Raw genomic sequence first — 230121 nt, 5'->3', positions numbered from 1 at the left:
CAGTAGAAAAAAGGGCCTCGCCGACCGGCAGATTTTTAACCGTTTTCAGGGGCGGCAGTTCGACGCCGTCTACGTTGATAGATGCCGGGGGGGCCTCTGGTCCACTCGACTCAATTTCATTTAAAGACGGGTCCGGATGACTATCGCCGGATACTTTCGAAACGCGTGTCAGCTCAAATTCGCTCTTCTGCGAATTATAGTTCCAGCGGTAGTCTTCAGTAACGGTGGAGTTGAACGTGATCGGAGTTTCACCCAGGCTCGCCTCGACCAAACCGGGTGCAACTTCGTGTGCCAGCATCAGGCTTGAGATGACGGCCGCAGCAGTTCCCCCTGTGCGCTCGCCTGCGGTCTTGCCATAGAGGCTGTCATGCACGCCAAACACGATATTGCCTATATTGCCAACAATGGGCAGATTACCAAAGGTTTTGCCCCAGGTGTCTTTCACCGACTTCCAGGCTTGCTGCGAGGCACCAAACACATCCGTCTGGTCGGCCCACACCGCATTGTTGGCGTTCTGCTCCTGATAGTGGGGGGCGATACCTTTGTTCAGATCGCCAAATTGCAGCCCATAACCTGCTTTTCGCGATTCGGTGTAGTTGAATAGCTCTCGTACCGGCACGGATTTATCTTTGTACCAGTGTTCGTACCCCGGATATCGCGACCGATTATCCTGGATGAGGCTGTCGAGCACCGCCCCGGCCGGTGGCCAGTGGGCATTGTGTCCCCCTTGCATATCACCGGTATTGAAACGGCGCATCAATTCATCACGATTGTCTTTGGCCCAGTTCGCAAATTCGTCATCGCCTTTTATCTCGCGGACAGCGCCGTTCTTCAAGTCGATCATGACTCCCTGATTGGGGCGATTGGCGGGATTGCCATCGTAAGGCGTGTAGGGGATAAAGGCATACCCGCTCATGGGGTAGCCGTAAATATTGGGGATAATCACTTGCCCATTCTTGTCCAGCGTGCGATTCACCGCTTCCTGGCCGGCAGGGCTTAACCTTGCGAAATTTTCCGTGTCACTACGAAGGCTCAGCAACGTGCCCCGTGTTACATAGGCGTCTGCTTTTCCCGATCGCTCTGCTATTGTTCCGGAGCCCTCGCGCATCGGCGCGGCTATGTCTTTCTCCCAGCGAGCTTGAAGTTGTCGGCCGAACGCTTCCAAATCATTGATTTTTGTCCGGTCTTTTTTTTCTATTTCCATTTCAGGAAAATTTAAAACCCCACCACGTGCGGGTCTGTCGTGCGCTAGAGCACCCGCTGCAATTTCCCATGCGAAATAAGTGTGTGTCTGGGTATCAGAGAGATTTTGTGCTGTGCCCATACCGACATAGGTATCGAACGTTACCGTGAACTTTTCATGCGGGTCGAACCCGGCTGCCAATAAACCCCCACTGAAGTATCCTGCGGGGTCCATGAACAGGCGCACGTTCTGGAACTTGACGTTTCGTTCGCCTTCAGTGCCACTTTCTATATTTTCGATCTGCGTCTTTACACGATTGGCATAGGCATCGATATGAGCCTCTCGCTCATTGTAGATATACCCATCGCCTGGCGCGTGAACAAAGTCGGGTCCGTAAATGGTTGCCTTGTAGATATCAGACTCGTTCCTGGCGGCAGTGCCAACGTTGTCCGTTTCATAAATATCGGTACTCTTCAATGGCGTTGGCGGTATCCGTTCCAGCGCCTCGGTACGTTGTTCTTGAGTCGTACCGGGTAGCGGTGTTTTTGGGTAATGGACAATGTTAAGTTGAACTGAGCTTGTCATTTCAGATTACCTGGCTGGATGTTGATTGCACGCATCTGCGCCGCCATAAACTGTGGATGAGGAGTACGGTGATCTACGCCATGAGTGGTGCAGCGTCCAGGCGTGTTCCGCTCGTTGAGGGTGAGGATGTAGTTGTCCATTGCACGGGTTATAAGTTGAAAAGATTTATCACCAACGCACTTCAATGTGTCCGGACCAGCAGACGCCCGGCGATTAAGCATTTTCTGAAGCTGGTAACCGGTTATTACCGCTGAAACTTCTTGAATTAAGTGCCAGGCAAAAAAATGCTGCCCGAAGGCAGCGGCATTGCAGTCCTGCTCCTTGAAATGGCAGGTGAACGCTACACGAACGAGAACGGCGGTCACCACGATTGCCGCCGTTCGGGTTACCCAGGTTGAGATAAGCGCCTGCGTCGCGGCGATCGCCTTAAAACACCTGTGCGCCGCCATAAACGGTGGACTGTATCCACCGCGGGTCCATAGGATCGCTCCAGACGTGCCGAGGCGGCGTACCACCATCTCCGATCAGGATTTGCCGGCCCTCGTCGCTCCATTCCTGCATGCGTTGTGCGAATTGGCCGTGGTACTCGTTGGCCGGACAAGTGATACCGGCCCATGGGTCCACTATCCACGCATCGGCCCATTCGGGCTCGGCAAATCCAGCGGTCAAGAGGTTAGGCTGACTTGCGGGGCCGCCGACCACGCTGAAGGTGTGTCCCTGCACTTGTGCAATGCGGGCAAAGCCGCCGCTGGCGTTAACGGTATCGGTGGCGACCCTGGCCATCTGGTCGCAATTGCCAGCACCCGTTTTCAGGATGACCTCCGAGTAGTTGGGCGCGCCGGTTCGAGTGTATAGCCAGGTCACTATTTCATTGGCCACGTCGCTGCGCAGACTGTTACCGGCATCGGCCAGGGTTTTCTGGTTGGCCGACCGTATACCGGTTGTCTGGAACTGTTCCTCCACCGTTCTCTTGCCCCAACGGGCGTAGGCCTTGTTTTGCTCGTTGACCGTGAGCTGCCCGAAATAGTGAGGCTTTTGAAGGGGCTCAAGTTGTATGGTCTTGGCGGCCACCTCTACCTTCTTGTCCCAGGCATAGACTGCCAGTAGAACTTCACGTTTCTTTTCATCGGACAGTCCGGCCAGGACTCGGTCCAGTTGGGTGGCTTGATCGGGTGTGAAGTTGTATTCAAGGCTCAGTTTTTTTGCCAGTGAGTCCAGGGAGGGCAGTATCACCAGATCGTTATTGTGGGTTTTTCCGGAAATGTCACGATAGAGGTCCTTGTACTCGTCATGCAGCCTGATGATGTCCCGGCTGGCCGGATCGGTGTTTGCGGCGATGCGTTGAAAGTTGAGCGCAGGGTTCGAACCGTCGTATTCGGCCACGTAGTAAATGCCGGTATCGCCCTCGACCACCACATAATCTATTCCTGCGTAGGGTATTTTTATGCCCCTCAGGACGCGCTGGTCATCACTGAGATCACTGATCTGGTCCAGCTTTACAACCACGGTTTCCTGGTTGAGCGCCCGTGGTTGACCGATATCTTCATAGCCGAAGTCCGGCTCATTGAGCACCACCCCGCTGGTTTGGTTGCGGTAGGTAACCGGCGTGTGCCCGGGCACCGACATCAGCTCCTGGCTGGATGTGTCGCTCACTCTATACAGCCTGTGCTCATGCACCACGGTCCGCGCGCCTTCCTGCGTTGGGGCGCCCGGCAAGAGACGCCGATGCTCAAGTGCCTGGGCGTCTTGAGCGACCGATGTATCGGCGTCCTCGATCATTTTTGTGTAGCACAAGCTGTCAATGTTGCGCTTTACGCGGCGCCCAACCGGCGCACAAACGGCTTCAAAATCCTCCAGCGGCTCGGCATGCTCGGTAGGCCCCATCTTGGTCAAGGCGTCCGGTTGTGCGGGGTCGTAGCGGTAAACGTCATCCCCGACCACTACATCGGTATGGGTTGCACGCTTGATCAGGAAGGTCTGGTCTGCGGACAGGCCCTCAGGTACCAGCACGCTTGCCCCTGCAGCTCCCGGCTCGACTTCGCGCGTGAGGGCGATGCGGGTGGAGGACTCAAGGGCTTTCGAGGCCCTCTCTATCCCTTTCTCCACCAGTGAAGTTGCGCCCGAAGCCACCGTCGGCAGCGCATTGAGCACTCCGAACACGATATGGTCGGCCCCGCCTTTCTTGCCGTGCTTGACGTCATCGATGCCGATACCGGCCTCCGCTACGCCGGAGGCGACGTAGAACACCTCGAGGGCCACGGCGACTTCGGGCATCACCAGTGCCAGCGGCGTCATCAGCATCGCGACCTTGGTGGCGGTTTCCAGGCCTTTGAGGATGTTGGCTTTGGTCACGTCGCTGTCGGTGACGATTTGGGTCTCGGCATCCTTGTACGAGCGATCTTTCTGGCGGGCAGTAATGGCCTCGAATGGGTCCTGGGCGAGGGGTTCGGTGGTGATGAAAGTCTGCGGGTTGAATTCATTCAGGCGCTCCAACACATCGGCATCCGGCGCGTCTTTGCGGTGCCAGCCACCCAGCCCGGTCAGTGTCTGGTTCACGCCGTCGGAGAACGTCCGGTCGGCCTGGTCACGCAGCGTGAAATGGGTTGAAAGGGCTTCGCGCTTGGTGGGGTCGGCAGCTTGCTCAGCCAGCCAGTTTTTCATCTGGGCCTGGCTGTCAAAGCGATGAATAGGCGACGAGTTGCCGGGAATATACAAAAGCGTGGGGCTGATGATCTTGCCGTCATCGGTGACCTTGGGGTTTTTGTCGGTGATGTACAGCAGGTCCGAAGATTGAAAACCGTTGATGCTGAGCAGACCCATTTCCAGGCCTGGGTCCTGGGCGGCAGAGGCTTTCAGGTCCTCGACGCGGAGGTTCGACCAGTCTTTATCGGTGGTCAAGTTCGCTGCGCGTAGCGCCAGTTCCTTGTCGCTTGGGCTCAGGCTGCCGGTCTTTTCCTGGAGCAGGATGGCGGCAACGAAGGAGGCCTTGGTCAATGCCGTGTATTTGCTTTCGTGGCTGGGCCAGAACGTATCCAGGAATGTTTTATACGGCGCGGCGCGTTCGGTGTTCCACACCAATTCCCTGAATTGCTCCGGGGTCTTTTTGATCCGCATCGACTCGTTGTATTGCTGGCGCTGGCCGGGCGGGGAGGCGCGGTATATAAACTCATAGGTCTGCTGGGCATTGACGGCAGAGTCAATGGCAAGCCCCGCCTGGCCCAGCGGCGAAAACGTCAGTAGCCGTTCCAGCCAGGTATGCAGGGTCGTGCGTGTTTTTTCCTCGGGCGTCTGGTGTTCATCGGTGTTGTTTTTTTTCTGCACATCTTGCAGGGCCGCCTGGGTCAAGGTTATCCGGTTCAGTACCTTTGCATTGCGAGGAGGCCTTCCCCGTGTCGGGTCGTAGTTGAAGGTAGTAATAAACGTGTTGTCCGGATCAACGTCCTCGCCCCACTTTTTCTTGATTTCGGCCTTGATAAGGTTGGCGGTGCTTTCCAGGGGCGTCTCGAACCCTGTCGTTGCACTGCGAATGTAGTTTTCGACTGTCTTGTTGTATGGCAATCCCGGGATCAACACGTCGTGAGTGTGACGGCGGGGTCGTGATGCGGGAGTGTCGGTGGCCCGATCGGCTGCCTTTACGGGCTGCCCTGGCGAATATGTCTGCCGTGAAGTATCCGTACCTTGGCGGGGTTTTCCCTGTTCTTCGGCAATACCTGCCGAGGAGGGGGTATCAAGGAAGAAGCCGTTGTTTGCCGCGATGGAACCTATGGTGGTCATATGACAAATCCTGATGTGCATGGTGTGCAGGAATGATGTGATGTCCGCCATAGGTGGTTCAGCGTGTAGGCGTGTTCCGTTCTTTGATGGGGAAGATGTAGTTCGCCATTACGCGGGTTATAAGCTGAAAAGATTTATCGCCGGTGCGCTTCAAGGTGTGTGGACCAGAACACTCTCAGCCATTGAGTATTTTCTTAAGCTGATATCCGGTTATTACCGCTGATACTTCTTGAATGAAGTGCGCAGGCAAAAAAAACGCTGCCCGTGGGCAGCGTCATTGCAACTGGGGTACCGCTCGATCAAGGCATCTGGACTTCGATCACGCCATCTGCTGTCATGTTGACCTGGCTGGTGCCGGCTTCGACTTCCGGCGTCGGTGCCGAATCCATCGCTGCGGCTTTCATCATCATCCCGCCGCGGGCATACGGCTGTGGATAACCGTTGGTGTTGAAGTTCAGGTTGATGATCTTGTAGCCCTTGCCGCCCAGCGCATCGGTGGCCAGTTGTGCACGGGCCTTGAATGCGGTGACCGCTTCTTTAAGCAGGGCATCTTCGCTGGCCTTGCGGGTCGGGTTGGCGATGGCGAAGTCCATGCTGTCCATTTTCAGGTTGGTCAGCATGTCGCCGGTGAGCTTGGACAGGGCGGCGAAGTCGGCACTTTCCATGCGCAGCTCAGCGCGTTCACGCCAGCCGGTGATTTTCTGGTTCTTGTTGTCGTAGATCGGGTAGCTGTTGCGGCTACCCTGGCGCAGGGTCACGCCTTTGACTTCGCGGGCCTGGGCCAGCGCCTTGTTCATGGTGGTGGTGATTTCGGCGGCAAGCTTGGCCGGGTCGGTGTTCTGCGACTCGGTGTACAGGGTGACGATCATCTGGTCGCGCGCCACTTCCTGGCTGACTTCGGCACGCAGGGAAATCTGGTTGTAATGCAGTTCGTCAGCGGCCATGGCCGGCAGGCTGGCGAGGGTAGCGGCGCCGAGGGTGAGGGTGGCTGCACTGCGAATGAAACGAGACATGTAAGCTCCTTGAGATGTTCGTGTTCGGTAAGACTGTAGACGCAAGGTTTCAGTTCTTCGGGTTTACACATTCGCTACAAGTTGGCGGATGCCGACGAACGGTCATGATCCTGACCCCTGCGTCAAAGAGCCACACACGCCGTGCCAGCGCTGTCGCTTCGTTTATACTCCGTGCGATCCGCCTGCAGCGCTCATCGGGAGAGCTCATGCTCGCCGCCGTAAAACTGACTTCCGCCACCCGCCAGAACCTTTGGCGCCTGACGTTCATCCGCACCCTGGTGCTGGCCGCACAGGCCGGTTCGGTGGGGCTCGCCTATTGGTTCAAGCTGCTGCCGCTGCCCTGGTTGCAGTTGGCCGTGACCCTCGGCTTCTCCACGGTGCTGTGTGTATTTACCGTGATCCGGCTGCGCACCACGTGGCCTGTGACCGAGCTGGAATACGCCCTGCAACTGGCCTGCGACCTGTTTATCCACAGCGTGTTGCTGTACTTCTCCGGCGGCTCCACCAACCCGTTCGTGTCCTATTACCTGGTGCCACTGACCATCGCGGCGGTGACCTTGCCGTGGCGTTATTCGGTGGTGCTGTCGGGTATTGCCCTGACCCTGTACACCCTGCTGCTGGCACAGTTCTACCCGTTGCAGACCTTCCCCATCGCCCGGGAAAACCTGCAGATCTACGGCATGTGGCTGAGCTTTGCCCTGTCGGCGGCGGTCATCACCTTTTTTGCCGCACGAATGGCGGAAGAGCTGCGCCGCCAGGAAGAACTGCGCGCCATTCGCCGCGAAGAAGGCCTGCGTGACCAGCAGCTGCTGGCCGTTGCCACCCAGGCCGCCGGCGCGGCCCACGAATTGGGCACGCCGCTGGCGACCATGAGCGTACTGCTCAAGGAAATGACCCAGGACCATCACGACCCGGCCCTGCAAGACGACCTGAGCGTGCTGCAGGAACAGGTCAAGCAGTGCAAGCTGACCTTGCAGCAGCTGGTGCGCGCCGCCGAGGCCAATCGCCGCCTGGCGGTGGAGATGCAAGACGTCACCCAGTGGCTGGACGAAGCCCTGAACCGCTGGCACCTGATGCGTCCCGAAGCCAGTTACCGGTTCCACCTGCTGGGCCAGAGCACGGTGCCGCGCATGGCACCGCCGCCGGACCTGACCCAGGCGCTGCTGAACCTGCTGAACAACGCCGCCGATGCCTGCCCGGAAGGGTTGGAAGTGACCCTGGACTGGGATGCGGAAGACTTCACCATCAGCATTCGCGACCACGGCGCCGGTGTGCCGCTGGCGATTGCCGAGCAGATCGGCAAGCCCTTCTTTACCACCAAGGGCAAAGGCTTCGGCCTGGGCCTGTTTTTGAGCAAGGCCAGCGTGACCCGCGCGGGCGGCTCAGTGAAACTCTATAGTCATGAGGAAGGCGGTACGCTCACCGAGCTGCGCCTGCCCCGTGTCGCACGAGGAGACATCGATGAGTGACGAGATCCAAGTCGAAGGCGAAGAACTGCCGCACCTGCTGCTGGTAGATGACGACGCCACCTTTACCCGCGTGATGGCCCGCGCCATGAGCCGTCGTGGCTTTCGCGTCAGCACCGCAGGTTCCGCCGAGGAAGGCCTGGCCATCGCCACGGCCGACCTGCCGGAATACGCGGCCCTGGACCTGAAAATGGACGGCGACTCCGGCCTGGTGCTGCTGCCCAAGCTGCTGGAGCTGGACCCGGAAATGCGCGTGGTGATCCTCACCGGCTATTCCAGCATTGCCACCGCCGTCGAGGCGATCAAGCGTGGCGCCTGCAACTACCTGTGCAAGCCGGCAGATGCCGACGACGTGCTGGCCGCCTTGCTCTCCGAGCACGCCGACCTCGACACCCTGGTGCCGGAAAACCCGATGTCGGTGGACCGCCTGCAGTGGGAACACATCCAGCGGGTGTTGACCGAGCACGAAGGCAACATCTCCGCCACGGCCCGCGCCCTGGGCATGCATCGTCGAACGTTGCAGCGCAAGTTGCAGAAACGCCCGGTTCGACGTTGAACGGCGACTGAACAATCTGCTTCAGGCCGCACGGAGCCCTGAACCGATCGTCTATGATCGGTTCAAACGCCTGTTATTTTTTTCCTACCGAGCCTGAACAATGAATCAGAACGCTGAGTATTCCGCGGTCAATGACGCGGTGCGTGGGCAATTTTTAAGGAAAGTCTGGGCGCTGATCACCCCCTACTGGCGCAGTGAGGAGAAGTTCAAGGCCTGGCTGTTGTTGCTGGTGGTGCTGGGGCTTTCGCTGTTCAGTGTGGCCGTGTCGGTGTGGTTCAACAGCTGGAACCGCGACTTCTATAACGCCCTGGAAAAGAAGGACTACGACGCCTTCACCCACCTGCTGATGTATTTCAGCGTGATCGCCGTGGTGGCGATCGTCACCGGGGTGTTCACTTCCTATTTGCAGCAAATGCTCACCATCCGCTGGCGGCGCTGGCTGACTGAAACCTACTTCGCCAAGTGGCTGAGCGAGAAGAACTACTACCACCTGGAATATGGCGGCTACACCGATAACCCCGACCAACGTATTTCCGAAGACCTCAACGCCTTTACCAGCAGCACCCTGAGCCTGGGCCTGGGGTTTATCAGTAACCTGGTGAGCCTGGTGTCGTTCTCGGTGATCCTGTGGGGCGTGTCCGGCAGTATCGAGGTTTGGGGCATCACGATTCCCGGCTATATGTTCTGGGCGGCACTGGTATATGCCGTGCTGGGCAGTTGGTTGACCCACTTGATTGGTCGAAAACTGATCGGCTTGAGCAACCGCCAGCAACGCTTCGAGGCCGACTTGCGTTTCAGCCTGGTGCGAGTGCGCGAGAACGCGGAAAGCATCGCGCTGTTCAATGGCGAGCCGAATGAACACCAGCAACTGAGTGCACGTTTCGGGCGGGTGTGGAGCAACTTCTGGAGCATCATGCAGCTCAAGAAGCGCCTGAACTTTTTCACCAGTGGTTACTCGCAGATTGCGATCATCTTCCCGTTTGTGGTGGCAGCGCCGCGTTACTTTTCCGGCCAGATAGAGCTGGGCGTGCTGATGCAAGTGGCCAGCGCGTTTGGCAGCGTGCAGGGCAGCCTGAGCTGGTTTGTCGACGCGTACACCGTGTTGGCCAGTTGGCGTGCGACCTGTGATCGTCTGCTGAGCTTTGGCGAGGCGATGGAAGAAAACGAAGGCCGCAACACGGGCATCGAGTTGCAACGCCAGGGCGGCAATTTGCAGATGAGCAACCTCAGCCTCGATCTGGCGGATGGTCGTCACCTGCTGGATGGCGCCAACCTGACGGTTGCCGAGGGTGAGCGATTGATGCTCAGCGGGCGTTCCGGCAGCGGCAAGTCAACCTTGCTGCGGGCCATGGGCAATCTCTGGCCAAACGGCCACGGCAACATCCGCTTGCCGGCCGAGCGTTACCTGTTCCTGCCGCAAAAGCCGTACCTGCCGATTGGTACCTTGCGGGGTGTGTTGAGTTATCCACAGGAGGAGGGCGCGTACCCGGCGCAACGTTATGCACAGGTCCTGGAAACCTGCCGCCTGGCGCACCTGATTCCACGCTTGGACGAAGCCAATCACTGGCAGCGCATGCTGTCGCCGGGTGAGCAACAGCGCCTGGCGTTTGCGCGGGCGTTGTTGTTTGAACCGCAATGGCTGTACATGGACGAGGCCACCTCGGCGATGGACGAGGAAGATGAGGCGGCGCTGTATCAGGCGTTGATCGATGAATTGCCGGGGTTGAGCATCGTCAGCGTCGGGCACCGCAGCAGCCTCAAGCGTTTCCATGGGCGGCATGTGCGGATACAGGACGGGCAGCTACAAGAACAGCCAGTGTCCTGAAGTTGGACTCGGTCAATGTGGGAGCGGGCTTGCTCGCGAATACGGTGGGTCAGTTAATACATCGGGTGACTGATAGACCGCATTCGCGAGCAAGCCCGCTCCCACATTGGATCAGTGTCGTCTGGTCGACCTGGTTCCAACAAAAAAGCCCGGCTGATCATCGATCAGCCGGGCTTTTTTATGCCGCTTGAAAAGCTATTACTTCTTCAAGCCGTAATGCTCATCCAGCATCCCCGGGGCATTTGGCGTTTTTGGCGCGTAATCCCGTGGCGGTTCCTGGTTTTCCCGCGGAGGGGTCAGGCGTTCCCGTGGAGCGTGCGGTGCATCGGAATGCAGCGCGGCCAGCAGGCGCTGGCGGGTGATGTCGTCCAGGGCCAGGCGGTTGGCACCCTCGGCGAGATGATCCTGTACTTCCTGATAGCTCTGAGTGAGCTTTTTCACCAGGGTCGCGGTGCTGTTGAAGTGGGTAACAACCTCGTTCTGATAACTGTCAAAACGTTCCTGAATGTCATCCAGCTGACGCTGCGTGCGGTTAGGCGCGGCATTCGGCAGCAGGCGGGCAACCAGGAATCCAATGGCGACACCGGCAACCAAGGCGAGAGTCGGCAACAACCAAACTAAGAGCGAGTGTTCCACGAGTCCTTCCTCTATAAACGGCTTTGCTTTACGTTAACGGCTCGGACCTGCGCTGTATACCGCGATTAAGCTCGCAATGATGCCATGCACAGACTTTTAGCTAGACGAGTCGACCCCTTGAGAGGTCACGGAGTTCCTTCCTTGCTGATGCGTGAAACCCCCGTTTTGATCGATGGCCCGGTAGGCCAACTGGAAGCCCTGTATCTGGATCACCCCGAGCCACGTGGCCTGGCGCTGATCTGTCACCCGAACCCGGTGCAGGGCGGCACCATGCTCAACAAAGTCGTATCGACCCTGCAACGCACCGCGCGCGATGCCGGCTTGATCACGTTACGTTTCAATTATCGCGGTGTCGGCACCAGTGCCGGTACGCACGATATGGGCACCGGTGAAGTCGACGACGCCGAAGCGGCAGCCACCTGGCTGCGTGAAAAGCATCCCGACCTGCCGATCACCCTGCTGGGTTTTTCCTTCGGCGGGTTTGTCGCGGCCACCCTCGGCGGCCGCCTGGAAGCCAAGGGCGAAAAACTCGCGCACCTGTTCATGGTGGCCGCGGCCGTGATGCGCCTGCGGGATAACGACGTGTTGCCACAAGGCTGCCCATTGACCGTGATCCAGCCGGAAACCGACGAAGTGGTTGACCCGCAACTCGTCTACGACTGGTCCGCGGCCCTGAATCGCCCCCATGAGCTGCTGAAAGTGGCAGAATGCGGACACTTTTTTCATGGCAAGCTGACCGATCTCAAGGATCTTGTGCTGCCACGTCTTTCGAATTGATGACAAGCGATCACCCATGACGACCCGTACCCGCATCCTCACCGGCATCACCACCACCGGCACGCCGCACCTGGGCAACTACGCCGGCGCGATCCGCCCGGCGATCCTTGCCAGCCAGGACGCCAACGCCGACTCCTTCTACTTCCTGGCCGACTACCACGCCCTGATCAAGTGCGATGACCCGCAGCGCATCCAGCGCTCGCGCATGGAAATCGCCGCGACCTGGCTGGCCGGTGGCCTGGATGTGAACCGGGTAACCTTCTACCGTCAGTCCGATATCCCGGAAATCCCCGAGCTGACCTGGTTGCTGACCTGCGTGGCGGCCAAGGGCCTGCTCAACCGTGCGCACGCCTACAAGGCCTCGGTGGACAAGAACCTGGAGAACGGCGAAGACCCGGATGCGGGGATCACCATGGGCCTGTACAGCTACCCGGTGCTGATGGCCGCGGACATCCTGATGTTCAACGCCCACAAGGTGCCGGTCGGTCGTGACCAGATCCAGCACGTGGAAATGGCTCGCGACATCGGCCAGCGCTTCAACCACCTGTTCGGCAAGGGTAAAGAATTCTTCACCATGCCCGAAGCGCTGATCGAAGAAAGCGTCGCCACCTTGCCGGGCCTGGATGGCCGCAAGATGTCGAAGAGCTACGACAACACCATCCCGTTGTTCACCAGCGCCAAGGACATGAAGGACGCGATCTCGCGGATCGTCACCGACTCCCGCGCGCCGGGCGAAGCCAAGGATCCGGACAACTCGCACCTGTTCACCCTGTACCAGGCGTTTGCCACCCAGGCCCAGGAAGAAGAGTTCCGCGGTGAACTGCTGCAAGGCCTGGGCTGGGGCGAGGCGAAGAACCGTCTGTTCCAACTGCTGGACGGCCAGTTGGGTGAAGCGCGCGAGCGTTATCACCAACTGATGTCGCGCCCGTCGGACATGGAAGACCTGCTGCTGGTCGGCGCCCGCAAAGCCCGCGCCGTGGCTGCACCGTTCCTGGCCGAACTGCGTGAAGCGGTGGGCCTGCGCTCGTTCGTCAATCCGGTCGCCGTGGCTGCCACCACCAAGAAGAAAGCTGCGAAAGCCGCACGCTTTGTCAGCTTCCGCGAAGACGACGGCAGCTTCCGCTTCCGTTTGCTGGCGGCCGAAGGCGAGCAACTGCTGCTGTCGCGCAACTTTGCCGACGGTAAAACCGCAGGCGCCGTAACCAAGCAGCTGCAATCGGGTCAGGCGCTGGATGTACGCAGTGAAGCCTCGAGCTTCAGCGTGTGGCTGGACGGTGAAGTCGTCGCCGATAGCCCGGCGTTCGCCGACAGCGCCTCGCGGGATGCGGCGATCGAAGCCTTGCGCGTTGCGTTGACCCCAATCGAGGATTGACCCGACCAAGGGTTGATTGCCATTCTTCAGGGCCGTCGTTACAGTGGCGGCCCGTTTTTGTTGCCTTGCTAACGAATTATGACGCCCCTAGAACGATATCAAGCTGATCTGAAACGCCCTGAATTCTTCCATGACGCTGCCCAGGAAACTGCGGTGCGCCATTTGCAGCGCCTGTACGACGACCTGGTCCAGGCCTCGCAGAACAAGCCGGGCATGTTCAGCAAGCTGTTTGGCAAGAAAGACCATACGCCGGTCAAGGGCCTGTATTTCTGGGGTGGTGTTGGCCGGGGCAAGACTTACCTGGTGGACACCTTCTTCGAAGCGCTGCCGTTCAAGGAAAAGGTCCGCACCCACTTCCACCGCTTCATGAAGCGCGTGCATGAAGAGATGAAGACCCTGCCGGGCGAAAAGAACCCGCTGACCATCATCGCCAAGCGCTTCTCGGAAGAAGCCCGGGTGATCTGTTTCGATGAGTTCTTCGTGTCCGACATCACCGACGCGATGATCCTCGGCACCCTGATGGAAGAGCTGTTCAAGAACGGCGTGACCCTTGTCGCCACCTCGAACATCGTGCCCGACGGCCTGTACAAGGACGGCCTGCAACGCGCGCGTTTCCTGCCGGCCATCGCCCTGATCAAGCAGAACACCGACATCGTCAACGTCGACAGCGGCGTCGACTACCGCCTGCGTCACCTTGAACAAGCCGAACTGTTCCACTACCCGCTCAATGAAGTGGCCCAGGAAAGCCTGCGCAAGAGCTTCCGCGCGCTGACGCCGGAATGCACCCAGGCGATTGAAAACGACAAGCTGATCATCGAAAACCGCGAAATCATCGCGCTGCGCACCTGCGATGACGTGGCCTGGTTCGAATTCCGCGAACTGTGCGACGGCCCTCGCAGCCAGAACGACTACATCGAACTGGGCAAGATCTTCCACGCGGTGATCCTGAGCGGTGTCGAGCAGATGAGCGTCACCACCGACGACATCGCGCGGCGCTTTATCAACATGGTCGACGAATTCTACGACCGCAACGTCAAGCTGATCATCTCGGCGGAAGTCGAGCTCAAGGACCTCTACACCGGCGGCCGCTTGAACTTCGAATTCCAGCGCACCTTGAGCCGCTTGCTGGAAATGCAGTCCCACGAGTTCCTGTCGCGGGCGCACAAGCCGTAAGCGATGTGCTTGAAATGAAAAAGGCCCGCAGCGATGCGGGCCTTTTTTTATGCAAAATTTCCAGGTCAACAGAAAGCAACTGTGGGAGCCGGGCTTGCCCGCGATAGCGGTCTGTCGGTTGATGCCTCTGGTGCCTGGCACGCCGCCATCGCAGGCAAGCCAGCTCCCACATTTTTACTGTGTATACCCTTTGGTTACGCGGCCTGCTGGAACTGCTGGCGATACTGGTTGGGCGACAGCTCGGTATGCTGGCGGAACAGCCTCGCAAAGAAGCTCGCGTCGTCGTAGCCCACCTCGTAACTGATGGTCTTGATGCTTTTGCGGCTGCCGGACAGCAGGCCCTTGGCTGTCTCGATGCGCAACCGTTGCAGGTAGTGCAGCGGCTTGTCACCGGTGGCGGTCTGGAAGCGGCGCATGAAGTTGCGGATGCTCATGCCGTGTTCCCGGGCCACGTCTTCGAAGCGGAACTTGTCGGCGAAGTGCTCTTCGAGCCAATGCTGGATCTGCAGGATTATCACGTCCTGGTGCAGCTTCTGCCCGCCAAAACCGATGCGCCCGGGGGCGTAGCTGCGTTGCACTTCGTAGAGGATGTCGCGGGCGACGGCCTGGGCGATGTTGGCGCCGCAGAAGCGTTCGATCAGGTAGATGTAGAGGTCGCAGGCCGAGGTGGTGCCGCCGGCGCAGTAGAGGTTGTCGGCGTCGGTCAGGTGCTTGTCCTGGTTCAGCTGCACCTTGGGAAAGCGTTCGGTGAAAGCGTTGAAGAAGCGCCAATAGGTGGTCGCTTCCTTGCCATCCAGCAGGCCGGCTTCGGCGAGCCAGAACACCCCGGTGGCTTCGCCGCACAGCACCGCGCCACGGGCGTGTTGTTCACGCAGCCAGGGCAGCACTTGGGGGTAGCGTTGGCACAACGAGTCGAAATCGTCCCAGAAGGCCGGGAGCACGATGATGTCGGCGTTTTCGAGGCCGCCGTCCACCGGCATGATCACATCGCTGAAGCTGCGCACCGACTGCCCGTCGGGGCTGACCAGGCGGGTTTCGAAGGCGGGAGTGAGGCCCTGGCCCAGCTGTCTGCCGTAGCGTAGGCTCGCGAGGTGGAAGAAATCCTTGGCTTGCATGAGGGTTGAAGCGAATACCCGATCAATGGCCAAAATGCTGACGCGCCGCAAGGGCGTGGAGATTTGGTTAGACATAATTTCATTTATTCTTATAGGGGAAAGTGGTCACCAGACGGCTGGATCGTCTTATTTTTTGTCGCATGTGTCCAGTGTCCCGTGACGCCTTCGCGGCTTAGGCTCTGTGATCCCGGTCTTGTCCGACAATTCACACAGGTGACCCATGATTCCCAGAACCTTGTTCAGCTCGGAGCACGAACTCTTCCGCCAGAGCGTGCGCACCTTCCTCGAAAAAGACGCGGCGCCGTTCCACGGGCAATGGGAAAAGCAGGGCTACATCGACCGCAACCTGTGGAACAAGGCGGGGGAGGCGGGGATGCTCTGCTCGCATTTGCCGGAAGAGTACGGCGGCCTCGGGGCGGACTTTCTCTACAGCGCGGTGGTGATCGAGGAGATCAGTCGCCTGGGATTGACCGGGATTGGTTTCTCCCTGCATTCGGACATTGTTGCGCCCTACATCCTGCATTACGGCAGTGAGGCGCTGAAGCACAAGTACCTGCCCAAGCTGATCTCCGGGGAAATGGTCACGGCGATTGCCATGACCGAGCCGGGGGCCGGGTCCGACCTGCAAGGGGTCAAGACTACGGCGGTGCTGGATGGCGATGAATACGTGATCAACGGCTCCAAGACGTTCATCACCAATGGCTTCCTGGCTGATCTGGTGATCGTCGTGGCCAAGACCGATCCCAAGGCCGGCGCCAAGGGCACCAGCCTGTTCCTGGTGGAGGCCAACACGCCGGGTTTCGACAAGGGCAAGCGCCTGGAGAAGGTCGGGATGAAGGCCCAGGATACATCGGAGCTGTTCTTCCAGGATGTGCGGGTGCCCAAGGAGAATCTGCTGGGCCAGGCGGGGATGGGCTTTGCCTACCTGATGCAGGAGTTGCCGCAGGAGCGTTTGACGGTGGCGATTGGCGCGTTGTCGTCAGCCGAGGCGGCGCTGCAATGGACGCTGGAATACACCCGCGACCGCAAGGCGTTCGGCAAGGCGATCATCGACTTCCAGAACACCCGATTCAAGCTGGCGGAGATTGCCACTGAAACCCAGATCGGCCGGGTGTTTGTCGACAAGTGCATGGAGTTGCACCTGGAAGGCAAGCTCGATGTGCCCACGGCCGCGATGGCCAAATACTGGGCCACAGACCTGCAGTGCAAGGTGCTGGATGAGTGTGTGCAACTGCACGGCGGGTATGGGTTTATGTGGGAATACCCGATTGCGCGGGCGTGGGCAGATGCGCGGGTGCAGCGGATTTATGCGGGGACGAATGAGATCATGAAGGAGATTATTGCGCGGGCGCTTTGAATTCTTGGTGTTTTTGAGGGCCTCTTCGCGAGCAAGCCCGCTCCCACATTCGACTGCATTCCAAAGGTGGAACTCGGTCGAATGTGGGAGCGGGCTTGCTCGCGAAGGCGGTCTAGAGATCAATCAAGGCGCAGGATTCGGATGATCCTTCTGGATCGCCTCAATCCCCGCCAGCACCTCATCCGACAGTTTCAAATCAGCACTGGCGATGTTGCTGTCCAGCTGCTCCAGGGTCGTGGCGCCAATGATGTTGCTGGTCACGAACGGTTGTTGGGTCACAAACGCCAATGCCATCTGCGCCGGGTCCAGGCCGTGCTCACGGGCCAGTGCCACATAACGGCTGCATGCAGCTTCCGACTGCGGGTTGAAGTAGCGGCTGAAGCGGCTATAGAGGCTCAGGCGGCCCTTGGCCGGGCGTGCGCCACCTTCGTACTTGCCGCTGAGCATGCCGAACGCCAGCGGTGAATACGCCAGCAAACCGCACTGTTCACGGATGGCGATCTCCGCCAGGCCCACTTCAAAGCTGCGGTTGAGCAGGTTGTAGGGATTCTGGATCGACACCGCGCGGGTCCAGCCACGGGCTTCGGCCAGGGCCAGGAATTTCATGGTGCCCCAAGGGGTTTCGTTGGACAGGCCGATGTGGCGGATCTTGCCGGCCTTGACCTGCTCATCCAAGGCTTCGAGGGTTTCCTCCAGCGGCGTCAGGTCTTCTTCGGCCTTGTGCTTGTAGCCCAGTTGGCCGAAAAAATTGGTGCTGCGCTCGGGCCAGTGCAACTGGTAGAGGTCGATCCAGTCGGTTTGCAGGCGCTTGAGGCTCGCATCCAGGGCTTCGACGATGTGCTTGCGGTTGTGCTTGAGGCTGCCATCGCGGATGTAGTCGATGGTGTTGCCGGGGCCGGCGATCTTGCTGGCGAGGATCCAGTCGGCGCGGTCGCCGCGGCTTTTGAAGTAATTACCGATGTAGCGCTCGGTGGTGGCGTAGGTGTCGGCCTTGGGCGGCACCGGGTACATTTCCGCGGTGTCGAGGAAGTTGATCCCCGCGGCCTTGGCCCGTTCGATCTGTGCGAAGGCCTCTGCCTCGCTGTTCTGCTCGCCCCAGGTCATGGTGCCCAAGGCTATCGCGCTCACGTTCAGATCGGTTCGGCCCAGCTGTCGATAGTCCATCGGGTACTCCTTCAGGGAAAACAATCATAAAAGCAGGTTGAAATTTTTTTGGCAATCTGCATAATTGCCCACCTCTTTCTGCAGTGGAAGTGATGCGCCGCCTGCCGAAGAATCTTGCCGTTGAACGGACGCGCCGACCCGAGCCCCCGATAGCGTCTGTATCCGGCTGCCTTTGACTTGTCAAAGTACGCACTATTCAGTAAGATCCGCCGTCTAATTTACAGGGCGGCCCCTGAGGCTATTAAAGAATGACAACTTTTACTGCAAAACCAGAAACAGTTCAGCGCGACTGGTTTGTCGTCGACGCCGCTGGTCAGACCCTGGGTCGTCTGGCCACTGAAGTCGCCAGCCGTCTGCGTGGCAAGCACAAGCCTGAGTACACCCCTCACGTTGATACCGGTGACTACATTGTCATCATCAACGCCGAGCAGGTACGTGTTACCGGCAACAAAGCGCAAGACAAAATGTACTACCGTCACTCCGGTTTCCCAGGCGGTATCAAGTCTTCGAACTTCGAAGGCCTGATCTCCAAAAAGCCTGAAGCCCCGATTGAAATCGCGGTCAAAGGTATGCTGCCGAAGGGCCCACTGGGTCGCGACATGTATCGCAAGCTGAAAGTCTATGCGGGCGCTGCTCACCCTCATGCTGCTCAGCAGCCCCAAGAACTGAAGTTTTAACGGAATAGTTCATTATGTCGGCGACTCAAAATTACGGCACTGGCCGTCGCAAAACCGCTACCGCTCGCGTTTTCCTGCGTCCGGGTACTGGTAACATCTCGATCAACAACCGCACTCTGGAAAATTTCTTCGGTCGCGAAACTGCCCGCATGGTAGTTCGTCAGCCGCTGGAATTGACCGAGACCGTTGAAAAGTTCGACATCTACGTCACCGTTATCGGTGGCGGTGTAAGTGGTCAAGCTGGCGCAATCCGCCACGGTATCACTCGCGCTCTGATGCAGTACGACGAAACCCTGCGTGGCGCTCTGCGCAAAGCTGGCTTCGTGACTCGCGATGCTCGTGAAGTTGAACGTAAGAAAGTTGGTCTGCGTAAAGCGCGTAAGCGTCCGCAGTACTCGAAGCGTTAATTCGCTTTTACGTTCCAGAAAACGCCCAGCCTCCTCACGGAGCTGGGCGTTTTTTATTGCCTGCTATTTATGTAAAAAAATCTGTGTGACAACTTGCCACATCCGTAGAGCCCCTATACTCAAAGGCTTGGAGCCAGTGCCGGGGGTAATTACCTTGTCAGACGTGGGGCTTTTCATTACCATTCGGCAAAATTTTTATAAGTTCAGATTTAACACTTAGTAGACGCCTGATTTAACAGGCCACAAAGCTGATGGGAGAGGACTGAATGAGCAATGACGGCGTGAATGCAGGCCGGCGTCGCTTCTTGGTAGCAGCCACATCCGTGGTGGGTGCTGCAGGAGCGGTGGGGGCTGCGGTCCCGTTCGTGGGGTCATGGTTTCCCAGTGCCAAGGCGAAAGCCGCAGGTGCACCGGTGAAGGTGAATGTCAGCAAGATCGATCCAGGCCAGCAAATGATTGCTGAATGGCGCGGTCAGCCAGTGTTCATCGTTCGTCGTACCGAGGAAATCCTGGGAAATCTGAAGAAGATCGAGGGCCAGCTGTCCGACCCCGACTCGAAGAATTCCGACCAACCCGCTTACGTCGATAAGGAAATTCGCTCGATCAAGCCGGAAATTCTGCTGCTGATCGGTATCTGCACCCACTTGGGTTGCTCTCCCACCTTCCGCCCGGAAGTGGCGCCTGCGGACCTGGGCAAGGACTGGGTCGGGGGCTATTTCTGCCCGTGCCACGGTTCTCACTACGACCTCGCTGGCCGCGTCTACAAGTCACAACCTGCACCACTGAACCTGCCAGTTCCGCCACATCACTACGAGACTGACAGTGTCATTGTCATTGGCGTCGACGAGGGGGAGAAAGCCTGATGAGCAAGTTCATGGATTGGGTGGATGCGCGCTTCCCCGCGACCAAGATGTGGGAAGACCACCTCAGCAAGTACTACGCACCGAAGAATTTCAACTTCTTCTATTTCTTTGGCTCCCTGGCACTTCTGGTACTGGTCAATCAGATCGTTACCGGTGTCTGGCTGACGATGAGCTACACGCCGTCGGCCGAAGAAGCCTTCGCCTCCGTCGAATACATCATGCGCGACGTCGAGTACGGCTCGATCCTGCGTCTGCTGCACTCCACCGGCGCCTCGGCGTTCTTCATCGTCGTCTACATGCACATGTTCCGTGGCCTGCTCTACGGCTCGTACCAGAAGCCTCGCGAGCTGGTGTGGGTGTTCGGCATGCTGATCTACCTGGCGCTGATGGCCGAGGCCTTCATGGGCTACCTGCTGCCGTGGGGCCAGATGTCCTATTGGGGCGCCCAGGTGATCATCTCGCTGTTCGGTGCGATCCCGGTCATCGGCAACGACCTGACCCAGTGGATTCGCGGTGACTACCTGATCTCCGGGATCACCCTGAACCGCTTCTTCGCCTTGCACGTGGTGGCCTTGCCGATCGTGATCCTGGGCCTGGTAGTGCTGCACATCCTGGCGTTGCACGAAGTGGGTTCGAACAACCCCGACGGCGTGGATATCAAGAAGCACAAGGACGAAAACGGCGTACCACTGGACGGCATTCCGTTCCACCCGTACTACACCGTGAAAGATATCGTCGGTGTGGTGGTGTTCCTGTTCATCTTCTGCTCGATCGTGTTCTTTTTCCCGGAGATGGGCGGTTATTTCCTCGAGAAACCGAACTTCGAACAGGCGAACGCCTTCAAGACCCCGGAACACATTGCCCCGGTCTGGTACTTCACTCCGTTCTACGCGATCTTGCGGGCGATTCCCGACAAACTCATGGGCGTTATCGCCATGGGCGCAGCGATTGCGGTGCTGTTCGTGCTGCCGTGGCTCGACCGTAGCCCGGTCAAGTCCATGCGCTACAAGGGCTGGCTGAGCAAGATCTGGCTGTGGGTGTTCTGCATTGCGTTCGTGATCCTGGGTGTACTGGGCGTATTGGCGCCGACCCCGGAGCGTACGTTGCTGTCGCAGGTCTGCACCTTCCTGTACTTCGCCTACTTCATTCTGATGCCGTTCTACACCCGGCTCGAGAAGACCAAACCGGTACCGGAAAGGGTGACTGGCTGATGAAAAAATTATTCGTTGCATTCATTCTTGCGGCCCTGCCGCTGCTGTCTTTCGCCGCTGAACACGGCCCAGAGCTGGAAAAGGTCGACATCGACGTGTCGGACAAAGCCGCAATGCAGGACGGGCTGCGTACGTTCACCAACTACTGCATGGGCTGCCACAGCGCCAAGTTCCAGCGTTACGAGCGAGTGGCCGACGACCTGGGCATTCCCCATGACGTGATGCTGAGCCACTCGGTGTTCACCGGGGCGAAGATCGGCGACCACATGACCATCGGCATGCAACCGGCCGACGCCAAGACCTGGTTCGGGGCTGCACCGCCCGACCTGACCCTGGTGGCCCGTGTGCGTGGCACCGATTGGCTCTATGGCTACCTGAAATCCTTCTATGAAGACCCGACGCGTCCCTACGGCGTGAACAACAAAGTGTTCCCGAACGTCGGTATGCCTAACGTTCTGGTCGGCCTGCAAGGTCGCCAAGTGGTAGGATGCAAGCAAGTACAAATCGTCGAAGACGGCAAGAAGCAGTATGATCCGCTCACCGGTACGCCTTTGACTCATGAAGCGTGCGATCAGCTGACCATAGTGCCGAAGACCGGCACGCTGAACGAAGAGCAGTTCGACGAGAAGGTCAAGAATCTGGTGACCTTCCTGGCCTACTCGGCCAACCCAGTGAAGCTGCAGCATCAGCGCATTGGTACCTATGTGTTGCTGTACCTGGCCTTCTTCTTCGTGTTCGCCTATCTGCTGAAACGCGAATACTGGAAGGATGTGCATTGATCCAACCGTAAGTAATTGCTGTTAATCTTGCGCGCCCAGCGGCATCTCTGAAGGTAAGTCTGGTTTATCCAGGCATCACGGAGATGCTCACTGGGCGCGCTCGTTTTTGAGCTTTCGATAATTTCAACAAGCGAGGAGGACCGCCATGGGCGTGACCAATCGGTTGGCCTGTTACTCCGACCCCGCCGACCACTATTCCCACCGAGTACGCATCGTGCTCGCAGAGAAGGGTGTCAGCGCAGAGATCATCAGTGTGGAGGTGGGACGTCACCCGCCGAAACTGATCGAAGTGAACCCTTACGGCAGCTTGCCCACCCTGGTCGATCGTGACCTGGCGTTGTGGGAGTCAACCGTGGTGATGGAATACCTGGATGAGCGTTATCCCCATCCACCGTTGCTGCCGGTGTATCCGGTGGCGCGTGCCAACAGCCGCCTGCTGATCCATCGGATCCAGCGTGACTGGTGTGGCCTGGTGGACCTGATTCTGGATTCACGCAGCAAGGAAGCGGCCCGGGTTCAGGCGCGCAAGGAATTGCGCGAGAGCCTGACCGGTGTTTCGCCGTTGTTTGCCGACAAACCTTTTTTCCTCAGCGAGGAACAAAGTCTGGTGGATTGCTGCCTATTACCCATACTCTGGCGCTTGCCGATTTTGGGCATAGAACTGCCGCGGCCTGCCAAGCCGCTGCTTGACTACATGGAGCGCCAGTTTGCGCGTGAGGCTTTCCAGGCGAGTCTGTCTGGTGTCGAACGCGATATGCGCTAAGGCTTAAGGAGCCGTTGATGAACTCCAGTCGACCTTACCTGGTCCGCGCGCTCTATGAGTGGATAGTGGACAACGATTGCACCCCGCACATGCTGGTCAATTCCGAGTTTCCCGCGGTTCAGGTACCGCAAGGTTTTGCCAGTGACGGACAAATCGTCCTGAACGTTTCACCCAGTGCCGTGCGACACCTGCACATGGACAATGAAGCGGTCAGCTTTGAAGGGCGTTTCGGCGGTGTGCCGCATACGCTGTTCGTGCCCATCGGTGCCATCCTAGGGATCTACGCCCGGGAAAATGGCCAGGGCATGGTGTTTGATCTGGAGTCTTCCCTTGAGGATGACGAAGCGATCGAGCTCGAAGGCGAAGATGATGTGCCGCCGCCGGATTCCGAGCCACCGCGTCCAAGCGGTCGGCCGAGTCTGAAAGTGGTGAAGTAACAAGGCGCGGGCCCTCGGGCCAGCGTTGAAAATGCCTCGGCGATGCCGGGGCATTTTTTTGCCTGGCGAAAACCCCGGCGGTTATAGATGAAAGTCATGACAGGACGGTGATCGTACAACCGCCATGGGCTATCATGCGTGCTTCAGATCGCCGAGATAGATGATTCATCATGGAAAACTCCAGCGCCGCCCCTCGTCTTCCCCGCAAGCGCCGCAGCCTTGCCCAGGAATTGGTCACGGTGTTGTCCGAGCAGATCCGCGACGGCCAACTCAAACGTGGCGACAAACTGCCCACCGAGTCGGCGATCATGGACGCCCACGGGGTCAGCCGCACCGTGGTGCGTGAAGCCATCTCGCGATTGCAGGCCGCCGGGCAGGTAGAAACCCGCCATGGCATCGGTACCTTTGTGCTGGATACGCCAAGCCCCAGCGGTTTCCGGATTGATCCGGCCACTGTCGTCACCCTGCGTGATGTGCTGGCCATCCTTGAACTGCGGATCAGCCTGGAAGTGGAGTCTGCCGGGCTCGCCGCCCAGCGTCGTAGCGACGAGCAATTGGCCGGCATGCGTGCTGCCCTCGATGCCCTTAACGAAAGTGCGGCCCACGCCGGTGATGCGGTGGCGTCGGACTTCCAGTTCCACCTGCAGATTGCCCTGTCCACCGGCAACCGCTACTTCACCGACATCATGACCCACCTGGGCACCAGCATCATTCCACGCACGCGGCTGAACTCGGCACGCCTGGCCCATGATGACCAGCAGCACTACATGAGCCGCCTGAGCCGCGAACACGAAGAGATCTACGAGGCGATCGCGCGCCAGGACTCGGATGCGGCGCGGGCGGCCATGCGGTTGCACCTGACCAACAGCCGTGAGCGGCTGCGCCATGCCCATGAAGAGGCGGAAGCGCAGCGCGGTTGATTCCAGGCTGGACGTAAGCGTGTGGCTTGAAAGCTCATTGTGGCGAGGGAGCTTGCTCCCGTTGGGCCGCGCAGCGGCCCCAAAATCCATTGCCCCGAGTTCTGTCTGAAAGAACCCCGTGTTCTTGCCGGGGCTGCTTCGCAGCCCAACGGGAGCAAGCTCCCTCGCCACAGGTTAATGCGCGAGGCTTAACTCACGTCTTTCAGGCCGGCTGATTCGGCTTGTAGTCCTTGAGCAGCAGATACGTGCTCCAACCCCACCAGTCATTGGTCCACTGCTTGTCGTTCAGGTTGTTGACGTCCTTGCGTCGCAGCACCTTGTCGCCTTCAGCCTTGAACAGCGGTGAGAAGTTGTTCGCCGGGTTCTGCGCGGCGTTCAGGTCCGGCACATACAGCGGTGCCTTGAAGTTGGCCGGGGAGGGCGCCATGCCGCTGATAAACGTTTCGAAGATCTCATCGGCCGAGGCCTGCACGGCGCGTTTGACCATGGCGCGGTTGGCCGCATCGTTGCTGTCGAAATAGCGTTTATCACCGTAGGCATGCCACTGCTCGCCCAGGGCGTTGCGCACATTGAGCCCGAACTTGCTGTCTTCATCGTGCATGAAGCGGCTGATCAGCGAGCCCAGTTCACCCGGTGTCACCACCGCCGCCAGTTGCTTGCGCGGTACCCGCAGGTGCCCGGCGGAAAATAGATCGGTCAAAAAGTGATCAGCAAAGCTGTTCATGGCATAGGCCAGTTCCAGCGCCTGGTCGGTGCCGGTCTGATGCGCCACGACGGCTTGTTGCAAGGCTGCCGTATGCCCCGCCAGATAGGCCGCCAAAGCCCATTCGCCAAAGTGGTCGGCATTGTCTGCCGCCAGTTTCAGGTAGCGCCCCAGTGGAATCAGCGCCGAGACGGCACTGCCGCCGCCGGTGATGCGGTTCCATTCCTCGGACAAGGTGTCACCCAGCGCGTCATAGGCTTCATGGGGTTGCTTGCCATCCTTGATCGCCTGGTTGACCGCATTGATCTCCTTTTGCATCACCGCGAGGATCTTGCCCGCTTCTTCCCGTGATGCTGGCAATACCGCCAGCGAGTTGAATGCATCGGTAAAGCGCTGCACACGATCAGCGGGCGATGTGCCTTCGTTGATGGGGCGCCCGGGGATGCCATAGAAATCACCGCCCAGGGCGATGATCTGGCCGTAGCTCAGCGCCAGGCCATTGGGCAGGTGCAATTCGACCTGCCGGGCGGGAATCGGCGGGGCGTCCTTGACGAAACGCAACAGGGTGTCGTCGCCGATGGCGGTGTGTTCGCCGCCTTCAAAACGCAGGGTTGGCGGGGTTTCCACAGGTGTGGCGAGTTCAAGATCTGACATGTTAGCTCCTTGCTATGTCGTAGGAATCTTCCGTAATAACTGTACGTATATACAGTTATCCAGAGCATAGAGGAAAAACTTCCTACGTCAAGAAAGCAGCAATCGAGAAGGGCGGCGATGAATTGCAGTTGACGAATATTTTTATAGTTGTACGATGACGTACGACATCAAGATAACCATCCGTAATCTCACAACAGAAAGTCTTCGCCCAGGGTGTTCGAATAATGAATCCACAAGAACTGAAGTCCATCCTCTCTCACGGTCTGCTGTCTTTCCCGGTGACCGATTTCAATGCCCAGGGTGATTTCCACCAGGCGGGCTACATCAAGCGTCTGGAATGGCTGGCCCCTTATGGCGCTACCGCCTTGTTCGCCGCTGGCGGCACCGGTGAGTTTTTCTCCCTGGCGGCCAGCGAATATTCGCAAGTGGTGAAAACCGCCGTTGATACCTGCGCCACCAGCGTGCCGATTCTTGCCGGTGTCGGCGGTGCCACCCGCCAGGCCATCGAGTACGCCCAGGAAGCCGAGCGTCTGGGCGCCAAAGGCCTGTTGCTGCTGCCGCACTACCTGACCGAAGCCAGCCAGGACGGGGTTGCCGCCCACGTTGAAGCGGTGTGCAAGTCGGTCAAGATCGGTGTAGTGGTCTACAACCGTAACGTCTGCCGCCTGACCGCGCCGCTGCTGGAACGCCTGGCCGAGCGCTGCCCGAACCTGATCGGTTACAAGGACGGCCTGGGTGACATTGAATTGATGGTGTCGATCCGTCGTCGCCTCGGTGACCGTTTCAGCTACCTGGGCGGCTTGCCGACTGCAGAGGTTTACGCCGCTGCCTACAAGGCCCTGGGCGTGCCGGTGTACTCCTCGGCGGTGTTCAACTTCATTCCAAAAACCGCGATGGACTTCTACCACGCCATTGCCCGGGAAGATCACGCCACCGTCGGCAAGATCATCGACGACTTCTTCCTGCCGTACCTCGACATCCGTAACCGCAAGGCCGGTTACGCGGTGAGCATCGTCAAGGCCGGGGCGAAAATCGTCGGCTACGACGCAGGCCCCGTGCGTACCCCGCTGACCGATCTGCTGCCGGAAGAATACGAAGCCCTGGCCGCGTTGATCGACAAGCAAGGCGCGCAATAACCCATCACCAAGGCCGCTGAGTAATCAGCGGCTTTTTGCGTCAGGAGAGAATTCGTGTCCCAAGCCAAGCGTTTTGAAAACTACATCGGTGGCCAGTGGGTTGCCGGCGCCGACTACTCGGCCAACATCAATCCGTCGGAGTTGTCTGATGTCATTGGCGAATACGCCAAGGCTGACCTCGCCCAAGTCCACGCGGCCATCGACGCTGCGCGCGCTGCTTTTCCGGCGTGGTCCACTTCCGGGATCCAGGCGCGTCATGATTCGCTGGATAAAGTCGGCACCGAAATCCTCGCCCGTCGCGAAGAACTCGGCACCCTGCTGGCCCGGGAAGAGGGCAAGACCCTGCCGGAAGCCATCGGCGAAGTGACCCGCGCCGGTAACATCTTCAAATTCTTCGCCGGTGAATGCCTGCGCCTGTCCGGCGACTACCTGCCGTCGGTGCGTCCGGGCGTCAACGTTGAAGTGACCCGTGAGGCGTTGGGCGTGGTTGGCCTGATCACGCCGTGGAACTTCCCGATTGCCATCCCGGCCTGGAAGATCGCCCCGGCCCTGGCCTACGGCAACTGCGTGGTGCTCAAACCGGCTGAACTGGTACCGGGCTGCGCCTGGGCCCTGGCCGAAATCATCTCCCGCGCCGGCTTCCCTGCCGGTGTGTTCAACCTGGTGATGGGCAGCGGCCGTGTGGTCGGCGATGCCATGGTCAACAGCCCGAAAGTCGACGGCATCAGCTTCACCGGCTCGGTGGGCGTGGGTCGTCAGATCGCCGTCAGCTGCGTGTCGCGCCAGGCCAAGGTGCAGTTGGAAATGGGCGGCAAGAACCCGCAGATCATTCTCGACGACGCCGACCTCAAGCAAGCCGTCGAGCTGTCGGTACAGAGCGCGTTCTACTCCACCGGCCAGCGTTGCACCGCGTCCAGCCGCTTTATCGTCACCGCCGGGATTCACGACCAGTTCGTCGCGGCCATGGCCGAGCGGATGAAGTCGATCAAGGTCGGCCACGCCCTGAAAACCGGCACCGACATCGGCCCGGTGGTTTCCCAGGCCCAGCTGGACCAGGACTTGAAGTACATCGACATCGGCCAGAGCGAAGGCGCCCGGCTGGTCAGCGGCGGTGAGCTGGTGACCTGCGACACCGAAGGCTACTTTCTCGCGCCGACGCTGTTTGCCGACAGCGAAGCCGCGATGCGCATCAGCCGTGAAGAGATCTTCGGGCCGGTGGCCAACGTGGTGCGCGTGGCGGATTACGAGGCGGCGCTGGCGATGGCCAACGACACCGAGTTCGGCCTCTCGGCCGGTATCGCCACCACCTCGCTGAAATACGCCAACCACTTCAAGCGTCATTCCCAGGCCGGGATGGTGATGGTCAATCTGCCGACTGCCGGTGTGGATTACCACGTTCCATTCGGCGGCCGTAAGGGTTCATCCTACGGTTCGCGTGAGCAGGGTCGCTATGCGCAAGAGTTCTACACCGTGGTGAAAACCAGCTACATCGGTTCGTAACGGCTGCACCCTGTGGCGGGTCCGTGCCCGCCACAGGCTTACAATTTGATTACCCGCAAAAAAAATAATTAGTGGGAGTACATCTTCATGCAAGCGACCAAGCCGACCCATGTCCGCTATTTGATCCTGCTCATGCTGTTCCTGGTGACCACGATCAACTACGCCGACCGGGCCACCATCGCCATTGCCGGCTCCAGCCTGCAAAAAGACCTCGGCATCGACGCGGTCACCCTTGGCTATATCTTCTCCGCATTCGGTTGGGCCTACGTGGCCGGGCAAATTCCCGGCGGCTGGCTGCTGGACCGATTCGGTTCGAAAAAAGTCTACGCCCTGAGTATCTTCACCTGGTCACTGTTCACCGTGCTGCAAGGCTATGTCGGTGAGTTCGGTGTTTCCACGGCCATCGTTGCGCTGTTCATGTTGCGCTTCCTGGTGGGCCTGGCTGAAGCGCCATCCTTCCCCGGAAATGCGCGCATCGTGGCGGCATGGTTTCCTACGGCTGAACGCGGCACCGCCTCGGCGATCTTCAACTCGGCGCAGTACTTCGCGACTGTGTTGTTCGCACCGCTGATGGGTTGGATCGTCTACACCTTCGGCTGGCAGCACGTGTTCGTGGTGATGGGCGGCATCGGTATCGTATTCTCGCTGATCTGGCTGAAAGTTATCCACAGCCCGCGCCAGCACCCGATGATCAACGAGGCCGAGTTCCAGCACATCGCTGCCAACGGGGCCATGGTCGACATGGACCAGGACAAGGGCAGAGGCAAGAAAACCGACGGCCCGAAGTGGGATTACATCCGTCAGTTGCTGACCAACCGCATGATGCTCGGCGTGTACCTGGGCCAGTACTGCATCAATGGCATCACCTATTTCTTCCTGACGTGGTTCCCGGTGTACCTGGTTCAAGAACGCGGCATGACGATTCTCAAGGCTGGCTTCATCGCGTCCTTGCCGGCGATCTGCGGCTTTATCGGCGGCGTGTTGGGCGGGGTGATTTCCGACTACCTGCTGCGCAAGGGCCATTCGCTGACCTTCGCCCGCAAGGCGCCGATCATTGGTGGCTTGCTGATTTCCAGCAGCATTGTCGCGTGCAACTACGTGGACATCGAATGGATGGTGGTGGGCTTCATGGCCCTGGCCTTCTTCGGTAAAGGCGTTGGCGCACTGGGCTGGGCGGTGGTGTCCGACACCTCGCCGAAACAAATCGCTGGCTTGAGTGGCGGTTTGTTCAACATGTTCGGCAACCTGGCGTCCATCAGCACCCCGATCGTGATCGGCTACATCATCAGCACCACAGGCTCCTTCAAGTGGGCGCTGGTGTTCGTCGGTGCCAACGCGTTGCTGGCGGTGTTCAGCTACCTGGTGATCGTCGGTCCGATCAAACGTGTGGTGCTTAAAGAGCCGCCGGCCAACGGCCCCGAGCTGACTAAACTTTCCCAAGCGCATTCCTGAAGGGGCCCGCGTCATGCAGTTGATTGAACATGCCGATTCGCCACGCTCCATCCGTTTGCACGCGCTGGATAACGTGGTGATTGTGGTCAACGACCAGGGCGTACCGGCGGGGACCGAGTTTCCCGACGGCCTGGTGACGGTGGATTTCATTCCCCAAAGCCACAAGGTGACGCTGGAAGACATCCCCGAAGGCGGCCGCATCATTCGCTACGGCCAGACCATCGGTTATGCCCTGCGCCCGATTCCGCGAGGCAGTTGGGTGCAGGAAGATCAACTGCGCATGCCCACGGCGCCGCCGCTGGACAGCTTGCCGCTGTCCACCGAAGTGCCCGAGGCCCAAGCGCCCCTGGAAGGTTTTACCTTCGAGGGTTATCGCAATGCCGACGGCACCGTGGGCACACGCAATATCCTCGGGATTACCACCACGGTGCAGTGCGTCACGGGCGTGCTGGACCATGCGGTGAAGCGCATCAAGGACGAGTTGCTGCCCAAGTACCCGAACGTCGATGACGTGGTGGCGCTGACCCACAGCTACGGCTGCGGCGTGGCGATCACGGCCACCGACGCCTACATCCCGATCCGCACCGTGCGTAACCTGGCGCGCAATCCGAACCTGGGCGGTGAAGCCCTGGTGATCAGCCTGGGTTGCGAGAAGTTGCAAGCCGGGCAGGTGATGCATGAAAACGACAGCTCGGTAGACCTGAGTGAGCCATGGCTGTATCGGTTGCAGGACTCCAGCCACGGCTTTACCGAAATGATCGAACAGATCATGGAACTGGCCGAAACCCGCCTGAAGAAACTCGACCTGCGCCGGCGGGAAACCGTACCGGCGTCGGAGTTGATCCTCGGCATGCAGTGTGGCGGCAGTGATGCGTTCTCGGGGATTACCGCCAACCCGGCGCTGGGTTATGCCTCGGATTTGCTGTTGCGGGCGGGCGCGACGGTGATGTTTTCCGAAGTGACCGAAGTGCGCGATGCGATCTACCTGCTGACTTCCCGTGCCGAGAACCAGGACGTGGCCCGGGAACTGGTGCGGGAAATGGACTGGTACGACCGCTACCTGGCCAAGGGCGAGGCGGATCGCAGCGCCAACACTACGCCCGGGAACAAGAAGGGTGGGTTGTCGAATATTGTCGAGAAGTCGTTGGGTTCCATCGTCAAGTCGGGCAGCAGTGCGATCAACGGCGTGCTTGGCCCCGGTGAGCGGTTCAATCGCAAGGGCCTGATCTTTTGCGCCACGCCGGCGAGTGATTTTGTGTGCGGCACGTTGCAGTTGGCGGCGGGGATGAATTTGCATGTGTTCACCACCGGGCGTGGCACGCCCTATGGGCTGGCGATGGCGCCGGTGGTGAAGGTCTCGACCCGGACGGAGCTGGCGCAGCGTTGGCCTGACCTGATTGACATCGACGCCGGGCGGATCGCCACCGGCCGGGCAACGATCGAGGAGTTGGGTTGGGAGTTGTTCCACTTCTATCTGGACGTGGCCAGCGGCAAGAAGCAGACATGGGCGGAGCAGCACAAGCTGCATAACGACATTACGTTGTTCAATCCGGCACCGATTACTTAAGACCGAGTCGCCTGCTTCGCGAGCAAGCCCGCTCCCACATTTGACTGCATTCCAAAGGTAGAACTCGGTCAAATGTGGGAGCGGGCTTGCTCGCGAAAGCGGTAGTCCAGACGAAGCTGGCCATGCTGGCTTATCATTAGCCACCTACCGACGCCCACCCAAGGTTCTCCCCGGCATGCTGGCTATCTTCCTACAAACCCTGAACATCACCGCGCCGGTGTTTGCCATGCTGTTCCTGGGCGTCCTGCTCAAGCGCATCAACTGGATCAACGACAACTTTATCCACATCGCTTCGGCCCTGGTGTTCAACGTCACCATGCCGGCGTTGCTGTTCCTCGGGATTCTCCATGCCGACCTGCATTCAGCCCTCAAGCCCGGCCTGCTGATCTACTTCGCCGTCGCCACGCTGGTAAGCTTCGCTCTGGCCTGGGGCTGGGCGATCTTTCGGTGCCCGCGGGAAGATCGCGGCATCTATGCCCAAGGCGCGTTTCGCGGTAACAACGGTGTGATCGGCCTGGCCCTGGCCGCCAGTATGTACGGCGACTACGGGATTTCCCTTGGCGCGGTGCTCGCGGCGCTGGTGATCCTGTTCTACAACACCCTGTCGACCATTGTGCTGGCGGTGTACAGCCCGGTGATCAAGTCCGACCCGTGGAGCATTTTCAAAAGTGTGCTGGCCAACCCGTTGATCATCAGCGTGATCGCAGCGGCGCCCTTCGCGTACTTCCAGATTGGCTTGCCTGGCTGGCTGGAATCCTCCGGGCAGTACCTGGCGGACATGACGTTGCCATTGGCGTTGATCTGTATCGGTGGCACGTTGTCGTTGGCGGCGCTGCGCAAAAGCGGCGACATGGCCCTGAGCGCCAGCCTGATGAAGATGGTCTGGCTGCCGGTGATCGCGACCCTGGGGGCGTGGCTGCTGGGGTTCCGTGGGCCGGAGCTGGGGATTCTGTTCCTGTACTTCGGCGCGCCCACGGCGGCGGCCAGTTTTGTCATGGCGCGGGCGGCGGAGGGCAATCATGAACTGGCGGCCGCGATTATCGTGATCACCACCCTGATGGCGGCGGTGACCACGAATATCGGGATTTTCGTGTTGCAGGCGGGTGGCTGGATCTAGGCGTCTTTCTGGTAGCTGTCGATCACTTCCTGCGCGGCGCGGAAGGCGTCAATCGCCGCCGGCACACCGGCATACACCGCACAATGCAGCAGCGCCTCGCGAATCTCCTCCACGGTGCAACCGTTGTTCAGCGCGCCGCGCACGTGGCCCTTGAGTTCCTGCGGGCACTTGAGGGCGGTCAACGCGGCGAGGGTGATCAGGCTGCGGGTTTTCAGCGGCAACCCTTCGCGATTCCACACGCTGCCCCAGGCATGCTCGTTGACGAAATCCTGCAGCGGCTGGCTGAACTCCGTGGCATTGCCCAGCGCCCGATCGACAAACACATCACCCATCACCTGGCGGCGCATTTCAACGCCGGGCTTTTTCTGTTCGGTCATTGCGATTCCCTCTTGTGTTGGCGGCGCCAGGCTTGCAGCGAGGTGAACAACAGGAAAGCCACCAGCGCTGGCAGGACGTAATACAGCATCAGTTGTTCAAGCTTGTTGGCCAGCGGCATGCCGAAGGTGAACGACACCACGTGCAGCCCGTACACCAGGTACAGGCCCAGGAACACCAGGCCTTCGGCCCGGGTGACGCGGTAGCCCGAATAAAACACCGGCAGGCACAGGGCGACCACGCCGAGCATTACCGGCAGGTCGAAATCCAGGGCATTGGGCGACACCGACAACGGCGAGGGCGCCACGAGGGCGGTAAAGCCCAGCACCCCAAGCAGGTTGAACAGGTTGCTGCCGATCACGTTGCCCACGGCAATTTCCCGCTGGCCGCGCAGGGCGGCGATCAGCGAGGTGGCCAGGCAGGGCAGGGAAGTGCCGACGCCAATCAGCGTCAGGCCGATGATGCGTTCCGACAGGCCCAGGTCAGAGGCCACGTCCACCGCCGCGCCCAGCAGCAGGTGCCCGGCCAGTACGAGGATCAACAGTCCACCGAGCATCAGCAGCACGCTGCTCAGCCACGGCGCCTGCACCACAGTGTCCCGGGTGCGCGGGCGGCGGGAGTGGCGGGTCTGGTAGAGCAGCACGCCGAGGTAGGCCACCAGGGCCACCAGCAGTAACAGGCCATCGATCGGCGTGAGTTCTTCATTGGCGGCTAGCACAAACACCAGCAGGCTGGCGATGATCATCATCGGGATATCCAGGCGTACCAGTTGCCGGGAGACCCGCAGCGGAATGATCAGGGCTGCCAGGCCAAGGGTCACGAGGGTGTTGAAGATGCTGCTGCCGATCACACTGCCCACGGCGATGTCGGTGTTGTCCGCCAGGGTCGCTTGCAAGCTGATCGCCATCTGCGGCGCGCTGCTGCCGAAGGCGACGATGCTCAGGCCGATGATCAGCGGGCGCACCTTGAGGCTGGCCGCCAGGCGCACGGCGGCGCGCACTAATACTTCTGCGCCGAAGATCAACAGCAGCAGGCCGCTGATCAGTTCGATCAGGCTAAAGGGCGAGAGGGCGGTTAATGCGGAAATGGCCTGGGCTCCGTCGGTCAGTTGCTGAGGGCTTGCACGCGAACGCGCGCGGTGCCGCTGCCGATCATACCGATCTGTTCGGCGGCCTTGCGTGAAAGGTCGATCAGGCGCCCACGGGTATGCGGGCCGCGATCATTGATGCGGACAACGACGCTTTTGTTGTTGTCGAGATTGGTGACCTTCACCTGCGTGCCGAAGGGCAGGCGACGATGGGCGGCGGTCAGGGCATTCTGGTTGAACGGTTCACCGCTGGCAGTGCGGTTGCCGTGGTGTTTGGCGCCGTAGTAGGACGCGGAGCCGGTTTCGTCATAGCCGTTGGGGTCGATGAGGCCGCTGGCGCAGCCGGCGAGCAGAGAGAACAGGGCCAACAGGCCGAGTAGACGCTTCATTTTCAAGGTTTCCCCCTTACAGATGTGGGAGCGGGCTTGGGTGGGAGCGGGCTTGCTCGCGAATGCAGTGTGTCAGGCAACGAATAGGCTGACTGATCCACCGCTTTCGCGAGCAAGCCCGCTCCCACACAAGCCCGCTCCCACAAGGGGTCAGAGTTGGACGTGAGGTCCTGCTCCGACCATTTCACCGCGTTTAGCCTTCGAGTTTGCTTTTCAGCAGTTCGTTGACCTGTTGCGGGTTGGCCTTGCCTTTGGAGGCTTTCATCGCCTGGCCGACAAAGAAGCCGAACATCTTGCCCCGCTTGGCTTCATCCGCCGCACGGTATTGTTCAACCTGCTCGGCATTGGCTGCCAGCATCTCGTCGAGCACGGCCGAAATCGCGCCGCTGTCGGTGACTTGCTTCAGGCCGCGCTTTTCGATGATCTCGTCAGCGTTGCCTTCGCCGGCGGCCATGGCTTCAAACACGGTCTTGGCGATTTTGCCGGAGATGGTGTTGTCCTTGATCCGCAGCAACATGCCGCCCAACTGTTCTGCCGACACCGGTGCTTCGTCGATTTCCAGGCCCTGTTTGTTCAACAGGCTGCCCAGCTCAACCATCACCCAGTTGGCCGCCAGTTTGGCGTCGCCGGCAATGCTCACGACTTTTTCGAAGTAGTTGGCTTGCTCGCGGCTCGACGCCAGCACGCTTGCGTCATACACCGAAAGCCCGAACTGCGCCTGGAAACGCTCGCGTTTCTGCGGTGGCAGTTCCGGCAGCGTGGCGCGCACGTCAGCCAGGAACGAGTCCTCGATGACCACCGGCAACAGGTCCGGATCGGGGAAGTAACGGTAGTCGTTGGCTTCCTCCTTGCTGCGCATGGCGCGGGTTTCGTCTTTGTTCGGGTCGTACAGGCGGGTCTGCTGGATCACCTTGCCGCCGTCTTCGATCAGCTCGATCTGGCGACGTACTTCGGTGTTGATCGCCTTCTCGATGAAACGGAACGAGTTGACGTTCTTGATCTCGCAGCGGGTGCCGTACTCGGCCTGGCCCTTTGGCCGCACCGACACGTTGCAGTCGCAACGCAGGGAGCCTTCGGCCATGTTGCCGTCGCAGATCCCGAGGTAACGCACCAGCGCGTGGATCGTCTTGACGTAGGCCACGGCTTCCTTGGCGCTGCGCATGTCCGGCTCGGAAACGATCTCCAGCAACGGGGTGCCGGCGCGGTTCAGGTCGATGCCGGTGGCGCCGTTGAATTCTTCATGCAGGCTCTTGCCGGCATCTTCTTCCAGGTGCGCACGGGTCACGCCGACACGTTTGATGGTGCCGTCTTCCAGCGGGATGTCCAGGTAGCCCTTGCCGACGATCGGCAATTCCATCTGGCTGATCTGGTAGCCCTTGGGCAGGTCCGGGTAGAAGTAGTTCTTGCGGGCGAACACGTTGTGCTGGCCGATCTCGGCATCGATGGCGAGGCCGAACATCACCGCCATGCGCACCGCTTCCTGGTTCAGCACCGGCAGCACGCCGGGCATGCCCAGGTCTACCAGGCTGGCCTGGGTGTTGGGTTCTGCGCCGAACGTGGTGGCGCTACCGGAGAAAATCTTCGATTGGGTGGCGAGCTGGGTATGAATCTCCAGCCCGATCACGACTTCCCATTGCATAGTGTTCTCCTCAGAAGCCGGTAGGGGTGCGAGTGTGCCAGTCAGTGTTCAACTGGTACTGGTGCGCCACATTGAGCAGGCGGCCTTCCTGGAAATACGGGGCGAGCAGTTGCACGCCCACCGGCAAGCCATCGACGAAACCTGCAGGCATGGACAAGCCCGGCAGACCGGCGAGGTTGGCGGTGATGGTGTACAGGTCTTCCAGGTACTCGGCGATCGGGTCGCCGGTCTTGGCGCCGATCTTCCAGGCCGGGTTCGGCGTGGTTGGGCCGAGGATCACGTCGACTTCATTAAAGGCAGCCATGAAGTCGTTCTTGATCAGGCGACGGATCTTTTGCGCCTTGAGGTAGTACGCGTCGTAGTAGCCGGCCGACAGGGCGTAGGCACCGACCATGATCCGGCGTTGTACTTCCGCGCCGAAACCTTCGCCACGGGAGCGCTTGTACAGGTCGGTGAGGTCTTTCGGGTTTTCGCAGCGGTAGCCGAAGCGCACGCCGTCGAACCGCGATAGGTTGGAGGACGCTTCTGCCGGCGCGATCACGTAGTAGGCCGGAATCGCGTGCTGGTTGTTCGGCAGGCTGATTTCCTTGATCACGGCGCCGAGCTTTTCCAGCTCCTTGACGCTGTTGTGCACCAGTTCGGCGATGCGCGGGTCGAGGCCGGCGCTGAAATACTCTTTCGGCACGCCGATGCGCAGGCCTTTGATCGAGGTATTCAGGCTGGCGCTGTAGTCCGGCACGGGTTCATCAATGCTGGTGGAGTCCTGCGGATCGAAGCCTGCCATGCCTTGTAACAAAATTGCGCAGTCTTCAGCGGTGCGTGCCAGGGGGCCGCCCTGGTCGAGACTGGAGGCGTAGGCAATCATGCCCCAGCGGGAAACGCGACCGTAGGTCGGTTTCAGGCCGGTGAGGTTGGTGAAAGCGGCCGGTTGGCGGATCGAGCCGCCAGTGTCGGTGGCCGTGGCGGCAGGTAACAGACGAGCGGCAACCGCGGCCGCCGAACCACCGGACGAACCGCCGGGCACGTGCTCAAGGTTCCACGGGTTTTTCACCGCGCCGTAGTGGCTCGACTCGTTGGCCGAGCCCATGGCGAATTCGTCCATGTTGGTCTTGCCCAGGGTCACGGCCCCGGCAGCGGCCAGCTTGGCGACCACAGTGGCGTCGTAGGGCGCCTTGAAATTGTCGAGCATCTTCGAGCCGCAGCTGGTGCGAATGCCCTGGGTGCAGAACAGGTCCTTGTGGGCAATCGGCGCACCCAACAGGGCGCCGTTCTCACCGTTGGCGCGACGTGTGTCGGCGGCCTTGGCCTGGCTCAGGGCCAGCTCTTCGGTGATGCTGATGAAGCTGTTGACCTTAGGGTCCAGCTCGGCGATACGCGCCAGCAGGGTCGTGGTCAGCTCTTCGGAAGAAAACTTTTTGTCGGCGAGACCGCGGGCGATCTCGGCCAGAGTCAATTGATGCATTGCAGGCTCTTTCCCTTTAGTCGATGACTTTCGGAACCAGGTACAGGCCGTTTTCGACCGCTGGCGCGATGGACTGGTAAGCCTCGCGATTATTGCGCTCGGTCACGACGTCGGCGCGCAGGCGCTGGCTGGCTTCCAGCGGGTGAGCCAGGGGCTCGATGCCGTCGGTATTCACGGCTTGCATTTGGTCGACCAGCCCGAGAATGCTGTTCAGGGCTGCGGTGGTCTGTGGAAGATCGGCTTCATTGAGGCCCAGGCAGGCCAAATGAGCGATTTTTTCCACGTCGGAGCGTTCAAGCGCCATGGGATTCTCCAGTGGAAAACAGAACGGAAGCTATCCGTGTGTTAGATTGTAGGAACACTACCGCATTTCTACGGTCATATGGCCGCGATTGTGGGGGTTGGTGCACAGAAAGTCGGCCAATTTAGCACATTGGCGCCTTGCCCAAAATCCCTGTCGTTGTTAGAGTTTGCCGCACTTTTTTACCCACGCGTTGCCTAGGGTCCCTTTCCCATGTTCAAGAAACTGCGTGGCATGTTTTCCAGCGATCTTTCCATCGACCTGGGCACTGCCAACACCCTTATTTACGTGCGCGAGCGCGGTATCGTCCTGAATGAGCCATCGGTTGTGGCCATTCGGACCCATGGTAATCAGAAAAGTGTCGTTGCCGTTGGCACCGAGGCCAAGCGCATGTTGGGCCGAACACCGGGCAACATTGCTGCCATTCGTCCGATGAAGGATGGCGTGATTGCTGACTTCAGTGTCTGCGAAAAGATGCTGCAGTACTTCATCAACAAGGTTCACGAAAACAGTTTCCTGCAGCCCAGCCCTCGTGTGCTGATCTGCGTTCCGTGCAAGTCCACCCAGGTGGAACGTCGTGCCATCCGTGAGTCGGCCCTTGGTGCCGGTGCCCGTGAAGTGTTCCTGATTGAAGAGCCAATGGCCGCTGCGATCGGTGCCGGCCTGCCGGTTGAAGAAGCGCGCGGTTCGATGGTGGTGGATATCGGTGGTGGTACCACTGAAATCGCCCTGATCTCCCTCAATGGTGTGGTGTATGCCGAATCCGTACGGGTTGGCGGCGACCGCTTCGACGAAGCGATCATCACCTACGTGCGTCGCAACTACGGCAGCCTGATCGGCGAATCCACCGCCGAGCGCATCAAGCAGGAAATCGGTACCGCTTACCCGGGCGGCGAAGTTCGCGAAGTCGATGTTCGCGGTCGCAACCTGGCCGAAGGCGTTCCACGTGCCTTCACCCTGAACTCCAATGAAGTGCTGGAAGCTCTGCAAGAGTCCCTGGCCACCATCGTTCAGGCGGTGAAGAGCGCCCTGGAACAATCGCCTCCGGAACTGGCTTCCGATATCGCCGAGCGTGGCCTGGTACTGACCGGTGGTGGCGCCTTGCTGCGCGACCTCGACAAGTTGCTGGCCCAGGAAACCGGTTTGCCAGTGATCGTCGCTGAAGACCCGTTGACCTGCGTCGCCCGTGGCGGTGGCCGTGCACTGGAAATGATGGATAAACACACCATGGACCTGCTCTCCAGCGAATAAGAATTTGCTGGTTTGCCCATGTTTCGCTCACAGGCAGCACTTTGCAGTGCTGCCTGTTGGCGTTTATCTTCTTCAATCTGCATCCAGGCCGGTTTGATGCCGTATGAATAAAGAAAACATTTGCCTGGGAGGAGCGGCTTATTAAACCGCTTTTTTCCAAAGGCCCCTCATTGGGCGTGCGCCTGTTGGTGCTGGTCGTGCTATCGGTTGCGCTGATGGTGGTCGATGCCCGCTTCACACTGCTCAAGCCAGTGCGTAGCCAGATGTCGCTGGTCCTGATGCAGACGTACTGGATCACTGACCTGCCGCAGCGTCTCTATCAGGGTGTCGCCAGTCAATTTGGCAGCCGCACCGAACTGGTGGCGGAGAACGAAAAACTCAAGACTGAAAACCTGCTGCTGCAGGGGCGCATGCAAAAGCTGGCGGCCCTCACCGAGCAGAACGTTCGGCTGCGCGAGTTGCTCAATTCCTCTGCGCTGGTCAATGAGAAGGTCGAAGTGGCCGAGTTGATCGGTATGGATCCGAACCCCTTCACCCATCGCATCATCATCAACAAGGGTGAGCGCGACGGCGTAGTCCTTGGCCAACCGGTGCTCGATGCCCGTGGCTTGATGGGCCAGGTGGTGGAGTTGATGCCTTATACCTCTCGCGTCCTGTTGCTGACCGACACCACCCACAGCATCCCGGTGCAAGTCAACCGCAACGGCCTGCGGGCGATTGCCAGCGGTACCGGTAACCCGGAACGCCTGGAGTTGCGTCACGTCGCAGACACCGCCGACATCAAGGAAGGCGACCTGCTGGTCAGCTCCGGCCTGGGTCAGCGGTTCCCGGCAGGCTACCCGGTCGCGACGGTCAAGGAAGTGATCCACGATTCCGGCCAGCCGTTCGCCATTGTGCGTGCCGTGCCGACCGCCGCATTGAACCGCAGCCGTTACCTGTTGCTGGTGTTCAGTGACAACCGCACCCCGGAAGAGCGTGCCAACGAAGCCGCCCAGGCCCAGGAAGCGGAAGACAAGCAAAACGGCACCGCGCCAATCATTCCGGCCACCGTGCCAAAACCGGCGGCACCTGCTGCCCCGGCAGCCGCTCCGGCAACGCCAGCCGCGCCGGTTGCGACACCGGTCAAGCCTGTGGCCCATAGCGCGCGTCCGGCCAAGCCTGCGGCTGCAACACCTGCCGCTGCCAAACCGCCCGCCGCCGCCAAACCACCGGCCGCGGCCCCGGCAACCACTCGGCAGAGGGAAGAATAATGGCCGGTACTCATTCGCGTAACGGCTGGATCGTCTGGCTGACCTTTGCCATCGGCTTGCTGCTCAGCGTTTCGCCGCTGCCGCAATTCATGGAGATCCTGCGCCCGCTGTGGCTCGCCTTGCTGCTGGCGTTCTGGGCCCTGGCGCTGCCGCACAAGGTCGGGATGGTCACGGCCATGTGCCTGGGGCTGATGGAGGATGTGCTCTACGGCACCCTGCTCGGGCAGAACGCGTTGATCCTGACCCTGATTACCTTCCTGGTGCTGTCATTGCAGCAGCGCCTGCGGATGTTCCCGATGTGGCAACAGTGCCTGGTGATCCTGGTGATCTTCGGCCTGGCGCAGTTGGTACAGCTGTGGCTCAGCGCCTTGACCGGCAACCGCCAACCGACCCTGGCGCTGGTGTTGCCCGCGCTGGTCAGCGCGCTGTTGTGGCCCTGGGTCAGTTTTGGCCTGCGTGGATTGCGTCGTCGCTATAAAATCAATTGAATGGATCGCGAGGCTCTGCCTGGTTATCGAACCCTACAGGGAGAGTCTGCATGAATTCGCTTTATCTGGCCTCGGGCTCCCCGAGGCGGCGTGAGCTGCTGACACAGATCGGCGTGCCGTTCACCGTCGTCAGCGCCGCCATTGATGAAACTCCCCTTACAAATGAATCGCCCGCGTCCTACGTAGAACGCCTGGCGCGCGGCAAGGCTGCGGCCGGTCGAGCGACCTTGGCCGATGCCACCGGCGCCTGTGTGCTGGGCGCGGACACAGCCGTGATCCTCGACGGCCGGATCCTCGGTAAACCCGTGGATCAAGCCGATGCCCTGGCCATGTTGCTGGCCCTTTCCGAGCGTGAACACGAAGTGTTGACGGCCATTGCGCTGATTGACGGCCAGCGTTGCGAAACGCAGCTGGTCAGCAGTCGTGTGCGCTTTCGCAGGATTTCAGCGGACGAAGCCACCACTTATTGGCACAGCGGCGAGCCCCAGGACAAAGCGGGCGGCTATGCTATCCAAGGCTTGGCGGCGGTGTTCGTCGCCGGACTCAATGGCAGCTACTCTGCCGTCGTTGGCCTGCCGGTCTGCGAAACCGCAGAACTGCTGGGCCAATTCGGCATACCCTGTTGGCAAAACCTTACCGTGCGCTAAACGCCGTATTCCAGCGCCAAGCCTTAAGCGATCGGTCACTATTGTGAAAACGCCTGAACGAGACCCAGCCATGAGTGAAGAGATTCTGATCAATATCACGCCGATGGAATCGCGCGTGGCGGTGGTAGAGAACGGTGTTCTGCAAGAAGTGCACGTCGAGCGCACCCAAAAGCGCGGGATCGTCGGCAATATTTATAAAGGCAAGGTGGTGCGTGTGTTACCGGGGATGCAAGCTGCGTTCGTCGACATCGGCCTGGACCGCGCTGCGTTTATCCATGCTTCGGAAATCTCCCTGCGCGAAGGCCCGGCGGTCGAAAGCATCAGCGCCCTGGTGCACGAAGGGCAGAGCCTGGTGGTGCAAGTCACCAAGGATCCGATTGGCTCAAAGGGCGCACGGCTGACCACGCAACTGTCGATTCCTTCGCGCTACCTGGTGTACATGCCGCGCACGGCCCACGTCGGTATTTCCCTGAAAATCGAAGACGAAGCCGAGCGCGAGCGCCTGAAAAAGGTGGTCAGTGACTGCGTGGCGCTGGAAGGCATCAAGGAGGCCGGCGGCTTTATCCTGCGTACTGCCGCAGAAGGTGCCGGTGCCGATGAAATCCTCATGGACATCCGCTACCTGCGTCGCCTGTGGGACCAGATCGGCGCGCAGATCAAGACGATCGGCGCCCCGAGCGTGATCTACGAAGACCTCGGCCTGGCCCTGCGCACCTTGCGCGACCTGGTCAGCCCGAAGATCGAGAAAATTCGCATCGACTCGCGGGAAACCTTCCAGCGCACTACGCAATTTGTTGCCGAGCTGATGCCGGAAATCGCCGATCGCCTGGAGCATTACCCGGGCGAGCGGCCGATTTTCGACCTGTATGGGGTCGAAGACGAAATCCAGAAAGCCCTTGAGCGCAAAGTGCCGCTCAAGTCCGGCGGTTACCTGGTGGTGGACCCGGCGGAAGCCATGAGCACTATCGACGTGAATACCGGTGCCTTTGTGGGCCATCGCAATCTCGAAGAAACCATCTTCAAGACCAACCTCGAAGCGGCCACCGCGATCGCCCGCCAGCTGCGCCTGCGCAACCTGGGCGGGATCATCATCATCGACTTCATCGACATGGAAGACGAAGAGCACCAGCGCCAGGTGCTGCGTACCCTGGAGAAGCAACTGGAGCGCGATCACGCCAAGACCAACATCATCGGCATCACCGAGCTGGGCCTGGTGCAGATGACCCGCAAGCGCACCCGCGAAAGCCTGGAGCAAGTGCTGTGCGAGCCGTGCAGCAGTTGCCAGGGGCGCGGTAAGTTGAAGACCCCGGAAACGGTTTGCTACGAGATTTTCCGGGAAATCTTACGGGAGGCACGCGCCTACCAGGCCGAGGGCTATAGAGTCCTGGCTAACCAGAAGGTGGTCGACCGTTTGCTGGATGAAGAATCCGGCAACGTAGCCGAGCTGGAGGGTTTTATCGGGCGCACCATTCGCTTCCAGGTCGAAACCATGTATTCCCAGGAACAATATGACGTGGTGCTGCTCTGATTCGCGTTAGTTCTTATCAACGAGACGGGCAGGCCTTGATCTGCCGTCCGACTATTGCCTTTGAGGGTCGCCTGACATGGAGCGTCTGATACGCTTTTTTGCCGCATTGACCCGCTGGGGCCTCGGCCTGTGCGCCTTGCTGCTGGTATTGGCGGCGGTGTACGTGAGCCTGGGCCGTGAATTGACGCCGTTGGTGGCGGAATACCGTGGCGAAATCGAGGCCAAGGCGCGTACTGCGCTGGATATGCCCGTGAACATCGGCAGCCTGGAAGGGCGCTGGAGTGGCTTCGCGCCGGTATTGTTGGCTCACGACGTGATGGTCGGCGAGGGCAGCAGCGCCCTGCGCCTGGACCAGGTGCAAGTGGTGCCGGATATCTGGGCCAGCCTGCTGGCGCGTGAAGTGCGCATTGCCCACCTGGAAGTCAGCGGCCTGCAAGTCAGCCTGAAGGAAGACCAGGACGGCCACTGGGCGCTGCAAGGCCTGCCGGTGCAGGATGACCAGCCGCTGGATCCCGAACAACTGCTGACGCGCATGCAAATGGTCGGGCAGGTTTCATTGCTCGACAGCCAGGTGACGCTGCAGCCGTTCGACCAGGCTCCGCTGACCTTGACCTATGTCGGCGTGAGCCTGCAGACCGGCGCCAACCGCCAGCGCCTGGACGCGCGCCTGACCCTGCCCGACGGCCAGCCCCTGGCGTTGAACCTGCGCACCCGAATCCGCGCCAGCCAGTGGAAAGACGGCGAAGCCGAGGCTTACCTGAGCTTGCCCCAGAGTGACTGGGCAAAATGGATCCCGGCAAAACTGACCCAGCAATGGAAACTTACCGAACTCAAGGCTGGCGGCGAATTCTGGCTGACCTGGGCCAAGGGCACCGTGCAAAGCGCCGCCGTGCGCCTCAACGCCCCGCAGCTCAAGGGCAGCTATGCCGATCGCAAGCCGACTCATATTGAGAACCTGGCCCTCACTGCGTACCTGCAACGCAGTGACAGCGGCCTCAAGGTGCTGTTTGACTCGCTCGCAATGAACCTCGGCGACACCCGCTGGGAATCGCGCCTGCAACTGCAGCAAACCCTGGCCACCGACAAGGCCCAGGAAGTCTGGAACCTGCAGGCCGATCGCCTCGACCTGACGCCGATCACGCCATTGCTGCACGCCTTGGCACCCTTGCCGGAAGCCGTGGCCACCACCCTGGATCATCTGAAGGCCACCGGCACGCTGCGGAACGTGTTGCTGGATTATCGGCCTCAAGACACCACCGACCAGCGCGTGAGCTTCGCGGCCAACCTCGACCGTATTGGTTTCGACGCTTACTTCGGTGCGCCGGCCGCCCGCAATGTCAGCGGCAGCATCAGCGGTGACCTGGGCAAGGGTGAGCTGCGCATGGACAGCAAGGATTTCTCCTTGCACCTGTTTCCGATCTTCGCCAAGCCCTGGCAGTACATCCAGGCCAACGCCCGCCTGACGTGGAAGCTCGACAAGGAAGGCTTCACCCTGATCGCGCCGTATATCAAGGTGCTGGGCGAGGAGGGCAAGGTCGCCGCCGACTTCCTGATTCGCCTGCATTTCGACCATAGCCAGGAAGACTACATGGACCTGCGGGTCGGTATGGTCGACGGCGATGGCCGCTTCACCCCCAAATACCTGCCGGCGGTGTTGAGCCCGGCACTCGATGAGTGGCTGCGCACTGCGATTCTCAAGGGTGCAGTGGACGAGGGCTTCTTCCAGTACCAAGGCTCGCTGAACCACGACGCACTGCCTGCCTCGCGCAATATCAGCCTGTTCTTCAAGGTGCATGATGCCGAGCTGGCATTCCAGCCGGGCTGGCCGCACGTGAGCAAGGTCAAGGGTGAAGTGTTTGTCGAGGAAAGCGGCGTGCGCATCCTAGCCAGCAAGGGCCAGCTGCTCGACACCAAGGTCAATGATATCTACGTCAACATTCCCCACGCCCCCGAAGGCAAGGACAGCCACCTGCTGCTCACCGGCAACTTTGCCGGTGGCCTGGGCGATGGCCTGAAAATCCTTCAGGAAGCGCCGATCGGCACCGCCTCGACCTTCGCCGGCTGGAAAGGCGAGGGCGACCTGCAAGGCAAGCTGGACCTGGATATTCCCCTGGCCAAGGGCGCCGATCCCAAGATCGTGGTGGATTTCAAGACCGACAAGTCCCGCCTGCAACTGGCCGAGCCTACGCTGGACCTGAGCCAGCTCAAGGGTGATTTCCGCTTCGACAGCGCCAAGGGCCTGAGTGGCCAGAACATCAGCGCCCAGGCCTTCGACCGACCGATCACCGCGCAGATTTTCGCCGATGGCAAGCCAGGCGACCTCAACACCCGCGTCACCGCGAAAGGGCAGGTGACCGTCAAGCGGCTGACTGACTGGCTGAAGGTCAGCCAGCCGTTGCCGGTGTCCGGCGATATCCCCTACCAATTGCAGCTCAACCTCGATGGCGCCGACAGCCAGTTGATGGTCAGCTCCAACCTCAAGGGCGTGGCCGTGGACCTGCCGGCGCCGTTCGGTATGCCGGCGAGCCAGGGCCGCGACAGTGTGTTCCGCATGACCTTGCAGGGTAAGGAGCGCCGTTACTGGTTCGATTATGGCGAGTTGGGCAGCTTCACCTTCGCCGCCCCGGCGGACAATTTCGCCGACGGCCGGGGTGAGCTGTTCCTGGGAGATGGCGATGCGGTGTTGCCGGCCGGCAAGGGCTTGCGAATCCGCGGCGTGTTGTCGGAGCTGGATATCGACCCCTGGAAAAAGCTCGTGGACCGCTACGCCGGCAACGACCCGGGTGGCAGTGCCAAGCAGTTGTTGAGCGGGGCCGATTTCAAGGTCGGCAAGTTGACCGGTTTCGGCACCCAGTTCGACCAGGTCAGCTCGCAGCTGGACCGCAAACCCGCTGCCTGGGGCTTGCAGTTCGACAGCCAGCAGGCCAAGGGTACCGTGGGGTTGCCGGACGCCAAGGGCGCGCCGATTGCAGTCAACCTGCAATACGTGAAGCTGCCTGCGGTGGATCCGACCGTGCAGGCGGATGAAAATGCGCCGGACCCATTGGCTGATGTTGATCCCAAGGATATTCCCGCGCTGGATATCTCGATTGCCCAGTTGTTCCAGGGCCCGGACCTGGTAGGTGCCTGGTCTCTGAAAGTTCGCCCGACCACCAGGGGCATGGCGTTCAACAGCCTGAACCTGGGGCTCAAGGGCATGGTGCTCCAGGGCGCCGGCGGTTGGGAAGGTGCACCCGGTGCCAGCAGCAGTTGGTACAAGGGCCGCCTCGATGGCAAGAACATTGGCGACGTGCTCAAGGGCTGGGGATTTGCGCCGAGCGTGACCAGCGAAGATTTTCACGTGGACGTGGACGGCCGCTGGCCGGGTTCGCCGGCCTGGGTAGGTCCCAAGCGTTTCTCCGGCAGCCTGGACGCCAGTTTCCGCAAAGGCCAGTTTGTTGAAGTGGACGGCGGTGCGCAGGCCCTGCGGGTGTTTGGCTTGCTGAACTTCAACTCCATCGGTCGCCGGTTGCGCCTGGACTTCTCGGACCTGCTTGGCAAGGGCTTGAGTTATGACCGGGTCAAGGGCTTGCTGGCCGCCAGTAACGGCGTGTTTGTAACCCGTGAGCCGATCACCATGACGGGCCCGTCGAGTAATCTGGAGATCAACGGCACCCTGGACCTGGTGGCTGATCGCGTCGATGCCAAGTTGCTGGTGACGCTGCCGGTCACCAACAACCTGCCGATTGCTGCATTGATCGTCGGCGCGCCGGCCATTGGCGGGGCGCTGTTCCTGATCGACAAGCTGATTGGCGACCGTGTTTCGCGTTTCGCCAGCGTGCAGTACAAGGTAGAAGGCCCGTGGAAGGACCCGAAAATCACCTTCGACAAGCCATTTGAAAAGCCAAACTGAGTACCTGTGGAGTAGCATGGCCGCATGCCTTTTCTGGAGTGTGGGCCCATGTCCTTTGCGGTAATTCAAATGGTCAGCCAAAGCGATGTGCTGGCCAACCTGGCTCAGGCTCGGCGCCTGCTGGAGCAAGCGGCGGCGGGCGGTGCAAGGCTTGCGGTACTCCCGGAAAACTTCGCCGCCATGGGCCGTCGCGATGTGGCCGATATCGGTCGCGCCGAGGCCTTGGGCGAAGGTCCGATCCTGCCATGGTTGAAACAGACCGCCCGCGACCTCACCTTATGGATAGTGGCCGGCACTTTGCCGCTGCCCCCAAAGGACCAACCGAACGCCAAGTCCAATGCCTGCTCGCTGCTGATCGATGATCAGGGCGAAATCGTTGCCCGCTACGACAAGCTGCACCTGTTCGATGTCGATGTGGCCGATGCCCGGGGTCGTTATCGTGAATCCGATGACTATGCTCATGGTAGCCAGGTGGTCGTCGCGGATACGCCCGTCGGCCGCCTGGGGCTGACGGTGTGTTACGACTTGCGCTTCCCGGAGCTATACAGCGAATTGCGCGCTGCGGGTGCCGAGTTGATCACCGCGCCCTCGGCCTTTACAGCGGTAACCGGCGCCGCGCACTGGGATGTGCTGATCCGTGCGCGTGCCATCGAGACCCAGTGCTACCTGCTGGCGGCCGCCCAGGGTGGCGTGCATCCGGGGCCCAGGGAAACCTTCGGGCATGCAGCGATCATCGACCCATGGGGGCGCGTGCTGGCACAACAGGATCAAGGCGAGGCGGTGTTGTTGGCCGAACGCGATAGCAGCGAACAGGCGTCGATACGGACGCGCATGCCGGTGGCGGGCCACCGGCGCTTTTTCTCGCAGGGCGCACAGCGACCTGCTTCAGAACGATGAATTTAAGGCCAAACCTATGAGCGAGTTGTTGTCCTCAGTCAGTGAACACCTCCTGGCGCCTGGTGGCGTGACCATCGAAAGCTTGCAAACGGTCCTCGGCGATCTGGCCGGGCCAGGCATCGACGCGGCCGACCTGTATTTCCAGGGGCAGATTTCCGAGTCCTGGGCTCTGGAAGACGGGATCGTCAAGGAAGGCAGCTTCAACCTCGACCAAGGCGTGGGTGTGCGTGCGCAGTCCGGTGAAAAAACCGGCTTTGCCTACAGCAACGCCATCACCCTGGAAGCCCTGGGGCTGGCGGCTCGCGCAGCGCGTTCGATCTCCCGTGCCGGGCAAAACGGCACGGTGCAGGCGTTCAGCACCCAGGACGTGGCCCAGCTGTATGCCCCGGATAACCCATTGGAAGTGATCAGCCGCGCCGAAAAGGTCGAGCTGCTCAAGCGTGTGGACGCGGCGACCCGCGCCCTGGATCCGCGTATCCAGCAAGTCACCGTAAGCATGGCCGGGGTGTGGGAACGCATCCTCGTGGCCTCCACCGATGGCGGCCTGGCGGCGGATGTGCGGCCGCTGGTGCGCTTCAATGTCAGCGTGATCGTTGAACAGAATGGCCGTCGCGAGCGCGGTGGCCATGGCGGCGGTGGGCGTACCGACTACCGTTATTTCCTCACCGAAGACCGCGCCATGGGGTATGCCCGTGAAGCGTTGCGCCAGGCCCTGGTCAATCTGGAAGCAATTCCGGCCCCGGCGGGTACGTTGCCGGTGGTATTGGGCTCTGGCTGGTCCGGCGTGCTGCTGCATGAAGCGGTGGGCCACGGCCTGGAAGGTGATTTCAACCGCAAGGGCAGTTCCGCCTACAGCGGGCGCATGGGCGAGATGGTTGCGTCCAAGCTCTGCACCATCGTCGATGACGGTACCCTGGCCGGGCGTCGCGGTTCGTTGAGCGTCGATGACGAAGGCACCCCGACCGAGTGCACCACGCTGATCGAAAACGGTGTGCTCAAGGGCTACATGCAAGACAAGCTCAACGCGCGCCTGATGGGCGTGGCCCGCACCGGTAACGGTCGTCGCGAGTCCTACGCGCACCTGCCGATGCCGCGCATGACCAACACCTACATGCTCGGCGGCGAAAGCGATCCGGCCGAAATCATCGCCTCGGTGAAACGCGGCATCTACTGCGCCAACCTCGGTGGTGGGCAGGTGGATATCACCAGCGGCAAGTTCGTGTTCTCCACCAGCGAGGCGTATTTGATCGAAGACGGCAAGATCACCGCGCCGGTCAAGGGTGCAACGTTGATTGGCAACGGCCCGGAAGCCATGAGCAAGGTGTCGATGGTCGGTAACGACCTGTCGCTGGACAGCGGTGTGGGGACGTGCGGCAAGGATGGTCAGTCGGTGCCGGTGGGTGTCGGCCAGCCAACCTTGAAAATCGATGCGATCACCGTGGGTGGCACGGGGTCGTAAGAGCGGGAGCTTCGGGTGGCGAAGGCCGCCACCCGGGGAAGAGGGTCAGCGCAGGCCGCGTTGACTATCGTCCAGCTCACGGATGTATTTGAAGATTTTTCGGCTGGAGGCCGGTGGCTTGCTTTGCGCCAGTTCGTGCTGGGCCTGACGGATCAGGGAGCGCAATTGTTGGCGATCGGCATCCGGGTACTCGATGACGAACTTCTCCAGTACCGCGTCATCGCCAGCGATCAGGCGATCACGCCAGCGTTCCAGGTTATGGAAGCGCTCGTTGTACTGGCGAGTGGAGGCATCGAGTTGATCGAGCAACGTCAGAATGGCGTCAGTGTCCTGGTCGCGCATCAGTTTGCCGATGAACATGAGGTGCCGTTTACGCGCGATATTCGCGGTGTGCTTGGGCGCATCGTTCAGAGCCCGGCGCAGGGCGTCGGTCAATGGCAGTTTTGCACACAAGTCAGGCTTGAGTGTTGTAAGGCGCTCGCCGAGGTCAACCAGAGCATGCAGCTCGCGTTTGACCTGAGATTTGCTTTTCTCCCCATCGAGGGAGTCGTCGTAAGAATCAACCATGGTGGCAGTCCGCAAAGAAACGCCGCCATGATAACCAGTCGGGGGCCGCTTGTCCGGCCCGGTCGCTAGAAGGCCTTAACCGAAAGCAGAATTTGAGTGGAGAAAACCATGAGTGCAGCCCAAAGCGTCGGTCCGCAAGCGTTACCGGCACTGCAGGAACAAGTCGAGCAGATCATTGCCGAGGCCAAGCGCCAGGGGGCCAGTGCCTGTGAAGTGGCGGTGTCCCTGGAGCAGGGGTTGTCGACATCGGTGCGCCAGCGGGAAGTGGAAACCGTCGAATTCAACCGCGACCAGGGGTTTGGCATCACCTTGTACGTGGGCCAGCGCAAGGGCTCGGCCAGCACTTCTGCCAGCGGCCCGGAAGCGATTCGCGAAACCGTTGCTGCAGCGCTGGCGATTGCCAAGCACACCTCCGAAGATGAAAGCTCCGGCCTGGCTGATGCAGCCCTGATGGCTCGGGACTTGAAGGATTTTGACCTGTTCCATGCCTGGGACATCACCCCGGAACAGGCTATTGAACAGGCACTGACCTGTGAAGCGGCGGCATTCGATGCCGACAGCCGGATCAAGAACGCCGATGGCACCACCTTGAGTACTCATCAGGGTTGCCGCGTATACGGCAACAGCCACGGTTTTATCGGCGGTTATGCCTCGACGCGTCACAGCCTGAGCTGCGTGATGATCGCCGAAGCCAACGGCCAGATGCAGCGTGATTACTGGTACGACGTGAACCGCCAGGGCGAATTGCTGATGGACCCGGTACTCATCGGCCAGCGTGCCGCGCAGCGTGCTGCCAGCCGCCTGGGCGCGCGCCCGGTGCCGACCTGTGAAGTGCCGGTGTTGTTCTCGGCGGAACTGGCCGGTGGTTTGTTCGGCAGTTTCCTTGGGGCGATTTCCGGCGGCAACCTGTACCGCAAGTCGTCGTTCCTGGAAGGCGCGATTGGCCAGAAGCTGTTCCCGGAATGGCTGACCATCGATGAGCGCCCGCACCTGATGCGCGCCATGGGCAGTTCGTCGTTTGACGGTGATGGCCTGGCCACCTATGCCAAGCCGTTCGTCGAGAACGGTGAGCTGGTGTCCTATGTGCTGGGCACCTACGCCGGTCGCAAACTCGGCCTGCCAAGCACCGCCAACTCCGGTGGCGTACACAACCTGTTCATCACCCATGGCGATGAAGACCAGGCGGCGCTGTTGCGGCGCATGGGCCGTGGCTTGCTGGTCACCGAGTTGATGGGCCATGGCCTGAATATGGTCACGGGTGATTACTCCCGTGGTGCGGCGGGTTTCTGGGTGGAAAACGGCGAAATCCAGTTCGCCGTGCAGGAAGTGACCATCGCGGGCAACATGCGTGACATGTTCAAGCAGATTGTCGCGGTGGGTAATGACCTGGAACTGCGCAGCAACATCCGCACCGGTTCGGTGTTGATCGAAAAGATGACCGTCGCCGGCAGCTAATCCGCCGACAGACGCCATAAAGAAGGCGCGCCACCCATTGGGTGGCGCGCCTTTTTTTGTGCCTGGAATTCCGAGTGATTCCCTCAGGCTCTTGTTTTGATTCTCAATATCATTTAATAATAAATATCATTACCGAATGAGTGTGGATCATGAGTTCTGTCCTGCATGAGGATCCCTACCTGGAAAGCTGGCGTTGGATGAGTCGTCAGATTCGTTGCGGCCTTGCTCCCGACGAGCCCCGCCTGATCGAACATTATCTGGCCGAAGGCCGGTACCTCGCCTGTTGCACTGCGACCCACCCGTGGACCATCGGCGAAACCTCATTCCGCCTGCTGCTGGACACCGCCTCCGATATCGCCTTGCCCTGGCACTGGCGGTCCATGTGCCTGGACCAGGCCTGGCGCCCGTTGCGCGACCTAGAAAAACTTTCCCACTGTGCCTGCCGCCTCAAGCGCTGGCAGACCTTTGCCTGGCAATTGGCGACCTGCGAATTGCTGCCATCGATTTCTCACTCTGACCTGGTGCAAGGATCTTCCGATGAGTAACACCCGTATCGAACGCGACAGCATGGGCGAACTGCAAGTGCCGGCCGAGGCCCTGTATGGCGCACAAACCCAGCGTGCGGTGAACAACTTTCCCATCAGCCACCAGCGCATGCCGGCGCAGTTCATTCGTGCGTTGATCCTGGCCAAGGCTGCCGCCGCTAAAGCCAACGTCGAGCTGAAACAACTGAGCGAAGCCCAGGGCAAGGCCATCGTTGATTCCGCCCAAGGCTTGCTGGAAGGCGATTTCATGCAGCATTTCCCGGTGGATATCTTCCAGACCGGTTCCGGCACCAGCTCCAACATGAACGCCAACGAAGTGATTGCGACCCTCGCCAGCCGCTTGCTGGGCGAGCCGGTCAACCCTAACGATCACGTCAACTGCGGCCAGAGCAGCAATGACATCATCCCGACCACCATTCACGTCAGTGCGGCGCTGGTGCTGCATGAGCAAACCCTGCCGGCGCTGCTGCACCTGGTCCAGGTGATCGAGCACAAGGCCGAGGAGGTGCACCGTTTCGTCAAGACCGGTCGGACGCATCTGATGGACGCCATGCCGGTGCGCATGAGCCAGGTGCTCAATGGCTGGGCGCAGCAGCTCAAGGCCAATATCGGCCATCTGCAAGACCTGCTGCCGAGCTTGCAGGCGCTGGCCCAGGGTGGCACTGCAGTCGGCACCGGGATCAATGCGCATCCGGAGTTTGCAGCGCGCTTCAGCCAGCAACTGAGCAGCCTGACCCACGTCCAGTTCACCCCAGGCAAGAACCTGTTCGCGCTGATCGGCTCCCAGGACACGGCCGTCGCGGTCTCCGGGCAGCTCAAGACCACCGCCGTGTCCCTGATGAAAATCGCCAACGACCTGCGCTGGATGAACTCCGGCCCATTGGCGGGCCTTGGTGAAATCGAGCTGGAAGGCCTGCAGCCGGGCTCTTCGATCATGCCCGGCAAGGTCAACCCGGTGATCCCGGAAGCCACCGCCATGGTTGCCGCACAAGTCATCGGCAACGACACGGTGATTACCATCGCCGGCCAGTCCGGCAACTTCGAACTCAACGTGATGCTGCCGATCATTGCCCAGAACCTGCTCGGCAGCCTGGAGTTGCTGGCCAACTCCAGCCGACTGCTGGCCGACAAGGCCATCGCCAGCTTCAAGGTCAACGAAGCCAAGCTCAAGGAAGCGCTGTCGCGCAATCCGATCCTGGTGACCGCACTCAACCCGATCATCGGTTACCAAAAGGCCGCCGAAATCGCCAAGAAGGCCTATCAACAAGGCCGTCCGGTGATTGATGTGGCGCTCGAACATACCGACTTGCCCCGCAGCCAACTGGAAATCCTGCTGGATCCGGAAAAGCTCACGGCTGGCGGCGTGTAATCACCGACCCTGCTTTGGAGGCTCACCATGGAGCACTGGAAACGCACGATCGAACGGGCCAATCGCTGCTTTATGGCGGGCGAGCTGGTAGATGCCCGCGAGGCCTACCTGCAAGCCCTGGCCCTGGCTCAAGTGTTGTTTGAGCGCTGGGCGGATGCCGACGAAGCGGTGGCGGCTTGCGTCATTTCCCATCACAACCTGGCCGACCTGCACTTGCGCCTGAACCAGCCGGAAGAAAGCGCGGAATACCTCTGCGCCATTCACCAGCGCCTGTTGCAGACCATGCAAGACACCCGTCTTAACCCGCTATTGCGGGAAGCGGCCCTGCGTCAGAGCAGCAAGACCTACGTCGAACTGCTGAATTTCATCAGCGATCACGGTGAGTACCCACGTACCCACCGCCTGCTGGGCAGCAACGTGGCGCCATCGGATGCGTCGACCCGCAACAGCCCTTTTTATGGAGCTCATTGATATGTCCTACACCTTGCCGGCCTTGCCTTACGCCTACGATGCCCTTGAACCGCATATCGACGCGCAAACCATGGAGATCCACTACACCAAGCACCACCAGACCTACATCAACAACCTCAACGCAGCCGTCGAAGGCACCGAGTTTGCCGCTTGGCCGGTGGAGAAACTGGTGTCCAGCGTCCAGCAACTGCCGGAAAAGCTGCGGGCGGCGGTGATCAACCAGGGCGGCGGCCACGCCAACCACTCATTGTTCTGGGCTGTCATGTCGCCCAAGGGCGGCGGCAAGCCAGGCGGCGCGCTGGGTAACGCCATCGACGAGCAGTTGGGCGGTTTCGACGCCTTCAAAGAGGCCTTCACCAAAGCTGCCTTGACCCGTTTCGGCAGCGGCTGGGCGTGGTTGAGCGTGACGCCGCAAAAGACCCTGGTGGTGGAAAGCAGCGGCAACCAGGACAGCCCGTTGATGAACGGCAATACGCCAATCCTCGGTCTGGACGTCTGGGAACACGCTTATTACCTGCTGTACCAGAACCGTCGTCCGGAATACATCAATGCGTTCTACAGCGTCATCAACTGGCCGGAAGTTGCCGGCCGCTACCAGGCTGCGCTGGGCTGAAACTCCTCTATAACAAGATCTAAGGCCGACTATGGGCACTGAAACACTGGCGATCAGCAGCGTGCGAATGTTTCGTTATGCGTTTGGCTCGCTGCTGCTATTGGCAGGAACTGCATTGCTGGTGGCCCAAGGGCTGGCCTGGCTTGACCTGGAACCGCGCATCCTGCGTGCCTTGCAGGGCGGGGCCATCTGCGCGCTCGGCACCGCCCTGGGTGCCGTGCCGGTACTGGTGATCCGCCGGATGCCATTGGCGGTGAGCGACACGCTGCTCGGCTTCGGTGCCGGGGTGATGTTGGCCGCTACGGCGTTTTCGCTGATCGTGCCGGGTATTGCGGCTGCTCAAAGCCTGGGGCTGACGCCATGGGCCGCCAGTGGATTGATCAGTTTCGGCATCATGCTGGGCGCGTTCGGGCTGTATCTGGTGGATCGCAAGGTCTCCGGCGCCACCCCGGAAATGCTCGTGGGCAGTCCGGATCATCCGGTGATACCGCCGCGTATCTGGCTGTTTGTGTTCGCCATCATTGCCCACAACATTCCCGAAGGCATGGCCGTGGGTGTCTCGGCAGGCGGCGGCATGCCGGATGCCGACAGCCTCGCCATGGGTATTGCCTTGCAGGATGTGCCGGAGGGACTGGTGATTGCGTTGGTGCTGGCCGGGGCAGGGATGTCGCGGGTCAAGGCGTTCCTGATCGGCGCGGCGTCAGGGCTGGTGGAGCCGGTGTTTGCGGTGCTGTGTGCCTGGCTGGTGAGCCTGGCTCAGGTGCTGTTGCCGCTGGGGCTGGCGCTGGCGGCCGGGGCCATGCTGCTGGTGGTGACTCACGAAGTCATTCCCGAGTCGCGGCGCAATGGCCATGACAAGCTCGCCAGCCTGGGGCTGTGTATCGGGTTTTGCTTGATGATGGTTATGGATACGGCGTTGGGCTGAGGCTGTCGCGCTTCTACAAGAAGCGCTTGCGGTAGTCGCTGGGGGTAACGCCCAGGCGGCGAACGAAGGCGCGCCGGAACCCATCAACATTGGCATAGCCGACCTGATCGGCCAGGCGTTTGAGCGAGACATTCGAGCCTTCGATCAGCCGCCGTGCCTGGTCGATACGTGCCAGCTCCACGAACTCGGCAGGGGTGAATCCACCCTCGGCCTTGAATACCCGGGCAAAGTTGCGTTCGCTCATGTCAGCGCGTTGGGCCAGCAATGCCACGCTCAGGTCTGCGGCCAGGTTGTCGACGATATAGGTCTGTATCTGGCGAATGTTCGTGCGCTCTGCGGTCTGTGCCGCCAGTTGGGCGCTGAACTGTGACTGGCCGCCCGGCCGTTTGAAGTACATCACCATTTCCCTGGCCACACTGAGCGCCAAATCCCGGCCGTGGTCCTCCTCGACTAACGCGAGCGCCAGATCCATACCGGCCGTCACACCGGCGGAGGTGTACAGGTTACCGTCGCGGATAAAAATGCTGTCCGGTTCGACCACGGCATCGGGGTATTGCCTGGCCAGCAATGCACTGGAATTCCAGTGCGTGGTGACGCGTCGCCCGACCAGCAAACCAGCAGCCCCCAGCACAAAAGCGCCACTGCAAACCGAGCCTATCCGCCGCACGCGCGTGGCCTGGTAGCGTACCCAGTCCCGCAGGTGGGCGTCGTGTGCCACGTCATTCACGCTGGGGCTTCCAGCGATCAGGAGCGTATCGATAGCCCCCTTGAACGTCTCGATGGAGTCATCCGTGGCCAGGCGAAGCCCATTGGTTCCCTTGATCTGCCCGGCGACGGTACCGATGACCGAGATCCGGTATGCACGGGAATTACCCAATTGCCTGGCCGCTTCAGCGAACACATCGGCAGGGCCGACGACATCCAGCATTTGCACGCGGGGAAATGCCAGGAGGGCAATTCGCATGGTGTCGGTCTCCGTAGTGGAAATGGCTGAAATCGTCGTTAAGCGACACTATAGGACAGAGGGGAGGTAGGCGACACTGTCCGTCACGTGCTTTATCGTCAACCGGAGACCCGCATGAGCATCTGTAACGCGCCACTTCCCCCCTTCGCTGTCGAATCGAGCGAGCGGTCGGGGTCCATCAAGAATCTTCCCATCAATTTGTTTGGCGCCGTGATGGGGTTGGCCGGCCTGAGCCTGGCCTGGCAGTCCGCCAGTGAATATGTGGCTTACGCGCAAATGATCGGAGCGGTCATTGGTGGGTTTGCCATTCTGGTGTTTATCGCACTGGTGGCGGGGTATCTCACCAAGTGGGTTAAATACCCTGCGGCGGTCAAAGCCGAGTTCAATCACCCGATATCAGGAAATTTCTTTGGCACGGTGACGATCGCGTTGCTGCTGCTGTCGGCAGTCGTAGGCTCAGCTAGCACCCTGATCAGCCAGGGGCTTTGGATGTTGGGTAGCCTGCTGACCATGATCCTGGCGGCAATTGTGCTCTCGCGACTGTTGTCCGGTAATCAGGAGTCGCAATATGCGGTGCCTGCCTGGCTGATCCCGGGGGTGGCGGCGCTCGACATCGCGGTGACAGGTGCCCACATGCCCATGGCGTGGGCATACGAGTTCAATCTGTTCGCGATGGCGGTAGGGAGTGTGATTGCGCTGGTGTTCTTCACGCGAATTTTTTCACGTCTGGTTCACGAGCCGGTGATGGCCAAAGGTATGACACCTTCGCTGATGATACTTATCGCCCCCTTTGAAGTCGGCTTTCTGGCTTACACCAACTTCTTTGGCAGCGTCGACTATTTTGCCAGCGTGCTCTTCTACTTTGGCCTGTTCCTGTTTGGGGTGCTGGCATTCAAAGTATTCCGTCAGGCCGCGCCTTTTTCTCCTGCCTGGTGGGCAATCAGCTTTCCGATTGCGGCATTGAGCAACGCTGCGTTGAAATATGCCGATGCCAAAGGAAGCGTGATCCTGGAAGCGATTGCCTATCTGATCCTGGCTTTCCTGTCGATCGCCCTGGCCGTACTGACGGTCAAGACGTTGAAGATTCTGTTCAACGGCAAACTGCTGTCCAACTGACGCAGGGGAGGGGCGATTACCTACTCGCCCTCATCAAAGAAATTATTGATCAACGCTACCAGGGCATCCATCGCTTCCTGCTCTTGCTCGCCTTCGGTCTTCAAATGAATCTTCGTGCCCTTGCCCGCAGCCAGCATCATCATGGCCATGATGCTTTTGCCGTCGACCATGGATTCCGGGGTGCGCCCGGCGCGGATCTGGCAAGGGAACTGCCCGGCGACGCCGACGAACTTGGCCGAGGCCCGGGCGTGCAGGCCCAGCTTGTTGATGATTTCAATTTCCAGAGCGGGCATCGCGGGGGTGTTCCTTTCAGCTGAGGTCGCGGTGGCGAACCTGGACGTTCTTGAGGGTTTGTTGCAGCACCTTGCCCAGGCGTTCGGTCAGGTAGACGGATCGGTGGTGGCCGCCGGTGCAGCCAATGGCGATGGTGACATAAGCCCGATTGCTGGCCGCAAAACGCGGCAGCCATTTGAGCAGGTAGCTGGAGATGTCCTGGTACATTTCCTCGACATCCGGTTGCGCCGCCAGGTACTCGGCCACAGGTTGGTCCAGCCCCGACTGATCGCGCAGTTCCGGCTTCCAGTACGGGTTGGGCAGGCAGCGCACATCGAACACCAGGTCGGCATCCACCGGCATGCCGCGCTTGAAACCGAACGACTCGACAAGGAACGCCGTGCCTGGCTCCGGCTGGTTCAGCAGACGCAGCTTGATCGCATCCCGCAGTTGATACAGGTTCAGGCTGGTGGTGTTGATCTTGAGGTCGGCCAGGTCAATGATCGGCCCCAGCAGTTTGGTCTCGTCCTCGATGGCTTCGGCCAGGGAACGATGAGGGCTGCTCAACGGGTGGCGGCGACGGGTTTCGGAGAAGCGCTTGAGCAGGGTCTCTTCGTCGGCGTCCAGGTACAGCACATCGCAATGGATATGCTTGGCCCGCACTTCTTCGAGCAGTTCAGGAAAGCGTGTGAGGTGGCTGGGCAGGTTGCGGGCGTCGATCGACACGGCGACCAGCGGTTGCGCCAGCTCGGTATGAATCAGCGCGCGTTCCGCCAGTTCCGGTAGCAGGCCGGCGGGCAGGTTGTCGATGCAATAGAAGCCGTTGTCCTCAAGAACATTGAGGGCCGTGCTTTTACCTGAGCCGGAACGGCCGCTGACGATGATCAAACGCATGATTAATGCCCGTTTTGTTCATCCAGGACAACCTGGTAGAGCGCCTCATTGCTTGAGGCACTACGCAGTTTGTCGCGTACGTCCTTGCGGTCGAGCATGCTGGCGATCTGCCGAAGCAGCTCCAGGTGCGCATCGGTGGCAGCTTGCGGGACCAGCAGCACGAACAGCAGGTCGACCGGCGCGCCGTCGATGGCGTCGAAATCGATAGGGGCGTCCAGGTGCAGCAGGGCGCTGACTGGAGACTCACAGCCTTGCAGGCGGCAGTGAGGAATGGCGATGCCGTTGCCAAAGCCGGTGGAGCCGAGCTTTTCACGGGCAATCAGGGCCTCGTACACAGCTTGCGTATCCAGTTCGGGCACTTCGCGGCCGATCAGGTTGGCAATTTGTTCGAGGGCGCGCTTTTTACTGCCGCCCGGCACGTTCACGAGGGAACGGCCGGGGGTCAGGATGGTTTCAAGTCGGATCATGGGTGGGGAGTGTTAGCGGCCAGTGCCTTGAAGAAGGCTCTGCTGCTTTTCCTTATGCTTTTTAAGTTGGCGGTCAAGCTTGTCTGTGAGCAAGTCGATTGATGCATACATGTCTTCATGTTCGGCATTGGCGACCACTTCGCCACCGGGTATCTGAAGTGTCGCTTCGATTTTCTGCTGAAGCTTGTCGACCTTCATGATGACCTGCACGTTGGTGATCTTGTCGAAATGGCCCTCAAGCTTCTTCAGCTTCAGCTCGACGTATTCGCGCAATGGAGGGGTGACTTCTACATGGTGTCCACTGATGTTGACTTGCATACAGCTTCTCCTTCGTTGCCAGTGCATAAAGCGGCGGGTAGGAATACCCGCCACTGGAACGCTATGGCCCGCCCGTCACATCAAACGCTTACGCTCGCTGGAAGGCGCGATCCCTAGGGACTCGCGGTACTTGGCGACGGTTCGACGGGCGACCTGAATGCCTTGTGCCTCCAGTAAACCAGCGATCTTGCTGTCACTCAACGGCTTTTTCTGATTTTCCGCGGCAACCAGTTTTTTGATGATCGCGCGGATCGCCGTGGACGAGCATTCGCCGCCTTCGGAGGTGCTGACGTGGCTGGAGAAAAAGTATTTCAGCTCATATATACCCCGTGGGGTATGCATGAATTTTTGCGTGGTCACCCGGGAAATCGTTGACTCGTGCATGCCCACCGCCTCGGCGATGTCGTGCAGTACCAGCGGCTTCATCGCTTCATCGCCGTATTCCAGGAAGCCGCGCTGGTGCTCGACGATCTGGGTGGCGACTTTCATCAGGGTTTCGTTGCGGCTTTGCAGGCTCTTGATGAACCAGCGGGCTTCCTGCAGTTGGTTACGCATGAAGGTGTTATCGGCGCTGGTGTCGGCGCGGCGCACAAAACCTGCGTATTGCGGATTGACCCGCAGGCGCGGCACCGATTCCTGGTTCAGCTCCACCAGCCACCGCTCATTGTCCTTGCGCACAATCACGTCGGGCACGACATATTCGGCTTCGCTGGACTCGATCTGCGAGCCCGGGCGCGGGTTGAGGCTCTGCACCAGCTCGATGATCTGGCGCAGGTCATCTTCCTTGAGCTTCATGCGGCGCATCAGCTGGCTGTAGTCGCGGCTGCCCAGCAGGTCGATGTAGTCGGTGACCAGGCGCTGCGCTTCGCTCAGCCAAGGCGTCTTGGCCGGCAATTGGCGCAGTTGCAGCAGCAGGCACTCGCTGAGGTTGCGGGCGCCGATGCCGGCCGGCTCGAATTGCTGGATGCGGTGCAGGACGGCTTCGATTTCGTCCAGTTCGATGTCCAGTTCCGGGTCGAACGCCTCGAGGATCTCCTCAAGGGTCTCGTCCAGGTAGCCCTGGTTGTTGATGCAATCGATCAGGGTCACGGCGATCAGGCGATCGGTATCGGACATCGGTGCCAGGTTCAGCTGCCAGAGCAAATGGCTTTGCAGGCTCTCGCCGGCTGATGTGCGGGTGGTGAAGTCCCACTCGTCGTCATCGTTGCTGGGCAGGCTGCTGGCGCTGGTCTGGTAGACGTCTTCCCAGGCGGTATCCACGGGAAGTTCGTTGGGAATGCGTTCGTTCCATTCGCCTTCCTCAAGATTATCCACCGTGGGGGCGGTTTCCTGGTAGGAGGGTTCCTGTACGTCGGGGTTGGGCTTTTGCTCGATGTTGTCGGCCAGCGGGTCTGCATTATCGAAGTCGTCGCCTTCTTCCTGGCGTTCGAGCATCGGATTGGACTCCAGGGCCTCCTGGATTTCCTGTTGCAGGTCCAGGGTCGACAATTGGAGCAGGCGGATGGCCTGTTGCAGCTGCGGTGTCATCGTCAGCTGCTGGCCCATTCTCAGGACTAGCGATGGTTTCATGGCAGGGGCTTAACACCTTATTCGCCGGCGCAATGCGCCATCCACGACAGGGCGCGTGAGCGCCAAACATAAGCAAATTATATGCCTGATATCGGGGGCTTTGCCTAGAGCGCGGTAACAATAAAAATACTGAGGTTTTTATTGACTACCGCGCTCCATGGCGAATGGCCTGATACCACCGTGTTTACAGGCGGAACTCGTGACCCAGATACACTTCCTTGACCAGTTCGTTGGCCAGGATAGTGGCAGAGTCACCTTCGGCAATCAGCTGTCCATCGTTGACGATGTAGGCGGTTTCGCAGATATCGAGTGTCTCACGGACGTTGTGGTCGGTGATCAATACACCGATGCCCTTGGCCTTGAGATGATGGATGATCTGCTTGATGTCGCCGACCGAGATCGGGTCGACACCGGCGAAAGGTTCGTCCAGCAGGATGAACTTGGGCGCCGTGGCCAGCGCGCGGGCGATTTCCACACGACGACGCTCGCCGCCGGAAAGGCTCATGCCGAGGTTGTCGCGAATGTGGTTGATGTGGAATTCCTGCAGCAGGCTTTCCAGCTCTTTCTTGCGCCCGGCGCGGTCGAGTTCCTTGCGGGTCTCGAGGATGGCCATGATGTTGTCGGAAACCGACAGTTTGCGGAAGATCGATGCTTCCTGGGGAAGATAGCCGATACCCGCTTGCGCACGGCCGTGCATAGGCTGGTGGCTTACGTCCAGGTCGTCGATCAGGACGCGGCCTTGATCGGCCTGCACCAGGCCGACGATCATGTAGAAGCAGGTGGTCTTGCCGGCACCGTTGGGGCCGAGCAAACCGACGATCTGGCCGCTGTCGATCGACAGGCTGACGTCACGCACGACCTGACGGCTTTTATAAGCCTTGGCCAGATGCTGGGCTTTCAGGGTTGCCATTAATTCGCCTTCTTCGCGTCGGGTTTCGGCGCCGGCTGGGCTGCGCCCGGTTTCTGCTTCGGCTGGATAACCATGTCGATACGCGGCTTCGGCGTGCTGATTTTCGAGCCGGTAGCACGGCCGGCCTGGGCGATCTGCTTCACCGTGTCGTAGACGATTTTTTCGCCGTCGGTGGTGTTGCCGTCATTGATGACCCGGGCCTGGTCGATCAGCACGATGCGGTTTTGCTGGGCGTGGTACTGGATCGTCTTGCCATAGCCTTTGACCGGCGTAGGGTCGCCCACTTTCTGCAGTTGTTCGAAATACGCCAGGTTGCCCACCGAAGTGACCACGTCGATATCGCCCGCCGGGGTACGAGTCAGTGTCACGGTGTTACCCGTCACTTTCATCGAGCCCTGGGTGATGATCACGCTGCCCGTGTAGGTCGCGATACCTTGCTTGTCATCCAGTTGCGCATCGTCAGCCTGAATGTGGATCGGTTGCTGGCTATCGTTCGGCAGAGCCCAGGCGCTCACGCTTCCCAGTGCTGCGCCCAGGCCGAGCAAAATAGGGAGGGTTTTAACGAGCCTCATACTGTCCTCTTACGTTCGATAGCAGGTGTATCCTGCTTTCTTTCAAATACGCTTTCATTCCCTTGCCAGTCGATACACCGCCAGCGCCGTCAATTCTAACGTCTTGCTCGGTCTGCGCATATTGCTTCTGTGGGAATACGGTCATGCGACTGCTGGTAATAATGGTGTCGCGGTTCTTGGCGTCAGTGCGGGCTACCCGCACCGAGTCAATCAGTTCCACTTGGGTGCCGTCCGGGTTGACCTCGCCACGCTCGCTGGTGACGTGCCATGGAAATTCGGCGCCGCGGTACAGGTTCATGTCCGGCTTGGTCAGCAAAGTGACCTCGGATGCCTTCAAGTGTTCGACCTTGTCGGAGGTCATTTCATACTGGACCTTGCCATCGGGCAGGTACTGGATGCTGTGGGCGTTGATGGCGTAATAGTCGATAGCACTCTCGTCAACCTGTGCAACCGGCTTGTCGAGGAAGCGCTCCGGGCTGATATTCCAGTAGCCGACCGCGAGGAAAACCGCGGCGATGACTGCAAGTATCAGGAAATTGCGAATCTTTTTACTCAGCATAAAACGCTCTATAGGTAGGCGGCGTGGGCCGCTTCAAGGCTGCCTTGGGCGCGCAGAATCAACTCGCAGAACTCGCGGGCGGCGCCTTCGCCGCCGCGGGCGGTGGTTACACCATGGGCGTGTTCGCGAACGAACGCCGCCGCATTGGCCACGGCCATGCCCAGGCCGACCCGGCGAATCACCGGCAGGTCGGGTAAATCGTCACCCAGGTACGCAACCTGCTCATAGCTTAGGTTGAGTTGGCCAAGAAGCTCGTCCAGAACCACCAGTTTATCCTCGCGGCCCTGATACAGGTGAGGAATACCCAGGTTTTGTGCGCGGCGTTCCACAACCGGGGTCTTGCGACCGCTGATGATGCCGGTTTGCACGCCCGCCGCCATCAGCATCTTGATGCCCTGGCCGTCGAGGGTGTTGAACGTCTTGAATTCGCTGCCGTCTTCCAGAAAGTACAGGCGGCCATCCGTCAGCACACCGTCGACGTCGAAAATCGCCAGCTTGATGTGCTTGCCCCGTTGCATCAGGTCGGTGGTCATTTACATCACTCCCGCACGCAGCAAGTCGTGCATGTTCAGGGCGCCAACCGGACGGTCGTCGCTGTCGACCACCACCAGCGCCAGGATCTTGTGGTCTTCCATGATCTTCAGTGCTTCGGCCGCGAGCATGTCAGGGCGTGCGGTCTTGCCGTGAGGCGTCATGACTTCGTCGATGGTGGCGGTCTGGATGTCGAGGTTGCGGTCCAGGGTGCGGCGCAGGTCGCCGTCGGTGAAGACCCCGGCCAGCCGCCCGTCGGACTCCAGGATTACGGTCATGCCCAGGCGCTTGAGGGTCATTTCCATCAAGGCATCTTTCAGCAAGGTGCCGCGTGGCACTTGTGGCAGCTCGTCGCCGGCGTGCATGACGTTTTCCACTTTCAGCAGCAGGCGACGGCCAAGGGCGCCGCCCGGGTGGGAAAACGCGAAGTCTTCGGCGGTAAACCCGCGGGCTTCCAGCAATGCCACGGCCAGCGCATCGCCCATGACCAGGGCGGCGGTGGTGGAGGAGGTCGGTGCCAGGTTCAGCGGGCAGGCCTCGTGGGCAACGTGCACGTTCAAATTCACTTCGGCGGCTTTTGCCAGCGTCGAGTCCGGGTTGCCGGTCACGCTGATCAGCTGGATACCCAGGCGCTTGATCAGCGGCAGCAGGGTCACGATTTCGTTGGTGGTGCCGGAGTTGGACAGTGCCAGGATGATGTCGTCCCGGGTGATCATGCCCATGTCACCGTGGCTGGCTTCGGCCGGATGCACGAAGAACGCGGTGGTCCCGGTGCTCGCCAGGGTGGCGGCGATCTTGTTGCCGACATGCCCGGATTTGCCCATGCCGACCACCACTACGCGGCCCTTGCTGGCCAGAATCATCTCGCAGGCGCGTACGAAATCCGCGTCGATATGGGCCAGCAAGCCTTCTACGGCTTCAAGCTCGAGGCGGATGGTGCGTTGTGCGGATTGAATAAGGTCGCTGGATTGGCTCATGTCTGAAATCGTATAGCCTGACGAAAAGTCGGCGATTATAACGGTAATGATCAATTCCCTCACACAAGTTCGTCAGGCTTTATTCAATACACCCGTGGTTGAGATTGAACCTCAGCCAGGATTTTTTAGCTGTCCTGTTTCTGAACAAGCTCTGTTCCGGCCTTGGGGGCGCTGTACCAGCAGTGATATAGTTCGCGGCCAGTTCGGTCCGCACGGCCTTTTTGTCTATTCGGCGCAAGCATTTGTCGAAAACAAAGTGTCTGAGTGAAAGGCTGCATCCCAAGGAGTTTAGATGAGTGCCGATAACGCCTACGCGGTCGAGCTGAAGGGCCTTTCCTTCAAGCGCGGTACGCGCAGCATCTTCAATAATGTGGATATTCGCATTCCCCGCGGCAAAGTCACGGGCATCATGGGGCCTTCCGGCTGCGGCAAGACTACGCTGCTGCGCCTGATGGGCATGCAATTGCGCCCCTCCGCCGGTGAAGTCTGGGTCAATGGCCAGAACCTGCCGACCCTTTCGCGCAGTGACCTGTTCGATGCCCGCAAACACATGGGCGTCCTGTTCCAGAGCGGCGCGTTGTTTACCGATCTCGATGTTTTCGAAAACGTGGCGTTCCCGCTGCGGGTGCATACACAGCTGTCCGATGAAATGATTCGTGACATTGTGTTGCTGAAATTGCAGGCCGTCGGGCTGCGCGGTGCTATCGATTTGATGCCCGACGAGTTGTCCGGAGGCATGAAGCGTCGTGTCGCCCTGGCGCGTGCCATCGCCCTCGACCCGCAGATTCTCATGTACGACGAGCCTTTCGTTGGCCAGGACCCGATCGCCATGGGGGTGCTGGTACGCCTGATCCGCCTGCTCAATGATGCGTTGGGTATCACCAGTATCGTGGTTTCCCACGACCTGGCCGAGACCGCGAGCATTGCCGACTACCTATATGTAGTGGGCGATGGCCAGGTGCTGGGGCAGGGCACGCCTGAGGAACTGATGAACGCAGACAACCCGCGCATTCGCCAATTCATGACTGGCGATCCCGATGGCCCGGTGCCTTTTCACTTTCCGGCAGCGGACTACCGCTCAGATCTTCTGGGGAAGCGCTGATGCGCAAGACATCATTACTCGAAAAGGTTCGCCTTTTCGGTCGCTCCGGCATCGATATCATCGGTGTGCTGGGGCGTTCGACGATTTTCCTGTTTCATGCCTTGCTTGGCCGCGGCGGTATTGGCGGCGGTTTCGGCCTGCTGATCAAGCAATTGCACTCCGTGGGCGTGATGTCCCTGGTGATCATCGTGGTTTCCGGGGTGTTCATCGGCATGGTGCTGGCGCTGCAAGGCTTCAATATCCTCTCCAGCTACGGGTCCGAACAGGCTGTTGGGCAGATGGTTGCCCTGACGCTGTTGCGTGAGTTGGGCCCGGTGGTGACCGCTCTCCTGTTTGCCGGGCGTGCCGGTTCGGCGCTGACGGCCGAAATCGGCAACATGAAGGCCACCGAACAGCTGTCCAGCCTGGAAATGATCGGTGTCGATCCGCTCAAGTACATTGTTGCCCCGCGCCTGTGGGCCGGCTTCATTTCCCTGCCACTGCTGGCGATGGTGTTCAGCGTGGTGGGAATCTGGGGCGGTTCCTGGGTCGCGGTTGACTGGCTGGGGGTCTACGACGGCTCCTACTGGGGCAACATGCAAAACAGCGTGACCTTCAGCGGCGACGTGCTCAACGGCATCATTAAAAGCATCGTCTTCGCCTTTGTAGTGACCTGGATCGCCGTATTCCAAGGCTATGACTGTGAGCCCACCTCAGAAGGGATCAGTCGCGCCACCACCAAGACCGTTGTGTACGCCTCGCTGGCGGTACTGGGCCTTGACTTCATTTTGACCGCCTTGATGTTTGGAGATTTCTGATGCAAAACCGCACTGTGGAAATCGGTGTCGGCCTTTTCTTGCTGGCTGGCATCCTGGCTTTACTGTTGCTCGCCCTGCGAGTCAGCGGCCTATCGGCCAGCCCCACCGCCGATACTTATAAACTTTACGCCTACTTCGACAATATCGCCGGTTTGACTGTCAGAGCTAAAGTGACCATGGCGGGTGTAACCATCGGCAAGGTCACGGCAATCGATCTGGACCGCGACAGCTTCACCGGCCGTGTGACCATGCAGGTGGACAAGAAGGTAGATAACCTGCCGACTGACTCCACTGCGTCTATCCTCACCGCTGGCCTGCTGGGCGAGAAGTACATCGGCATCAGCGTCGGCGGGGAATCTGCCCTGCTCAAGGATGGTTCGACCATTCATGACACACAGTCGTCGTTGGTGCTGGAGGACTTGATCGGTAAATTCCTGCTCAATACCGTCAATAAAGACGCCAAATGAGGAATGTGTTCATGATCTCTACTTTGCGACGTGGCCTGTTGGTACTGCTCGCGGCACTGCCGTTGATGGCTAACGCCGCTGCCGGCGGTTCTGCGCATGACCTGGTGCAGGACACCACCAACAAGATGTTGGCTGACCTGAGTGCCAACAAGGAAAAGTACAAGCAGGACCCGAGTCAGTTCTATAACGCGCTGAACACGATTGTCGGGCCTGTTGTTGATGCTGAAGGTATTTCCAAAAGCATCATGACTGTCAAGTACTCGCGCAAGGCTACGCCTGCGCAGATGCAGACATTCCAGGAAAACTTCAAGAAGGGCTTGTTCCAGTTCTACGGCAACGCCCTGCTGGAGTACAACAACCAGGGGATTACCGTCGCCCCTGCCGGGGATGAGTCGGGTGACCGCACCAGCGTCAACATGAGCGTCAAGGGCAACAACGGCGCGGTCTACCCTGTGCAGTACACGCTCGAGAAGGTCAACGGCGAGTGGAAACTGCGTAACGTGATCATCAACGGCATCAACATTGGCAAGCTGTTCCGTGACCAGTTCGCGGATGCCATGCAGCGCAATGGCAACGACCTGGACAAAACCATCAACGGTTGGGCCGGTGAAGTGGCCAAGGCCAAGGAAGAAACCGACAAAGCTGCCGGGAAGCCTGCCCAATGACCGAGTCGGCCATTCGCCTTGGCGAGTCCGGTGAGCTGTTGCTCAGCGGCGTGCTGGATTACAGCACTGGACCCGCCCTGCGCAAGCAGGGCCAGGCGCTGATCAATGCCAGTACCGCTCCTGCGCTGGTGCTGGATTGCTCGGCGGTGGTGAAGTCCAGCAGCGTCGGCTTGTCGTTGCTGCTGTGTTTCATGCGCGATGCGCAGGCCGTCAAAAAGCCGGTGAGCATTCGTGCATTGCCCGAAGACATGCGTGAAATCGCTGAGGTTTCCGGTCTGACCGAGCTGTTGGCGCATCCTTAATACACATTATTAAAGAAGCCCCCCGTCAGAGTCCTGCTATGCGGGGTTCGCAGGCGCGGGGCTTTTTTGTATGATGTGCGACCCGCGCGCACTGGGCGCCCATAGAGGTTGATCATGCAGGCCCTAGAAGTTAAAAGCTTCCTTGAAGGAAAGCTGCCCGAAACTAATGTTGAAGTTGAGGGCGAAGGCTGCAATTTCCAGCTGAACGTGATTAGCGATGAACTGGCGGCATTGAGCCCGGTCAAGCGTCAGCAGCAGATCTATGCCCATTTGAACCCGTGGATCACCGATGGCAGCATCCATGCGGTCACTATGAAATTTTTCAGCCGCGCGGCCTGGGCCGAGCGCACCTGAGCCCCCAAGGCGTCGAGATTCTTATGGATAAATTGATTATTACCGGCGGTGCTCGTCTTGATGGCGAGATCCGTATTTCCGGGGCGAAGAACTCCGCCCTGCCGATCCTGGCAGCGACCTTGCTGTGCGATGGCCCGGTTACCGTGGCCAACCTGCCGCACCTGCATGACATCACCACCATGATCGAGTTGTTCGGTCGCATGGGCATCGAGCCGGTGATCGACGAGAAACTCAGCGTCGAAATCGACCCGCGCACCATCAAGACCCTGATCGCACCGTACGAGCTGGTGAAAACCATGCGCGCCTCGATCCTGGTACTGGGCCCGATGGTTGCCCGGTTCGGCGAAGCCGAAGTCGCACTGCCTGGCGGTTGCGCCATCGGTTCGCGTCCGGTGGACCTGCACATCCGTGGCCTCGAAGCCATGGGTGCAACCATTGACGTCGAAGGCGGCTACATCAAGGCCAAGGCGCCGGAAGGCGGCCTGCGTGGCGCAAACTTCTTCTTTGATACCGTCAGTGTGACCGGTACCGAGAACATCATGATGGCCGCTGCCCTGGCCAATGGCCGCAGCGTGCTGCAAAACGCCGCGCGCGAGCCGGAAGTGGTCGACCTGGCCAACTTCCTGATCGCCATGGGTGCCAACATCACCGGCGCCGGCACCGACACCATCACCATTGATGGCGTGAAACGCCTGCATTCGGCTACCTACAAGGTGATGCCGGACCGCATCGAGACCGGTACCTACCTGGTCGCGGCTGCCGTCACCGGTGGCCGTGTCAAGGTCAAGGACACTGATCCGACCATCCTCGAAGCCGTCCTGGAAAAACTCAAGGAAGCCGGCGCCGAGATCACCACCGGTGAAGACTGGATCGAGCTGAACATGCATGGCAAGCGGCCAAAAGCCGTTAACGTGCGTACCGCTCCGTACCCGGCGTTCCCGACCGACATGCAGGCGCAGTTCATTTCCCTGAACGCGATTGCCGAAGGCACCGGTGCCGTGATCGAGACCATCTTCGAAAACCGCTTCATGCACGTGTACGAGCTGCACCGCATGGGCGCCAAGATCCAGGTCGAAGGCAACACCGCCATCGTGACCGGCATCGAGAAGCTCAAGGGCGCGCCAGTGATGGCTACCGACCTGCGTGCCTCCGCCAGCCTGGTGATCTCGGCGTTGTGCGCTGACGGCGACACCCTCATCGACCGCATCTACCACATAGACCGTGGTTACGAGTGCATCGAAGAGAAGCTGCAGATGCTCGGCGCGAAAATCCGCCGCGTACCGGGCTAGTTCCAGGAACTGCAAACACGCTCATTGTGGCGAGGGAGCTTGCTCCCGCTGGACTGCGCAGCAGTCCCAGTCTTTTTAAACAAAGATCAGGGCCGCTTCGCGCCCCAGCGGGAGCAAGCTCCCTCGCTACATGACGATGTATGCTGTTAGCTGATTTGTTTCAAGTCGAGGCTGTAATGGCCTCGATCTGTGTCTGGCGCCGATTGCGACCGGACAGCAATAGCCTGATGAAGGACTGACGTTTCCCATGTTGACCATCGCACTGTCCAAGGGCCGCATCCTTGACGACACTTTGCCGCTTCTGGCTGAAGCGGGCATCGTGCCGACCGAGAATCCGGACAAGAGCCGCAAGCTGATCATCCCCACGACCCAGGACGACGTTCGCCTGCTGATCGTGCGTGCCACCGATGTGCCAACCTACGTTGAACATGGCGCGGCCGACCTCGGCGTCGCGGGCAAAGACGTGTTGATGGAATACGGCGGCCAGGGCCTGTACGAGCCGCTGGACCTGCGTATCGCCCTGTGCAAGCTGATGACCGCCGGCCGTGTCGGTGACGTCGAGCCTAAGGGCCGCCTGCGGGTGGCGACCAAGTTCGTCAACGTTGCCAAGCGTTACTACGCCGAGCAGGGTCGTCAGGTCGATATCATCAAGCTCTACGGCTCGATGGAGTTGGCACCGCTGATCGGCCTGGCCGACAAGATCATCGACGTGGTCGACACCGGCAACACCCTGCGCGCCAACGGCCTGGAGCCCCAGGACTTTATCGCCGACATCAGCTCCCGGCTGATCGTCAACAAAGCTTCGATGAAAATGCAGCACGCCCGTATCCAGGCGTTGATCGACACCCTGCGCAAGGCAGTGGAGTCTCGACACCGCGGTTGACTCACCCGCGCGGCCTCAAGCCGCGCCCGTCTATCCGCCTCATAGCCAGAATTCTCAGGTGCCCAAGCGGATCGACTGCTAACTTTCGGCGCCTGAGCATTTTTGCCATTCCTATGAGGCCCTCGCTATGACCACGTCCACTGCAATTGCCCGACTCAACGCTGCCGACCCGGATTTCGCCCATCATCTGGATCATCTGCTGAGCTGGGAAAGCGTGTCCGACGATTCGGTCAACCAGCGGGTGCTCGACATCATCAAGGCCGTGCGCGAGCGCGGTGACGCGGCGCTGGTTGATTTTACCCGGCAGTTCGATGGCCTGGATGTCGCCTCCATGGCCGACCTGATCCTGCCCCGCGAACGCCTGGAACTGGCCTTGACCCGCATCACCGCGCCCCAGCGCGAAGCCCTGGAAGTGGCGGCCGCGCGGGTGCGCAGCTACCACGAGAAACAGAAACAGGATTCCTGGAGCTACACCGAGGCCGACGGCACCGTACTGGGCCAGAAGGTCACGCCGCTGGACCGTGCCGGCCTGTACGTGCCGGGCGGCAAAGCGTCGTACCCGTCCTCGGTACTGATGAACGCGATTCCGGCCAAGGTGGCCGGCGTGACCGAAGTGGTCATGGTGGTGCCTACCCCGCGCGGCGAAATCAACGAACTGGTGCTGGCAGCGGCCTGCATCGCGGGCGTTGATCGCGTGTTCACCATCGGTGGCGCCCAAGCGGTAGCGGCCCTGGCCTACGGCACCGAAAGCGTGCCGAAGGTCGACAAGGTGGTTGGCCCGGGCAACATCTACGTGGCCACGGCCAAGCGCCATGTATTTGGCCAGGTCGGCATCGACATGATCGCCGGCCCTTCGGAAATCCTCGTGGTGTGTGACGGCCAGACCGACCCGGACTGGATCGCCATGGACCTGTTCTCCCAGGCCGAGCACGACGAAGACGCCCAGGCGATCCTCGTCAGCCCGGATGCCGAATTCCTGGACAAGGTCGCCGCCAGCATCGCCAAGCTGCTGCCGACCATGGAGCGCGCCGAGATCATCGAGAAGTCGATCAATGGCCGTGGCGCCCTGATCCTGGTCCGCGACATGGAGCAGGCCATCGAAGTGGCCAACCGTATCGCCCCGGAACACCTGGAGTTGTCCGTCGCCGACCCACAAGCCTGGCTGCCGCTGATTCGCCACGCCGGCGCGATCTTCATGGGCCGCCACACCAGCGAAGCCCTGGGCGACTACTGCGCAGGTCCCAACCACGTGCTGCCCACGTCGGGCACTGCGCGGTTCTCCTCGCCGCTGGGCGTATATGACTTCCAGAAGCGCTCGTCGATCATCTTCTGCTCGCCAGAGGGCGCGTCGGAGTTGGGCAAGACCGCTTCCGTGCTGGCCCGTGGCGAGTCGCTGACCGCCCACGCCCGCAGCGCCGAATACCGCATCGTTGACGATAAGCAGGGGAACTGAAACATGAGCAAATTCTGGAGCCCGCTCGTCAAGGATCTCGTGCCTTACGTGCCCGGTGAGCAACCGAAGCTGACCAAGCTGGTAAAACTCAACACCAATGAAAACCCCTACGGCCCATCGCCCAAGGCGCTGGCTGCCATGCAGGCCGAGCTGAACGACAATCTGCGTTTGTACCCGGACCCCAACAGCGACCTGCTCAAGCAGGCGGTGGCCAAGTACTACGGGATCGATGCGGGCAAGGTGTTCCTCGGCAACGGCTCCGATGAAGTCCTGGCGCACATCTTCCACGGTTTGTTCCAGCACGACCTGCCGCTGCTGTTCCCGGACATCAGCTACAGCTTCTACCCGGTGTACTGCGGCCTGTACCGCATTGCCTTCGACGCAGTGCCGCTGGATGAACAGTTCCAGATCCGCGTGTCGGACTACGCCAGGCCCAACGGCGGGATCATCTTCCCGAACCCGAACGCGCCGACCGGTTGCGTGATAGCGCTGGACGCCGTGGAGCAAATCCTCAAGGCCAGCCCGGACTCGGTGGTGGTGGTCGATGAAGCCTATATCGACTTCGGCGGCGAGACCGCCATCAGCCTGGTGGACCGTTACCCGAACCTGCTGGTGACCCAGACCCTCTCCAAGTCGCGCTCCCTGGCCGGTTTGCGGGTGGGCCTGGCCGTGGGCCACCCGGACCTGATCGAGGCGCTGGAGCGGGTCAAGAACAGCTTCAACTCCTACCCGCTGGACCGTCTGGCGATTGTCGGCGCAGCCGCCGCTTTTGAAGACCGCGAATACTTCCGGAACACCTGCAAGTTGGTGATCGATAGCCGTGAAAAGCTGGTGGCGCAACTGCAGGCCAAGGGGTTTGAAGTACTGCCGTCGGCGGCCAACTTCATCTTTGCCCGGCATCCAGGGCACGACGCTGCCGGGCTGGCGGCCAAGGTGCGGGAGCAGGGGGTGATTGTGCGGCACTTCAAGCAGGAGCGGATTGCCCAGTTCCTGCGGATCAGTATTGGCACGCCGGAGCAGAACCAGGCGCTGATCGATGCGTTGGGCGAGCTGTAAGCCACACTGAAACTCAAAAAAATGTGGGAGCGGGCTTGCTCGCGAATGCGGTGGTTCAGTCACTGATGTGCTGAATGACACACTGCATTCGCGAGCAAGCCCGCTCCCACATTGGTTTTGCGTTGGCAGTTAGATCAGCGGCTCATCCGGCTTCCTGTTCTTCCAGCCGTCATTGCCCGGCAGCAGCAGATTCAACGCAATCGCTACCACCGCACACAGGGCGATGCCCTTCAGGCCAAAGTCATCCGGGCCAGTGCCGGTGCCTACCAGCACACCGCCAATCCCGAACACCAGGGTCACCGACACAATCACCAGGTTGCGCGCTTCGCCAAGGTCGATCTTGTGGCGGATCAGGGTGTTCATCCCCACTGCGGCAATCGAGCCGAACAGCAGGCACAGAATCCCGCCCATTACCGGGACTGGAATGCTTTGCAGCAGCGCGCCGAACTTGCCGATAAACGCCAGGCTGATGGCAAACACCGCCGCCCAGGTCATGATCTTCGGGTTGTAGTTCTTGGTCAGCATCACCGCGCCCGTCACTTCCGCGTAGGTCGTGTTGGGCGGGCCGCCGAACAGGCCGGCAGCGGTGGTGGCGATCCCGTCACCCAGCAGGGTGCGGTGCAGGCCAGGCTTCTTCAGGTAGTCGCGACCGGTCACGCTGCCCACCGCAATCACACCACCGATGTGTTCGATCGCCGGGGCCAGGGCCACCGGGACGATAAACAGGATCGCCTGCCAGTTGAATTCCGGCGCGGTGAAGTGGGGCAGGGCGAACCACGGTGCGGCGGCGATCTTCGCGGTGTCGACTACGCCGAAGTAGAACGACATGGCGAAACCCACCAGCACGCCGGAGATGATCGGCACCAGGCGGAAAATGCCTTTGCCGAACACCGCCACGATCAACGTGGTCAGCAGCGCCGGCATCGAGATCAGCATGGCGGTCTGGTAGTGGATCAACTCGCTGCCGTCACCGGCCTTGCCCATCGCCATATTGGCCGCAATCGGCGCCATGGCCAGGCCAATGGAAATGATCACCGGCCCGATCACCACCGGTGGCAGCAGCCGGTCGATGAAACCGGTGCCCTTGATCTTCACGGCCAGGCCCAGGAAGGTGTAAACGAAGCCGGCCGCCATCACGCCGCCCATGGTCGCCGCGAGGCCGAACTGGCCCTTGGCGAGAATGATCGGGGTGATAAACGCAAAGCTCGACGCCAGGAACACCGGTACCTGGCGCCCGGTAACCACCTGGAACAACAAGGTGCCCAAGCCTGCGGTAAACAGGGCGACGTTTGGATCGAGACCGGTGATCAGCGGCATCAACACCAGCGCGCCAAATGCTACGAAGAGCATCTGTGCGCCAGACAGGATCTGGCGCCAAAGCGGGTCGTTGAACTCATCCTGCATGGTCACGCGTCCTTCTGCTTGGTACCGAAGATCTTGTCGCCGGCATCGCCCAGGCCCGGGATGATGTAGCCATGTTCATTCAGGCGTTCATCGATGGATGCGGTGTAGATCAACACGTCCGGGTGGGCTTTCTCGACGGCGGCGATGCCTTCGGGAGCGGCCACCAGCACCATGGCGCGGATGTCCTTGCAACCGGCTTTTTTCAGCAGGTCGATGGTGGCAACCATGGAGCTGCCGGTGGCGAGCATCGGGTCGATGATCATCGCCAGGCGCTCGTCGATTTCCGGTACCAGTTTTTCCAGGTAGGTGTGGGCCTGCAGCGTCTCTTCGTTGCGGGCCACGCCTACGGCGCTGACCTTGGCACCCGGGATCAGGCTGAGCACGCCTTCGAGCATGCCGATACCGGCACGCAGGATCGGCACCACGGTAATCTTCTTGCCGGCGATTTTCTCGACCTGGACGGGACCACACCAACCGGCGATCTCGTAGTTTTCCAGGGGCAGGTCTTTGGTCGCCTCGTAGGTGAGCAGCGCTCCGACTTCCTGAGCAAGCTCACGGAAGTTCTTCGTGCTAATGTCGGCGCGGCGCATAAGGCCGAGTTTATGTCGGATCAGCGGATGGCGGATCTCACGGATGGGCATGGGGAAAGGCTCCGGCGGCGGGCAAAAAAACCGGCCTAGATTAATCTATCCGAGGGTGTTGTCCTATAGACATCTAGTACGTTAGTCCATTAAGGCTTGAACGTTGCGCCTCACATGCGTACCTTTGCCCGCTTTTCTTGCCACAGCACCCCCTTGGAGAGCGCCATGTCCGCTGATCTCGAGCATATCCGTCAAATCATGCGCGAGGCTGACTGCCTGTACACCGAAGCGCAAGTCGAAGAGGCCATCGCCAAGGTCGGCGCGCACATCTCCCGTGAAATGGCCGACACCAACCCGGTGGTCTTTTGCGTGATGAACGGTGGCCTGATTTTCGCCGGTAAATTGCTCACCCACCTGCAATTCCCGCTGGAAGCGTCCTACCTGCACGCCACTCGCTATCGCAATGAAACCAGTGGCGGCGACCTGTTCTGGAAAGCCAAGCCGGAAGTCTCGTTCATCGACCGCGACGTGCTGATCATCGACGACATCCTCGACGAAGGTCACACCCTGGGCGCGATCATCGACTTCTGCAAACACGCCGGCGCGCGCAAGGTGCACACTGCCGTGCTGATCGACAAGGACCACGACCGCAAGGCCCGTCCGGACCTGAAAGCCGATTACGTGGGCCTGCCGTGCATTGACCGTTACATCTTCGGTTACGGCATGGACTACAAAGGCTACTGGCGCAACGCCAATGGGATTTACGCCGTCAAAGGGATGTAAGCGGGATTCAGGCGCAGGGTTGTCATGCTATCGTGCTTGGCCCCTGCGTCTGGAGCTGTTCATGAGCCTGTTGATTCGCACCTGCGCCGCCCTGGCGCTGACCCTCAGTTTGCCCCTGGCGGCTGCTCCGGCGCCGCTGCACAGCCAATTCCTGCCGCCCGACGACCTGACCCTGCGCGCCGAAACCCCGGACCAGCAGCAATTGCTACAAGTCACCGAGTATTCGGTGGTGGTGGGTAACCAACGCCAATCCACCCAGCAGCCGATCCCGGTGACCTCGCCGTTGATGATCCGCCTCAAGGGCAAGTCCCTGAACAAAGGCGCGACCATCGCCCAGGTGATTCTCAATTTCGATGCCGAAAGCAAAAGCCTGAAAAAGCCGGTGTTCGACGACAAAAGCAAAACCCTGACCTTGTCGTATCCGGTGACCCAGTATCGGGTGATCGTCGACTTGTTGCGCAATGACACGGTCTATGTGCAATTCCTCACTTACGCCAACGGCCATATCTGGGCCGATTTGCACACCGGGGCGGTGCGCGCCAAATAATCCAGCCGACGCGCATTCGGCGGTGTAAATACAGTCAATGTGGGAGCTGGCTTGCCTGCGATAGCGGTGGGTCCGTTGGCCCATCTGTTACTGATGCACCGCTATCGCAGGCAAGCCAGCTCCCACATTGGTTCGCGTAGCTTTCGAAGCCGCTGTGCCGCAGGTAAACTGCTTTTCCCGTGTAAATGTCTGCAGGCTGGAGTCGGTAATGCGTAAAGATAAGAAACAGGTGATTGGTGATGAAATCGGCGACGAGCAAATCAAGCTGTTCCTGGATTTCGAGCCGGTAGACGCCACTTCGCCGTCCCTGCACAAACTGATCAAGGCCTACCGCGGCCTGCGTATCGACGACTTCGAACGCTTCCTGGTTTTCTTCAAGGAAGCCGGCCTGGACCTCGATGGCAAGGACGAGCATGGCCTGACCTTCGTTGAAGTGATCAAGGACCAGCGCAACGCCGCCGAGTACATCGAGCTGATCGAACAAGCTCGCGGTTGATTGTTGCGGACGAAAAAAAACGCCCCGTTAGGGGCGTTTTTCGTTCCCACGCTCTGCGTGGGAATGCATCAACTGACGCTCTGCGTCACGACGCTCAAGCGTAGCTTTCGGTCTCGCTGCTCTGCTCAACCAGTTCCAGGCTGATGTTGTTCTGCGTGTTGATCTTGCGATACAGCTCGGCATCGGTCTCCAGGACCTTTTCCCGAGCCGGGAAGATCTCGTGCAGCTTGGCGGCCCACTCACCGGCCGCTTTCGTCGGGAAGCAGCGTTCGATCAGTTCCAGCATGATCGACACGGTCACCGAAGCACCTGGAGACGCGCCGAGCAGGGCGGCCAGCGAACCGTCCTTGGCCGCAACCAGTTCGGTACCGAATTGCAGCACGCCGCCTTTCTTCGGGTCTTTCTTGATGATCTGCACCCGTTGGCCGGCCACTTCCAGGCGCCAGTCTTCGGCTTTTGCCTCAGGGTAGAAGCGACGCAGGGATTCCAGGCGCTGCTCCATGGACTGGCGCACCTCGCTGACCAGGTACTTGGTCAGGTCCATGTTGTCCCGGGCCACGGCCAGCATCGGGCCGATGTTGCCGGCACGAATCGACATGGGCAGGTCAAGGAACGAGCCGTGCTTGAGGAACTTGGTGGTGAAACCGGCGTATGGCCCGAACAGCAGGGATTTCTTGCCGTCGACCACACGGGTGTCGAGGTGCGGCACCGACATCGGTGGCGAACCCACGGCCGCCTGGCTGTAGACCTTGGCCTGGTGGTGCTTGACCACTTCCGGGTTGTCGCAACGCAGCCACTGGCCGCTGACCGGGAAGCCGCCGAAGCCCTTGCTTTCCTCGATGCCCGAGGCTTGCAACAGCGGCAGGGCCGCGCCACCGGCGCCGAGGAACACGAACTTGGCGTCCACATCACGGGAATTGCCGCTGTTGACGTCCTTGATGCTCACGGTCCAGCCGGCGCCGTTGCGCTTGAGGCCGGTGACGCGCTTGCTGTACTTGACCTGGGCATCCGGGGCGCTGGTCAGGTGCGAGAGCAACTGGTTGGTCAGGGCGCCGAAGTTGACGTCGGTGCCGTTCATCACGCGGGTGGCGGCGATTTTTTCGTCCAGCGGGCGGCCGGGCATCATCAGCGGCATCCACTCGGCCATCTCGCTGCGGTCTTCGGTGTAGTGCATGTCCGAGAACGCGTGGTGCTGGCTAAGGGTTTCAAAACGCTTCTTGAGGAACGACACGCCTTTCTCGCCCTGTACGAAGCTCAGGTGCGGCACGGGGCTGATAAAGGATTTGGACGAGCCAAAGGTGCCTTTCTTGGTCAGGTAGGCCCAGAACTGCTTCGACACCTCGAATTGGGTGTTGATGTGCACGGCTTTCTTGATGTCGATGGAACCGTCGGCGGCCTGCGGTGTGTAGTTCAGCTCACACAGCCCGGCGTGGCCGGTACCGGCGTTGTTCCACGGGTTGGAACTTTCCGCGGCACCCGAATCCATCAGCTCAACGACTTCCAGCTTGAGGCCGGGGTCGAGCTCTTTGAGCAGTACGGCGAGGGTGGCACTCATGATGCCCGCACCTACCAGTACTACGTCGACTGCTTCGTTATGCGCCATTTAACGCGTCTCCAAAATCTGCAGCACCAAATTGACGGCATGGCTGCCAGGAGTGACGGGGCGGTTCACGTGATGCCCCAGGTTACCCATGGCCAGGATCGCCATGTCCGATTCTTCGCAATTTATCGCAAGCGGACGCTGCCGACCGGGCCTGATCTGCGTATGAACGCATTTAAGGGCGCCTGTGGCAATTCGACTTATGGTCAAGCTCGTCCGATCGTGCAACCAAATCCGTAGCGGACAGGCTTCAAGCTCCGGTTCTTGAGGAGTGCTCGGTCCTATGTGGTGGGGCTGTTCCAGACGCTGATGGTGCTTGTACAAACGCAAAACTATTCATTTGCTCGCCACACTCTTGTGAAGTTGTGAAAACCCGTTTTTTTCACGCTCTTTTGAAGACGTGAACCTCAAAAAAGGGCTGCCCCAGCCTGGCACCTGGCCCGAAATCACTGCCGGCAAGCGGCAAAACGGGCAAACAACTCAAGTGGCCGAGCGCATGGCAGCTCTGGCAGATTCGGGTAAAGACGATGGTTTGCAGAGAAAACAGCAAGCTCGCCAGCTTCACACGATCTGTGTGGGCGGCTCTCTGTGGGCGGTGCGGGGGAGCTAATACAAGTGCATTAGCGATGCTGCGAGGCCCGATCAGGAGACGTCCTTATAATCGGGGGGAGATTGTAGCGAAGAAATGCGCGCAAATGGACGTGTTTAATGACTTTTATTAGCAGTCTGGTCAGGAGGCCAACGCGTGCCGTGCCTGTGGCTGCGAAACCCGGGGGCTGACGCGCGCGCTGGCGGGCAGCGGGCGGTGCATCCAGCTCAGGCGGGTCTCTTCGACTTCGACCCAGCCTTCACCGACGGGCGGCAGGCTGCACTGCTTGAAAGCCTGGCAGCAGCCTTGGGCGTCGAGCAGGGCAAAGTGGCGATGGCTGGCGTGGGAAAAGAACAAAGATTTGAGAAGGCGCATGGCTGTGTACCCGGTTCGTTACATGCTGCGAAGGTTGGCAGTCTGGCATGACATTGAGGTGACGGTTCTGTGTGAAAATTGTAATTTCGCCGACAGTTCAGGCCCCGTTCAGGAATTCTGGTGAGTGGCGCGCGCTCACCGTTATACTGGCGCCCTGTTTGCATCTAGTCCTGGAGAAATGAGTATGTTGCAACGCCTGTTGTTCGGTTTGATCACTGTGACCAGTTTGACCCTGGTTGGCTGCGCCCACAGCCCGCAACAACTCAGCCCGCAACCGAAAATCACCACCCAGCTGGCGCCTGTCGGCCATGGCCAGCCGGTGTCGGTGCGTGTGGTTGACGGTCGTCCGTCGCCGACCCTCGGCACCCGTGGCGGCCTGTACCCGGAAACCAGCGCCATTACGGTGACCGGTGCGGACGTGCTGCCCAAGCTGCAAGCCCAGGCCGAAGCGGCCGTGCGCCTGTTGGGCTTCACCCCTTCCAACTCGCCAGGTGCGCCACAACTGACCATCACCCTGGCCGAGCTGAAGTATCAGTCGCCCAAGGAAGGCCTGTACGTGACTGAAGCCACCATCGGCGCGACCTTCAAGTCCGACGTGACTGCCGGCACCCGTCGCTACAGCGGCCGTTACGGCGCATCCCTGGACCAGCGCTTCGGCATGGCGCCGAACCAGGAAACCAACACCAAGCTGGTCAGCGACGTGTTGAGCGATGCCCTGACGCGCCTGTTCAAGGACCCGAGCATCGGTTCGCTGCTCAGCTCGCAGTAACCGTCAGGCGGGCGCGGAGCGCCCCAGTCGGCATTCCTTTGCGGCGCGTGGGAACGATCAAAAAACCGGGCTCATCACTGAGCCCGGTTTTTTTACGCCTGCCGTTTTCATGCAGCCGTTTCGACATAAAAGTCCAGCACACTCACGCCAGTGAGCAAGTCCAGCTCCGGCAGGTCGGCATGTTGATGCCCGCCGAGGGCGCAATACACCAGCCAGTGGCGGTCCTGCACATTGAACGCGAGGCCGCCCACCAGGGCCTCTTGCTCATCACTTGGGGCAATCAGATACAGCCGATCCTGGTTCTGCGCGTGCAACATGACAAGCTCCCGGGCTTTCGAAGGGCAACAGAGTGGCTTGTTAAGGTGACGTTCAGGTGACGCTGTAAATTACTGGATACATTAGCCGTCAATGGGGAAGGAGTAATGACGCGCAGGCGGCGCATATCATTCAGGTTTGTATCTGGATTGATACCAAGACACTGATACATCGAGGTTTGCGATGTCGCTGACCGCACTACTGCTCAATTCCCTTGCCCTGTTACTGGCCTGCCCGGCGGCATGGCTGCTGTTTGTCACGCGCCTGCATGAACAGCGCGCGATGGCCCGCCTTGCCGCGCAAAGCGAACTGCGTGCCATTGATCAGCCGATGCTGTATCTGGACGTGTTGACGCAGCGTACCTATCGCCTGTTCTACCGGTTGGGGTTTGCCTGTCTGGGGCTGGCGTTGCTGGTGTCCTTTCTTAGTACCCGATTGTAGGAACACCCTAAAAACAACTGTGGGAGCGGGCTCGCTCGCGAAAGCGCGGTGTCAGTCAATACATGATTGGCTGATCCACCGCCTTCGCGAGCAAGCCCGCTCCCACATTGGGTTTGCGCTGTTGCTGGTACCGGGTTACAGGGCAATCCCGGCCTTGACCCGGTACTGATTCCTCACCGGCGTCGCGTATTGCAATACCAGATACGGCCGATGCTCGGCCGGGCACGCATTCAAGCGCCGCTCCCACTCTGCCTTTGCCTTGGCCAACTCGTCCGCCGGGAATACCTCGGCTGCGGTCGGTACCTGCAATTGCGGATCGGCATCGCTCCATTGGGCGTACGCCAGGTAATGCACCGGGAACAACCGATACCCACCCAGGATCTGCCGGTCCATTTCGATCGCCAACAGCTTGGTGTCTTCGAACGCCTCGGTGATCGGCGGCGCGAAGTTGACGTGTACCCGGCCCTTGTAGCCGGTGATGCCCAGGGCGATGCTCACGTCATCTTCCCCCGGCGCCTTGCTGTAGGTGCCGGTGGTGGCGCGGATGTACAGCTCGCGGGCCTTGGCTGCGTCGCACGGGTCGTATTCGTAGCTGATGGACACCGGCGTCAGGTTCAGTGACTGGATGACTTCGGCGAACGGCTCGTCCTTGCGGCTCATGTGGAACATCTTGAGGATCGCCGACTCGGTGCGATCATCCCCATCCTTGGCGCGGCCTTCGGCCTGGGCGATCCAGATCGACTGGCAGTCGTTGCGAATCGAATGGTTGATGTAGGCCGACAGCAACTGGTAGGCCGCCATCTTCTCTTTGCGCCCGGTGATCGAGCGGTGCACGATGAAACTCTTGTTCAGGCGCATCAGGTCGCTGACAAACGGCTTTTGCAGCAGGTTGTCGCCGATGGCGATGCGTGGCGTCGGCAGGCCGGCGTGGTACACGGCGTAGTTGACGAAGGCCGGGTCCATCACGATGTCGCGGTGGTTGGCCAGGAACAGGTAGGCGCTGCCGGACTTGAACTGCTCCACGCCGGTATAGGTCACGCCGTCGGTTGCCCGCTCGATGGTGTGGTCGACGTAAAACTCGACTTTGTCCTGCAGCGTGGCCACGGTGGTGACGCCGGCGAACTCACGGCGCAGTTTATGAGCGATCATCGGCTTGAGCAGCCAGCCGAAGGCGCCGGCAAAGCGCGGGAAGCGAAAGTGGGTCAGGATGTCCAGAAAGGCCTTGTCACTGAACAGTCGGGCCAGCACTGCCGGGACTTCGCTGTCGTTGTAAGGTCGGATGGTATCGAATTCGCCCATCATGCTCTCTTGTTAGAAACGGCTAGGGTAAGTAAAGGTTTGGAACAATAAATATCAGGGCGTGGTCCGGGCAATTGGCCGGGACGAAAAATAGCCCTGTAAATAGACCGGCGATTATACGCACAAGTCACCTTGGAGACCGCGATGGAAGAGGAGTCGTACGAATGTCCTTATTGTGGAGAGGTAGTCACGGCGCTACTGGACCTGTCGGCGGGCGATCAGGAATATATTGAGGACTGCCCGGTGTGCTGCCGGCCCATTGTTTTCGAGCTGCAGGTTCATGACGACGAATGGATGCTCAACGTGCGCAGCGAGAACGCATAAAGGTACGCCCATGCAGCGAATCTACGAGCCGGAAAACCTGATGGAAGGCGAGCTGCTGCAAGGCATGCTCGAAAGCGAGGGCATCACCGCGCACCTGGTGGGACGCGATTTGCTCGGGGGTACCGGCGAACTGCCGATCTATGGCCTGCTGGCGCTGGCGGTGGAGAACGACCAGGCCGCCTACGCCCGCGAGCTGATCACCGCCTACAACGGTGCGCAACCACTGCCCGGTGATGAACCCGACAGCTTTCCCGACGTGCTGGTCTGTTAGGCTGTCGGCCAGTTTCTCCAAGAGTCGTGTTGCCCCATGTGTGGACGTTATGCCCTGTTTCGCTGGAACCCCGCGTTTGCTGCCTTGCCGGGCTTCCCGGCCGACCAGCAGGCCCAGTGGAACATCTCTCCCAATGACTCGGTGCTGATCCAGCGCCTGAGTGACGGCCAGCACACCCTGGCGCGGGCGCGCTGGGGCCTGACGCCGCCCTGGCTGACCGATCTCTCTCGTACACCGGCCCATGCCCGGGCGGAAACCCTTGCCGAACAGCCGATGTTTCGCGAAGCGTTTCGCCAGCGCCGCTGCCTGCTGCCGGCCAATGGTTTCTACGAATGGCGCGGCACCCAGCGCAAGCGCCCGTACTGGCTGACGCCGGGGGAGGGCAGCACACTGTTCTTTGCGGCGATCTGGGAGGCGTATCCGGTGCAGGAGCAGGTTTGGTTGAGTACGGCGGTGGTGACCCAGGCGGCGCAGAGTCAACGCCGACCGTTGATTCTGGATGCGGCGGGGCAGGCAGCCTGGCTGAACCCCGAGACCCCGCTGCACACCTTGCAGGCCTTGTTGGCCAGTGAACCCACCGCGTTGCGCGAGCGGGTGCTGGCCAATATGGTCAACGATCCGAAGCTGAATGGACCGGAGTGCCTGACGCCGGGTTGAGCGTTGTGTTGAATCGGCCGGCCTCTTCGCGAGCAAGCCCGCTCCCACATTTGATTGCATTTCAACTGAAGGAATGCGATCGAATGTGGGAGCGGGCTTGCTCGCGAAGGCGCCCGAAAGGACGCCGCTTGACTCAAACCTTGAACTGATTGATCAACCGTCGCTGTTGTTCCGCCAGCTTGGTCAGGTCTGCGCTGGCCGCGCTCGACTCATCCGCTCCGCCGGCCACTTCATTGGCCACCTGTCCGATATTGATCACGTTACGGTTAATGTCCTCGGCCACCGCGCTCTGTTCCTCGGCGGCGCTGGCGATCTGGGTGTTCATGTCGTTGATCACCGACACCGCCCGGGTAATGGTCTCCAGCGCCTGAGCCGCCTTGGCCGCGTGCTGCACGCTTTCATCGGTGCGGTTCTGGCTGTCTTCCATCACTCGCACCACGTCGCGGGTGCCCTGCTGCAGTTGCTGGATCATGGCCTGGATTTCTTCGGTAGCCTTCTGGGTCTTCTGCGCCAGGTTGCGCACCTCGTCGGCCACCACCGCAAACCCGCGCCCTTGCTCACCGGCCCGTGCGGCTTCAATTGCTGCGTTGAGCGCCAGCAGGTTGGTCTGCTCGGCAATCCCGCGAATCGCCGTAAGGATGGCATTGATGTTCTCGCTGTCCTTGGCCAGCGCCTGCACCACACCGACCGCCTTGCCGATTTCCTCGGCGAGGGCGCCGATGGAGGTGGAGGTGTCGCGCACAATCTGCATGCCCTGGCTCGCCGCTTGATCAGCGTGGCTGGCGGCCTGTGCGGCCTGGGTGGCGTTGCGCGCCACGTCCTGTGCGGTCGCGGTCATCTCGTGCACGGCGGTAGCCACCTGGTCGATCTCGACCATTTGCTTGTGCACGCCCTGGTTGGTACGAATCGCGATGTCGGCGGTGTGCTCCGACGAGTCGCTGACCTTCTGCACCGAACTCACCACCTGGGTAATCATCCCCTGCAACTTGGCCAGGAATGTATTGAAGCCGCTGGCAATCGCCCCCAGTTCGTCGGCGCGATCACTGGTCAGGCGCCGGGTCAGGTCGCCTTCGCCCTGGGCGATGTCATTGAGCATCGCCACCATTTGCTTGAGCGGCCGGGCAATGCCGTGGCCCACCAGCCAGATCACCAGCAAGCCAATGCCGGCGATCAGCAGGCCGGCCACGGCCATGCCGAAAATATCGGTTTTGCGCTGGGCGTCGAGGTCGTGTTGCATCGCCTGCAGGTCGGCCATTACCGCACTCAGGGGCAGTTGCAGGAGCAGGGTCCAGCGGGCGTCGGTCTGGCCGATGTTGAACGGCAGGAACAGCTCGATATGCCCGTGTTCCTTATCCACGTCGTAACGCACTTCGCCGATCTTCAACTGGCCGAGGTTGGCCAACTCGTTGCTGTCGAGCAGATCGCTGGCTTTTTCTCCCAGCTTGCTGGCGTCCTTGGTGTAGGCCACCAGGCGGCCGTTGCTGGAGATCAGCGCCAGTTCACCGGCGCCGTTGTACAAATTCTGATCAGCCTTGGTGAGCATTTCCTGGATGAAGTTCACCGACAGGTCGGCACCGACGATGCCCTGGAAGGTGCCGTCGATCATGATTGGTTCGATAAACGAGGCGAGCATCACCATCGCATTCCCGACTTTATAAGGGGCCGGATCGATGGCGCAGGGCTTTTTGCTTTCCTTGGAACACAGGTAGTACTCACTGGCGCGCACGCCGGTGGACAGGATGGTCTGGTCGGCCACGTCAGCCAGTTTATCCAGGCCCAGGCTGCCGTCGGCATTGCGGAACCACCACGGCAGGAAGCGGCCGTTGGTTTCGATGCCGACCACCGGGCTGTTGACGTAGGCAGCATCGTTGTGGTCGATGGCGTTGGCTTCCCAGCCTATATAGGCGCCGAGAATCTTCGGGTTACGCACCACGGTTTCGTGGATCAGGTTGATCAGCTGTTCGCGGGAGACCGCCAGTTGCGGGTTGCCGTTGGCGTCTTTCATGCCCATCAGGGCGTTGGCGGTGGCCAGGCCCTTGGCCGTCACCAGCGGCGCTTCGAGTTCGCGCTGGATCAGCGTCGCCTGGGTTTGCGCCAGGGCGGTCAGGCGCTGCTCGATGATTTGTTCGAATTGACCCTGGGTGCGTTCCTGCACCATCTCCTGGGTGCGCGCCCCGGCGAACAAGGCATACAGCACCAACACCGCCACCACGCTCAGGACAATGGCCCCGGCCAGTGCCGCGACAGAAAATTGAATCGACTTGAACTTCATGACGGCTCCGAACGCAGGGGGAGATTGGCTGCTTGTGTATATCGGCCGCGGGCGGGGGAGACATGAGGGCCATTACCTCAAAATGGCTGTGCCGGATGGGCGAATGTCGTAAATGGAATGGTTGCCAGCGTTTGTGAATTTTTTGCGGCAGTGTGGGATGTATCTGAAATCAGGTGGCTATACGTCTGTTGTATCTGGCGTCGATACAATTGGCCGACTACGATACGCGCCATGTTTTCAGGGAGCAGGTTGATGAAAAAGACAGTGGCGGTATGTGCGTTGGGCGCGGCTTTGTTGCTCGCCGGTTGTCAGTCGGTCAACACCACCAGCGGCGGCGCCGTGGGCGTTGAGCGCAAGCAGTACATGTTCAGCATGTTGTCGAGCCAGGAAGTCGACCAGATGTATGCGCAGTCCTACCAGCAGACCCTGGGTGAAGCCAGCGGCAAGGGCCTGGTGGACAAGACCAGCGCCAACGCCAAGCGCGTGCAGGCGATTGCCAACCGCCTGATCGCCCAGGCGCCCACCTTCCGCCCGGATGCGGCGCAGTGGAAGTGGGAAGTGAACCTGATCAAAAGTGACGAGATGAACGCCAACTGCGGGCCTGGCGGCAAGATCTTTGTCTACAGCGCGTTGATCGACAATCTCAAGTTGACCGACGACGAACTCGCCGCCGTGATGGGCCATGAAATTGCCCACGCCTTGCGTGAGCACGGCCGCGAAGCCATGTCCAAGGCCTACGGTATCGAAATGGCGAAGCAGGGGGCCGGTGCGTTGTTCGGCCTCGGTCAGGACAGCCTGGCGCTGGCCGATACCGTGGCCAACTACGGCATGACCTTGCCCAACAGCCGCAGCAATGAAAACGAAGCGGACCTGATCGGCCTGGAGTTGTCGGCGCGTGCCGGTTACAACCCGAACGCGGCGATTACCCTGTGGAACAAAATGGCCAAGGCTTCGGAAGGCTCGCCACCTGAATTCATGAGCACCCACCCTGCCTCCGACAGCCGGATCGCCTCGTTGCAGGCGGCGATTCCGAAGGTGATGCCGTTGTATCAGCAGGCGAAAAAATCCTGATTTATAAGGCTGAAACGCAAATCTGACTGTGGGGGCCCGGCTTGTGTGGGAGTCGGGCTTACCCGCGATGCAGGCACCTCGGTGCGTCAGTTGCACCGAGGTGATGCTATCGCAGGCAAGCCAGCTCCCACCAAAGCCCAGCCCTCATAGGGGGTTGCGTTTAGATCCAGCCGCTGCTCTGCATGGCCTTGTACACCGCAACAATGGCCAGGATGAAGAATGCCGTAGCCGCCAGTCGACGAATCAGCGTCAGCGGCAATTTGTCCGCGGCAAAATTACCCGCCAGCACCACCGGCACGTTGGCAATCAACATGCCCAGGGTGGTGCCGATAATTACCAGCCACAGTTCCGGGTATTGCGCCGCGAGCATCACGGTAGCGATCTGGGTCTTGTCGCCGATTTCCGCGAGGAAGAATGCGATCAGCGTGGTCAGGAAGGGCCCGAACTTGCGGGAAGTGCTGGCTTCGTCATCGTCGAGCTTGTCGGGCACCAGGGTCCACAGCGCCGTGGCGCAGAAGCTCGCCGCGAGGATCCAGTGCAGCACCGCATCCGAGAAGAAACTCCCGAACCAGGCCCCCACGGCACCGGCGGCCGCATGGTTGGCCAGGGTCGCGGCAACGATGCCGGCGATGATCGGCCAGGGTTTGCGAAAGCGTGCAGCGAGAATGAGCGCGAGCAGTTGCGTCTTGTCGCCAATTTCGGCCAAGGCAACGATTGCGGTAGGGACGAGCAGAGAATCCAGCATCAGGTAAGTTCCAGGGGCGGGTCGACACGGCTATGACACGTACAGCCTTCCCGCCCCGGGTAAGGTGTTCGTGTCATAGGTCTTGTCAAACCCCGGTCCGTCTGTGCGGACTCCTGGGTCGCATACGCCATGGCCTGTTGACCAAGTATGTTGACGTATGCCGGACGAGCGTGGCGCTCGTGGGAGACTACTCCCCTAGGACGGAGCGGATTCTGCCTAGGCAAAATCCATTCGGCAAGCCTTCTTTTGGAAAAAGATCTCAGCCGCGCTTGGCACGGTAAATGCGAAAACCCTGACCTTCTGCCTTGATTGCGCACACGCCAAGATGCTCTTCGATCAGCGGCTGATACTTCAGGAAGCTGTTGGCGACCAAGCGAAGTTCGCCGCCTTTTGCCAGATGTTTGGCCGCTTTTCGTAGCAGGTTCTCGGTGGCGAAATAATCGGTGTGCACCCCGACGTGGAACGGCGGGTTACTCAGAATCGCGTTCAGATTCATCGGAGCAGCGTCGATGCCATCACCGGTCAACACCTCGGCTTCCAGGCCATTGGCCGCCAATGTCAGGCGACTGCTGGCAGCGGCAAAGGCATCCACGTCGAGCATTGTCACCGTGTTATGCGGGTAGCGACGCTTGACCGCTGCCCCGAGCACACCCGCGCCACAACCGAAATCCAGCAAGTGACCGCTCGGCAACTTGTCCAGATGCTCCAGCAGCAATGCGGTACCGCGATCCAGCCGACCGTGGCTGAACACGCCCGGCAGGCTCACCACCTTGAGCGGGCCCTCAGCCAGCGGCACCTCGAACACCTGCGCCAGGCTCTCCAGTTCTACCGGCTCGGGGGCGTTGGCCACCGTCACCAGCCACAACTGGCAGTGCCGCGCGTTGTCGAGCTTGCGCGGCTTGCCGAACGGATTCAGTTGCTTGGCCGCGCTTTCGATGCCGCCTTTCTTCTCCCCCACCAGGTACAACTCCTTGCCGGGCAAACGCGCCGCCACGGCATTGAGCAGGTAATCGGTGAGGTCCTTGGACTTGGGCAGGAACACCACCGCGGTCTCGAACGAACGCTCGGGCACGTTCACACCGAACTGGCTGCGCTCGGCAAAACGTGCGTCCAGCGCGGCCTGGTCGCCGGCGTGCCAGCTCCAGCCATGGGCATTGGGCAGGCGGCCCAGCAGGTCGTCGGCGGGCAAGCCCACCAGCAGCACGTCGCCTTGAAAAAGTTCGGCCTGGCGAAGCAGTACTTCACTGCGCGGATCCATGGTCTGCTCCTTGAAAAGGGGCGCAGTTTATCAACTGACGACGCGCAGCGGGGCGCCGCTGAAAAAGCCCTGAGCGTTTTCGATCAATTGGCCAACGATCCGCTGCCGGGCTTCGCGGCTGCCCCAGGCGTTGTGCGGGGTGACGATCAAGCGCGGGATGTCGCCGGCCAGCAGCGGGTTGCCGTTGACTGGGGGTTCGACACTCAACACATCGGTCGCCGCGCCGCCCAGATGACCGCTGCGCAGGGCATCGGCCAGGGCCTGTTCGTTGATCAAGCCACCACGGGCGGTGTTGACGATAAACGCGCCGGGCTTGAGCAAGGCGAGTTCACGGGCACCGATAAAGTCGCGGGTGTGTTCGTTGAGCGGGCAGTGCAGGGTCAGCGCGTCGACCTGCGCCAGCAACTCATCCAGCGGCACGCGATCGGCGCGGGCCGGGCGGCCTGGAATCGCACCCAGGATCACGCGCATGCCAAAGGCTTCAGCCAGGCGCGCAACGGCACCGCCCAATTCGCCATGGCCCAGCAGGCCGAGGGTTTTGCCTTCCAGCTCGACGATCGGATAGTCCAGCAGGCAGAACTGCTTGGCTTGTTGCCAGTGCCCCGCCTGCACATCCCGTTGATAGTCGTTCAGGCGCGTCGCCAGGTTCAGCAGCAGCATGATCGTATGCTGCGCCACCGATGGCGTGCCGTAACCCTGGCAATTGCTCACGGTAACGCCGTGGGCGCGGGCGGCAGCGAGGTCGACGTTGTTGGTGCCGGTGGCGGTCACCAGGATCAGCTTCAGCTCGGGGCAGGCCGCCAGGGTCTCGGCATTCAGCGCGATCTTGTTGCTGATCGCCACCTGCGCGCCTTGCAGGCGTTCGATAATGTTTTCGGGTGTGGTCTGCTGGTGCAGGCTCAGTTCGCTGAAGAGTGCCTGCAACCCGCTGAGGTCCAGGTCCCCGAGGTCCAGGGAAGGGTGATCAAGGAAGACGGCGCGGCGATTGTTCGTCATCAACTGTACCTTTTGCGGCGGGATTCGAAGGCGTAATCTGCCGAGCCTATCAGATGAAATAATCAGTTACTTCCTGGAGTGTGCATGTACCTCACCGAGTTCTTGACCGTGGCACTGATTCACCTGTTGGCGGTGGCCAGCCCTGGCCCGGATTTCGCCGTGGTGGTACGTGAAAGCGTGACCCATGGCCGACGGGCCGGCACCTGGACGGCGTTGGGCGTCGGTTCGGCGATTTTCCTGCACGTGGGGTATTCGCTGCTGGGCATCGGCTTGATCGTGTCCCAGTCCATCGTGCTGTTCAATGCGCTGAAATGGGCGGCGGCGGCCTACCTGCTGTACATCGGCTTCAAGGCCCTGCGCGCCCAGCCGGCCAAGCCTGCCAGTGAAGAAGACCTGCACCTGGAAGCGGGCGAGCGCACTGCCCGTGGTGCGTTTACCTCGGGTTTTGTCACCAATGGCTTGAACCCCAAGGCCACGCTGTTCTTCCTGTCGCTGTTCACCGTGGTGATCAATCCCCACACGCCGTTGGCGGTCCAGGCCGGTTACGGCGTGTACCTGGCCGTGGCGACCGCGATCTGGTTTTGCCTGGTGGCCATGCTGTTCAGCCAGCAACGCGTACGCGCCGGTTTTGCACGCATGGGCCACTGGTTCGACCGCACCATGGGCGCGGTGCTGATTGCCATCGGTGTGAAGCTGGCCTTTACCAGCATGAAATAAGCCGGATGCTGGCTCAAAGCTAGCATTCATTGGGTTCTGCAAATCATTCCTTTGGCTGATTTGGCTGAAACATAAGCGCTCTAAAGTGCAGATGTTTCAGCCAAGACCGTGCAGTCAGATAAGGGATTCGTATGTTGCAGACTCGTGTTATCCCGCCCGCCGAAGGCGCCTACCAATACCCGCTGTTGATCAAACGCCTGTTGATGTCCGGGACACGCTACGAGAAGACCCGGGAAATCGTCTACCGCGACCAGTTGCGCTACACCTATCCGACCCTGATCGAGCGCGTCGCCCGCCTGGCCAATGTGCTGACCGAGGCCGGGGTCAAGGCCGGTGATACCGTGGCCGTGATGGACTGGGACAGCCATCGCTACCTGGAATGCATGTTTGCCATTCCGATGATTGGTGCGGTGATCCACACCATCAACGTGCGCCTGTCCCCGGAACAGATTCTGTACACCATGAACCACGCCGAGGACCGCTTTGTGCTGGTCAACAGCGAGTTCGTGGGGCTCTACCAGGCCATCGCCGGCCACCTCACCACCGTCGACAAAACCCTGCTGCTCACCGACGGCGCGGACAAAACCGCCGAGCTGCCGAACCTGGTGGGTGAGTACGAAACATTGCTGGCGGCGGCGAGCCCCCGCTACGACTTCGAGGATTTCGACGAAAACTCCGTCGCCACCACCTTCTACACCACCGGCACCACGGGCTATCCCAAGGGCGTGTACTTCACCCACCGCCAACTGGTGCTGCACACCATGGGCGTGGCGACCATCATGGGCAGCGTCGACAGCGTGCGGCTGTTGGGCACCAACGACGTCTACATGCCGATCACTCCGATGTTCCACGTGCACGCCTGGGGCTTGCCGTATGTGGCGACCATGCTCGGCCTGAAGCAGGTTTATCCAGGCCGCTACGACCCCGAATACCTGGTGGAGCTGTGGCGCAAGGAGAAGGTCACCTTCTCCCATTGTGTGCCGACCATCCTGCAAATGGTGCTCAACGCCAAGGCCGGCCAGGGCGTGGATTTCGGCGGATGGAAAATCGTCATCGGTGGCAGCGCCCTCAATCGTTCGCTGTATGAAGCCTCCAAGGCCCGCGGGATTCAGCTGACGGCGGCGTACGGCATGTCCGAGACCGGGCCGCTGGTGTCCTGCGCCCACCTCAATGAAGAACTGATGGCGGGTACCGAAGACGAGCGCACCACTTACCGCATCAAGGCTGGCGTGCCCGGGCCATTGGTGGAAGCGGCGATCATCGATGGCGAGGGCAACTTCCTGCCCGCCGACGGTGAATCCCAGGGCGAGCTGGTGCTGCGCGCGCCATGGCTCAGCGAAGGCTATTTCAACGAGCCGCAGAAGGGCGCTGAGTTGTGGGCCGGCGGCTGGATGCACACCGGCGATGTGGCCACCCTCGATGCCTTCGGCGTGATCGATATCCGCGACCGCATCAAGGACGTGATCAAGACCGGCGGCGAGTGGATCTCCTCGCTGGCCCTTGAGGACCTGGTCAGCCGCCACCCGGCGGTACGCGAAGTAGCGGTGGTGGGGATTGCCGACCCGCAGTGGGGTGAGCGCCCGTTTGCGTTGCTGGTGGTGCGTGATGGCCATGTGATAGGGGCTAAGGAGCTCAAGGAACATCTCAAGCCATTCGTGGAATTGGGCCACCTGAGCAAGTGGGCGATTCCAAGCCAGATCGCCGTTGTTACGGAAATTCCCAAGACCAGTGTCGGCAAGCTCGACAAAAAACGTATCCGTATCGACATCATTGAATGGCAGGCCAACAACAGCACCTTCCTCTCCACCCTCTGACGCTGCTTGCCGTGCCCTCGCGGGCACGGCAGCGCTCTAGTCCAAGCCTTCACTTGTGATTTGCCAATTTTCAGCCATCCTTCCGTCGCTGACCTTCGTCAGCATGGCGAAAAGGACTGTGGCAGACGGGTTGGTGATGCAAATCACACTTTAGAGGGATCAAGCGGTACCCCCTGCTGGCTATAGTTCATCCCAGAGTTTTTCAAGGTGCGGTGCTGTGAACCTGGCGGGTTCATCTGTTCGCCCGGCATTGGAATCGTTGTATTCCGGCCGTTACAAGCCCTTAGAAACGACTCACTGCCATAACAATAATGCACATGGAGTAGCGTCGATGATTTCAGCACACCAGTTCTGGCGCCGGGCAAAACTGCCTTTGGCCGTCAGCCTCGCCTCTACGCTCGCCGGGCCTGCATTCGGCGTCAGTTTCAACATCGGTGAAATCGAAGGCAGCTTTGACTCGTCCCTGTCGGTCGGGGCCAGTTGGTCGACGGCGGGTCGCAATAAAGACCTGATCGGTGCCAACAACGGTGGCAGGGGGTTGTCGCAAACCTCGGATGACGGTCACCTGAACTTCGACAAGGGTGATTCCTTCTCGAAGATCTTCAAAGGCATTCATGACCTTGAGTTGAAATACGGCGACACCGGCGTGTTTGTCCGGGGCAAGTACTGGTATGACTTCGCGCTGCAAAACGAAGACCTGGACTTCAAGAATGTCAGCAACAACAACCGCAAAGAGGGCGCCAAGTCTTCTGGCGGGCAGATTCTCGATGCATTCATCTATCACAACTACACCATTGCTGATCTGCCAGGTAACGTGCGGTTCGGCAAGCAGGTGGTGAGTTGGGGTGAAAGTACCTTTATTGGTGGCGGTATCAACTCCATCAACCCGATCGACGTGTCCGCATTCCGTCGTCCCGGGGCCGAGATCAAGGAAGGCCTGATCCCGGTCAACATGTTCTATGTGTCGCAGACGCTGACCGATAACTTGTCGGCAGAAGCGTTCTATCAGTTGGAGTGGGACCAGACGGTGACCGACAACTGCGGGACGTTCTTCTCGCAGCCGGATGTGGTTTCCGATGGTTGTAACAACAACTTGCGGGTGCTGAACAAGCGCTCGACCATTCCAGGCGCTGCACTGCCTACCCTCAACGCCCTGGGCGTGGATGTGAACAACGAAGGTGTGCTGGTGCGCCGTGGGCCGGACCGTGACGCCCGCGACAGCGGCCAGTTCGGCGTGGCGATGCACTACAACTTCGAGCCGCTGGATACCGAGTTCGGCGCCTACTTCATGAACTACCACAGCCGTGCGCCGATCTTCAGTGCTCAAGGCGCTCCAGCTTCGGCCTACACGCGGCCTCTGGGGCCTTTGGGAGCACTGCGGCCGCTGATTGTCGCGGGCAGTTCCAATTACTTCATCGAATACCCTGAAGACATTCGTCTTTACGGCTTGAGCTTCTCCACCACGCTGCCTACCGGTACTGCCTGGAGCGGTGAGTTGAGCTATCGGCCAAATGCGCCAGTACAGTTAAGCACCACCGACATTCTTTATGCGGGTGTCACGCCGATTCCGGGCTACGGGAATGCCTCGGTGCTGAAGGGCACGCCAGGCCAGGATCTGCATGGCTACAATCGCAAGGAAGTGACGCAGTTCCAGACCACCTTTACGCACTTCTTTGATCAGGTCATGGGCGCCAGTCGTTTGACCACGGTCGGTGAAATTGGCGTGACCCACGTCGGTGGCCTGGAAAGCAAATCCGACGCACGTTATGGCCGAGATCCGGTCTTCGGTCCTGGCACGCTGCCAGGCGGGTTCTGTAACGCCCTTAACAACTCGACGGCCAACGGCGCCGGTCTGCCGAACGCCGCTGGCCTGAACACCAACTGCAACAACGACGGCTACACCACGGCCACCTCCTGGGGCTATCGCGCTCGTGCCATCTGGGAGTACCCGGACGTCTTCGCCGGTGTAAACCTCAAGCCCAACGTGGCGTGGTCCCATGACGTCAAAGGCTACTCGCCAGGTCCTGGCGGCAACTTTGAAGAGGGGCGCAAGGCCGTCAGCCTGGGTGTCGATGCCGAGTACCAGAACACCTACACCGTCAGCCTCAACTACACCAACTTCTTTGGCGGCAAATTCACCACGGTGGATGACCGTGACTTTATCGCCTTGAGCGCTGGCGTGAACTTCTAAGCACACTCTCTTTAAGCAGTATGTTTTAAGGAAGAACCAGAACATGAAAATAACTAAAAATCTGTTGCAGGTGGGTGTGCTGGGGCTGTCGATCATGGCGGGTAGCGTCATGGCGGCGGTCTCGGCGGATGAAGCCGCCAAGCTCGGCACGACCCTGACCCCGATGGGCGCTGAAATGGCCGGTAACGCGGCCGGCACCATCCCTAAATGGTCGCCGCTGCCAACCAACGCCGGTGCCGTGGATGCCCGTGGCTTCCTGGCCAACCCGTACGCCAGCGAACAACCGCAATTCACCATCACCGCGCAGAACGTCGAGCAGTACAAGGACAAGCTGGCACCGGGGCAGTACGCGATGTTCAAGCGCTACCCCGACACCTTCAAGATGCCGGTCTACCCGACCCATCGCGGCGCCACGGTGCCAGCTGATGTGTTCGCCGCCATCAAGAAAAACGCCACCAGCACCAACCTGGTGTCCGGCGGCAACGGCCTGGAAAACTTTGAAACCGCCGTACCGTTCCCGATTCCGAAAAGCGGCGTTGAAGTGATCTGGAACCACATCACCCGCTATCGCGGCGGCAGCGTGACCCGCCTGGTGACCCAGGCCACGCCGCAAACCAACGGCTCGTTCAGCCTGGTGTACTTCCGCGATCAGTTCGTGTTCCGCGACAAGATGAAGGACTACGACCCGAAAAACCCGGGCAACATCCTGTTCTACTTCAAGCAGCAAGTGACTGCGCCGGCACGTCTGGCCGGTGGTGTGCTGCTGGTGCACGAAACCCTCGACCAGGTGAAAGAGCCGCGTTCGGCGTGGGTCTACAACGCCGGCCAGCGTCGTGTGCGCCGGGCACCGCAAGTGTCGTATGACGGCCCGGGTACCGCCGCCGACGGCCTGCGTACCTCCGACAACCTCGACATGTTCAACGGTGCACCGGACCGCTACGACTGGAAACTGGAAGGCAAGAAGGAACTGTACATCGCCGAAAACAGCTACAAGCTTGACGATCCGAAGCTCAAGTATGTCGACATCATCAAGGCCGGCCACATCAACCAGGACCTGGCGCGCTACGAGCTGCGCCGCGTGTGGCATGTGGTTGCAACCCTGAAGGAAGGCCAGCGCCATATCTACGCCAAGCGTGACTTCTTCATCGACGAAGACACTTGGCAAGCCGCGGTCATCGACCACTACGACGGTCGTGGCCAGCTGTGGCGCGTGGCGGAAGCCCATGCCGAGAACTACTACGACAAGCAAGTGCCGTGGTACGCCCTCGAAACCCTCTACGACCTGCAGTCCGGCCGCTACCTGGCCCTGGGCATGAAGAACGAAGAGAAACAGGCCTATGACTTCGGCTTCACCGCCACCACCAGCGACTTCACCCCGGCGGCCCTGCGCCAGGATGGTGTTCGCTAACTTGCTGTAAACGAGGCCGCATCCTCGAAGAAGCCCCGACTGGTTCGGGGCTTTTTTTGGCCGGACCACCGTGGCGAGGGAACTTGCTCCCGCAGGGATGCGTAGCAGCCCCAAAAACGGGAGCGCTGCGCACTCCAGCGGGAGCAAGCTCCCTCGCCACAGAGTGTCGGTCGTTACAGAAGAAGTCCGGATATTTTTTGTTGTAGTCTTTTTCAGACAAATGTTGCAAAGATCTACAAAGCTGCCGCTTTTACCGCTAGTCTGCGGACATCTGCAATGCCGACAACAGCCTTCTACAAGAGCCCGGCGATGACTGATCTGTCCCGAATTCAAGGGCCTGCCAGCGCGGTGATTCCGACCCTGGAAGGGCGCTTCTATCGACCCCCACTGCCTGACGGCTATGTGTTGCGACCGCGCCTGTGCGAACGGCTGAGTGAAGGTTTGGCCGGGCGTCTGTTGCTGGTCAGCGCCCCGGCCGGGTTCGGCAAGAGTTCGCTGGCGGTGGAGTTCTGCCAGAGCCTGCCGGCCCACTGGCAAAGCCTGTGGCTGGGGCTCAGTCCTCGCGATAATGACCCGGGACGTTTCCTTGAACGCCTGCTCGACGGCTTGCAGCAATACTTCCCGCAGTTGGGCGCCCAATCCCTGGGCCTGCTGAAAATGCGCCAGCGTCACCAACCCTTCGCCTTTGAAGAATGGCTCGACGGCCTGCTGGATGAGCTGACGGTGCACCTGTCGACCCAGGCGCCGCTGTTGCTGGTGCTGGATGACTACCATCTGGCCCAGGGCCCGGTACTCGACCGCTGCCTGCAATTTTTCCTCAATCATCTGCCCGACGGCCTGCTGGTGCTGGTCACCAGCCGCCAGCGTCCCGACTGGCACCTGGCCCGCCTGCGCCTGTCCCGGCATTTGCTGGAACTGCACGAGCAGGACCTGCGCCTGACTCACGGCGAATCCCTGGCGCTGCTGGATCGCCACAGCAGTTCATTGCGTGGTGAAGCCCTGGATAACCTGATCCGGCGCAGCGAAGGCTGGGTGGCCGGCCTGCGTTTCTGGCTGCTGGCGGCTTCCGAGGCCGGCAGCGAAGGTACGCTGCCCCAGGGTTTGCACGGCGGGGAAGGGCTGATCCGCGATTACCTGCTCGAAGAAGTCATCGACTGCCTGCCCTCGGAAGTCCAGGCGTTCCTCTACGACACCGCGTCCCAGGAGCGCTTTTGCAGCGAGCTGTGCGACGCCGTGCGCGAGGCCCACGACAGCACGGAGATCCTGCGCTACCTGCAAGCCCACCAGGTATTCCTGGTGCCGCTGGACGAGCAGGGCCATTGGTACCGTTATCACCATCTGTTTTCCGACCTGCTGCGCACCCGGCGCGCGAGCAATGCCGTGTTGCCGGCAGCCAGCCTGCACCTGCGGGCCTGCCGCTGGTTCAATGCCCAGGGCTTGATCGACGAGGCAGTGGAGCAGGCGCTGCGTGCGGGTCACCTGGATGTGGCGGCAAACCTGGTGCAGAACCTGTCCGAAGAGCAACTGCTGGCGGAGCAGAATGTCGGCATGCTGCTGCGCTGGAAAATGGACTTGCCCGACAGTTTGCTGATGAGTACGCCACGCCTGATCGTGCTCTACAGCTGGGCGTTGGGCCTGGCCTGCCAGCTGGATGCGGCGCAGGAACTGGCCAGCCACCTCAGCCGTTTTTTACCGGCCCCGTCGGCCACCGCGCAAAAGTCGATGCTGGCGCAATGGCTGGCCCTCAGCGGGATTATTGCCCGGGGCCGTGGTGATCGTGAGCTGACCCAGTCGTATTGCAGCGAGGCTCTGGAAAGCCTGCCGCACAAACGCTATGGCCAGCGGTTGATGTGCCTGTCGACCCTGTCCAACCTGGCCATTGTCGACGCCGACCTGTGGCGCGCCCGCGGCCTGAACCGCGAATCCCTGGAGTTGGCGCAGCGGGTCGGCAATCCATTGTTCGAAGCGCTGGCCCATTACGACCGAGCGCGTGTACTGCAGGCCCGTGGCGAGATCCTGCGGTCGCTGGATGAAGTGCGCCAGGGCCTGCAACGTTTGCAAGGCCTGGCGCCGCAACGGCTGTACGCAGTGCGCGCGCGCCTGGCGTTGTACGAAGGCTATTTGCTGCTGATGCGCTGCCAGCCTGAAGCCGGGCTCGCTCGGCTGCGTGCCGGGTTGACGGAGGCGCGAGCCTGTCGGGATATCAGCGTGTTGATTGGCCACTGTGTGATCGCCAGCTTCGAAGGTCGCCGTGGCGACTTCTCCGTGGCCTTTGCCGAACTGGCCGAGGCCGAGCGCCTGATGCATATCTGGGACGTGCCGCCGATTTTCTATCTGGCGATGATCACCCTGGTCAAATGCGAGCTATGGCTGGCTCAGGGGCGCACCGACCTGGCCGATGCCTGGCTGACGCGGCTGGGGCAAACCTACAACGGTGAACAGGCCGCTGCCGCACCGGAGTTCCACCCGCACCTGCCGCAACATATCGAGTTGCAACAGGCGGCACTCGACGCCATCCGTCATCAGCCGGCGGCTTCACTGCAACGGCTCGACGAACTGGCACGCCAGGCCCATAACAGCGGCCGGCAGATGATCAGCCTGATGGCGCTGACCCAGCAGGCACTGTTACTGCTGGACGGTGGCCAGGAAGCCCAGGCCCGCCCGGTGTTTGCCCGCGCGCTTGAAGCGGCTGCCGGTGGCGCGATGCAACCTTTCCAGCGCCTGTTGGAACGCTATCCCGAGTGGACGCGGGAGCAGCTGTCTCGGGATCCCCATGGACTGTTGAACCAGGGCCTGCTGGCACTCTTGCCGGATGTTGCAGTAGTTGAAACCCCACACACACTGGAGACCCTGAGCACCCGTGAACTGGCGGTGCTGCACCTGATCGCACAGGGTTGTTCAAACCAGGAGATCAGCAATCAGCTGTTTATCTCCCTGCACACCGTGAAAACCCACGCCAGCCATATCAACAGCAAGCTCGGGGTGGAGCGGCGCACACAGGCGGTGGCGCGGGCGCAGGAGATGGGATTGCTGGGGTAGAAACCTGGATCAATGGGATCGAAAGCCCCAGACGATTTCCACCACGCGGGCTGCCACCAGCACATAGATCAGGATAAGCAGCAGCTGAAGGACCAGGTGATAACGCAGCTTGGCGAGCCGGCGGATGCCATCGCTCACATTCAGCACCATCAGCAAGCTTGAGACCACGATCAAGCCCCACCCGGCCACGCTTGACGCCAGGATGCCGAGGAACAGCTCATGTTTCCCGGCCAGTGCGTTGGTGCCCGCAGCAAACAACAGCGCGCATACCAGCAGGTTCTTCACATTGTCGAAGACCTGGGTGCTGAAGTCATTCTCCAGCAGTTGCTGATACCACTTCCAGAATGTGCGCATGGCTCGATCCCCTGGATCAATGTTTACCGCACGGCGGGGCACTCACTCGATGACTTGTCGGCGGCCTGGCTGAGCAGCGCGGCAAACCGCTTGACGTTGTTTTGCTGCGCGATCACCAGGTCGTCAATGGTCGGGCCGGATGGCGACTGCACCACCGTGCGACACGTCAGCGGCGTGCGTTCGTCCGTGCCCGTCTGGCGAAGCCGCCATTTGACGTCGAGCAGGGCGTACTGCCCGGGGATCGAGTCAAAGCGCTGGACCTCAATGCGCACCGCCAGGTTTTTCCGGCTGCTGGCGAGTTGATCCACCAGCGCGCTGCGCAACTCATCCACCAGGCTGGCAGCCCACCATTGCGTCTCGAGAATGGCCACGCCGCTGTCACCCTGGCGGATGACAATCTGTGGCCGGTCGACCTGTGGCGGGACCGTGATGCTTTCAATCCGGATCTCGCCCCCCGCGGCCAATGACGCATTGCTGCGCTGCACCGGCGTCAGGGTATGAAATTGAATGGGCTCACTGCGGCACGCCGTCAGCAGCAGCAACCCGGTGAGCAGCGTGATCTTCAGCGGCAAAGCCATGGTGGTTGCTCCTGTGGTCATTTGCGCGGTGGCCCTTGCAGGTCGGAGGGCGCGGCGTTGTCGGGGCGACCGCGAATCAGCGATTCGGGATGGCGTGCCAGGTAGTCCGACAGCTCTCGCAGGGAGCGCGACATGCGGCTCAGTTCGTCCAGGGTCTGGGTCAACTGTTCCCGTTGCGGCGAATCCTCGGCCAGGGTCGAACTGGCGGATTGCAGGGTTTTACTCACGTCGGCCAGCGTGTTTTGCACCCCCGGCAGTGTCTTGGCGTTGAACTGGCCGAGACCCTTGCGCAGTTCCACCAGGCTGCCGTCGAGGTTGCCGGCAATTCGCTCGATCGGCAGCTGGTTGATCTTGTTGACGATGCCTTCGAGTTTTTCCTGCAGTTGTTCCAGGTTGCCGGGGATGGTCGGAATACTGACGGGGCGCAGGTTCGGGTCAAACACGACTTTGTCGGCCTTGGGGAAGAAGTCCAGGGCGATATAGAGCTGGCCAGTGAGCAGGTTGCCGCTGCGGGCCTGGGCGCGCAGGCCGTGTTCGATGAAGCTGCCTATCAGGCGCACACCGCCGGCTTCGTCGTTGGGGTCATGCTTCAAGACCGTGAGCATTTTGGTGTTGGCTTCGCCGAGGCGCTGCGGGTAAATCACGATGCCGACGTTGACCGGGAAGCTGCGTTTTTTCTCGTCGAAATCCAGGTTGATCGACACCACTTTGCCGAATTCGATACCCAGGAACTCCACTGGCGCACCCACCGTAAGCCCGCGCAAGGCCTGGTCGAACCGCAGGTTCAGGTATTGCGCCTTGCCATTGGGCGGGGCCAGCGCGGTTTGCTGGTCGGCGAACAGTTCATAGGAGTGTTCTTCGTCGGCCGGCTTGTCGTTGGGGCTGTAGGGCGGGGCGAGGAAGGCGATGCCGCCCACCAGCATGGACGACAAGGATTCGGTTTTCAGCGCAAACCCGTTGGCGCCGACACTCACATCAATCCCGCTGGCGTTCCAGAACCGGGTGTTCTCGGTGACGTAGGCGTCATTGGGTGCATGCACGAACACGTCGATGTTCACGCCCTTGCCGTCAGCGTCCAGGGCATAGGCCACCACCTGGCCAACGGGAATCTTGCGGTAGTACACGGGGGAGCCGATATCCAGCGAACCCAGATCCTGGGTGTGCAGCGTGAAGCGCTTGCCCGGTTCGCCATAGGTAATGGGCGGCGGGTTTTCCAGGCCGGTGAACCGGTTGGCGCGGGTATCGGACTGGCCGATATCGGCGCCGATGTAATCCCCGGAGAGCAGCGTGTCGATACCGGAAACGCCGCCGGCGCCGATACGTGGGCGCACCACCCAGAACTGCGAGTCTTCACGGGTGAAGCTTTCAGCCTGTTTGGACAGTTTGATCGTGGCGTTGACGCTTTTCTGATCGTCGCTCAACTCCACATCAGTCACCTGGCCGATCACCACGTTGCGGTATTTCACGTCGGTCTTGTTGGCGGTCAGGCCGCTGCCGGTCTTGAAGGTAATGGTAATGCTCGGCCCTTGCTGAAGGATGCTGTGCACCACCAGCGAAATGCCCACCAGCACCGCGACAATCGGCACGATCCACACCAGCGAGACGCTGAAGCGCCGCGTCTTGATCGCAGGCGAGCCCGCAGGCTGCGGTTTGTCAGTGGTTTGCGACGCCATCCGGCATCTCCTCGTTGTGTGGGTTTTCCCAGATCAGGCGCGGGTCGAAACTCATGGCCGAGAGCATGGTGAACACCACCACCAGGCCAAAGAACAGAATGCCCAGGCGCGGCTCGATGGTGCCCAGGGCCTGGAAACGCACCAGGGCGGCCACCAGCGCCACCACGATCACATCCAGCATCGACCAGTAGCCAATCACTTCGACGAAGCGAAACAGCTTCGAGCGCTCCTTGCGTGCCCACTGGTTATTGCGTTGCACGGTAACCAGCAGCAACGTCAGCGCGACGAACTTGATGCCCGGCACCGCGATGCTGGCGATGAAAATGATCAGGGCAATGTCCCAGGCGCCATGCTGCCAGAACTCCAGCACGCCGCTCATGATGGTGCTGTCGGCGCCGGAGCCGAGCATTGAGGTATTCATCACCGGCAGTAGATTGGCGGGCACATAAAACGCCAGCGCCGTCAGCATGTAGGCCCAGGTACGGGTCAGCGAATGGACCTTGCGCCGGTGCAGCGGCGCGCCGCAACGCTCGCATTCGTCGGGCGCGGTGCTGACGTCGCAAGCCTGGCCGCAGCTGTGGCACAGGCACAGGTTCAGCTCGCTGGCGGTCGGTGGACGGCTCATAAGATGTCCCACAGGTCGCGAATATCACGCCCGGCAATGCGGATCAGCAACAGGCTGAGGGCGGCCAGGGCAAACAGGCCGGTGCCGGGCAATACATCCAGCATGCCGGCGAGTTTGAACACCGCCACCATGGCGCCCAGCAGGCAGACTTCGAGCATGCTCCAGGGCCGAAGCGCTTCGAGCCAGCGCATGCACAGCTTGAACGCCGGCGAGCGTTGGCCCTTCATCGCAAAGCCCAGCACCCAGATCAACAGCAGCAACTGGAACACCGGCGCGATGATGATGGAAATCGCCGCCACCAGCGCGATGAAGGTGATCGGGCCCTGGGCCAGTGCGACCACCGAATCCCATAACGTGGCGCTGCTTTTCAGGCCTTGCAGGCTGATGCTCATCACCGGGTAGAAGTTGGCGAAAATCCACAGCACGGTGGCGGTCAGGGTCAGGGCCAGGCGTTGTTCCACCGACAGCCCGTTATAACGCTGGAGTACGCCTGCGCAGCGGGTGCAAAGGGTCTTCTGATGTTTGGCGAGCGCGACTTTTTCGTACACGCAATCGCAGTGTTCGCAGATGATCAATGGGCTGAGGGTCGCCATAAGTCCCACTCCATGCGCTATACGTTGCGCGTTGTATGACTGGCGCCAGAGTAGCTTAGCAGTTGCCGGGTTTGACAGCCGTGCGCTCGCGAGCGCTTTCGGATCGGGTGCAGGGTCGAACATACTGTGCGCCGGAATGCAGTACAAAAGAGTGTGCCTTTGAATTTGCAGGAATACCCATGAATATTCAGTCTCCCGCGCTGATCCGCGAAACGTTCCCGGTAGGCCCGTTGCAGTGCAACTGCACGATCATCGGCGACCCCGTCACCAAAAAAGCCATCGTCGTCGACCCGGGCGGCAACCATGAGCTGATCCTGGCGCGCCTCGATGCGCTGGGCCTGAAAGTGGTCAGCATTATTCACACCCACGCCCATCTCGATCACTTCCTGGCCTCCGGGCAGTTGAAGGAAAAAACCGGCGCTACCCTGCACCTGCACAAGGAAGACCAGTTTCTGTGGGACAACCTGGAAATGCAGTGCCAGATGTTCCGCGTGCCTTACACGCCAGTGCCGTCGCCGGATCGTTGGCTGGAGGATGAAGAAGAGCTGGCCTGTGGTTGCGGGGTTGCCTTGCATACACCTGGACACACACCCGGCTCGATGAGTTTCTGGTTCGCCGATGCGAAGTTGCTGATTGCCGGCGATACCCTGTTTCGGCGCGGCGTGGGCCGTACGGATTTGTGGGGCGGTGACCAGGCGACCATCGTGCGCTCGATCAAGCAACGGCTCTACACCCTGGATGAGGCGGCGGTGGTGGTGACAGGGCACGGTCCGGACACGCGTCTGGGAGATGAAATGCGTGAGAATCCGTTTGTCCGCGCGTGAAGAAAAATGTGGGTAGTTTTTCGGATACCAAGTGGCAACTATCAGACGAAACATATAGAGAAAATGACAATTACCGTTCAGGAAGTCTCTGCTAGGGTTTGAGTGTGGCCGGGCTTGTGTGGAGATGGAATTTTTACCGTTTGTCGTGTTCCAAGCTCGGCACAGGTCCAATGCCAATGTCCTCTGCATCACCGAATGCAAAAGTAGGAGCTTCCTTCATGTTCACTTCTCGTCGTCTGCTTGTTGTTGCTACTGCCGTAGCCCTGTTGTCGGGCTGCGCTTCACCTAATCCTTATGACGGCAGCCAGGCACAGGGTGGTGGCTCTTCCGGTGTGAGCAATACCGCCAAGTATGGTGGCCTGGGCGCCCTGGCTGGTGCGTTGGCGGGTGCAGCCATCGACCACAACAACCGCGGCAAGGGTGCGTTGATCGGCGCTGCCGTCGCCGGTATCGGTGGTGCGGGCTACGGCTACTACGCCGACCAGCAGGAAAAGAAACTGCGTGCCAGCATGGCCAACACCGGTGTCGAAGTGCAGCGCCAGGGCGACCAGATCAAGCTGATCATGCCGGGTAACATCACCTTCGCCACCAACTCGGATGCGATCTCCAGCAGCTTCTACACGCCGCTGAACAACCTGGCGAACTCGCTGAAGCAGTTCAACCAGAACACCATCCAGATCGTTGGCTACACCGACAGCACCGGCAGCCGTCAGCTCAACATGGACCTGTCCCAGCGTCGTGCGCAGAGCGTGGCCAATTACCTGACCTCCCAAGGTGTCAGCCCGACCAACCTGAGTGCCCGCGGTGCCGGCCCGGATAACCCGATCGCCAGCAACGCCGATGTCAATGGCCGTGCCCAGAACCGTCGTGTGGAGGTCAACCTGGGCCCGATCCCTGGCCAGCAGTACGGTCAGCCGGCCGCCCAGCAGCAACAGGCGCCGCAGCAGAACAACCAGTTCCAGGGCAACCCGTACCAGCAGTACCAGTAACCTGTAGTCAATAAAAAGGGCGCCGTGCAATCCATGCACGGCGCCCTTTTTTGTGGCTGACGGTAAATCAGTCGATGTATTCGAACAGCTTCACGATCTTCTGTACGCCGGACACACTTTGTACCAGGTTGGCGGCGCGGGTGGCTTCTGCCTGGGTCAGCAGGCCCATCATGTAGACGATGCCGTTGTCGGTGACGATCTTGATCCGAGAGCCGGGAATGGCGCTGTCGGTCAGCATCTGCGTCTTGATCTTGGTGGTCAGCAGGGCGTCGTTGCTGATAGCCAGCAGGGTGATCGGCTCCATCACCTGCAGTTCGTTGTGAACCTTCTTGACCCGCTGCACAGTGGCGGCAGCTTGTTCAGCCTGGGCCTTCAAGTCGGCGCGCGGGGTTTGGCCGGTGAGCAGCACCACGCCGTTGAAGCTGACGACCACGATGCGCGACGCGCCGTTGCCCAGGTCTGGAGCGGCCTTGGACACGTTGACGGAAACCTTGGTCTCGATCAGTGAGTCATCGATTTTGCTGCCGAAAGTGCGGGTGCCTTTATCGTCCTGGATGGGCGTGTCGCGGCTCGCTTCGATTACCGAGCTGCAGCCGCTGATGCCTAGGCACAGCGTGATTGCCAATAGGCTAAGGCGTTTAACGGTCATTCTTCACTCCCGAACAGTTGGCTGTCGATCAGATCGCACAGGCAGTGGATCGCCAGCAGGTGGACTTCCTGGATACGTGCGGTGACATTGGCCGGGACGCGGATTTCCACGTCTTCGGGCAACAGCAGCGAGGCCATGCCGCCGCCGTCGCGTCCGGTCAATGCTACGACAATCATTTCACGATCATGTGCGGCCTGGATCGCTTGAATAATATTCGCCGAGTTACCGCTGGTGGAGATCGCCAGCAGTACGTCCCCCGGCTGGCCAAGGGCGCGGATTTGTTTGGAGAAGATTTCGTTGTAGCTGTAGTCGTTGGCGATCGAGGTGATCGTCGAGGTGTCGGTGGTCAGGGCGATGGCCGGCAGGCTCGGGCGCTCACGCTCGAAGCGGTTGAGCAGCTCGGAGGAGAAATGCTGGGCATCGCCGGCCGAACCGCCGTTGCCGCACGAAAGCATTTTGCCTTCGTTGAGCAAGGCGTTGACCATGACCTGACTGGCTTGCTCGATGTGCGGTGCAAGTACGTCCATCGCCTGTTGCTTGGTATCGATACTGGCCTGGAAAAGCTGGCGAATTCGGGATTGCATGTCCATCTGTGTGACCTTAAGTAGCGCGGCTGTTTGGCACAGGAATGTGCAGCCCGCAAAGCAAAGAGCAAAAGTGTGCGGTGTAGATGTCCGGCGAATCAGCTGTCAAAGGCATCTTGCAGCCAGTTCAGATCGGCTGTTCCCCGGGGAGTGCTTTCTATGGCAACCACATCGAAACGGCAGGGATGATCGGCCCAGCGACGCTCCTTGAGCAGGAAAAACTGCGCGGCGAGTATCAACTTCTGGCGCTTGCGCCCGTCGATACTGGCGAGCGCGCCACCCCATTGTGCGTGTTTTCTGTAGCGGACTTCGACAAATACTACTGTATCGCCGTCAAGCATGACCAGATCAAGCTCGCCGCGTTTGCATAACCAGTTCTGCGCCAGGAGGCGCAGACCTTGTTGTTGCAGGTACTCGAGAGCTTGAAGTTCGGCGTCCTTGCCGCTTTGTGCGCTTGACCGCTCGGGCATCAGCGCGGGGTATCAGGCAGGCGCTGGATCTCGCCACCGACGAACTTCGCCCATGGCATCTGGCGGTCGACACGCTGGCTGGCGCTGACGCCCAGGTTGCCCGACAGGCCGTCGACACGAGTGTCCGGCAGTGCCTTGAGCTGCCCCAGGCGCGGCGCCAGGCGGTAGGCATCCACACCCATCGCATAAAGACGGCCAAGGCTGCCGTTGGCTTGTGGCCATTGGGCAGCGACCTGGTTGCGCAGCGGGTCGGTGGTGTTCAGCAGCCAAGGGGTTTCGCAGAACATCACGTTGGTCATGTCCAGGTACTGGTTCTTGTCGCCACTGGCGCTGAACACGTGGGACGTCGCATACACCGGCACGTCGCCAGCGTATTGGAAGTTCAGGGTCGGCTTGATCTGCTGGGCCAGTTGCGGAGTCACGGCCAGGAAGATGAACTCGATGTCCTGGCGGCGCGATGGCTGGGCGGAAACATCCGAACCTACCGTGCTTTGCAGGCTCTTGGCGCGGCCTTCGCTCTTGCGCAGCTGGAACAGGTCGGCAATCTGCTGGGCCAGGGCTACCGGCTGGTCAACGTACTCGACGCCCACCACGGTGCCGCCATTGGCTTCCCAATCCTGACGGAATGCCTTGTAGACGCGCTCGCCCCATTCGCCTTTCGGCACCATGGCGGCGGCGCGGTGCAGGCCATCGGCGCGAGCACGACGGGACACTTCACGGGCCTCGTCTTCAGCGGCCAGGCCAAACTGGAACAGTTGCGCCGGGTTCTGGTCGGCTTCGCTGTAGTTCAGGGCCAGGGTGGTGATCGGCAATTGCGGGCGTGCGCTGAGTTGCTTGACCAGCGGTTTCTCCAGCGGGCCGACCACCAGTTGCACGCCGGCGGCCTGGGCCTTGGCGTAGAAGTCGTCGATGGAGGTCAGGCGCGAGCTGTCGTAGAACTCGATCACCGGCGGCTTCTGCCCGGCTTGTTCAGCCTGGTAGTGCGCGGCCATGAAGCCTTCGCGCAGCGCCTTGGCAACGCCGGCCAGCGGACCTTCCTGCGGCAGCAGCAGGGCGATCTTGTTCAGCGGCTGGCTGGCCAGTTCCTTGAGCTTGGTCAGCGGCTGCGGCAATTGCGAAGCTGCCGGGTGGCCAGGGTTCTGGGCGCGCCAGGTGTCGATGGCCGCCTGCTGTTGCTCCAGAGTGCCGGCGCCCTTGACTGCCTGGGCCAGGCTGATCCAGCCGTCCAGCGTCGGGTTGCCGCTGGCTTGCAGCTGATCGGCAGGCAAGGCGGCAATCAGTGCCCAGATGGCTTCGTGATTGCTGTTGTAGGCATCGCCCGTCAGCAGCGGGGCCATGGCGACGCGCTCGCGGGCGGCGGCCAGGGTCTGGCCGTCGGCCTCATAGGCGCGGGCATGCACGGTGCCCGTGCGGATCTGCTGTTCAGGCGGCAGTTCCTTGAGGCTTTGCAGGCTCGGGTGATTCAAGGCCGTCAACGCTGCCTTGGGCTGGTTGCGGGCCATCGCCAGTTCAGCCGACAGGGTGCTGGCAAATACCTGCGCCGCCGGTTTCAGGACGTCCAGTGGCACCTGGGCAAGAATCTGCGCCGAGCGTCCCGGATTGTTTTGGTGGAACGCCAGGTCAGCCGCACTCAAGCGCAACAGCGCGGCTTTTTCCGGAGTCTTGGCCGAAGTCGCCTGTTCGAGCAGTTGCTCGATGCTGGCATCCGGAGTCCGGGGGAGGTCGCCAAGGCTGGACGAGGGCGAGCTGGCGCAAGCCGCCAACAGGGCAGCGAGGCAGAGGGCAGAGAACAGCCGCAGGCAAGCGATCATGTAAGTGTTCCTGATACCGATCAAATTAGCGTGGAATTGTACCCAAGCACTGGCCGGGGCGCGATGTTACTGGCGTGAAACCGTCTATTTAGGTCGTGTAAATGTTGCAGGACCCAATACGCGGCTGAAATCGAACCCGCCCCGAGGGCATATATTCAAGGCGTCTACGCGCTACAATGTGGCTTTTGCCAACCATCGAGGTGTGCGTTTTGACTGCTCCAGGTCCTTTGAATTCCACTGCAGGCTCGCTTTTTGTCGTGGCGACGCCCATTGGCAACCTGGACGACATCAGTGCGCGTGCGCTGAAAGTGTTGCGCGACGTAAAACTGATCGCGGCTGAAGACACTCGGCACTCCCAGCGGTTGATGCAGCATTTCGGTATTCCGACCCCCTTGGCCGCCTGTCACGAACACAACGAACGTGAAGAAGGCAGTCGTTTTATCACTCGTTTGCTGGCGGGTGATGACGTGGCTTTGATCTCGGATGCGGGTACGCCGCTGATTTCCGACCCTGGCTATCATCTGGTTCGCCAGGCGCGGGCGGCTGGTATCAATGTAGTGCCTGTTCCGGGAGCGTGCGCGCTGATTGCTGCATTGTCTGCTGCCGGCTTGCCGTCGGACCGGTTTATCTTCGAAGGCTTCCTGCCTGCCAAGGCCGTCGGGCGCCGGGCGCGCCTGGAACTGGTAAAGGAAGAGCCACGCACGCTGATCTTCTACGAAGCCCCGCACCGCATCCTTGAGTGCCTGCAAGATATGGAGCTGGTGTTCGGCGGCGATCGCCTGGCACTGCTGGCGCGGGAAATCACCAAGACCTTCGAAACCCTCAAGGGCTTGCCGCTGCAGGAACTGCGCGAATTCGTGGAAGGCGACAGCAATCAGCAGCGCGGCGAGTGCGTAGTGCTGGTAGCCGGCTGGTCGGCGCCGGAAAGCGAAGATGCCGTGGGCAGCGAGGCAATGCGCATTCTTGACCTGCTGCTCAAGGAGATGCCATTGAAGCGCGCCGCTGCATTGGCCGCGGAAATAACCGGCGTACGCAAGAACGTCCTGTATCAAGTGGCGCTGGATAAACAAAAGGGCGAATAGTTCCGGGTTCTAACCTGCACTCCGTCTGAACATGATGGCATTAGTGTCTTTTAATACTTGTTCTAACGCCGCCGTGCCGTTAACCTGCGCGGCGGAGAGTCGATTGGACAGTCGCTGCCTTCTATGAAAATTAGAGGGGGGAGGAAAGTCCGGGCTCCATAGGGCGAAGTGCCAGGTAATGCCTGGGAGGCGTGAGCCTACGGAAAGTGCCACAGAAAATAACCGCCTAAGTACTTCGGTACCGGTAAGGGTGAAAAGGTGCGGTAAGAGCGCACCGCACGACTGGCAACAGTTCGTGGCTAGGTAAACCCCACTTGGAGCAAGACCAAATAGGGTCCCAAGGCGTGGCCCGCGCTGGGACCGGGTAGGTTGCTAAAGATGTCCAGTGATGGCCATCGTAGACGAATGACTGTTCAAGACAGAACCCGGCTTACAGATCGACTCTCCACCTTTTTTCCTTCTGTCCGAATCTCGGGCAGGAACCTGGTAGTAACGCGAGAATCCCTCCCTGCTGAATCGTCAGCAGATGCGTCTTCGTAATACCGAAAAAATCTTACTCTTAATAAATTACTTTAACTTTAAGCCTTAGCTCTTTGAGCTATTTGGTGTTGTTGAGTCAAAATCGCCGTCAAACTCTCGTTTCTCCTCCCTTTACCTTCCTAAATCTCCGTTCTGTAAGGCTTTTCCTTGAATCCGCGCCTTGACGGTGTGGTGGGCGCATTCCTATAGTGTGCGCAAGTGGCGGAAAGTGGCACAAAGTGGGTTTTTTGAACGTAAAACGCTAAAATTTGGAGAAACGCATCTGTGTTTCGCGGAGCTAACGCTATCAGTCTCGATGCAAAAGGCCGTCTCGCCATGCCGAGCCGGTATCGTGACGAGCTCATTTCGCGAAGTTCCGGGCAATTAATCATCACCATCGATGCCGTTGATCCCTGTTTATGTGTGTACCCGCTCGATGAGTGGGAGCTGATTGAAACCAAATTGCGTGCACTGCCTTCACTGCGTGAAGAGAACCGCCGCCTGCAACGCTTGCTGATTGGTAATGCCGTCGACCTCGAACTCGATGGCAGTGGTCGTTTCCTGGTTCCACCGCGTCTGCGCGAATACGCCAAATTGGACAAGCGCGCGATGCTGGTAGGCCAACTGAACAAGTTCCAATTGTGGGACGAAGATGCCTGGGATGCTGTTTCTGCAGCTGACCTGGCTGCTATTCAACAACCGGGCGCCATGCCTGATGAACTGCGTGATTTGATCCTGTGACTATTGATAGCGGCTTTAACCACATCACCGTACTGCTTGACGAAGCCGTTGAGGCTCTCGCCGTACGCGCGGATGGCTGCTATTTGGATGGCACCTTCGGCAGGGGCGGGCACAGTCGGCTGATCCTCAGCCAGCTGGGTCCGGACGGTAAGCTCCTCGGGTTCGACAAAGACCCTCAAGCGATTGCCACCGGGCAAGCGCTAGCGGCCGAAGACGGCCGCTTTGTCGTTGTGCAGCGCAGCTTTGCCGAGCTCGGTGCAGAAGTCGCCGAACGTGGCATGGCGGGCAAGGTGGCCGGGGTTCTGCTGGACCTGGGCGTGTCTTCCCCACAGCTGGACGACCCTGAGCGTGGCTTCAGTTTCATGAACGACGGCCCGCTGGACATGCGCATGGACCCAAGCCGTGGCATCAGCGCCGCGCAGTTCATCGCTACCGCTCCCCACGAAGAAATCACCCGCGTGTTCAAGGAATACGGCGAAGAGCGCTTCGCTGGCCGCATGGCGCGTGCCGTGGTCGAACGCCGGGAAATCCAGCCGTTCGAGCGCACGGCCGACCTGGCTGAGGTGCTGAAAGTCGCCAACCCTGCATGGGAAAAGGGCAAGAACCCGGCAACCCGTGCGTTCCAGGGCCTGCGTATTCACGTCAACAACGAATTGGGCGACCTGGAAGCCGGCCTCGAAGCCGCCCTGGAAGCTCTGGAAGTGGGCGGTCGCCTGGTGGTGATCAGCTTCCACTCCCTGGAAGACCGCATCGTCAAATTGTTCATGCGTCGCCTGGTCAAGGGCGAGTCCGACAACCTGCCGCGCAACCTGCCGGTGCGTTACGAAGCTTTTGTGCCGAAAATCAAAATCCATGGCAAAGCGCAGTTCGCTTCCGAAGCCGAACTCAAGGCCAACCCACGTGCCCGTAGCGCTGTCATGCGCGTTGCGGAGAAGTTGCGGTGAGCAAGCTTTTCGCCAAGCCCCTCCCGGGCGGCAGCTTCTTTATGTTGCTGCTATTTGTTGGCGTGCTGGTGTCCGCGATTGCGGTGTCCTACAGCGCCCACTACAACCGCCAACTGCTCAATACCCTGTACGGGGAATTGAGCGTGCGCGACAAGGCGCAGGCGGAGTGGGGCCGGTTGATCCTCGAGCAAAGTACCTGGACGGCCCACAGCCGCATCGAAGTGCTGGCCACTGAACAACTGAAGATGCACATCCCGGGCGCTGCAGAAGTTCGCATGGTGGCGCCATGATGAAACTCGAGGGCGCACTCTACCCGTGGCGTTTCCGCGTGGTGCTGGGGTTGCTGGCACTGATGGTGGGCGCGATTGCCTGGCGGATTATCGACCTGCAAGTGGTGGACCGTGACTTCCTGATCGGCCAGGGCGATGCCCGTAGCCTGCGGCATATCCCGATTCCTGCACACCGCGGCCTGATCACCGACCGTAACGGCGAGCCCCTGGCCGTCAGTACCCCGGTGACCACCCTGTGGGCCAACGCCAAGGAAATGCAGACCGCCAAGGACAAGTGGCCGGAACTCGCTGCTGCCCTGGGCCAGGACCCGAAAGCCCTGAGCGAACGCCTCGAAGCCCAGGCCAATAAAGAATTCATCTACCTGGTTCGCGGGCTCACCCCCGAACAAGGCCAGCAAGTACTCGACCTTAAAGTCCCCGGTGTCTACGGCATCGAGGAATTTCGGCGTTTCTACCCGGCCGGCGAAACCACCGCCCATATGGTGGGTTTCACCGACATTGATGATCACGGTCGCGAAGGCGTGGAACTCGCCTACGACGAATGGCTGGCCGGGGTTCCCGGCAAACGACAGGTCATCAAGGATCGGCGCGGCAGACTGATCAAGGATGTCCAGGTCACCAAAAACGCCAAGGCCGGTAAGCCCTTGGCGTTGTCGATTGACCTGCGCCTGCAATACCTGGCCAACCGTGAGCTGCGTAACGCGATCATCGAGAACGGTGCGAAAGCCGGCAGCCTGGTGATCATGGACGTGAAGACCGGCGAGATTCTCGCCATGGTCAACCAGCCGACCTACAACCCGAATAACCGTCGCAACCTGCAGCCGGCGATGATGCGCAACCGCGCCATGATCGACGTGTTCGAGCCGGGTTCGACCATGAAAGCCATTTCCATGAGTGCCGCCCTGGAAACCGGGCGCTGGAAACCGGCCGACAAGGTCGAGGTTTACCCGGGCACATTGCAGCTGGGCAAATACACCATTCGTGACGTGTCGCGCACCGAAGGTCCGGTGCTGGATTTGACAGGTATCCTGATCAACTCCAGTAACGTGGGCATGAGTAAAGTCGCCTTCGATATCGGCGGCGAAGCCATCTACCACCTCGCGCAGAAAGTCGGCCTGGGGCAACCCACCGGCCTGGACTTCCCGGGCGAGCGTGTGGGTAACCTGCCGAACTACCGTGACTGGAAAAAAGCCGAGACCGCCACGCTTTCCTACGGTTATGGCCTGTCGGTGACAGCCATCCAACTGGCCCACGCCTTCTCGGTGCTGGCCAACAATGGCCGCATGGTGCCGCTGAGCCTGATCCACCTGGACGAGGCGCCGCCTGCGACCCAGGTGATCCCGGAAAACGTCGCCAAGACCATGCAAGGCATGCTGCAACAAGTGATCGAAGCACCGCGTGGCGTGTTCCGTGCCCAGGTGCCGGCGTATCACGTGGCAGGCAAGTCCGGTACCGCGCGTAAAACCGCCGTGGGTACCAAGGGCTACGCCGAAAACTCCTACCGCTCGCTGTTCGCAGGCTTCGGCCCGATGAGCGATCCGCGCTACGCCATCGTCGTGGTGATCGATGAGCCGAGCAAAGCCGGTTACTTCGGTGGCCTGGTATCGGCGCCGGTGTTCAGCAAGGTGATGTCCGGGACGTTGCGCCTGATGAACATCACGCCGGACAACCTGCCGGCTACCCAACAAGCGAACGCCGGCCCGCCGGCCGCTGCTGTAAAAGCCAATGGAGGGCGCGGCTGATGTCTCTGAGCCTGAACAAGATTTTTGCCCACGCCGGCCGCGATCTGCTGATTCGCGAGTTGACCCTGGACAGCCGTAATGTGCGTGCCGGCGACCTGTTCCTGGCAGTGCCGGGTGGCAAGTTCGACGGCCGTGACCATATCGCCGACGCGCTGCAACGCGGCGCTGCGGCAGTAGCCTATGAAGTGGAAGGCGCCACCGTGCTGCCGATCACCGACGTGCCTTTGATTCCGGTCAAGGGCCTGGCTGCGCAATTGTCGGACATCGCCGGGCGCTTTTATGGCGACCCGAGCCGCACCCTGAACCTGGTGGGCGTGACCGGTACCAACGGCAAGACCAGCGTGACCCAATTGGTTGCCCAGGCGCTTGACCTGCTGGGTCAGCATTGCGGCATCGTGGGCACCCTGGGCACCGGTTTCTACGGAGCGCTGCAAAGCGGGCTGCACACCACGCCTAACCCGATTGCCGTGCAAGCGACCCTGGCCGACCTGAAAAAGGCCGGTGCCAAGGCGGTTGCCATGGAAGTCTCGTCCCACGGTCTGGACCAGGGGCGCGTGACTGCCCTGGCGTTCGACGTGGCGGTGATGACCAACCTGTCCCGCGATCACCTGGATTACCACGGGACCATGGAGGCCTACGCCGCCACCAAGGCCCGGCTGTTTGCCTGGAATGACCTGAAGTGCCGGGTGGTCAACCTGGACGACGAATTCGGTCGCCAACTGGCCGCCGCCCAAGGCGACGGTCGCCTGATCAGCTACAGCCTGGAAGACTCCAGCGCCTACCTGTATTGCCGTGAAGCCACCTTTGATGACGAAGGCGTGCGCGCCACGCTGGTTACGCCACAGGGCGAGCACCATTTGCGCAGCACCTTGCTCGGGCGTTTCAACCTGAGCAACGTATTGGCCGCCGTCGGGGCCTTGCTTGGCCTGGATTACGCCCTCGACGAAATCCTGCGGGTGTTGCCGAAGCTGGAAGGCCCGGCCGGTCGCATGCAACGCCTCGGCGGCGGCACCCAGCCGCTGGTGGTGGTCGATTACGCCCACACGCCGGACGCCCTGGAAAAAATCCTGCAGGCCCTGCGTCCCCACGCCAAGGGCAAGTTGCTGTGCCTGTTCGGCTGTGGCGGTGACCGCGATCGCGGCAAGCGCCCGCTGATGGCGGAAATCGTCGAGCGCCTGGCCGACGGTGTGCTCGTCACTGACGACAACCCGCGCAGCGAAGACCCAAGCCAGATTTTCGATGACATTCGTGTCGGCTTTAAAGATGCGTCCAAGGCGACGTTCGTCGCCGGTCGCGGTGCAGCCATCGCCCAATTGATCGCCGGCGCAAGTGCTGACGACGTGGTGGTGCTGGCCGGTAAAGGTCACGAGGACTATCAGGAAATCAACGGCGAACGCCACGCCTTCTCCGATCTGGTCGTGGCTGATCACGCCCTGACCGCGTGGGAGGTGGCCCATGCTTAAGCCGCTTAAATTCAGCGAACTGACCCAGGCCTTGTCGGCCCGCGTGCTGTCGGCTGATTGCAGCTTTGATGGCGTCAGCATCGACAGCCGGACGATCAAGCCCGGGCAACTGTTTGTCGCCTTGGCCGGCCCGAGTTTCGATGGCCATGACTACCTGAATGACGTCGCTGCCAAAGGCGCTGTCGGCGCTCTGGTGCAGCGCGAAGTCGCTGACTCGACGCTGCCACAATTGCTGGTCGCCGACACCCGCCTGGCCCTCGGCCAACTGGGGGCGCTGAACCGTGCCGCCTTCACCAAGCCTGTTGCGGCGATCACCGGTTCCAGCGGCAAGACCACGGTCAAGGAACTGCTGGCCGGCATCCTGCGCACGCGCGGCCCGGTCCTGGCGACCCGTGGCAACCTGAACAATGACTTCGGCGCTCCGCTGACCCTGCTCGAACTGGCCCCGGAACACACGGCGGCCGTCATTGAGCTGGGTGCTTCGCGCATCGGCGAAATCGCCTACACCGTGGCCATGACCAAGCCTCATGTCGCGGTGATCAGCAACGCCGGTACTGCCCACGTCGGCGAGTTTGGCGGCCCTGAAAAGATCGTCGAAGCCAAGGGCGAAATCATCGAAGGCCTCGACGCATCCGGCACTGCCGTGCTGAACCTCGATGACAAGGCCTTCGAAACCTGGCGTGTACGTGCCGCCGGTCGCAAGGTCCTGAGCTTCGCGGTGCAAAACGCCGCTGCCGATTTCCATGCCTCGAATATCAAGGCCGACGCTCGTGGCTGCCCTTCCTTCACCCTGCATACCCCGCAAGGTGACGAGCACGTACAACTGAACCTGCTGGGCAACCACAACGTCGCCAATGCCCTGGCTGCCGCCGCCGCCGCCCACGTGCTGGGCGTGTCGTTGTTTGGCATCGCCACCGGCCTTGGCGCCGTGCAACCGGTCAAGGGCCGCACCGTCGCGCAACTGGCCAGCAACGGCATGCGCGTGATTGATGACACCTACAACGCCAACCAGTCCTCGATCTGTGCCGCCATCGACCTGCTGACCGGTTTCGCCGGTCGCAAGGTGCTGGTGCTGGGGGATATCGCCGAGCTGGGCGAGTGGGCCGAACAGTCTCACCGTGAAGTCGGCGCGTACGCCGCCGGCAAGGTCGATGCCCTGTACGCCGTTGGCCTGAACATGCTTCACGCCGTGGACACCTTCGGGCCGGGCGCCAGGCATTTCGCCAGCCAGGCCGAACTGATCCAGGCACTGAGTGCGGCTGAACAAGACAAACACACCACTATTTTGATCAAGGGATCGCGCAGCGCGGTGATGGAAAACGTCGTCGCGGCCTTGTGTGGCTCAAGTACGGAGAAACATTAATGCTGCTGCTGCTGGCTGAGTATCTGCAACAGTTCCACAAAGGCTTCGCGGTCTTTCAGTACCTGACCCTGCGCGGGATCCTGGGTGTGCTGACCGCGCTGTCGTTGTCGCTGTTCCTCGGGCCATGGATGATCCGTACCCTGCAAAACCTGCAGATTGGCCAGTCGGTACGCAACGACGGCCCGCAGTCGCACCTGTCCAAATCCGGCACCCCGACCATGGGCGGCGCGTTGATCCTGTCGTCCATCGGCATCAGTACGCTGCTGTGGGCTGACCTGCATAACCGTTATGTCTGGACCGTGCTGCTGGTGACCCTGTTGTTCGGCGCCATCGGTTGGGTAGATGACTACCGCAAGGTGATCGAGAAGAACTCCAAGGGGCTGCCAAGCCGCTGGAAGTATTTCTGGCAGTCGGTGTTCGGCCTCGGCGCGGCGATCTTCCTGTTCATGACTGCGCCAAGCGCGGTGGAAACCACCCTGATCATCCCGATGCTCAAGGACGCCAGCATTCCACTGGGCGTCGGCTTCGTGGTGCTGACCTACTTCGTGATCGTCGGCTCCAGCAACGCGGTCAACCTGACGGACGGCCTCGACGGCCTGGCGATCATGCCGACGGTGATGGTGGGCGGTGCCCTCGGCATCTTCTGCTACCTGTCGGGTAACGTGAAATTCGCTGAATACCTGCTGATCCCTTATGTACCGGGCGCGGGCGAACTGATTGTGTTCTGCGGTGCGTTGATCGGTGCGGGCCTGGGCTTCCTGTGGTTCAACACCTACCCCGCACAAGTCTTCATGGGCGACGTCGGCGCACTGGCGCTGGGCGCGGCCCTGGGCACCATCGCGGTGATCGTCCGTCAGGAAATCGTCCTGTTCATCATGGGCGGTGTGTTCGTGATGGAAACCCTGTCGGTGGTGATCCAGGTTGCCTCCTTCAAATTGACCGGACGCCGCGTATTCCGCATGGCGCCGATTCACCACCACTTTGAACTCAAGGGCTGGCCTGAGCCGCGGGTGATTGTCCGTTTCTGGATTATCACCGTGATTCTGGTTCTGTTCGGCCTTGCCACCCTGAAACTGAGGTAGAAACGAGTGTCCCTGATCGCTTCAGACCACTTCCGCATCGTTGTCGGCCTCGGCAAGAGCGGCATGTCCCTGGTTCGCTTCCTGGCGAACCGGGGCACGTCGTTTGCCGTGGCCGATACGCGGGAAAATCCACCGGAGCTGGTCACGCTGCGCCGTGACTACCCGCACGTGGAAGTGCGTTGTGGCGAGCTGGATGTCGAGTTTCTGTGCCGTGCCGATGAGCTCTACGTGAGCCCCGGCCTCGCCCTGGCGACCCCGGCCCTGCAAGCGGCGGCGGCCCGTGGCGTGAAGTTGTCCGGCGACATCGAGCTGTTCGCGCGTAACGCGAAGGCGCCGATCGTGGCTATCAGTGGTTCCAACGCCAAAAGCACCGTCACCACCCTGGTGGGCGAGATGGCGGCTGCGGCCGGCAAGCGCGTGGCCGTGGGCGGCAACCTCGGTACGCCGGCGCTGGACCTGCTCAACGACGACGTCGAGCTGTACGTGATGGAGCTGTCGAGCTTCCAGCTGGAAACCACCGACCAGCTCAACGCTGAAGTGGCCACCGTGCTCAACGTCAGCGAAGACCACATGGACCGCTACAGCGGCCTGCCGGCCTATCACCTGGCCAAGCACCGGATCTTCCGTGGCGCGCGGCAAGTGGTGGTGAACCGTCAGGATGCCCTGAGCCGTCCGTTGATCGGCGAAGGTCTGCCGTGCTGGACCTTCGGCCTGAACAAGCCTGACTTCAAGGCCTTCGGCCTTCGGGAAGAGAACGGCGAGAAATACCTGGCCTTCGAATTCCAGAACCTGATGCCGGTGCGCGAACTGAAAATCCGTGGTGCCCACAACCAGGCCAATGCCCTGGCGGCGCTGGCGCTCGGTCACGCAGTTGGCTTGCCGTTCGACGCCATGCTCTCGGCCCTGCGCAGCTTTGCCGGCCTTGAGCATCGCTGCCAGTGGGTTCGCGAGCTGGATGGCGTTGGCTATTACAACGATTCCAAGGCCACCAACGTCGGTGCGGCACTCGCTGCCATCGAAGGTTTGGGTGCCGACATTCAAGGCAAGGTCGTGCTGATTGCCGGTGGCGACGGCAAGGGTGCCGACTTCAAGGACCTTAAAGGCCCGGTCGCCGCCAACTGCCGCGCCGTGGTGTTGATGGGCCGTGATTCCGGCCTGATCGCCGATGCCCTGGGCGACGCCGTACCGCAGGTGCGCGCGCAGTCCCTGGACGATGCCATCGCCCAATCCAAAGCCTTGGCTCAGCCGGGCGACGTGGTGCTGCTGTCGCCTGCCTGCGCCAGTTTCGACATGTTCAAGAACTACGAAGAGCGCGGCCAGCTGTTCGCCCGCGCCGTGGAGGCCTTGGCATGAGTATCAATTTCCGTAACATCATCAAGCCGTACCCGTCGCCGATCATTACCGGGCGCGGTATCGACCTGGACTTCCCGATGCTCGCCGGTTGCCTCGCGCTGCTGGGCCTGGGCCTGGTGATGATCACCTCGGCCTCCTCGGAAGTGGCTGCGGTGCAATCGGGCAACACCCTGTACATGATGATCCGTCACCTGGTGTACCTGGTGATTGGCCTTGGCGCATGCATCGTCACCATGATGATCCCGATCGCCACCTGGCAGCGCCTGGGTTGGCTGATGCTGGTGGGCGCCTTCGGCCTGTTGGTGATGGTGATCCTGCCCGGCATCGGGCGTGAGGTGAACGGCTCGATGCGCTGGATCGGCTTCGGTGCGTTCAACGTGCAGCCCTCGGAAATCGCCAAGGTGTTCGTGGTGATCTACCTCGCCGGCTACCTGGTGCGGCGCCAGAAAGAAGTACGCGAAAGCTGGATGGGCTTCTTCAAGCCGTTCATCGTGCTGCTGCCCATGGCCGGCCTGTTGCTGATGGAGCCGGACTTCGGTGCCACCGTTGTAATGATGGGCGCGGCGGCGGCGATGCTGTTCCTCGGTGGCGTCGGCCTGTTCCGCTTCACCCTGATGGTGGTGCTGGCGGTGGCCGCCGTGACCATTCTGGTGCAGGCGCAACCCTACCGGATGGCCCGTCTGATTACCTTTACCGACCCGTGGTCCGATCAGTTCGGTTCCGGCTACCAGTTGACCCAGGCGTTGATCGCCTTCGGTCGCGGTGAGTGGCTGGGCGTGGGCCTGGGCAATAGCGTGCAGAAGCAGTTCTACCTGCCGGAAGCCCACACCGACTTCGTGTTCTCGGTACTCGCCGAAGAGCTGGGCGTGGTCGGTTCGCTGTGCACCGTCGCGCTGTTCGTGTTCGTGTGTGTTCGCGGCATGTACATCGGCTTGTGGGCCGAAAAGGCCAAGCAATATTTCGCCGCCTACGTGGCGTACGGCTTGTCGTTCCTGTGGATCGGCCAGTTCCTGATCAACATCGGGGTGAACGTCGGCCTGCTGCCGACCAAGGGCCTGACCTTGCCGTTCCTCAGCTACGGCGGCAGCTCGTTGGTGATTTGCTGCGCCTGTCTCGGGTTGTTGCTGCGTATCGAGTGGGAGAGTCGGACCCACCTGGGCAGCGAAGAGATGGAGTTCAGCGAAAGCGACTTCGCCGAGGAGCCGAACCATGGGCGCTAACGTGCTGATCATGGCAGGCGGCACCGGTGGCCACGTGTTCCCGGCGCTGGCCTGTGCCCGTGAGTTCCAGAACCGTGGCTACACCGTGCATTGGCTCGGTACGCCGCGCGGCATCGAAAATGATCTGGTACCGAATGCCGGCTTGCCGCTGCATTTGATCAACGTCACCGGCTTGCGTGGCAAGGGCAAATTGTCCCTGCTGAAGGCGCCGTTCGTGTTGCTCAAGGCCGTGTGGCAGGCGCGCAAGGTGATCCGCGAAGTGAAGCCGGTATGCGTGCTGGGCTTTGGTGGCTACGTGACCGGCCCGGGCGGTGTTGCGGCAAGACTCGCCGGCGTGCCAGTGATCGTCCACGAGCAGAATGCCGTGGCCGGCACTGCCAATCGCCTGCTGGTGCCCTTGGCTGCACGGGTATGCGAGGCGTTTCCGAAGACCTTTGGTGCCGCGGACAAGTTGCGTACCACCGGCAACCCGGTGCGTACCGAACTGTTCATGGACATCGCCCGCCAGCCATTGGCCGGTCGCAAGGCGCACCTGTTGATCCTGGGCGGAAGCCTGGGCGCCGAACCGTTGAACAAATTGCTGCCTGAAGCGGTGTCGCAACTCCCCGTGGAGCTGCGCCCCGAGATCTTCCATCAGGCCGGCAAGAACCACGATGAAGTGACCGCCACGCGCTACCGCGAAGCGGGTGTGGAGGCGAATGTGCAGCCCTTCATCAAAGACATGGCCCAAGCCTATGGCTGGGCCGACCTGGTGGTCTGTCGCGCAGGTGCGTTGACCGTCAGTGAACTGGCCGCCGCCGGTCTGCCGTCCTTGCTGGTGCCTTTGCCCCACGCGATCGACGATCACCAGACCCGCAACGCCGAATATTTGGCCGGGGAGGGCGCTGCCTTCCTGCTGCCGCAAAGAACGACTGGCGCCGCCGATTTGGCCGCACGCCTGACCGAGGTTTTGATGCAACCGGAACGACTGAACAGCATGGCGAGCACCGCAAGCCGCCTGGCCAAACCTGACGCAACCCGCACCGTGGTCGATATCTGCCTGGAGGTGGCCCATGGTTGAGAATCAGAAAGCCATGCCACAGCCGGAAATGCGCCGCATCCGTCGCATCCACTTCGTCGGTATCGGCGGCGTGGGCATGTGCGGGATCGCCGAAGTGTTGCTGAACCTGGGTTATCAGGTGTCCGGCTCCGACCTGAAAATGTCGCCGGTCACCGAGCGCCTGGAATCGTTTGGCGCGAAAATCTTTATCGGCCACCGCGCCGAGAACGCCGCCGAAGCCGACGTGCTGGTGGTCTCCAGCGCTGTGAACACCTCCAACCCGGAAGTGGCCACCGCCCTTGAACGCCGCATTCCCGTAGTGCCGCGTGCCGAAATGCTGGCTGAGCTGATGCGCTACCGCCACGGCATCGCCGTCGCCGGTACCCACGGCAAGACCACCACCACCAGCCTGATCGCCTCGGTGTTCGCCGCCGGTGGCCTGGACCCGACGTTCGTCATCGGTGGCCGCCTGAATGCAGCCGGCACCAATGCACAACTGGGGACCAGCCGTTACCTGATCGCCGAAGCCGATGAAAGCGACGCCAGCTTCCTGCACCTGCAACCGCTGGTGGCCGTGGTGACCAACATCGACGCCGACCACATGGCGACCTACGACGGTGACTTCAACAAACTGAAGAAAACCTTCGTCGAGTTCCTGCACAACCTGCCGTTCTACGGTCTGGCCGTGGTGTGCCTGGACGATCCGGTGGTGCGCGAAATCCTGCCGCTGGTGAAGCGTCCGACCGTGACCTACGGCTTCAGCGAAGACTGTGACGTGCGCGCGATCAATGTGCGCCAGCAAGGCATGCAGACTTTCTTCACCGTGCTGCGTCCTGACCGCGAGCCGCTGGATGTCTCGGTGAACATGCCGGGCAACCACAACGTACTCAACTCCCTGGCGACCATCTGCATCGCCTCCGACGAAGGCGTCAGCGATGAAGCCATCGTCGAAGGCCTGTCGGGTTTTGCCGGCGTGGGTCGTCGCTTCCAGGTCTACGGCGAACTGCCGGTGGACGGCGGCAACGTGATGCTGGTGGACGACTACGGTCACCACCCGACCGAAGTGGCAGCGGTGATCAAGGCCGTACGCGGTGGCTGGCCGGAACGCCGCCTGGTGATGGTGTACCAGCCGCACCGCTACAGCCGTACCCGCGACCTGTACGACGATTTCGTCAATGTACTGGCGGATGCCAACGTGTTGCTGCTGATGGAAGTCTACCCGGCCGGTGAAGAACCGATCCCGGGTGCCGACAGCCGCAAGCTGTGCAACAGCATCCGTCAACGCGGCCAGTTGGACCCGATCTACATCGAGCGTGGTGTGGACCTGGCGCCGATCGTCAAGCCGCTGCTGCGTGCCGGCGACATCCTGCTGTGCCAGGGTGCCGGTGACATCGGTGGCCTCGCCCCTAAATTGCTGGCAAGCCCGCTGTTTGCCGCCGCACAGGGGAAGTCGAAATGACCACTGACTACGGCTCCCTGTTCTCGACCATTCAACCTGCCGACTTCGGCCGGGTTGCGGTGCTGTTCGGTGGCAAGAGCGCTGAGCGTGAAGTGTCGCTGAAGTCCGGCAATGCCGTGCTGGAAGCGCTGCAAAGTGCCGGTGTGAATGCGTTCGGCATCGACGTGGGTGATGACTTCCTGTCGCGCCTGCAGGCCGAGAAGATCGACCGCGCCTTCATCATTCTTCACGGACGTGGCGGTGAAGACGGCAGCATGCAGGGCCTGCTGGAGTGCCTGGGCATTCCGTATACCGGCAGCGGCATCCTCGCTTCGGCCCTGGCCATGGACAAGTTGCGCACCAAGCAGGTGTGGCACAGCCTGGGTATTCCGACCCCGCGTCACAGCGTGCTGTGCAGCGAAGACGATTGTATTTCTGCAGCCAAGGAACTGGGCCTGCCTTTGATCGTCAAACCAGCCCATGAAGGCTCCAGTATCGGCATGGCTAAAGTGAACTCAGCCGCCGAATTGATTGACGCATGGAAAGCGGCCAGTACCTACGATTCGCAAGTGTTGGTGGAACAGTGGATTCAAGGTCCCGAGTTCACCATCGCTACTCTGCGTGGCCAGGTATTGCCGCCCATCGCATTGGGCACGCCCCACACCTTTTACGACTACGACGCCAAGTATGTGGCCTCCGATACCCAGTACCGGATCCCGTGCGGCCTCGACGCAGCCAAGGAACAGGAATTGATGGACCTCACGGCGAAAGCCTGTGAGGCGCTGGGTATCGCCGGTTGGGCGCGGGCAGACGTGATGCAGGATGACCAGGGGAACTTCTGGTTCCTGGAAGTCAACACTGCACCCGGGATGACCGACCACAGCCTGGTACCCATGGCCGCTCGTGCCGCCGGCCTGGATTTCCAGCAGTTGGTGCTGGCGATCCTGGCAGCAAGCATAGAGCCACGAGGCTAAGACCATGAACGGCGCATCGCTTCGTCATCAGCAACCCGCTCCCGGCCGCAAGCCGGTGCCGCGTGGTGCCAGCCGAATGGTGGCTAAAGAGCCGATGTCGGCGCGCATGCCGAAAGCCAACTTTGGTTTTCTCAAGGCGTTGTTCTGGCCGGTGATCCTGGTGGCCCTGGGATTCGGTACGTATGAAGGCGCCCAGCGCCTGCTGCCGTATGCCGACCGGCCGATCACCAAGATCAGCGTGCAGGGTGACTTGAGCTACATCAGCCAGCAAGCCGTGCAGCAGCGAATCGCCCCGTTTGTGGCGTCGAGCTTCTTCACCATCGACCTGGCAGGCATGCGCTCCGAGCTGGAACAGATGCCATGGATTGCCCACGCCGAAGTACGTCGCGTGTGGCCGGATCAAGTGACGATCCGCCTGGAAGAACAACTGCCCGTGGCCCGTTGGGGTGATGGTGCGCTGTTGAACAACCAGGGCCAGGCGTTTGCACCTCGCGAAGTGGCGAATTACGAGCACCTGCCGCAGTTGTTCGGACCGCAGCGGGCGCAGCAGCAAGTGATGCAGCAGTACCAGGCGTTGAGCCAGATGCTGCGGCCGTTGGGCTTCTCGATTGCGCGACTGGAATTGCGCGAGCGGGGCAGCTGGTTTTTGACCACGGGTGCAGGCAGTTCCGGCCCGGGCATCGAGTTGTTGCTGGGACGCGGCAACCTGGTGGAAAAGATGCGCCGTTTTATCGCCATCTATGAAAAGACCTTGAAAGAACAGATTACGAACATTGCGAGCATCGACCTGCGTTACGCCAACGGCCTTGCCGTCGGCTGGCGGGCCCCTGCGGCGCCCACGGCAGCGCAACCTGCTGTCGCGAAGAATTAAGAAGAGGCAGGACCCATGGCAAACGTGCAAAGCGGCAAAATGATCGTCGGTCTGGATATCGGCACCTCCAAGGTGGTGGCGCTGGTAGGCGAGGTCGCGGACGACGGCACGCTGGAAATCGTCGGAATCGGCACGCATCCGTCCCGGGGCCTGAAGAAGGGCGTGGTGGTGAATATTGAATCCACCGTGCAATCGATCCAGCGCGCCATCGAAGAAGCGCAGCTGATGGCCGGTTGCCGGATTCACTCGGCATTTGTCGGCGTTGCCGGCAACCACATCCGCAGCCTGAATTCCCACGGCATCGTGGCGATTCGCGACCGCGAAGTCAGCTCGGCCGACCTGGAGCGGGTACTCGACGCAGCGCAAGCCGTGGCGATCCCGGCTGACCAGCGCGTGCTGCACACCCTGCCGCAGGACTACGTGATCGATAACCAGGAAGGCGTTCGCGAGCCCCTGGGCATGTCGGGCGTACGTCTGGAAGCCAAGGTTCACGTAGTGACCTGCGCCGTCAACGCGGCACAGAACATTGAAAAATGCGTGCGCCGCTGCGGCCTGGAAATCGACGACATCATTCTCGAGCAGTTGGCTTCGGCTTACTCGGTACTGACCGACGACGAAAAAGAACTGGGCGTGTGCCTGGTGGACATCGGCGGCGGCACCACGGACATCGCGATCTTCACCGAGGGTGCGATTCGTCACACCGCGGTGATCCCGATTGCCGGTGACCAGGTGACCAACGACATCGCCATGGCGTTGCGCACACCGACCCAGTACGCCGAAGAAATCAAGATCCGTTACGCCTGCGCCCTGGCCAAGCTGGCCGGTGCCGGTGAAACCATCAAGGTGCCAAGCGTGGGCGACCGTCCACCGCGCGAACTGTCGCGCCAGGCATTGGCCGAAGTGGTCGAGCCGCGCTACGACGAACTGTTCACCCTGATCCAGGCTGAACTGCGTCGCAGCGGCTACGAAGATTTGATCCCGGCCGGCATCGTGCTGACCGGTGGCACCTCGAAGATGGAAGGCGCGGTCGAACTGGCCGAGGAAATCTTCCACATGCCGGTCCGCTTGGGCGTGCCCCATGGCGTGAAAGGCCTGGGCGACGTAGTGCGCAACCCGATTTATTCCACCGGTGTGGGCTTGCTGTTGTACGGGCTGCAAAAGCAGACCGACGGCATTTCCCTGTCGGGCCCGAGCAACCGCGACAGCTACAGAAGCGACGACGAAGCGAAAGCGCCGTTGTTCGAGCGGTTGCAGGCTTGGGTGAAAGGCAATTTCTAAAGATTTACCGCAACACCGTTTCAAGTAGTAGGCGAAAAAACTAGAGAAATGAAAGGAGAGGGAAAATGTTCGAACTCGTAGACAACATCCCCGCAAGCCCGGTCATCAAAGTGATCGGCGTCGGCGGTGGCGGCGGCAACGCTGTCAACCACATGGTCAAGAGCAACATTGAAGGCGTTGAATTCATCTGCGCCAACACTGACGCCCAGGCCCTCAAAAGCATCGGTGCACGCACCATCCTGCAATTGGGCACAGCCGTGACCAAGGGCCTGGGTGCCGGCGCGAATCCGGAAGTCGGCCGTCAAGCCGCCCTGGAAGACCGCGAGCGCATCGCTGAAGTGCTGCAAGGCACCAACATGGTGTTCATCACCACGGGCATGGGCGGTGGTACCGGTACCGGTGCTGCGCCGATCATTGCCGAAGTGGCCAAGGAAATGGGGATCCTGACGGTTGCCGTCGTGACCCGTCCATTCCCGTTCGAAGGTCGCAAGCGCATGCAGATCGCCGATGAAGGCATCCGTCTGCTGTCCGAAAGCGTCGACTCGTTGATCACCATTCCCAACGAGAAGCTGCTGACCATCCTCGGCAAGGACGCAAGCCTGCTGTCTGCGTTTGCCAAGGCTGACGATGTACTGGCCGGTGCCGTTCGCGGTATCTCCGACATCATCAAGCGTCCGGGCATGATCAACGTCGACTTTGCCGACGTACGTACCGTGATGAGCGAAATGGGCATGGCGATGATGGGCACTGGCTGCGCCAGCGGTCCGAACCGTGCACGTGAAGCTACCGAAGCGGCCATCCGCAACCCGTTGCTGGAAGACGTGAACCTGCAAGGCGCACGCGGCATCCTGGTGAACATCACCGCCGGTCCTGACTTGTCCCTGGGTGAGTACTCCGACGTGGGTAGCATCATCGAAGCCTTCGCTTCCGAGCACGCCATGGTCAAGGTCGGTACCGTTATCGATCCGGACATGCGCGACGAACTGCACGTGACCGTTGTTGCGACCGGCCTGGGTGCGAAAATCGAGAAGCCTGTAAAGGTCATCGACAACACCGTCCATACCAGCCACGCCAGCCAGCAAGCTGCCGCTCCAGCGCCTTCGCGCCAGGAACTGCCGTCTGTGAACTATCGTGACCTGGATCGTCCGACCGTGATGCGCAACCAGGCTCAGGCCGGTGCTGCTGCATCCCGCAGCCCGAATCCGCAAGATGACCTGGACTACCTGGACATCCCGGCTTTCCTGCGTCGTCAGGCCGATTAATGGAATGTATCAGGGCTATGAAGGTGATTGGTGTTCAGCAAAGGTCTGGTCTGCTATTATCGCCAGCCTTTGTTGATACCAGTTCGCAATTTGCGCTGAAGCGGTCCAAGCCATGATTAAACAACGCACCCTGAAGAATATTATCCGTGCCACAGGTGTAGGTCTGCACTCCGGGGAGAAGGTATACCTGACCCTCAAGCCCGCACCTGTCGACACCGGCATCGTGTTTGTTCGTGCCGACCTGGACCCTGTGGTGCAGATACCTGCTCGCGCGGAAAATGTTGGCGAAACCACGATGTCGACCACGTTGGTCAACGGTGACGTCAAAGTGGACACGGTGGAGCACTTGCTCTCGGCCATGGCCGGTCTGGGCATCGATAACGCCTACGTCGAGCTCTCCGCGTCCGAAGTCCCGATCATGGATGGCAGCGCCGGACCCTTCGTATTCTTGATTCAATCTGCCGGCCTGGAAGAACAGGACGCAGCCAAGAAGTTCATTCGCATTCTGCGGGAAGTGACAGTAGAAGACGGCGACAAGCGCGCCACCTTCGTCCCGTTCGAAGGCTTTAAAGTGAGCTTTGAGATCGATTTCGATCACCCGGTATTCCGTGACCGCACCCAAAGTGCAAGCGTGGATTTTTCCAGCACTTCGTTCGTAAAAGAAGTCAGCCGCGCCCGTACCTTTGGTTTCATGAGTGACATCGAGTACCTGCGCAAGCACAACCTCGCACTCGGCGGCAGCGTTGAAAACGCCATTGTGGTCGACGCGGATGGTGTACTGAACGAAGACGGCCTTCGCTATGAAGACGAATTCGTGAAGCACAAGATCCTCGATGCAATCGGTGACCTCTACCTGCTGGGCAATAGCCTGATAGGCGAGTTCAAAGGCTTCAAGTCTGGCCACGCCCTGAACAACCAACTGCTGCGCAAGCTGATTGCACAGACAGATGCCTGGGAAGTCGTGACCTTCGAAGATGCCAGCACCGCACCGATCTCTTACATGCGTCCCGTCGCGGCGGTGTAAGTAACAACTCTCTTTCCTTTTGTTTTTAAAGGCTGCCTTCGGGCGGCCTTTTTTTTGATCGTTCCTACGCTCTGCGTGGTAACGCCTCCTGTGACGCTTCGCGTCACGGCTTTAAAGCGCCGGCATCAACAACGCGATTACGCCCGGTATGCTTGGCCTCATACAGCGCCTGGTCGGCGTTGAGCAGTAATTCCTCCAGCGTGGTGCGGCTGTTTTTGGTCCAGGTACTGAGGCCGATGCTGACGGTAATCGGCACCGTATCCCCGCCCACTCGCGGCAGGTGTTCGACACTGCTGCGGATATGTTCAGCAATCACGCGCGCACCCTGGCTGTCGGTGTGCGGCAGCACCACTGCAAATTCTTCCCCACCATAGCGAGCCGCGAGGTCAGCCGGGCGGCGGATATTGCCCTCGATCACCTGCGCCACCGTGCGCAGTGCCTCGTCGCCACCTTGATGGCCATGTCGGTCGTTGAACGCCTTGAAGTGGTCCACGTCAATCATCAGCACCGTCAACGGCTCGGCCGAACGCTGGGCGCGGTCCCATTCCAGGCGCAGGCGCTGGTCCAGGGTGCGGCGGTTGGCCAGGCCGGTGAGCGCGTCGGTGGCTGCCAGTTCTGACAGCACCTGTTCGGCACGGTGGCGCCTGCGCAATTCCATGCAGAGCATCCAGGTCAGCCACAAAAGGCCGATGCACAAAATCCCGGTGGCGCCGCTGATCACCAGTGCTGCGCGCTTCCAGGGGGCGAATATGTCATTCGTGGACAGCCCTACGACGACGATCAGCGGTAAATCGCCCACCGTTGAGAAGGTATACAGGCGGTGCTCCTCATCCACACTGGAGGTGCCGCGAAAGTTGCCGTCGCGCTCGTGCAATATGCGCGCGACGTTGGGCCGCTGGCTGAGGTCCTTGTCGATCATGTCCCGTTCCAGCAGCGGCTGCTGGGCCAGCAGGATGCCTTGCCGGTTGATCAGGTTGATGGTGCTGTCGCTGCCGATATTCAGGCTGCGGAACAGTTGCTGAAAGTACGACAGGCGCATGGTGGCCACGGCCACGCCGAGGAATCGCCCATCCGGCCCGGAAACCCGGCGGCTGAATGCGATACGCCATTGGTCGTCACACACGCAGCGCGCCGTGAAGGGCCGGCTGATGAACAGGCCCAGGTCGGGATTCTGCCGATGGGCCTGGAAGTAATCGCGGTCGGCGAAGTTGGCGGATTTGGGCGTCTGCAGGGCTGAGTCGGCGATCACGTTGCCATCCTTGTCCAGCAACAGGATGTCGCCTTTGTAGGGCGCCGCTTCCGAACGGTCGAACAGCACCAGGTGACGGATGCCGGCCGATACCCCAGCCAAATCAGTGCGTTCGGTGGCGGCGATCAGGCCTTTGATCGACAAGTCGTACAGCTCGACGTTGCGCAGCACGTCGGCGTCGATCAGTTGGGTGATGTTATTGGCCGTGCGCTGGGCCGCCTGCAACGTGTTGGCGTGTTCGCGAATCAGCAGCACCGCGACCACCGACATGATCAGCAGCACCGTGACGCAACTGCCGATGATCAGCAGCAGCTCCGGGCGGTGGGTGGGGCGGGGCGGGCGGGTAGTGCCTGGGCTCATCGGGCGTACTTCTGCTTCGAGGATGCCCTTAGCGTAGTTGCTGATAACGGCTTATGTGGCCTGGCTGTGAACGATGCGGTTGCGCCCGGAATGCTTGGCGTCATACAGCGCCCGATCGGCACTCAGCAGCAGCTCTTCCAGCGAGCCACGGCTGCGTTTGTCCCAGGTACTGAGCCCGACGCTGACGGTGACCGACAGCGCGTCGCCGTCCGCCGGTGGCAAGTGCTCTACCGCACTGCGGATATGTTCGGCGATGGTGCTTGCGCCCTCGCCGTCGGTATCCGGCAGGATCACCGCGAACTCTTCACCGCCGTAGCGCGCGGCCAGGTCGGCGGGGCGACGAATATTGCTGCCGATGACCCGGGCCACGTTGCGCAAGGCCTCGTCGCCACCCTGGTGACCATGGCGGTCGTTGAAGGCCTTGAAGTGGTCGACATCAATCATCAGCAAGGCCAGTGGCTCGCCTGAGCGTTGCGCGCGCTCCCATTCCAGGCGCAGGCGCTGGTCGAGGGTGCGGCGGTTGGCCAGGCCGGTGAGGCCGTCGGTGGCCGCCAGTTCCGACAACACCTTCTCGGCGCGATAGCGGCGGCGCAGTTCCAGGCGCAGCATCCAGGTCAGCCACAACAGCCCCACACACAGCACGCCGGTGGCGCCACTGATCAGCAGGGCGGCGCGCTTCCAGGCGGCAAACACGTCATCGCTCGACAACGCCACCACCACAATCAGCGGCAGCGCGCCGACGCTGGTGAAGGTGTACAGCCGTTGCGCGCCACTGATGGCGGAGATGGCGCTGAAACTGCCGCTGCCTTCGCGCAGCATTCGCTTGAAGTTGGGCCGCGCGCTCAGGTCCTTGTTGATCATGTCTCTTTCGAGCAGCGGCTGCTGGGCCAACAGGATGCCGTCGTTATTCAGCAGGTTGATGCTGCTGCCGCTGCCGATGGTCAGGCTATTGAACAACTGGTCGAAATACGCCAGGCGCATGGTTGCCACCGCCACACCGGCAAACTCGCCATTGGGTCCGGGCACCCGGCGGCTGAAGGCGATGCGCCAGACTTGATCGCAGTCGCAACGAATCTTGAAGGGCCGACTGATGAACAGCCCGGCATCGGGGTTCTGCTGGTGGATCTGGAAATAGTCGCGATTGGCGAAGTTGCGGGGCGTGGGCGCCAGCGTGGAAGAGTCGGCGGTGACCGCGCCGGTTTTGTCCAGCAGCAGGACTTCGCCTTTGAAAGGGGCGGCCGTGGACTGGTCGAACTGCACCATATGCAGGACTTCGGCGGAAACCTGGGGCAGGTCATCGCGAGTGGTTGCGGTGATCAGGCCGTTCAGCGCCAGGTCGTAGAGCTCGACGTTGCGCAACACATCGGCATTGATCAGTTGGGTGATATTGCTGGTGGAACGCTTGGCTGCCTGCAAGGCGCTGGCGTGTTCGCGGATCAGCAGTACGGCAACGATGACCACGATCAGCACGACAGTAAGGCCACTGCCCAGAATCAGCAAAAGCTCCGGGCGTGCAGGCAGGGTGAAGGCGCGGCGTTGACTCATGGGACTGGCTTCGGCACTCAAGATGCTGGCAGTTTAGTTCCATGCTGTGAAAAATAAGTCGTCGCCGCTAAAAGAAAGCCTGAAGGTTAAAAAACGTCAATCGGATAGTCGACGATCACGCGGTACTCATCCACGTCCCGGTCCACTGCCGCGTAGCCATTGCCGCCGCGATTGGTCGCCCATTGCAGGCGCACGGCCAGGTCCTTGGCCTTGCCGCCTTGCACCACGTACTTGAGGTCGATGTCCCGTTCCCAGTGCTTGGCGTTCTTGCCGTCGGCACTGTACCAGGATGAGTAACCACGGCTGTCCGGATCGACCGTGGTCAGGTCGGTCTTGCCGCTGATATACGACACTGCCGAGGTCAGGCCCGGCAGGCCCAGCCCGACGAAGTCATAGGCGTACTTGAGCTTCCACGAGCGCTCGTTGGGGCCGTTGAAGTCGGAGTATTGCTGGGAGTTGTCCAGGTAGATGCTGTCGCCCTGGCTGATGTAGTCGAACGGCGTGTTGCCGTTGACCCGCTGGTAGGCGGCGGTAACGCTGTGATTGCCCACGCCCACGGTGAAATGCAGGCTGTAGGTGTTGTTGTCGATGTTGCCCAGCAAGGCTTTGCCGGTCTCCTGGGTGTGGTAGTAGTGCAGGCCCGGGTTCAGGCTGACCAGCTCGTTCAACTGCCAGGTGTAGTCCAGGTCGTAGTAGTACTGGTTCCAGATGTCCTTGAGTTCGGACGCGTACAGGTTGCTGGTCAGCCCCGGCACGCCGCTGAAGGACACGCCGGCCCAGTCGAGGTGGCGGCTGTCTTCGCCATTGGGCAATGCGCCGTAGCTGGTGCCGATGCGGCGATGGCCGCTCTGGTTGTAGAGCTTGGTGAAGCTGGCCTGGCCGCCCTCGAACATCCAGCCGTCCAGGCTGTGGTTGGTCAGGCTCACGCCGCGGAAGGTCTGGGGCAGCATGCGGGTCATGCCGCCGGCAATCACCGGGTTGTTGAGGAACAGGTCGCCGGCTTTCAGTTCGGTGTCGAAGGCGCGCATTTTCAGGGTGGCGCCGGCGGTGGAGAACGAGCCGGGCGCTTTGCCGTTGCCGGAGCTTACCGGCAGGATGCTCGAGCCATCGGTGCCGCCACCGCCGTCGAGCTTGAGGCCGAGCATGGCGTTGGCGTCCAGGCCGAAGCCGACGATGCCGGGGGTGTAGCCGGATTCGAAGATGCCGATGAAGCCCTGGCCCCATTCCTTGCTGTCATCGGTGTGAATGTCGCGACGGTCGCGGTTCATGTAGTAGTTGCGGGTGTTGATCTTGAAGCTGGAACCTTCGACGAAGCCGTCGGTGGCCGGGGTGTCTGCCGCGTGGGCAAGGGGAACGATCGTTGCAGCAATCGCGAGGAATAACGGGGTGAACGTCAGCGAGGTTTTCACCGGTGGAGCTCCTTTGGGTCAATCGAAACCGGCCAGTGTTGTTGGGGTTCCTGGCCTTTTTTCAGCGCAAAAAAAAGCCGCTGAACTCAGCGGCTTTAAGACAGATTCCCAGTGTAGAGCCCTGGAAATAAGTCGAGGGAAATCGGGGGAGAGCGGGTCGGTCTTAACCGCTGCGCTCATCGATGCGACAAATTAGCGCAGGTGAGCGGTGCGATACAGAGTGTAACAAGATAATGACTGTTGCCCAAATCGCAACAGTCTGGCAGTGGGGTGTGAGGGGCGGCCTGACAAGCCCTACCCAAGAATGTTAGCGTGCTTGCCATTCCCACGTAGTCGATGAGCCCGCCTTCCATGAAAAAGACCGTCCTCGCCTTCAGCCGCGTCACCCCGGAAATGATCGAACGCCTGCAACAGGATTTCGATGTCATCGCCCCCAACCCCAAGCAGGGCGACATCAACGCCCAGTTCAACGAAGCCTTGCCCCATGCCCACGGCCTGATCGGCGTAGGCCGCAAACTGGGCCGCGCGCAACTGGAAGGTGCGAGCAAACTGGAAGTGGTTTCCAGCGTGTCGGTGGGCTACGACAACTACGACCTGGCGTACTTCAATGAGCGCGGGATCATGCTCACCAACACCCCGGATGTGCTCACCGAAAGCACCGCCGACCTGGCCTTCGCCCTGCTGATGAGCAGCGCCCGCCGCGTCGCCGAACTGGACGCCTGGACCAAGGCCGGCCAGTGGAAAGCCAGCGTCGGCGCGCCGTTGTTTGGCTGTGATGTACACGGCAAGACCCTGGGTATCGTCGGCATGGGCAACATCGGCGCGGCCATCGCCCGTCGGGGTCGCCTGGGCTTCAACATGCCGATTCTGTACAGCGGTAACAGCCGCAAGACCGAACTGGAACAGGAACTCGGCGCGCAATTTCGCAGCCTCGACCAGTTGCTGGCCGAAGCCGATTTCGTCTGCCTGGTGGTGCCGTTGAGCGAGAAAACCCGCCACCTGATCAGCCATCGCGAGCTGGGCCTGATGAAATCCAGTGCGATCCTGGTGAACATCTCCCGTGGCCCGGTGGTGGATGAGCCGGCGCTGATCCAGGCCCTGCAAAACCAGACCATCCGTGGTGCCGGCCTGGATGTGTACGAGCAGGAGCCGCTGTCCGAGTCGCCGCTGTTCCAACTGAGCAATGCGGTGACCCTGCCGCACATCGGCTCGGCCACCAACGAGACCCGCGAAGCCATGGCCAACCGCGCCCTGGAAAACCTGCGCAGCGCCTTGCTGGGCGAGCGTCCGCAGGATCTGGTAAACCCGCAGGTGTGGAAGGGCTGACGACTGCTTGTTGTAGGTAGGAGCGAGCTTGCTCGCGAAAAGCGTCAACGATAACGCGGGCATCCTGGATAAACACAGCGCCCTCAGGTTTTTCGCGAGCAAGCTCGCTCCTACAGTTTTTCGCGTGCAAGTCGATAACGGTCTATAGATCGTCATCCCTGATCCACAGAAGGTTTTTATGTCCACCACCAAAGCCCGCGCAGATTCACTCTCGCTTCTGCTCTTTACCTTGCGCAGCGGCAAGCTGATGGCGATCAACCTGCTGAAAGTCAGTGAAATCATTCCCTGCCCGCCGCTGACCAAGCTGCCGGAGTCGCACCCCTACGTCAAAGGCATCGCCACCTTGCGCGGCACCGCGTTGTCGGTGATCGACCTGAGCCGCGCCCTGGGGGAAATGCCCCTGCAAGACCCGGACGGCGGCTGCCTGATCGTCACCGATGTAAGCCGTTCCAAGCAGGGCCTGCATGTGCAGGCGGTAAGCAAGATCGTGCACTGCCTGACCACCGACATTCGCCCGCCGCCGTTTGGTTCCGGCGGTACGCGTTCGTTTATCACCGGCGTGACCCAGGTCGAAGGCGCCCTGGTGCAAGTGCTGGACATCGAGAAAGTCATCCACGGCATCGCCCCGGCGCAGATCGAAGCGGCGCCCACCGACCTGACCATGGAAGAAGCCGAAGTGCTGGGCAACGCCCGAATCCTGGTGGTGGACGACAGCCAGGTGGCGCTGCAGCAGTCGGTGCACACCCTGCGCAACCTCGGCCTCACGTGCCACACCGCCCGCAGCGCCAAGGAAGCCATTGACCGTTTGCTGGAGCTGCAAGGCACCGTCGAGCAAATCAACGTGGTGGTCTCGGACATCGAAATGTCCGAAATGGACGGCTACGCCTTTACCCGAACCCTGCGGGAAACCCCGGACTTCCAGGACCTTTATGTGCTGCTGCACACCTCCCTGGACAGTGCGATGAACAGCGAAAAAGCCCGCTTGGCCGGCGCCAATGCGGTACTCACCAAGTTTTCTTCGCCGGAACTGACCAAGTGCCTGGTGGTAGCCGCCCAGACCGTGGCGCAACAGGGCCTGTGACCGGTGGGTGAATATTTCCAGCTGCTGCGCCGCGACCTCACCGGCAGCCTGCCCGCCCCGCAGTGGCCGGCGGATATCCAGCTGGATCATTACCGCGAAGCCATGGCCCCGGCGATCCATGCGGTATTGAGCCTGGCCCAGGAACAAGGCGGCGGACGGGTCGGCTCCCTTGAGCACTGGCGCCAGCAGTTCGTTACCGATGCCGAGTTCGACCCCAAACTGTGCCTGGTGGCGAGTAACGCCAGCGGCATCCTGGGTGTGTCCCAATGCTGGACCAGCGCCTACATCAAGAACCTGGCCATTCACCCCTGTGCCCAGGGCATGGGGTTGGGCCGTGCGTTATTGCTGCACACCTTCCAGGTGTTCAAGCAACGCGGCGAAGCGTTTGTCGACCTCAAGGTGCTGGAGTCCAACTTGCGGGCACGGCAGCTGTATGAACGTGCGGGCATGGTGTTTGTGCTTCGCGACCTTGTCCCCGAGGACTGACGGCGCTGGCGCATAACTTGCTTTGCACAGAGGCAGAACGGTGAACAGAGGCAAAAACCCGCCACCGTTCATGAGTGCCTTCTGACCTTGCCTGGTGACAGACCCTCCATGAATACCCATTTTTCCTGCGTCGGTTGCGGCAAATGCTGCACCGACCACCATGTGCCCTTGACCCTCGAAGAAGCCCGCAGCTGGGCGGCTGACGGCGGTAATGTCATCGTGCTGGTGGAAGGTTTCCTGGGCAGTGGCCTGGGGCTGCCCGAGTTGCAACGTGACCACGCACAACGCCGTTCCGCCATCGTGCCCAGCGGCAATACCGAGGCGTATGTGGCAATCACCTTTGCCGCCTATAACGCCGGGCGCTGCCGGAATCTTGACGAAGACGACCGTTGCCGCATTTACGAGCGGCGGCCGTTGGTGTGCCGCATCTACCCGATGGAGATCAATCCGCACATCCCGTTGAACCCGGGCGCCAAGGACTGCCCGCCGGAATCCTGGGAGCAGGGGCCGGCGCTGATCGTGGGGGGCGAGTTGATGGATAAGGAGCTGGCCGAGTTGATCCGCCGCTCACGCCAGGCTGACCGCGATGATATCCAGGCCAAGGAAGCCGTGTGCGGGTTGCTGGGCATCCATACCACGGCGCTCAAGGGCGATGGGTTTACCGCGTACTTGCCCGACATGGGCCTGTTTGCCCAGGCGATCGAGTTGGCGACGCAAGAAGTCGTGCAGGCCAATGAGTGGGTGTTTCATGTGTCCGGGATGGACATTGCCGAGCAACTGCTGGATGCCGGCGCCCGGATTGCCACCGAGGTGCCGGCGAACTACGCCTTCATTTCATTGCGGGCGGCTTAAGCGCTAGCGCCGCTTGCCCCAGAACTCCTCCGCCAACCGCCGCAAGTCATCCGCCAGCCCCGCCACGTCCCCTGAGCTGAGCTGGCTCTGCTGGCCAGCGCTGACCGTCACTTCCCCGGCATTGCGAATGCCGATGATGTTGCGGTTGATGTCCTCGCTCACCGCACTCTGTTCTTCCACCGCCGCCGCGATCTGCTGGCTCATGGCGGTAATTCGGGTCACTCGCTGGCTGATCCCATCCAGTGCGGCAGCGGCGCGCTGGGCCTGATCGACGCTGGCCTCGACATGCTGGCTGCTTTGCGCCATCGCCTGCACCGCATCCCGGGCGCCGCCTTGCAGGGTGCTGATCATGCGCTGGATCTCATTGGTCGAATCCTGCGTACGCTGGGCCAGGCCTCGTACCTCATCGGCCACCACAGCAAACCCGCGTCCTTGCTCCCCGGCCCGCGCCGCTTCGATGGCGGCATTCAGCGCCAGCAGGTTGGTCTGTTCGGCAATCGCCCGGATCACTTCCAGCACCCCGGAAATATCGCCACTGTGGCTTTCCAGTTGATGGATCACTGCGGTGGCCCGCGCCAGTTCCTCGGACAAACGCAGCACCGCGTCGCGGCTTTCATCCACCCGTTGATGGCCCTCGCGGGTTTCGCTGCCGGCCTGGTCAGCGGCCCTGGACGCCTGCAGCGCGTGCTCGGCGACTTGCGCCACGCTGGCGGCCATTTGATTGATCGCGGCGGCGACCTGATCCGTCTGGGTCTGTTGGCCGAGGCTGCTGGTGTGGCTGCTGTCCAGTTGTTGCACCAGCGCCGCGGCATGGCCGGACAGACGTTGCGACGCATCGCCAATCCGGCCGACCACTGCGCCCACCTGGGCCTCCAGCATCTGCATGGCAAACTCGATACGCCCGAACTCGTCCTTGCGCCCGGTGTAGATCGCCTGGCTCAGCGGGTTATCGGCAATCAGCCGTGCCCGCTGGTTCAACTGTGCCAGGGGCCGTAACAAGCCATGCACACCCGCTACCCCCACGGCGCAGGCCGCCGTTCCCGCCAGCAGTTGCCAGGTCAGCGGATAAGTCGCCAGCCCAAGGCCCAATGCCCAGGTTGCGGCGCAAGCCCCGAGGACCCATGCCGACAGCTTGAAGGTCATGCCCACCACGGGCCGTGCTCGCCGAGTGCCGGCACGCAGGCGGGCATAGGCCCGTTCGGCCCGATGCACCCGCCGTGCATCGGGCTTGGTGCGCACCGATTGATACTCCACCGTCACGCCGTCCCGGGTGACCGGCGTGGCATAGGCACTGACCCAATAGTGATCGCCGTTCTTGCAGCGATTTTTCACCATGCCCATCCACGAGCGACCGCTTTTCAATACCTGCCACATGTGCGCAAACGCCGCGGCCGGCATGTCCGGGTGACGCAGCAGGTTGTGCGGCGTGCCCAGCAGCTCCTCGCGGGTGTAGCCGCTGATATCGATGAAGTCCTGGTTGGCGTAGGTAATTGCGCTGGTCAGGTCGGTGGTCGAGAGGATATTGGCGTCGGGGGCAAAATCCACATTTCGACCGGTGACCGGCAGATTGATCTTCATGGAAAAGCGCGCTCGTGATTGTTGGAGGAGTCGGCAGGGCGTCGACTCTAAGCGCACCGGTTGGGCAAATACTGATCCAGCTCATGTTCCGCGCAATTAATTGGCCATTACGGTCTGGAGAGCGGCGCGTCCAGCCGGTAGGGCTCGATGATGCGTTGGTATTCGCCGCTCTGTTTCAGTTGCTCGAGGGCGTGATTGAGGGCGCTGCGCAAGGCGGTGTCGGGCTTGCGCAGTGCGATCGCCACGCCGTTACCCAGCAGTTCGGTGGAGACGTGAGGGCCGAGGAAGTCGAAAACCTGACCATCAGCGGTGTCGAGCAGCGCCTCACGGATTTCCACGGTGCCTTGCAATGTTGCATCGATGTCGCCTGCCAGCAGGCTGCGGATCAACTCGTCATTGCGCCAGAATGCCTTGACGATGACCCCCTTGGGCGCCCACTTCGACAGGGCGAAGGCTTCGCGGTTGCTGCCCACCAGAACGCCCACGCGCTTGCCCTTCAGTGACCGTGGGGTCGGCTTCAACCCTGATGTCTTGCGGGCCACCAGGCGCGTGGTGATCGGATAAAGGTTATCGGTGAAATTCACCCGCTGGCGCCGTTTCAGTGTAGGGGCCATGCCCATGATCGCGTCGAATTGCCTGGCTTCAAGGGCGGGGAAGTTTTCCACAAGGACCTGGTCGACCCAGGTACACCGCACATTGAGCTGTATGCACAGGGCATTGCCCAGCTCGATGTTCAGCCCTGCAAGCTGGCCATGTTGATTGCGGCTTTGGAAGGGTGGAAATTGCGCAGCAACGGCGAAACGAATTTCATGCCGTGGTTGACCGCTGGCCGCAGTGGTGGAGAAAACGCTGGCCATCAGCGACAACAACAGCACGACACAGGTGCGTATCAGAACCACAGGGGACGTCCTTTTCCAGAAAACCAGCTTTACCACGCCCAGCCCCGAGCGAAAGAGTCGGGGCAAGCGGGTGTCATGCAAGCTTTCAAGAATTGGCCGCAGGCCTACAAGGCGAAACGTCAGTAACTGTTGTAGGCATAAATCTCCATTACGGAGGATTTATTACCGGTCAGCGCTTGCCCATCGAGCGACGGGTGCCGGGAGGCGCCATGCCCGGGCTCTTGGTGTGGCCGTTCTTGGCGCCGTTTTTGTACCACGGCTGGCTGGCGTTTTTCGCCCCGGCCAGTTCGCCCGGCTTGAACGGAAACTTGAACGCCGGGATCTCGGCCTTGGTTTCGCCTTCGACGCTGTCAGGGTTGGCCTGTTGGTCGATGTTGACCGCTTCAACAGCGGGTTGTGTCGGGGAATTCATGGTGGCTCCGGGGAGTACTGAAAATGACGCGGGCCCGACTTGCAGGCCACACCGCCGCGCAGTATACCTGCGCGCCTCGGATCTTTAACCACTGCTCGTACGAATGGTCGGACTTTACTGACGGCGCTGTCAGTTAGCAGTCACTTTGCTGACCCGGTTGGCGGGCTATAAAGAGCCTTCATTCTTCCGATCCTTTGCCCTGGCGCCTCACCCCATGCACATTCAACGAAAACCTGCCTTGATCGTGGGCGTCCTTGTGGTACTGGCCGTGGTTGCCTGGGTGGTGACCCGCCCGGCCAAGACCAAACTGACCGCATCGTCGGCGATCCCGGTGCGGGTGATCAGCGTCAAACAGCAGGACATCCCGCGGTTTGTCAGCGGCATCGGCTCGGTGCTGTCGTTGCACAGCGTGGTGATTCGCCCGCAGATCGACGGCATCCTTACCAAATTGCTGGTCAAGGAAGGTCAACTGGTGAAGGCCGGCGACCTGCTGGCGACCATTGATGACCGCTCGATCCGCGCCAGCCTGGACCAGGCCAAGGCGCAGCTCGGGGAAAGCCAGGCGCAACTGCAAGTCGCGCTGGTCAACCTCAAGCGCTACAAGGAACTGAGCATCGACGACGGCGTGTCCAAGCAGACCTATGACCAGCAACAAGCCCTGGTCAACCAGCTCAAGGCCACGGCCCAAGGCAACCAGGCCGCGATTGATTCGGCCCAGGTGCAGCTTTCCTACACCCAGATTCGCTCGCCGGTTACCGGTCGCGTCGGGATTCGCACAGTGGATGAAGGCAACTTCCTGCGCATGAGCGACACCCAGGGCTTGTTCTCCGTGACCCAGATCGACCCGATTGCCGTCGAGTTCTCCCTGCCGCAACAGATGCTTCCGACCCTGCAAGGCCTGATCGCCGCGCAACTGCCCGCCGACGTCAACGCCTACATGGGCGCCGACACCGACGGCCAGACCGGCGACCTGCTGGGGGAGGGCCGCCTGAGCCTGATCGACAACCAGATCAGCGGCACCACCGGCACCATCCGCGCCAAGGCCGAGTTCAGCAACGGCGCTCAGAAACTCTGGCCGGGGCAGTTGGTGACGATCCGCATCCAGACCGCCCTGCACAAGAATGCCCTGGTGGTGCCGCCTACCGTGGTGCAACGCGGCCTGGATTCGCACTTCGTGTACCGGCTCAAGGGTGACAAGGTTGAGGTGGTGCCGGTGCAGGTGCTGTACCAGAACAGCGACATGAACATCCTCCAGGGTGTGCAGGCCGGCGATGTGCTGGTCAGCGACGGCCAGTCCCGGCTCAAGGCGGGCGCCCAGGTCGATGTGCTCAAGGAGCCGCCGCAGGTGATCCAGACCGTTGATGCCAAGGTGCAGCCATGAGTGGCAGTCGTTCGCCGTCGGCCTGGTGCGTCGACCACCCGGTCGCCACCTTGCTGCTGACCTTCGCTTTGGTATTGCTCGGGATGATTGCCTTTCCACGCCTGGCCATCGCCCCACTGCCGGAAGCGGAATTTCCGACGATCCAGGTCAGCGCCACGCTGCCCGGCGCCAGCCCGGACACCATGGCTTCATCCGTGGCAACGCCGCTGGAGGTGCAATTCAGCGCCATCCCCGGCATGACCCAGATGACCTCCAGCAGCGCCTTGGGCTCCAGCCTGCTGACCCTGCAATTCACCCTCACCAAGAGCATCGACACCGCCGCCCAGGAAGTGCAGGCGGCGATCAACACCGCGTCCGGCAAACTGCCCAGCGACATGCCGAGCCTGCCGACCTGGAAGAAGGTCAACCCGGCGGACAGCCCGGTGCTGATCCTCAGCGTCAGCTCCGACAGCATGCCCAGCACCGAGCTGAGCGACTACGTGGAAACCCTGCTGGCCCGGCAGATCAGCCAGATCGACGGGGTCGGCCAGATCAACATTACCGGCCAGCAACGCCCGGCCATCCGGGTGCAGGCGTCGGCCGATAAACTCGCGGCCATCGGCCTGACCCTGGCGGACGTGCGCCTGGCGATCCAGCAATCGAGCCTGAACCTGGCCAAGGGCGCGATCTACGGCGAGAACAGCGTGTCGACCCTCTCGACCAACGACCAGTTGTTCCACCCCGAGGATTACGCCCAACTGATCGTGTCCTACAAGGACGGGGCACCTGTACAGCTGCGGGATATCGCCAAAGTCATCAACGGCTCGGAAAACGCCTACGTGCAGGCCTGGTCCGGCGACACCCCAGGCGTCAACCTGGTGATCTCCCGCCAGCCCGGCGCGAATATCGTCGAGACCGTGGACCGCATTCAAGCCGAACTGCCGCGCCTGCAAGCCATGCTGCCGGCCTCGGTGCAGGTCAGCGTGTTGACCGACCGCACCAAGACCATCCGCGCGTCCCTGCATGAAGTGGAAGTGACCCTGCTGATCGCCATCCTGCTGGTGGTGGCAGTGATGGCGCTGTTCCTGCGCCAGTTGTCGGCCACGTTGATCGTGTCCAGCGTGCTCGGCGTGTCGCTGGTGGCCAGTTTTGCCCTGATGTACCTGATGGGCTTCAGCCTGAACAACCTGACCCTGGTGGCGATCGTGATCGCCGTGGGGTTTGTGGTGGACGATGCGATCGTGGTGGTGGAGAACATTCACCGCCACCTGGAAGCGGGCCTCGACAAGCGCGAAGCCGCGATCAAGGGCGCGGGTGAAATCGGTTTTACCGTGGTCTCCATCAGCTTCTCGCTGGTGGCGGCGTTTATCCCGCTGTTGTTCATGGGCGGTGTCGTGGGGCGGTTGTTCAAGGAGTTTGCCTTGACAGCCACCTCGACCATCCTGATTTCGGTGGTGGTCTCGCTGACCCTGGCGCCGACCCTGGCCGCATTGTTCATGCGCGCACCAACCCATCATGCCCACGACAAACCCGGTTTCAGCGAACGCCTGCTGGCCGGCTATGCGCGCAATCTGCGCCGCGCCCTGGCCCATCAACGCACCATGGCCGCGATCTTCATGGTGACCCTGGCCCTGGCCGTGGTCGGCTACGTGTTTATCCCCAAGGGTTTCTTTCCGGTACAAGACACCGGCTTCGTCCTCGGCACCAGCGAAGCCGCGGCCGACGTGTCGTTCCCGGACATGGTCGCCAAGCACAAGGCAATCGCCGAGATCGTCAAGGATGACCCGGCGGTGGAAGCGTTCTCCCATTCGGTGGGCGTGACCGGCAGCAACCAGACCATCGCCAACGGCCGGTTCTGGATTGCCTTGAAAGATCGCGGGGATCGCGACGTGTCGGCCAGCCAGTTTATCGACCGGATCCGCCCGAAACTGGCGAAAGTGCCGGGCATCGTCCTGTACCTGCGGGCCGGCCAGGACATCAACTTAAGCTCCGGCCCCAGCCGCGCCCAGTACCAGTACGTGCTCAAGAGCAATGATGGCCCGACCCTGAATACCTGGACCCAGCGCCTCACCGAAAAACTGCGGGCCAACCCGGCGTTCCGCGACCTGTCCAACGACTTGCAGCTGGGCGGCAGCATCACCCACATCAGCATCGACCGTCAGGCCGCCGCGCGGTTTGGCCTCACCGCCACCGATGTGGACCAGGCACTGTACGACGCCTTCGGCCAGCGCCAGATCAACGAATTCCAGACCGAGATCAACCAGTACCAGGTGGTGCTGGAACTGGACACCCAGCAACGCGGCAAGGCCGAAAGCCTGAACTACTTCTACCTGCGCTCGCCGCTGACCAACGAGATGGTACCGCTGTCGGCGGTGGCCAAGGTCGACCCGCCCACCGTCGGGCCCTTGTCCATCAGCCATGACGGCATGTTCCCGGCGGCCAACCTGTCGTTCAACCTGGCACCCGGCGTCGCGTTGGGCGATGCGGTGATCCTGCTCAACCAGGCGAAGAATGAAATCGGCATGCCGACCACTATCATCGGCAACTTCCAGGGCGCGGCCCAGGCGTTCCAGAGTTCATTGGCCAGCCAGCCCTGGCTGATCCTCGCGGCACTGGTGGCGGTCTACATTATCCTGGGTGTGCTGTACGAGAGCTTCGTGCACCCGCTGACGATCATCTCCACCTTGCCATCGGCGGGGTTGGGGGCGCTGATCATGCTGTCACTGATGGGCCAGGACTTTTCGATCATGGCGTTGATCGGCCTGGTGCTGCTGATCGGGATCGTGAAGAAGAACGGTATCCTGATGATCGACTTCGCCCTGGACGCCCAGCGCGTACGCGGCCTGCCGCCCGAGGAAGCGATTTATGAGGCGTGTGTCACGCGGTTCCGGCCGATCATCATGACCACCCTGGCCGCCCTGCTGGGTGCGGTGCCGCTGATGCTGGGCTCCGGCCCCGGCGCGGAAATGCGCCAGCCGCTGGGTATCGCGGTGGTGGGCGGGTTGCTGGTGAGCCAGGCGCTGACGCTGTTCACCACACCGGTCATATACTTGTACCTCGAGAAGTTTTTCCACAGACCCAAACCAGCTCCCCAGCTGGCAATCACACACTGAGGCTGAGGCCCCGTCCTGGAACAAAAGGCTCATGCGTGTACTGATTATTGAAGACGAAGAAAAAACCGCCGACTACCTGCACCGCGGCCTGACGGAGCAAGGCTATACCGTCGACGTCGCCCGTGAAGGCGTCGAAGGGTTGCACCTGGCCCTGGAGAACGATTACGCGGTCATCGTGCTCGACGTGATGCTGCCCGGCCTGGATGGCTTTGGTGTTTTGCGCGCGCTGCGGGCGCGCAAGCAGACGCCGGTGATCATGCTCACCGCCCGCGAGCGCGTGGAAGACCGTATTCGCGGCCTGCGCGAAGGCGCGGATGATTACCTCGGCAAGCCGTTCTCGTTCCTCGAACTGGTGGCGCGCCTGCAAGCCCTGACCCGTCGCAGTGGCGGGCATGAGCCGGTGCAGGTGACCATCGCCGACCTGTGGATCGACCTGATCAGCCGCAAGGCCAGTCGCAACGGCGTTCGCCTGGACCTGACCGCCAAGGAGTTCTCGCTGCTCAGCGTATTGGCCCGGCGCCAGGGTGAAATCCTGTCCAAGACCTCGATTGCGGAAATGGTCTGGGATATCAATTTCGACAGCGACGCCAATGTGGTGGAAGTGGCGATCAAACGCCTGCGGGCCAAGCTCGACGGGCCGTTCGAACAGAAACTGCTGCACACCATCCGTGGCATGGGTTACGTGCTGGAGAACCGCAGTGTCGGCTAACTCCATCGCCCTGCGCCTGAGCGGCATGTTCACCCTGGTGGCGCTGCTGATCTTCCTGTTGATCGGCGGCGCGCTGTACCAGCAGGTGGACAAAGGCCTGGGCCTGCTGCCCGGGGCCGAGCTGGATGCGCGCTACAGCGTGCTGGAGTCTTCGGTCAATCGCTTCGGTACGCCGGACCATTGGGCGAAGATCACCGCCAAGCTCAAGTTGTTGGGAGAGGAAGACAAGCGCATTCGCTTCTGGGTGGTGAGCAGCGACCCGACCTACGAATACGGCAACCCGGACGCGCAGATTCGCGCCTTTGCCGCCGGCCCGACCGGCAAGCGCGACTTGCGCCTGCCGGGCCATGCCTACCCGTTCAAAGTATTGGTCAGCCAGTTTCCAGCCAAGGAGCAGCGCCCGCCGCTGCGTTTCCTGATCGCGGTCGACACCGAGAACTTCCGCGCCACCCAGCATCAACTGCTGGTGGCGCTGATCGGCCTGGCGTTTGTCGGCGTGCTGCTGGCCTCGCTGCTGGGGTTCTGGGTGGCGCGCATCGGTCTCAAGCCGCTGATCAAGCTGTCGGACGAGGCGCAGAAACTTGCACCGCCGAAACTCTCCGGGCGCCTGCAATTGTCGCCATTGCCGCCGGAGCTGAAGCAGTTCGTCAACTCCTTCAACTCGACCCTCGACCGGGTGGAACAGGCCTATTCGCGCCTGGAGTCATTCAACGCCGATGTGGCCCATGAGCTGCGCTCGCCGCTGACCAACCTGATCGGCCAGACCCAGGTGGCGCTGACCCGTGGGCGTTCGGCCGAGCATTATTTCGAGGTGCTGCAATCGAACCTCGAAGAGCTGGAACGGCTGCGCTCGATCATCAATGACATGCTGTTCCTGGCCAGTGCAGACCAGGGCAGCAAGGCCACCAAGCTGATCACCAGTTCGCTGGCGGATGAAGTGGCGACCACCCTGGACTACCTGGACTTTATCCTCGAGGACGCCCAGGTGCAGGTGCGTGTGACCGGCGATGCCCAGGTGCAGATCGAGAAGGCGCACTTGCGCCGGGCGTTGATCAACCTGTTGAGCAATGCGGTGCAGCATACGGCGCCTGGCCAGGTGATCGAGGTGAAGATCGAAGTGCTGGAGGACCACGTGGCGATCGGGGTGACCAACCCGGGCGATGAGATTGCCAGCGAGCATCTGCCCCGGTTGTTCGAGCGGTTCTATCGGGTGGACGCGTCCCGCAGCAATAGCGGGGCGAATCACGGGTTGGGACTGGCGATCGTCAAGGCGATCGCGTTGATGCACGGCGGAGATGTGTTTGTGCGCAGCGAGGGCGGCGGCAACACCTTTGGCATTACGCTGCCGGTGTAGCGGCTGCCCCCCTCAGTTACTCAGTCGTACCCCGCCCAAACTGCCACTTAGCTCATAGGCCGCCAGTTCCGCCTGATGCGCGGCCATGATTTCCGGCAGGGAGCTGCGCAGGTATTCCACCCACGTCTTGATCTTCGCATCCAGGTATTGGCGCGACGGGTAGATTGCGTACAGGTTGAGCTCCTGGGAGCGGTAGTTGGGCATCACCCGCACCAGGGTGCCGTTGCGCAGCCCTTCAATCGCCGCATACACCGGCAACAGGCCAACGCCCATGCCGCTGGTGATCGCGGTCTTCATCGCATCCGCCGAGTTCACCAGGAACGGTGAGCTGTTGATCGCCACACTTTCCTGGCCTTCAGGGCCATTGAACGACCATTTATCCAGCTGAATCACCGGGCTGACCAGGCGCAGGCACGCGTGGTTGAGCAGGTCGCTGGGCCGTTGCGCGCAGCCGTTGGCCTTGACGTAGGCCGGCGAGGCACAGGCGATGCTGTAAGTTATCCCCAGGCGCTGCGAGACAAACCCCGAATCCGGCAACTCGCTGGCGAGCACGATGGACACGTCGTAACCCTCATCCAGCAGGTCCGGCACGCGGTTGGCCATGGTCAGGTCAAAGGTCACGTCCGGGTGGGTGCGGCGGTAGCGGGCAATCGCATCGATCACGAAGTGCTGGCCGATGCCGGTCATGGTGTGCACTTTCAACTGCCCGGCCGGGCGGGCGTGGGCGTCGCTGGCTTCGGCTTCCGCTTCCTCGACATACGCCAGGATCTGCTCGCAACGCAGCAAATAGCGCTTGCCGGCCTCGGTCAGGGCGATGCGGCGGGTGGTGCGGTTGAGCAAACGGGTTTGCAGATGGGCCTCAAGGTTGGAGACCGCGCGCGAGACGTTGGCCGTGGTGGTATCCAGTTGCACGGCGGCGGCGGTGAAGCTGCCGGCTTCGGCCACACAACTGAAGGCGCGCATGTTTTGCAAGGTGTCCATTAAGGTGCTCTCAGGGGAGATGGCAAATTGTGACACGAAGTTGCAGGATCCAGTGATCCCTACGAACGGATTATCGCCTGAACGGTAACAAAGATTCACAAGAATCCCACCTTATCGCCATCCGGCCCGCCCCTTAGAATTGCGCCACCTTCCCCGCAACACCCTCTCAGGAATTCGCAGCAGTGCCGCGTCGCATCAGCAGAGAGCTGAAGACTCTCAGTGTTTGGGCCTTATCGTTAGCAATCAGCGGCTGCATCGGAACCGGAGGAATTGCCCCTCAAGGCCAGTCACTCGTCGCCAATTCATTGGCCACCGACGAGGCGATCAAAAGCGCCGCCCAGGACGCCCACTGGCCCACCGCGCAATGGTGGCAAGCCTACGGCGACCCGCAACTCAACCACTGGATCGACCTCGCCGTGCAAGGCAGCCCGAGCATGGCCATGGCCGCTGCACGTGTGCGTGAAGCCCGGGCCATGGCCGGGATCGCCGAGTCGGCCGAGTCGTTGCAGATCAATGGTGATGCCACGCTCAAGCGCCATAACTGGCCCAGCGACCAATTCTACGGCCCGGGAGCGCTGGACAATTCCACCACCTGGGACAACAACGCGTCCCTGGGGCTGAGCTATGCCCTCGACCTCTGGGGCCGCGAAAGCAATGCCACCGAGCGCGCCGTGGACATGGCCCACATGAGCGCCGCCGAAGCGCGCCAGGCGCAGCTCGAATTGCAGAACAACGTGGTGCGCGCCTATATCCAGCTGTCGTTGCACTTCGCCCAGCGCGATATCGTGGCCGCCACCCTGGCCCAGCAACAACAGATTCTCGACCTTGCGCAAAAGCGTTTGAATGGCGGGATCGGCACCCACTTCGAAGTCAGCCAGGCCGAGACGCCGCTGCCGGAAACCCATCGCCAGCTGGACGCCCTGGATGAACAGATCGCCCTGAGTCGCAACCAGTTGGCCGCGCTGGCGGGCAAAGGGCCGGGGGAGGGCGCGCAGTTGCAGCGGCCCACCTTGTCCCTGGCCGCGCCGCTGAAACTGCCGTCGAGCTTGCCGGCCGAACTGCTCGGCCAGCGCCCGGACGTGGTCGCCAGCCGCTGGCAAGTGGCGGCCCAGGCCCGTGGCATTGATGTGGCCCACGCCGGTTTCTACCCCAACGTCGACCTGGTGGGCAGCCTCGGCTACGTTGCCACCGGCGGCGGGATGCTGAGTTTCCTCACGGGTAAAAAGCTCAACTACACCGCCGGCCCGGCCATCAGCCTGCCGATCTTCGACGGCGGCCGCCTGCGCTCGCAGTTGGGGGAGGCCAGCGCCGGCTACGACATCGCCGTCGCGCACTACAACCAGACCCTGGTCAACGCGCTCAAGGGCATCAGCGACCAGTTGATCCGCCGTGAGTCGATGGACAAGCAGCAGGACTTTGCCGCCGAATCCGTGGCCTCGGCGCAGAAAACCTATGACATCGCGATGATCGCCTACCAGCGCGGCCTCACCGACTACCTCAACGTGCTGAATGCCCAGAGCCTGTTGTTCCGCCAGCAGCAGGTGCAGCAGCAGGTCCAGGCTGCACGCCTGAGTGCCCACGCCGAACTGGTGACCGCGTTGGGCGGTGGCCTCGGTGCCGGCAGCGACGTGCCTCAGGACAGCCAGACCTTACCGAGCAAGACCCCGGCGGCCCTCGCCGTGTTTGATCACTGAGTAGGATGCGATGACTCCCTTGCCTGCACCGCTGCGCTGGTTGCACTCGCTTGAGTGGCGCCGTGGTTTCTTCGATTGGGCACGCAGTGATGGCGTGACCTGGGTCTATATTTTCAAGGTGCTGATCGCGGCCTTCCTGACGCTGTGGCTGGCCATGCGCCTGGAATTGCCGCAACCGCGTACCGCGATGATCACGGTGTTTATCGTGATGCAGCCGCAAAGCGGCCAGGTGTTCGCCAAGAGTTTCTACCGCTTCCTGGGCACCCTGGCGGGCTCGGCGGTGATGGTGTTCCTGATCGCGTTGTTTGCGCAGAACACTGAACTGTTCCTCGGTTCGCTGGCGATCTGGGTCGGCATCTGCACTGCTGGCGCGACCCGCAATCGCAACTTTCGCGCCTACGGTTTTGTGCTGGCCGGCTACACCGCGGCGATGGTCGGCTTGCCGGCCCTGGCCCATCCCGACGGCGCGTTTATGGCGGCGGTGTGGCGAGTCCTGGAAATCTCGTTGGGGATCGTCTGCTCCACGCTGGTCAGCGCCGCGATCCTGCCGCAAACCTCCAGCGCTGCGATGCGCAACGCCCTGTACCAGCGCTTCGGTGTGTTCGCGCTGTTCGTCACCGATGGCCTGCGCGGTCGCAGCGAGCGCGAAGGCTTTGAACGCAGCAACGTGCGCTTTATCGCCGAAGCCGTGGGCCTGGAAGGGCTGCGCAGCATCACCGTGTTCGAAGACCCGCACATGCGTCGGCGCAATGGCCGGCTGACGCGCTTGAACAGCGAGTTCATGGGCATCACCACGCGCTTCAACGCCTTGCACCAATTGCTCGAGCGCCTGCGCAGCCAGGAGGCCGATCACGTGGTGGCTGCCATCAAGCCGGGCCTGCAAGACCTGGCGGAACTGCTCGACGGTTTTTCCGGCCGTGCGCTCACCAGCCCCGATGCGGCGCGCCTGGCCAATCAGTTGAACGCCTACAAGGAAGGCCTGCCCGCCAAGGTGCGCAGCCTGCGCACCCGCTTCCAGGAAAGCGCCCCCAGCGACGCCGAACTGTTGGACTTTCACACCGCCTATGAGCTGCTGTACCGCTTCGTCGACGACTTGCACAACTACGCCCAGACCCACGCCTCCCTGGCGGATCACAGCCACGAGCGCGAACACTGGGACGAACCCTACACCCCAAAAACCAACTGGCTGGCCTGCGCCGCCTCGGGGATTCGCGCCTCGTTTATCCTGATCGTGCTCGGCAGTTACTGGGTGGCCACGGCCTGGCCCAGTGGCGCCACCATGACCCTGATCGCCGCGGCGACGGTGGGTTTGTCGGCCGCCACCCCCAACCCCAAGCGCATGGCCTTTCAAATGGCTTGCGGCACCTTGATCGGGGCGCTGGTGGGCTTTGTCGAAATGTTCTTCGTGTTCCCCTGGATCGACGGTTTCCCGTTGCTGTGCGTGATGCTCGCGCCGGTGATCATCTTCGGTTCGTTCCTGGCTTCGCGCCCGCAGTACGCGGGAGTCGGCGTCGGGTTGCTGATCTTCTTCAGTACCGGCTCGGTGCCGGACAACCTCACGATCTACAACCCCTATACCTTCATCAACGACTACATCGCCATGGTCATCGGCATGCTGGTGTGTGCGGCGGCGGGCGCGATCATCCTGCCGCCCAACAGCCGCTGGTTGTGGCGTCGGCTGGAGCAGGACTTGCGCGAGCAAGTGGTGTTCGCCATCAGCGGCAAACTCAAGGGCCTGGCGTCGGGTTTCGAAAGCCGCACCCGCGACCTGCTGCACCAGGCCTACGGCTTTGCCGCCGGGCAACCCCAGGTGCAACGCAACCTGCTGCGCTGGATGTTCGTGGTGCTGGAAGTCGGTCACGCGATCATCGAGTTGCGCAAGGAACAGGCGATCCTGCCGGTGCACCCGGCGTATGCCGAATCCCAGCCGTGGCGCCAGGCGATCCGGGTGATGGGCCGCTCGTTGGTGCGGCTGTTCCTGCAACCCAGCGCCAGCAACCTGGAGCGCAGCCTGATCGCCGTGGACCACGCCATCAGCCGCGTGCAGGCCACCGACGAACCCTTCGCCCCGCACTTCGACACCTCGGCCCTGCGCCGGGTAAAAAGCTACCTGCACTTTATCCGCACCTCATTGCTGGACCCGCAATCACCCCTGGCTGCCCTCAAGCAAGAAGGACCCGCCCATGCCTCGTGAAATCGCCTTCCACGGCGTCTACATGCCCACCATGACCCTGATGTTTCTGATCGCGGCGGGCCTGGCCTGGGCCCTCGACCGGTTTCTGGCCGGCTTTGACCTATACCGTTTTTTCTGGCACCCGGCGCTGCTGCGCCTGAGCCTGTTCGCTTGCTTGTTCGGCGCCCTGGCGCTGACCGTCTACCGTTGAGAATGCCCCGATGAAAAAGTTTTTCAGCCTGCTCGCGACCTTGCTGGTACTGGCCCTGGCGATCTGGATTGGCCGCACGTTGTGGGTGCACTACATGGAAACTCCCTGGACCCGCGATGGCCGGGTGCGCGCCGACATCATCAACGTCGCCGCCGACGTCACCGGCGAAGTGGTCAACGTTCCGGTGCGTGACAACCAGTTGGTGAAAAAGGGCGACCTGCTGATGCAGATCGACCCCGAGCATTACCAGATTGCGGTCAAGCAGGCGCAATCCCTGGTGGCGTCCCGCAAGGCCACCTGGGAGATGCGCAGGGTCAACGCCCACCGCCGCGCCGACCTCGACGCCCTGGTGATCTCCAAGGAAAACCGCGACGACGCCAGTAACATCGCCGACTCGGCCCTTGCCGACTACCAACATGCCCTGGCCCAGCTTGAAGCGGCGCAACTGAACCTCAAGCGCACCCAGGTGGTGGCGGCGGTCGACGGCTACGTCACCAACCTCAACGTGCACCGTGGCGACTACGCGCGTATTGGCGAGGCGAAGATGGCGGTGGTGGATATGAACTCGTTCTGGGTGTACGGCTTCTTCGAAGAAACCAAGCTGCCCCACGTCAAAGTCGGGGACAAGGCCGACATGCAGTTGATGAGCGGCGAAACCCTCAAGGGGCACGTGGAAAGCATTTCGCGCGGCATCTACGACCGGGACAACCCGGAGAGCCGCGAGTTGATCGCCGATGTGAACCCGACGTTCAACTGGGTGCGCCTGGCCCAGCGGGTGCCGGTGCGGATTCATATCGATGAAGTGCCGGAAGGTGTGCTGTTGGCGGCGGGGATCACCTGCACCGTGATCGTCAATCAAACACAAAACTGAATGTGGGAGCGGGCTTGCTCGCGAAGGCAGTGTGTCAGTCAACGAAAATATCGACTGATCCACCGCATTCGCGAGCAAGCCCGCTCCCACATTTTGACCGTGTCAGGCCTGTAGAAACGTCTCGTGCAAATGGCGCCACAGCAGGGCGCCACTGGCCTGTTTTTCAAACACCACGGTCGATCGCCGATCGGTTTGGGCACCGCTGCCATCCACCTGCTGTTCGCGATAACTTACCGTCGCGCCACGGGCGTGTCGGTCAATCCCGGCAAACTCGCTGAGGCTGATCCTGAACCCGGGCCGCTTGCCGCCAGCCTGGCTGAACAGCTGGTTGAGCAGTGCAAAATCCAGTTGTTTGCCCGCCGGGGTGATCATGGAAAAGTCCGGCGAAAAACGCTTCAGCAAAACCTCCAGTGTTCCCTCGGGGGCTGTGCCGGCAAACCATTGTTCGATCTCGACATGGGCCTGGATCACTTCATCAAAAAAATCGCGGTAGTCAATCATCGTGTGGGCTCGCTGGCAGGGTGAAGCAGTGTCCGTACCTTGGACGCATCCAGGCACAGTACGGCAAATAACGGAAACAGGGTCAAGGCTGCGGCAATCGCGAAGGTGACGGTGAACGAGTCCAGCGCAGCCAGCACCCCACTGAGCACGGCGGCACCGAGGCAAAAACTCAATTGCCGATTGATGTTCCACAAGGCGCTGGCATGCCCCATGCGCTCGGCCGGAATGTCGAGAAAGGCGAGGGTTTGCGCGGTGCTGCTGCACAGGCTGCCGCCCATGCCCATCAGGAGGTAGGCGAGCACCACGACAACCGGGTGCGGCTCGATCAGCAACAGGATGCCGAGGGCTTGCAGCAGCATGCCCGCCAGCAGCAGCGGCCTCGGCCCGCAGCGATTGAACAGTTTTTTGCTCAAGGCAATCGCCAGCCCCGAGGCCAGCGCCCACGGCAGCATCAGCGCGCCGATGTGGCTGGCGGTAAAGCCTAGGCCGTGCAGATAAAGAATCGCCACCAGGCTGGTGCCGATAAACACGCCCGGGATGAACAGGTAAACCAGCATCGCGACCCGCAGCATCGGGCGGCGAGCCTGGCCCAATACGTGACCGAGCTCCAGCGCCGGGCGTGTGGACGCGGGCGTGTCTGCCACCAGCCAGCGCAAGGTCAGCATCACGGTGATCAGCGCCAGCGGCAGGTTGGCGAAAAAGATCCAGCGCCACGACACGCTGTCCACCACCAGGCCACCCAATGCTGGCGACAACGCCGGAATCAGCAGCGCCACCAGCATGACCCTGGCTGTCAGTTGGCTGCGTTCTGCCGGCGGAAAATGCCGATAGGCCAAGGCTTGCCCCACCGGAATCAACAAGCCGCCACCCAAGCCCTGCAACAGGCGCCAGCCGATCAGCGCTTCAATCGAGGCGGCCTGGCCCACCAGCACCGAGGCTACGCCGAACAGCAACAGGCTGACGGCAATCAACCGGCGTTCACCCAGCAGCGCCGCCAGCCAAACACTCAGGGGAATGACGACGGTCAGGCCGAGCATGTAGGCGTTGCCGATCCATGCCAGTTGCGTGACCGAGGCGTGCAACTCGCGGGCGATGTCCGGGTAAGCGATGGTGGCGACAAACATGTTCACCAGGTCGAGGGCGAAGCCCAGTAGAAAGATCCAGGTGACTTTCGAGCGGTAGGTCATTGCGCAGTTCCTGCTGTGGATGGCGGCAGGGTAGGCGGGTGCGGGCACTTGGGAAACAGCGGTTTGACTGTTAGTTTGTCAAAAATATTTTGACAAAGGAGCGCGTGACCAATGGTCAGTCTGGATCGTTTCGACACCTTCAAGGCCGTGGTCGAGGCCGGTTCGTTGACGGCAGCCGCGGATGTCCTCGGGCAGACGCGAGCAGTGGTGAGCTTCAACCTCAAGCGCCTGGAAGCCGAGCTGGGCGTGACCCTGCTGACCCGCAGTACTCGGCAACTGGCACTGACCGATGCGGGCGAACGCTTTTACCTGCGCTGCACGCGCATGCTGGAAGAAGCGCGCCTGGCGGTGGAAGAAGCCCGTTCGGAGCACAGCCAGCTCAAGGGCACATTGCGGATCACCACCACCGTCGAATACGGATTGGCGGTGGTGGTGCCGGCAGTGGAAACCTTTCGCGGCCTGCACCCGGAATTGAACATCCAGTTATCCACCTCCTCCAGCCACGCTGACCTGATCTCCGAGCGCTTCGATGTGGCTATTCGATTGGGGCGGATGCTCGACTCCAATCATCGGGCGGTGCAGCTGTCGAGCTACGAAATCCTCGCCGTGGCTGCACCGGGGTTTGCCGGGGTCGCCACGCTGGAAGAACTGGAGCAACTGCCCAAGCTGGGGCACGGGCGGCTGACGGAGTTGACGGTGCTCGACCCGGCCGGCCATGAGCACCTGTACCGTCCAGGCCCCGGCAAGGCTTCACTGGTTGCCGACAGTGCCGCCATTCTCCAGGCGTTTGCCGTGCGCGGGCATGGCGTGGCGATCCTGCCCCAGTGGCTGGTGCAGGAAGACCTGGATGCGGGGCGTTTGGTGCGGTTGCTGCCGGGGTATCGATTTGCGCCGCAGGGGGTGTACGCGTTGTACCCGGATACCCGGCATTTGCCCCTGAAAGTGCGGGCCTTCATTGATTTCATGAAAGGCTGATCAGCCGAGAAACCGTGTGGCGAGGGAGCTTGCTCCCGCTGGGGGGCGAAGCACCCCTGAAAAGGTCAGCGCATTCTTTCAGGAAACTTGGATGGGTGGTTTTGGGGCTGCTGCGCAGCCCAGCGGGAGCAAGCTCCCTCGCCACGGGGAGGCGGGGACTCTTAGAGCTGGCCGCTCAGGCCAAAGCGTTTTTTCAAGACAGTCTCCAGCAAGCCCTTGGGCAGCAACGCCGCCATCAATGGCAGTGCCCGGCAACCATTACCCGAGCGCAACAGGCGCGGCGGCGTGCCCTGTTGCACGGCCTTGAGCACGTCCACGGCAAAATCGCGAGCGGGCGTAGGCCGATCCTGGGAGGCCTTGGCCCGGGCGCGGATGCTTTCGCGCAGTGGCCACCAGGGCGACTTTTCATTGATCAACAGTTCGGCCTGGGTGCCGGCGTTTTTTGCAAAACTTGTATCGATGGCGCCTGGCTGCACTTCCATCACCCGCACGCCGAACGGTGCGAGCTCCATGCGCAACGCATCACTCAAGGCATGCACTGCGGCTTTCGAGGCGCAATACGCACCGGCGAACGGTGTGACCAACACGCCGGACACGCTGCCGATATTCACCACCAACCCTTTACGGCGACGCAGGGCCGGGAACAGCGCCTGAGTCACGCCCACCACTGAGAATACGTTGGTCTCGAATTGCTGCTGCATCGCCTGGGTGCCGCCGTCGAGCAACGGACCCATGGCGCCATAGCCGGCGTTGTTGATCAGCACATCCAGCTCGCCGACCTGCCCGGCCAACTGCGCCAGTGCAGCGCTGTCGTTGACGTCCAGTTGCACCGCGTTAAAGCCGGCGCTGGCGAGTGCCGCCACATCCTCGCTGCGCCGGGCGCTGGCCCACACGTCAAAGCCGGCTTGCTTGAAGGCGTCCGCCAGGGCACGGCCAATGCCACTGGAGCACCCGGTGATCAGTACGTTGGGCATGGATCAGTCCTTTGTCGTTATCAGTCAGAGAAGCTGCCTTGCAAATGCTCGGCACGAAATTCCAGGGTTTGCGGGCGGTAGCCGGGGCGCAGCGGCGGCACTGGCAGGCAGTCTTCCCAGGTGGCGCCGGCCTGCAGTTCGCCGGGGCCGCGATAGCGCGGGGCAGCGTACACGTTGTCTGCCAGGTTGACCGTATCGCCCGGCGCATACGCGGCGATGCGCCAACGCAGTTCGGTCAGCGGTACGTTGTTGCCGTTGTTCAAGGTGAGCTTGAGCGGGCGGTCTGCGGGGCATTCTTTCGGCGCGTAGACGGTACGCAGTTCCAGGCGTGCCAATTGCTGGGCCTCGCGGTTGTCCAGCCACACCACCCATACCGCCACCAGGCCCAGGCCGACGGCGGCCGCGAGGGAAACCGGCAACGCCCTGGCGGGGTAGCGCAGCAAGAGGATCAGCCAGGTGATAATCAGCAAGACACCAAAGAACATGGCAACAACCTCGAAAACGGAACGGGCATCCTAACCAAGCGTAGGTGGAGTTGACCATCTTCGGGTTCCCCGGCCCCAAAGAAAAAGCCCCCGGCCCACCGGCTGCGGATAGGGGACGCAGTCGGTGGGGCGGGGGCTTGTTGTGCTGCTCTGTTTACTGCGCGATGGTTTTTACCGACACGCCACGCTCGATTGGCGTGGATCGACCGTAGATATCTTCAAAGCGTTCGATATCGTCTTCACCCAGGTAGCTGCCGGACTGCACCTCGATAATCTCCAATGGAATCTTGCCCGGGTTACGCAAACGGTGCACCGAGGCAATCGGGATGTAGGTGGACTGGTTTTCGGTGAGCAGGAACACGTTCTCGTCACAGGTGACTTCGGCGGTGCCGCTGACCACGATCCAGTGTTCGGCGCGGTGGTGGTGCATCTGCAACGACAGGCACGCGCCCGGTTTCACCGAGATGTGCTTGACCTGGAAGCGCCCGCCCATATCCACCGAGTCGTACGAGCCCCATGGACGGTACACCTCGCAGTGGTTCTGGGTTTCGCTGCGGCCCTGCTCGTTGAGGGTGTTGACCATCTGCTTGACGCCCTGGACCTTGTCCTTGTGGGCAATCATCATCGCGTCCTTGGTTTCCACCACCACGATGTTTTCCAGGCCAATCACCGACACCAGCTTGCCGTTGCCGTGGATCATGCAGTTCTTGCTGTCCTGGATCACCACGTCGCCCTTGCTGACGTTACCGTTGGCGTCTTTTTCATTCACGTCCCACAGCGATGCCCAGCAACCCACGTCGCTCCAGCCGGCAGTCAATGGCACCACGCAGGCCAGTTGGGTTTTTTCCATCACGGCGTAGTCGATGGAGTTGTCCGGGCAGCAGGCGAAGGTGGATTCGTCGATGTCGATGGTGTCTGCGGTTTGGTTGCTGCGTTCCAGGGTCAGCAGGCAGGTGTCGTAGATGTCCGGGTCGTGTTTTTTCAGCTCTTCGAGGAAGCGGCTGGCGCGGAACAGGAACATGCCGCTGTTCCAGAAATAACCACCGCTCTTGACGAATTCGGCGGCGCATTTTTCATCGGGTTTTTCCACGAACTGTTGCACGCGGCTGACGCCTTCGGGCAGCAGCGAATCGTTGGTCGACTTGATATAGCCGTAGCCGGTCTCCGGACGGGTGGCCGGCACACCGAACAGCACCATTTCGCCACGCTCAGCCGCCACAGTGGCCAGGGCCAGGGCGCGTTGCAGGGCTTTCTGGTCATCCAGCACGTGGTCGGCGGGCAGCACCAGCATCAGTTCGTCGCGGCCTTCGTTGACCAGCATCATCGCCGTCAGGGCCACGGCCGGCGCGGTATTGCGGCCGAACGGCTCCATCAGGATGCGCTGGGTTTCCAGTTTGCGGGCAGCCAGTTGCTCGTTGACGATAAAGCGGTGGTCCTTGTTGCACACCACGATGGGCGCGTCCATGCCGTCGAACACCAGGCGCTCCAGGGTTTGCTGGAACAAGGTGTGCTCGCCGGTCAGGGCCAGGAACTGCTTGGGAAACTGTTTACGCGAAAGCGGCCAAAGCCGTGAGCCGCTACCACCGGAAAGGATTACTGGGATCATGGTGTTTCTCCTTGAATCAAATTTGGTTAGAGCCTGTGGGAGCCGGGCTTGCCCGCGATGGCATCACCTCGGTGTACCTGATACACCGAGTTGTCCGTATCGCAGGCAAGCCAGCTCCCACAGGGGGCAGCGTCAATCTGAAAATCTAATCAGCGGGTCGACACAGGGCGTTTCACCCACACTGGCGACAGGTTGGCGCCGGTGCCGGTGACGTACAGCACTGCGGCCTCACCGCGTTCCAGAGCTACCGGCTTCACGTCGCCGACTTTTTTATCGCCTTCATACAGCGCCAGGCTGACCTTCACCGGGTTGATCTCGCGCTCGCCACGGCCCTTGGCGGCCACGGCCTGGACCACGTCGGTCTTGCCATCGGCGGTTTTCAGGGTCAGCGACTTGTCACTGAGGTTCTGCACGCGCACCAGGGATTTCTGCTTGTTCTTGAACGGCGGTTCTTCGATCAGTTGCGGTTGGCCGCTGCCGCTGCTGACCAGGGTGTAGTAGTGGTCGGCGGCGAGCTTGACCGGCAGGGTCTGGCTGCCGACCTTGGCGCTGTAGTCACCGCCCGGCATGAAGCTGAAGTCACTGCTGGCCAGCGGTGCAACCTCGTTGAGGTTGGTGCTGCCGACGGTGGCGCTGACTTCCTGGTTGCTGGCGTTGTACACCCGCACAAAGCTCGAGCCTTTTGGCGCGACGGGACCGTAGAGGGCGGCGTCGCCACCGGCGAAGGCGGACATCGAAACAACGCTCATGCCGGCGACGAGGGCAAAAGTTTTTGCGAGGTTAGTAGTGAAAGTCATGTGAGTTACCTCTCTTTCAGTTTTGCGCCCGGTCGGGCGTCTCGGAGTTCATGTTTTTAACGGTGGGGGTGTTGATAGCCATGTTCTGTTGGCGCATACCGGCTTGTTTGAGCTGCGCAACCCACTGCGGGTCGGCATCGCCGATTTCGTTGTTCACAGGCAGATAACGCTCGGGAAACTCCCAGATCAGCACCTGTGGCGGGCTGTTCTTGAAGTCGTCGCTTTTCAGGTAGCTGAGCATCGGCAGGATCGGGCCGTGGCCGTCTTCGGAGTAGTTGATGACGTCGCTGCCCAGGGCTTGCTTCAGCGCGCCGACAAAGTTCCAGTTCGGGTTGGCGCTGTAGCTGGTGCCCACCAGTGCCACCGGGGTTTCACTGTCGGTGAACAGCGCATCGTCGCCCTTGGTTTCAGCCAGGTGCGTCACGCGTTTTTGCAGTGGCTCCTTGGGCGGCATCAGGTTTTCGAACAGCGGGTCCAGCGGCAGGAACAGGCGCAGGTCGCCCTTGTGTGGCTCGGTCTTCTCGGCTTCGGTGACAAAGCGTTGAGGCTCGCCGCTCAGGGGCGTTTTGTTGGCAATTGTCTTGGCCAATTCTTTGGCCGCCACTTCAGCGCCGTCCGGGGTCCAGTGGGTGTCGGTGCGCAGGAACACTTGCTGGCCGTGCAGCTTGGCCTGTTGCAGCGGGCCCATCAGGTCAGGGGCGACGATCTTGTCGGCGGCCATGCGGGCATGGAAGTCCTGGTACAGACCGGCGCGGATGCTCGCCGGCTGCACTTCACCCAGGTGTTCCGGGTACAGCCGCACCTTGGCCGGCACGATCGCCATCACCAGTTGGATACCCTGGGCCTTGAGCTTCTGGCGCACGCCTTCCACCAAGGCGTAGTTGCCTTGCAGGTTCTGGTCTTCGTTGACGATCGGGTTGAATTCCTCGTCGCTGTACAACCAGTGGTCGCGGCCAATTACCACGCCAGGGCGGCCTTCGTTGAACAGCTTGTAGTCCAGCGCTGCCCAGAGGTTGGTGCCCAGGCGCTTGATCGGGAACTGGTCGTCGTAGTGGGTCTCGACGGCCTTGGTCCAGCGGCCGTTGAGCACGGTGGCGTCGGCGTTGGTGCTGAAGCCCAGGAAACTGCGCATCGACCAGGCGCCCAACGCCAGCAGCACGGCGAGGAACAAGGCGATGTAGAGGACGCGTAATGAACGGGTCATGGTCGGCTCCCTCAGAACTGGAAGTAAAGGAACGGCGAGAAGCTCTGCGCCGAAAGTTTGAGAATCGACGCCACGAACAGCAGCAGTACTGCGGCGCGCATGGCGTAGCGTGGCCAGGTGGCGCTCCAGTAGGCCGGTTGCACGGTGGCCTCGGTGCCCACGGTGTAGCCGGGCTCATGGATGCTGCCCGGGTTGTCGCCCGGTACGGCCTTGATCAAGCCCGGTTGCGCAGTCGCCGGGCCATCGGCCTGGGTGTTGACCGCAGGCTTGGTTTTTTCCGGTGGGCGGTTGTTGTAGAAGTCCCGCAGGCCGAAAAACGCCAGGGTTGCGTATGCCACCACCAGGGTTGCCACTTGCAGGCCGGTGAGGCTGGCGCGGTTGAGTTCCGACAGCGACCACTCGCCGAAGCTGAACATCGCGCCGTACATACGGCCGGCGACGTGCAGGTTTTCCGAGCGGAAGATCACCCAGCCCATCACCACCAGCAGGAAGGTGAAGGCCCAGCGCACAACGTTGAAACTGCGCGGTGCGGTGTTGAGGCCGATGGCTTTTTCAATCGCCAGCCACATGCCGTGCCAGGCGCCCCACACGATGTAGGTGATGTTCGCACCGTGCCACAGGCCACCGAGGAGCATGGTCAGGAACAGGTTGCGGTAGGTGGTCAGCGTGCCTTTACGGTTGCCGCCCAGGGTGATGTACAGGTAGTCACGCAGCCAGGTGGACAGGCTGATGTGCCAGCGCCGCCAGAACTCGGTGATCGACTGGCTGATGTACGGCTGCTTGAAGTTTTCCATGAAGCGAAAACCCATCATCAAGCCCAGGCCGATGGCCATGTCGCTGTAGCCGGAGAAGTCGAAGTACAGCTGCGCGGTGTACGCCAGTGCGCCGAGCCAGGCATCGCCAGTGGTGGGGTTTTGCAGGGCGAAGCAATGGTCGGCGACCACCGCCAGGGTGTCGGCGATAAACACCTTCTTGATGAAACCCTGCATGAACCGCGTGCAGCCCTCGGAGAATTTATCGAGGGTGTGGGTGCGGTTGTTGAACTGGTCGGCCAGGTCGCGAAAACGCAACACCGGGCCGGCAATCAGATGCGGGAAGATCGCCACGAACGCCGCAAAGTCGATCAGGTTGCGGGTGGCCGGGGTGTCGCCGCGGTACACGTCGATGATGTAGCTGATGGACTCGAAGATGTAGAACGAGATCCCGATTGGCAACAGCACGTGGGTGAGGATGAAGGGTTCCAGGCCCGCCGACTTCATCATCAGGTTGATGCTGTCGACACCGAAGTTGGCGTACTTGAAGTAGCCGAGGATGCACAGATCGACCGCCACGCCCAGCAGCAGCCAGCGCTGGGCCGGCTTGGTGCGCACGCCTGCCGCGCCGACCTTGAGGCCGATCCAGTAGTTCCACAGCGTCACGGCGGCGAACAGCGCCAGGAAGTCCACTCGCCACCAGGCGTAGAACACATAACTGGCAACCAGCAGCAGCAGATTGCGATAGCGTTGCCCGCTCAGGTAGTACAAGCCGAGGAAGATCGGCAAGAACAGGAACAGGAACACATTGGACGAGAAAACCATCCCGATCTCTCCATGTTTAACCAACAGTCAAGGGCCAACGGCCCCCCCAAACCCCCCCACCGAAATGAGAGGGCTATGTGATCGTTCCCACGCTCTGCGTGGGAATGCCTCACTGGACGCTCTGCGTCCGCTTTTGGGACGCGGAGCGTCCCTGGCTGCATTCCCACGCGGAGCGTGGGAACGATCAGCGACTAGCTGCCTTTGTTGCCTTTCTCATGCGCCGGGTCGTAGACCTTGGTCAGGTCACCCCCGAGGCGGAACGTCTTGAACGGCTGCATGCCGTGCTTGCGCTCGATCACATCCGGGGCGCAGGTGTAGAGGGTGCAGAAGGGCTCAAGCCAGGCAAATTTCATGTCTTCCTTGAGGTCCTTCATGTCCTGTTCCTTGCCGTTCTTCTGCTCGAAGATCTCCGGGTCTTTCACCCCGGCCAGCACCTTGTCACCCAGGCGTTTCAACGCGCCGTTGTTTTCCTGGCGCAGGTCTACACCGTTCACCAGGGCAAAACTGGCGATCATCGCCAGCGGCGGCAGGGCGTAGTTGTGGTACGACAGGGCCCGTTGCTGACGCTTCAATTCGTTGGGCAGGAAGCCTTGGGCATCCACCTGGTTGGCGCCGACCTTGTATTCCTTCACGGCCCAGTCAAACAGGTCGCGGCGGTTCACGGCGACGGAGGTCGCCATCACCGACCAGGCAGCCCAGTAGGAGTGGTTGTTGGTTTTATCCAGCGGCAGGTTGTCCCAGTCGCTCACCACCTGGTCGGCCATTTTGCTGAACCAGGCTTCGATCAACTGCGACTCCTGCTGGTGGTTGGCCAGCGGATGAGAGTCGGAGAACTTCAGGCGCACATAGGCCGACGCCATGCTGCCCAGTGCCCATTTGCGCATGGACTTGCCGGTGTGGTTGAAGTCCTTGGACATCAATGCATCGGCCTTGGCCCAGCTCGTGAGCCAGTTCAGCGTGCATTCCAACTGCTCCGGACGGCCGTCGCGCATGAATTGCATCACGCGCTTGCTGGTGTCTTTTTCCAGCTTGGTGATGTCGGCGGTGCTGTCGCGAAAGGCTTTTTCGGACTGCACATTCAGGGTGGAACGAGCCTTGTCCGAACCTTCGTACTTGCTGCGAAACTGCAGCGAGCCGGTGTACGGCGCGGGCATGGCGTCGCAGTCATTCTTGAAGTCGCCGGTCTTGAATGCTTCCACCGGGGCGAAATAACCCTGGGGCGGACGCAGTGGTGCGGCGGCGTTGACTTGGCCGGCAAACATCGCCAGGCCCAGCAGCGTTGGAATCAATAACTTCTGCATAAGTAACCTCATTGCCCCGTTGAAGCAGTCTGTTGACCACCGGCGGGGAATACGTTGCGTGTGCAAATTTTCGCTTCGACTTTCTGCGCGGCCTGGCCCGCTTCAGGGCCCTGCACTTCCACGGCCAGCAGGTTTTGCGTGGCCCAGTCTTCATCGGTGCGCAGTTCAAAGGCGAAACGCCCGTCTGTATCGGATGTTTCGGGTTTCTCGATCTTGATGTCCTCGTGGCGCCCGTTCATGTACCAGAGGGTGGCTTGCAGGGTTTTCACCGATGGGTCGGCGAAGCGGATGTCGACCTGGTGACTGCTGTTGCGCAGGTCTTTGTTCGAACTGTTCACCAGCAATTCGTTCTTGCCGGGTTTCAGCGTGGTGCTGGCGCTCATCTGGGCGGTCTTGCCTTCACAGCCGTTGTCCAGCAGCGACATCATCTGGCGGTAGATGGTCTCCTGGTCCAGGCGATACAGCGGCGAGAATTCCCAGATCAGGATCTTCGGCGGGGTCTTCTGGAATTCTTCGCTGCCCAGGTACTGGATCATCGAGCCTTCCAGGCCACCACCGGGGAAGGCGACGTTAAGGATGTCGGCACCGATTTCCTGTTCCAGGAAGCCGGCGAAATTGTAGTTCTTGCCACTGTGGCTGGTACCCACGAGGGTGATCTGCGGGTTGCCGGAATCACCGAACAGGTCGCCGTCCGCCGCTTCGCCCTTGGGCTCGGTGGTGAACTGGTCCATGTACTGGATCGCGTAGCTGGTGCCGCACAGTTGCCCGGCCATGTTGTGCAGGGTGCCGGTCTTGCCCATGCGCCCGGACCGTTTGGTCTCGAATTCGCGCTGGGGGATGCCGGCAAATTCAGGCATCGCCCGCACTTTCGCGCCGACGATTTTGGCGGTGCGCTGGGCGCCGTATGGCGTCCAGTGTTGGTCGCCGCGGAAGTAGAAATCGTGGGCCGGCAATTCATCCGGCAGTTGCTCGTTGGTCAGCGGCGACAGGTCCGGTACGACGTAGCCCATCTTGGCGAAGCGCCCGAGCATGGTCTTGTAATTGCCCAGGGCCTTGTCGAAATCGAACCTGGCTTTCTCTTCAGGGTTGAGCTTGTTGCGGTTCACCAAGCCACGGGTCGGCTGGTAGACCACCACCAGTTCCACGCCCTTGCTCTTGAACGCATCGTGCAGCTGCTGCATGCGTTTGTAGCCGGCGGGGCTGGTGTCGAATTCGGTGCGCAGGTCTTCCTGGGTCCGGAACAGCCAGTCGCCCTGGGCTTGCACCAGGGTGGTGAAGTTCTGCTGGTAGCGGGTGGTGTAGTTCTTCGCGTCGTGGGCGGCCGGGCACAGGCTGCAGCACGGCTCGGCGGTGAAGGTTGGCGCCTTGATTTCGTCGGCGCGCACGCCCTGGCTGGCCGCGAGCAGGCCGAGGGTCAAACCCGAAAGGCTGAGCAGTTTGATCATGTGTGGGTGCATAAAGGTCATCCTCAGTCCTGCATTTCGGTCTGGCGTTCGACAGGGTCGATCAGCACGGCTTTCTTCTGGCGTACCAGCAAGTCGAGGATCTCTTCCTGGCGATCGCCAAGAACGCCCGAGAAGCTGATGCCACTGGATTTGGTCGGCGCAAGCATCGATACGCGGTACAGCTCGACGCTCAACGGCGAGTCGATGGACAGCGGCCCGCTGCCGTTGGCGGCCAGTTCACCGCCGACCACGATCAGCGAGACCTTGGTGTCGAACGGGTCGAGGGCGATGTCGCGGTCGGTGTCGGTCAAATCCTTGATGTGGCCGTACACGCCGGTCAGCCCGTTGGCCATGGCAATGTTCTCGTACAGGCGAATGTTCACGCTGTTACGCACGCGGATGCCGTGGCGACGGTTGCTGATCACCTTGTTGCCCCACAGCAGGTTATCGCCGCTCTCATAGAGGGTGATGCCGTCGGTGTGGTTGCGGTAGATCTCGTTGTCGGCGATCAGGTTGTTGACGCTGTTACGGTCGATCACCAGGCCCGAGAGCTTGTTGTCGAAGCTGCGGTTGTTGAAGATGAAGCTGTCGTTCACTTCCCGGGAAATGATGATGCCGTGCTTCTTCTTCGTGCCGTAGACGGTGTTGTCGGTGATGATCAGGCCGTGTGAACGGTCGTGGGGGTCAATGCCGTAGACGATGTTGTCTTTGTAGGTATTGCCCTTGAGCACAAAGCCGGTGGTTTCGTAGCAGTAGAAGCCGTACCACATGTCCGAGAACTCGGAGTCGACGATCCAGCCCGTCGGCTCGGGGCGCTTGAGCACCTTGGCCATGTTCGGCGTGTATTGGGAAATACTCACGCCATACGACTTACTGTTGGCGTAGCCGAAACTGGCCATCTTGCTGTTGGCTATGTAGGTCTCGGTGCCGCCCCAGGCCAGCAGGAACGGGCGGAATTCCTTGGGCGACTGGAAGGTCGCCGGGCCGTTGGTCTTCTCGCGCCAGCCGGTGATTCTGGTGTCACGTACGAACAACTGGCCGTCGTTGATCAGGAACGAACCGGCTTCCTGGGACAGGCGCAGCTCTTGAGTCTGCTTGTCGATTTCGAGGATGCCTTTACGGCCCACCACGATCGGCAACTTGGCCAGGAACACCCCCGGCGAGGTTTCGCTGAAGTACTGCTTGGGCACTTTCTTCAGCAGGTCCTTGAGGTTCATGTAGCCGTCGTCGACAAAGATCGCCTGGGGAATGCCGTGCTGGCGCACTACCCATTCGGCCATCTTGTTGTCGCCGCCGATGAAGTCCTTCAGGGCGTCTTCCTGCATCATCCGGCGGATGCTGATTTTGCCTGGCTTGGTACGCACGATCTTTTTCGCGATATTCGCCGCGGTGTAGCCGGACACGTCCGGCAGCGCAGGCTTGGCCATCTCCAGCGGCTCGGTCGGCGGGCTGGAGATGGTGTAGGTCTTGGCCTGTTGCAGCTCTTTGGCGATGGTCGGCGCTTTGTCGGCGAAGGCCGAGGCGCTGGCCAGCAGCATGGCCGCGACGAGCAGGCTTTGAGACTTCATTGCGCAGGCTCCCATCAGAACTTCCAGATCACGTCGACAAAGGCGCGATGCATGTACGAGTCGACCTGGCTGCCATAGGCGTCGCCCGGCTTGAACACGCCTGCACGGAAGCGCACCAGGGCCGACGGCTCGTCGATCGACTGGCTGAGCCCGGCCGGCAGCAGGCCTTTCTTGAAGTACTTGGTGACCACCAGGTCCATCTCCTGGCCCAGGTCTTTCTTGCCGTCTTCAAGCGGCAGGGACGTGCTGGACAGGATCGCGCCGGTCACGTCATCGGTGTTGTTCTGCACGGCATCGATGCCGTTGCTGCCCACCGGCTTGTTGCCGTCGACGCGCCAGAACTTGTGGTACACCAGGCTTGCGTCATAGTCCTCGCGCAGCTGCCAGGACCCGAACAGGCTCATGGACTGCATGTTGTTCATCTCGCCGCGAAACGCTTCGCCGAAGCGATGGACGCGGGACTGGGTACCGGTCCAGTTCGAACGGTTGCTTTGCAGGCCGTTCTGCTCGTATTCGGCACTGGCGCGGGAGTAGGCGGCGCCCACTTGCCACTGCGGGTCGAGGCGCAGGCGCACACCCAGGTCGGTGGCCCAGCCATTCACGTCATCGCTGCGCTTGGCGTTGGCCGGGCGGGTGCCGTCGGCGTTCAAGGCGTTGACCGTGTCGCGGTCGCCCTGCATGCCGGTGACGCTCGCCCAGTAGTTGACGGTGTTGGTGTTGCGCCAGTTGTAGGCGTCGCTGTTGGCTTCGATGCCGAGCCAGGTCAGGTCGCCGTTCTCGCGCTTGTCCAGCGAGTCGGTGGCCACGCCCGGTTCCGGGTAGTCGAGCTTGCCGTCATCATGGGTGTGGTGAGCGCGCAGGCCGATCCACTGGCCTGGCGTCCACTGGTAGGCGGCGTCGGCGTGCAGGTGCTGACGGTCCTTGTCCTTGGGCGACAGTTCCTTGAGGTCGGTGCGGTATTCGCTGAAGCGCTCGGCGACGCCGACATTGGCCTTGAGCAAGGTGGTGTCGAAGGTCCAGTTCAGCGCTTCGATATTGGTGTCGCGCCATTGGCCGTCGTCATTGCGCAGGCGTTGGCGACCGAGCTTGAGGATCTCGCCGGGGTAGGGCGTGAAGCCGCCATAGGCGACCCAGAACTCGCGCATCGCCAGGTAGTTCTTCTTGCTCTTGCGGTCGTCATTGCTGGTCTGTTGAGTGGCGTCATCCGAGGACTGTTGCAGGGTGTCGGTCTCGATGATGTCGCTGGAGGTCACGGCCTGGCCCATGGCGTAGGCGCTCCAGTTGCCGCTTTCACCGTAGATCCACGGGCGCAGGTCAAGGCCGATGCCGTTGACGTCGCCGCCTTTCTGGGTGCCCAGGTCGCGGTCATCTTCGGACTGGCCGGTGACTTTGACTTCCAGGCCGAAGTTCTTGGCTTCGGTCAGCGCCGCCAGGGTCGGGCACGACCACAGCAGGGCGAAGGTCAGGCCGATACCGGCCTTGACGAATGGGTTGAGCTTCATAGGGATTCCTCGCCGTCTTCTTCTTGCAGGGCGTGCAATTGCAGCGTGCTTTGGGCCAGGGTGCCGCGCACGGCCAGCTCCTGTTGCACCAGGCGTTGGCCTTCGGCGCGTTGTTCCGGGGTCAGCGGCGCTTCGAGCTGGGTCGCCAGGTCGTTGGCTTCCGGCGTGTCCTGGGCCTTGGCCAACTGGCTGAAGACATAGGCGTTAAGCGGGTCGGGCTTGGTGCCCTTGCCTTGGGAAAACAGCTGGGCAATCGCGAAGTCGGCGCTGTTCTGGCCGTTGCGCGCAGCGGTCAACAGATGGTCCAGGGCCTTTTGCGAATAGACCTTGCCCAGGTAGCCACGGCGGTAGATCTGGCCGAGGTAGTAGTCGGCGGCGACTTCGCGGCCGACGGCTTTCTGGAAGTGCTCTTCGGCGGCCTTGGCGTCAGCCGGGACCCACTTGCCTTCGTAGTAGAGCTTGCCCAGCAACAGTTCGGCGCGGGGCTGGTCGGCGGCGCGGCCGTTGTCGAGGTACTTCATCATCTGGTCGACGTCGCCCAGTTCCGGGAAGTCGTAGAGCAGTTGCGCCAGGCTGACCCAGGAGGCCGGGTAGCCGGGGGCGATTTTTTCCAGCAGGGCCTGGGCGGTTTTTTCGTCGGTCTTGCCCAGGCTTGCATCACCCAGTACACGAGCCACGCTGTCGACCCGTTGGGCGGTGACGGTGCCGCGGCTGTAGCCGGCTTCCATCTGCTTGAGCAGTTCGGCCTGTTTTTCCGGCTCGGCTTTTTTCTGGTAGACCGTGGCCAGCTCGACGTAGCAGATATCGGTGGTGTTCAGCGCCGCCTTGCAGATGCTTTCCACTTCATCCAGGTGCTGGTCGTAGGTGTCCTGGGTGCGATACAGCAGCACCTGGGCGAGACCGGCTTCCGGGTAACCCGAGGCGCGCCATTTGCTGATCTGCTGCTGGGCGTTGATGTTCGGGAAACTGTGCGGGTATTGCAGGTAGAGCATTGCCAGCGGGATCAGGGTGTTGCCTTCGCCATTGGCAAAGGCTTTTTTCAGCAGGCCTTCGGCTTCATGGTGTTCGGCTTCGGTCGCGCCGGGCTTGGCCACCAGCAGGCGGCCCAGGCGTGCCTGGGCACGGGGCGATGTATCGGCGGCCGCGCGGTACGTCGCTTCGGCCTGCTTGATTTGCTCGGGGTCGCGGGTGCCGACCTGGATATCCGCCAGGCCCACTTGGGCCTCGCTGTAGCCCAAATCCGCGAGCTGCTGGTAGTTCTGCTGGGCAGTGACGGTGTCGCCACGTTTCAGCGCTTCATTGGCCAGGCGTTGGTCGGGCAGGCCGGCGCAACCGGCGAGGCTGACCGCAACAGCCAGCAACGCCACAGTTCCCATGTGGGAGCGGGCTTGTTCGCGAAGGGGCCCTGTCAGTTGATGCATGTGTTGGCTGACACACTGCTTTCGCGAGCAAGCCCGCTCCCACAGGGATTGCGGTGTTTTTGAGAGAGTCATCACAGGCATGTCCTCTGCTTACAGACCGTTGGCCATGGCTTTGTCGATCAGCCAGTTCAGGGACGGGCCGCGATCGCTGGTCACTTCAACCGGGCGACCGGCGTAGGTGCTGTCCAGCGGGGCGTCGGGTTTGATCTGCACGCGGATGTCGGAGGACATTTCGCTGCTGTTCAGGCTGGTGCTGCTGACGATGGTGCCGGTGCGTACCTGCTCTTCATCCGCTACCTGGAAGTTCACGCGGGTGCCCGGGCGTACGTCGGCAAACTGGCGATAGGAGAAGCGCGCATCAACGTTGGCCTGGCTGCCGCGTGGCACCAGTTGGAAGATCACGTCGCCCTTGCTGGCGTACTGACCGTCGGCGACCAGTTGCTGGGCCACGACGCAGTCGCAAGGGGAGGTGAGGGTGCCGGTCATTTGCTTGCCGAACAGCTCTTCGACCTTGGCCGGTTGCAGCTGGTCTTCGTCCAGATGGCCCTTGAGTACGTCGAGCATGCTGGTGCTGAAGGTTGCCAATGGCGCGCCTTTGGCGGCGACCGCATCGCCTTTGATCAGGCTTTGCACGGTGCCATCGCGGGGCATGGTCACGTTCATCCCGGGCACGCTCACCAGGCCGGAGGTGGCGTGGCTGACGAAGTACATGCCGTACACCGATTTGACCACGAAGCCGAATGCCGCCAGGCCCACCACGAAGATCCCGAGGCTGAAAGTCACCGCCCGCAGGCGGCCACCGACGCTCATGTTGCTGCCGCCGTCCTTGACCTTGCGCGCCTTGGTGAAGTTGTCGCGTTGCAGGGTTGCCAGCACGTCACCCATGGTCACGATGTCACCGGCCAGGTGCGAGGTGATCAGGTGGCGCAGGGTGGAGATGTCTTGTGCATCGAGGTTCTGGAACTGGCAACCGGTGCGGCCGGTCTGGCGGTCGTAGGAGCGAATCTGCAGCTCGACGTCCATCGCCAGGCCCAGGTTGTCGATCACGAACTGCAAGCGACCCTTGTGCACATCGCCGACTTTCAGCGGCTGCTGCGGGGCGTTGAAGGCCAGGCCGCCGGCTGACAGGTCGATCACCCGCACTTCCATCGGTGTTTGATCGGCGCCGAAGAAGCGCAGCTTGGCCGGGATTTTGACCCGGGCGTGTTGGCGCTGGGCTTCGGATTCGTGGACAACGTTGGCGTTTACTGGGCTATTCATGGTGTTTAGTTCCTAGTTAATTCAGGCTTGGCAGGGTCAAACCATCATCAGCAACACGGCGACGAAAATGCTGCCGGCGGAGAAGGTCATGGTCCGAGACGACCAGGTGTTGAACCAACGTTGAAAGCTGGCCAAATCGCGGGTCAGTTTGGTGTCCTGGCGGGTCCAGGACTGTTGATCAAGGCGGAAGAACACGTAGATCTTCACCAGCGCGCCCATGATCTGGTTGTAATAGAGAATCACCGGGTAAGCCGGGCCGATCTTGTGGCCGGAGCACGACAGCAGCAGGGTCAGAATCAGGCGGGTGATGCCGATCCACAGCAGGTAGGCGAGGATGAACGCGCCGCCGTATTTGAAGGTGGCGATGATTGCCACGGTCAGCCCCAGCAGGGAGGTCCACATCGACACGCGTTGATCAAACAGCACGATGCTGGTGAACAGGCCCAGGCGACGCATACCCAGGCCCAGGGCACGTGAGTTCTGGCGCAGGTTGTTGCCGTACCAGCGGAACATCAGTTTGCGGCTGGCCTTGATAAAGCTCTTTTCCGGCGGGTGTTCCACGGTGTGAATCGCGGCATCCGGCACATAAAAGGTGTCGTAGCCCAGGCGCATCAGGCTGAACCAGCTGGACTTGTCGTCACCGGTCAAAAACTTGAAGCGGCCCAGGCGCCAGTGTTGCAGCGAGTCGCTTTCCACATCGGCAATGAAGCCCGGGTCGGTGACCACGTTGGCGCGGAATACCGACATGCGGCCGGTCATGGTCAGCACGCGTTTGGACAGGGCCATGGAGCACATGTTGATGTGGCGCTGGGCGAAGCGCAGCTTGTGCCACTCGCTCATGATGTAGCCGCCGCGCACTTCGCAGAACTCGTTGGTGGTCAGGCCGCCGACATTGCCGAACAGCTGGAACCACGGCACGGTCTTGCGCACGACGCCCTCGGCGAGCACGGTGTCGCCATCGATCACGGCCACTACGGCGCGGTTGTCCGGCAGGTGGCGGGAGATGGCGCGAAAACCGAAGGCCAGGCCGTCACGCTTGCCGGTACCGGCGATGCGCACGAAGTCCAGCTTGACGTGGTCGGGCGGGTTCATCCTGGCCCACAGGCTCTTGACCAGCAGCTCATCGGACATTTCCACCAGGGAGCAGACCACGGTGGTAGGGAAGCCACATTCGATGGCCTCGCGGATCACCGAGCTGTAGACCTGGGCCGTGGTCAGCGCGTCGATCCGAAAGCTGGTAACCATCAGGAATACGTGGGACGGGTCTGCCGCCTTGCCCAGCTTGCGCACTTTGCGCCGCAGGTGCGGGTAGACCACGTACAGGAACAGCATGCCGCGAAAGAAATGCGTAGCACCCATCGAGTAGCGCCAGATACCGACGGCGCCAATCAGGAAAATAAAATTCTTCGACTCTGAGTCGAACGTACTCGCCGGCAACAGCAGGGCGAGTCCCATCAGCAGGCTCAGGAAAAACAGCCAGCCGGCAGATTGGAGGAGTACGTGTTTTAACTTGGACATAGGCGTCATTCCGCAGGTGAAGGAGGTTTCAAGCAGCAAGCGCCGGGGATCAGGACGCTTGCCGCTTGAAACTTGCCGTTGCTGTTACCAGCAAATGCCTTCGGTACGGCCGCTCACGCTGGTGGCCTTGGACATGAAGCCCACCAGGTCGACCACTTGCTTGCCGTGGGGGGCGTTGTGCGCCAGGGCACGGAACTTCTCATCGCGGTTGCCCAGGATGATCACGTCGGAGTTGTTGATCACTTCGTCGAAGTCCGAGTTGAGCAGGGACGACACGTGAGGGATCTTGCCTTCGATGTAGTCCTTGTTGGCGCCGTGCACGCGAGCGTATTCGACGTTGCTGTCGTAGATGCTCAGGTCGAAACCCTTGCCGATCAGCATTTCTGCCAGTTCCACCAGCGGGCTTTCGCGCAGGTCATCGGTGCCGGCCTTGAAGCTCAGGCCCAGCAGGGCGACTTTGCGTTTGTCGTGGCTGGAAACGATGTCGAAAGCGTTTTGCACCTGGGACTCGTTGCTGCGCATCAGCGAGTTGAGCAGCGGCGCATCCACGTCCAGAGAGCCTGCGCGGTATGTCAGGGCGCGCACGTCCTTGGGCAGGCAGGAACCGCCGAAGGCAAAGCCCGGGCGCATGTAGTACTGGGACAGGTTGAGGGTCTTGTCCTGGCAGACCACTTCCATCACTTCGCGACCGTCGACACCTACCGCCTTGGCGATGTTGCCGATCTCGTTGGCGAAGGTCACTTTGGTCGCATGCCAGACGTTGCAGGTGTACTTGATCATCTCGGCGACGGCGATGTCCTTGCGGATGATCGGCGCGTCGAGTTCTTCGTACAGCGACTGCAGGACATCGCCGGAAGCGGTGTCGAATTCACCGATGACGGTCATCGGCGGCAGGTCGTAGTCGGCGATGGCGGTGCTTTCACGCAGGAACTCAGGGTTTACGGCGACGCCGAAGTCGACGCCGGCTTTCTTGCCCGAGCAGTCTTCGAGAATCGGAATCACCACATTGGCCACGGTACCTGGCAGCACGGTGCTGCGGACCACGATGGTGTGACGGGAGGTCTTGTCACGCAGGACAAAACCGATCTCGCGGCACACCGATTCGATGTAGTTGAGTTCCAGGTCGCCGTTCTTCTTGCTCGGCGTGCCGACGCAAATCATCGACAGGTCGGTATCACGGATTGCCTCGGCGAAATTGGTGGTGCCGCGCAGTCGGCCGGTTTGAACGCCCTGGCTTAACAGCTCGCCCAGACCCGGTTCAACGATGGGGGATTTACCCGCGTTGATCAGGTCGATCTTTTCCTTGGAGATGTCTACGCCAACGACCTCATGGCCCCGTGCAGACAGGCAACCGGCACATACCGCGCCGACGTAACCCAAACCAAATATGCTGATGCGCATCGCATTTACCTCATTGTTAATCGTGCCACTAGATGGCCGGAGTTCATGTTTTGAAGCGTCACCCAGGCACTGGGAAGTGCGACGAATAAACGTCGGTATATCCAGTGCAGGCATACTAAAAGTCGAGTGACTAACTAATGCACTCAAGTTGTGCGCAACTTGGCCTTATTGTTGGGGCTTGCCCTGAAATGCAGCCAGCCTTCCTGGGGAAGGGCCTGGCGCCAGTGCCGCAAGGCGTTGATAGGGGCTTTGAGCCCTTATATATCAACGGCTTGGGTTGTCTCACTGACCCATACAGGTGAGCTCAGCCTTGGCCTTGTCGGAGAAAGTAGTGAAACCTTTGCGTCCGCCTTCAACTAATCAGTTGATGATTTGACCATTGAGTCAAAGTTATATGACAACTTTGCTACTTCCCTTGGTCGCCACGTAAGTCATCTCTTACATCTTCAGAGATAATCGTTACCGGTGGTATGAGCGGTGCTTTAGGACATAGTTCCTGTCCACTCATCCTGTTTCCGGAAATTTCTTGAAATATTAGGAAAGATGGCACTAGTACTATTCTGATAGCACTTGCTATTTAGGCCAGTAGTTGCGGGGAGTTGCGAGGGGTAAATAGTTTTGTGCCACTACTGTTTTAAAAAAGTGGTGCCACTACGAAAAAAATTGACGAATGTCGAGTGAAATAAATGTTAGGGAATCTGAAGAATTATTTTTGACGCCAAATAAATGACGAATTCGGAATTGGAATGCAAACAAAATGTGGGAGCGGGCTTGCTCGCGAAAGCGGCGTGTCAGGCAATAAAGGCATCGACTGAACCACCGCTTTCGCGAGCAAGCCCGCTCCCACATTTGGATCTTCGTTGTCAGGTTATTCCGGGGAGTGATCCCGCAGGAACACCAGGTTATCCGGCTTCGACTGCTCCGCATTGAAGCGATAACCCTGCACGTCAAACTCCTTGAGCCTGGCCGGGTCGTTGATGCGTTCTTCAATCACAAAGCGGCTCATCATGCCCCGGGCCTTCTTGGCGTAGAAGCTGATGATCTTGTACTGGCCGTTTTTCAGGTCCTTGAACTCGGTGTTGATGATTCGCGCATTCAATGCCGGGCGTTTGACTGCCGAGAAGTACTCGTTGGACGCGAGGTTGAGCAGCACGTCATCGCCTTGTTCGGCCAGGGCTTCGTTGAGCCACTCGCTGATGCGGGTGCCCCAGAAAGCGTACAGGTCCTTGCCACGGGCGTTGGGCAGTTTGGTGCCCATTTCGAGGCGGTACGGCATCATCAGGTCCAGCGGCCGCAGCAGGCCGTACAGGCCGGAGAGCATGCGCAGGTGGTCCTGGGCGTAGGTGAAGTCGGCGTCCTTGAGGGTTTCGGCGTTGAGGCCGGTGTAGACGTCGCCCTTGAATGCCAGCAGGGCTTGTTTGGCGTTGGCGGGGGTGAAGGCGGGGGTCCAGCTGCCGAAGCGTGCGGCGTTGAGGCCGCCGATTTTGTCGGAGACGTGCATCAGTTCGCTGATTTGCGCCGGGCTGAGTTCGCGCAGTTGTTCGATCAGCTCCTGGGAGTGGTCGAGGTATTGCGGCTGGGTGAAGCGCGGGGTGACCGGCTTTGACTCGAAATCGAGGGTTTTGGCGGGGGAAATCACCGTCAGCATGAAGTCGTCTCCTTTAATCGTGGGGGGATTCTAGGGGGTAGGGCGGTTTGACTCCACCTATGATGGTGATAGATAGCTGTGCGGTCGTTGGGGGGGCATATCCGTTTCTGCGGTCACGGCGGCTTATGGTTTCGCTCTTACAGCGAGTCACTTTGCAAAAGCGTTCAAAAGTGAGCCGCTGTAAGAGCGGAACCAATACAAGCCATCACTCAAATAACGCATATACACACCAACCCAATAGCGCCCCCACACGATCGGCTATAGTGCCCGACGACTCTGGAAAGGGAGACCCTTCGTGCGAATTGCGCTTTTACTGTCAGCCTGGCTCATCTGCCTGGGCGCCCAAGCCGCCCCTGTGGATGTCGCGACCCTGGACCGCGGCACCTGGCCCGAACGCCTCAGCAGCCCCGCCCTGTTCGACGTCGCCTCACGCGCAGAAATCCTGATGTTCGCCCACACCCTGCTCGCCAGCGAATCCCTCGACGAGCCCGCCCTCAAGCAGCGCCTGGGCCTGAAGATCATCAACCAGGCCTCGATCGACGACCTGCGCCGTCAACTCTGGCAACGGCTACTGGAAAACTACACCTTCGCCCAACAAAGCTGCGAACAGGACGCCTCCTTCTGCTACCTGGTGGAAAACATGGACGACCTGCGCGAACAAGCCGCCAAATTCGAAGTCAGCGACAACTCCTTCTATATAGGCTGGGCCGGCCCCAGCCGCGCATTCCACGAACGCTACCTGGATGAACAGTTGCGCAAGGCCGCCCTGTTCCCCCAGATCAGCAGCGAAATCGCGCGCTTCGGCGACCACGAGCGCAACGGCGACGAACTCAACGACCGGATGTTCCTGCTGACCTTCGACAGCGGACCGTCCCCGGTCAGCGGCAATACCGACTGGCTCGCCGACTACCTGCGCAAACAGAAAATGCACAGCCTCTTCTTCGTGCTGGGCAACAGCCTGCAAACCCGCGTCGAGAAAAGCTCGGCCACCGATGTGCAGGCGCTGTACCAGGGCCAGTGCGTTGGCATCCAGGGCTGGCAGTACCGCTCCCATAGCCACTGGGTCGACTGGCAGTCGTCCATCACCCGCAGCGCCTCCCTGGCGCAAAACCTGATGCCGGAAAACTACCTGCCGCTGTTCCGCCCGCCGTACGGTCAGCGCCGGTCCGACAGCCAGGGATTTTTCCAGTCACAAGGGCTGCAAGTGGCCTTGTGGGACATCGACTCGGAAGACGAACCCGGCAAGCTCAAGGCTGATGAGTCGGCGAACCGCGTGCTCACACTGATGCTGTTGTGGCGGCGCGGGGTGATCGTCTTCCACGACACCCAGGACAAGGCGCGCATCGCTTTACCCTGGCTTTTACACGCCACGGCAGAAAGTGGACTCGGCTGGCAGGATTGCCGCGAAGCGTTTCGCTGAAAAAGCACGAAAAGCCCGGCCCTGTTGGGGCTGAGGTTTTTCAGGGGGGAATTTGAGAGGTATTTCGATACAGGCGGACTTCCGACTTTAACGGTGCAATGCCGGCGCGCCTAGTGCTATTCGTCATCCTGAAAAATAAACTTCAAAAAAGCGTCAAAGTGCTTTTTCCTGTCATGTGTTTTGCGGTATTACGAAGACAGACAGCCGAAACCTGCAACACAGGTGGCGTCTTCCAAGACACCTCTTGTGTGCACCGCACTTGACGCCCCTCAAGTGCGTTCGACGGTCGAATCGAGGCGCAGCACTGTCGCGGTATTGCGTCGACTGGCTCCCACAAAGGTGACCGAGTATGGATGATCATGGACGTAACCCTTCTTCCGACCAGCCAATCCTTTATGTGCTTGATACCAATGTACTGATTCACGATCCAAACGCACTGCTCAACTTCGAAGAACACCACGTCGCCATCCCGATGATCGTGCTTGAGGAGCTCGACAAACTCAAAAGCGGGCACCACAGCGTTGCCGCCGAATGCCGCCAGGCCATCCGCCTGATCGACAAGACCCTCGGCGAAGCCTCCCCCGACGACGTCGAGGTGGGCGTACCGATCCAGCGTGGCAAAGGCGGGCCCAAGGGCTTGCTGTCGATTCTGATGAGCAAGCGCAGCGAGCCCAACAGCCTGCTGCCGGAAAATCTGAACGACAACAAAATCATCAACCAATTGATCGACCTGCACGCACGCGACAAGGACCTGCGCCTGGTGCTGGTGACCAAAGACATCAATATGCGCCTCAAGGCACGAGCGTGTGGGATCGCTGCCGAGGACTACAGTACCGACCAACTGGTTGACGACGTGTCGATGCTGTCTCGTGGTTATCACACCATGACCGGCTCGTTCTGGGATCGCGTCAGCAAGGTCGAAACCCGTCAGGACCATGGCCGCACCTGGCACCAGGTACAGCTGATCGACAACCTGCCGGCTGTGCACATCAACGAATTCATCATCGACGAACAGGGTTTTGTGGGCTGGATCAAAGAGATCCAGGTCGACAAGCTGCTGATCCTCGACCTGCATCAGGAACCCCTGTTGCACCAGGAAGCCTGGGGCCTGAAACCGCGCGATATCTACCAGAGCCTGGCGCTGTATGCCTTGCTTGATCCGGACATCCACCTGGTCAACCTGACCGGCGCCGCAGGTTCGGGGAAAACCATCCTCGCCCTGGCTGCCGCCATCGAACAGACCATGGTTACCAAACGCTATCGCCGCATCATCGCCACCCGCAGCGTGCAGGGCCTGGACCAGGAAATCGGCTTCCTGCCCGGCACCGAAGCGGAAAAAATGGAGCCGTGGCTGGGGGCGATCACCGACAACCTCGAAGCCTTGCACATGGATGACGAAAACACCCATGGCAGCGTCGACTACATCCTCAGCAAAGTGCCGTTGCAGTTCAAATCCCTCAACTACATTCGAGGTCGCAGCTTCCAGCAGAGCCTGATTTTGATCGATGAATGCCAGAACCTCACGCCGCACCAGATGAAAACCATCATCACCCGTGCCGGCGCCGGTTCCAAAGTGGTGTGCCTGGGCAACCTGGCACAGATCGACACCCCTTACCTGTCCGCGACCAGCTCCGGGCTGACTTACCTGACGGAACGCTTCAAGGACTTCCCGAACGGCGTGCACATCGCCTTGCAAGGTGTCCCTCGTTCGATTCTGGCCGAATACGCCGAATCTCACCTGTAACCCATCAACCCATGTGGGAGCGGGCTTGCTCGCGAAAGCGGTGGTTCAGTCGATGCATTTATAGGCTGACACACCGCCTTCGCGAGCAAGCCAGCTCCCACATTTGATCGGCGTTGGGTTTACAATCGGAGCTCCTGATCAGGAGTATCCCTGTGCTGACTCATCTCGATTCCCAAGGTCGCGCCCACATGGTCGACGTCACTGAAAAAGCCGTGACGTTCCGTGAAGCCGTGGCCGAAGCGCGGGTGCGCATGTTGCCCGAGACCCTGAAAATGATTGTCGACGGCGCCCACCCCAAGGGCGACGTGTTTGCCGTGGCCCGTATCGCCGGGATCCAGGCCGCAAAAAAAACCAGTGATCTGATTCCCCTGTGCCACCCGTTGATGCTCACCGGGGTCAAGGTTGAACTCAGCGCCGATGGCCTGGACGCGGTGCACATCATCGCCCGCTGCAAACTCTCCGGCCAGACGGGCGTGGAGATGGAAGCGCTGACCGCGGCCAGTGTTGCCGCCCTGACGATCTACGACATGTGCAAGGCCGTGGACCGTGGCATGACCATCGAAACCATTCGGCTGCTGGAGAAACTCGGCGGCAAGAGCGGGCATTTCAAGGCGGACCAGGCATGAGCATCAACGTACTGTTTTTTGCGCGCTACAGCGAAGCGATTGGCCTGGACTCCCTGGAGATGGAAGGCGATTTCGCGACGGTCGACGCTGTACGCCAGGCATTGGCCGGTGACCCGGAATTCGCAGTGCTCAATGAGGCCAGCCTGATGTGCGCTCGTAACCAGGAACTGTGCGACCTTGAAGAGCCGCTGCAAGCTGGCGACGAAGTGGCATTCTTCCCGCCCGTGACCGGAGGCTGACCATGGCGATTCGGGTGCAGGCCGAGGCGTTTGATCCCGGCGCCGAGGTCAATGCGATGCATGCGGCCAATGTGGGCGTAGGCGCGGTGGTGAGTTTTGTCGGCTATGTGCGCGACTTCAATGATGGCCTGGATGTGGCAGGGATGTTCCTCGAACACTACCCGGGCATGACTGAAAAGGCCCTCGGCAAAATCGCCGTGGAGGCCGAGCAACGCTGGCCGCTGCTCAAGCTGGAAGTGTTGCATCGCATTGGCGCCCTGGAGCCGGGTGAGCCGATCGTGTTTGTTGCGGCGGCCAGCGCCCATCGTCAGGCCGCGTTCGATGCCTGCGCCTTTGTGATGGACTACCTGAAGACGCGCGCTCCGTTCTGGAAGAAGGAAAACACCAGCGAAGGGCCACGCTGGGTGGAAGGGCGCGACAGCGATCACGCAGCCGCTGACCGCTGGAAATAACGTGTGGCGAGGGAGCTCCCTCCCCACAGCAAGCTCCCCCGCCACACAGGTCAGGTCGAGGCGTGCAGCCGGTGTGGAGAAAGCATCGCTTCGGTCAACCCGAACGCCGCCAATGCATCCGGCAAAGGCTTGCCGCGCACCAGCGCCGCACTGGCCTGGCCCATCGCCGGAGACGTCTGGATCCCGTAGCCGCCCTGAGCCGCAATCCAGAATAATCCCTCCACCTGTGGATCGAACCCGCAGACCAGATCACCATCGCTGACGAAACTGCGCAGCCCGGCCCAGGTCCGCGCAGGCCGGCGGATGCTCAGGGTGGTGGCTTCCTCGATGTGATAGATGCCCGTGGCGATGTCCAGCTCTTCCGGTTGCACGTCGTGGGGCTCCACCGGGTCGGCATTGGCCGGTGAGCCGAGGAACATGCCCGCGTCGGGTTTCATATAGAACGAACCATCGAGGGCCGCCAGCTCCGGCCATGCGTGGATGTTCAGCTCGGCGGGTGGAGAGAAGACGAACGCGCTGCGACGTTTGGGTTGCAGGCCGATTTTCTGTGCACCGGCCAACTCGCCGATATGGTCGGCCCAGGCGCCGGCGGCGTTGATGATCACCGGGGCGCTGAAGTGTTGTTGGGCCGTGCGCACTTGCCACAGTCCCTGACCGTCACGGGTCAGTTTCTGCACCTCACTGTCGGTGTGGATTTCTCCGCCATTGCGCCGAATGCCGCGCAGGTAACCTTGATAGAGCGCATCGGTATCGATGTCACACACGGTCGGGTCGTAGATCCCGCCATGGACTTTTTCCCGGCGCAGGATCGGCATCATGGACATCGACTCCTCGACGTCGAGCAGTCGCGTTTCTGGCACAAGGGCTTTGGCACTCAGGTACTGGCGCTGCAACTCACCGGGGTCGCCAATCAAGTCCACCAGCAATTCGCCCCGTGGGGTGAGCAAGGGGTGTTCGGCAAAGCCTGCGGGCGGCTGATCGAAGAAGGCGCGGCTGCCCAGCGTCAGCGCGCGGACCTGGGGCGTACCATAGGCGGCGATGTACAGGGCGGCGGAACGGCCGGTGGAGTGGTAACCCGGCATCGACTCGCGTTCCAGCACGATGACGCGGGCATGGTGTGACAGCCAGTAGCCGGCGGATGCGCCGGCGATGCCACCGCCGATGATGAGGTAGTCGGCCTGGTTCATGTGTTCCTCCTGGATTTGAAAATGCTGAAACCAAATGTGCAGGCTTGCTTGCTCCTCCACAAGCCCGCTTTCACATTTATATTCAGCCTGGCGATAAAGCAGGAAATCGCTATTTCCTTTTGACCTGAAAATTCCGGAAAAACTGTTATTTCTAACAGTAGGCGGTCCCTTCTATAAAGCGCTTACTTGCATCAGGCCGGTACAAGATGTGGCGTTGATGATAACTGTTCTCTATGTTGGATAAGGAGAAGGAAATGAAAGCGGAAGATCCCAATGTTCGTTTAAAAACGTTTGATATTGAATTTCCTCGCGATGGTGGCAATGTAGTTAATAATGAGGTGTATCTGGGTGGCAAACAGCAATGTCAAGTCAATATAATTGTCCAAAAGGAGAGGAGAAACGCTGAAGGTATATGGGAGCTGGCAGCCTTTGAGGCGACGGAGCTTGAAAGTGCCACGGTGGTTGAGTATTCCACAAACCCAGAAGCGACAATTCCGGCCGGATGGTATTGTGATACAAAAAGGAACGAATTTAACATGGGTCGGTGGTCGGGGGTGCTTGAGGAACCCAGCATGGCTACAGCCCCTTCTAACCCTATTATTCAGCCGATGCCCGGTATTGGTCCGCTCGAAAATGAGAAGCGATACCTGAGGTGTGATCTGAGATCAAGTGGTAATCAGCAGTTTATGGCAAAAATTACGGTGGGACGTAAAACATATACAACTAATATGGAGAGAGATAATGTTAATTATCAATCATCTGTCACTGTTAAGTGTCAAGAGCCCTATACATTGTCTGCTGAGCGGCTCGATCATTGGGCTGATACCGACGCCTTTTCAGTGCAGGGTGTGGATGTGGATATTTATTATTGGACGCCCCCCCTTGGGTTGAGATTTGTCGAGAATATACCTCCGACTGATCCCGTAAAATTAAAAGATTCATCTGTTCAGGGGGATCACTTTGATATTTACTACACTCGGGACATTGGGCACGGTATTAGACAGATCGGCGGTGTCATACGGGGTAATACTGTTGGAAACATCACAATGAATAGCCTGCTGAAAAAATCTTCAGGGGGAAATGACCCAATTCCTGCGAACAAGCGCAATACCATCATGCGTGCTGCGCGAGTCAAGGCCTGGTTGGATAACCCCAACACCGATCAACAAGGGGCCAGTATTTGGACAATGGTCGATAGTTATGGCTGCTCGCATCACTATTACCTGACCGAGACCGACAATTACAATGTGATGGTGCTGCGCGCCACTTCAAAACCCTGACGTTCCAGGCATTTCATCCCCTCTCCAAGTGCGAAGCGGTGGACCTATGGACATCTATTCGAACGCGTTTAATTTCAGTGCCCACCTCGGCGGTTCGGTTGACCTGCGTACCGGGCAGTATGGGTGTCTGATTCGTTTGGCAGTCTTGAGCCCAAAAGGGCCGTTAGAGGTCAGTCGAGAGATTGCCTTGGCGTTCTCGATGATGGATACCCGCAACAGTGGCTACGGTAAAGGCTGGAGCTTGTCGAATACCGAATTTGACCCGAACAGCTTCAAGCTTACGCTACTCAACGGTGAACAATATCTAACCCAAGGGCTGCCCTCCGTAGGGGACAATGCTGTTATTACCGACCATAAGTTGAAGGACCTCACCATAAAACGGGTTGCGCAAAATACGCTGCACGTAATTTACAAGGATGGCACTGTCGAAATCCTGCGTCCCCTCAGCATTCCCGGTCCCTATAAGATCAGTGCTATCCAGTTCGAAAATGGCGAGCGGCTGAGCTTCCGGTATGGCGGTAATAACTTATTGCAGAGCATTGTTGACGATAAAGAAACCGACCTGTTGATGCTGAAGTATTCCGCCGGATCGCTGGTAACCGCCGATACACTAATTGATGGTAATCGTTATGCCCGTACGCGATTTGAATATACTCATATCGACAACCAACTGACCAAGGTCACGGTTCCTTATGACCTGGCCGGGCCAGTCGCAAGTGAGGCCTATTCGTTTCAGTACCTCAGGTTGCCTGACGCAATGGTGGCTATTTCGCAGGTTATGACACCCATGGGGGGGCAAGAGATAATTCGGTATAACCCCAATGGGCTTCAATACGATGCCCGTTTGTATATTCCGGTCGTCACCCACTGGGAGCAAAACCCTGGGCGCGGGCAGCCCTCTGTCGTCCGATCTTATAAATACAGTCCCAACCGTAACTTCACGGGATATCCTCTGAATGGCGGATTCCGCCAGGGCCAGGATAATTTGTATCGGGTGGATAGCGAGTACGCTTATTGGGCGGAAGAAACTTACGTTGATAATAATGTCAAGCCCCTGCGGTCGACCCGCGCCACTTATAATCGTTTTCACCTGATGACTGAGGAATTAATGCTAGCCAATGGCAGCCAGGTCAAAACCGAGACTGTCTACAATGAAGTTCTGGGCATCCAGTTTCCAAATCAGCCCGCCAATCTCCAACTTCCGAGCCGCATCACCAAGACCTTTGAGCTGTATCCCCAGGGTGGCAACCCCCCAAGGGCGGAAGTGGTCAGTATTACCACCGATGACTTCGGCAACGAACTAAGCCGCACCGAGGCCTCCGGCGTACGCACCGAATACACTTATTACCCGGTGACCGGCGAGCCTCGAAGATGCCCTGCCGACCCCCATGGACTCTTTCAACGTTACCTGAAGCTGGAAAAGCTTTTCCCGGCCAGATCGACCACTGCGGCTCGGACCACTGAACATTCCCACACCGACGTCTCGATAACGGGGGGCGGCTACTTCGTCATGCCGCTTGCCATCAACCTTGAAGGGGGCACCCATACGTCTTATACCTATCATTCTGTGGCCGCCAACCCCGCCCTGCATGGTCGCTTGAAAAGCTCCACGACGACGATCGACAAACTCTCTCTGGTCTCCGATTTCACCTGCACCTTCAATGGCGACTCGATCACCGAAGTCCGGAGCTTGAAGGGGCGTGAGCCTGGTCAATGGCTCGAGTCCGCGCGCACGTGGTCACTGACCAATCAGCGTCTGCTCGACATGACACGTGATGCCGTCGGCAGCCTGGCGATGACGTACGATGTCAGTGGGCGGCTGACATCGGAAACCGCCGCGCCAGCCACGCTCCAGATGGCCCGACGTCGTTATGCCTATCACTTTTCGGCCGGGGCCAAGATGGCCCATTTGGTCACCACGGACGCACAAGGCACCGTGCTCTTTACGTATTTCGATGGCATGGGACGCCAGCTCTCTGCTGCACAATCGCTTGATGGTATTGCAGGCAATGACAGGCTCCTGGGGGACTGGGGGTACGACGCACTTGGGCGGCTCGTGAAGCAAACCCGTCTGGATTATCTGGGGGATGGGCCGCGTACGTTGAAAACCAGTCACGCCTATAACATTTGGGGCAATCCGTGGACGGTAACTCAACCCGATGGTCGGGTACTGATCGACGAGTATGACCCGCTCCTCAATCGCAGGGTGACGGGGGTACAAGGTGGGGCGCAACTGGAAACCTGGTTCAACGAACACAATCAGCCGGCGCGGGTTGAGCGGGTGAGCGCTGGCGGTGCACGCATCGTGGTGGAAACCCGGACTTATGACGGGCTGGGCCGCTGCACGGAGCGCGTCGATGCCAGGAAGACCCGGACTGAATACACCTATGACATTTTTGATCGTGTGGTGCGCAGCCTGGAAACCCCTTCCGACGGAACGCCACCCCGTGAGACGTTGACGACGTATGCGCTTGGCACCAGCGAGCCAATGGTGCGCACCCTCACCGTAGACAGCAAGCTGGTTGGCACGCGTGAATACGACAGTCTGGACCGCGTCATTTCCCAGGCGCGCGGCAGCGCAACAGCCACGACCTGGGAGTACAAGCCCAACCAGGTTGCGCCAGTGGCGGTGACTTCGCCGCGCGGTGATCGTCAAGAGTACGGTCATGATCCTGAGCTGGAGACATTAACGAGCGTCAAGATGGCAGGGCATGCACCGATAGACCTTGAGTACGACCCCATCAGTGGAGCGATGCGACAATCACTCACCGCCGGGCTCAAGCATGAGATGAGTTACGACGAGAACGGCTATCTCGCCAAGGAAGTCCAGACGCTGGGCAGCCAGCCCTTGACTAGCCTGACGAGTTATTCGCCGGGTGGGCGGCTGTTGCGGCACTCCGCGGCGGATGGGCAGCACAGTGACCTCGTATATGACCAGTTCGGACGCCTCCAACAGACCACCACCGGTTTCGTCCGCATGATCCGGACTTACGATAGTCTGGGCCGCCTTTCGGCGCGAACCCTCAATTATCAAATGCGTCTTACCGACTCGGTGACCTTTGACGCATGGGGGCGTGAGTCGGAACGCAAGCTGGAACAGGACGGTGCGCTACTGCAGAACATTGTCAGCACCTATTACGACGATGGCCTGCTGGCCACTCGCACGTTGAAAGACGCGAATGACGCCGTGGTCACGGGCGAGACGTTCACTTACGATGGTTATTCGCGACTCAAATCCTATGTGTGCGAGGGCACGCAATACCCGATGGATAAATTGGATCGGGCGATCAAGGAACAGCGTTTCAGTTATGACGGTCTCGATAATATGACTGAAGTGCGGACAACGTTTATCGATGGCAGTAGCGACCGCAGCGAGCGGTTTTTCCAGGGTAAGGACCCTGCCTGCCTGACGCACCTGACCCATACAAACCCGGTACGAAACCTGACCCTGAGCTATGACGCCGCCGGTAATTTGCAACAGGGCACCTTCGGTCGCGGTTTCACGTACAACGGTTTTGACCAGCTCACTGCTGTACAGACCGCCACAGACAAGTACAGCTACCAGTACGACGGCGAAGCACGCCAGGTGCTTGCTGCGCGAGGCAACGAAGCTCCCGTGATGCTGGCCTATGCCGGGGATCGGCTCGACACGCTGGCGCAGGTCAGCATGCGGGCACGTTACGTGCGCGACGGTGACCAGGTGGTGGCCTACCGAGATAGTGGTAATTACCAGAAACTACTGGTTCTTGACGGCGCTGGCAGCGTCCGCGGTGTGGTGGCACCGATCACGGACCAGGTGCGCCGGCATTACGCACCCTACGGTGACGCCAGGATCGAGTTGCGGGATGACGTGTCGCCCACGATGATGGAAATGCAATTGCCCGCCTACAACGGCGAGCGGCTGGACGTACCGGTCAACCTCTATCACCTGGGTAATGGGCGCCGTGCCTATGACCCCGAACTGATGGTGCTTCTCTCTCCTGATCCCCTCAGTCCTTTTGACGAGGGCGGGATCAACAGCTACGCCTATTGTGGCGGTGACCCGGTGAATTGGTCGGACCCCAGCGGCCTCTTCAGTTTTCCAACATGGGCCCGGTGGGCACTGACCGGTGTTGCACTGGGCATGTCGGTGGTCACCGCTGGGCTTGCAACCGCGGGCTTGCTCGCTGCCATCGGCGCTCAAGCCGCTGCACTGACCATTGCCGGCAAGAGCGCGCTGTTGGTAGCCTCAGGCGCGGCCTCGGTAGGTGGGACGTTGGGGATTGCCGCACTGAGCGTTGAGGCGGTCGACAATCAGATGGGCTGGGATCGCTCCAGTCAAATCAACGTCCTGAACTGGGCATCGCTGACCTTTGCAGCGGTGGGTGTCGCGGCCAGTTTAGGGGGCGCAGGCATAGCGGCGACGGGCGCTTCCCGGGCGGTTGAAGTCGCCGCAAGCCCGGCGGTCCGAAGCTTCAGTCTATTGAGTTCCCAAGCAAGGGCTGGATTGCAGGCCGCTGGCAAGTTGCTGACCGGTGCTTCTTACAAGTTCTTCAATGACATTACGCTGCCAAGCCAAGCCTGGGGGGTGACGCGTTTTGGCTTGCGCGTGGTCAATCTGTACCGCTCGGTCGACGGTCGGATCAGAAAGCGCCAACCGGCAGCGCCTATCGGGGGCGATGCCGAGAACTTGCAGCAGCCACTGGGGCAGCCGCAACCCCAGCCTCAGGCCCATCGCCTTGTCGATATGTCGGGCAGCAGCTTCACTTTCCATGAGGCCTTTTCGCAGGAGGCCTCGCGTGTTCGCCAACCGATCCTGGCCGAATGGAATTCGGCCTGAGCCTTTGGCTTAAGGGCGCTTGCGTTCCACCGGACGCAACAGATGCGTCGGCGGCGTTTCGCAGCTGATCTTGCGGCCCAGCAAGGTTTCGATTGACGGCAACTGGTACGAATCGTCTTCACCGGCAAAGCTGATGGACACGCCCGCAGCACCGGCACGGCCGGTACGGCCAATCCGGTGCACGTAGTCGTCCGGCACTTCCGGAAGGGTGAAGTTGATTACGTGGCTGATGCCGTCGATGTGAATCCCGCGTCCGGCCACGTCGGTGGCCACCAGCACGCGAATCTTGCCTTCGCGGAAACCTTCCAGGGTCTTGATGCGCTTGTGCTGCGGCACGTCGCCGGACAGTTGCGCGGCATTCACGCCATCACGCACCAGGCGTTCTTCGATGCGGCGCACTTCGTCCTTGCGGTTGGCAAACACCATGACCCGCTCCCAACCGTTGTCGTTGACCAGGTTGTAGAGCAGCTTGTATTTGTCGGCACCGGCCACGGCATAGATATGCTGTTCGACGTTCTCGCTGGCGACGTTGAGTGCCTCGATCTCGACGATGGACGGGTCGGTGGTCCACTGCTTGGCGAGGTTCATCACGTCTTCGGTGAAGGTCGCGGAGAACAGCAGGGTCTGGCGCTCGTTTTTCGGCGGGGTCTGGCGAATGATCTGACGCACTTGCGGGATGAAGCCCATGTCGAGCATGCGGTCGGCTTCGTCCAGCACCATCACTTCGACCATGTCCAGGTGCACGTCGCCGCGCTGGTTGAAGTCCAGCAAGCGCCCCGGCGTGGCCACCAGGATGTCGCAGTGGCGCGCTTCCAGGTGCTTGAGCTGCTTGTCGAAGTCCATCCCGCCAACAAACGTCATCACGTTGAGGCCGGTGTACTTGGTCAGGTCGGCGGCGTCCTTGGCGATCTGTACCACCAGCTCCCGGGTCGGGGCGATGATCAGGGCGCGGGGCTCACCCATATAGCGCTCTTTCGGCGGCGGGGTTTGCAGCAGCTGGGTGATGATCGAGATCAGGAAGGCGGCGGTCTTGCCGGTACCGGTCTGGGCGCGACCGATGGCGTCTTTGCCGGCGAGGGTGAAGCCCAGCACTTGCGCCTGGATCGGCGTGCAGTACGGGAAACCCAGGTCCTGAATGGCGTGCATCAGTTCCGGGGCGAGTTTGAAATCATGAAAGCGGGTTTTGCCTTCCTGGGGTTCGACAACGAAGTCTTCCAGTTTCCAGGGAATAACCACAGGTTTGGGCGCGCGTTCACGGCGCGGCTTTTCCTGGCGTGGCTCCTGGCGTGGTTGGTCGGCGGCTGGCTCTTCAGCGACGTTAACCGTGGCGGGTGTGGTCACCGGCTCTTTTTTTGGCGAGGCTACAGGTGCGGTCCGGCCAGGCTGCTGGCCGTCATTGCGGCTGCCTTGAACGTGGGCGGGGGCACTGGAACCTGGCGCGAGCTGCTCAGCCTCGCTTTTACCGAACATCTTCTTGAGTGCTTTGAGCACGGTCATCTCATCAATTGGTTAAGGAATGTACGCCGGCCAGTGTAATGCAAGAATCGGGCGCGGCGTAGTGCGTTGGTCATGCGGCTACACAATGGGTGGTTTTCAGCCCAGGCGGGCGGCCAACCAGTCACCGATATCGTGTATCTCCTGGGGTAACACTTCGTGGCCCATTGGGTATTCCTGCCATGCAACGGTGACACCGCGCGACTTCAAATGCTCATAGGCGCTGCGACCCATGGCGTTCTGCACCACGTCGTCGTATTCGCCGTGCAGGCACAGCGCCGGAATCCGTTGCTGGCTGGCCGATAATTCGAGTTCGTCACCGAAAGTGGGAGCGTAGGTGGAAAGGGCAATCACGCCACCCAAAGCACCCTGCCATTTCAGGAACGCGGTGTGGAACACCACGGCGCCACCCTGGGAAAAACCGGCAAGGAAAATCCGCGAGGCGTCTATCCCGCTGCTTTTTTGTTCCTTGATCAGGTCGGTAACCATTTTTGCCGAGGCTTCCAGCTCTTCAACACTGATGGAACGCGCCGGGCTCATGGCCTTGATGTCGTACCAGCTCGGCATCTCGTAGCCGCCATTGATGGTCACCGGGCGTGTCGGCGCCTGGGGCAGGACAAAGCGCGTCGACAGGAGTTTTTCCTGCAGGGCTTCGGCCACGGGCAGGAAGTCGTAGCGATCGGCACCCAGGCCATGCAACCAGATTACGCAGGCGTCTGCGGGCTTGGCGGGCTGAAGAATCAAGGGTTCGGTCATGTCTGCTCCATATATGTGCGTGCGCTCCGATTGAGTGCGTCGGAACGGTGCGCGACGGGTTGATCTGTTAAGAGAATGTCGCAAGGTTGAATCTTTTGCTCTTGACCATGGGCTGAAACGACTCAGCCATCAGTCTGGTACGGGGCTTGCTACGTGAAACCCGATGTCAAGGCTCACCCCAGGCGGTAACACTATCAGTGACTGGCGCCTGTGGGATAGCAACTGGACTTAAAGCAAAAACCTCATGCTGTTTGACCCCAAAAAAAGCCAACACGGGTCGATGTCGCCTCATAAGGGTGCGGTGGGGTTTGAGCTCCGACACAACAAGAGCAAAACTGGAGGTTTGAATGAAGGTATTGAAATCCACCCTGGCCATCGTGACCGCGGCTACCGTACTGGGTGTCAGTGGTTTCGCCCAGGCTGGCGCCACTCTGGATGCCGTGCAGAAGAAAGGCTTTGTGCAGTGTGGCGTGAGCGACGGTCTGCCGGGCTTCTCGGTGCCGGACGCCAGCGGCAAGATCCTTGGGATCGACGCTGACGTGTGCCGTGCTGTTGCCGCTGCCGTATTCGGCGACGCAACCAAGGTCAAATTCAGCCAGTTGAATGCCAAGGAGCGTTTCACCGCGCTTCAGTCTGGCGAAGTCGACATCCTGTCGCGCAACACCACCATGACCAGCTCCCGCGATGCCGGCATGGGCCTGAAATTCCCGGGCTTCATCACCTACTACGACGGTGTTGGTTTCCTGGTGAACAACAAGCTGGGCGTGAAAAGTGCCAAGGAACTGGACGGTGCAACCATTTGCATCCAGGCCGGTACCACCACTGAGCTGAACGTCTCCGACTACTTCCGCGCCAACAACCTGAAGTACACCCCGATCACGTTCGACACCTCCGATGAAAGCGCCAAGTCGCTGGAATCCGGTCGTTGCGACGTACTGACCTCCGACAAGTCCCAGCTCTACGCACAGCGCAGCAAGCTGGCTTCGCCGAAAGACTACGTGGTACTGCCGGAAACCATTTCCAAAGAACCACTGGGCCCTGTCGTGCGTAACGGCGACGACGAATGGCTGGCCATCGTGCGCTGGGTTGGCTACGCCATGCTCAACGCCGAAGAAGCCGGTATCACCTCCAAAAACGTCGAAGCTGAAGCCAAGTCCACCAAGAACCCGGACGTTGCCCGTCTGCTGGGTGCTGACGGCGAATACGGCAAAGACCTGAAAGTGAAGAAGGACTGGGTCGTACAGATCGTCAAGCAGGTCGGTAACTACGGCGAAGTGTTCGAGAAAAACCTCGGCAAGAGCACGCCTCTGGAAATCGATCGTGGCCTGAACGCTCTGTGGACCAACGGTGGCATTCAATACGCACCACCTGTGCGCTGATCGCTGATGGTTCTATCACCCGGTGGGCCAACCGCCGGGTGATGTTCTGTTCCATTATTTCTGGGGCACTTAATGCAAAATCAAATCGGCGCACCAAAACAGAAGCTCAGCTTCAGTGATCCAAAAGTGCGTGCGTGGCTATTCCAGATCATCACGATTGTGGCGGTGGTCTCGTTGGGCTGGTACCTGTTCAACAACACGCAAACCAACCTTCAACACCGGGGCATTACCTCGGGTTTTGACTTTCTTGAGCGCAGTGCCGGCTTCGGCATCGCTCAGCACCTGATCGACTACACCGAATCGGACAGCTATGCCCGGGTCTTTGTGATCGGTCTGCTCAACACCCTGCTGGTGACGGTGATCGGTGTGGTCCTGGCGACCATCCTCGGGTTCATCATCGGTGTGGCGCGCTTGTCGCCCAACTGGATGATCAACAAGCTGGCCACGGTGTATGTGGAAGTGTTCCGCAACATTCCGCCGCTGCTGCAAATCCTGTTCTGGTACTTCGCGGTATTCCTGACGATGCCGGGGCCGCGCAACAGCCACAACTTCGGCGACACGTTCTTTGTCAGCAGCCGTGGCCTGAACATGCCCGCCGCGTTGATGGCGGAGGGTTTCTGGCCGTTTGTGATCAGCGTCGTGGTGGCAATCATCGCCATTGTGCTGATGGCCCGTTGGGCAAATAAACGCTTTGAAGCCACCGGTGTTCCGTTCCACAAGTTCTGGGCCGGCCTGGCGCTGTTGGTGGTGATCCCTGCGCTGTGCGCTTTGGTGTTCGGCGCGCCGCTGCACTGGGAAATGCCCAAGCTGCAAGGCTTCAACTTCGTCGGCGGCTGGGTACTGATTCCCGAGTTGCTGGCGCTGACCCTGGCCCTGACCGTGTATACCGCGGCGTTTATCGCCGAGATCGTGCGTTCAGGCATCAAGTCCGTCAGCCACGGCCAGACCGAAGCGGCGCGTTCCCTCGGGCTGCGCAACGGCCCGACCCTGCGCAAGGTGATCATCCCGCAAGCCCTGCGCGTGATCATTCCGCCGCTGACCAGCCAATACCTGAACCTGGCGAAAAACTCGTCACTGGCGGCCGGTATCGGTTACCCGGAAATGGTTTCGCTGTTTGCCGGCACGGTGCTCAACCAGACCGGCCAGGCCATCGAGGTTATTGCCATCACCATGAGCGTGTACCTGGCGATCAGCATCAGCATTTCCCTGCTGATGAACTGGTACAACAAGCGCATTGCGCTGATCGAGCGGTGAGGAAACCTGCATGAGTACGCATACTTTCAAACCTGATATGCCGCCACCGAACAAAGTGTTCGGGCCGATGGCATGGATGCGCGCCAACCTGTTTTCCAGCTGGCTCAACACCCTGCTGACATTGCTGGCGTTCTACCTGATCTACCTGGTCGTGCCGCCGATCCTGCACTGGGCGATCCTCGATGCAAACTGGGTCGGTACCACCCGCGCCGACTGCACCAAGGAGGGCGCCTGCTGGGTGTTTATCCAACAGCGCTTCGGGCAGTTCATGTACGGCTATTACCCCGGCGACCTGCGCTGGCGTGTCGACCTGACCGTGTGGCTGGCCATCGTGGGTGTGGCGCCGTTGTTCATCTCGCGCTTCACGCGCAAGGCGGTCTACGGCCTGAGCTTTTTGGTGGTGTACCCGATCGTTGCCTACTTCCTGCTGCACGGCGGGATCTTCGGCATGACCAACGTGGCCACCAGCCAGTGGGGCGGCTTGATGCTGACCCTGGTGATCGCCACCGTCGGCATTGCCGGGGCCTTGCCGCTGGGCATCGTGCTGGCGTTGGGTCGGCGTTCGAACATGCCGGCGATTCGTGTGGTCTGCGTGACCTTCATCGAGTTCTGGCGCGGCGTGCCGTTGATCACGGTGCTGTTCATGTCGTCGGTAATGTTGCCGCTGTTCCTGCCGGAAGGCATGGGCATCGACAAATTGCTGCGGGCCTTGATCGGCGTGATCCTGTTCCAGTCGGCCTATGTAGCCGAAGTGGTGCGCGGTGGCTTGCAGGCGATTCCCAAGGGCCAATACGAGGCTGCGGCCGCGATGGGCCTGGGTTACTGGCGCAGCATGGGCCTGGTGATTTTGCCCCAGGCACTGAAGATGGTGATCCCGGGCATCGTCAACACGTTTATCGCGTTGTTCAAGGACACTAGCCTGGTGATCATCATCGGCCTGTTCGACCTGCTCAACAGCGTCAAGCAAGCCGCCGCCGACCCGAAATGGTTGGGCATGGCCACTGAAGGCTACGTGTTCGCCGCCCTGGTGTTCTGGATTTTCTGTTTTGGTATGTCCCGCTATTCCATTCATTTGGAACACAAGCTGGACACAGGCCACAAGCGTTAGGAGTTTTGTGATGAGTGAAGCGATCAAACAGCCTGTGAGCCCTGAAGGCATTATTCAGATGCAGGGCGTCAACAAGTGGTACGGCCAGTTCCATGTGTTGAAAGACATCAACCTGAACGTCAAGCAGGGCGAACGTATCGTGCTGTGCGGGCCGTCGGGTTCCGGCAAGTCCACCACCATCCGCTGCCTCAACCGCCTGGAAGAGCACCAGCAGGGCCGCATCGTGGTCGATGGCGTGGAACTGACCAACGACCTCAAGCAGATCGAAGCGATCCGCCGCGAAGTCGGCATGGTGTTCCAGCACTTCAACCTGTTCCCGCACCTGACCATCCTGCAGAACTGCACGCTGGCCCCGATGTGGGTACGCAAGATGCCCAAGCGCAAGGCTGAAGAAATTGCCATGCACTACCTTGAGCGCGTGCGTATTCCGGAGCAGGCCCACAAGTTTCCGGGGCAGTTGTCCGGCGGCCAGCAACAGCGCGTGGCGATTGCCCGTGCGCTGTGCATGAAGCCGAAAATCATGCTGTTCGATGAGCCGACCTCGGCGCTCGATCCGGAAATGGTGAAAGAGGTACTGGACACCATGATCGGCCTGGCGGAAGACGGCATGACCATGCTCTGCGTGACCCACGAAATGGGCTTTGCGCGCACCGTGGCCAACCGCGTGATCTTCATGGACAAGGGCGAGATCGTTGAACAGGCGGCGCCGAATGACTTCTTCGACAACCCGCAGAATGATCGGACCAAGTTGTTCTTGAGCCAGATTTTGCATTGATCCATGGGTAATGCTTGAAACAATAAACCCGGCCTGGTGCCGGGTTTATTTTTGCCATCAATCAAGTTGTCGTCAGGGTCTCGTGCTCTTTATGTACCGTATGCACGGAATTGCGAAGATCTGCGCCTTCACTCAGGATTTTTGCTTCGACCAGCAAGTGGGGGTGACGCTCAAGCAAACGCATCAGGACTACCAGGGATTTGGGGGGCAATACCTCACCGCGCTCGTAACGAGATAAGGCGTTGTGGCCGCCACCCGATAGCAGTTGTACCGTTTCTTTTTGTGAAAGGTGCAGTTTGCGGCGTATGCGCTTCATCTCGGTGCCGACCATCTGCCTGAAACTGTGAACGATTTCATCGCAGTGGTCTGAATAGCGTTCCGCGTCTTCGGGGTCCAGGATCACCTCTCCACATGCCTGGCACTCCCATCCAGACAGATCGTCTATACGGCGATGCAAACCTTTGACTTCCGATGTTTCGCTACGTCCTGAGAAGTGATGCATTCCGTCATGCCTGCCGCAGCTGAAGCATTGCTCTGTTTTCATGGGTTTTTCTCCTTGAAGGAGATCACCGGAGGTTTACCATCCGTGCGGTAGGTCACCTTGATGTAGATCTCCAGATCATGTGAGTGAATGTGATACACATCTTGCCAAACTCGATGGTCGTCATGAGTGGTCATCGACTTGTACAACATCGTGTTTTTCAACTCGAAAATGACCGCCTGCATTTGTTCGATGCTTAAATCAAGATCCTCGCCGCAACGGCGTGCGCTTTGAGTAAATGCTTGCTTTCCTAGCCGCCTGACATCCGCCTTTATCACCGCCAGATCGTAATGAGGTGTGTACTTTTCCATAAGACACCTGAGTCCAATAATTACCCTCTGAGGGTAATTTTACCAATCGAAAATACTGCTCCTTTGCCTGCCCAAGAACCCTAGTGCGTTGCCTTTGTAGGCAACTCCGAATAGGCTGTGGGAAAATTCATCCTATGATTGGATGAAAGGACGAAACCCATGACAGACATCGCCCCCCTGATCAAACGCTCCCTCGTCGATCAAGCCCTCGAACAGTTGCGCCAGCGCATCACCCAAGGCGTATGGGCCATCGGCGAACGCCTGCCCACCGAGCCCGAGTTGTCTGCCGAGTTGGGGATCAGCCGCAACACCGTGCGTGAAGCCATGCGCGTATTGGCGTTCTCCGGGTTGATCGAGATCCGCCAGGGTGACGGCAGCTACCTGCGCTCCATGACCGACCCTCTGGGCGCCATGAAAGCCTTGTCCCACTGCACCCTGGCCCAGGCGCAGGAGACGCGGCAGATTCTTGAAGTCGAGGCAGTCGGCTTGGCCGCGTTGCGCCGCACCGATGAAGACCTGGTCGCTTTGCGCGCGGCCCTCAACGCCAGCGGCGACCATTACCACGGTGATCTTGAGCACTACATCAGCTGCGACCTGGTGTTCCACAAACGCCTGGTGGACGCGGCCCACAACCCGGCCTTGAGCGAGCTGTATCAGTACTTCTCGAGCATTGTCGGCGCGCAACTGCGCCAGACCCTGAACATCCAGCCGCGCCGGCAAGCGGTGTTCGACCTGCACGGCGCCTTGCTCGATGCCGTGGAACAACAGGACCCGGAACGCGCCAAGGCCCTGTCCCGGCAGTTGATCAATGAACCTTGAACCCGAGACCACCATGCCCCGTTCAGAAAATGCTCTTGAAGAACTGCTGATCGACGCTGAAGCCGATGACGATGAGGTCCAGCACAGCCCGCCGGTGGTGAGCCGTCCGTGGCTGTTGCTGCTGGGCCTGATCCTGGTGGCGCTGAACCTGCGCCCGGCGTTGTCGAGCATGGCGCCGCTGCTCGCTGAGGTCTCCCACAGCCTGGGTCTCTCGGCGGCCAAGGCCGGGTTGCTGACGACGCTGCCCGTCTTGTGCCTGGGCCTGTTCGCGCCACTGGCTCCGATCCTGGCCCGACGTTTTGGCGCCGAGCGGGTGGTGCTGGGCATTCTGCTGACCCTGGCCGGTGGCATCATCCTGCGCAGTTCATTCGGTGAGGCCGGGCTGTTCGCCGGCAGCCTGCTGGCGGGCGCGAGTATCGGCATCATCGGGGTGCTGTTGCCCGGTATCGTCAAGCGCGATTTCGCCAAACAGGCCGGTACCATGACCGGCGTGTACACCATGGCCCTGTGCCTGGGTGCAGCGCTGGCGGCGGGATCCACGGTGCCGCTGAGTCATTACTTCGGCGACAGCTGGAACATCGGCCTGGGGTTCTGGATTCTCCCGGCGTTGGTCGCGGCGTTGTTCTGGTTGCCGCAAGTTGGCCAGAAACACGGCGCGCACCAGGTGGCCTATCGCGTGAAGGGCTTGTTGCGTGATCCGCTGGCCTGGCAGGTGACCCTGTACATGGGCCTGCAATCCTCCCTGGCGTACATTGTGTTTGGCTGGCTGCCGTCGATCCTGATCGGCCGTGGCCTGAGCGCCACCCAGGCGGGCCTGGTGCTTTCCGGTTCGGTGATTGTGCAGTTGGCCAGTTCCCTGGCTGCGCCCTGGCTGGCCACCCGCGGCAAGGACCAGCGCCTGGCCATCGTGGTGGTGATGGTGCTGACCCTGGGCGGCCTGTTCGGTTGCCTGTATGCACCGTTGGACGGCTTGTGGGGCTGGGCGATTCTGCTGGGCCTGGGCCAGGGTGGCACTTTCAGCCTGGCGCTGACCTTGATCGTGCTGCGTTCACGGGACGCCCATGTAGCCGCCAACCTGTCGAGCATGGCCCAGGGCATCGGCTACACCCTGGCGTCCATGGGGCCGTTCGCGGTCGGGCTGGTGCATGACTGGACCGGTGGCTGGAACGCCACCGGCTGGATTTTCGCGGTGATCGGCCTGGGCGCGATCATCGCGGGGTTGGGCGCCGGGCGTGCGCGGTATGTCGGCGTGACCAGCGAAAAGGTCTAGAGGTACAGCACTTCCATAGTGCTGGAACCATCGATATGCACGTCGCTGCTGAGGTCGAGATTGTTCTTGGCAGCGATCACCGTATCGACCCTGACCAGGCTGCTCAGCGTCTGAAAGGCCGTCGGCCCGCTGGTGCTGCCGACGGTGTCGGTAAAGCCGAGAAAGCTGCGCGAACCGATGTCGATCGGGTTGCTGTTGGCGGTGCGCCAGGCGATCCCGCCGCTGGTGGACTCGGTGCCGTAAACCTCCGGCAGGCTGTCGATCACCGTCTGCTTGGGGTCGAAGGTCAGGGAGTACAGCCCGATCTTGTTGCCACTCGGGTCCAGGCCCAGCCCGTAGTAGATTTCGCTGTTGACGTTGGCGGTGCCGTCGCGGTTGTCGCTCATGCGCAGGGCGTAGCGAGTCGCTGCCTCGCAGTTGATGGTCACGCTCAGGTAGCGCACCGGTAGGCGTTTGCCGCGATCAATGTTCAACTCCTGTTGGGAAATCTTGCCGTAGTCGATCAGCCCGTTGCTCGACAGCGCCGGTGTACAGGCACTGGGAGTGAGCAAGCCGGTGACGCCGAGTTCGACACTGGAGGCTGCCGTGGCACCGCTGCTGAGGGTCAGCAGGGCAAGTGTTGCGAGAGAACGCTGGCGTAGGTGCATGACCATACTCCTTGATCAGAGGTAGATAATTTCAATCGTGCCCGAACCGTCGAGCAGTACTTCCGTACGCAGGTCCAGGCTGTTCATGGGGGACAGGACGGCGCGCACGCTGATCTGCCCACTCAGGTTCTGGATCGCGGTGGGGCCGGCATTGCTGCCGGGTAGAGCGGTAAAGCCGAGCAAACTGCTGCTGCCGATGGGAATGGGGTAGGCGCTGGAGCTGCTCCAGGCCACGCCACCGGTGGTGGAGTCGGTGCGATATACCTGGGGCAGGGCATCGGCGCGCAGGTCGAAGGGGTCGAAATAGAGGAAGTACCGGCCGATTTTATTACGGCTGTCGTCCACTCCCAGGCCGTAGGCGGTTTCGTCGATGCCGCCGGTGGCCGAGCCTTTGCGGTTGTCATGCATGCGCAAGGCGAAATGAGTCGGGCCGTCGCAGCCGATACTCAGCAGCAGGCTGCGGGAGACCAGCCCGGTTTCCTTGTCGGTGTTAAGGCTCCTGGACCACATACGGCCAAAGTCGATGATGCCGCCGTTGGACAGCGTGGTCTCGCAGGCCGCCGGAGCGAAGCCGGCTTGCAGCGACAACTCCCGTGCGCGGCCGCTGGCGACGGCGTCGATCAAGCCGCTGGCTTCCCAGGTCACCGCGTCGCGCACTTGCAGGGCGTCGGCCTGCGCCCAGGCATTGACCAGCAATTGCGCCGAGAAGCTGCTGCCGGTGGTCGGCGCACCGTCGCGCAACGGTACGATGGCCTGGTCGGGCCGCCAGTCGAGTGTCCTGCCCCTGGCACTGGGCGCCTGGCCTTGCCCGCTGGTCAACCCCAGTTCAACAGCCTGGCCGTCGAGTACCGCATCGCTGATGTGCACGCGGTAACTGCCACGCTCGGTAAAGCGGTAGCGCTCGGCGGTCCCGGCCAGGGCCCGGTAGAACACGTGCATATCGGTGGGCGTCGGGCAGTTCAGGTTGAGGCTCAGGCGGCGTTCTCCCAGCAGGATTTCTGTGCCGGGGTTGCGCTGCACGGCGCGGTTCATCACGCCGAAATCCAGGCGCGACTGGCTTAGGGTCAGTTGGCATTCGTCGGCGTGCGCCCGGCCCTGGACGATGGCGCCCAGGGTCAATCCCAGCAGTAACAATCGCTTCATCACAGTCTTCCTCATGGCGTCACACAGCGGGCCGGGGCGGTTTCGAAATACACCTGCGGGTCGGCTTTTTCCGCGAGTTCAACCTGCAGTTCACAGCGGCTCATGCCCGGTGCCTTGACCCACAGGGGGCGTGGGTCCAGTACGTTCGGCAGGAACACCTGGCCGCCTTCCTGCACCAGGGTCACGAACTCGCCATCGGCGGTACTCACCGTGGCGCCACGGGGCAGTGGCGTGCCGTGGTCGGTGGTCACTGTGAGCAAGGCACGACGGGTCAGGGCCACGCCGAATTCCACGTGATCCACCGCGCCGCGCCCGGCGCTGATGACGGCCAGGCCGTTGCTGATATCGGCATTGCGCGGCAGCGACTGGGTTTGCACTTCCACGGGGCTGCGCCCGTAGGCGGACACCTGCGGTACCACGGCCTGGCCCTGGAAGTCGGTCCACACCGGGCCGCTGGGCGTGGTGAGCTTGACCCCGGCCATATCGCCGACAGACACCAGCGCAAAGGTGTCGCGCACCGGATAAGGCGAGAAGGTCACGCCACCGCTGTGGGCCACCACCGCACCGCGCACACCGCCCTGGTAGCTGGAGCGCTCGGCGTCAGAGCGGCTGTAGTTCATGTCCAGTTGTGCATAGCGCGGCAGATAGGACACGCCGAGGGTGGATTCCACTTGTTGGTCGCGGCTGTCGTGCTCGGCACTGACCCGGTAACTGAGTTGATCGTTGACCTGCTCGTTCACCCCCAGGCCGATGCGATGCTCGCCACCGGAGTTGCGCACCCAGGAGCGCCCACGCCGGTTCTCACCCAGTGGCACGCTCAGGTTCAGGTACACCGCGTTCTCGTTATTCTGCCGGCCGCTGACCTGCCACTCGGCACTGGCCGACAGCGACACGCCGCGCACGCTGGTGCCCCATGAAGCCAGGGCACGGCTGCTGTTTTCGCCGTTGAACGTGGTGGTGCGCGACAGGCCGGCATTGAAGGCGCCCAGCCATGGATGGGCCCAGCCCAGGGCCAGGCTCTGCTGGTCGCGATAGCGGGTGAGGCGACCCTCGTCGTCCCGTGAGTCGTAGTAGGCGGCGTCTTCCAGCTCCCGGTAGCCCATGGTGCGGTGGGAGGCGCCGGCGGTGATCGACCATTGCCGGCCCAGGCGCTGGGACAGGCTCAGGTCGGTCTGTACGCCGCGTTCACCCAGGCGTTGGGCATCGGCAATCTGGGTCGACAGTTGTACCTGGCCGTCTGGCCACGGCAACAGGCCGAGGCTGGCACCCGTGGCACGGTAGTCTTCGGCGGCAAGCGCGCCGGCCCCCAGGCTCAGGCGCGGGTTCAACGCACCGCTCCAGCCGCCGCTGATTACCCATGGATCGTCGCCCCGTGTATCGCCGATATTGCGCACCCGGCCCGCCCCCAACGAGTAACCCGGGGCTGGCAAGCCGATGCCGAGCATCGCCGCCGGCACGGTGAAGCGCCGCTCTTCGCCGGTGCTTTCCTTGACCGTCACTTCAACGTCGGAGCGTGTGTTCAGGCGCCGTACGTCGGTGAGGGAGAACGGCCCGGCCGGCACCACGGTGGAGTGAATCAGCGCGCCGTTCTGGCGTACCTCGACCTGGGCCGGGCTGTTGGCGATGCCGCTGATAGTCGAGCCCTGTTCCTGGTCCTGCAGGGCCTGTTCGGTAAACAGCTGCATGCCGGTGATCTGCGCGGACGACAGCACCGGGTTGTAGAGGTTGATCTGCCCGGCCTGCAACACCGCCTGCTGCTCGGCGAAGGTGCGCTGGGCATAGGCTTCCAGGTGGGTACTGCGGGACCGGGAGTCTTGCCAGGTCTGTACCTGGCGGCTGCGCACGATCCAGTCGCCGGCGTTGAAGCCCAGCTCGGTATTGGCCGAGCCGAAGCGGCTGGCGTCGTCGCCATAACGGTTGTACAAACCGGTGAGGTCGTAGTTGAGCAAGCCGGCGAACCCTCCGGTTTCATAACCGGACAGCTCACGTTGGCGCGGGCGCAGGGCATCGGTGGGCACCATCAGGCTCACGCTCAGGCTGGCGGGGTCTTGCTCCACCACGGTTTGCGGGTATTCGCCGAGGAAGTCATGGCAGCGGCTGTCGGCCAGCGGGGCCGGTATCACCAGGTCGGCCGCGTCCAGCAGCGGGCGGTCGAAGCACAGCGCGCCCTGGCTGTCGAACTGCACATCGAGGCGGCCACGGCGCTGGCCGTTCACCGTCAGGCTCACGGCATGGCGGCCGCTGGTGTAGCGCGGTGCGTCGAGCAGCAGGTAGGCCAGCTCCGGGTCGATACCGCGCTGGTGCAGGGTTTGCGCGTCGAAGGCATCGGCCCAGGCATCGGCCGACAGCAACGCCATGGTCAGTGGCAGCGCGGCCCGCATCCGGGCGGGGCGTAAAGGACAGTCGGGCACGGCTTCGCCAGCCGGGTCAGTGGTTACTGTGTTCACGTAAAGGCACTCAGGTTATGGAAGCCGGCAACGGTTGGCGGGCTTCCCGGTGACAGTCACAGGGCTGTCACTTCGTTATTCAGCGTTTGCGGCGGTTATCGGTGCTTCATAGGCGGCGACGGCAAAGCCGTACACGGTGGCCGGTTGCAGGCGTACGGCCGTGGCGGTGTGGGGCGTGCTGAGCCGCAGGGTTTCGCCGGGCAACACATAAGTGCGCGGCAGCACCAGGCTCTGCTTGCCGGGCAGCAATTGCAGCTCCTGGGCCAGGCGCACCACGTAAGGCGTGGGGTTGGCGACGTTCAGGTGACCGGCGTTCAACGACCAGGTCAGCCCGGTCCAGGGTGTGCGGTTCGGCGCCAGGCCCTTGGGATGAATGATCACCGGCAGGTTCTGGCGCACGGTCACGCCCACCCGCGCATGGCCAGCCTGGGCGGCGTCACGGTCCTTGGGCATGCCTTCGAAGATCACCCGCTTCAGGCGTTGGGTTTTCAGGGGCGTGGGGTTGCGCAGGATAAAGCGCACCAGCTGGCTTTTGTCGGCCTCGACTCGGGACAGGGGTGGGGTGACGAACAGCAGCGATTCGGTGTCTTCCGGAATGTCTTCCAGGGTGACGTGCAGCAGGGCCAGTTTGCCGTCGGTGTTGGTCACCGACACCGAAGCTTCGCCGTCGGCCTCGTTGACGATCACCACCGAGGTGTCGGGCACCATGCCGTCGGCAAACGCCTGGGTGCTCAGCAGCCAGCCCAGGGCCAGCAAGGTTGGATAGGTCTTCATGACGCAGTTCCTAAAATGATCACAGGGCTTAGAGGTAACGCAAATCCAGGACCAGTGAGCCATCGAGGGGAACGTCTTGCCTGAGGGTCAGACGGTTCGCCGGGTGGATGGTGGTCTGTGCGCGGATCCGGGTGGTCAGGGTGACGATGGGTTCCGGAAACGGTCGGCCGGGACGGGCAAAGCCCATGAGTGTCTTGGGGTGGATGGCCGGTTGGGGAGCCCAGAGGCCGCCTTCGGGGTTTGACACAAGTGACTGCATGGCCTGGCCGTCTCCTTGCGCCGCTTCGAACGCCAGGTCGACGTAACCCAACTGCTCCGCGGGCGCGATGGGGTTTCTCCCCAGGCCGTAGGTAGTGTCCGGTGCGGCGGACGAATCTTCGCGGCTGTCCAGGCCAATCAGGCCAAACAACAAGGGGCCGCTGCAGTGGATCTCTACCTCCAGCCATTGGGTAGGCAACGGGGTGGGAGCCACCTGGTTGAGGAGATGGGCAGGGATGGTGCCGTGGTCGATGATGCCGCTGCCGGAGAGCGCGATGGTGCAGGAGCTGGGGGTAACCAGGCCCGACAGGGTCATCTCGGTGGCGGTGCTGGCAAACACGCTAGAGCCGGTGTTGAGCAATAACAGCGCCGTGCACAGGCGTAGGGTTCTGTTCATCATTCGGTCTTCAATGTGTTCGGTGCAAGTAAGGCGCCTCGCCGCGAACGACGAGGCCGCGGGTTTACAGGTACTTCACTTCCAGCGTGGCCGAGCCGTCGATCGGGTGTTCATCGCTCAGGTCCAGGCTGTCGGCCCGGGCGATCTGCGCGTACACCACCAGGTCGCTGACGACTTGCTGGATCGGTACCGGCAGCCAGGTGCCCGAGGTTCTATCGCCGAAAGCCGCCAATGCGCTGGGTGGCAGGATCGCGTCCGCCGACTCTGCCCAGGTCGTGCCGTTATCCCCGGATTCCAGCACCGTGACGGCGACAGAGTCGGCGACTGCGTTATTCAGCATCAGGTCGTAGGCCCCCAGCTTCTGGGTACCGTTGATCAACCCCAGGCCGTAGGTGCCGCCGCTGGAGTTGGACCCGGCGCGGTTGTCGGTGCCCTTGACGGCAAACAGGGTGCCGCCGTCGCAGGTGATGGTCAGTTGCAAGGTGGTGCGTGGCAGTTGTTTGGGAGTCGTGAGGTTCAGGTCTTTGGCGGAGATCTTGCCGTAGTCCACCATCCCTCCGCCGGACAGGCCAGGTGTGCAGGCGTTGGGGGTAATCACCCCTTTGACAGTCAGGTCGACGGTGGACGCCGCCAGGGCAGAGGCGCTGGTGCTGAGCAGCAGCGCGGTGGCCAGGGCATTGAGCGTAAGTTTCATGGGGCACACGTTTCCTTTCGAGTGGGGCCGGTTGAATAAAGGGTTACAGGTACTTCAGTTGCACGGTGGCATGGCCGTCCAGCGGCACTTCGTCGAGCACGGTCAGGCGGTCGGTGCCGTCGACCATCGTGTACACGCGCAGGTCGGCACTGAATTGCCGTATCGCAATCGGGGTGTTCGCACCGCCGTTGGTGGCGACCGAGGTTTGGGTGTAGTGGCCCAGGTAAATCGACGGGAGCCAGGTCACCCCGCCATCGGTCGAGTTGATCGTCTTGACCGTGACGCCGTCCGCGACCGGGTTGAGCAGGCCGAATGCGGTGGCGCCAAGTTTTTCGCCACTGTCCGTCAACCCCAGGCCATGCCAGTAGTCGTTAATTGCCGAAGTGCCGGCGCGGTTATCGATCGTGCTCAGCGCGATGAACGTTGGCGCCTCACACAGGACTTCCATTTGCATGGTCTGCGGCTGCAGTGAGGTCGGGCTGTCGGTGTTGAGTTCCTTGGCCGGCATTTTTCCGTAATCCACCACGCCTCCGCCGGAGAGCATGGGTTCACAGGCATTCGGCGTGATGGTGCCCGTGACGGCGAAGTCGGTACTGCTGGTGGCCAGTACGGTGGGGGCCAGCAGCAACGTGGCGAGAAAGACAGCGGGTGAGGAATTCATCATCGAGCAGCACCTTTTGGTTGCAGGTCAGGGGCGAAGGTGGGTTACAGGTAGAGCACTTCAATGGTGGCCGAGCCGTCGATATTGACTTCGTTGCTCAGGTCCAGGCCGTCGGTGCGGTTGATGTAGCCGCTGTAGGCCACGGGGGTGACCAGTTGCTGGGTGGCACGCGGGGTGCTGGCGTCTGCCAGGGTGGCGACCGAGAGATAGGTGCCGGTTTCAAAGCTGTTCCAACGCTCCCAGGTGACGCCATTGTCGAAAGACCCGATGGCTTGCACGGTTTCGCCGTCGGCCTGGGGCGGGCTACCGTTGGCGCCAAGGGTCAAGCTATAGGAACCCAGCTTTTGCGTGCCGTTGATAAAGCCCAGCCCGAAGCCGCTGCCGCTGCCGGAGCCAATACGGTTGTCGGTCGCCTTGAGGGCGAAGATCACCGGCGCATCGCAGGTCACGGTCATTTGCAGCGTGACTTTCGGCAACAGGGTGATCTGGGTGGCGTTCAAGTCCTTGGCCGACATCTTGCCGTGGTCGATGACCCCGCCACTGGACAGGCTCGGCGTGCAGGCATTCGGGGTGATGATGCCCTTGACTGTCAGGTCCACGGTGCTGGCGGCGAAGGCGGGGGCGGTGCCAGTGATCAGCAGGGCGCTGGCGACGGCGATCAGGTGCTTGTTCATGGTTGTATTGTCTCGGTGTTGGATCAACTGACGGGTGCAGCTCACCGCAGCGCAGAAAGAGGCGCGGTTGGGCGTCGGGTCAGTTCGGATAGTTGGCCGCCAGGTGAGTTGGCGGGTTGCCCTCTTGGGGTGGGGCGCAATTTAGCGCCGGGGGGGAGGAGGGGAAATACAAGAATTACGACAATCCGCTATCCCTCTAGCTCGCCTGCGTCAAGTCGGAATAGGTGGGCGGAGCTGTAGGAAAAACTGTCTTTTCGTAGTTCTTGTATCGCAAGAGTGGTATTCATGTGGATAGCTTGATTCGGTAATGGGTGCCAGGCGGATGGGTTAAGGATCACCGTCAAGCGCACCCTCACTAGACGATATGCCAGGGCCGTCTGATGGCCCTGGCAGGTCGGCGCCGATATCGAGGTGGCCATGATGCCAAGCGTGTTTGCTGACGACGCCCCCAGGCAGCAAACGGTGCCATGGCGCAGTCCTCCTGTTCACTGGAAGCACCTGAGCGTGCTGATCGTCGAGGACCATCAGGCCTATCGCGCCTTGATGGGCTGGTTCCTGCAAAAATTCGAAGTCGATCACGAACTGGTGTGCAACGGGCAGGCCGCGTTGACCGCCATCGCCCTGCGGCATTTCGACCTGGTGATCAGCGATTGCCGCATGCCGGTGCTGGATGGCTATAGCATGGCTCGTGAGATCAGGCGGCGAGAGGCCGTACACAGCCGACCGCGTGTGCCGATCATTGCCTTGACCGCCAAACTCTCTGCGGACGATGCGCGCCGCTGCCTTGAGGCCGGCATGGATGCCTGGCTGCTCAAACCGCTGACCCTGGAACAATTGCGCGGGGTGCTGGAGCAGTGGCTGCCACAGCCGCCGGGCGCCAGTACGAACCCGCCTGCCACAGCCTGCGCCGGGGCGCACTGGCCGACTCGTGCCGAACTGATCAGGACATTTGGCGATGAACAGGTGGTGAACCAGATGTTGCGCACCCTGGTGCGCGAGGCCGAGGCTGATTACGCAGGCCTGGTACAGGCTTGCCGCATCGTCGACCCGCATGCATTGGTCGACTGCCTGCATCGCCTGGCGGGAAGCCTGGCGTTTTTTGGCGAGACGGAGCTGGATCGCTGTGCGGGGGAGTTGATCGAACAGGTGCGCAAGCACGGGATCCGGTGCAACAGGCGGGCATTGCAGCGGTTCGACCAGGACCTGCTGGTGTATCTGCGCTATTTGACAGATTTATGACATTTTCAGCGATTCTGTAGGGGGTATTACCTCTGTCTGTGGGCTTAGTTTGTAGGTGGTTTCCTTTTTTGTTGTAGGTAAAAAATCACCCGCTTAAGAACACGGGACGCCATTGAAAACCGCTCCCAGGTGGGCGGTTGTTGCCCGGGACGGACAGGGTTATTTTGCGCAAATCAATTTGCCATCACTCATGGATTTCTATGCTTCGCGTAATTATTGCTGACGATCATCCCATTGTTCGGATCGGGCAGAAGGTGGTGATCGAGGCCAACGGCAAGTGCAAGGTGGTCGGTGAGGCCAACGGCCCGGATGAGTTGCTGCGGGTACTGGGCAGCACCCCTTGCGATGTGCTGGTGACGGACTTCGCCATGCCGGGCGGGCAGCAGGCTGACGGCTATGTGTTGTTGGGCTTGTTGCAACGCCAATACCCCGGGGTGCCGGTGATCCTGGTGACGATGTTCGCCAATATCGCCACCCTGCGTGCCTCGTTCGCCGAGGGCGCCCGAGGCATTGTCGCCAAGAGTGCATCGGCCAAGGAGTTGCCCACGGCCATCAAGGAAGTCTGCGAGGGCAAGACCTTCGTCAGCGAGTCCCTGCGGACCCAGTTGGTGCAGGCCGGCACGGGCGATCAATCACAACCGCCGCAACTGTCGGGCAAGGAACGCGAAGTGGTGCGCATGCTGGCCAGCGGCATGACCGTCAGCCAGATTGCCGCGCGGGTCAATCGCAGCATCTCCACCATCAGCAAACAGAAAAGTACCGCGATGAACCGGCTGTGTATCTCCACCGATGTGGATTTGTTCCACTATGCTCGCAGCAGCGGAATGGTGCCCTGAAGGGACGGGATGAGGTATTCCTGGCGTTGATGCCAGTAGTGTTCCCCGGCCTTGGGGATTATCGTACCGGCCATCCCAACTTCTTTTGCGGAACCTGCCCATGAGCGACGCCCATAACGCCTTGATCACCGAGTTCTACAGTGCCTTCCAGCGGCTGGATGCCGAGGCCATGAGCGCCTGCTACAGCGACGACGTGGTGTTCAGCGACCCGGCATTCGGTGAACTGCGTGGCCGTGATGCCGGCGACATGTGGCGCATGCTGACCACCCGGGCCAAGGACTTTTCCCTGACCTTCGACAGTGTGCGCAGCGATGAAATCACCGGCAGCGCCCATTGGGTGGCGACCTACCTGTTCAGTGCGACGGGCAACACCGTGGTCAACGATATCCGGGCGCGCTTTGTGTTTCGTGACGGCAAGATCTGCGAGCACCACGACCACTTTGACCTGTGGCGCTGGTCGCGGCAGGCGTTGGGCACCAAAGGCCTGTTGCTGGGCTGGACGCCGCTGGTGAAAAACGCCGTGCGGGCCCAGGCGCTGAAAGGGTTGAAGGCGTTCCAGGCCAGTCGTTGATAAGATTGGCGTTCCTTTGGTTTGCCGAATTGATCCGTGACGACTCCTTCTGAAGCCAAACCGTGGTTTGTCTACCTGGTGCGCGCCGCCAATGGCTCGCTCTATTGCGGCATCAGCAATGACCCGGTGCGCCGCTTTGCCATGCACCAGAGTGGCAAGGGCGCGCGCTTTTTTCTCTCAAGCCCCGCCGTGGCGCTGGTGTACACCGAGGCATGCATCAGCAAGGCCGAGGCGCTGCGCCAGGAACGGCTGATCAAGAAACTCAAGAAAAGCGCCAAGGAGTGCCTGGCGGCGATCGGCCCATCAGTTTGACTGATAGGTTCCCATGCGCGCCTTTGCCGGGTTTGCAGGCTAAGCTGGACGCTCACTCATTGAGCGGAGCCTGGCATGACTGAGTTGATCCTCCACCACTACCCGCAATCCCCGTTTGCCGAAAAAGCCCGCCTGTTGCTGGGCTTCAAGGGCTTGTCCTGGCGTTCGGTGCACATCTCGCCGGTGATGCCCAAGCCTGACTTGACGGCCCTCACCGGTGGTTATCGCAAGACCCCGGTGTTGCAGGTGGGCGCCGATATCTACTGCGACACCGCACTGATCGCCCGCCGCCTGGAGCAGGAAAAGTCCGTGCCGGCGCTGTTTCCCCAAGGCCTGGAACTGGTCAGCCAAAGCTTCGCCGCCTGGGCTGATTCGACGGTGTTCTCCCATGCCGTGAGCCTGGTGTTCCAGCCGGAATCCCTGGCGGTCAAGTTCGCCAAAGTGCCGCCGGAAATGCTCCAGGTGCTGGTGGCCGACCGCAGCAAATTGTTCAGTGGCGGCACGGCCACCCGTGTGCAACTGGATCAGGCCAAGCATCAATGGCCGGTGATCATCGGTCGTATCAATCAGCAGTTGCAGCACCAGCAGGGCGACTTCCTGTTCGGCGAGCCGTCGATTGCCGACTTCGCCCTGGCGCACCCGCTGTGGTTCCTCATGGGATCGTCGGTCACCTCGCCGCTGGTGGAAACCTATCCTGCGGTGGCCGCCTGGCTCGCCCGGGTGTTGGGTTTCGGGCATGGCACGTCGAGCCAGATGAGTGCCGAGCAAGCCCTGGAAGTCGCGCGCAATGCCACGCCGGCCAACCTGCCGGAAGAAATCTTCGAAGACCCGAACGGCTTCAAGCCCGGCCAGCAAGTGACCATCAGCGCCACCGACTACGGCACCGATCCGGTGGCCGGGGAGTTGCTGTTTGCCGGCCGCGAAGAGCTGATTCTGCGGCGCACCGATGACCGCGCCGGCACCGTGCATGTGCACGTTCCGCGCTTCGGATTTCGGATCCAACCGGCGTGACTGAAATTATTTTCAAATCGGTGTGAGGTAAACCTGTCGGCCATCCGTGTAGTGCTTGAAACTGCGATTAATTCGCATTAACAGCGTTTTTACACACGGGTTCTCAAGCATGAAGTCCAGGGCAACGTCGGCGGGTTCGGTTAAACATTGGCTGGGAGCCTCGGTATTGGCAGTTTCGGGGCTGGCGCTGTTGCCCCTGGGCGTGGCGCAGGCGGCCGAGGCGCAGCAGCAGAGCACGCTGTTCAACTTTGCCCTGGCCGCCAAGCCGCTGCCCCAGGCCTTGAGCGACTTCACCCGGGTGACCGGCATCAGCGTGGTCTACACCGACGAAGCGCCGTACGCCATCAAGGCCCCGGCCATCACCGGGCAGATGAGTGCGGCCCAGGCCATGCAACGCCTGCTGGGTAATTCCGGCTTCACCTTCCGCCAGATCGACGCCCGCACCCTGGCCCTGGAACCGCTGCCCACCGACGGCGCGCTGAACCTCGGCGCCACCACCATCAACGGTGCCGCCCTGGCCTCGGATACCACCAGCTATCAACCGCCGCCTACCAGTTCGGTGATGCGTTCCCACGGCCTGCTGCTGGAAACCCCACAGACTGTCAACGTTGTACCGGCCCAGGTGATGCGCGATCAACAGCCGCGCAACCTCGACGATGCCCTGACCAACATCAGTGGCATCACCCAGGCCAACACCTTGGGCAGCACCCAGGACGCGGTGATGCTGCGGGGTTTTGGTGACAACCGAAACGGTTCGATCATGCAGGACGGTATGCCGCTGGTGCAGGGCCGCGCGCTGAATTCCACCGCCGAGCGCGTCGAAGTGCTCAAGGGCCCGTCGTCGTTGCTGTATGGCATCCAGGATCCGGGCGGCGTGGTCAATATCGTCAGCAAGAAACCCGAGCTGATCCAATCCACCTCGCTGACCGTGCGCGGCTCGACCTTTGGCGACGGCAAGAACGGCAGCGGCGGCAACCTCGACACCACAGGGCCCATCGGTGACAGCGGGTTGGCGTACCGCTTGATCGTCGATCACGAAGACGAAGATTACTGGCGCAACTACGGCACTCACCGCGAGAGCCTGATCGCACCGTCGCTGGCCTGGTACGGCGACAACACCAAGCTGTTGTTTGCCTATGAGCACCGGGAGTTTCTCTCGCCGTTCGACCGGGGCACCGCCATCGACCCCAAGACCAACCACCCGCTCAACATCCCGTCGACTCGCCGCCTGGACGAGCCCTTCAACAACATGGAAGGCCGCTCCGACCTGTACCGCTTCGAGGCCGACCACGATTTGAATGACGACTGGAAAGCCCACTTCGGCTACAGCTGGAACCGCGAGACCTACGACGCCAGCCAGGTGCGTGTGGTCAAGGTCAACGCCAATGGCACCCTGACCCGCAGCATGGACGGCACCCAGGGCGCACTGACCACCGACCGCTTCGCCACCGCCAGCCTTGAAGGCAAGGTCAACGTCGCGGGCATGCAGCACGACCTGACCTTCGGCCTGGATGACGAATACCGCAAGATCTACCGGGCCGACCTGATCCGCCAGGCGCCCCGTGGCACGTTCAACTACAACGACCCGGTCTATGGCAATGAAGTGGCGGGCACCACCGTCAGCGCGCCGGACAGCAACCAGATGGACCTGCTGCGCAGCGACTCGCTTTTCCTGCAGGATGCGATCCACCTCACCGACCAGTGGATCCTGGTGGGTGGCGCGCGTTATCAGATGTACGACCAATACGCCGGCAAGGGTGTCCCGTTCACCGCCAACACCGACGGCAATGGCCAGAAGTGGGTGCCACGCGCGGGCCTGGTGTACCGCTACACTGACGAGCTGTCGTTCTATGGCAGCTACACCGAGTCGTTCAAGCCCAACTCCACCATCGCACCGCTGGCGAACAAAAGTGTGCTGGATGGCAGCCTTGAGCCGGAGCAGTCGAAGTCCTGGGAGTTGGGGACCAAGCTCGATATACCGGGGCGCATCACCGCCAGCGCCGCCCTGTTCAACATCGAAAAACGCAACGTGCTGGTGCAGGTCGGCGATGGCCTGACCTCGGTCTACAGCGTCGCCGGCAAAGTGCGCTCCCGAGGCCTGGAACTGGATGCCAGCGGCCAACTGACGGATAAGTGGAGCGTGATCGGCAGCTATGCCTACACCGATGCCGAAGTCACCGAAGACCCCGAATACAAAGGTAATCGCCTGCAAAACGTGGCGAAGAACACCGGCTCGCTGTCGGCGGTGTATGACTTCGGCAGCATCCTTGGCGGTGACCAACTGCGGGTGGGCGCCGGTGCACGTTATGTGGGGGAGCGAGCGGGTAATGCCGCCAACGATTTCGACCTGCCGAGCTACACCGTGGCCGATGCGTTCGCCACCTATGACACTAAAATCGAGGGGCAGAAGGTCAAGTTCCAGCTCAACGTGAAGAACCTGTTTGACCGTACCTATTACACCTCGGCCGTGAACACGCAGTTTGTCTCCATCGGCGACGCCCGTCAGGTGTCCGTCTCCAGCACCCTGGAGTTCTGATGAAACACTGGTTACTGGCAGCACTGTTGATCAGCGGCGCAGCATCGGCTGATGACTCGACCTACCATCGCGAACACCGGGTGACATTGCCCGGCTCTGGCCACAGTTGGGGCTTTGTCGGGCTGGACCCGACCCGGCCGTATCTGTTCCTGGCTCGCCGGGAAAACGGCCTGAGCGTGTTTGATGTGAAACAGCAGCGCCTGGTCGAGACGGTGGCGCAGTCCGAAGGCGCCAACGGCGTGGTGTTCGTGCCTGAGGTAGACCGGGTTTTCGTGCTCAACACCGACGGCAGTCTGAGTGTGGTGGAGTTATCCACACTCACATTCCTGAAGCGCATCCCGGTGGCGCAAAGCAACCTCAACAGCGCGGTGTACGAGCCATCGACGGGCAAGGTGATTATTGTCAGCGGGCGTCGGGCGGATCGTTCGACGCTGTTTGAATTCGACCCGAAACAGGAACGAATCACCGGCGCCCATGAACTGGCGGTGAAGAAAATCGACCCGCTGCTGATCAAGGGCGACGGCAGCTTCTTCCTGCCGATGCGCGATGAAGGCAAGGTCGCCCGCTATTCGGCGAGCACCTTTGCGTTGCTCGACACCTGGCAGTTTGCCGATTGCCCCAAGCCCAGCGCATTGGCCCAGGACGTGGCGCGCCAGCGACTGTTTGTGGCGTGTCGCGGTGAAGTGCCGGTGTTGATCGTTGCCGACCGGAAAACCGGTGAAGTCAAGGCGAAGCTGCCGATCACCCGCGACGTCAACGCCCTGGCCTACGACGAGCAGCACCGGCGCTTGCTGATCCCCAGTGGCGTCGATGCCAACCTGACGCTGGTGGATCAAACGGATGCCGACCACTACGCCGTACGCGCCAGCGTCAGCACCTTGCCGATGGCCTACAACATGGCGTTCGACCCGGCGAGCCAGCGGGTATTCCTGCCGGCCATGGACTTTACCCAGCCGGCGCCGAGCAAGGCCGAGCCCAAGCCGGACCCGCTGTTTCATGCCAATACGTTTTCCGTCACGACCTACGGGCCTTGATTGACCGGGAGGAATTCCACAAGCTGCGCACTCTCGAAATTCAAGGACTACCAGGTTTATGCGGTTGGGACGATGGACACACGCCGGCGGGCTGCTGCTGGGCTTGAGCTTGTTGCTGGGCGGTTGCGCCACGGCGCCGAAAACTTCCACCAGTGCCAGCCTCGTCCAGTTGCTGGCCGACCCGGCACTGCACGGCGCCAGCGTATCGCTGATGGTGCGTGATGCCCGCAGCGGCAACACGCTCTACCAGCACAACCCACGCACACGGCTGAGCCCGGCTTCGAGCCTCAAGCTGTTGACCACTGCGGCGGCGATGGATGTGCTGGGGCCGCAGTATCGGTTTTCCACGCAACTGTTGAGCGACGGCATCCGCCAGGGCGCGGTGCTTGACGGCAACCTCTACCTGCGCGGCCTGGGCGACCCGACGATCCAGTGGGCGGATTACCAGGCGCTGGCGGCCAACCTGGCGCAGCAGGGCATCCGGCAGGTGCGGGGCGACCTGGTGTTCGACGACACGTTCTTCGACGCCGAGCGCCTGGGCACCGACTGGTCCCAGGACGATGAAAGCACCTACTACGGCGCGCAGATTTCGGCGCTGACGGTGTCGCCCAATGACGACTTTGATGCGGGCTCCCTGCTGGTCACGGCCAGGGCGCCGGTCGTGGCAGGGCGCCCGGTGACGGTGGAGATCAGCCCGGCTACCGATTACGTGCAGCTCAGCAACCGTGCGGTCAGCGGCGCAGGCAACAGCTATGGAATCAATCGCCAGCACGGCACCAACCTGTTGCGCCTCAGTGGCGCGTTGGCGCCGGGCAGGCAGAGCCCGCAACTGGTCAGTGTGTGGGAGCCGACGCAACTGGTGGCCAACCTGTTTGAACAGGCCTTGGCGCAGCAGGGGATTGTCGTGCAGGGGCGTCGGATGATCGGGGGTGTGACGCCGACCACGGCGACGGTGCTCGCGCTGCATGAGTCGGCGCCGTTGCAGGAACTGATCACGCCGTTGCTCAAGCTTTCCAATAACAACATGTCTGAAGCCTTGCTCAAGAGCATGGGGCGCAAGACCGTGAATGCCGGTACGGCGCCTGCCGGTGTGGCGGCGGTGGCCGGGTTCCTGAAGCGTCAGGGGATTGATACGGCGACGTTGAACCAGGTGGACGGTTCAGGGTTGTCCAGGCGTAACCTGGTGTCGTCGCAGAACCTCACGGATGTGCTGCTGGCCGCCAGCAAACAGCCCTGGTTCAACGCCTGGTACAACGCGTTGCCGGTTGCCGGTAATCCGCAGCGACTGGTGGGCGGCAGCCTGCGTTACCGCCTGCGGAGCACCGCTGCGGAAAACAACCTGCACGGCAAGACCGGCTCCATGAGTGGCGTGTCGTCGTTGACTGGGTATGTCACCGATGCCAATGGGCGCAAGCTGGTGTTTTCGATGGTGACCAACAATTACGTGGTCGCAGGCGCGCGGGTTAAGGCGCTGGAAAACCGCCTGGCCACGGCACTGGCCAACAGCACGGACTATTGAGCACCGAAGATCAAAGGTGGGAGCGGGCTTGCTCGCGAATGCGCTGGTTCAGTCAGTACATGTGTTGACTGTCACACCGCTTTCGCGAGCAAGCCCGCTCCCACATTGGACCTGTGCTGTCAGGCAGATTGCATTTCAAGGCAGGAACGCCTGCCGGTATTCACCAGGGGTGGCGCCCATCGCCTGGCGGAACCGGTTGGTAAAGTGGCTCGCGCTGGAAAATCCGCACGCCAGGGCAATCTCGCCCAGCGGCAACGACCCACCCCGCAACAACTCCCGGGCGCGGGCCAGGCGCCGCGCCAGCAGATATTGATGGGGCGGCAGTCCAAAACTCTCGCGAAACATCCGCGCAAAGTGGTACTCCGACAACGCACACAAGCCTGCCAACTGCCCCAGGCTGATCGGCTCCGCCAGTTGCTGGTCGATGTGCTCCACCAGTTGCCGGCGCTGGTGGGCGGCCAGCCCGCCTTTCAAACGCAAACCCTCGCGCATCCCCACCTGGCTGAGCAAGGTATGGCTGAGCATCTCATGGGCCAGGCTGCTGGTCAGCAGGCGTTCGCCGGGCTCTTTCCAGTTCAGGCTGATCAACTGGTGAAAACGCCGGGCCTGCCGCGCATCGTCGAGGAAGGTGCTCTCGCGCAGTTGCAACTCGCGGGGTTCGCGGTCCAGCAAGGTGACGCAGCCCAGGGCGAATTGCTCGGGGCTGAAATACACGTGGGCCAGGCGGATTTCGCCGTTGATCACCCAGGCCGACTGATGCTCGGCCGGCAGGATGCACAGCTTGTCCGGGCCGCCCTTGGTGCCGGGCTGGTCGCGGCGAAAGGTGCCGGTGCCGCCGCCGATGTAGCAGGACAAGGTGTGGTGCTCGGGGGCTTCGTAATCCTGGGCGTCGTGATGGTTGCTCCACAAGGCTGCAGACAAGCCGTCACCGAGCTCGGCGCACAGCTCGAGGCGAGCGTTGGGCGAACGGTTGAGGGATTGAAAGACTTGCAGGGTTTCCAGTGGCGGCATATTCGTACTCTCTGACGGCTTGCATCCTACTCCCAGCGGCGGCGGCTGTGATCCCGGCAGCCGACAAAAGCGCAAGAATGTGCAAGAGACCTGGTGCCGCCAGGGGCGAAACTGTGGCTCAACCCTCGGAGCCCGCCATGAACCTTTTCCTGTATTTACTCACCGTATTGATCTGGGGCACCACCTGGATTGCCCTCAAGTGGCAACTGGGCGTGGTGGCGATTCCGGTGTCCATCGTCTATCGCTTTGGCCTCGCGGCGCTGGTGCTGTTCGTGATGCTGCTGCTCAGCCGCAAGCTGCAGGTGGTGAACCGGCGCGGGCATCTGATCTGCCTGGCCCAGGGCCTGTGCCTGTTTTGCGTCAACTTCATGTGCTTCCTGACCGCCAGCCAGTGGATTCCCAGCGGCCTGGTGGCGGTGGTGTTCTCGACGGCCACCTTGTGGAACGCGCTGAACGCCCGGGTGTTCTTCGGGCAGAAGGTCGCACGCAATGTGTTGATGGGCGGCGGCCTTGGCTTGCTGGGCCTGGGGCTGTTGTTCTGGCCGGAACTGGTGGGGCACACCGCCAGCCCGCAAACCTTGCTCGGCCTGGGTTTGGCATTGCTCGGCACCATGTGTTTCTCGGCGGGCAATATGCTGTCGAGCCTGCAGCAGAAGGCGGGCCTCAAGCCACTGACCACCAATGCCTGGGGCATGGCCTATGGTGCGTCGATGCTGGCGATGTACTGCGCGGTGCAGGGCATTCCGTTCGACATGGAATGGAACAGCCGGTACATCGGTTCGCTGCTGTACCTGGTGATCCCGGGTTCGGTGATTGGCTTTACCGCCTACCTGACCCTGGTCGGGCGCATGGGGCCGGAGCGGGCGGCGTATTGCACCGTGCTGTTCCCGGTGGTGGCGTTGAACGTCTCGGCGTTTGCCGAGGGCTATCAGTGGACGGCGCCGGCGTTGGCGGGGTTGGTGCTGGTGATGCTGGGGAATGTGTTGGTGTTTCGCAAGCCCAAGGCTGGCGCGCCGATCAATCCAATCTACAAGGCGAAGCAGGTTTAGTGTGGGGGGCTCGACAGCTCCCACATTTGATCTCCTTTACCTGAGAATCACCGTTCATTACTTCAGGCCCAGGCGCTTGGCCATTCGTCCCAGGTTGGCCCGGTCCAGGCCCAGCTCACGGGCGGCACTGGCCCAGTTGTGCTGGTGGCGTTCCAGGCAGGCGCTGATGACCTGGCGCTGGTAGTTCTCGGTGGCCAGGCGCAGGTCGCCGGTGACGTCCGGCACGGGGTCGGGCTGCGCTTCGAGCGGTGGCGCGGTGGCGTTCGGCAAGTCCAGATCCGCCGCGCTGAGGCTGAGAATCTTCGGGCGCTCCCGGCAGTTACCCAGGGCTTTCAAGGCGCTGCGGCCGATCAAGTGTTCCAGTTCGCGCACATTCCCCGGCCAGGTATAAGCCAGCAGTGCCGCCTGGGCATCGCTGGTCAGGCGCAGGCTGCCCAGTCCCATGCGTGAGCGGTTCTGTTCAAGGAAAAAGCCCGCCAGCAACAGCACATCGCGACCGCGCTCACGCAGCGCCGGCACTTGCAACGGGTACACACTCAAACGGTGATAAAAGTCGGCACGATAGCGGCCGCTGCGTACTTCTTCGGCCAGGTCCCGGTTGGTAGCGGCGATCAGGCGCACATCCACCTGGTGCTCCTTGTCAGACCCCAGGCGCTGCAACTGGCCACTTTGCAGCACCCGCAGCAGCTTGGCCTGCACGGTGAGGGACAACTCGCCCACTTCATCAAGAAACAGCGTGCCGCCATTCGCCAGCTCGAACTTGCCCCGGCGTTCGTTGAGCGCGCCGGTAAACGCCCCGCGCACGTGGCCGAACAGTTCGCTTTCCACCAGGGTTTCCGGCAGGGCGGCGCAGTTGAGGCTGATCAGCGGTTTCTCGGCGCGGTTTGATGCAGCATGGATCGCCTGGGCCACCAGCTCCTTGCCCACGCCGGTCTCGCCGGTGATCAATACCGTCAGGTCACTGCCACCCACCAGGTTGATTTCTTCCACCAGGCGTTTGTGGCTCTTGCTCTGGCCGATCATTTCCTTGTGCTGCTGGCCGCTGGCCTGGCGGTAGATTTCGGCACGCTGGTGTTCGTCTTCGGCACGCAGGGCCAGGCGTTCAATGCGTTCAGCGACATTGACGGTGGCGGCGGCGAGGCTGGCGAAGGCTTGCAGGGCGTCCAGTTCCACCCGTTCGAAGCGCTCGGTATCCAGGGCGTCGAGGGTCAGCAGGCCCCAGGGCCGGTCGTCGACAAACAGCGGGCAGCCCATGCAGTCGTGGACTTCCAGATGCCCGTGCAGGCCATCCACCAGGCCGTCATAGGGGTCGGGCAGTTCGCTGTCGCTGTCAAAGCGGGTAGGGCCGGGGCTGCTGAGCAGCACGGCGAAACGCGGATGTTCGCTGACCTTGAAGCGCCGGCCGAGGGTGTCGGTACTCAAGCCATCCACCGCCAGCGGCACCAGCCATTCGCCGTCGAGGCGCAGCAGGGCGGCCGCGTCGCAGGGTAGCAGGGCGCGCATGGCCTGGAGCAGGCGCCGGTAACGCTCGCCTTCGGGCAACTCGCGGGACAGGTCGGCGACCAGGGGCAGCAGGGTGGTGAGCAGCGGCTTCGCAGTCATAATGACTCCTTGTGGTCATAGTGACTATATAACGTAGGAAGTCATACTGACTACATTAATATTAAGCATTTGATTTATAAGGATTTATTAGTTGGCATGAATACTGAGTAGTAAAGGGTATTCAGTAAGAAGACTCAGGAGTCTGCCATGCTTAGTGCCCAAGACCGTGCCATCGTCAAATCCACCGTGCCCCTGCTGGAAAGTGGCGGCGAAGCCCTGATCACCCATTTCTACCGGATGATGCTGTCCGAATACCCAGAAGTACGTCCGCTGTTCAACCAGGCCCACCAGGCCAGCGGCGACCAGCCCCGGGCCTTGGCCAACGGCGTGCTGATGTACGCCCGGCATATCGACCAACTCGACCAGTTGGGCGATCTGGTGGCAAAGATCATCAACAAGCACGTGGCCCTGCAGATCCTGCCGGAGCATTACCCGATTGTCGGTACCTGCCTGCTGCGGGCAATTTCCGAAGTGCTGGGCAGCGAAATCGCCACCCCTGAAGTGATGAGTGCCTGGGGCGCCGCCTATGGCCAATTGGCCGACATCCTGATCGGTGCCGAGGCGGCTATCTATAAAGAGAAGGAACAAGCACCGGGCGGCTGGCGTGGCGCGCGGCCGTTCACCTTGGTCAAGCGTGTGGAGGAGAGCGCGGAAATTATCTCGTTTTACTTCGCGCCTGTGGATAACGGCCCGATCCTGGCCGCCGAGCCTGGGCAGTACATCGGCATGAAGCTGGTGATGGAGGGCGAGGAAGTGCGCCGCAACTATTCCCTGTCGGCGCGTGGCGATTCGGGCCAGTACCGCATCAGCGTCAAGCGCGAAGCCGGTGGGCGGGTGTCGAACTACCTGCATGACCAGTTCCATGTGGGTGCGACCATCGATCTGTTCCCGCCTTCGGGGGAGTTCACCCTGGCGGCCAGCGACAAGCCATTGGTGCTGATCAGCGGCGGCGTGGGCATCACGCCAACATTGCCGATGCTCGAAGCGGCGCTGGCCACCGAGCGTCCGATTCACTTTATCCACTGCGCGCGTAATGGCGGCGTGCATGCGTTCCGCGAATGGGTGGATGGCCTGGCCGCGCAGCATCCGCAACTCAAGCGCTTCTATTGCTACGCCGAGGATGATGGCGTGAGCCCGGCGGCGGACAAGGTCGGGATGCTGAGCCAGGAGCAACTGGCGGCGTGGTTGCCCCAGAAGCGCGATGTGGATGCGTACTTCCTGGGGCCTAAAGGCTTCATGGCGGCGATCAAGCGTCACTTGAAGGCCCTGGGTGTGCCGGAAGCGCAGAGCCGGTATGAGTTCTTTGGGCCGGCGTCGGCTCTGGAATAACTTACTCGGTCAAAAATGTGGGAGCGGCGGTGCGACGATTCGACTTGCTCGCGAAGGCGGTGTATCAGGCACACATTCAGTGACTGACACTCCGCTTTCGCGAGCAAGCCCGCTCCCACATTTTGATCTCCATTTTCCCTGATTAATCTCCTGTTAATGCCTCCTGTTTAAACCTCCACACGCCAACTGCTCAACTTTCACCGTCCGCGTGTAAACTTGCGGCCATTGGCACAACCATCATTGGCTAAAGGGAAACGGGGATGATCGACGAATTGCGTTTGGGCAGGGAGCGACGCTTTCTGGTACTGCTGGGCATCATCTGCCTGGCGCTGATCGGCGGGGCGCTGTACATGCAGGTGGTGCTGGGCGAGGCCCCTTGCCCGCTGTGCATCCTGCAACGTTATGCCTTGCTGCTGATCGCGATCTTCGCCTTCATCGGTGCCGCCATGCGCACCACCCGCAGTGTCACGGTGTTTGAAGCACTGGTGACCCTCAGCGCCCTGGGGGGCGTCGCCGCTGCCGGCTATCACGTGTACATCCAGTTCTTTCCGAAGGTCAGCTGCGGCATCGACGTGCTGCAACCGATTGTCGATGGCTTGCCGCTGGCCTCGGTGTTTCCCCTGGGGTTCCAGGTCGACGGCTTCTGTGAGACGCCGTACCCGCCCGTGCTCGGCCTGTCCCTGGCCCAGTGGGCGCTGGTGGCCTTTGTGCTGACGGTGATCCTGGTGCCACTGGGCATTTACCGTAATCGCCAGGGCAAAGCCTAAGCGGTTACAACTCAACGCCCCGGCCTTCCTCTAAAGAAGGCTGGGGCGTTTTTGTTTGTAGGCATTTGTGAAGAGGCCGTGACGCGGGGCAAGTTTGGGTGTGCGCAGCGTGCGACATGTTGTCACACGGAAGCTGTCGCAGGACGTTTCTGACGCTCGTAAACGCGCCATAAATTTGCATGAAGTGGCGTTTTATGGCTGTCAGTTCGTCGTCTGGCCGACGCCGCGAGTGGCGTGCGGTCGGCGACATTGCCCGATGTCCGAATGCCTTGTTTTTAGGGGACTTGGATCCGTTTTCGATGCCCTTACAGGCTGTAAGGGATGTGGCAGATTGCCCAATAACACGGCATTTTTTGTGGTTTTTGTCGAGAATCAAACGCGATACGATCGCGGACCTTTGCAATAATGGTGAAGGATTATTGCTGGAAACGATAAAAATTATTTCTGGATAAGACATGGTTTATACATCGCTAGCTAACTACAATCGCCCGCACTGAATGTCCGGTGCTGCTCACCCCTGAGCAAACTAGGGCGGTCGAGAAGCGGATGTAACGTTTCATGCGACCCCAGGTGCCGGCAGCCTTTCAACTATCCGCACCAAATGGAATTGGTCTGTAACAAGGCCTTTGACCAACGAATTCGAATAAGAACTCACCGCTAGCCCGGGACGTGTCGATTCGCGCAAGGTGCGACGGGCAGGCCCTTATTCAATCGAAGAGAAATGCCAACCCTTGGCAGGGTGAAGTGTTGGCGATCAAAACCCAACTGCATTGCGCAAGCTGCTTTAGAGGTCGTGAGATGAGTAAAAACAGGTACCCCCGATTACTAGGCTTTTTGCCGCTGCTTGGCATGATGTTAATGCTGGGAGGCTGCAAGTGGACCTTGCTCGACCCTAAAGGTCAGGTCGGTCTGGATCAACGCAACCTGATCATCACCGCCACCCTGCTGATGCTGTTGGTCGTGGTGCCCGTGATCATCATGACGTTCGCGTTCGCCTGGAAATACCGCGCGTCGAACACCAGCGCCACCTACGCGCCGAAGTGGTCGCACTCCACCAAGATTGAAATCGCGGTGTGGCTGGTGCCGATCCTCATCATCATCGCCCTGGGTTACATCACCTATAAGTCGACCCATGAGCTGGACCCGTACCGTCCGCTGGACTCCGACGTCAAGCCGATCAACATCGAAGTGGTCGCGCTGGACTGGAAGTGGCTGTTCATCTACCCGGACCTGGGTATCGCCACTGTGAACCAGATCCGGTTCCCGGAGAACACCCCGCTTAATTTCCGGATCACCTCCGACGCCGTGATGAACTCGTTCTTCATCCCTGCACTGGGTGGCCAGATCTACGCGATGGCAGGCATGCAGACCCGTCTGCACCTGATCGCGAACGAGAAAGCTGAAATGGAAGGCATCTCCGCCAACTACAGCGGTGCTGGCTTCACCGGCATGAAATTCAAAGCGATCTCGACGAGCCAGGAAGATTTCAACGCCTGGGTAGCCGAAGTCAAGGCCGCACCTAAACAGCTTGATCAAGCTGAATACGACGCCCTTGCCAAACCAAGCCAGAACAACCCAGTCGCCCTGTACTCCACGTACGAGCCGGACCTGTTTCAGAAAATCGTCGACAAGTACGAAGGTATGAAGCCAGGCAAGCCGATCGAGCACGAGAAGAAAGAAGTGGCCGCGGTTGAAGGTTCTGACACGGGCTCGCATTCAACTGCTGGGGCAGAGGAGTAAACGATGTTTGGTAAATTAAGTTGGGATGCGGTCCCGTTCCACGAGCCGATCGTGATGGTGACCATCGCCATGATCGCGCTGGGTGGTCTGGCACTGTTTGCAGGTATCACTTACTTCAAGAAGTGGACCTACCTGTGGACCGAGTGGCTGACTTCGGTCGACCACAAGAAAATCGGCGTCATGTACGTCATCGTTGCCATGGTCATGCTGCTGCGTGGTTTTGCCGACGCCATCATGATGCGTACCCAGTTGGCCATGGCCACCGAGGGTTCGCCTGGCTACCTGCCTCCTGAACACTATGACCAGATCTTCACCGCCCACGGTGTGATCATGATCATCTTCATGGCGATGCCTTTCTTCACCGGCCTGATGAACCTTGCCTTGCCGCTGCAGATCGGTGCGCGTGACGTTGCGTTCCCGTTCCTGAACTCCCTGAGCTTCTGGCTGCTGGTATCCGGCGTAGTGCTGATCAACCTGTCCCTGGGCGTCGGCGAATTCGCCAAGACCGGTTGGGTTGCGTATCCGCCATTGTCGGGCCTGGCCTACAGTCCGGGCGTGGGTGTGGATTACTACATCTGGGCGCTACAGTTATCAGGACTCGGGACGACACTGACGGGGGTCAACTTCCTGGCCACCGTCTTGAAAATGCGCGCCCCTGGCATGAAGCTGATGGACATGCCGATCTTCACCTGGACCTGCACCTGGGCCAACGTACTGATCGTTGCATCGTTCCCGATCCTGGCTGCAACCATGGCGTTGCTGTCGCTTGACCGTTACCTGGATTTCCACATTTTCACCAATGAACTTGGTGGCAATCCAATGATGTACGTGAACCTGTTCTGGGCATGGGGTCACCCTGAGGTGTACATCCTGATCCTGCCAGCGTTCGGTATCTTCTCTGAAGTGATCTCGACCTTCTCGGGCAAGCGCCTGTTCGGTCACCACTCGATGATCTACGCCTCGGGCGCGATCTCGGTACTGGGCTTCATGGTTTGGCTGCACCACTTCTTCACCATGGGTTCGGGGGCCAGCGTCAACGCGTTCTTCGGATTGGCGACGATGCTGATTTCCATCCCGACGGGGGTGAAGCTATTTAACTGGCTATTCACCATCTATCACGGTCGTCTGCGTATCACCAGCCAGGTTCTGTGGACCCTGGGCTTCATGGTGACCTTCGCGATCGGCGGCATGACCGGCGTACTGCTGGCCATCCCGGGTGCTGACTTCGTACTGCACAACAGCCTGTTCGTCATTGCTCACTTCCATAACGTGATCATCGGCGGCGCAGTATTCGGCTACATCGCAGGTTTCAGCTTCTACTTCCCGAAAGCGTTCGGCTTCAAGCTGCACGAAGGCTGGGGCAAGGCTGCATTCTGGTTCTGGATCTCGGGCTTCTTCGTCGCGTTCATGCCGCTCTACGCTCTGGGCTTCATGGGCATGACCCGTCGTCTGAACGCCACGACCAACCCTGAGTGGGTACCGTACCTGTACGTTGCCATGGTGGGTGCACTGATGATCGCTGTGGGTATCGCCTGCCAGCTGATCCAGCTGTATGTCAGCGTGCGTGATCGCAAGCAGAACATGTGCGAATCCGGCGACCCATGGAATGCACACACCCTGGAATGGTCGACTTCGTCGCCACCGCCGTTCTACAACTTTGCCGTACTGCCGAAGGCTGACAGCATCGATCCGTTCACCGAAGCCAAGGAAGACGGTACTGCGTACCAGAAGCCTGCGCGTTACGAACCGATCCACATGCCTAACAACACCGCTACCGGCGTTGTGATGGGCGCGCTGTTGACCGTGTTCGGTTTCGCGATGATCTGGCACATCTGGTGGCTGGCCATCGTGAGCCTGGTGGGCACCATCGGCTACTTCATCGTTCACGCTGCCCGTGATGACCAAGGCTACATGGTGCCGGTCGACGTGATCGAACGCATCGAAGCCGAGCAACACGCTCGCCTGGTTGCCGAGAAGAAGATCCCGGCCAACCGTGTTGAAACCTCGTTGGAACAGGCTTAAACCATGTCGAACTTAGTGACCAATGCTGGACACGCCCATGTCGATGACCATGGGCACGATGACCATCACCACGACTCGGGGCCAATGACCGTATTCGGTTTCTGGCTCTACCTGATGACCGACTGCATCTTGTTTGCGTCGATCTTCGCGGTGTACGCGGTACTGGTAAACAACGTAGCGGGTGGCCCGTCGGGCCACGACATCTTCGAACTGCCTTACGTGCTCGGCGAAACCGCCTTGCTGTTGTTCAGCTCGATCACCTACGGCTTCGCCATGCTGGCCTTCTACAAGGGCAGCAAGAAAGGCGTCCTGAGCTGGTTGGCACTGACCTTCCTGTTCGGCCTGGGCTTCATCGGCATGGAGGTCAACGAGTTCCACCTGCTGATCTCCGAAGGTTACGGCCCGCACCGTAGCGGCTTCCTGTCGGCGTTCTTCACGCTGGTAGGCACCCACGGTCTGCACGTGACTGCCGGTCTGATCTGGATGGCGACCATGATGTATCAGGTCAACAAACATGGCCTGACCAACACCAACAAGACTCGCCTGAGCTGCCTGAGCCTGTTCTGGCACTTCCTGGACGTGGTCTGGATCTGCGTCTTCACCGTTGTCTACCTGATGGGGACTCTGTAATGGCTAATGCACATTCCCATGACAGCCATGATGACAGCCACGGCAGCGTCAAGTCGTACGCCATTGGCTTCATCCTGTCGGTCATCCTGACGCTGATCCCGTTCGGCCTGGTGATGTACCCAACCTTGCCGAAGTCGATCACCTTGATGATCGTCCTGGCGTTCGCGGTGATCCAGGTCCTGGTTCACCTGGTGTACTTCCTGCACCTGGACCGCTCGAAGGCTCAGCGCGATAACGTGATTGCGTTCGTGTTCGCAGGTTTGGTGATCCTCCTGCTGGTTGGCCTGTCGGTATGGATCATGTTCAGCATCCATACGTTCATGATGGCGAAGTGAGGTAAGACCCGATGTCGCTTAAGCACTTTATCCAAATCACCAAACCGGGGATCATTTTCGGTAACGTGCTTTCTGTGGCAGGCGGTTTCTTCCTGGCCTCCAAGGGGCATGTCGATCTGGCCATTTTCCTGGCTGCGATGATCGGCACGTCCCTGGTGGTAGCTTCCGGTTGTGTATTCAACAACTGCATCGACCGCGATATCGACATCAAGATGGAACGCACCAAGAATCGTGTGCTGGTCCAGGGCCTTATCTCCCTGAAACTGGCACTGATCTTCGCGACCATCCTGGGTATCGCCGGCGTGGTGTTGCTGTACAAGGTGGCCAACCCGCTGGCGGCGCTGTTTGCCGTGATCGGCTTTGTCATCTACGTCGGCTTCTACAGCCTGTACCTCAAGCGCAAGTCGGTTCACGGCACGCTGGTGGGCAGTCTGTCGGGGGCGATGCCGCCGGTGATTGGTTATGTGGCTGTGACCAATAGCTTCGACATGGCCGCGTTGGTGCTACTGGTGATGTTCAGCCTGTGGCAGATGCCGCACTCCTATGCCATCGCGATCTTCCGCTTCAATGACTACCTGGCTGCCTCGATTCCGGTTCTTCCGGTCAAGCGTGGCATCAAGGTCGCTAAGAAACACATCCTGCTCTACATCCTGGCCTTCCTCGTGGCGACCTTGATGTTGACCTTCAGTGGCTACGCCGGCATGAGCTACCTCGCCGTTGCCGCCGCCATGGGCATGTACTGGTTGTACATGGCCTGGACCGGCTACAAGGCGGTGGATGACACCGTCTGGGCACGCAAGCTGTTCGTCTTCTCGATCTTCACCATCACCGCCTTGAGCGTGATGATGTCCCTGGATTTCCAGGTGCCGAAAGAGTTGCTGCTGACGTACGCTCACTGAGTGATCGAGCAGTAAAAAACCCCGCCTTCGAAAGAAGCGCGGGGTTTTTTATTGAGGGGCCTTTAAACTATGCCAAATCTTACAAATGCAGGAAGCAGCGTGATGAGTAAAAAAGCCGTTATCGTATTCAGTGGTGGGCAGGATTCGACCACCTGCCTGATCCAGGCACTGGCGCTGTATGACGAGGTGCACTGCATTACCTTCGATTATGGCCAGCGCCATGTGGCGGAAATCGAAGTCGCACAGAAACTCGCCAAACAGCTGGGCGCCACCGTTCACAAAGTGATGGACGTGTCGCTGTTGAACGAGCTGGCCATCAGCAGCCTGACCCGCGACAACATTCCGGTACCCACGGTGAACAGCTCGGGCGAGAGTTTGCCGAGCACCTTCGTGCCTGGCAGGAACATTCTGTTTTTGACCCTCGCGGCGATCTACGCCTACCAGGTCAAGGCGGAAACGGTGATCACCGGGGTGTGTGAAACCGACTTCTCCGGCTATCCCGATTGCCGGGACGAGTTCGTCAAGGCGCTGAACAAAGCGCTGCAACTGGGCATGGAATACGACGTGCGCCTGGAAACGCCGTTGATGTGGCTGAACAAGGCCGAGACCTGGGCCCTGGCGGACGATCACCAGCAGCTGGACCTGATCCGCAACCAGACCCTGACCTGCTACAACGGCATTATCGGCACGGGTTGTGGCAACTGCGACGCGTGCAACCTGCGCGCACGTGGCCTGAACGACTACCTCGAAAACAAGGCAGCCGTCATGCAGAGCCTGAAAAGCAAACTGGCGTGATGTCGATCGTTCCCACGCTCCGCGTGGGAACGCATCCCGTGCCGCTCCGCGTCACAAAGGCGGACGCGGAGCGTCCAAGGCGGCATTCCCACGCAGAGCGTGGGAACGATCATCAGCTGGCGTGCGGTTGGGCCTGGGTATCGCCCGTGATGTAGCGCTTGAACAGCGAGCGGGCGCCATAGGCCGGCAGGATGTTGAAGAAGGCAAAGCAGACCTTGATCGCAATCTGCACGTAGATCATGTTCAGGATGTCGCTGGTCTGCATGGCGCCGTAGAACGCGATGAAGCAGAACAGGAAACTGTCGATGATCACCGCGAAGAACGTACTCAGGAAAATCCGCAGGAACAGGTACCTGGAATTGGTCAGCTCCTTGATCTTGCACAGCAGGTACGAGTTGATGTTCTCCGACACCAGGAACGAAACCGAAGAGGCGATGAGCACCGACGACACCTGGATGATCACGTCGTTGTAAGGCCCGTCGAGCTTCCAGCCTGGCAAACCGGGGAGGAAGGTCGAGCCGTAGAGCAGGATGATGATCATCGCGTTACTGGCAAACGCAAACAGGATGGCCCGTCTCGCCAGCCGCAGGCCGAATTGTTCGTTGAGCAAGTCCACGATCAGAAACGTCAGCGGGTAAAGGAACGTGCCGGGCGTGACGATAATGCCCAGCGACTCCAGGTAAATAGGTTTGGTCGCGGCGATGCTGGTGAAGATATAGAACGTAAAGAGCAGCAGGTTCAGGATGATGTAAATCATCCATGAGTTCTCGTTGCGGTCGTTGAGGTCGTACGCGGTCAGCGCTCCGCCCTGTGAGTAGAACTTCTTGTACATGTTCTTGACTTCCATTTTATTTAAATTGTCCATGATTTCGCTGTTCAGCACTTCGCTCAGCTTTATCCGAATGATCTTGCCCGTGGCGATCACCATGATCACCGCCAGGCTCTTGTCATTCTCGAACCCCAGCAACTTGTATTTGCTGTTTTCGACTTCGTGCTCATACGTTGTCATTGAAGCGCTCCTCGATGATATCTCCCACCACACAGATACGATCCGAGCTGACACACGCTTGATCCGTGATAAATAGTTTTTTGCTGAGCCTGTCGTACACCAACTTTTCCTTGTCGTCGCTCGACGTCCCTTTCTGCACGATCAACAAATCGCCCGGCTCGTTGACACCGGCAATCGCATGTTCCAGCAGCACGGCTATCAAGTTGTAGGAAGTGCCGAAGTAGTAGGTCAGCGGGTACAGCGTGGCGAGTTCGCCAATGCGCTTGTCCATGCTGGCCATGACCTGGCTTTGCTTGATGATCGGCACGGCAGCAGGGTTCATGTTGCCCTGAGGGGAAATACTGCTGTCGATGATCTCTTTTTCTTCGAAGTCGAGGGTCTCGATTTCTTCATAGGAAACGCCGAAGAAATCCGAGATCTTGCGGATGGTGGACTGCTGTACGTTGACGACCTTGCCTTCCAGAATGTTGTAGATCGTGGTTCTGGTCAGGCCGGCCGCATTGCACAACGACAGCTGCGTCTCTCCGCGGCTTTTGATCAGGTATTTGATATTGCTCTTCAAATACTCGGTGCGTTCTTTTCTGTGAATCAAATGCCCACCACTTCCTTATGTTCTACACAGAGCGTCCATGTTGCGCTGGGGTGCGTGCTTCGCCGCGGCGCGAAGTGTTGCATGCGCCTGCCACAAGAATAAAGACCGTGATCAGTTTTTTGGCGATTGGCCATCATCCAGCCAGGAAAAACCGCGTCTTGTCCCCCTGTGTGCGGCCAAAAAGAATCATTTAATTTGGAAAATGTTCATTTTTCTGCTTAATTGCCCTGCGCCCAACGGAAAGGCGCACGGGATTTTCAGGGAAGGAACACAGGACAATGGCAGTCGACACGCAACCACTTACCCACCAGGCCGACCTGCTGCAACGAGGGCTGGCGGATCTACGGGCAGAAGACGCGGAGCTGGCAGCGTTGCTGGATGCGGAAGTCACGCGCCAACACCAGACGCTGTCGCTGGCCGCTTCGTCCTGCGCAGTGAGGCCGAATATCCTGGCGGCGTCCGCCTCGCTGCTGGTCAACGTGACCGCCGAGGGCACGCCCGGCTGGCGTCATCACGCCGGCTGCGAGAATGCCGACCGGGTCGAAGCCCTGGCTGTGCGCCGAGCGCGTGAGCTGTTCGGTGCGCAATACGCCGGCGTGCAATCACACTCGGGGTCGACTGCCAACTATCAGGTACTGGCGGCCTTGCTGGAGCCGGGAGACACCGTGCTCGGCATGGCCCCCGATCATGGCGGGCATCTGAGCCACGCCAGCCCCGTCGCGTTCACCGGCGCGAACTACAAGGCGCTCCGGTACGGCACTACCTCCAAGGGTGTTATCGACTACGACCAGGTGCGCACACTGGCGCTGGCCCATCGCCCGCGCGTGATCATCTGCGGGGCGACGGCCTACTCGCACACCATTGATTTCGCGCGCTTGCGTGCGATTGCCGACGAAGCCGGGTCGATCCTGCTGGCGGACATTTCGACCATCGCCGGCCTGGTCGCCACCGGGCGCCATCCGAGCCCGATCGACGCAGCCCACGTCACTACGCTGTGCACCCATAAACAACTGGGCGGCCCGCGTGGCGGCCTGATCCTTTCCGGTCGCGATTCCGAAACCAAGGTGCCGGGCCTTAAGACCAGCTTCAGCCGGCTCCTCGATCAAGCCGTGTTCCCACGAATGCAGGGCGCACCGGCCTTCAACATGATCGCGGCAAAGGCGGCGGCGTTCGGCTACGCCATGTCCGCGGATTTCGACGCCTGGATGGCGCGTATTCGCACCACGGCCGACGAACTGGCCAGCGCGTTCCAGGCCTGTGACTACGAGGTGGTGGGCGGGCGCAGTGAAAACCACTCGGTGCTGATTCGCTTGCGTGGCGGCATCACCGGCGCCATCGCCCAGGCGGCGCTGGAGCAGTGCGGCATCATCGTGGACAAGCATCGCGCACCGGGAGAGACGCGACCGTCATTCGTCGCTGGCGGGTTGTGTATCGGCACCGGCTCCCTGGCGCAACGCCAGCTCGACGCCGATGGATGTCGGCAGGTCGTCGAACTGGTGTGCCGGGTACTCGATGCGGTCACGCCCCTCAACGAGCACAAGTTCACCCTGGATCCGAATGCACAGGAATCACTGCGCTTGCAGGCTCAAGCCTTGTGCGCGAAGTATCCCCTCGCGGATTACCTGCACAACTGAGCAAACATCCAAATGGATGTTTCATGTTATTGCAGGATAAATTGCTGTACGGTGTTTAAGCGGCTGTTATAGACGGTCGCGTTGTTGCTCATTCTCATCATTAACAAGCTGCACGACAGCTTGGCGTTCTCCTGGCAGTTATAAAAAGGGCTCTTAAAGTCCGTTCAACCTCCGTGAACGAAGTACTCAGCCTTTTGCAGTGAAGTCGAACTAGGCCCGTGCGCCGATAGTTGTTCGACTCATGAGGAGATATCCCGTGATAACCCGAAGAAAACTCCTGTATTCAGGCGCAGCCTTGACCGGTGCTGGCCTGTTTGCCCCGCTGTGGGCAGGTGCCGCGCTGGCGCAGGAAGTCAGCAGCGCCGCCAGCGACGACATTGAATCCTTCCGCCAACTGTCGATGTTCCTCCTCGAACGCTCGAACCTGGATGCCGCCTTGTCCTTGCGCATCCTGGCCCAGTGCACCCGGAACGACCCTGCATTCCCCGAGAAGATCAAAGCCTTGTGGAGCAAGGTTGGCCAGCATCACTTGCGCAACGTCGGCCAGTTGTCCGGCAGCCCGTTCTACGCCGACCCGGTGATCAAGGACACGACGCAGAAAATCGTCTCCGCCTGGTACCTGGGCTACACCGGCACGCCGGTGTCCCTGCGCGCCACCGACGGCACGCGCCTGGTCACCTTCACCGGCGCCCTGGCCTATGCGCCGACCGCGGACGCCACGGTGATCCCGACGTACTCCCGGGGAAAAACCAATTACTGGGTCAATCCTCCGGCCACGCTGGCCAACGACTAAGACAAGGCACTTTTATGAATCAGGATTTTGACGCCGATGTCATTGTGGTTGGCTCCGGCGCATTAGGCAGTAACGCAGCCTTTGAATTGGCCAGGCACGGCAAGTCAGTGATTATTCTGGAGGCCGGTGAACATATTCCCCGCTGGAAGATAGTCGAGAACTTCCGTAATTCGTCGAACAAGGGCAATTACAACTCACCCTATCCGAATGAACCGTGGGCCCATCATTCTTACGATGAGCAATACATCGAGAACACCGGTTCTTTCGAGTTCCGCCCCGGCATGTTGAAACTGGTGGGCGGTACCACCTGGCACTGGGCGGCAGCGTGCTGGCGTTACTTGCCCAACGATATGAAACTCAAGACGCTCTACGGCGTAGGTCGCGACTGGCCGCTGGAATACAGCGAGCTGGAACCCTATTACGTGCGTGCGGAAATTGCCCTGGGCGTATGCGGCAGTGACACCCAGGACCAGAGCGGGCAGGGCGGCGGCGCTTTCCCGCCACGCTCAAGCCCGTACCCGATGGCGCCGGAAGGTGATACCTACCTGTTCCAGCGCCTGCGCGAACGCATGGCACCGGCGGGGTATCACTTTATCCATGAGCCCAATGGCCGTGCCACTGAACCCTACGACGGGCGCCCGGCGTGCAGCGGCAACAACAACTGCATGCCGGTCTGCCCCATTGGCGCGATGTACAGCGGCGACGTGCACGCCCGCCATGCGGAACAGGCCGGCGCCAAGCTGATCACCGACGCCACCGCCTACAAGCTGGAAAAAGGCGCGGACGACAAGATCGTCGCGATCCATTACCGCAGCTCCACCGGCGCTGATGTGCGGCTCACTGCCAAGTACTTCATCGTTGCCGCCCACGGTCTGGAAACCCCCAAGCTGCTGCTGATTTCCGAGGTGGCCAACTCCTCCGACCAGGTCGGTCGCAACCTGATGGACCACACTGGCCAAGGCCTGCAATTTATCGCCGACGAGCCGTTGTGGCCGGGACGCGGCGCGGTGCAGCAGGGCGGGATTTTCAACCGCCGCGACGGCGAGTTCCGCAAGGAGCGGGCCTCGGTCAAACACTCGATCTCCAACAACGTGCCGAACATTGCCGTGGCCAAGCGGCTGATCGCCCAGGGCGTGTACGGCAAGGAGCTGGACGAACGCATCCGCCACGATGCGGCGCGTTGGGTCGACGTCTCTACCGTGTATGAAACCCTGCCATTGCAGACCAACACCGTGCGCCCGAGCCGCACCCGCAAGGACGCCCTGGGCATTCCGATGCTGGTGGTCAACTACGAGGTGGGCGACTACGTGAAGGCGGCCAAGGCCGGCGTCACTGAAGACTATGCGCACTTCGTGCAGCTGATGGGCGGCACGGTGGTGGAAGACAACACCGGCTACCAGAACCGCGACCACCTGATGGGCACCGTGATCATGGGCGCCAACCCCAAGGATTCGGTGGTCAACCACGAGTGCCGCACCCACGACCACGCCAACCTGTTTCTCGCTACCACCGGGGTGATACCGGCCTCCGGCACCATCAACCCGACCCTGGCCGGCGTGGCGCTGAGTATCCGTATGGCCGACATCATTGCGCGGGAGGTCTAGGTCATGGGATTGCTTAAATTTCCATTGCTGGCCTTGCTGCTCACCGCGTTGCCGGTGTTTGCCGCTGAAGACACTGCCGCGCTGATCCAGAAAGGTGCGTATGTCGCCCGTGCCGGCGACTGCGAAGCCTGCCACCGTACCGCCGAGAATGGCGGCGCGCCGCTGGCCGGCGGGTATGTGATCGACTCGCCCATGGGCAAGATCATCTCCAGCAACATCACCCCGTCCAAGGCCTACGGCATCGGCGACTACACCGAGCAACAACTGGCGGACGCCTTGCGCAAAGGCATCAACGCCAAGGGCCAGCACCTGTACCCGGCGATGCCCTACACCTCTTACCAGGGCATGAGCGATGACGACATCCACGCCTTGTATGTGTACCTGCAGCAGGGCGTCAAAGCCGTGGACCAGCCGGTGCCGGAAACGCACCTGGCGTTCCCGTTCAACATCCGCCAACTGATGTTCGGCTGGAACCTGGTGTTCCTCGACAGCCAGGGTTTTGTGCCCAAGCCCGGCGCCACCGAACAGACCAGCCGTGGCCAGTACCTGGTGGACAACCTCGCCCACTGCGGCGCCTGCCACACCCCACGTAATGCCTTGATGGCCGAGGACAACAGCCAGTACCTGGCCGGCGCCAAACTGGGGGGCTGGGTTGCGCCCAACATCACCTCCGACAAGGTCAGTGGCCTCGGCGACTGGAGCGAGGACGACCTGGTCAACTTCCTGAAAAACGGTCACCTCGCCGACAAGGCCCAAGCCGCGGGCGGCATGGCCGAAGCCGTGGAAAACAGCTTCCGCTACCTCAGCGACAGCGACCTGCATGCCATGGCCGCCTACCTGCACAGCGTGCCGCCGATCCGCGATCCCGGGCAAACCGAGCGGGTGGTGCGTGACGTCAAGCCGGTGGACATGAGCACCCTGGAAACCGGCCAGGGCGATCAAG

Annotated in this window: 211 protein-coding genes, 1 other RNA gene, 3 pseudogenes and 1 riboswitch (2 of these 216 running past the window's edge); of the genes and pseudogenes, 127 read left to right on the top strand and 88 right to left on the bottom strand. The window is 60.8% G+C overall.

Going from position 1 to position 230121, the window contains the following annotated elements; genetic code table 11:
• From HX805_RS11430 to HX805_RS11415, 4 genes are all read right to left on the bottom strand, one after another.
• Positions 1-1768, bottom strand: partial view of a hypothetical protein gene (locus HX805_RS11430; RefSeq protein ID WP_218167326.1) — the 5' portion only. 605 nt of this gene lie to the left of the window's left edge; the window shows 1768 of its 2373 coding nt (coding positions 1-1768); its start codon is at positions 1766-1768; its stop codon lies off the left edge, out of view.
• Positions 1765-2136 (bottom strand): hypothetical protein, encoded by a 372-nt coding sequence (locus HX805_RS11425; protein WP_152634743.1) that lies wholly within the window; start codon positions 2134-2136, stop codon positions 1765-1767. Before HX805_RS11425 ends, HX805_RS11430 begins: the two co-directional genes overlap by 4 nt.
• A 58-nt stretch (positions 2137-2194) precedes the next feature.
• Positions 2195-5542, bottom strand: a complete 3348-nt coding sequence (locus tag HX805_RS11420) for a dermonecrotic toxin domain-containing protein (protein WP_023659189.1) — start codon at positions 5540-5542, stop codon at positions 2195-2197.
• 299 nt (positions 5543-5841) lie between these two features.
• Positions 5842-6555, bottom strand: coding sequence for an SIMPL domain-containing protein (locus HX805_RS11415; protein WP_177116870.1), 714 nt, complete (start codon positions 6553-6555; stop codon positions 5842-5844).
• Positions 6556-6761: 206 nt separating this feature from the next.
• Here HX805_RS11415 and HX805_RS11410 point away from each other — a divergent pair, with 206 nt between their 5' ends.
• The 3 genes from HX805_RS11410 to HX805_RS11400 all read left to right on the top strand — a co-directional run bounded on the left by HX805_RS11410 (position 6762) and on the right by HX805_RS11400 (position 10402).
• A complete protein-coding gene (locus tag HX805_RS11410) occupies positions 6762-8024 on the top strand; it encodes an ATP-binding protein (RefSeq protein WP_177116869.1) in 1263 nt (420 codons plus the stop codon).
• Complete coding sequence (locus HX805_RS11405; RefSeq protein WP_003216016.1) at positions 8017-8577, top strand: response regulator transcription factor; 561 nt, start codon at positions 8017-8019, stop codon at positions 8575-8577. Before HX805_RS11410 ends, HX805_RS11405 begins: the two co-directional genes overlap by 8 nt.
• A 100-nt stretch (positions 8578-8677) precedes the next feature.
• Complete coding sequence (locus HX805_RS11400; RefSeq protein ID WP_008437256.1) at positions 8678-10402, top strand: ABC transporter ATP-binding protein/permease; 1725 nt, start codon at positions 8678-8680, stop codon at positions 10400-10402.
• 198 nt (positions 10403-10600) lie between these two features.
• On the opposite strand, the gene HX805_RS11395 is transcribed toward HX805_RS11400, so the two are convergent.
• Positions 10601-11038 carry a YhcB family protein gene (locus HX805_RS11395; RefSeq protein WP_003216019.1) on the bottom strand — a complete coding sequence of 146 codons (438 nt, stop codon included), beginning with the start codon at positions 11036-11038 and terminating at the stop codon, positions 10601-10603.
• 147 nt (positions 11039-11185) lie between these two features.
• On the opposite strand from HX805_RS11395, the gene HX805_RS11390 reads away from it, so the two are divergent.
• The 3 genes from HX805_RS11390 to zapE all read left to right on the top strand — a co-directional run bounded on the left by HX805_RS11390 (position 11186) and on the right by zapE (position 14360).
• Positions 11186-11815: an alpha/beta hydrolase gene (locus HX805_RS11390; protein ID WP_023659190.1), complete on the top strand. Its 630-nt coding sequence runs from the start codon at positions 11186-11188 to the stop codon at positions 11813-11815.
• A gap of 16 nt (positions 11816-11831) precedes the next feature.
• Positions 11832-13187: a tryptophan--tRNA ligase gene (locus HX805_RS11385; RefSeq protein WP_008437254.1), complete on the top strand. Its 1356-nt coding sequence runs from the start codon at positions 11832-11834 to the stop codon at positions 13185-13187.
• A gap of 78 nt (positions 13188-13265) precedes the next feature.
• Entirely contained in the window at positions 13266-14360 is a 1095-nt protein-coding gene (zapE, locus tag HX805_RS11380) for a cell division protein ZapE (RefSeq protein ID WP_003216025.1), read from the top strand.
• Positions 14361-14554: 194 nt separating this feature from the next.
• Here the strand turns inward: zapE and HX805_RS11375 are convergent, their stop codons facing one another.
• Positions 14555-15475: a GlxA family transcriptional regulator gene (locus HX805_RS11375; protein ID WP_177036248.1), complete on the bottom strand. Its 921-nt coding sequence runs from the start codon at positions 15473-15475 to the stop codon at positions 14555-14557.
• Positions 15476-15695: 220 nt separating this feature from the next.
• Here HX805_RS11375 and HX805_RS11370 point away from each other — a divergent pair, with 220 nt between their 5' ends.
• Positions 15696-16832, top strand: a complete 1137-nt coding sequence (locus HX805_RS11370; protein WP_003216028.1) for an acyl-CoA dehydrogenase family protein — start codon at positions 15696-15698, stop codon at positions 16830-16832.
• 123 nt (positions 16833-16955) lie between these two features.
• Here the strand turns inward: HX805_RS11370 and HX805_RS11365 are convergent, their stop codons facing one another.
• Positions 16956-17996, bottom strand: coding sequence for an NADP(H)-dependent aldo-keto reductase (locus HX805_RS11365; protein WP_076014448.1), 1041 nt, complete (start codon positions 17994-17996; stop codon positions 16956-16958).
• 248 nt (positions 17997-18244) lie between these two features.
• Here HX805_RS11365 and rplM point away from each other — a divergent pair, with 248 nt between their 5' ends.
• From rplM to HX805_RS11325, 8 genes are all read left to right on the top strand, one after another.
• The gene (gene rplM, locus HX805_RS11360; RefSeq protein WP_003216032.1) at positions 18245-18673 is read left to right on the top strand and encodes a 50S ribosomal protein L13; all 429 of its coding nucleotides are present in this window, start codon (positions 18245-18247) and stop codon (positions 18671-18673) included.
• Between the two features lie 14 nt (positions 18674-18687).
• Positions 18688-19080, top strand: a complete 393-nt coding sequence (gene rpsI, locus HX805_RS11355; protein WP_003216038.1) for a 30S ribosomal protein S9 — start codon at positions 18688-18690, stop codon at positions 19078-19080.
• Positions 19081-19346: 266 nt separating this feature from the next.
• Entirely contained in the window at positions 19347-19943 is a 597-nt protein-coding gene (petA, locus tag HX805_RS11350) for a ubiquinol-cytochrome c reductase iron-sulfur subunit (protein WP_003216040.1), read from the top strand.
• Entirely contained in the window at positions 19943-21154 is a 1212-nt protein-coding gene (locus tag HX805_RS11345) for a cytochrome bc complex cytochrome b subunit (protein WP_003216042.1), read from the top strand. Before petA ends, HX805_RS11345 begins: the two co-directional genes overlap by 1 nt.
• Positions 21154-21933 (top strand): cytochrome c1, encoded by a 780-nt coding sequence (locus HX805_RS11340; RefSeq protein WP_003216044.1) that lies wholly within the window; start codon positions 21154-21156, stop codon positions 21931-21933. Before HX805_RS11345 ends, HX805_RS11340 begins: the two co-directional genes overlap by 1 nt.
• A gap of 145 nt (positions 21934-22078) precedes the next feature.
• A complete protein-coding gene (locus tag HX805_RS11335; protein ID WP_003216049.1) occupies positions 22079-22696 on the top strand; it encodes a glutathione S-transferase N-terminal domain-containing protein in 618 nt (205 codons plus the stop codon).
• Between the two features lie 17 nt (positions 22697-22713).
• On the top strand, positions 22714-23133 hold the full coding sequence (locus HX805_RS11330; RefSeq protein WP_003216051.1) for a ClpXP protease specificity-enhancing factor: 420 nt from the start codon (positions 22714-22716) through the stop codon (positions 23131-23133).
• Positions 23134-23303: 170 nt separating this feature from the next.
• Positions 23304-24053, top strand: coding sequence for a FadR/GntR family transcriptional regulator (locus tag HX805_RS11325; RefSeq protein WP_008437251.1), 750 nt, complete (start codon positions 23304-23306; stop codon positions 24051-24053).
• Between the two features lie 202 nt (positions 24054-24255).
• Here the strand turns inward: HX805_RS11325 and HX805_RS11320 are convergent, their stop codons facing one another.
• On the bottom strand, positions 24256-25410 hold the full coding sequence (locus tag HX805_RS11320) for a phospholipase (protein WP_177080093.1): 1155 nt from the start codon (positions 25408-25410) through the stop codon (positions 24256-24258).
• Positions 25411-25634: 224 nt separating this feature from the next.
• On the opposite strand from HX805_RS11320, the gene kdgD reads away from it, so the two are divergent.
• From kdgD to HX805_RS11295, 5 genes are all read left to right on the top strand, one after another.
• Positions 25635-26546, top strand: a complete 912-nt coding sequence (kdgD, locus tag HX805_RS11315; protein ID WP_003216058.1) for a 5-dehydro-4-deoxyglucarate dehydratase — start codon at positions 25635-25637, stop codon at positions 26544-26546.
• A 54-nt stretch (positions 26547-26600) separates the two neighbouring features.
• The gene (locus HX805_RS11310) at positions 26601-28046 is read left to right on the top strand and encodes an aldehyde dehydrogenase family protein (protein WP_003216060.1); all 1446 of its coding nucleotides are present in this window, start codon (positions 26601-26603) and stop codon (positions 28044-28046) included.
• A gap of 87 nt (positions 28047-28133) precedes the next feature.
• The gene (locus HX805_RS11305) at positions 28134-29498 is read left to right on the top strand and encodes an MFS transporter (protein WP_102369911.1); all 1365 of its coding nucleotides are present in this window, start codon (positions 28134-28136) and stop codon (positions 29496-29498) included.
• 13 nt (positions 29499-29511) lie between these two features.
• Positions 29512-31065 carry a galactarate dehydratase gene (gene garD, locus HX805_RS11300; RefSeq protein WP_088422717.1) on the top strand — a complete coding sequence of 518 codons (1554 nt, stop codon included), beginning with the start codon at positions 29512-29514 and terminating at the stop codon, positions 31063-31065.
• A gap of 175 nt (positions 31066-31240) precedes the next feature.
• Positions 31241-32182: an AEC family transporter gene (locus HX805_RS11295; RefSeq protein ID WP_102604562.1), complete on the top strand. Its 942-nt coding sequence runs from the start codon at positions 31241-31243 to the stop codon at positions 32180-32182.
• Here HX805_RS11295 and HX805_RS11290 read toward each other — a convergent pair.
• The 6 genes from HX805_RS11290 to gatC all read right to left on the bottom strand — a co-directional run bounded on the left by HX805_RS11290 (position 32179) and on the right by gatC (position 37438).
• Positions 32179-32559: a carboxymuconolactone decarboxylase family protein gene (locus HX805_RS11290; RefSeq protein WP_003216068.1), complete on the bottom strand. Its 381-nt coding sequence runs from the start codon at positions 32557-32559 to the stop codon at positions 32179-32181. The genes HX805_RS11295 and HX805_RS11290 overlap by 4 nt on opposite strands.
• Positions 32556-33602, bottom strand: a complete 1047-nt coding sequence (locus tag HX805_RS11285; RefSeq protein WP_032899620.1) for a calcium/sodium antiporter — start codon at positions 33600-33602, stop codon at positions 32556-32558. Before HX805_RS11285 ends, HX805_RS11290 begins: the two co-directional genes overlap by 4 nt.
• 59 nt (positions 33603-33661) lie before the next feature.
• Entirely contained in the window at positions 33662-34033 is a 372-nt protein-coding gene (locus HX805_RS11280; RefSeq protein ID WP_003216071.1) for a septal ring lytic transglycosylase RlpA family protein, read from the bottom strand.
• Between the two features lie 193 nt (positions 34034-34226).
• On the bottom strand, positions 34227-35672 hold the full coding sequence (gene gatB, locus HX805_RS11275; RefSeq protein ID WP_003216073.1) for an Asp-tRNA(Asn)/Glu-tRNA(Gln) amidotransferase subunit GatB: 1446 nt from the start codon (positions 35670-35672) through the stop codon (positions 34227-34229).
• 10 nt (positions 35673-35682) lie between these two features.
• Positions 35683-37134, bottom strand: coding sequence for an Asp-tRNA(Asn)/Glu-tRNA(Gln) amidotransferase subunit GatA (gene gatA, locus HX805_RS11270; RefSeq protein ID WP_008437245.1), 1452 nt, complete (start codon positions 37132-37134; stop codon positions 35683-35685).
• A 16-nt stretch (positions 37135-37150) separates the two neighbouring features.
• Positions 37151-37438 carry an Asp-tRNA(Asn)/Glu-tRNA(Gln) amidotransferase subunit GatC gene (gene gatC, locus HX805_RS11265; RefSeq protein WP_003216077.1) on the bottom strand — a complete coding sequence of 96 codons (288 nt, stop codon included), beginning with the start codon at positions 37436-37438 and terminating at the stop codon, positions 37151-37153.
• Positions 37439-37648: 210 nt separating this feature from the next.
• Here gatC and mreB point away from each other — a divergent pair, with 210 nt between their 5' ends.
• The 8 genes from mreB (at position 37649) to tldD (ending at position 48847) form a co-directional block, all read left to right on the top strand.
• Positions 37649-38686 carry a rod shape-determining protein MreB gene (gene mreB, locus HX805_RS11260; RefSeq protein WP_002555108.1) on the top strand — a complete coding sequence of 346 codons (1038 nt, stop codon included), beginning with the start codon at positions 37649-37651 and terminating at the stop codon, positions 38684-38686.
• Positions 38687-38826: 140 nt separating this feature from the next.
• Entirely contained in the window at positions 38827-39936 is a 1110-nt protein-coding gene (gene mreC / locus HX805_RS11255) for a rod shape-determining protein MreC (RefSeq protein ID WP_080673268.1), read from the top strand.
• Positions 39936-40424 (top strand): rod shape-determining protein MreD, encoded by a 489-nt coding sequence (gene mreD, locus HX805_RS11250; RefSeq protein ID WP_003216081.1) that lies wholly within the window; start codon positions 39936-39938, stop codon positions 40422-40424. The genes mreC and mreD overlap by 1 nt, the downstream gene beginning before the upstream one ends.
• 50 nt (positions 40425-40474) lie before the next feature.
• On the top strand, positions 40475-41071 hold the full coding sequence (locus HX805_RS11245) for a nucleoside triphosphate pyrophosphatase (protein ID WP_003216083.1): 597 nt from the start codon (positions 40475-40477) through the stop codon (positions 41069-41071).
• Between the two features lie 70 nt (positions 41072-41141).
• Positions 41142-42599 carry a ribonuclease G gene (gene rng / locus HX805_RS11240; RefSeq protein WP_003216085.1) on the top strand — a complete coding sequence of 486 codons (1458 nt, stop codon included), beginning with the start codon at positions 41142-41144 and terminating at the stop codon, positions 42597-42599.
• A gap of 76 nt (positions 42600-42675) precedes the next feature.
• Entirely contained in the window at positions 42676-46491 is a 3816-nt protein-coding gene (locus tag HX805_RS11235) for a YhdP family protein (RefSeq protein WP_177080094.1), read from the top strand.
• A gap of 48 nt (positions 46492-46539) precedes the next feature.
• Positions 46540-47388, top strand: coding sequence for a carbon-nitrogen hydrolase family protein (locus HX805_RS11230; RefSeq protein WP_008437218.1), 849 nt, complete (start codon positions 46540-46542; stop codon positions 47386-47388).
• A 16-nt stretch (positions 47389-47404) separates the two neighbouring features.
• Positions 47405-48847 carry a metalloprotease TldD gene (gene tldD, locus HX805_RS11225; RefSeq protein ID WP_010170608.1) on the top strand — a complete coding sequence of 481 codons (1443 nt, stop codon included), beginning with the start codon at positions 47405-47407 and terminating at the stop codon, positions 48845-48847.
• Positions 48848-48892: 45 nt separating this feature from the next.
• Here tldD and yjgA read toward each other — a convergent pair whose 3' ends face one another.
• The gene (gene yjgA, locus HX805_RS11220; RefSeq protein ID WP_003216092.1) at positions 48893-49414 is read right to left on the bottom strand and encodes a ribosome biogenesis factor YjgA; all 522 of its coding nucleotides are present in this window, start codon (positions 49412-49414) and stop codon (positions 48893-48895) included.
• Between the two features lie 108 nt (positions 49415-49522).
• Between yjgA and pmbA the strand changes: the two genes are divergently transcribed.
• From pmbA to HX805_RS11190, 6 genes are all read left to right on the top strand, one after another.
• Positions 49523-50869 carry a metalloprotease PmbA gene (pmbA, locus tag HX805_RS11215; protein ID WP_003216094.1) on the top strand — a complete coding sequence of 449 codons (1347 nt, stop codon included), beginning with the start codon at positions 49523-49525 and terminating at the stop codon, positions 50867-50869.
• A gap of 149 nt (positions 50870-51018) precedes the next feature.
• Positions 51019-51414 carry a hypothetical protein gene (locus HX805_RS11210; RefSeq protein WP_008434319.1) on the top strand — a complete coding sequence of 132 codons (396 nt, stop codon included), beginning with the start codon at positions 51019-51021 and terminating at the stop codon, positions 51412-51414.
• Entirely contained in the window at positions 51407-52783 is a 1377-nt protein-coding gene (locus HX805_RS11205) for a lyase family protein (RefSeq protein ID WP_177080095.1), read from the top strand. The genes HX805_RS11210 and HX805_RS11205 overlap by 8 nt, the downstream gene beginning before the upstream one ends.
• Before the next feature lie 27 nt (positions 52784-52810).
• Positions 52811-53254, top strand: a complete 444-nt coding sequence (locus HX805_RS11200) for a hypothetical protein (protein WP_003216099.1) — start codon at positions 52811-52813, stop codon at positions 53252-53254.
• A gap of 1 nt (position 53255) precedes the next feature.
• Entirely contained in the window at positions 53256-53867 is a 612-nt protein-coding gene (locus HX805_RS11195) for a superoxide dismutase (RefSeq protein ID WP_177080096.1), read from the top strand.
• A gap of 31 nt (positions 53868-53898) precedes the next feature.
• Positions 53899-54792: a ZIP family metal transporter gene (locus HX805_RS11190; protein ID WP_177080097.1), complete on the top strand. Its 894-nt coding sequence runs from the start codon at positions 53899-53901 to the stop codon at positions 54790-54792.
• A 13-nt stretch (positions 54793-54805) separates the two neighbouring features.
• On the opposite strand, the gene HX805_RS11185 is transcribed toward HX805_RS11190, so the two are convergent.
• A complete protein-coding gene (locus HX805_RS11185) occupies positions 54806-55756 on the bottom strand; it encodes a GlxA family transcriptional regulator (protein ID WP_087692865.1) in 951 nt (316 codons plus the stop codon).
• A 114-nt stretch (positions 55757-55870) separates the two neighbouring features.
• Between HX805_RS11185 and HX805_RS11180 the strand changes: the two genes are divergently transcribed.
• Positions 55871-56872 (top strand): SLAC1 anion channel family protein, encoded by a 1002-nt coding sequence (locus HX805_RS11180; RefSeq protein WP_177080098.1) that lies wholly within the window; start codon positions 55871-55873, stop codon positions 56870-56872.
• A gap of 20 nt (positions 56873-56892) precedes the next feature.
• On the opposite strand, the gene HX805_RS11175 is transcribed toward HX805_RS11180, so the two are convergent.
• From HX805_RS11175 to HX805_RS11130, 10 genes are all read right to left on the bottom strand, one after another.
• Complete coding sequence (locus HX805_RS11175; RefSeq protein ID WP_003216108.1) at positions 56893-57165, bottom strand: HPr family phosphocarrier protein; 273 nt, start codon at positions 57163-57165, stop codon at positions 56893-56895.
• Positions 57166-57181: 16 nt separating this feature from the next.
• Entirely contained in the window at positions 57182-58039 is an 858-nt protein-coding gene (gene rapZ / locus HX805_RS11170; RefSeq protein ID WP_003216111.1) for an RNase adapter RapZ, read from the bottom strand.
• 2 nt (positions 58040-58041) lie between these two features.
• The gene (gene ptsN, locus HX805_RS11165; protein WP_003216114.1) at positions 58042-58506 is read right to left on the bottom strand and encodes a PTS IIA-like nitrogen regulatory protein PtsN; all 465 of its coding nucleotides are present in this window, start codon (positions 58504-58506) and stop codon (positions 58042-58044) included.
• 12 nt (positions 58507-58518) lie between these two features.
• Positions 58519-58824, bottom strand: a complete 306-nt coding sequence (gene hpf / locus HX805_RS11160) for a ribosome hibernation-promoting factor, HPF/YfiA family (RefSeq protein ID WP_003216115.1) — start codon at positions 58822-58824, stop codon at positions 58519-58521.
• Positions 58825-58899: 75 nt separating this feature from the next.
• A complete protein-coding gene (locus tag HX805_RS11155; protein WP_003216117.1) occupies positions 58900-60393 on the bottom strand; it encodes an RNA polymerase factor sigma-54 in 1494 nt (497 codons plus the stop codon).
• A 184-nt stretch (positions 60394-60577) separates the two neighbouring features.
• Positions 60578-61303: an LPS export ABC transporter ATP-binding protein gene (gene lptB, locus HX805_RS11150; protein ID WP_003216119.1), complete on the bottom strand. Its 726-nt coding sequence runs from the start codon at positions 61301-61303 to the stop codon at positions 60578-60580.
• Positions 61303-61875: a lipopolysaccharide transport periplasmic protein LptA gene (lptA, locus tag HX805_RS11145; protein ID WP_023659193.1), complete on the bottom strand. Its 573-nt coding sequence runs from the start codon at positions 61873-61875 to the stop codon at positions 61303-61305. The genes lptB and lptA overlap by 1 nt, the downstream gene beginning before the upstream one ends.
• Positions 61862-62434: an LPS export ABC transporter periplasmic protein LptC gene (gene lptC, locus HX805_RS11140; RefSeq protein WP_003216122.1), complete on the bottom strand. Its 573-nt coding sequence runs from the start codon at positions 62432-62434 to the stop codon at positions 61862-61864. Before lptC ends, lptA begins: the two co-directional genes overlap by 14 nt.
• Positions 62435-62442: 8 nt before the next feature.
• Positions 62443-62967: an HAD family hydrolase gene (locus HX805_RS11135; RefSeq protein WP_003216124.1), complete on the bottom strand. Its 525-nt coding sequence runs from the start codon at positions 62965-62967 to the stop codon at positions 62443-62445.
• The gene (locus tag HX805_RS11130) at positions 62968-63942 is read right to left on the bottom strand and encodes a KpsF/GutQ family sugar-phosphate isomerase (protein ID WP_003216126.1); all 975 of its coding nucleotides are present in this window, start codon (positions 63940-63942) and stop codon (positions 62968-62970) included.
• Positions 63943-64234: 292 nt separating this feature from the next.
• On the opposite strand from HX805_RS11130, the gene HX805_RS11125 reads away from it, so the two are divergent.
• The 10 genes from HX805_RS11125 to hisC all read left to right on the top strand — a co-directional run bounded on the left by HX805_RS11125 (position 64235) and on the right by hisC (position 72310).
• The gene (locus HX805_RS11125) at positions 64235-65044 is read left to right on the top strand and encodes an ATP-binding cassette domain-containing protein (protein WP_003216128.1); all 810 of its coding nucleotides are present in this window, start codon (positions 64235-64237) and stop codon (positions 65042-65044) included.
• The gene (gene mlaE / locus HX805_RS11120; RefSeq protein WP_003216131.1) at positions 65044-65841 is read left to right on the top strand and encodes a lipid asymmetry maintenance ABC transporter permease subunit MlaE; all 798 of its coding nucleotides are present in this window, start codon (positions 65044-65046) and stop codon (positions 65839-65841) included. Before HX805_RS11125 ends, mlaE begins: the two co-directional genes overlap by 1 nt.
• The gene (gene mlaD / locus HX805_RS11115; protein WP_003216133.1) at positions 65841-66308 is read left to right on the top strand and encodes an outer membrane lipid asymmetry maintenance protein MlaD; all 468 of its coding nucleotides are present in this window, start codon (positions 65841-65843) and stop codon (positions 66306-66308) included. The genes mlaE and mlaD overlap by 1 nt, the downstream gene beginning before the upstream one ends.
• Positions 66309-66319: 11 nt before the next feature.
• The gene (locus HX805_RS11110; RefSeq protein WP_003216135.1) at positions 66320-66973 is read left to right on the top strand and encodes a phospholipid-binding protein MlaC; all 654 of its coding nucleotides are present in this window, start codon (positions 66320-66322) and stop codon (positions 66971-66973) included.
• Complete coding sequence (locus tag HX805_RS11105; RefSeq protein WP_003216137.1) at positions 66970-67275, top strand: lipid asymmetry maintenance protein MlaB; 306 nt, start codon at positions 66970-66972, stop codon at positions 67273-67275. Before HX805_RS11110 ends, HX805_RS11105 begins: the two co-directional genes overlap by 4 nt.
• 114 nt (positions 67276-67389) lie before the next feature.
• A complete protein-coding gene (locus HX805_RS11100; RefSeq protein WP_008434291.1) occupies positions 67390-67629 on the top strand; it encodes a BolA family protein in 240 nt (79 codons plus the stop codon).
• Between the two features lie 23 nt (positions 67630-67652).
• Positions 67653-68918, top strand: a complete 1266-nt coding sequence (murA, locus tag HX805_RS11095) for a UDP-N-acetylglucosamine 1-carboxyvinyltransferase (RefSeq protein ID WP_003216140.1) — start codon at positions 67653-67655, stop codon at positions 68916-68918.
• A gap of 247 nt (positions 68919-69165) precedes the next feature.
• Complete coding sequence (gene hisG, locus HX805_RS11090) at positions 69166-69801, top strand: ATP phosphoribosyltransferase (RefSeq protein WP_003188599.1); 636 nt, start codon at positions 69166-69168, stop codon at positions 69799-69801.
• 127 nt (positions 69802-69928) lie between these two features.
• A complete protein-coding gene (gene hisD / locus HX805_RS11085; RefSeq protein WP_008434283.1) occupies positions 69929-71254 on the top strand; it encodes a histidinol dehydrogenase in 1326 nt (441 codons plus the stop codon).
• A 3-nt stretch (positions 71255-71257) separates the two neighbouring features.
• Positions 71258-72310 (top strand): histidinol-phosphate transaminase, encoded by a 1053-nt coding sequence (hisC, locus tag HX805_RS11080; RefSeq protein ID WP_177116868.1) that lies wholly within the window; start codon positions 71258-71260, stop codon positions 72308-72310.
• Between the two features lie 129 nt (positions 72311-72439).
• Here the strand turns inward: hisC and HX805_RS11075 are convergent, their stop codons facing one another.
• Complete coding sequence (locus tag HX805_RS11075; protein WP_087692860.1) at positions 72440-73714, bottom strand: uracil-xanthine permease family protein; 1275 nt, start codon at positions 73712-73714, stop codon at positions 72440-72442.
• A 2-nt stretch (positions 73715-73716) separates the two neighbouring features.
• Positions 73717-74355 carry a uracil phosphoribosyltransferase gene (gene upp / locus HX805_RS11070; protein WP_003216149.1) on the bottom strand — a complete coding sequence of 213 codons (639 nt, stop codon included), beginning with the start codon at positions 74353-74355 and terminating at the stop codon, positions 73717-73719.
• A 165-nt stretch (positions 74356-74520) separates the two neighbouring features.
• On the opposite strand from upp, the gene HX805_RS11065 reads away from it, so the two are divergent.
• The 3 genes from HX805_RS11065 to HX805_RS11055 all read left to right on the top strand — a co-directional run bounded on the left by HX805_RS11065 (position 74521) and on the right by HX805_RS11055 (position 76121).
• Positions 74521-75078 carry a hypoxanthine-guanine phosphoribosyltransferase gene (locus tag HX805_RS11065; RefSeq protein WP_003216150.1) on the top strand — a complete coding sequence of 186 codons (558 nt, stop codon included), beginning with the start codon at positions 74521-74523 and terminating at the stop codon, positions 75076-75078.
• A 61-nt stretch (positions 75079-75139) separates the two neighbouring features.
• Complete coding sequence (locus HX805_RS11060) at positions 75140-75625, top strand: hypothetical protein (protein ID WP_008434279.1); 486 nt, start codon at positions 75140-75142, stop codon at positions 75623-75625.
• Between the two features lie 208 nt (positions 75626-75833).
• Positions 75834-76121, top strand: coding sequence for a PA4642 family protein (locus HX805_RS11055; protein WP_003216153.1), 288 nt, complete (start codon positions 75834-75836; stop codon positions 76119-76121).
• A gap of 94 nt (positions 76122-76215) precedes the next feature.
• On the opposite strand, the gene mqo is transcribed toward HX805_RS11055, so the two are convergent.
• The gene (gene mqo, locus HX805_RS11050) at positions 76216-77724 is read right to left on the bottom strand and encodes a malate dehydrogenase (quinone) (RefSeq protein WP_003216154.1); all 1509 of its coding nucleotides are present in this window, start codon (positions 77722-77724) and stop codon (positions 76216-76218) included.
• Positions 77725-78451: 727 nt separating this feature from the next.
• Complete coding sequence (locus tag HX805_RS11045) at positions 78452-78685, bottom strand: hypothetical protein (RefSeq protein ID WP_003216156.1); 234 nt, start codon at positions 78683-78685, stop codon at positions 78452-78454.
• 184 nt (positions 78686-78869) lie between these two features.
• On the opposite strand from HX805_RS11045, the gene HX805_RS11040 reads away from it, so the two are divergent.
• Positions 78870-79454, top strand: coding sequence for a YajG family lipoprotein (locus HX805_RS11040; protein ID WP_003216157.1), 585 nt, complete (start codon positions 78870-78872; stop codon positions 79452-79454).
• A 107-nt stretch (positions 79455-79561) separates the two neighbouring features.
• Here the strand turns inward: HX805_RS11040 and HX805_RS11035 are convergent, their stop codons facing one another.
• Positions 79562-79771: a hypothetical protein gene (locus HX805_RS11035; protein WP_008434269.1), complete on the bottom strand. Its 210-nt coding sequence runs from the start codon at positions 79769-79771 to the stop codon at positions 79562-79564.
• 181 nt (positions 79772-79952) lie between these two features.
• Here HX805_RS11035 and HX805_RS11030 point away from each other — a divergent pair, with 181 nt between their 5' ends.
• Positions 79953-80210 carry a hypothetical protein gene (locus tag HX805_RS11030; protein ID WP_003216159.1) on the top strand — a complete coding sequence of 86 codons (258 nt, stop codon included), beginning with the start codon at positions 79953-79955 and terminating at the stop codon, positions 80208-80210.
• A 135-nt stretch (positions 80211-80345) separates the two neighbouring features.
• Here the strand turns inward: HX805_RS11030 and HX805_RS11025 are convergent, their stop codons facing one another.
• Positions 80346-81509: a 1-acyl-sn-glycerol-3-phosphate acyltransferase gene (locus HX805_RS11025; RefSeq protein WP_029615884.1), complete on the bottom strand. Its 1164-nt coding sequence runs from the start codon at positions 81507-81509 to the stop codon at positions 80346-80348.
• A gap of 144 nt (positions 81510-81653) precedes the next feature.
• On the opposite strand from HX805_RS11025, the gene HX805_RS11020 reads away from it, so the two are divergent.
• Genes HX805_RS11020 through HX805_RS11010 form a run of 3 tightly spaced genes read left to right on the top strand, consistent with a single transcriptional unit; the run spans position 81654 to position 82761 of the window.
• Positions 81654-81833, top strand: coding sequence for a CPXCG motif-containing cysteine-rich protein (locus HX805_RS11020; RefSeq protein ID WP_177116867.1), 180 nt, complete (start codon positions 81654-81656; stop codon positions 81831-81833).
• Between the two features lie 10 nt (positions 81834-81843).
• Positions 81844-82104, top strand: a complete 261-nt coding sequence (locus tag HX805_RS11015) for a putative signal transducing protein (protein WP_017477710.1) — start codon at positions 81844-81846, stop codon at positions 82102-82104.
• 36 nt (positions 82105-82140) lie between these two features.
• Positions 82141-82761, top strand: coding sequence for an SOS response-associated peptidase (locus HX805_RS11010; protein WP_003216163.1), 621 nt, complete (start codon positions 82141-82143; stop codon positions 82759-82761).
• Positions 82762-82894: 133 nt separating this feature from the next.
• Here HX805_RS11010 and HX805_RS32585 read toward each other — a convergent pair whose 3' ends face one another.
• Together HX805_RS32585 and HX805_RS32580 are read right to left on the bottom strand one after the other, a co-directional pair.
• Positions 82895-83638 (bottom strand): methyl-accepting chemotaxis protein, encoded by a 744-nt coding sequence (locus tag HX805_RS32585; protein ID WP_371135980.1) that lies wholly within the window; start codon positions 83636-83638, stop codon positions 82895-82897.
• A 114-nt stretch (positions 83639-83752) separates the two neighbouring features.
• Positions 83753-83953: pseudogene (locus tag HX805_RS32580) on the bottom strand (HAMP domain-containing protein); the annotation flags it as partial.
• Between the two features lie 1332 nt (positions 83954-85285).
• Here HX805_RS32580 and HX805_RS11000 point away from each other — a divergent pair.
• Positions 85286-86104 carry a M48 family metallopeptidase gene (locus tag HX805_RS11000; RefSeq protein WP_003216165.1) on the top strand — a complete coding sequence of 273 codons (819 nt, stop codon included), beginning with the start codon at positions 85286-85288 and terminating at the stop codon, positions 86102-86104.
• Between the two features lie 160 nt (positions 86105-86264).
• Here the strand turns inward: HX805_RS11000 and HX805_RS10995 are convergent, their stop codons facing one another.
• From HX805_RS10995 to HX805_RS10985, 3 genes are all read right to left on the bottom strand, one after another.
• On the bottom strand, positions 86265-86849 hold the full coding sequence (locus tag HX805_RS10995; RefSeq protein ID WP_003216166.1) for a TMEM165/GDT1 family protein: 585 nt from the start codon (positions 86847-86849) through the stop codon (positions 86265-86267).
• Positions 86850-86937: 88 nt separating this feature from the next.
• Positions 86938-87057: riboswitch (yybP-ykoY riboswitch) on the bottom strand.
• Positions 87058-87108: 51 nt separating this feature from the next.
• Entirely contained in the window at positions 87109-88107 is a 999-nt protein-coding gene (locus tag HX805_RS10990) for a class I SAM-dependent methyltransferase (RefSeq protein WP_008434258.1), read from the bottom strand.
• Positions 88108-88137: 30 nt separating this feature from the next.
• Positions 88138-89103, bottom strand: a complete 966-nt coding sequence (locus tag HX805_RS10985; protein ID WP_003216168.1) for a 2-hydroxyacid dehydrogenase — start codon at positions 89101-89103, stop codon at positions 88138-88140.
• A gap of 84 nt (positions 89104-89187) precedes the next feature.
• On the opposite strand from HX805_RS10985, the gene HX805_RS10980 reads away from it, so the two are divergent.
• The 5 genes from HX805_RS10980 (at position 89188) to HX805_RS10960 (ending at position 98272) form a co-directional block, all read left to right on the top strand.
• Entirely contained in the window at positions 89188-89820 is a 633-nt protein-coding gene (locus HX805_RS10980) for a LysE family translocator (protein ID WP_003216169.1), read from the top strand.
• Positions 89821-89951: 131 nt separating this feature from the next.
• Positions 89952-91634 carry a fatty acid--CoA ligase gene (locus HX805_RS10975; protein ID WP_177080099.1) on the top strand — a complete coding sequence of 561 codons (1683 nt, stop codon included), beginning with the start codon at positions 89952-89954 and terminating at the stop codon, positions 91632-91634.
• A 331-nt stretch (positions 91635-91965) separates the two neighbouring features.
• A complete protein-coding gene (locus HX805_RS10970) occupies positions 91966-93825 on the top strand; it encodes a DUF1302 domain-containing protein (protein ID WP_008434252.1) in 1860 nt (619 codons plus the stop codon).
• Positions 93826-93868: 43 nt separating this feature from the next.
• A complete protein-coding gene (locus HX805_RS10965; RefSeq protein ID WP_008434250.1) occupies positions 93869-95233 on the top strand; it encodes a DUF1329 domain-containing protein in 1365 nt (454 codons plus the stop codon).
• 309 nt (positions 95234-95542) lie between these two features.
• Complete coding sequence (locus HX805_RS10960) at positions 95543-98272, top strand: LuxR C-terminal-related transcriptional regulator (protein ID WP_177040262.1); 2730 nt, start codon at positions 95543-95545, stop codon at positions 98270-98272.
• Positions 98273-98281: 9 nt separating this feature from the next.
• On the opposite strand, the gene HX805_RS10955 is transcribed toward HX805_RS10960, so the two are convergent.
• Genes HX805_RS10955 through HX805_RS10935 form a run of 5 tightly spaced genes read right to left on the bottom strand, consistent with a single transcriptional unit; the run spans position 98282 to position 102095 of the window.
• Positions 98282-98626, bottom strand: a complete 345-nt coding sequence (locus tag HX805_RS10955) for a hypothetical protein (RefSeq protein WP_003216175.1) — start codon at positions 98624-98626, stop codon at positions 98282-98284.
• 23 nt (positions 98627-98649) lie between these two features.
• Positions 98650-99204: a membrane integrity-associated transporter subunit PqiC gene (locus HX805_RS10950; protein WP_008434246.1), complete on the bottom strand. Its 555-nt coding sequence runs from the start codon at positions 99202-99204 to the stop codon at positions 98650-98652.
• Positions 99205-99221: 17 nt separating this feature from the next.
• Positions 99222-100877, bottom strand: coding sequence for an intermembrane transport protein PqiB (locus HX805_RS10945; protein WP_003216179.1), 1656 nt, complete (start codon positions 100875-100877; stop codon positions 99222-99224).
• On the bottom strand, positions 100858-101502 hold the full coding sequence (locus HX805_RS10940; protein ID WP_003216181.1) for a paraquat-inducible protein A: 645 nt from the start codon (positions 101500-101502) through the stop codon (positions 100858-100860). The genes HX805_RS10945 and HX805_RS10940 overlap by 20 nt, the downstream gene beginning before the upstream one ends.
• Positions 101499-102095, bottom strand: a complete 597-nt coding sequence (locus HX805_RS10935) for a paraquat-inducible protein A (RefSeq protein WP_008434242.1) — start codon at positions 102093-102095, stop codon at positions 101499-101501. The genes HX805_RS10940 and HX805_RS10935 overlap by 4 nt, the downstream gene beginning before the upstream one ends.
• 179 nt (positions 102096-102274) lie before the next feature.
• On the opposite strand from HX805_RS10935, the gene HX805_RS10930 reads away from it, so the two are divergent.
• Both HX805_RS10930 and HX805_RS10925 read left to right on the top strand, forming a co-directional pair.
• Positions 102275-102919: an MBL fold metallo-hydrolase gene (locus HX805_RS10930; RefSeq protein ID WP_003216184.1), complete on the top strand. Its 645-nt coding sequence runs from the start codon at positions 102275-102277 to the stop codon at positions 102917-102919.
• 218 nt (positions 102920-103137) lie between these two features.
• Positions 103138-103908 (top strand): OmpA family protein, encoded by a 771-nt coding sequence (locus HX805_RS10925; protein ID WP_032899265.1) that lies wholly within the window; start codon positions 103138-103140, stop codon positions 103906-103908.
• A gap of 67 nt (positions 103909-103975) precedes the next feature.
• Here the strand turns inward: HX805_RS10925 and HX805_RS10920 are convergent, their stop codons facing one another.
• The 4 genes from HX805_RS10920 to HX805_RS10905 form a co-directional block, all read right to left on the bottom strand.
• Positions 103976-104557, bottom strand: a complete 582-nt coding sequence (locus HX805_RS10920) for a BON domain-containing protein (RefSeq protein WP_087692852.1) — start codon at positions 104555-104557, stop codon at positions 103976-103978.
• Positions 104554-105147, bottom strand: a complete 594-nt coding sequence (locus HX805_RS10915; RefSeq protein WP_003216190.1) for a phosphoheptose isomerase — start codon at positions 105145-105147, stop codon at positions 104554-104556. The genes HX805_RS10920 and HX805_RS10915 overlap by 4 nt, the downstream gene beginning before the upstream one ends.
• Positions 105148-105239: 92 nt before the next feature.
• A complete protein-coding gene (locus tag HX805_RS10910) occupies positions 105240-105611 on the bottom strand; it encodes a YraN family protein (protein ID WP_076014393.1) in 372 nt (123 codons plus the stop codon).
• Positions 105611-107422: a penicillin-binding protein activator gene (locus tag HX805_RS10905; RefSeq protein ID WP_008434234.1), complete on the bottom strand. Its 1812-nt coding sequence runs from the start codon at positions 107420-107422 to the stop codon at positions 105611-105613. The genes HX805_RS10910 and HX805_RS10905 overlap by 1 nt, the downstream gene beginning before the upstream one ends.
• A gap of 176 nt (positions 107423-107598) precedes the next feature.
• Here HX805_RS10905 and rsmI point away from each other — a divergent pair, with 176 nt between their 5' ends.
• From rsmI to lpxC, 18 genes are all read left to right on the top strand, one after another.
• Positions 107599-108504: a 16S rRNA (cytidine(1402)-2'-O)-methyltransferase gene (gene rsmI / locus HX805_RS10900; protein WP_161635740.1), complete on the top strand. Its 906-nt coding sequence runs from the start codon at positions 107599-107601 to the stop codon at positions 108502-108504.
• Between the two features lie 95 nt (positions 108505-108599).
• Positions 108600-108953, top strand: an RNA gene (gene rnpB / locus HX805_RS10895) — RNase P RNA component class A.
• Positions 108954-109308: 355 nt separating this feature from the next.
• A complete protein-coding gene (gene mraZ, locus HX805_RS10890) occupies positions 109309-109764 on the top strand; it encodes a division/cell wall cluster transcriptional repressor MraZ (protein ID WP_003171868.1) in 456 nt (151 codons plus the stop codon).
• Positions 109761-110708 (top strand): 16S rRNA (cytosine(1402)-N(4))-methyltransferase RsmH, encoded by a 948-nt coding sequence (gene rsmH, locus HX805_RS10885; RefSeq protein ID WP_003216201.1) that lies wholly within the window; start codon positions 109761-109763, stop codon positions 110706-110708. The genes mraZ and rsmH overlap by 4 nt, the downstream gene beginning before the upstream one ends.
• On the top strand, positions 110705-110998 hold the full coding sequence (gene ftsL, locus HX805_RS10880) for a cell division protein FtsL (RefSeq protein WP_003216203.1): 294 nt from the start codon (positions 110705-110707) through the stop codon (positions 110996-110998). Before rsmH ends, ftsL begins: the two co-directional genes overlap by 4 nt.
• The gene (locus HX805_RS10875; RefSeq protein WP_166742205.1) at positions 110998-112740 is read left to right on the top strand and encodes a penicillin-binding protein 2; all 1743 of its coding nucleotides are present in this window, start codon (positions 110998-111000) and stop codon (positions 112738-112740) included. Before ftsL ends, HX805_RS10875 begins: the two co-directional genes overlap by 1 nt.
• Positions 112740-114203 carry a UDP-N-acetylmuramoyl-L-alanyl-D-glutamate--2,6-diaminopimelate ligase gene (locus HX805_RS10870; protein WP_177116866.1) on the top strand — a complete coding sequence of 488 codons (1464 nt, stop codon included), beginning with the start codon at positions 112740-112742 and terminating at the stop codon, positions 114201-114203. Before HX805_RS10875 ends, HX805_RS10870 begins: the two co-directional genes overlap by 1 nt.
• Positions 114196-115566 carry a UDP-N-acetylmuramoyl-tripeptide--D-alanyl-D-alanine ligase gene (gene murF, locus HX805_RS10865; RefSeq protein ID WP_177080100.1) on the top strand — a complete coding sequence of 457 codons (1371 nt, stop codon included), beginning with the start codon at positions 114196-114198 and terminating at the stop codon, positions 115564-115566. The genes HX805_RS10870 and murF overlap by 8 nt, the downstream gene beginning before the upstream one ends.
• Positions 115566-116648: a phospho-N-acetylmuramoyl-pentapeptide-transferase gene (gene mraY / locus HX805_RS10860; RefSeq protein WP_008434230.1), complete on the top strand. Its 1083-nt coding sequence runs from the start codon at positions 115566-115568 to the stop codon at positions 116646-116648. Before murF ends, mraY begins: the two co-directional genes overlap by 1 nt.
• A gap of 6 nt (positions 116649-116654) precedes the next feature.
• On the top strand, positions 116655-118001 hold the full coding sequence (murD, locus tag HX805_RS10855; RefSeq protein WP_076014386.1) for a UDP-N-acetylmuramoyl-L-alanine--D-glutamate ligase: 1347 nt from the start codon (positions 116655-116657) through the stop codon (positions 117999-118001).
• Positions 117998-119221, top strand: coding sequence for a putative lipid II flippase FtsW (gene ftsW, locus HX805_RS10850; RefSeq protein WP_003216215.1), 1224 nt, complete (start codon positions 117998-118000; stop codon positions 119219-119221). Before murD ends, ftsW begins: the two co-directional genes overlap by 4 nt.
• Positions 119211-120281, top strand: a complete 1071-nt coding sequence (gene murG / locus HX805_RS10845) for an undecaprenyldiphospho-muramoylpentapeptide beta-N-acetylglucosaminyltransferase (RefSeq protein ID WP_008434228.1) — start codon at positions 119211-119213, stop codon at positions 120279-120281. The genes ftsW and murG overlap by 11 nt, the downstream gene beginning before the upstream one ends.
• The gene (murC, locus tag HX805_RS10840) at positions 120274-121719 is read left to right on the top strand and encodes a UDP-N-acetylmuramate--L-alanine ligase (RefSeq protein ID WP_003216219.1); all 1446 of its coding nucleotides are present in this window, start codon (positions 120274-120276) and stop codon (positions 121717-121719) included. The genes murG and murC overlap by 8 nt, the downstream gene beginning before the upstream one ends.
• Positions 121716-122672: a D-alanine--D-alanine ligase gene (locus tag HX805_RS10835; protein ID WP_003216220.1), complete on the top strand. Its 957-nt coding sequence runs from the start codon at positions 121716-121718 to the stop codon at positions 122670-122672. Before murC ends, HX805_RS10835 begins: the two co-directional genes overlap by 4 nt.
• A 4-nt stretch (positions 122673-122676) precedes the next feature.
• Complete coding sequence (locus tag HX805_RS10830) at positions 122677-123543, top strand: cell division protein FtsQ/DivIB (protein ID WP_023659197.1); 867 nt, start codon at positions 122677-122679, stop codon at positions 123541-123543.
• Between the two features lie 15 nt (positions 123544-123558).
• The gene (gene ftsA / locus HX805_RS10825; RefSeq protein WP_003216224.1) at positions 123559-124821 is read left to right on the top strand and encodes a cell division protein FtsA; all 1263 of its coding nucleotides are present in this window, start codon (positions 123559-123561) and stop codon (positions 124819-124821) included.
• 65 nt (positions 124822-124886) lie between these two features.
• Positions 124887-126083 carry a cell division protein FtsZ gene (gene ftsZ, locus HX805_RS10820; protein WP_003216225.1) on the top strand — a complete coding sequence of 399 codons (1197 nt, stop codon included), beginning with the start codon at positions 124887-124889 and terminating at the stop codon, positions 126081-126083.
• A 112-nt stretch (positions 126084-126195) separates the two neighbouring features.
• A complete protein-coding gene (gene lpxC / locus HX805_RS10815) occupies positions 126196-127107 on the top strand; it encodes a UDP-3-O-acyl-N-acetylglucosamine deacetylase (RefSeq protein WP_003216227.1) in 912 nt (303 codons plus the stop codon).
• Positions 127108-127210: 103 nt separating this feature from the next.
• Here the strand turns inward: lpxC and HX805_RS10810 are convergent, their stop codons facing one another.
• The 3 genes from HX805_RS10810 to HX805_RS10800 all read right to left on the bottom strand — a co-directional run bounded on the left by HX805_RS10810 (position 127211) and on the right by HX805_RS10800 (position 131670).
• Positions 127211-128716: a diguanylate cyclase gene (locus HX805_RS10810; protein ID WP_177116865.1), complete on the bottom strand. Its 1506-nt coding sequence runs from the start codon at positions 128714-128716 to the stop codon at positions 127211-127213.
• A 51-nt stretch (positions 128717-128767) separates the two neighbouring features.
• Positions 128768-130261 carry a sensor domain-containing diguanylate cyclase gene (locus HX805_RS10805; protein ID WP_003216231.1) on the bottom strand — a complete coding sequence of 498 codons (1494 nt, stop codon included), beginning with the start codon at positions 130259-130261 and terminating at the stop codon, positions 128768-128770.
• 86 nt (positions 130262-130347) lie between these two features.
• The gene (locus HX805_RS10800; protein WP_177036211.1) at positions 130348-131670 is read right to left on the bottom strand and encodes an OprD family porin; all 1323 of its coding nucleotides are present in this window, start codon (positions 131668-131670) and stop codon (positions 130348-130350) included.
• A 351-nt stretch (positions 131671-132021) separates the two neighbouring features.
• Here HX805_RS10800 and HX805_RS10795 point away from each other — a divergent pair, with 351 nt between their 5' ends.
• The 5 genes and pseudogenes from HX805_RS10795 (at position 132022) to HX805_RS10780 (ending at position 135415) form a co-directional block, all read left to right on the top strand.
• On the top strand, positions 132022-132996 hold the full coding sequence (locus tag HX805_RS10795; protein ID WP_102369884.1) for a D-glycerate dehydrogenase: 975 nt from the start codon (positions 132022-132024) through the stop codon (positions 132994-132996).
• 28 nt (positions 132997-133024) lie between these two features.
• Positions 133025-133123: pseudogene (locus HX805_RS32315) on the top strand (outer membrane lipoprotein carrier protein LolA); the annotation flags it as partial.
• 51 nt (positions 133124-133174) lie between these two features.
• A complete protein-coding gene (locus tag HX805_RS10790; RefSeq protein ID WP_177116864.1) occupies positions 133175-134077 on the top strand; it encodes a chemotaxis protein CheV in 903 nt (300 codons plus the stop codon).
• Positions 134078-134080: 3 nt separating this feature from the next.
• The gene (locus HX805_RS10785; RefSeq protein WP_008434201.1) at positions 134081-134563 is read left to right on the top strand and encodes an N-acetyltransferase; all 483 of its coding nucleotides are present in this window, start codon (positions 134081-134083) and stop codon (positions 134561-134563) included.
• Between the two features lie 108 nt (positions 134564-134671).
• Positions 134672-135415 (top strand): YkgJ family cysteine cluster protein, encoded by a 744-nt coding sequence (locus tag HX805_RS10780; protein WP_008434199.1) that lies wholly within the window; start codon positions 134672-134674, stop codon positions 135413-135415.
• A gap of 3 nt (positions 135416-135418) precedes the next feature.
• On the opposite strand, the gene HX805_RS10775 is transcribed toward HX805_RS10780, so the two are convergent.
• The 4 genes and pseudogenes from HX805_RS10775 to HX805_RS10765 all read right to left on the bottom strand — a co-directional run bounded on the left by HX805_RS10775 (position 135419) and on the right by HX805_RS10765 (position 138304).
• Positions 135419-136465, bottom strand: coding sequence for a methyl-accepting chemotaxis protein (locus HX805_RS10775; RefSeq protein ID WP_371132889.1), 1047 nt, complete (start codon positions 136463-136465; stop codon positions 135419-135421).
• A 246-nt stretch (positions 136466-136711) separates the two neighbouring features.
• A pseudogene (locus HX805_RS32575) lies at positions 136712-136993 on the bottom strand (PAS domain-containing protein); the annotation flags it as partial.
• 107 nt (positions 136994-137100) lie between these two features.
• On the bottom strand, positions 137101-137892 hold the full coding sequence (locus HX805_RS10770; RefSeq protein ID WP_008434195.1) for a transporter substrate-binding domain-containing protein: 792 nt from the start codon (positions 137890-137892) through the stop codon (positions 137101-137103).
• A gap of 169 nt (positions 137893-138061) precedes the next feature.
• Positions 138062-138304 carry a hypothetical protein gene (locus HX805_RS10765; RefSeq protein ID WP_177080103.1) on the bottom strand — a complete coding sequence of 81 codons (243 nt, stop codon included), beginning with the start codon at positions 138302-138304 and terminating at the stop codon, positions 138062-138064.
• A gap of 214 nt (positions 138305-138518) precedes the next feature.
• Here HX805_RS10765 and HX805_RS10760 point away from each other — a divergent pair, with 214 nt between their 5' ends.
• The 4 genes from HX805_RS10760 to HX805_RS10745 are packed head-to-tail and all read left to right on the top strand — an operon-like array spanning position 138519 to position 144840.
• Entirely contained in the window at positions 138519-139685 is a 1167-nt protein-coding gene (locus tag HX805_RS10760; RefSeq protein WP_003216249.1) for an efflux RND transporter periplasmic adaptor subunit, read from the top strand.
• Positions 139682-142777 (top strand): multidrug efflux RND transporter permease subunit, encoded by a 3096-nt coding sequence (locus HX805_RS10755; protein ID WP_008434191.1) that lies wholly within the window; start codon positions 139682-139684, stop codon positions 142775-142777. The genes HX805_RS10760 and HX805_RS10755 overlap by 4 nt, the downstream gene beginning before the upstream one ends.
• A 31-nt stretch (positions 142778-142808) precedes the next feature.
• The gene (locus tag HX805_RS10750) at positions 142809-143486 is read left to right on the top strand and encodes a heavy metal response regulator transcription factor (RefSeq protein WP_003216255.1); all 678 of its coding nucleotides are present in this window, start codon (positions 142809-142811) and stop codon (positions 143484-143486) included.
• Positions 143476-144840, top strand: coding sequence for a heavy metal sensor histidine kinase (locus tag HX805_RS10745; RefSeq protein ID WP_003216256.1), 1365 nt, complete (start codon positions 143476-143478; stop codon positions 144838-144840). Before HX805_RS10750 ends, HX805_RS10745 begins: the two co-directional genes overlap by 11 nt.
• 12 nt (positions 144841-144852) lie before the next feature.
• Here HX805_RS10745 and HX805_RS10740 read toward each other — a convergent pair whose 3' ends face one another.
• Positions 144853-145821 (bottom strand): LysR family transcriptional regulator, encoded by a 969-nt coding sequence (locus HX805_RS10740; RefSeq protein WP_003216257.1) that lies wholly within the window; start codon positions 145819-145821, stop codon positions 144853-144855.
• Positions 145822-146003: 182 nt separating this feature from the next.
• On the opposite strand from HX805_RS10740, the gene HX805_RS10735 reads away from it, so the two are divergent.
• Genes HX805_RS10735 through HX805_RS10720 form a run of 4 tightly spaced genes read left to right on the top strand, consistent with a single transcriptional unit; the run spans position 146004 to position 150770 of the window.
• Positions 146004-147515 carry an efflux transporter outer membrane subunit gene (locus tag HX805_RS10735; RefSeq protein WP_177116863.1) on the top strand — a complete coding sequence of 504 codons (1512 nt, stop codon included), beginning with the start codon at positions 146004-146006 and terminating at the stop codon, positions 147513-147515.
• A 10-nt stretch (positions 147516-147525) separates the two neighbouring features.
• Positions 147526-149709 carry an FUSC family protein gene (locus HX805_RS10730; protein WP_177080105.1) on the top strand — a complete coding sequence of 728 codons (2184 nt, stop codon included), beginning with the start codon at positions 147526-147528 and terminating at the stop codon, positions 149707-149709.
• Positions 149699-149899 (top strand): DUF1656 domain-containing protein, encoded by a 201-nt coding sequence (locus HX805_RS10725; RefSeq protein ID WP_003216262.1) that lies wholly within the window; start codon positions 149699-149701, stop codon positions 149897-149899. The genes HX805_RS10730 and HX805_RS10725 overlap by 11 nt, the downstream gene beginning before the upstream one ends.
• 10 nt (positions 149900-149909) lie before the next feature.
• The gene (locus tag HX805_RS10720) at positions 149910-150770 is read left to right on the top strand and encodes an HlyD family secretion protein (RefSeq protein ID WP_177049047.1); all 861 of its coding nucleotides are present in this window, start codon (positions 149910-149912) and stop codon (positions 150768-150770) included.
• 102 nt (positions 150771-150872) lie between these two features.
• On the opposite strand, the gene HX805_RS10715 is transcribed toward HX805_RS10720, so the two are convergent.
• On the bottom strand, positions 150873-151271 hold the full coding sequence (locus HX805_RS10715; RefSeq protein WP_102606053.1) for a DUF4440 domain-containing protein: 399 nt from the start codon (positions 151269-151271) through the stop codon (positions 150873-150875).
• Entirely contained in the window at positions 151268-152458 is a 1191-nt protein-coding gene (locus HX805_RS10710; RefSeq protein WP_177080106.1) for an MFS transporter, read from the bottom strand. The genes HX805_RS10715 and HX805_RS10710 overlap by 4 nt, the downstream gene beginning before the upstream one ends.
• 111 nt (positions 152459-152569) lie before the next feature.
• On the opposite strand from HX805_RS10710, the gene HX805_RS10705 reads away from it, so the two are divergent.
• Positions 152570-153433 carry a LysR family transcriptional regulator gene (locus tag HX805_RS10705; protein ID WP_003216270.1) on the top strand — a complete coding sequence of 288 codons (864 nt, stop codon included), beginning with the start codon at positions 152570-152572 and terminating at the stop codon, positions 153431-153433.
• A gap of 161 nt (positions 153434-153594) precedes the next feature.
• On the opposite strand, the gene HX805_RS10700 is transcribed toward HX805_RS10705, so the two are convergent.
• The 15 genes from HX805_RS10700 to yaaA all read right to left on the bottom strand — a co-directional run bounded on the left by HX805_RS10700 (position 153595) and on the right by yaaA (position 173140).
• On the bottom strand, positions 153595-154407 hold the full coding sequence (locus HX805_RS10700) for an SDR family oxidoreductase (protein ID WP_177040274.1): 813 nt from the start codon (positions 154405-154407) through the stop codon (positions 153595-153597).
• A gap of 20 nt (positions 154408-154427) precedes the next feature.
• A complete protein-coding gene (locus HX805_RS10695; protein ID WP_003216273.1) occupies positions 154428-154892 on the bottom strand; it encodes a hypothetical protein in 465 nt (154 codons plus the stop codon).
• 154 nt (positions 154893-155046) lie between these two features.
• Positions 155047-156498, bottom strand: coding sequence for a mannose-1-phosphate guanylyltransferase/mannose-6-phosphate isomerase (locus tag HX805_RS10690; protein WP_177080107.1), 1452 nt, complete (start codon positions 156496-156498; stop codon positions 155047-155049).
• Positions 156499-156647: 149 nt separating this feature from the next.
• On the bottom strand, positions 156648-157295 hold the full coding sequence (locus HX805_RS10685) for an alginate O-acetyltransferase AlgF (protein WP_008434181.1): 648 nt from the start codon (positions 157293-157295) through the stop codon (positions 156648-156650).
• Between the two features lie 16 nt (positions 157296-157311).
• Positions 157312-158499 carry an alginate O-acetyltransferase gene (locus HX805_RS10680; RefSeq protein WP_102369877.1) on the bottom strand — a complete coding sequence of 396 codons (1188 nt, stop codon included), beginning with the start codon at positions 158497-158499 and terminating at the stop codon, positions 157312-157314.
• Positions 158500-158510: 11 nt separating this feature from the next.
• Positions 158511-160076: an MBOAT family protein gene (locus HX805_RS10675; protein WP_177080108.1), complete on the bottom strand. Its 1566-nt coding sequence runs from the start codon at positions 160074-160076 to the stop codon at positions 158511-158513.
• Between the two features lie 191 nt (positions 160077-160267).
• Positions 160268-161377, bottom strand: a complete 1110-nt coding sequence (locus HX805_RS10670) for a mannuronate-specific alginate lyase (protein WP_008434173.1) — start codon at positions 161375-161377, stop codon at positions 160268-160270.
• Positions 161378-161385: 8 nt separating this feature from the next.
• Complete coding sequence (locus tag HX805_RS10665) at positions 161386-162834, bottom strand: alginate O-acetyltransferase (protein WP_076014451.1); 1449 nt, start codon at positions 162832-162834, stop codon at positions 161386-161388.
• A gap of 11 nt (positions 162835-162845) precedes the next feature.
• A complete protein-coding gene (gene algG, locus HX805_RS10660) occupies positions 162846-164405 on the bottom strand; it encodes a mannuronan 5-epimerase AlgG (RefSeq protein ID WP_043225844.1) in 1560 nt (519 codons plus the stop codon).
• A complete protein-coding gene (locus HX805_RS10655) occupies positions 164405-165892 on the bottom strand; it encodes an alginate export family protein (protein WP_177116862.1) in 1488 nt (495 codons plus the stop codon). Before HX805_RS10655 ends, algG begins: the two co-directional genes overlap by 1 nt.
• Positions 165889-167268: an alginate biosynthesis TPR repeat lipoprotein AlgK gene (gene algK / locus HX805_RS10650; protein WP_218167325.1), complete on the bottom strand. Its 1380-nt coding sequence runs from the start codon at positions 167266-167268 to the stop codon at positions 165889-165891. Before algK ends, HX805_RS10655 begins: the two co-directional genes overlap by 4 nt.
• Positions 167269-167403: 135 nt before the next feature.
• Positions 167404-168573: an alginate biosynthesis protein Alg44 gene (locus HX805_RS10645; RefSeq protein ID WP_003216292.1), complete on the bottom strand. Its 1170-nt coding sequence runs from the start codon at positions 168571-168573 to the stop codon at positions 167404-167406.
• Between the two features lie 36 nt (positions 168574-168609).
• Positions 168610-170091 (bottom strand): mannuronan synthase, encoded by a 1482-nt coding sequence (gene alg8 / locus HX805_RS10640; protein WP_003216294.1) that lies wholly within the window; start codon positions 170089-170091, stop codon positions 168610-168612.
• An 84-nt stretch (positions 170092-170175) separates the two neighbouring features.
• A complete protein-coding gene (locus HX805_RS10635) occupies positions 170176-171492 on the bottom strand; it encodes a nucleotide sugar dehydrogenase (RefSeq protein ID WP_003216295.1) in 1317 nt (438 codons plus the stop codon).
• Between the two features lie 868 nt (positions 171493-172360).
• Complete coding sequence (gene yaaA / locus HX805_RS10630; RefSeq protein WP_177080110.1) at positions 172361-173140, bottom strand: peroxide stress protein YaaA; 780 nt, start codon at positions 173138-173140, stop codon at positions 172361-172363.
• Positions 173141-173435: 295 nt separating this feature from the next.
• On the opposite strand from yaaA, the gene HX805_RS10625 reads away from it, so the two are divergent.
• The 5 genes from HX805_RS10625 to moaE all read left to right on the top strand — a co-directional run bounded on the left by HX805_RS10625 (position 173436) and on the right by moaE (position 177621).
• Positions 173436-174560 carry a polysaccharide deacetylase family protein gene (locus HX805_RS10625; protein WP_003216300.1) on the top strand — a complete coding sequence of 375 codons (1125 nt, stop codon included), beginning with the start codon at positions 173436-173438 and terminating at the stop codon, positions 174558-174560.
• Between the two features lie 349 nt (positions 174561-174909).
• Entirely contained in the window at positions 174910-176304 is a 1395-nt protein-coding gene (locus HX805_RS10620) for a PhoH family protein (RefSeq protein ID WP_003216302.1), read from the top strand.
• A 152-nt stretch (positions 176305-176456) separates the two neighbouring features.
• Positions 176457-176930, top strand: coding sequence for a cyclic pyranopterin monophosphate synthase MoaC (gene moaC / locus HX805_RS10615; protein ID WP_017480021.1), 474 nt, complete (start codon positions 176457-176459; stop codon positions 176928-176930).
• The gene (moaD, locus tag HX805_RS10610) at positions 176927-177169 is read left to right on the top strand and encodes a molybdopterin converting factor subunit 1 (protein ID WP_003216306.1); all 243 of its coding nucleotides are present in this window, start codon (positions 176927-176929) and stop codon (positions 177167-177169) included. The genes moaC and moaD overlap by 4 nt, the downstream gene beginning before the upstream one ends.
• A 2-nt stretch (positions 177170-177171) precedes the next feature.
• Positions 177172-177621, top strand: coding sequence for a molybdopterin synthase catalytic subunit MoaE (gene moaE, locus HX805_RS10605; protein WP_087692831.1), 450 nt, complete (start codon positions 177172-177174; stop codon positions 177619-177621).
• A gap of 50 nt (positions 177622-177671) precedes the next feature.
• On the opposite strand, the gene HX805_RS10600 is transcribed toward moaE, so the two are convergent.
• Positions 177672-178808 (bottom strand): FAD-binding oxidoreductase, encoded by a 1137-nt coding sequence (locus tag HX805_RS10600; protein WP_177021820.1) that lies wholly within the window; start codon positions 178806-178808, stop codon positions 177672-177674.
• A 254-nt stretch (positions 178809-179062) separates the two neighbouring features.
• Between HX805_RS10600 and HX805_RS10595 the strand changes: the two genes are divergently transcribed.
• Together HX805_RS10595 and HX805_RS10590 are read left to right on the top strand one after the other, a co-directional pair.
• Entirely contained in the window at positions 179063-180088 is a 1026-nt protein-coding gene (locus HX805_RS10595) for a hypothetical protein (RefSeq protein ID WP_087692829.1), read from the top strand.
• 46 nt (positions 180089-180134) lie between these two features.
• On the top strand, positions 180135-184907 hold the full coding sequence (locus HX805_RS10590; protein WP_177116861.1) for an RHS repeat domain-containing protein: 4773 nt from the start codon (positions 180135-180137) through the stop codon (positions 184905-184907).
• A 9-nt stretch (positions 184908-184916) separates the two neighbouring features.
• Here the strand turns inward: HX805_RS10590 and rhlB are convergent, their stop codons facing one another.
• Entirely contained in the window at positions 184917-186404 is a 1488-nt protein-coding gene (gene rhlB, locus HX805_RS10585; protein WP_023659203.1) for an ATP-dependent RNA helicase RhlB, read from the bottom strand.
• Between the two features lie 96 nt (positions 186405-186500).
• On the bottom strand, positions 186501-187157 hold the full coding sequence (locus tag HX805_RS10580) for an alpha/beta hydrolase (protein ID WP_177036201.1): 657 nt from the start codon (positions 187155-187157) through the stop codon (positions 186501-186503).
• A 347-nt stretch (positions 187158-187504) separates the two neighbouring features.
• Here HX805_RS10580 and HX805_RS10575 point away from each other — a divergent pair, with 347 nt between their 5' ends.
• The 4 genes from HX805_RS10575 (at position 187505) to HX805_RS10560 (ending at position 191673) form a co-directional block, all read left to right on the top strand.
• A complete protein-coding gene (locus tag HX805_RS10575; RefSeq protein WP_003216321.1) occupies positions 187505-188536 on the top strand; it encodes an amino acid ABC transporter substrate-binding protein in 1032 nt (343 codons plus the stop codon).
• A 72-nt stretch (positions 188537-188608) separates the two neighbouring features.
• Complete coding sequence (locus tag HX805_RS10570; protein ID WP_003216323.1) at positions 188609-189790, top strand: amino acid ABC transporter permease; 1182 nt, start codon at positions 188609-188611, stop codon at positions 189788-189790.
• 10 nt (positions 189791-189800) lie between these two features.
• Positions 189801-190898, top strand: coding sequence for an amino acid ABC transporter permease (locus HX805_RS10565; protein ID WP_003216325.1), 1098 nt, complete (start codon positions 189801-189803; stop codon positions 190896-190898).
• A 10-nt stretch (positions 190899-190908) separates the two neighbouring features.
• On the top strand, positions 190909-191673 hold the full coding sequence (locus HX805_RS10560; protein WP_003171943.1) for an amino acid ABC transporter ATP-binding protein: 765 nt from the start codon (positions 190909-190911) through the stop codon (positions 191671-191673).
• A gap of 61 nt (positions 191674-191734) precedes the next feature.
• On the opposite strand, the gene HX805_RS10555 is transcribed toward HX805_RS10560, so the two are convergent.
• Positions 191735-192217: a type II toxin-antitoxin system MqsA family antitoxin gene (locus tag HX805_RS10555; protein ID WP_003216327.1), complete on the bottom strand. Its 483-nt coding sequence runs from the start codon at positions 192215-192217 to the stop codon at positions 191735-191737.
• Positions 192214-192525: a type II toxin-antitoxin system MqsR family toxin gene (locus tag HX805_RS10550; RefSeq protein ID WP_003216329.1), complete on the bottom strand. Its 312-nt coding sequence runs from the start codon at positions 192523-192525 to the stop codon at positions 192214-192216. The genes HX805_RS10555 and HX805_RS10550 overlap by 4 nt, the downstream gene beginning before the upstream one ends.
• A 159-nt stretch (positions 192526-192684) precedes the next feature.
• Between HX805_RS10550 and HX805_RS10545 the strand changes: the two genes are divergently transcribed.
• Together HX805_RS10545 and HX805_RS10540 are read left to right on the top strand one after the other, a co-directional pair.
• Positions 192685-193344 carry a FadR/GntR family transcriptional regulator gene (locus HX805_RS10545; protein WP_003216331.1) on the top strand — a complete coding sequence of 220 codons (660 nt, stop codon included), beginning with the start codon at positions 192685-192687 and terminating at the stop codon, positions 193342-193344.
• Entirely contained in the window at positions 193334-194614 is a 1281-nt protein-coding gene (locus HX805_RS10540; protein ID WP_177080112.1) for a CynX/NimT family MFS transporter, read from the top strand. Before HX805_RS10545 ends, HX805_RS10540 begins: the two co-directional genes overlap by 11 nt.
• On the opposite strand, the gene HX805_RS10535 is transcribed toward HX805_RS10540, so the two are convergent.
• From HX805_RS10535 to HX805_RS10500, 8 genes are all read right to left on the bottom strand, one after another.
• Positions 194611-195261, bottom strand: coding sequence for a DUF1120 domain-containing protein (locus HX805_RS10535; protein ID WP_087692824.1), 651 nt, complete (start codon positions 195259-195261; stop codon positions 194611-194613). The two genes, HX805_RS10540 and HX805_RS10535, sit on opposite strands and share 4 nt — an antisense overlap.
• Before the next feature lie 15 nt (positions 195262-195276).
• Positions 195277-196404: a DUF1120 domain-containing protein gene (locus tag HX805_RS10530; protein WP_177116860.1), complete on the bottom strand. Its 1128-nt coding sequence runs from the start codon at positions 196402-196404 to the stop codon at positions 195277-195279.
• An 11-nt stretch (positions 196405-196415) separates the two neighbouring features.
• On the bottom strand, positions 196416-198785 hold the full coding sequence (locus tag HX805_RS10525; RefSeq protein ID WP_177116891.1) for a fimbria/pilus outer membrane usher protein: 2370 nt from the start codon (positions 198783-198785) through the stop codon (positions 196416-196418).
• A 141-nt stretch (positions 198786-198926) separates the two neighbouring features.
• Positions 198927-199625, bottom strand: coding sequence for a fimbria/pilus chaperone family protein (locus tag HX805_RS10520; protein WP_008435638.1), 699 nt, complete (start codon positions 199623-199625; stop codon positions 198927-198929).
• A 28-nt stretch (positions 199626-199653) separates the two neighbouring features.
• Entirely contained in the window at positions 199654-200280 is a 627-nt protein-coding gene (locus HX805_RS10515) for a DUF1120 domain-containing protein (protein WP_250884758.1), read from the bottom strand.
• Positions 200281-200344: 64 nt separating this feature from the next.
• On the bottom strand, positions 200345-200974 hold the full coding sequence (locus HX805_RS10510) for a DUF1120 domain-containing protein (protein WP_008435636.1): 630 nt from the start codon (positions 200972-200974) through the stop codon (positions 200345-200347).
• Between the two features lie 43 nt (positions 200975-201017).
• Positions 201018-201635: a DUF1120 domain-containing protein gene (locus tag HX805_RS10505; protein ID WP_168197537.1), complete on the bottom strand. Its 618-nt coding sequence runs from the start codon at positions 201633-201635 to the stop codon at positions 201018-201020.
• Positions 201636-201679: 44 nt separating this feature from the next.
• Positions 201680-202309, bottom strand: coding sequence for a DUF1120 domain-containing protein (locus HX805_RS10500; RefSeq protein WP_087692818.1), 630 nt, complete (start codon positions 202307-202309; stop codon positions 201680-201682).
• Positions 202310-202813: 504 nt separating this feature from the next.
• Here HX805_RS10500 and HX805_RS10495 point away from each other — a divergent pair.
• The 8 genes from HX805_RS10495 (at position 202814) to dacB (ending at position 211367) form a co-directional block, all read left to right on the top strand.
• Entirely contained in the window at positions 202814-203548 is a 735-nt protein-coding gene (locus HX805_RS10495; protein WP_003216349.1) for a response regulator, read from the top strand.
• 200 nt (positions 203549-203748) lie between these two features.
• Positions 203749-204384 carry a response regulator transcription factor gene (locus tag HX805_RS10490; RefSeq protein WP_003216351.1) on the top strand — a complete coding sequence of 212 codons (636 nt, stop codon included), beginning with the start codon at positions 203749-203751 and terminating at the stop codon, positions 204382-204384.
• Between the two features lie 100 nt (positions 204385-204484).
• Complete coding sequence (locus tag HX805_RS10485; protein ID WP_008435632.1) at positions 204485-204955, top strand: nuclear transport factor 2 family protein; 471 nt, start codon at positions 204485-204487, stop codon at positions 204953-204955.
• A gap of 36 nt (positions 204956-204991) precedes the next feature.
• Complete coding sequence (locus tag HX805_RS10480) at positions 204992-205267, top strand: GIY-YIG nuclease family protein (protein WP_003216354.1); 276 nt, start codon at positions 204992-204994, stop codon at positions 205265-205267.
• Positions 205268-205342: 75 nt separating this feature from the next.
• Entirely contained in the window at positions 205343-206278 is a 936-nt protein-coding gene (locus HX805_RS10475; RefSeq protein WP_003216356.1) for a glutathione S-transferase family protein, read from the top strand.
• Positions 206279-206387: 109 nt separating this feature from the next.
• The gene (locus HX805_RS10470) at positions 206388-208814 is read left to right on the top strand and encodes a TonB-dependent receptor (RefSeq protein WP_177116859.1); all 2427 of its coding nucleotides are present in this window, start codon (positions 206388-206390) and stop codon (positions 208812-208814) included.
• Positions 208814-209848, top strand: a complete 1035-nt coding sequence (locus tag HX805_RS10465) for a YncE family protein (RefSeq protein WP_177116858.1) — start codon at positions 208814-208816, stop codon at positions 209846-209848. The genes HX805_RS10470 and HX805_RS10465 overlap by 1 nt, the downstream gene beginning before the upstream one ends.
• Before the next feature lie 58 nt (positions 209849-209906).
• A complete protein-coding gene (gene dacB / locus HX805_RS10460) occupies positions 209907-211367 on the top strand; it encodes a D-alanyl-D-alanine carboxypeptidase/D-alanyl-D-alanine-endopeptidase (protein ID WP_177116857.1) in 1461 nt (486 codons plus the stop codon).
• Between the two features lie 135 nt (positions 211368-211502).
• Here dacB and HX805_RS10455 read toward each other — a convergent pair whose 3' ends face one another.
• A complete protein-coding gene (locus HX805_RS10455; protein ID WP_134327290.1) occupies positions 211503-212378 on the bottom strand; it encodes a helix-turn-helix domain-containing protein in 876 nt (291 codons plus the stop codon).
• A 137-nt stretch (positions 212379-212515) separates the two neighbouring features.
• Between HX805_RS10455 and HX805_RS10450 the strand changes: the two genes are divergently transcribed.
• Positions 212516-213427 carry a DMT family transporter gene (locus tag HX805_RS10450; protein ID WP_177116856.1) on the top strand — a complete coding sequence of 304 codons (912 nt, stop codon included), beginning with the start codon at positions 212516-212518 and terminating at the stop codon, positions 213425-213427.
• A 57-nt stretch (positions 213428-213484) separates the two neighbouring features.
• Here HX805_RS10450 and norR read toward each other — a convergent pair whose 3' ends face one another.
• Entirely contained in the window at positions 213485-215029 is a 1545-nt protein-coding gene (norR, locus tag HX805_RS10445) for a nitric oxide reductase transcriptional regulator NorR (protein WP_087692812.1), read from the bottom strand.
• Positions 215030-215176: 147 nt separating this feature from the next.
• On the opposite strand from norR, the gene hmpA reads away from it, so the two are divergent.
• From hmpA to queC, 8 genes are all read left to right on the top strand, one after another.
• Positions 215177-216358 (top strand): NO-inducible flavohemoprotein, encoded by a 1182-nt coding sequence (gene hmpA / locus HX805_RS10440; RefSeq protein ID WP_177116855.1) that lies wholly within the window; start codon positions 215177-215179, stop codon positions 216356-216358.
• A 260-nt stretch (positions 216359-216618) separates the two neighbouring features.
• Positions 216619-217125: a disulfide bond formation protein B gene (locus tag HX805_RS10435; RefSeq protein ID WP_008435621.1), complete on the top strand. Its 507-nt coding sequence runs from the start codon at positions 216619-216621 to the stop codon at positions 217123-217125.
• Positions 217126-217923: 798 nt separating this feature from the next.
• Complete coding sequence (cyoA, locus tag HX805_RS10430) at positions 217924-218865, top strand: ubiquinol oxidase subunit II (RefSeq protein WP_008435619.1); 942 nt, start codon at positions 217924-217926, stop codon at positions 218863-218865.
• Positions 218866-218868: 3 nt separating this feature from the next.
• Positions 218869-220887 carry a cytochrome o ubiquinol oxidase subunit I gene (gene cyoB / locus HX805_RS10425; RefSeq protein WP_003216371.1) on the top strand — a complete coding sequence of 673 codons (2019 nt, stop codon included), beginning with the start codon at positions 218869-218871 and terminating at the stop codon, positions 220885-220887.
• Between the two features lie 3 nt (positions 220888-220890).
• Positions 220891-221517 (top strand): cytochrome o ubiquinol oxidase subunit III, encoded by a 627-nt coding sequence (locus tag HX805_RS10420; RefSeq protein WP_008435616.1) that lies wholly within the window; start codon positions 220891-220893, stop codon positions 221515-221517.
• On the top strand, positions 221517-221852 hold the full coding sequence (gene cyoD, locus HX805_RS10415; protein ID WP_003216374.1) for a cytochrome o ubiquinol oxidase subunit IV: 336 nt from the start codon (positions 221517-221519) through the stop codon (positions 221850-221852). The genes HX805_RS10420 and cyoD overlap by 1 nt, the downstream gene beginning before the upstream one ends.
• Positions 221853-221863: 11 nt before the next feature.
• Positions 221864-222751: a heme o synthase gene (gene cyoE, locus HX805_RS10410; protein ID WP_003216376.1), complete on the top strand. Its 888-nt coding sequence runs from the start codon at positions 221864-221866 to the stop codon at positions 222749-222751.
• 102 nt (positions 222752-222853) lie between these two features.
• Positions 222854-223546 carry a 7-cyano-7-deazaguanine synthase QueC gene (gene queC, locus HX805_RS10405; protein WP_003216378.1) on the top strand — a complete coding sequence of 231 codons (693 nt, stop codon included), beginning with the start codon at positions 222854-222856 and terminating at the stop codon, positions 223544-223546.
• Between the two features lie 112 nt (positions 223547-223658).
• Here the strand turns inward: queC and HX805_RS10400 are convergent, their stop codons facing one another.
• Positions 223659-224555 carry a queuosine precursor transporter gene (locus tag HX805_RS10400; protein ID WP_003216380.1) on the bottom strand — a complete coding sequence of 299 codons (897 nt, stop codon included), beginning with the start codon at positions 224553-224555 and terminating at the stop codon, positions 223659-223661.
• Positions 224542-225147, bottom strand: coding sequence for a helix-turn-helix transcriptional regulator (locus HX805_RS10395; protein WP_003216382.1), 606 nt, complete (start codon positions 225145-225147; stop codon positions 224542-224544). Before HX805_RS10395 ends, HX805_RS10400 begins: the two co-directional genes overlap by 14 nt.
• Before the next feature lie 278 nt (positions 225148-225425).
• Here HX805_RS10395 and glyA point away from each other — a divergent pair, with 278 nt between their 5' ends.
• The 4 genes from glyA to HX805_RS10375 form a co-directional block, all read left to right on the top strand.
• Entirely contained in the window at positions 225426-226781 is a 1356-nt protein-coding gene (gene glyA / locus HX805_RS10390) for a serine hydroxymethyltransferase (protein ID WP_177116854.1), read from the top strand.
• 256 nt (positions 226782-227037) lie between these two features.
• A complete protein-coding gene (locus HX805_RS10385) occupies positions 227038-227574 on the top strand; it encodes a sugar dehydrogenase complex small subunit (protein ID WP_023659207.1) in 537 nt (178 codons plus the stop codon).
• Positions 227575-227588: 14 nt separating this feature from the next.
• Positions 227589-229178, top strand: coding sequence for a GMC family oxidoreductase (locus tag HX805_RS10380; RefSeq protein WP_008435597.1), 1590 nt, complete (start codon positions 227589-227591; stop codon positions 229176-229178).
• Positions 229179-229181: 3 nt separating this feature from the next.
• On the top strand, positions 229182-230121 hold the 5' portion of the coding sequence (locus tag HX805_RS10375) for a cytochrome c (protein ID WP_177116853.1). Its footprint extends 503 nt past the window's final position; 940 of the gene's 1443 nt are visible here — the first part of the coding sequence; its start codon is at positions 229182-229184; its stop codon lies off the right edge, out of view.

The sequence above is a fragment of the Pseudomonas sp. G5001 genome, assembly GCF_013385475.1.
Classification (GTDB): domain Bacteria; phylum Pseudomonadota; class Gammaproteobacteria; order Pseudomonadales; family Pseudomonadaceae; genus Aquipseudomonas.
Note: the sequence above shows the minus strand (reverse complement) of the source record. Positions and strands in the feature narration are given on the sequence as shown.

Coding starts and splice junctions, on each gene's coding strand:
- HX805_RS10760 (WP_003216249.1), top strand. CDS start 138,519: ATGCACATTCAACGAAAACCTGCCTTGATCGTGGGCGTCCTTGTGGTA.
- HX805_RS11065 (WP_003216150.1), top strand. CDS start 74,521: ATGTCCGCTGATCTCGAGCATATCCGTCAAATCATGCGCGAGGCTGAC.
- HX805_RS10475 (WP_003216356.1), top strand. CDS start 205,343: ATGACTGAGTTGATCCTCCACCACTACCCGCAATCCCCGTTTGCCGAA.
- HX805_RS10570 (WP_003216323.1), top strand. CDS start 188,609: ATGCAAAATCAAATCGGCGCACCAAAACAGAAGCTCAGCTTCAGTGAT.
- HX805_RS10690 (WP_177080107.1), bottom strand. CDS start 156,498: ATGATCCCAGTAATCCTTTCCGGTGGTAGCGGCTCACGGCTTTGGCCG.
- HX805_RS10675 (WP_177080108.1), bottom strand. CDS start 160,076: ATGGTTTTCTCGTCCAATGTGTTCCTGTTCCTGTTCTTGCCGATCTTC.
- HX805_RS11075 (WP_087692860.1), bottom strand. CDS start 73,714: ATGCAGGATGAGTTCAACGACCCGCTTTGGCGCCAGATCCTGTCTGGC.
- HX805_RS10655 (WP_177116862.1), bottom strand. CDS start 165,892: ATGAAGCTCAACCCATTCGTCAAGGCCGGTATCGGCCTGACCTTCGCC.
- rhlB (WP_023659203.1), bottom strand. CDS start 186,404: ATGACCGTGCTCAAAGCACTCAAGAAGATGTTCGGTAAAAGCGAGGCT.
- HX805_RS10925 (WP_032899265.1), top strand. CDS start 103,138: ATGTTCACTTCTCGTCGTCTGCTTGTTGTTGCTACTGCCGTAGCCCTG.
- HX805_RS10565 (WP_003216325.1), top strand. CDS start 189,801: ATGAGTACGCATACTTTCAAACCTGATATGCCGCCACCGAACAAAGTG.
- HX805_RS11045 (WP_003216156.1), bottom strand. CDS start 78,685: ATGCGCCTTCTCAAATCTTTGTTCTTTTCCCACGCCAGCCATCGCCAC.
- HX805_RS10780 (WP_008434199.1), top strand. CDS start 134,672: ATGAATACCCATTTTTCCTGCGTCGGTTGCGGCAAATGCTGCACCGAC.
- HX805_RS10665 (WP_076014451.1), bottom strand. CDS start 162,834: ATGCACCCACACATGATCAAACTGCTCAGCCTTTCGGGTTTGACCCTC.
- HX805_RS10970 (WP_008434252.1), top strand. CDS start 91,966: ATGATTTCAGCACACCAGTTCTGGCGCCGGGCAAAACTGCCTTTGGCC.
- HX805_RS11135 (WP_003216124.1), bottom strand. CDS start 62,967: ATGACCACCGACCTGATGCAACGGGGCAAGCACATCAAGCTGGCGATT.
- queC (WP_003216378.1), top strand. CDS start 222,854: ATGAGTAAAAAAGCCGTTATCGTATTCAGTGGTGGGCAGGATTCGACC.
- HX805_RS11335 (WP_003216049.1), top strand. CDS start 22,079: ATGGGCGTGACCAATCGGTTGGCCTGTTACTCCGACCCCGCCGACCAC.
- HX805_RS10915 (WP_003216190.1), bottom strand. CDS start 105,147: ATGGACATGCAATCCCGAATTCGCCAGCTTTTCCAGGCCAGTATCGAT.
- HX805_RS10805 (WP_003216231.1), bottom strand. CDS start 130,261: ATGAGTCAACGCCGCGCCTTCACCCTGCCTGCACGCCCGGAGCTTTTG.
- ftsZ (WP_003216225.1), top strand. CDS start 124,887: ATGTTCGAACTCGTAGACAACATCCCCGCAAGCCCGGTCATCAAAGTG.
- HX805_RS10790 (WP_177116864.1), top strand. CDS start 133,175: ATGTCCACCACCAAAGCCCGCGCAGATTCACTCTCGCTTCTGCTCTTT.
- HX805_RS11415 (WP_177116870.1), bottom strand. CDS start 6,555: ATGTCTCGTTTCATTCGCAGTGCAGCCACCCTCACCCTCGGCGCCGCT.
- HX805_RS10995 (WP_003216166.1), bottom strand. CDS start 86,849: ATGCTGGATTCTCTGCTCGTCCCTACCGCAATCGTTGCCTTGGCCGAA.
- petA (WP_003216040.1), top strand. CDS start 19,347: ATGAGCAATGACGGCGTGAATGCAGGCCGGCGTCGCTTCTTGGTAGCA.
- HX805_RS11105 (WP_003216137.1), top strand. CDS start 66,970: ATGACCGAGTCGGCCATTCGCCTTGGCGAGTCCGGTGAGCTGTTGCTC.
- HX805_RS11375 (WP_177036248.1), bottom strand. CDS start 15,475: ATGCAAGCCAAGGATTTCTTCCACCTCGCGAGCCTACGCTACGGCAGA.
- HX805_RS11305 (WP_102369911.1), top strand. CDS start 28,134: ATGCAAGCGACCAAGCCGACCCATGTCCGCTATTTGATCCTGCTCATG.
- garD (WP_088422717.1), top strand. CDS start 29,512: ATGCAGTTGATTGAACATGCCGATTCGCCACGCTCCATCCGTTTGCAC.
- lpxC (WP_003216227.1), top strand. CDS start 126,196: ATGATTAAACAACGCACCCTGAAGAATATTATCCGTGCCACAGGTGTA.
- HX805_RS10510 (WP_008435636.1), bottom strand. CDS start 200,974: ATGAAACTTACGCTCAATGCCCTGGCCACCGCGCTGCTGCTCAGCACC.
- murF (WP_177080100.1), top strand. CDS start 114,196: ATGCTTAAGCCGCTTAAATTCAGCGAACTGACCCAGGCCTTGTCGGCC.
- HX805_RS10490 (WP_003216351.1), top strand. CDS start 203,749: ATGCTTCGCGTAATTATTGCTGACGATCATCCCATTGTTCGGATCGGG.
- HX805_RS11345 (WP_003216042.1), top strand. CDS start 19,943: ATGAGCAAGTTCATGGATTGGGTGGATGCGCGCTTCCCCGCGACCAAG.
- HX805_RS11180 (WP_177080098.1), top strand. CDS start 55,871: ATGAGCATCTGTAACGCGCCACTTCCCCCCTTCGCTGTCGAATCGAGC.
- HX805_RS11060 (WP_008434279.1), top strand. CDS start 75,140: ATGAGCCTGTTGATTCGCACCTGCGCCGCCCTGGCGCTGACCCTCAGT.
- mlaE (WP_003216131.1), top strand. CDS start 65,044: ATGCGCAAGACATCATTACTCGAAAAGGTTCGCCTTTTCGGTCGCTCC.
- yaaA (WP_177080110.1), bottom strand. CDS start 173,140: ATGCTGACGGTGATTTCCCCCGCCAAAACCCTCGATTTCGAGTCAAAG.
- HX805_RS11175 (WP_003216108.1), bottom strand. CDS start 57,165: ATGCCCGCTCTGGAAATTGAAATCATCAACAAGCTGGGCCTGCACGCC.
- HX805_RS11325 (WP_008437251.1), top strand. CDS start 23,304: ATGGAAAACTCCAGCGCCGCCCCTCGTCTTCCCCGCAAGCGCCGCAGC.
- ftsA (WP_003216224.1), top strand. CDS start 123,559: ATGGCAAACGTGCAAAGCGGCAAAATGATCGTCGGTCTGGATATCGGC.
- HX805_RS10930 (WP_003216184.1), top strand. CDS start 102,275: ATGAATATTCAGTCTCCCGCGCTGATCCGCGAAACGTTCCCGGTAGGC.
- HX805_RS10955 (WP_003216175.1), bottom strand. CDS start 98,626: ATGCGCACATTCTGGAAGTGGTATCAGCAACTGCTGGAGAATGACTTC.
- rpsI (WP_003216038.1), top strand. CDS start 18,688: ATGTCGGCGACTCAAAATTACGGCACTGGCCGTCGCAAAACCGCTACC.
- mreD (WP_003216081.1), top strand. CDS start 39,936: ATGGCCGGTACTCATTCGCGTAACGGCTGGATCGTCTGGCTGACCTTT.
- algG (WP_043225844.1), bottom strand. CDS start 164,405: ATGGGAGCCTGCGCAATGAAGTCTCAAAGCCTGCTCGTCGCGGCCATG.
- gatA (WP_008437245.1), bottom strand. CDS start 37,134: ATGCATCAATTGACTCTGGCCGAGATCGCCCGCGGTCTCGCCGACAAA.
- HX805_RS11015 (WP_017477710.1), top strand. CDS start 81,844: ATGCAGCGAATCTACGAGCCGGAAAACCTGATGGAAGGCGAGCTGCTG.
- HX805_RS10725 (WP_003216262.1), top strand. CDS start 149,699: ATGCCTCGTGAAATCGCCTTCCACGGCGTCTACATGCCCACCATGACC.
- HX805_RS10545 (WP_003216331.1), top strand. CDS start 192,685: ATGACAGACATCGCCCCCCTGATCAAACGCTCCCTCGTCGATCAAGCC.
- gatC (WP_003216077.1), bottom strand. CDS start 37,438: ATGGCGCTTGAACGCTCCGACGTGGAAAAAATCGCTCATTTGGCCTGC.
- murA (WP_003216140.1), top strand. CDS start 67,653: ATGGATAAATTGATTATTACCGGCGGTGCTCGTCTTGATGGCGAGATC.
- algK (WP_218167325.1), bottom strand. CDS start 167,268: ATGGGAACTGTGGCGTTGCTGGCTGTTGCGGTCAGCCTCGCCGGTTGC.
- HX805_RS11055 (WP_003216153.1), top strand. CDS start 75,834: ATGCGTAAAGATAAGAAACAGGTGATTGGTGATGAAATCGGCGACGAG.
- HX805_RS10535 (WP_087692824.1), bottom strand. CDS start 195,261: ATGCACCTACGCCAGCGTTCTCTCGCAACACTTGCCCTGCTGACCCTC.
- HX805_RS10515 (WP_250884758.1), bottom strand. CDS start 200,280: ATGAACAGAACCCTACGCCTGTGCACGGCGCTGTTATTGCTCAACACC.
- HX805_RS11295 (WP_102604562.1), top strand. CDS start 31,241: ATGCTGGCTATCTTCCTACAAACCCTGAACATCACCGCGCCGGTGTTT.
- HX805_RS10695 (WP_003216273.1), bottom strand. CDS start 154,892: ATGTTCTTTGGTGTCTTGCTGATTATCACCTGGCTGATCCTCTTGCTG.
- HX805_RS11000 (WP_003216165.1), top strand. CDS start 85,286: ATGAAAAAGACAGTGGCGGTATGTGCGTTGGGCGCGGCTTTGTTGCTC.
- HX805_RS11405 (WP_003216016.1), top strand. CDS start 8,017: ATGAGTGACGAGATCCAAGTCGAAGGCGAAGAACTGCCGCACCTGCTG.
- HX805_RS10530 (WP_177116860.1), bottom strand. CDS start 196,404: ATGAAGCGATTGTTACTGCTGGGATTGACCCTGGGCGCCATCGTCCAG.
- HX805_RS10400 (WP_003216380.1), bottom strand. CDS start 224,555: ATGACAACGTATGAGCACGAAGTCGAAAACAGCAAATACAAGTTGCTG.
- HX805_RS11420 (WP_023659189.1), bottom strand. CDS start 5,542: ATGACCACCATAGGTTCCATCGCGGCAAACAACGGCTTCTTCCTTGAT.
- HX805_RS10875 (WP_166742205.1), top strand. CDS start 110,998: ATGAAACTCGAGGGCGCACTCTACCCGTGGCGTTTCCGCGTGGTGCTG.
- HX805_RS10810 (WP_177116865.1), bottom strand. CDS start 128,716: ATGAGCCCAGGCACTACCCGCCCGCCCCGCCCCACCCACCGCCCGGAG.
- cyoA (WP_008435619.1), top strand. CDS start 217,924: ATGAGTAAAAACAGGTACCCCCGATTACTAGGCTTTTTGCCGCTGCTT.
- HX805_RS11370 (WP_003216028.1), top strand. CDS start 15,696: ATGATTCCCAGAACCTTGTTCAGCTCGGAGCACGAACTCTTCCGCCAG.
- HX805_RS10965 (WP_008434250.1), top strand. CDS start 93,869: ATGAAAATAACTAAAAATCTGTTGCAGGTGGGTGTGCTGGGGCTGTCG.
- HX805_RS10455 (WP_134327290.1), bottom strand. CDS start 212,378: ATGCCGCCACTGGAAACCCTGCAAGTCTTTCAATCCCTCAACCGTTCG.
- HX805_RS10500 (WP_087692818.1), bottom strand. CDS start 202,309: ATGAACAAGCACCTGATCGCCGTCGCCAGCGCCCTGCTGATCACTGGC.
- HX805_RS11030 (WP_003216159.1), top strand. CDS start 79,953: ATGTCGCTGACCGCACTACTGCTCAATTCCCTTGCCCTGTTACTGGCC.
- lptA (WP_023659193.1), bottom strand. CDS start 61,875: ATGAGGCTCGTTAAAACCCTCCCTATTTTGCTCGGCCTGGGCGCAGCA.
- murG (WP_008434228.1), top strand. CDS start 119,211: ATGGGCGCTAACGTGCTGATCATGGCAGGCGGCACCGGTGGCCACGTG.
- dacB (WP_177116857.1), top strand. CDS start 209,907: ATGCGGTTGGGACGATGGACACACGCCGGCGGGCTGCTGCTGGGCTTG.
- HX805_RS10985 (WP_003216168.1), bottom strand. CDS start 89,103: ATGACGAACAATCGCCGCGCCGTCTTCCTTGATCACCCTTCCCTGGAC.
- HX805_RS10590 (WP_177116861.1), top strand. CDS start 180,135: ATGGACATCTATTCGAACGCGTTTAATTTCAGTGCCCACCTCGGCGGT.
- HX805_RS10575 (WP_003216321.1), top strand. CDS start 187,505: ATGAAGGTATTGAAATCCACCCTGGCCATCGTGACCGCGGCTACCGTA.
- HX805_RS11155 (WP_003216117.1), bottom strand. CDS start 60,393: ATGAAACCATCGCTAGTCCTGAGAATGGGCCAGCAGCTGACGATGACA.
- rsmI (WP_161635740.1), top strand. CDS start 107,599: ATGTGGCTTTTGCCAACCATCGAGGTGTGCGTTTTGACTGCTCCAGGT.
- HX805_RS10595 (WP_087692829.1), top strand. CDS start 179,063: ATGAAAGCGGAAGATCCCAATGTTCGTTTAAAAACGTTTGATATTGAA.
- upp (WP_003216149.1), bottom strand. CDS start 74,355: ATGCCCATCCGTGAGATCCGCCATCCGCTGATCCGACATAAACTCGGC.
- HX805_RS10465 (WP_177116858.1), top strand. CDS start 208,814: ATGAAACACTGGTTACTGGCAGCACTGTTGATCAGCGGCGCAGCATCG.
- HX805_RS11290 (WP_003216068.1), bottom strand. CDS start 32,559: ATGACCGAACAGAAAAAGCCCGGCGTTGAAATGCGCCGCCAGGTGATG.
- kdgD (WP_003216058.1), top strand. CDS start 25,635: ATGAATCCACAAGAACTGAAGTCCATCCTCTCTCACGGTCTGCTGTCT.
- HX805_RS10420 (WP_008435616.1), top strand. CDS start 220,891: ATGTCGAACTTAGTGACCAATGCTGGACACGCCCATGTCGATGACCAT.
- HX805_RS11185 (WP_087692865.1), bottom strand. CDS start 55,756: ATGCGAATTGCCCTCCTGGCATTTCCCCGCGTGCAAATGCTGGATGTC.
- HX805_RS10940 (WP_003216181.1), bottom strand. CDS start 101,502: ATGAGCCGTCCACCGACCGCCAGCGAGCTGAACCTGTGCCTGTGCCAC.
- moaE (WP_087692831.1), top strand. CDS start 177,172: ATGGCGATTCGGGTGCAGGCCGAGGCGTTTGATCCCGGCGCCGAGGTC.
- moaD (WP_003216306.1), top strand. CDS start 176,927: ATGAGCATCAACGTACTGTTTTTTGCGCGCTACAGCGAAGCGATTGGC.
- HX805_RS10555 (WP_003216327.1), bottom strand. CDS start 192,217: ATGAAAACAGAGCAATGCTTCAGCTGCGGCAGGCATGACGGAATGCAT.
- HX805_RS11190 (WP_177080097.1), top strand. CDS start 53,899: ATGGGCACTGAAACACTGGCGATCAGCAGCGTGCGAATGTTTCGTTAT.
- HX805_RS10645 (WP_003216292.1), bottom strand. CDS start 168,573: ATGAATAGCCCAGTAAACGCCAACGTTGTCCACGAATCCGAAGCCCAG.
- HX805_RS11235 (WP_177080094.1), top strand. CDS start 42,676: ATGGAGCGTCTGATACGCTTTTTTGCCGCATTGACCCGCTGGGGCCTC.
- HX805_RS11340 (WP_003216044.1), top strand. CDS start 21,154: ATGAAAAAATTATTCGTTGCATTCATTCTTGCGGCCCTGCCGCTGCTG.
- HX805_RS10720 (WP_177049047.1), top strand. CDS start 149,910: ATGAAAAAGTTTTTCAGCCTGCTCGCGACCTTGCTGGTACTGGCCCTG.
- HX805_RS10960 (WP_177040262.1), top strand. CDS start 95,543: ATGACTGATCTGTCCCGAATTCAAGGGCCTGCCAGCGCGGTGATTCCG.
- mlaD (WP_003216133.1), top strand. CDS start 65,841: ATGCAAAACCGCACTGTGGAAATCGGTGTCGGCCTTTTCTTGCTGGCT.
- HX805_RS10685 (WP_008434181.1), bottom strand. CDS start 157,295: ATGACTTTCACTACTAACCTCGCAAAAACTTTTGCCCTCGTCGCCGGC.
- HX805_RS10680 (WP_102369877.1), bottom strand. CDS start 158,499: ATGACCCGTTCATTACGCGTCCTCTACATCGCCTTGTTCCTCGCCGTG.
- HX805_RS10935 (WP_008434242.1), bottom strand. CDS start 102,095: ATGGCGACCCTCAGCCCATTGATCATCTGCGAACACTGCGATTGCGTG.
- HX805_RS10835 (WP_003216220.1), top strand. CDS start 121,716: ATGACCACTGACTACGGCTCCCTGTTCTCGACCATTCAACCTGCCGAC.
- HX805_RS10710 (WP_177080106.1), bottom strand. CDS start 152,458: ATGACCTACCGCTCGAAAGTCACCTGGATCTTTCTACTGGGCTTCGCC.
- HX805_RS11025 (WP_029615884.1), bottom strand. CDS start 81,509: ATGGGCGAATTCGATACCATCCGACCTTACAACGACAGCGAAGTCCCG.
- HX805_RS10470 (WP_177116859.1), top strand. CDS start 206,388: ATGAAGTCCAGGGCAACGTCGGCGGGTTCGGTTAAACATTGGCTGGGA.
- hpf (WP_003216115.1), bottom strand. CDS start 58,824: ATGCAAGTCAACATCAGTGGACACCATGTAGAAGTCACCCCTCCATTG.
- HX805_RS10550 (WP_003216329.1), bottom strand. CDS start 192,525: ATGGAAAAGTACACACCTCATTACGATCTGGCGGTGATAAAGGCGGAT.
- HX805_RS11365 (WP_076014448.1), bottom strand. CDS start 17,996: ATGGACTATCGACAGCTGGGCCGAACCGATCTGAACGTGAGCGCGATA.
- hisG (WP_003188599.1), top strand. CDS start 69,166: ATGTTGACCATCGCACTGTCCAAGGGCCGCATCCTTGACGACACTTTG.
- rng (WP_003216085.1), top strand. CDS start 41,142: ATGAGTGAAGAGATTCTGATCAATATCACGCCGATGGAATCGCGCGTG.
- zapE (WP_003216025.1), top strand. CDS start 13,266: ATGACGCCCCTAGAACGATATCAAGCTGATCTGAAACGCCCTGAATTC.
- HX805_RS10910 (WP_076014393.1), bottom strand. CDS start 105,611: ATGCCCGAGCGGTCAAGCGCACAAAGCGGCAAGGACGCCGAACTTCAA.
- HX805_RS11020 (WP_177116867.1), top strand. CDS start 81,654: ATGGAAGAGGAGTCGTACGAATGTCCTTATTGTGGAGAGGTAGTCACG.
- HX805_RS10750 (WP_003216255.1), top strand. CDS start 142,809: ATGCGTGTACTGATTATTGAAGACGAAGAAAAAACCGCCGACTACCTG.
- murC (WP_003216219.1), top strand. CDS start 120,274: ATGGTTGAGAATCAGAAAGCCATGCCACAGCCGGAAATGCGCCGCATC.
- HX805_RS11385 (WP_008437254.1), top strand. CDS start 11,832: ATGACGACCCGTACCCGCATCCTCACCGGCATCACCACCACCGGCACG.
- HX805_RS10950 (WP_008434246.1), bottom strand. CDS start 99,204: ATGGCTTTGCCGCTGAAGATCACGCTGCTCACCGGGTTGCTGCTGCTG.
- HX805_RS11390 (WP_023659190.1), top strand. CDS start 11,186: ATGCGTGAAACCCCCGTTTTGATCGATGGCCCGGTAGGCCAACTGGAA.
- HX805_RS10540 (WP_177080112.1), top strand. CDS start 193,334: ATGAACCTTGAACCCGAGACCACCATGCCCCGTTCAGAAAATGCTCTT.
- HX805_RS10920 (WP_087692852.1), bottom strand. CDS start 104,557: ATGACCGTTAAACGCCTTAGCCTATTGGCAATCACGCTGTGCCTAGGC.
- HX805_RS10600 (WP_177021820.1), bottom strand. CDS start 178,808: ATGAACCAGGCCGACTACCTCATCATCGGCGGTGGCATCGCCGGCGCA.
- HX805_RS10715 (WP_102606053.1), bottom strand. CDS start 151,271: ATGATTGACTACCGCGATTTTTTTGATGAAGTGATCCAGGCCCATGTC.
- HX805_RS11040 (WP_003216157.1), top strand. CDS start 78,870: ATGTTGCAACGCCTGTTGTTCGGTTTGATCACTGTGACCAGTTTGACC.
- HX805_RS11010 (WP_003216163.1), top strand. CDS start 82,141: ATGTGTGGACGTTATGCCCTGTTTCGCTGGAACCCCGCGTTTGCTGCC.
- HX805_RS10670 (WP_008434173.1), bottom strand. CDS start 161,377: ATGCAGAAGTTATTGATTCCAACGCTGCTGGGCCTGGCGATGTTTGCC.
- HX805_RS10620 (WP_003216302.1), top strand. CDS start 174,910: ATGGATGATCATGGACGTAACCCTTCTTCCGACCAGCCAATCCTTTAT.
- HX805_RS11410 (WP_177116869.1), top strand. CDS start 6,762: ATGCTCGCCGCCGTAAAACTGACTTCCGCCACCCGCCAGAACCTTTGG.
- HX805_RS10435 (WP_008435621.1), top strand. CDS start 216,619: ATGATCGACGAATTGCGTTTGGGCAGGGAGCGACGCTTTCTGGTACTG.
- pmbA (WP_003216094.1), top strand. CDS start 49,523: ATGAGTGCAGCCCAAAGCGTCGGTCCGCAAGCGTTACCGGCACTGCAG.
- mraY (WP_008434230.1), top strand. CDS start 115,566: ATGCTGCTGCTGCTGGCTGAGTATCTGCAACAGTTCCACAAAGGCTTC.
- HX805_RS11245 (WP_003216083.1), top strand. CDS start 40,475: ATGAATTCGCTTTATCTGGCCTCGGGCTCCCCGAGGCGGCGTGAGCTG.
- HX805_RS11110 (WP_003216135.1), top strand. CDS start 66,320: ATGATCTCTACTTTGCGACGTGGCCTGTTGGTACTGCTCGCGGCACTG.
- HX805_RS11330 (WP_003216051.1), top strand. CDS start 22,714: ATGAACTCCAGTCGACCTTACCTGGTCCGCGCGCTCTATGAGTGGATA.
- HX805_RS10830 (WP_023659197.1), top strand. CDS start 122,677: ATGAACGGCGCATCGCTTCGTCATCAGCAACCCGCTCCCGGCCGCAAG.
- HX805_RS10740 (WP_003216257.1), bottom strand. CDS start 145,821: ATGGACACCTTGCAAAACATGCGCGCCTTCAGTTGTGTGGCCGAAGCC.
- HX805_RS10765 (WP_177080103.1), bottom strand. CDS start 138,304: ATGAATTCCCCGACACAACCCGCTGTTGAAGCGGTCAACATCGACCAA.
- HX805_RS10560 (WP_003171943.1), top strand. CDS start 190,909: ATGAGTGAAGCGATCAAACAGCCTGTGAGCCCTGAAGGCATTATTCAG.
- HX805_RS10525 (WP_177116891.1), bottom strand. CDS start 198,785: ATGCGGGCCGCGCTGCCACTGACCATGGCGTTGCTGTCGGCCGATGCC.
- HX805_RS10580 (WP_177036201.1), bottom strand. CDS start 187,157: ATGACCGAACCCTTGATTCTTCAGCCCGCCAAGCCCGCAGACGCCTGC.
- HX805_RS10795 (WP_102369884.1), top strand. CDS start 132,022: ATGAAAAAGACCGTCCTCGCCTTCAGCCGCGTCACCCCGGAAATGATC.
- ftsW (WP_003216215.1), top strand. CDS start 117,998: ATGAGTATCAATTTCCGTAACATCATCAAGCCGTACCCGTCGCCGATC.
- HX805_RS11400 (WP_008437256.1), top strand. CDS start 8,678: ATGAATCAGAACGCTGAGTATTCCGCGGTCAATGACGCGGTGCGTGGG.
- HX805_RS11125 (WP_003216128.1), top strand. CDS start 64,235: ATGAGTGCCGATAACGCCTACGCGGTCGAGCTGAAGGGCCTTTCCTTC.
- HX805_RS10905 (WP_008434234.1), bottom strand. CDS start 107,422: ATGATCGCTTGCCTGCGGCTGTTCTCTGCCCTCTGCCTCGCTGCCCTG.
- mreB (WP_002555108.1), top strand. CDS start 37,649: ATGTTCAAGAAACTGCGTGGCATGTTTTCCAGCGATCTTTCCATCGAC.
- gatB (WP_003216073.1), bottom strand. CDS start 35,672: ATGCAATGGGAAGTCGTGATCGGGCTGGAGATTCATACCCAGCTCGCC.
- ptsN (WP_003216114.1), bottom strand. CDS start 58,506: ATGATCCGACTTGAAACCATCCTGACCCCCGGCCGTTCCCTCGTGAAC.
- lptC (WP_003216122.1), bottom strand. CDS start 62,434: ATGCTGAGTAAAAAGATTCGCAATTTCCTGATACTTGCAGTCATCGCC.
- HX805_RS10450 (WP_177116856.1), top strand. CDS start 212,516: ATGAACCTTTTCCTGTATTTACTCACCGTATTGATCTGGGGCACCACC.
- cyoE (WP_003216376.1), top strand. CDS start 221,864: ATGTCGCTTAAGCACTTTATCCAAATCACCAAACCGGGGATCATTTTC.
- HX805_RS10730 (WP_177080105.1), top strand. CDS start 147,526: ATGACTCCCTTGCCTGCACCGCTGCGCTGGTTGCACTCGCTTGAGTGG.
- HX805_RS10945 (WP_003216179.1), bottom strand. CDS start 100,877: ATGGCGTCGCAAACCACTGACAAACCGCAGCCTGCGGGCTCGCCTGCG.
- yjgA (WP_003216092.1), bottom strand. CDS start 49,414: ATGGTTGATTCTTACGACGACTCCCTCGATGGGGAGAAAAGCAAATCT.
- rplM (WP_003216032.1), top strand. CDS start 18,245: ATGACAACTTTTACTGCAAAACCAGAAACAGTTCAGCGCGACTGGTTT.
- HX805_RS11200 (WP_003216099.1), top strand. CDS start 52,811: ATGGAGCACTGGAAACGCACGATCGAACGGGCCAATCGCTGCTTTATG.
- tldD (WP_010170608.1), top strand. CDS start 47,405: ATGAGCGAGTTGTTGTCCTCAGTCAGTGAACACCTCCTGGCGCCTGGT.
- hisD (WP_008434283.1), top strand. CDS start 69,929: ATGACCACGTCCACTGCAATTGCCCGACTCAACGCTGCCGACCCGGAT.
- HX805_RS10505 (WP_168197537.1), bottom strand. CDS start 201,635: ATGAATTCCTCACCCGCTGTCTTTCTCGCCACGTTGCTGCTGGCCCCC.
- mqo (WP_003216154.1), bottom strand. CDS start 77,724: ATGGCGCATAACGAAGCAGTCGACGTAGTACTGGTAGGTGCGGGCATC.
- HX805_RS11230 (WP_008437218.1), top strand. CDS start 46,540: ATGTCCTTTGCGGTAATTCAAATGGTCAGCCAAAGCGATGTGCTGGCC.
- norR (WP_087692812.1), bottom strand. CDS start 215,029: ATGACTGCGAAGCCGCTGCTCACCACCCTGCTGCCCCTGGTCGCCGAC.
- glyA (WP_177116854.1), top strand. CDS start 225,426: ATGGCAGTCGACACGCAACCACTTACCCACCAGGCCGACCTGCTGCAA.
- HX805_RS11130 (WP_003216126.1), bottom strand. CDS start 63,942: ATGAGCCAATCCAGCGACCTTATTCAATCCGCACAACGCACCATCCGC.
- HX805_RS11280 (WP_003216071.1), bottom strand. CDS start 34,033: ATGAAGCGTCTACTCGGCCTGTTGGCCCTGTTCTCTCTGCTCGCCGGC.
- HX805_RS11320 (WP_177080093.1), bottom strand. CDS start 25,410: ATGTCAGATCTTGAACTCGCCACACCTGTGGAAACCCCGCCAACCCTG.
- HX805_RS11205 (WP_177080095.1), top strand. CDS start 51,407: ATGAGTAACACCCGTATCGAACGCGACAGCATGGGCGAACTGCAAGTG.
- hmpA (WP_177116855.1), top strand. CDS start 215,177: ATGCTTAGTGCCCAAGACCGTGCCATCGTCAAATCCACCGTGCCCCTG.
- HX805_RS10755 (WP_008434191.1), top strand. CDS start 139,682: ATGAGTGGCAGTCGTTCGCCGTCGGCCTGGTGCGTCGACCACCCGGTC.
- hisC (WP_177116868.1), top strand. CDS start 71,258: ATGAGCAAATTCTGGAGCCCGCTCGTCAAGGATCTCGTGCCTTACGTG.
- HX805_RS11195 (WP_177080096.1), top strand. CDS start 53,256: ATGTCCTACACCTTGCCGGCCTTGCCTTACGCCTACGATGCCCTTGAA.
- cyoD (WP_003216374.1), top strand. CDS start 221,517: ATGGCTAATGCACATTCCCATGACAGCCATGATGACAGCCACGGCAGC.
- HX805_RS10990 (WP_008434258.1), bottom strand. CDS start 88,107: ATGGATCCGCGCAGTGAAGTACTGCTTCGCCAGGCCGAACTTTTTCAA.
- HX805_RS10485 (WP_008435632.1), top strand. CDS start 204,485: ATGAGCGACGCCCATAACGCCTTGATCACCGAGTTCTACAGTGCCTTC.
- alg8 (WP_003216294.1), bottom strand. CDS start 170,091: ATGTCCAAGTTAAAACACGTACTCCTCCAATCTGCCGGCTGGCTGTTT.
- HX805_RS10635 (WP_003216295.1), bottom strand. CDS start 171,492: ATGCGCATCAGCATATTTGGTTTGGGTTACGTCGGCGCGGTATGTGCC.
- HX805_RS32585 (WP_371135980.1), bottom strand. CDS start 83,638: ATGGTCGAGATCGACCAGGTGGCTACCGCCGTGCACGAGATGACCGCG.
- HX805_RS11100 (WP_008434291.1), top strand. CDS start 67,390: ATGCAGGCCCTAGAAGTTAAAAGCTTCCTTGAAGGAAAGCTGCCCGAA.
- HX805_RS10870 (WP_177116866.1), top strand. CDS start 112,740: ATGTCTCTGAGCCTGAACAAGATTTTTGCCCACGCCGGCCGCGATCTG.
- HX805_RS11210 (WP_008434319.1), top strand. CDS start 51,019: ATGAGTTCTGTCCTGCATGAGGATCCCTACCTGGAAAGCTGGCGTTGG.
- HX805_RS10520 (WP_008435638.1), bottom strand. CDS start 199,625: ATGAAGACCTATCCAACCTTGCTGGCCCTGGGCTGGCTGCTGAGCACC.
- HX805_RS10980 (WP_003216169.1), top strand. CDS start 89,188: ATGTACCTCACCGAGTTCTTGACCGTGGCACTGATTCACCTGTTGGCG.
- HX805_RS10705 (WP_003216270.1), top strand. CDS start 152,570: ATGGTCAGTCTGGATCGTTTCGACACCTTCAAGGCCGTGGTCGAGGCC.
- HX805_RS10380 (WP_008435597.1), top strand. CDS start 227,589: ATGAATCAGGATTTTGACGCCGATGTCATTGTGGTTGGCTCCGGCGCA.
- HX805_RS11035 (WP_008434269.1), bottom strand. CDS start 79,771: ATGTTGCACGCGCAGAACCAGGATCGGCTGTATCTGATTGCCCCAAGT.
- HX805_RS10975 (WP_177080099.1), top strand. CDS start 89,952: ATGTTGCAGACTCGTGTTATCCCGCCCGCCGAAGGCGCCTACCAATAC.
- cyoB (WP_003216371.1), top strand. CDS start 218,869: ATGTTTGGTAAATTAAGTTGGGATGCGGTCCCGTTCCACGAGCCGATC.
- lptB (WP_003216119.1), bottom strand. CDS start 61,303: ATGGCAACCCTGAAAGCCCAGCATCTGGCCAAGGCTTATAAAAGCCGT.
- HX805_RS10700 (WP_177040274.1), bottom strand. CDS start 154,407: ATGCCCAACGTACTGATCACCGGGTGCTCCAGTGGCATTGGCCGTGCC.
- rapZ (WP_003216111.1), bottom strand. CDS start 58,039: ATGCGTTTGATCATCGTCAGCGGCCGTTCCGGCTCAGGTAAAAGCACG.